212 protein-coding genes, 4 tRNA genes, 1 other RNA gene and 1 pseudogene (2 of these 218 only partly in view) are annotated in these 225676 nt (G+C 68.4%); 82 read left to right on the forward strand and 136 right to left on the reverse strand.

Translation table 11 applies throughout. The annotated features are described in order from the left end of the window. The 3 genes in view from H8R02_RS18875 to H8R02_RS18885 are tightly spaced (at most 28 nt apart) and all read right to left on the reverse strand, a layout consistent with a single transcriptional unit that may run on beyond the window. On the reverse strand, positions 1–508 hold the start of the coding sequence (locus tag H8R02_RS18875; protein ID WP_255429421.1) for a CaiB/BaiF CoA transferase family protein. It extends 683 nt beyond the left edge of the window; 508 of the gene's 1191 nt are visible here — the first part of the coding sequence; the start codon lies at positions 506–508; the stop codon falls past the left edge of the window. Then, positions 505–1470 carry a Bug family tripartite tricarboxylate transporter substrate binding protein gene (locus H8R02_RS18880; protein ID WP_187083033.1) on the reverse strand — a complete coding sequence of 322 codons (966 nt, stop codon included), beginning with the start codon at positions 1468–1470 and terminating at the stop codon, positions 505–507. Before H8R02_RS18880 ends, H8R02_RS18875 begins: the two co-directional genes overlap by 4 nt. Before the next feature lie 28 nt (positions 1471–1498). Continuing rightward, complete coding sequence (locus tag H8R02_RS18885; protein ID WP_187083034.1) at positions 1499–2728, reverse strand: pyridoxal-phosphate-dependent aminotransferase family protein; 1230 nt, start codon at positions 2726–2728, stop codon at positions 1499–1501. Positions 2729–2825: 97 nt separating this feature from the next. Here H8R02_RS18885 and H8R02_RS18890 point away from each other — a divergent pair, with 97 nt between their 5' ends. Together H8R02_RS18890 and H8R02_RS18895 are read left to right on the forward strand one after the other, a co-directional pair. Continuing rightward, entirely contained in the window at positions 2826–3521 is a 696-nt protein-coding gene (locus H8R02_RS18890; protein WP_187083035.1) for a GntR family transcriptional regulator, read from the forward strand. Continuing rightward, positions 3518–6571, forward strand: coding sequence for an FAD-binding and (Fe-S)-binding domain-containing protein (locus tag H8R02_RS18895; protein WP_187083036.1), 3054 nt, complete (start codon positions 3518–3520; stop codon positions 6569–6571). The genes H8R02_RS18890 and H8R02_RS18895 overlap by 4 nt, the downstream gene beginning before the upstream one ends. Before the next feature lie 3 nt (positions 6572–6574). Here the strand turns inward: H8R02_RS18895 and H8R02_RS18900 are convergent, their stop codons facing one another. Further along, on the reverse strand, positions 6575–7753 hold the full coding sequence (locus H8R02_RS18900) for a ShET2/EspL2 family type III secretion system effector toxin (RefSeq protein WP_187083037.1): 1179 nt from the start codon (positions 7751–7753) through the stop codon (positions 6575–6577). Between the two features lie 99 nt (positions 7754–7852). Then, on the reverse strand, positions 7853–8521 hold the full coding sequence (locus tag H8R02_RS18905) for a hypothetical protein (protein ID WP_187083038.1): 669 nt from the start codon (positions 8519–8521) through the stop codon (positions 7853–7855). Between the two features lie 139 nt (positions 8522–8660). Between H8R02_RS18905 and H8R02_RS18910 the strand changes: the two genes are divergently transcribed. The 5 genes from H8R02_RS18910 to H8R02_RS18930 all read left to right on the forward strand — a co-directional run bounded on the left by H8R02_RS18910 (position 8661) and on the right by H8R02_RS18930 (position 13097). Further along, entirely contained in the window at positions 8661–9137 is a 477-nt protein-coding gene (locus H8R02_RS18910) for a helix-turn-helix domain-containing protein (RefSeq protein WP_187083039.1), read from the forward strand. Then, positions 9130–9846 (forward strand): nucleotidyl transferase AbiEii/AbiGii toxin family protein, encoded by a 717-nt coding sequence (locus H8R02_RS18915; protein ID WP_187083040.1) that lies wholly within the window; start codon positions 9130–9132, stop codon positions 9844–9846. The genes H8R02_RS18910 and H8R02_RS18915 overlap by 8 nt, the downstream gene beginning before the upstream one ends. A 23-nt stretch (positions 9847–9869) precedes the next feature. Further along, the gene (locus H8R02_RS18920) at positions 9870–10325 is read left to right on the forward strand and encodes a GNAT family N-acetyltransferase (RefSeq protein WP_187083041.1); all 456 of its coding nucleotides are present in this window, start codon (positions 9870–9872) and stop codon (positions 10323–10325) included. Further along, positions 10322–12484 carry a hybrid sensor histidine kinase/response regulator gene (locus tag H8R02_RS18925; RefSeq protein ID WP_187083042.1) on the forward strand — a complete coding sequence of 721 codons (2163 nt, stop codon included), beginning with the start codon at positions 10322–10324 and terminating at the stop codon, positions 12482–12484. The genes H8R02_RS18920 and H8R02_RS18925 overlap by 4 nt, the downstream gene beginning before the upstream one ends. A 127-nt stretch (positions 12485–12611) precedes the next feature. Then, positions 12612–13097 (forward strand): MarR family winged helix-turn-helix transcriptional regulator, encoded by a 486-nt coding sequence (locus H8R02_RS18930; protein ID WP_187083043.1) that lies wholly within the window; start codon positions 12612–12614, stop codon positions 13095–13097. Between the two features lie 85 nt (positions 13098–13182). Here the strand turns inward: H8R02_RS18930 and H8R02_RS18935 are convergent, their stop codons facing one another. Continuing rightward, on the reverse strand, positions 13183–13875 hold the full coding sequence (locus tag H8R02_RS18935; RefSeq protein ID WP_187083044.1) for a sulfite exporter TauE/SafE family protein: 693 nt from the start codon (positions 13873–13875) through the stop codon (positions 13183–13185). Then, entirely contained in the window at positions 13875–15257 is a 1383-nt protein-coding gene (gene hemN, locus H8R02_RS18940) for an oxygen-independent coproporphyrinogen III oxidase (protein WP_187083045.1), read from the reverse strand. The genes H8R02_RS18935 and hemN overlap by 1 nt, the downstream gene beginning before the upstream one ends. A gap of 103 nt (positions 15258–15360) precedes the next feature. Here hemN and fnr point away from each other — a divergent pair, with 103 nt between their 5' ends. From fnr to H8R02_RS18975, 7 genes are all read left to right on the forward strand, one after another. Continuing rightward, positions 15361–16080 (forward strand): fumarate/nitrate reduction transcriptional regulator Fnr, encoded by a 720-nt coding sequence (gene fnr, locus H8R02_RS18945; protein WP_187083046.1) that lies wholly within the window; start codon positions 15361–15363, stop codon positions 16078–16080. Between the two features lie 59 nt (positions 16081–16139). After that, the gene (locus H8R02_RS18950; protein WP_187083047.1) at positions 16140–16535 is read left to right on the forward strand and encodes a TraR/DksA family transcriptional regulator; all 396 of its coding nucleotides are present in this window, start codon (positions 16140–16142) and stop codon (positions 16533–16535) included. Between the two features lie 175 nt (positions 16536–16710). Then, a complete protein-coding gene (treZ, locus tag H8R02_RS18955) occupies positions 16711–18516 on the forward strand; it encodes a malto-oligosyltrehalose trehalohydrolase (RefSeq protein ID WP_222622553.1) in 1806 nt (601 codons plus the stop codon). Continuing rightward, complete coding sequence (locus H8R02_RS18960; protein WP_187083049.1) at positions 18509–20554, forward strand: amylo-alpha-1,6-glucosidase; 2046 nt, start codon at positions 18509–18511, stop codon at positions 20552–20554. The genes treZ and H8R02_RS18960 overlap by 8 nt, the downstream gene beginning before the upstream one ends. Before the next feature lie 80 nt (positions 20555–20634). Then, a complete protein-coding gene (locus H8R02_RS18965; RefSeq protein WP_187083050.1) occupies positions 20635–20934 on the forward strand; it encodes a hypothetical protein in 300 nt (99 codons plus the stop codon). Positions 20935–21007: 73 nt separating this feature from the next. Beyond that, positions 21008–22771, forward strand: a complete 1764-nt coding sequence (locus H8R02_RS18970) for a sensor domain-containing diguanylate cyclase (protein WP_187083051.1) — start codon at positions 21008–21010, stop codon at positions 22769–22771. 39 nt (positions 22772–22810) lie between these two features. Further along, positions 22811–23422, forward strand: a complete 612-nt coding sequence (locus H8R02_RS18975; RefSeq protein ID WP_187083052.1) for a glutathione S-transferase family protein — start codon at positions 22811–22813, stop codon at positions 23420–23422. Here H8R02_RS18975 and H8R02_RS18980 read toward each other — a convergent pair. Continuing rightward, positions 23419–23859 (reverse strand): helix-turn-helix domain-containing protein, encoded by a 441-nt coding sequence (locus H8R02_RS18980; protein WP_187083053.1) that lies wholly within the window; start codon positions 23857–23859, stop codon positions 23419–23421. The genes H8R02_RS18975 and H8R02_RS18980 overlap by 4 nt on opposite strands. 20 nt (positions 23860–23879) lie before the next feature. Further along, positions 23880–24098, reverse strand: a complete 219-nt coding sequence (locus H8R02_RS18985; RefSeq protein ID WP_187083054.1) for a hypothetical protein — start codon at positions 24096–24098, stop codon at positions 23880–23882. 124 nt (positions 24099–24222) lie between these two features. Between H8R02_RS18985 and H8R02_RS18990 the strand changes: the two genes are divergently transcribed. Both H8R02_RS18990 and H8R02_RS18995 read left to right on the forward strand, forming a co-directional pair. Continuing rightward, positions 24223–24570 carry a hypothetical protein gene (locus tag H8R02_RS18990; RefSeq protein WP_187083055.1) on the forward strand — a complete coding sequence of 116 codons (348 nt, stop codon included), beginning with the start codon at positions 24223–24225 and terminating at the stop codon, positions 24568–24570. 95 nt (positions 24571–24665) lie between these two features. Then, on the forward strand, positions 24666–24878 hold the full coding sequence (locus tag H8R02_RS18995) for a CsbD family protein (RefSeq protein WP_187083056.1): 213 nt from the start codon (positions 24666–24668) through the stop codon (positions 24876–24878). A 43-nt stretch (positions 24879–24921) separates the two neighbouring features. Here H8R02_RS18995 and H8R02_RS19000 read toward each other — a convergent pair whose 3' ends face one another. Both H8R02_RS19000 and ppa read right to left on the reverse strand, forming a co-directional pair. Then, positions 24922–25074, reverse strand: a complete 153-nt coding sequence (locus tag H8R02_RS19000) for a hypothetical protein (RefSeq protein WP_187083057.1) — start codon at positions 25072–25074, stop codon at positions 24922–24924. A gap of 80 nt (positions 25075–25154) precedes the next feature. After that, entirely contained in the window at positions 25155–25691 is a 537-nt protein-coding gene (ppa, locus tag H8R02_RS19005; protein ID WP_187083058.1) for an inorganic diphosphatase, read from the reverse strand. A gap of 202 nt (positions 25692–25893) precedes the next feature. Between ppa and H8R02_RS19010 the strand changes: the two genes are divergently transcribed. Continuing rightward, a complete protein-coding gene (locus H8R02_RS19010; RefSeq protein ID WP_255429422.1) occupies positions 25894–28026 on the forward strand; it encodes a sodium-translocating pyrophosphatase in 2133 nt (710 codons plus the stop codon). Positions 28027–28050: 24 nt separating this feature from the next. Here the strand turns inward: H8R02_RS19010 and H8R02_RS19015 are convergent, their stop codons facing one another. After that, a complete protein-coding gene (locus H8R02_RS19015) occupies positions 28051–28659 on the reverse strand; it encodes a TetR/AcrR family transcriptional regulator (RefSeq protein WP_187083059.1) in 609 nt (202 codons plus the stop codon). 92 nt (positions 28660–28751) lie between these two features. Here H8R02_RS19015 and H8R02_RS19020 point away from each other — a divergent pair, with 92 nt between their 5' ends. Next, positions 28752–29576: a metal-dependent hydrolase gene (locus H8R02_RS19020; RefSeq protein ID WP_187083060.1), complete on the forward strand. Its 825-nt coding sequence runs from the start codon at positions 28752–28754 to the stop codon at positions 29574–29576. 32 nt (positions 29577–29608) lie between these two features. Continuing rightward, on the forward strand, positions 29609–31042 hold the full coding sequence (locus H8R02_RS19025; RefSeq protein ID WP_187083061.1) for an aldehyde dehydrogenase family protein: 1434 nt from the start codon (positions 29609–29611) through the stop codon (positions 31040–31042). Here the strand turns inward: H8R02_RS19025 and H8R02_RS19030 are convergent. Genes H8R02_RS19030 through H8R02_RS19040 form a run of 3 tightly spaced genes read right to left on the reverse strand, consistent with a single transcriptional unit; the run spans position 31039 to position 33520 of the window. Continuing rightward, entirely contained in the window at positions 31039–31638 is a 600-nt protein-coding gene (locus H8R02_RS19030) for a hypothetical protein (protein WP_187083062.1), read from the reverse strand. The two genes, H8R02_RS19025 and H8R02_RS19030, sit on opposite strands and share 4 nt — an antisense overlap. After that, positions 31635–32816, reverse strand: coding sequence for a M48 family metallopeptidase (locus H8R02_RS19035; protein ID WP_187083063.1), 1182 nt, complete (start codon positions 32814–32816; stop codon positions 31635–31637). Before H8R02_RS19035 ends, H8R02_RS19030 begins: the two co-directional genes overlap by 4 nt. Further along, the gene (locus H8R02_RS19040) at positions 32813–33520 is read right to left on the reverse strand and encodes a hypothetical protein (protein WP_187083064.1); all 708 of its coding nucleotides are present in this window, start codon (positions 33518–33520) and stop codon (positions 32813–32815) included. Before H8R02_RS19040 ends, H8R02_RS19035 begins: the two co-directional genes overlap by 4 nt. Before the next feature lie 147 nt (positions 33521–33667). Between H8R02_RS19040 and H8R02_RS19045 the strand changes: the two genes are divergently transcribed. From H8R02_RS19045 to moeA, 4 genes are read left to right on the forward strand one after another with little or no spacing between them, the layout of a single operon-like run. Next, complete coding sequence (locus tag H8R02_RS19045; protein ID WP_187083065.1) at positions 33668–34429, forward strand: SDR family oxidoreductase; 762 nt, start codon at positions 33668–33670, stop codon at positions 34427–34429. 15 nt (positions 34430–34444) lie between these two features. Beyond that, the gene (moaA, locus tag H8R02_RS19050) at positions 34445–35560 is read left to right on the forward strand and encodes a GTP 3',8-cyclase MoaA (protein ID WP_187083066.1); all 1116 of its coding nucleotides are present in this window, start codon (positions 34445–34447) and stop codon (positions 35558–35560) included. After that, complete coding sequence (gene mobA / locus H8R02_RS19055; protein ID WP_187083067.1) at positions 35557–36171, forward strand: molybdenum cofactor guanylyltransferase MobA; 615 nt, start codon at positions 35557–35559, stop codon at positions 36169–36171. Before moaA ends, mobA begins: the two co-directional genes overlap by 4 nt. Continuing rightward, positions 36168–37436, forward strand: a complete 1269-nt coding sequence (gene moeA / locus H8R02_RS19060) for a molybdopterin molybdotransferase MoeA (protein ID WP_187083068.1) — start codon at positions 36168–36170, stop codon at positions 37434–37436. Before mobA ends, moeA begins: the two co-directional genes overlap by 4 nt. Here the strand turns inward: moeA and H8R02_RS19065 are convergent. From H8R02_RS19065 to H8R02_RS19105, 9 genes are all read right to left on the reverse strand, one after another. Continuing rightward, on the reverse strand, positions 37433–38515 hold the full coding sequence (locus H8R02_RS19065; protein WP_435531287.1) for a WD40/YVTN/BNR-like repeat-containing protein: 1083 nt from the start codon (positions 38513–38515) through the stop codon (positions 37433–37435). The genes moeA and H8R02_RS19065 overlap by 4 nt on opposite strands. A 2-nt stretch (positions 38516–38517) precedes the next feature. After that, positions 38518–38787, reverse strand: a complete 270-nt coding sequence (locus H8R02_RS30840; RefSeq protein WP_187083070.1) for a MoaD/ThiS family protein — start codon at positions 38785–38787, stop codon at positions 38518–38520. A 31-nt stretch (positions 38788–38818) separates the two neighbouring features. Beyond that, positions 38819–39331, reverse strand: a complete 513-nt coding sequence (locus H8R02_RS19075; protein ID WP_187083071.1) for a pyridoxamine 5'-phosphate oxidase family protein — start codon at positions 39329–39331, stop codon at positions 38819–38821. Between the two features lie 102 nt (positions 39332–39433). Continuing rightward, positions 39434–39778, reverse strand: coding sequence for a type II toxin-antitoxin system ChpB family toxin (locus tag H8R02_RS19080; protein WP_187083072.1), 345 nt, complete (start codon positions 39776–39778; stop codon positions 39434–39436). After that, positions 39778–40029, reverse strand: a complete 252-nt coding sequence (locus H8R02_RS19085; protein ID WP_187083073.1) for an AbrB/MazE/SpoVT family DNA-binding domain-containing protein — start codon at positions 40027–40029, stop codon at positions 39778–39780. The genes H8R02_RS19080 and H8R02_RS19085 overlap by 1 nt, the downstream gene beginning before the upstream one ends. An 82-nt stretch (positions 40030–40111) precedes the next feature. Continuing rightward, entirely contained in the window at positions 40112–43264 is a 3153-nt protein-coding gene (locus H8R02_RS19090; protein WP_187083074.1) for an efflux RND transporter permease subunit, read from the reverse strand. Positions 43265–43286: 22 nt separating this feature from the next. Continuing rightward, positions 43287–44690, reverse strand: coding sequence for an efflux RND transporter periplasmic adaptor subunit (locus H8R02_RS19095; protein WP_187083075.1), 1404 nt, complete (start codon positions 44688–44690; stop codon positions 43287–43289). Positions 44691–44805: 115 nt separating this feature from the next. Beyond that, the gene (gene rnhA / locus H8R02_RS19100; protein ID WP_187083076.1) at positions 44806–45252 is read right to left on the reverse strand and encodes a ribonuclease HI; all 447 of its coding nucleotides are present in this window, start codon (positions 45250–45252) and stop codon (positions 44806–44808) included. A 16-nt stretch (positions 45253–45268) separates the two neighbouring features. Further along, positions 45269–46045, reverse strand: coding sequence for a class I SAM-dependent methyltransferase (locus tag H8R02_RS19105; RefSeq protein WP_255429423.1), 777 nt, complete (start codon positions 46043–46045; stop codon positions 45269–45271). Here H8R02_RS19105 and gloB point away from each other — a divergent pair. Further along, a complete protein-coding gene (gloB, locus tag H8R02_RS19110; protein ID WP_187083077.1) occupies positions 46044–46817 on the forward strand; it encodes a hydroxyacylglutathione hydrolase in 774 nt (257 codons plus the stop codon). The genes H8R02_RS19105 and gloB overlap by 2 nt on opposite strands. Further along, positions 46814–48340, forward strand: a complete 1527-nt coding sequence (locus H8R02_RS19115) for a transglycosylase SLT domain-containing protein (RefSeq protein ID WP_435531288.1) — start codon at positions 46814–46816, stop codon at positions 48338–48340. The genes gloB and H8R02_RS19115 overlap by 4 nt, the downstream gene beginning before the upstream one ends. A gap of 24 nt (positions 48341–48364) precedes the next feature. Here H8R02_RS19115 and H8R02_RS19120 read toward each other — a convergent pair whose 3' ends face one another. Beyond that, positions 48365–48559 (reverse strand): DUF3606 domain-containing protein, encoded by a 195-nt coding sequence (locus H8R02_RS19120; protein WP_187083078.1) that lies wholly within the window; start codon positions 48557–48559, stop codon positions 48365–48367. A gap of 222 nt (positions 48560–48781) precedes the next feature. Here H8R02_RS19120 and H8R02_RS19125 point away from each other — a divergent pair, with 222 nt between their 5' ends. Next, positions 48782–49219, forward strand: coding sequence for a YXWGXW repeat-containing protein (locus H8R02_RS19125; RefSeq protein WP_187083079.1), 438 nt, complete (start codon positions 48782–48784; stop codon positions 49217–49219). On the opposite strand, the gene H8R02_RS19130 is transcribed toward H8R02_RS19125, so the two are convergent. From H8R02_RS19130 to dnaX, 8 genes are all read right to left on the reverse strand, one after another. Beyond that, positions 49216–50037 carry an ABC transporter permease gene (locus H8R02_RS19130; protein WP_187083080.1) on the reverse strand — a complete coding sequence of 274 codons (822 nt, stop codon included), beginning with the start codon at positions 50035–50037 and terminating at the stop codon, positions 49216–49218. The two genes, H8R02_RS19125 and H8R02_RS19130, sit on opposite strands and share 4 nt — an antisense overlap. Continuing rightward, the gene (locus tag H8R02_RS19135; protein ID WP_187083081.1) at positions 50034–50849 is read right to left on the reverse strand and encodes an ABC transporter ATP-binding protein; all 816 of its coding nucleotides are present in this window, start codon (positions 50847–50849) and stop codon (positions 50034–50036) included. Before H8R02_RS19135 ends, H8R02_RS19130 begins: the two co-directional genes overlap by 4 nt. Before the next feature lie 22 nt (positions 50850–50871). After that, positions 50872–51831: a tripartite tricarboxylate transporter substrate binding protein gene (locus H8R02_RS19140; RefSeq protein WP_187083082.1), complete on the reverse strand. Its 960-nt coding sequence runs from the start codon at positions 51829–51831 to the stop codon at positions 50872–50874. An 84-nt stretch (positions 51832–51915) separates the two neighbouring features. After that, complete coding sequence (locus tag H8R02_RS19145; RefSeq protein WP_187083083.1) at positions 51916–52962, reverse strand: ABC transporter substrate-binding protein; 1047 nt, start codon at positions 52960–52962, stop codon at positions 51916–51918. A gap of 118 nt (positions 52963–53080) precedes the next feature. After that, complete coding sequence (locus H8R02_RS19150; protein ID WP_187083084.1) at positions 53081–53500, reverse strand: MAPEG family protein; 420 nt, start codon at positions 53498–53500, stop codon at positions 53081–53083. Continuing rightward, positions 53497–54093, reverse strand: a complete 597-nt coding sequence (recR, locus tag H8R02_RS19155) for a recombination mediator RecR (protein WP_187083085.1) — start codon at positions 54091–54093, stop codon at positions 53497–53499. The genes H8R02_RS19150 and recR overlap by 4 nt, the downstream gene beginning before the upstream one ends. A gap of 4 nt (positions 54094–54097) precedes the next feature. Next, positions 54098–54421: a YbaB/EbfC family nucleoid-associated protein gene (locus H8R02_RS19160; protein ID WP_187083086.1), complete on the reverse strand. Its 324-nt coding sequence runs from the start codon at positions 54419–54421 to the stop codon at positions 54098–54100. A 10-nt stretch (positions 54422–54431) separates the two neighbouring features. Beyond that, entirely contained in the window at positions 54432–56162 is a 1731-nt protein-coding gene (dnaX, locus tag H8R02_RS19165) for a DNA polymerase III subunit gamma/tau (RefSeq protein WP_187083087.1), read from the reverse strand. Between the two features lie 89 nt (positions 56163–56251). Here dnaX and H8R02_RS19170 point away from each other — a divergent pair, with 89 nt between their 5' ends. From H8R02_RS19170 to H8R02_RS19200, 7 genes are all read left to right on the forward strand, one after another. After that, a complete protein-coding gene (locus tag H8R02_RS19170) occupies positions 56252–56545 on the forward strand; it encodes a type II toxin-antitoxin system RelE/ParE family toxin (protein WP_187083088.1) in 294 nt (97 codons plus the stop codon). A gap of 10 nt (positions 56546–56555) precedes the next feature. Further along, on the forward strand, positions 56556–56861 hold the full coding sequence (locus tag H8R02_RS19175) for an addiction module antidote protein (protein ID WP_187083089.1): 306 nt from the start codon (positions 56556–56558) through the stop codon (positions 56859–56861). Positions 56862–56876: 15 nt separating this feature from the next. Beyond that, positions 56877–56973: signal recognition particle sRNA small type (ffs, locus tag H8R02_RS19180), an RNA gene on the forward strand. Between the two features lie 12 nt (positions 56974–56985). Beyond that, positions 56986–57870 carry a ribose-phosphate pyrophosphokinase gene (locus H8R02_RS19185; RefSeq protein ID WP_187083090.1) on the forward strand — a complete coding sequence of 295 codons (885 nt, stop codon included), beginning with the start codon at positions 56986–56988 and terminating at the stop codon, positions 57868–57870. A 44-nt stretch (positions 57871–57914) separates the two neighbouring features. Next, on the forward strand, positions 57915–58259 hold the full coding sequence (locus H8R02_RS19190) for a TraR/DksA family transcriptional regulator (protein WP_187083091.1): 345 nt from the start codon (positions 57915–57917) through the stop codon (positions 58257–58259). After that, positions 58252–59766 carry a thymidine phosphorylase family protein gene (locus tag H8R02_RS19195; RefSeq protein WP_187083092.1) on the forward strand — a complete coding sequence of 505 codons (1515 nt, stop codon included), beginning with the start codon at positions 58252–58254 and terminating at the stop codon, positions 59764–59766. Before H8R02_RS19190 ends, H8R02_RS19195 begins: the two co-directional genes overlap by 8 nt. 155 nt (positions 59767–59921) lie before the next feature. Then, positions 59922–60539, forward strand: coding sequence for a hypothetical protein (locus H8R02_RS19200; RefSeq protein WP_187083093.1), 618 nt, complete (start codon positions 59922–59924; stop codon positions 60537–60539). Positions 60540–60549: 10 nt separating this feature from the next. Here the strand turns inward: H8R02_RS19200 and H8R02_RS19205 are convergent, their stop codons facing one another. Both H8R02_RS19205 and H8R02_RS19210 read right to left on the reverse strand, forming a co-directional pair. Then, entirely contained in the window at positions 60550–63894 is a 3345-nt protein-coding gene (locus tag H8R02_RS19205) for a UvrD-helicase domain-containing protein (RefSeq protein WP_255429424.1), read from the reverse strand. Then, complete coding sequence (locus tag H8R02_RS19210; protein WP_187083094.1) at positions 63891–66374, reverse strand: PD-(D/E)XK nuclease family protein; 2484 nt, start codon at positions 66372–66374, stop codon at positions 63891–63893. The genes H8R02_RS19205 and H8R02_RS19210 overlap by 4 nt, the downstream gene beginning before the upstream one ends. Positions 66375–66477: 103 nt before the next feature. Between H8R02_RS19210 and trxA the strand changes: the two genes are divergently transcribed. From trxA to H8R02_RS19255, 9 genes are all read left to right on the forward strand, one after another. Continuing rightward, positions 66478–66810: a thioredoxin TrxA gene (gene trxA, locus H8R02_RS19215; RefSeq protein WP_187083095.1), complete on the forward strand. Its 333-nt coding sequence runs from the start codon at positions 66478–66480 to the stop codon at positions 66808–66810. Between the two features lie 165 nt (positions 66811–66975). Next, complete coding sequence (gene rho / locus H8R02_RS19220; protein ID WP_187083096.1) at positions 66976–68241, forward strand: transcription termination factor Rho; 1266 nt, start codon at positions 66976–66978, stop codon at positions 68239–68241. An 11-nt stretch (positions 68242–68252) separates the two neighbouring features. After that, the gene (locus tag H8R02_RS19225; protein ID WP_187083097.1) at positions 68253–69008 is read left to right on the forward strand and encodes a substrate-binding periplasmic protein; all 756 of its coding nucleotides are present in this window, start codon (positions 68253–68255) and stop codon (positions 69006–69008) included. A gap of 10 nt (positions 69009–69018) precedes the next feature. After that, positions 69019–69795 carry an amino acid ABC transporter permease gene (locus H8R02_RS19230; protein WP_187083098.1) on the forward strand — a complete coding sequence of 259 codons (777 nt, stop codon included), beginning with the start codon at positions 69019–69021 and terminating at the stop codon, positions 69793–69795. Between the two features lie 69 nt (positions 69796–69864). Next, positions 69865–70116: a type B 50S ribosomal protein L31 gene (locus tag H8R02_RS19235; RefSeq protein ID WP_187083099.1), complete on the forward strand. Its 252-nt coding sequence runs from the start codon at positions 69865–69867 to the stop codon at positions 70114–70116. 73 nt (positions 70117–70189) lie between these two features. Further along, the gene (locus H8R02_RS19240) at positions 70190–71872 is read left to right on the forward strand and encodes a hypothetical protein (protein ID WP_187083100.1); all 1683 of its coding nucleotides are present in this window, start codon (positions 70190–70192) and stop codon (positions 71870–71872) included. After that, a complete protein-coding gene (locus tag H8R02_RS19245) occupies positions 71873–73216 on the forward strand; it encodes an MATE family efflux transporter (protein WP_187083101.1) in 1344 nt (447 codons plus the stop codon). It begins immediately after the preceding gene. Between the two features lie 70 nt (positions 73217–73286). Next, positions 73287–74786 carry a polyphosphate:AMP phosphotransferase gene (gene pap, locus H8R02_RS19250; RefSeq protein ID WP_187083102.1) on the forward strand — a complete coding sequence of 500 codons (1500 nt, stop codon included), beginning with the start codon at positions 73287–73289 and terminating at the stop codon, positions 74784–74786. A gap of 27 nt (positions 74787–74813) precedes the next feature. Beyond that, complete coding sequence (locus tag H8R02_RS19255; protein WP_187083103.1) at positions 74814–76316, forward strand: mechanosensitive ion channel family protein; 1503 nt, start codon at positions 74814–74816, stop codon at positions 76314–76316. Here the strand turns inward: H8R02_RS19255 and ppk1 (H8R02_RS19260) are convergent. The 8 genes from ppk1 (H8R02_RS19260) to pstS form a co-directional block, all read right to left on the reverse strand. Then, positions 76303–78411 carry a polyphosphate kinase 1 gene (ppk1, locus tag H8R02_RS19260; protein ID WP_187083104.1) on the reverse strand — a complete coding sequence of 703 codons (2109 nt, stop codon included), beginning with the start codon at positions 78409–78411 and terminating at the stop codon, positions 76303–76305. The two genes, H8R02_RS19255 and ppk1 (H8R02_RS19260), sit on opposite strands and share 14 nt — an antisense overlap. A gap of 161 nt (positions 78412–78572) precedes the next feature. Continuing rightward, the gene (gene phoR / locus H8R02_RS19265) at positions 78573–79922 is read right to left on the reverse strand and encodes a phosphate regulon sensor histidine kinase PhoR (protein WP_187083105.1); all 1350 of its coding nucleotides are present in this window, start codon (positions 79920–79922) and stop codon (positions 78573–78575) included. Positions 79923–79948: 26 nt separating this feature from the next. Next, positions 79949–80656: a phosphate regulon transcriptional regulator PhoB gene (gene phoB, locus H8R02_RS19270; RefSeq protein ID WP_187083106.1), complete on the reverse strand. Its 708-nt coding sequence runs from the start codon at positions 80654–80656 to the stop codon at positions 79949–79951. Beyond that, on the reverse strand, positions 80653–81357 hold the full coding sequence (gene phoU, locus H8R02_RS19275; protein WP_187083107.1) for a phosphate signaling complex protein PhoU: 705 nt from the start codon (positions 81355–81357) through the stop codon (positions 80653–80655). Before phoU ends, phoB begins: the two co-directional genes overlap by 4 nt. A gap of 13 nt (positions 81358–81370) precedes the next feature. After that, entirely contained in the window at positions 81371–82153 is a 783-nt protein-coding gene (pstB, locus tag H8R02_RS19280; protein WP_435531289.1) for a phosphate ABC transporter ATP-binding protein PstB, read from the reverse strand. 11 nt (positions 82154–82164) lie between these two features. After that, the gene (gene pstA, locus H8R02_RS19285; RefSeq protein ID WP_187083257.1) at positions 82165–83049 is read right to left on the reverse strand and encodes a phosphate ABC transporter permease PstA; all 885 of its coding nucleotides are present in this window, start codon (positions 83047–83049) and stop codon (positions 82165–82167) included. Positions 83050–83063: 14 nt separating this feature from the next. Then, positions 83064–84080 (reverse strand): phosphate ABC transporter permease subunit PstC, encoded by a 1017-nt coding sequence (gene pstC, locus H8R02_RS19290; RefSeq protein ID WP_187083108.1) that lies wholly within the window; start codon positions 84078–84080, stop codon positions 83064–83066. A gap of 16 nt (positions 84081–84096) precedes the next feature. Next, positions 84097–85128, reverse strand: coding sequence for a phosphate ABC transporter substrate-binding protein PstS (gene pstS, locus H8R02_RS19295; protein ID WP_187083109.1), 1032 nt, complete (start codon positions 85126–85128; stop codon positions 84097–84099). A 154-nt stretch (positions 85129–85282) separates the two neighbouring features. Between pstS and H8R02_RS19300 the strand changes: the two genes are divergently transcribed. From H8R02_RS19300 to H8R02_RS19330, 7 genes are all read left to right on the forward strand, one after another. Beyond that, positions 85283–85768: a fasciclin domain-containing protein gene (locus H8R02_RS19300; protein WP_187083110.1), complete on the forward strand. Its 486-nt coding sequence runs from the start codon at positions 85283–85285 to the stop codon at positions 85766–85768. Positions 85769–85772: 4 nt separating this feature from the next. Beyond that, the gene (locus H8R02_RS19305; RefSeq protein WP_187083111.1) at positions 85773–86900 is read left to right on the forward strand and encodes an ABC transporter substrate-binding protein; all 1128 of its coding nucleotides are present in this window, start codon (positions 85773–85775) and stop codon (positions 86898–86900) included. Positions 86901–86962: 62 nt separating this feature from the next. Continuing rightward, complete coding sequence (gene ppx, locus H8R02_RS19310) at positions 86963–88456, forward strand: exopolyphosphatase (protein WP_187083112.1); 1494 nt, start codon at positions 86963–86965, stop codon at positions 88454–88456. An 18-nt stretch (positions 88457–88474) separates the two neighbouring features. Then, positions 88475–88804, forward strand: a complete 330-nt coding sequence (locus H8R02_RS19315; protein ID WP_187083113.1) for an ArsR/SmtB family transcription factor — start codon at positions 88475–88477, stop codon at positions 88802–88804. 8 nt (positions 88805–88812) lie between these two features. Then, the gene (locus H8R02_RS19320; RefSeq protein WP_187083114.1) at positions 88813–89307 is read left to right on the forward strand and encodes an arsenate reductase ArsC; all 495 of its coding nucleotides are present in this window, start codon (positions 88813–88815) and stop codon (positions 89305–89307) included. Between the two features lie 5 nt (positions 89308–89312). Continuing rightward, positions 89313–90017, forward strand: coding sequence for an aquaporin (locus tag H8R02_RS19325; RefSeq protein ID WP_187083115.1), 705 nt, complete (start codon positions 89313–89315; stop codon positions 90015–90017). A gap of 20 nt (positions 90018–90037) precedes the next feature. Then, positions 90038–91360 (forward strand): NAD(P)-binding domain-containing protein, encoded by a 1323-nt coding sequence (locus H8R02_RS19330; RefSeq protein WP_187083116.1) that lies wholly within the window; start codon positions 90038–90040, stop codon positions 91358–91360. Here H8R02_RS19330 and H8R02_RS19335 read toward each other — a convergent pair. From H8R02_RS19335 to H8R02_RS19380, 10 genes are all read right to left on the reverse strand, one after another. After that, positions 91357–91818 (reverse strand): SixA phosphatase family protein, encoded by a 462-nt coding sequence (locus tag H8R02_RS19335; RefSeq protein WP_187083117.1) that lies wholly within the window; start codon positions 91816–91818, stop codon positions 91357–91359. The genes H8R02_RS19330 and H8R02_RS19335 overlap by 4 nt on opposite strands. 19 nt (positions 91819–91837) lie before the next feature. Beyond that, positions 91838–93910 (reverse strand): polyphosphate kinase 1, encoded by a 2073-nt coding sequence (ppk1, locus tag H8R02_RS19340; protein ID WP_187083258.1) that lies wholly within the window; start codon positions 93908–93910, stop codon positions 91838–91840. A gap of 35 nt (positions 93911–93945) precedes the next feature. Beyond that, entirely contained in the window at positions 93946–95028 is a 1083-nt protein-coding gene (locus H8R02_RS19345) for a glycosyltransferase family 4 protein (RefSeq protein ID WP_187083118.1), read from the reverse strand. Further along, positions 95025–95858, reverse strand: a complete 834-nt coding sequence (locus tag H8R02_RS19350; protein WP_187083119.1) for a UDP-2,3-diacylglucosamine diphosphatase — start codon at positions 95856–95858, stop codon at positions 95025–95027. Before H8R02_RS19350 ends, H8R02_RS19345 begins: the two co-directional genes overlap by 4 nt. Beyond that, complete coding sequence (locus H8R02_RS19355; protein ID WP_187083120.1) at positions 95858–96682, reverse strand: GNAT family N-acetyltransferase; 825 nt, start codon at positions 96680–96682, stop codon at positions 95858–95860. The genes H8R02_RS19350 and H8R02_RS19355 overlap by 1 nt, the downstream gene beginning before the upstream one ends. Then, entirely contained in the window at positions 96679–97512 is an 834-nt protein-coding gene (locus tag H8R02_RS19360; protein WP_187083121.1) for an alpha/beta fold hydrolase, read from the reverse strand. The genes H8R02_RS19355 and H8R02_RS19360 overlap by 4 nt, the downstream gene beginning before the upstream one ends. 10 nt (positions 97513–97522) lie before the next feature. Next, the gene (locus H8R02_RS19365) at positions 97523–98533 is read right to left on the reverse strand and encodes a M14 family zinc carboxypeptidase (RefSeq protein ID WP_255429426.1); all 1011 of its coding nucleotides are present in this window, start codon (positions 98531–98533) and stop codon (positions 97523–97525) included. 196 nt (positions 98534–98729) lie between these two features. Beyond that, the gene (locus H8R02_RS19370; RefSeq protein WP_187083123.1) at positions 98730–99797 is read right to left on the reverse strand and encodes a patatin-like phospholipase family protein; all 1068 of its coding nucleotides are present in this window, start codon (positions 99795–99797) and stop codon (positions 98730–98732) included. 49 nt (positions 99798–99846) lie between these two features. After that, the gene (locus H8R02_RS19375; RefSeq protein WP_187083124.1) at positions 99847–100683 is read right to left on the reverse strand and encodes a PPK2 family polyphosphate kinase; all 837 of its coding nucleotides are present in this window, start codon (positions 100681–100683) and stop codon (positions 99847–99849) included. Positions 100684–100716: 33 nt separating this feature from the next. Continuing rightward, positions 100717–101091, reverse strand: coding sequence for a hypothetical protein (locus H8R02_RS19380; protein ID WP_187083125.1), 375 nt, complete (start codon positions 101089–101091; stop codon positions 100717–100719). An 85-nt stretch (positions 101092–101176) separates the two neighbouring features. Here H8R02_RS19380 and H8R02_RS19385 point away from each other — a divergent pair, with 85 nt between their 5' ends. Beyond that, positions 101177–102646, forward strand: a complete 1470-nt coding sequence (locus H8R02_RS19385; protein ID WP_187083126.1) for a CYTH and CHAD domain-containing protein — start codon at positions 101177–101179, stop codon at positions 102644–102646. A gap of 5 nt (positions 102647–102651) precedes the next feature. Here the strand turns inward: H8R02_RS19385 and H8R02_RS19390 are convergent, their stop codons facing one another. Both H8R02_RS19390 and H8R02_RS19395 read right to left on the reverse strand, forming a co-directional pair. Further along, positions 102652–103659 (reverse strand): hypothetical protein, encoded by a 1008-nt coding sequence (locus H8R02_RS19390; RefSeq protein ID WP_187083127.1) that lies wholly within the window; start codon positions 103657–103659, stop codon positions 102652–102654. Positions 103660–103848: 189 nt separating this feature from the next. After that, a complete protein-coding gene (locus tag H8R02_RS19395; RefSeq protein ID WP_187083128.1) occupies positions 103849–104316 on the reverse strand; it encodes a CesT family type III secretion system chaperone in 468 nt (155 codons plus the stop codon). A gap of 141 nt (positions 104317–104457) precedes the next feature. On the opposite strand from H8R02_RS19395, the gene H8R02_RS19400 reads away from it, so the two are divergent. Next, entirely contained in the window at positions 104458–106701 is a 2244-nt protein-coding gene (locus H8R02_RS19400; RefSeq protein WP_187083129.1) for a PhoX family protein, read from the forward strand. A gap of 23 nt (positions 106702–106724) precedes the next feature. Here H8R02_RS19400 and H8R02_RS19405 read toward each other — a convergent pair whose 3' ends face one another. The 6 genes from H8R02_RS19405 to H8R02_RS19430 form a co-directional block, all read right to left on the reverse strand. Beyond that, positions 106725–107153 carry a hypothetical protein gene (locus H8R02_RS19405; protein ID WP_187083130.1) on the reverse strand — a complete coding sequence of 143 codons (429 nt, stop codon included), beginning with the start codon at positions 107151–107153 and terminating at the stop codon, positions 106725–106727. 85 nt (positions 107154–107238) lie between these two features. Beyond that, positions 107239–107781 (reverse strand): MOSC domain-containing protein, encoded by a 543-nt coding sequence (locus H8R02_RS19410; RefSeq protein ID WP_187083131.1) that lies wholly within the window; start codon positions 107779–107781, stop codon positions 107239–107241. Between the two features lie 3 nt (positions 107782–107784). Continuing rightward, positions 107785–109119, reverse strand: coding sequence for a phosphoglucosamine mutase (gene glmM, locus H8R02_RS19415; RefSeq protein ID WP_187083132.1), 1335 nt, complete (start codon positions 109117–109119; stop codon positions 107785–107787). Then, entirely contained in the window at positions 109116–109976 is an 861-nt protein-coding gene (gene folP, locus H8R02_RS19420) for a dihydropteroate synthase (RefSeq protein ID WP_187083133.1), read from the reverse strand. Before folP ends, glmM begins: the two co-directional genes overlap by 4 nt. A gap of 30 nt (positions 109977–110006) precedes the next feature. Then, positions 110007–111911 carry an ATP-dependent zinc metalloprotease FtsH gene (gene ftsH / locus H8R02_RS19425; RefSeq protein WP_187083134.1) on the reverse strand — a complete coding sequence of 635 codons (1905 nt, stop codon included), beginning with the start codon at positions 111909–111911 and terminating at the stop codon, positions 110007–110009. 108 nt (positions 111912–112019) lie between these two features. Next, the gene (locus tag H8R02_RS19430; RefSeq protein WP_187083135.1) at positions 112020–112682 is read right to left on the reverse strand and encodes an RlmE family RNA methyltransferase; all 663 of its coding nucleotides are present in this window, start codon (positions 112680–112682) and stop codon (positions 112020–112022) included. 21 nt (positions 112683–112703) lie between these two features. On the opposite strand from H8R02_RS19430, the gene H8R02_RS19435 reads away from it, so the two are divergent. Continuing rightward, the gene (locus tag H8R02_RS19435; RefSeq protein WP_187083136.1) at positions 112704–113183 is read left to right on the forward strand and encodes a YhbY family RNA-binding protein; all 480 of its coding nucleotides are present in this window, start codon (positions 112704–112706) and stop codon (positions 113181–113183) included. Here the strand turns inward: H8R02_RS19435 and H8R02_RS19440 are convergent. From H8R02_RS19440 to carA, 4 genes are all read right to left on the reverse strand, one after another. Beyond that, positions 113131–113538, reverse strand: a complete 408-nt coding sequence (locus tag H8R02_RS19440) for a DUF4149 domain-containing protein (protein ID WP_187083259.1) — start codon at positions 113536–113538, stop codon at positions 113131–113133. The genes H8R02_RS19435 and H8R02_RS19440 overlap by 53 nt on opposite strands. A 5-nt stretch (positions 113539–113543) precedes the next feature. After that, positions 113544–114020, reverse strand: a complete 477-nt coding sequence (greA, locus tag H8R02_RS19445) for a transcription elongation factor GreA (protein ID WP_187083137.1) — start codon at positions 114018–114020, stop codon at positions 113544–113546. A gap of 69 nt (positions 114021–114089) precedes the next feature. Beyond that, entirely contained in the window at positions 114090–117344 is a 3255-nt protein-coding gene (gene carB, locus H8R02_RS19450) for a carbamoyl-phosphate synthase large subunit (RefSeq protein WP_187083138.1), read from the reverse strand. A gap of 11 nt (positions 117345–117355) precedes the next feature. Further along, positions 117356–118525: a glutamine-hydrolyzing carbamoyl-phosphate synthase small subunit gene (gene carA, locus H8R02_RS19455; RefSeq protein WP_187083139.1), complete on the reverse strand. Its 1170-nt coding sequence runs from the start codon at positions 118523–118525 to the stop codon at positions 117356–117358. 240 nt (positions 118526–118765) lie between these two features. Between carA and H8R02_RS19460 the strand changes: the two genes are divergently transcribed. Beyond that, positions 118766–119950 (forward strand): sensor histidine kinase, encoded by a 1185-nt coding sequence (locus H8R02_RS19460; protein ID WP_187083140.1) that lies wholly within the window; start codon positions 118766–118768, stop codon positions 119948–119950. 4 nt (positions 119951–119954) lie between these two features. Next, a complete protein-coding gene (locus H8R02_RS19465; RefSeq protein WP_187083141.1) occupies positions 119955–120266 on the forward strand; it encodes a hypothetical protein in 312 nt (103 codons plus the stop codon). On the opposite strand, the gene H8R02_RS19470 is transcribed toward H8R02_RS19465, so the two are convergent. From H8R02_RS19470 to rpsB, 16 genes are all read right to left on the reverse strand, one after another. After that, complete coding sequence (locus H8R02_RS19470) at positions 120263–121048, reverse strand: TrmH family RNA methyltransferase (protein ID WP_187083142.1); 786 nt, start codon at positions 121046–121048, stop codon at positions 120263–120265. The two genes, H8R02_RS19465 and H8R02_RS19470, sit on opposite strands and share 4 nt — an antisense overlap. Further along, positions 121045–121737, reverse strand: coding sequence for a ribonuclease HII (gene rnhB / locus H8R02_RS19475; protein WP_187083143.1), 693 nt, complete (start codon positions 121735–121737; stop codon positions 121045–121047). The genes H8R02_RS19470 and rnhB overlap by 4 nt, the downstream gene beginning before the upstream one ends. Continuing rightward, positions 121709–122839 carry a lipid-A-disaccharide synthase gene (gene lpxB, locus H8R02_RS19480; protein WP_187083144.1) on the reverse strand — a complete coding sequence of 377 codons (1131 nt, stop codon included), beginning with the start codon at positions 122837–122839 and terminating at the stop codon, positions 121709–121711. Before lpxB ends, rnhB begins: the two co-directional genes overlap by 29 nt. Continuing rightward, positions 122836–123630, reverse strand: coding sequence for an acyl-ACP--UDP-N-acetylglucosamine O-acyltransferase (lpxA, locus tag H8R02_RS19485; RefSeq protein WP_187083145.1), 795 nt, complete (start codon positions 123628–123630; stop codon positions 122836–122838). The genes lpxB and lpxA overlap by 4 nt, the downstream gene beginning before the upstream one ends. Beyond that, positions 123630–124067 carry a 3-hydroxyacyl-ACP dehydratase FabZ gene (gene fabZ, locus H8R02_RS19490; RefSeq protein WP_187083260.1) on the reverse strand — a complete coding sequence of 146 codons (438 nt, stop codon included), beginning with the start codon at positions 124065–124067 and terminating at the stop codon, positions 123630–123632. The genes lpxA and fabZ overlap by 1 nt, the downstream gene beginning before the upstream one ends. 2 nt (positions 124068–124069) lie before the next feature. Further along, entirely contained in the window at positions 124070–125038 is a 969-nt protein-coding gene (lpxD, locus tag H8R02_RS19495) for a UDP-3-O-(3-hydroxymyristoyl)glucosamine N-acyltransferase (RefSeq protein ID WP_187083146.1), read from the reverse strand. Positions 125039–125042: 4 nt separating this feature from the next. Further along, entirely contained in the window at positions 125043–125549 is a 507-nt protein-coding gene (locus H8R02_RS19500; RefSeq protein WP_187083147.1) for an OmpH/Skp family outer membrane protein, read from the reverse strand. After that, positions 125549–127843, reverse strand: a complete 2295-nt coding sequence (gene bamA / locus H8R02_RS19505) for an outer membrane protein assembly factor BamA (protein WP_187083148.1) — start codon at positions 127841–127843, stop codon at positions 125549–125551. Before bamA ends, H8R02_RS19500 begins: the two co-directional genes overlap by 1 nt. 29 nt (positions 127844–127872) lie before the next feature. Then, positions 127873–129309, reverse strand: a complete 1437-nt coding sequence (rseP, locus tag H8R02_RS19510) for an RIP metalloprotease RseP (protein WP_187083261.1) — start codon at positions 129307–129309, stop codon at positions 127873–127875. Positions 129310–129335: 26 nt separating this feature from the next. Then, a complete protein-coding gene (gene ispC, locus H8R02_RS19515; RefSeq protein ID WP_187083149.1) occupies positions 129336–130520 on the reverse strand; it encodes a 1-deoxy-D-xylulose-5-phosphate reductoisomerase in 1185 nt (394 codons plus the stop codon). Beyond that, positions 130517–131371 carry a phosphatidate cytidylyltransferase gene (locus H8R02_RS19520; protein WP_187083150.1) on the reverse strand — a complete coding sequence of 285 codons (855 nt, stop codon included), beginning with the start codon at positions 131369–131371 and terminating at the stop codon, positions 130517–130519. Before H8R02_RS19520 ends, ispC begins: the two co-directional genes overlap by 4 nt. Positions 131372–131387: 16 nt before the next feature. Then, entirely contained in the window at positions 131388–132107 is a 720-nt protein-coding gene (gene uppS, locus H8R02_RS19525; protein WP_187083262.1) for a polyprenyl diphosphate synthase, read from the reverse strand. 13 nt (positions 132108–132120) lie between these two features. Next, positions 132121–132693, reverse strand: coding sequence for a ribosome recycling factor (frr, locus tag H8R02_RS19530; protein ID WP_187083151.1), 573 nt, complete (start codon positions 132691–132693; stop codon positions 132121–132123). 30 nt (positions 132694–132723) lie between these two features. Then, a complete protein-coding gene (gene pyrH, locus H8R02_RS19535; protein ID WP_187083152.1) occupies positions 132724–133443 on the reverse strand; it encodes a UMP kinase in 720 nt (239 codons plus the stop codon). A 66-nt stretch (positions 133444–133509) separates the two neighbouring features. Next, complete coding sequence (tsf, locus tag H8R02_RS19540) at positions 133510–134403, reverse strand: translation elongation factor Ts (protein WP_187083153.1); 894 nt, start codon at positions 134401–134403, stop codon at positions 133510–133512. Between the two features lie 78 nt (positions 134404–134481). Further along, entirely contained in the window at positions 134482–135234 is a 753-nt protein-coding gene (gene rpsB, locus H8R02_RS19545; protein ID WP_187083154.1) for a 30S ribosomal protein S2, read from the reverse strand. A gap of 153 nt (positions 135235–135387) precedes the next feature. Between rpsB and H8R02_RS19550 the strand changes: the two genes are divergently transcribed. The 3 genes from H8R02_RS19550 to H8R02_RS19560 all read left to right on the forward strand — a co-directional run bounded on the left by H8R02_RS19550 (position 135388) and on the right by H8R02_RS19560 (position 139511). Further along, a complete protein-coding gene (locus tag H8R02_RS19550; protein WP_187083155.1) occupies positions 135388–136719 on the forward strand; it encodes an amidase in 1332 nt (443 codons plus the stop codon). Then, positions 136720–137985: a D-amino acid dehydrogenase gene (locus H8R02_RS19555; protein ID WP_187083156.1), complete on the forward strand. Its 1266-nt coding sequence runs from the start codon at positions 136720–136722 to the stop codon at positions 137983–137985. Positions 137986–138083: 98 nt separating this feature from the next. After that, positions 138084–139511 (forward strand): NAD(P)H-hydrate dehydratase, encoded by a 1428-nt coding sequence (locus H8R02_RS19560; protein ID WP_187083157.1) that lies wholly within the window; start codon positions 138084–138086, stop codon positions 139509–139511. On the opposite strand, the gene H8R02_RS19565 is transcribed toward H8R02_RS19560, so the two are convergent. Next, the gene (locus H8R02_RS19565) at positions 139508–140263 is read right to left on the reverse strand and encodes an SDR family oxidoreductase (protein WP_187083158.1); all 756 of its coding nucleotides are present in this window, start codon (positions 140261–140263) and stop codon (positions 139508–139510) included. The two genes, H8R02_RS19560 and H8R02_RS19565, sit on opposite strands and share 4 nt — an antisense overlap. A 32-nt stretch (positions 140264–140295) precedes the next feature. After that, entirely contained in the window at positions 140296–142557 is a 2262-nt protein-coding gene (gene rnr / locus H8R02_RS19570; RefSeq protein ID WP_187083159.1) for a ribonuclease R, read from the reverse strand. A gap of 17 nt (positions 142558–142574) precedes the next feature. On the opposite strand from rnr, the gene H8R02_RS19575 reads away from it, so the two are divergent. Continuing rightward, a tRNA-Leu gene (locus H8R02_RS19575) sits at positions 142575–142659 on the forward strand. Positions 142660–142696: 37 nt separating this feature from the next. Here H8R02_RS19575 and rimO read toward each other — a convergent pair. The 18 genes from rimO to H8R02_RS19665 all read right to left on the reverse strand — a co-directional run bounded on the left by rimO (position 142697) and on the right by H8R02_RS19665 (position 160842). After that, positions 142697–144058, reverse strand: a complete 1362-nt coding sequence (rimO, locus tag H8R02_RS19580; RefSeq protein WP_187083160.1) for a 30S ribosomal protein S12 methylthiotransferase RimO — start codon at positions 144056–144058, stop codon at positions 142697–142699. A 16-nt stretch (positions 144059–144074) separates the two neighbouring features. After that, positions 144075–144266, reverse strand: coding sequence for a DUF2065 domain-containing protein (locus tag H8R02_RS19585; protein ID WP_187083161.1), 192 nt, complete (start codon positions 144264–144266; stop codon positions 144075–144077). Positions 144267–144269: 3 nt separating this feature from the next. After that, a complete protein-coding gene (gene hflC, locus H8R02_RS19590) occupies positions 144270–145181 on the reverse strand; it encodes a protease modulator HflC (RefSeq protein WP_187083162.1) in 912 nt (303 codons plus the stop codon). A gap of 13 nt (positions 145182–145194) precedes the next feature. Then, positions 145195–146532 carry an FtsH protease activity modulator HflK gene (gene hflK / locus H8R02_RS19595; RefSeq protein WP_255429429.1) on the reverse strand — a complete coding sequence of 446 codons (1338 nt, stop codon included), beginning with the start codon at positions 146530–146532 and terminating at the stop codon, positions 145195–145197. Further along, positions 146529–147698, reverse strand: coding sequence for a GTPase HflX (gene hflX, locus H8R02_RS19600; RefSeq protein ID WP_187083163.1), 1170 nt, complete (start codon positions 147696–147698; stop codon positions 146529–146531). The genes hflK and hflX overlap by 4 nt, the downstream gene beginning before the upstream one ends. A 28-nt stretch (positions 147699–147726) precedes the next feature. Then, on the reverse strand, positions 147727–147975 hold the full coding sequence (gene hfq / locus H8R02_RS19605; protein WP_435531290.1) for an RNA chaperone Hfq: 249 nt from the start codon (positions 147973–147975) through the stop codon (positions 147727–147729). A gap of 177 nt (positions 147976–148152) precedes the next feature. After that, positions 148153–149493 (reverse strand): ribosome biogenesis GTPase Der, encoded by a 1341-nt coding sequence (gene der / locus H8R02_RS19610; protein ID WP_187083165.1) that lies wholly within the window; start codon positions 149491–149493, stop codon positions 148153–148155. 18 nt (positions 149494–149511) lie between these two features. After that, positions 149512–150639 (reverse strand): outer membrane protein assembly factor BamB, encoded by a 1128-nt coding sequence (gene bamB / locus H8R02_RS19615; protein WP_187083264.1) that lies wholly within the window; start codon positions 150637–150639, stop codon positions 149512–149514. A 92-nt stretch (positions 150640–150731) separates the two neighbouring features. Beyond that, positions 150732–151430, reverse strand: a complete 699-nt coding sequence (locus H8R02_RS19620) for a YfgM family protein (protein WP_187083166.1) — start codon at positions 151428–151430, stop codon at positions 150732–150734. 11 nt (positions 151431–151441) lie between these two features. Then, positions 151442–152746 (reverse strand): histidine--tRNA ligase, encoded by a 1305-nt coding sequence (hisS, locus tag H8R02_RS19625; RefSeq protein ID WP_187083167.1) that lies wholly within the window; start codon positions 152744–152746, stop codon positions 151442–151444. Between the two features lie 11 nt (positions 152747–152757). Then, entirely contained in the window at positions 152758–154032 is a 1275-nt protein-coding gene (gene ispG, locus H8R02_RS19630) for a flavodoxin-dependent (E)-4-hydroxy-3-methylbut-2-enyl-diphosphate synthase (protein ID WP_187083168.1), read from the reverse strand. 6 nt (positions 154033–154038) lie between these two features. Then, positions 154039–155049, reverse strand: a complete 1011-nt coding sequence (locus H8R02_RS19635) for a helix-turn-helix domain-containing protein (RefSeq protein ID WP_187083169.1) — start codon at positions 155047–155049, stop codon at positions 154039–154041. Next, positions 155042–155875: a type IV pilus biogenesis/stability protein PilW gene (gene pilW, locus H8R02_RS19640; RefSeq protein WP_187083170.1), complete on the reverse strand. Its 834-nt coding sequence runs from the start codon at positions 155873–155875 to the stop codon at positions 155042–155044. The genes H8R02_RS19635 and pilW overlap by 8 nt, the downstream gene beginning before the upstream one ends. Positions 155876–155889: 14 nt before the next feature. After that, on the reverse strand, positions 155890–157017 hold the full coding sequence (rlmN, locus tag H8R02_RS19645; RefSeq protein ID WP_187083171.1) for a dual-specificity RNA methyltransferase RlmN: 1128 nt from the start codon (positions 157015–157017) through the stop codon (positions 155890–155892). Positions 157018–157024: 7 nt separating this feature from the next. After that, the gene (gene ndk, locus H8R02_RS19650; RefSeq protein ID WP_187083172.1) at positions 157025–157450 is read right to left on the reverse strand and encodes a nucleoside-diphosphate kinase; all 426 of its coding nucleotides are present in this window, start codon (positions 157448–157450) and stop codon (positions 157025–157027) included. A gap of 84 nt (positions 157451–157534) precedes the next feature. After that, positions 157535–158998: a pseudouridine synthase gene (locus tag H8R02_RS19655; protein ID WP_187083173.1), complete on the reverse strand. Its 1464-nt coding sequence runs from the start codon at positions 158996–158998 to the stop codon at positions 157535–157537. Further along, complete coding sequence (gene scpB, locus H8R02_RS19660) at positions 158995–159795, reverse strand: SMC-Scp complex subunit ScpB (protein WP_187083174.1); 801 nt, start codon at positions 159793–159795, stop codon at positions 158995–158997. The genes H8R02_RS19655 and scpB overlap by 4 nt, the downstream gene beginning before the upstream one ends. A 51-nt stretch (positions 159796–159846) precedes the next feature. Next, a complete protein-coding gene (locus H8R02_RS19665) occupies positions 159847–160842 on the reverse strand; it encodes an RluA family pseudouridine synthase (protein ID WP_187083175.1) in 996 nt (331 codons plus the stop codon). A 59-nt stretch (positions 160843–160901) separates the two neighbouring features. Between H8R02_RS19665 and H8R02_RS19670 the strand changes: the two genes are divergently transcribed. Then, positions 160902–161705, forward strand: a complete 804-nt coding sequence (locus tag H8R02_RS19670; RefSeq protein WP_187083176.1) for an outer membrane protein assembly factor BamD — start codon at positions 160902–160904, stop codon at positions 161703–161705. Here H8R02_RS19670 and yoaA read toward each other — a convergent pair. Next, on the reverse strand, positions 161674–163677 hold the full coding sequence (gene yoaA / locus H8R02_RS19675; RefSeq protein ID WP_187083177.1) for a DNA repair helicase YoaA: 2004 nt from the start codon (positions 163675–163677) through the stop codon (positions 161674–161676). The two genes, H8R02_RS19670 and yoaA, sit on opposite strands and share 32 nt — an antisense overlap. A 4-nt stretch (positions 163678–163681) precedes the next feature. Next, entirely contained in the window at positions 163682–163885 is a 204-nt protein-coding gene (locus H8R02_RS19680) for a YdcH family protein (protein WP_187083265.1), read from the reverse strand. Between the two features lie 103 nt (positions 163886–163988). Here H8R02_RS19680 and H8R02_RS19685 point away from each other — a divergent pair, with 103 nt between their 5' ends. Continuing rightward, positions 163989–164759 carry a PP2C family protein-serine/threonine phosphatase gene (locus tag H8R02_RS19685; RefSeq protein WP_187083178.1) on the forward strand — a complete coding sequence of 257 codons (771 nt, stop codon included), beginning with the start codon at positions 163989–163991 and terminating at the stop codon, positions 164757–164759. Between the two features lie 2 nt (positions 164760–164761). Here H8R02_RS19685 and H8R02_RS19690 read toward each other — a convergent pair whose 3' ends face one another. From H8R02_RS19690 to H8R02_RS19725, 8 genes are all read right to left on the reverse strand, one after another. Next, positions 164762–165394, reverse strand: coding sequence for a hypothetical protein (locus H8R02_RS19690; protein ID WP_187083179.1), 633 nt, complete (start codon positions 165392–165394; stop codon positions 164762–164764). Next, a complete protein-coding gene (gene zapE, locus H8R02_RS19695) occupies positions 165391–166491 on the reverse strand; it encodes a cell division protein ZapE (RefSeq protein WP_187083180.1) in 1101 nt (366 codons plus the stop codon). The genes H8R02_RS19690 and zapE overlap by 4 nt, the downstream gene beginning before the upstream one ends. A 10-nt stretch (positions 166492–166501) precedes the next feature. After that, positions 166502–167914: a dihydrolipoyl dehydrogenase gene (lpdA, locus tag H8R02_RS19700; protein ID WP_187083181.1), complete on the reverse strand. Its 1413-nt coding sequence runs from the start codon at positions 167912–167914 to the stop codon at positions 166502–166504. A gap of 10 nt (positions 167915–167924) precedes the next feature. Further along, positions 167925–169184: a 2-oxoglutarate dehydrogenase complex dihydrolipoyllysine-residue succinyltransferase gene (gene odhB, locus H8R02_RS19705; protein ID WP_187083182.1), complete on the reverse strand. Its 1260-nt coding sequence runs from the start codon at positions 169182–169184 to the stop codon at positions 167925–167927. Positions 169185–169202: 18 nt separating this feature from the next. After that, complete coding sequence (locus H8R02_RS19710; protein WP_187083183.1) at positions 169203–172076, reverse strand: 2-oxoglutarate dehydrogenase E1 component; 2874 nt, start codon at positions 172074–172076, stop codon at positions 169203–169205. A gap of 143 nt (positions 172077–172219) precedes the next feature. After that, positions 172220–174112: a propionate--CoA ligase gene (locus tag H8R02_RS19715; protein ID WP_187083184.1), complete on the reverse strand. Its 1893-nt coding sequence runs from the start codon at positions 174110–174112 to the stop codon at positions 172220–172222. Between the two features lie 66 nt (positions 174113–174178). Beyond that, a complete protein-coding gene (locus H8R02_RS19720; protein WP_187083185.1) occupies positions 174179–174778 on the reverse strand; it encodes an isochorismatase family protein in 600 nt (199 codons plus the stop codon). A 14-nt stretch (positions 174779–174792) separates the two neighbouring features. Beyond that, on the reverse strand, positions 174793–175416 hold the full coding sequence (locus H8R02_RS19725; RefSeq protein WP_187083186.1) for a diguanylate cyclase domain-containing protein: 624 nt from the start codon (positions 175414–175416) through the stop codon (positions 174793–174795). Between the two features lie 151 nt (positions 175417–175567). On the opposite strand from H8R02_RS19725, the gene H8R02_RS19730 reads away from it, so the two are divergent. Both H8R02_RS19730 and H8R02_RS19735 read left to right on the forward strand, forming a co-directional pair. After that, positions 175568–176632, forward strand: a complete 1065-nt coding sequence (locus H8R02_RS19730; protein ID WP_187083187.1) for a hybrid sensor histidine kinase/response regulator — start codon at positions 175568–175570, stop codon at positions 176630–176632. Between the two features lie 26 nt (positions 176633–176658). Next, positions 176659–177303, forward strand: coding sequence for a response regulator transcription factor (locus tag H8R02_RS19735; protein WP_222622555.1), 645 nt, complete (start codon positions 176659–176661; stop codon positions 177301–177303). On the opposite strand, the gene H8R02_RS19740 is transcribed toward H8R02_RS19735, so the two are convergent. Further along, a complete protein-coding gene (locus H8R02_RS19740) occupies positions 177304–178404 on the reverse strand; it encodes a PQQ-dependent sugar dehydrogenase (RefSeq protein ID WP_187083188.1) in 1101 nt (366 codons plus the stop codon). An 83-nt stretch (positions 178405–178487) separates the two neighbouring features. On the opposite strand from H8R02_RS19740, the gene H8R02_RS19745 reads away from it, so the two are divergent. Continuing rightward, on the forward strand, positions 178488–179051 hold the full coding sequence (locus H8R02_RS19745) for a C40 family peptidase (protein ID WP_187083189.1): 564 nt from the start codon (positions 178488–178490) through the stop codon (positions 179049–179051). Continuing rightward, positions 179048–179539, forward strand: a complete 492-nt coding sequence (locus H8R02_RS19750; RefSeq protein WP_222622556.1) for a pilin — start codon at positions 179048–179050, stop codon at positions 179537–179539. The genes H8R02_RS19745 and H8R02_RS19750 overlap by 4 nt, the downstream gene beginning before the upstream one ends. Before the next feature lie 382 nt (positions 179540–179921). Here the strand turns inward: H8R02_RS19750 and lpdA (H8R02_RS19755) are convergent, their stop codons facing one another. Genes lpdA (H8R02_RS19755) through aceE form a run of 4 tightly spaced genes read right to left on the reverse strand, consistent with a single transcriptional unit; the run spans position 179922 to position 186692 of the window. Further along, the gene (lpdA, locus tag H8R02_RS19755) at positions 179922–181697 is read right to left on the reverse strand and encodes a dihydrolipoyl dehydrogenase (RefSeq protein ID WP_187083190.1); all 1776 of its coding nucleotides are present in this window, start codon (positions 181695–181697) and stop codon (positions 179922–179924) included. Further along, complete coding sequence (locus H8R02_RS19760) at positions 181694–182284, reverse strand: Ntn hydrolase family protein (RefSeq protein ID WP_187083191.1); 591 nt, start codon at positions 182282–182284, stop codon at positions 181694–181696. The genes lpdA (H8R02_RS19755) and H8R02_RS19760 overlap by 4 nt, the downstream gene beginning before the upstream one ends. Positions 182285–182306: 22 nt before the next feature. Beyond that, a complete protein-coding gene (aceF, locus tag H8R02_RS19765) occupies positions 182307–183953 on the reverse strand; it encodes a dihydrolipoyllysine-residue acetyltransferase (RefSeq protein WP_187083192.1) in 1647 nt (548 codons plus the stop codon). A 27-nt stretch (positions 183954–183980) separates the two neighbouring features. Next, positions 183981–186692, reverse strand: coding sequence for a pyruvate dehydrogenase (acetyl-transferring), homodimeric type (aceE, locus tag H8R02_RS19770; RefSeq protein ID WP_187083193.1), 2712 nt, complete (start codon positions 186690–186692; stop codon positions 183981–183983). A 151-nt stretch (positions 186693–186843) separates the two neighbouring features. Here aceE and H8R02_RS19775 point away from each other — a divergent pair, with 151 nt between their 5' ends. Genes H8R02_RS19775 through H8R02_RS19795 form a run of 5 tightly spaced genes read left to right on the forward strand, consistent with a single transcriptional unit; the run spans position 186844 to position 193599 of the window. Beyond that, complete coding sequence (locus tag H8R02_RS19775; protein ID WP_187083194.1) at positions 186844–189375, forward strand: PAS domain-containing sensor histidine kinase; 2532 nt, start codon at positions 186844–186846, stop codon at positions 189373–189375. After that, on the forward strand, positions 189372–189998 hold the full coding sequence (locus H8R02_RS19780) for a response regulator transcription factor (RefSeq protein WP_187083195.1): 627 nt from the start codon (positions 189372–189374) through the stop codon (positions 189996–189998). The genes H8R02_RS19775 and H8R02_RS19780 overlap by 4 nt, the downstream gene beginning before the upstream one ends. Next, positions 189998–190849 (forward strand): bifunctional methylenetetrahydrofolate dehydrogenase/methenyltetrahydrofolate cyclohydrolase FolD, encoded by an 852-nt coding sequence (gene folD, locus H8R02_RS19785; RefSeq protein WP_187083196.1) that lies wholly within the window; start codon positions 189998–190000, stop codon positions 190847–190849. The genes H8R02_RS19780 and folD overlap by 1 nt, the downstream gene beginning before the upstream one ends. Before the next feature lie 31 nt (positions 190850–190880). Then, complete coding sequence (locus H8R02_RS19790) at positions 190881–192902, forward strand: M3 family metallopeptidase (protein ID WP_187083197.1); 2022 nt, start codon at positions 190881–190883, stop codon at positions 192900–192902. A gap of 37 nt (positions 192903–192939) precedes the next feature. Beyond that, positions 192940–193599 carry a glutaredoxin domain-containing protein gene (locus tag H8R02_RS19795; RefSeq protein ID WP_187083198.1) on the forward strand — a complete coding sequence of 220 codons (660 nt, stop codon included), beginning with the start codon at positions 192940–192942 and terminating at the stop codon, positions 193597–193599. On the opposite strand, the gene rpiA is transcribed toward H8R02_RS19795, so the two are convergent. After that, positions 193596–194267, reverse strand: a complete 672-nt coding sequence (gene rpiA / locus H8R02_RS19800; RefSeq protein ID WP_187083199.1) for a ribose-5-phosphate isomerase RpiA — start codon at positions 194265–194267, stop codon at positions 193596–193598. The genes H8R02_RS19795 and rpiA overlap by 4 nt on opposite strands. 34 nt (positions 194268–194301) lie before the next feature. Here rpiA and H8R02_RS19805 point away from each other — a divergent pair, with 34 nt between their 5' ends. Then, positions 194302–195360, forward strand: coding sequence for a quinone-dependent dihydroorotate dehydrogenase (locus H8R02_RS19805; protein WP_187083200.1), 1059 nt, complete (start codon positions 194302–194304; stop codon positions 195358–195360). On the opposite strand, the gene H8R02_RS19810 is transcribed toward H8R02_RS19805, so the two are convergent. Beyond that, a complete protein-coding gene (locus H8R02_RS19810; RefSeq protein WP_187083201.1) occupies positions 195343–197391 on the reverse strand; it encodes a TonB-dependent receptor family protein in 2049 nt (682 codons plus the stop codon). The genes H8R02_RS19805 and H8R02_RS19810 overlap by 18 nt on opposite strands. Continuing rightward, a complete protein-coding gene (locus H8R02_RS19815) occupies positions 197366–198478 on the reverse strand; it encodes an NAD(P)/FAD-dependent oxidoreductase (protein WP_187083268.1) in 1113 nt (370 codons plus the stop codon). Before H8R02_RS19815 ends, H8R02_RS19810 begins: the two co-directional genes overlap by 26 nt. 77 nt (positions 198479–198555) lie before the next feature. Between H8R02_RS19815 and H8R02_RS19820 the strand changes: the two genes are divergently transcribed. After that, positions 198556–199044, forward strand: coding sequence for a Crp/Fnr family transcriptional regulator (locus H8R02_RS19820; RefSeq protein WP_187083202.1), 489 nt, complete (start codon positions 198556–198558; stop codon positions 199042–199044). An 8-nt stretch (positions 199045–199052) separates the two neighbouring features. Here H8R02_RS19820 and H8R02_RS19825 read toward each other — a convergent pair whose 3' ends face one another. The 8 genes from H8R02_RS19825 to dnaQ form a co-directional block, all read right to left on the reverse strand. Then, positions 199053–199580, reverse strand: a complete 528-nt coding sequence (locus H8R02_RS19825; RefSeq protein ID WP_187083203.1) for a YkgJ family cysteine cluster protein — start codon at positions 199578–199580, stop codon at positions 199053–199055. 52 nt (positions 199581–199632) lie between these two features. Then, positions 199633–199989: a hypothetical protein gene (locus H8R02_RS19830; protein ID WP_187083204.1), complete on the reverse strand. Its 357-nt coding sequence runs from the start codon at positions 199987–199989 to the stop codon at positions 199633–199635. Positions 199990–200122: 133 nt separating this feature from the next. After that, positions 200123–201085, reverse strand: a complete 963-nt coding sequence (locus tag H8R02_RS19835; RefSeq protein WP_187083205.1) for a TAXI family TRAP transporter solute-binding subunit — start codon at positions 201083–201085, stop codon at positions 200123–200125. A 74-nt stretch (positions 201086–201159) separates the two neighbouring features. Beyond that, positions 201160–201642 (reverse strand): BON domain-containing protein, encoded by a 483-nt coding sequence (locus H8R02_RS19840; RefSeq protein ID WP_187083206.1) that lies wholly within the window; start codon positions 201640–201642, stop codon positions 201160–201162. A gap of 46 nt (positions 201643–201688) precedes the next feature. Beyond that, on the reverse strand, positions 201689–201907 hold the full coding sequence (locus H8R02_RS19845; RefSeq protein WP_187083207.1) for a hypothetical protein: 219 nt from the start codon (positions 201905–201907) through the stop codon (positions 201689–201691). A gap of 37 nt (positions 201908–201944) precedes the next feature. Next, entirely contained in the window at positions 201945–202976 is a 1032-nt protein-coding gene (locus H8R02_RS19850) for an RHS repeat domain-containing protein (protein ID WP_187083208.1), read from the reverse strand. Positions 202977–203641: 665 nt separating this feature from the next. Beyond that, positions 203642–203716, reverse strand: a tRNA-Val gene (locus H8R02_RS19855). Between the two features lie 31 nt (positions 203717–203747). Next, the gene (gene dnaQ / locus H8R02_RS19860) at positions 203748–204470 is read right to left on the reverse strand and encodes a DNA polymerase III subunit epsilon (protein ID WP_187083209.1); all 723 of its coding nucleotides are present in this window, start codon (positions 204468–204470) and stop codon (positions 203748–203750) included. A gap of 44 nt (positions 204471–204514) precedes the next feature. Here dnaQ and H8R02_RS19865 point away from each other — a divergent pair, with 44 nt between their 5' ends. Further along, positions 204515–205267 (forward strand): SDR family NAD(P)-dependent oxidoreductase, encoded by a 753-nt coding sequence (locus H8R02_RS19865; RefSeq protein WP_187083210.1) that lies wholly within the window; start codon positions 204515–204517, stop codon positions 205265–205267. A gap of 9 nt (positions 205268–205276) precedes the next feature. On the opposite strand, the gene H8R02_RS19870 is transcribed toward H8R02_RS19865, so the two are convergent. Further along, positions 205277–206776, reverse strand: a complete 1500-nt coding sequence (locus H8R02_RS19870) for a S41 family peptidase (protein WP_187083211.1) — start codon at positions 206774–206776, stop codon at positions 205277–205279. A gap of 28 nt (positions 206777–206804) precedes the next feature. Next, positions 206805–207653: an alpha/beta hydrolase gene (locus H8R02_RS19875; protein ID WP_187083212.1), complete on the reverse strand. Its 849-nt coding sequence runs from the start codon at positions 207651–207653 to the stop codon at positions 206805–206807. Between the two features lie 71 nt (positions 207654–207724). Between H8R02_RS19875 and H8R02_RS19880 the strand changes: the two genes are divergently transcribed. The 9 genes and pseudogenes from H8R02_RS19880 (at position 207725) to H8R02_RS19915 (ending at position 215014) form a co-directional block, all read left to right on the forward strand. Further along, positions 207725–208405: a GntR family transcriptional regulator gene (locus H8R02_RS19880; RefSeq protein WP_187083213.1), complete on the forward strand. Its 681-nt coding sequence runs from the start codon at positions 207725–207727 to the stop codon at positions 208403–208405. Then, complete coding sequence (locus H8R02_RS19885; RefSeq protein ID WP_187083214.1) at positions 208402–209283, forward strand: phytanoyl-CoA dioxygenase family protein; 882 nt, start codon at positions 208402–208404, stop codon at positions 209281–209283. The genes H8R02_RS19880 and H8R02_RS19885 overlap by 4 nt, the downstream gene beginning before the upstream one ends. Position 209284: 1 nt before the next feature. Further along, complete coding sequence (locus H8R02_RS19890) at positions 209285–210622, forward strand: NAD(P)H-dependent oxidoreductase (RefSeq protein WP_187083215.1); 1338 nt, start codon at positions 209285–209287, stop codon at positions 210620–210622. A gap of 37 nt (positions 210623–210659) precedes the next feature. Continuing rightward, positions 210660–210735: transfer RNA gene (locus H8R02_RS19895), tRNA-Ala, on the forward strand. Between the two features lie 53 nt (positions 210736–210788). Next, positions 210789–210864: transfer RNA gene (locus H8R02_RS19900), tRNA-Lys, on the forward strand. A 288-nt stretch (positions 210865–211152) separates the two neighbouring features. Further along, on the forward strand, positions 211153–211704 hold the full coding sequence (locus H8R02_RS19905) for an alpha/beta hydrolase family protein (RefSeq protein ID WP_354004949.1): 552 nt from the start codon (positions 211153–211155) through the stop codon (positions 211702–211704). 107 nt (positions 211705–211811) lie between these two features. Beyond that, positions 211812–212899: pseudogene (locus H8R02_RS19910) on the forward strand (IS3 family transposase); the annotation flags it as partial. 111 nt (positions 212900–213010) lie between these two features. Beyond that, positions 213011–214240 (forward strand): DUF6035 family protein, encoded by a 1230-nt coding sequence (locus H8R02_RS30080; protein ID WP_494338107.1) that lies wholly within the window; start codon positions 213011–213013, stop codon positions 214238–214240. Between the two features lie 12 nt (positions 214241–214252). Beyond that, positions 214253–215014 (forward strand): DUF5677 domain-containing protein, encoded by a 762-nt coding sequence (locus H8R02_RS19915; protein WP_187083216.1) that lies wholly within the window; start codon positions 214253–214255, stop codon positions 215012–215014. 179 nt (positions 215015–215193) lie between these two features. Here H8R02_RS19915 and H8R02_RS19920 read toward each other — a convergent pair whose 3' ends face one another. The 3 genes from H8R02_RS19920 to H8R02_RS19930 are packed head-to-tail and all read right to left on the reverse strand — an operon-like array spanning position 215194 to position 220527. Further along, complete coding sequence (locus H8R02_RS19920) at positions 215194–217422, reverse strand: arylsulfatase (RefSeq protein ID WP_187083217.1); 2229 nt, start codon at positions 217420–217422, stop codon at positions 215194–215196. Between the two features lie 23 nt (positions 217423–217445). Next, on the reverse strand, positions 217446–218447 hold the full coding sequence (locus H8R02_RS19925; RefSeq protein ID WP_187083218.1) for an MBL fold metallo-hydrolase: 1002 nt from the start codon (positions 218445–218447) through the stop codon (positions 217446–217448). A 10-nt stretch (positions 218448–218457) separates the two neighbouring features. Continuing rightward, positions 218458–220527: a TonB-dependent receptor gene (locus H8R02_RS19930; protein ID WP_187083219.1), complete on the reverse strand. Its 2070-nt coding sequence runs from the start codon at positions 220525–220527 to the stop codon at positions 218458–218460. A gap of 150 nt (positions 220528–220677) precedes the next feature. Between H8R02_RS19930 and H8R02_RS19935 the strand changes: the two genes are divergently transcribed. After that, a complete protein-coding gene (locus H8R02_RS19935) occupies positions 220678–222303 on the forward strand; it encodes a sulfatase family protein (protein ID WP_187083220.1) in 1626 nt (541 codons plus the stop codon). A 1-nt stretch (position 222304) separates the two neighbouring features. Here the strand turns inward: H8R02_RS19935 and H8R02_RS19940 are convergent, their stop codons facing one another. The 4 genes from H8R02_RS19940 to H8R02_RS19955 form a co-directional block, all read right to left on the reverse strand. After that, on the reverse strand, positions 222305–223264 hold the full coding sequence (locus tag H8R02_RS19940) for a formylglycine-generating enzyme family protein (RefSeq protein ID WP_222622557.1): 960 nt from the start codon (positions 223262–223264) through the stop codon (positions 222305–222307). A gap of 67 nt (positions 223265–223331) precedes the next feature. Further along, positions 223332–223721 carry a C-glycoside deglycosidase beta subunit domain-containing protein gene (locus H8R02_RS19945; protein WP_187083221.1) on the reverse strand — a complete coding sequence of 130 codons (390 nt, stop codon included), beginning with the start codon at positions 223719–223721 and terminating at the stop codon, positions 223332–223334. A gap of 16 nt (positions 223722–223737) precedes the next feature. After that, positions 223738–224721 carry a sugar phosphate isomerase/epimerase family protein gene (locus tag H8R02_RS19950; RefSeq protein ID WP_187083222.1) on the reverse strand — a complete coding sequence of 328 codons (984 nt, stop codon included), beginning with the start codon at positions 224719–224721 and terminating at the stop codon, positions 223738–223740. A 33-nt stretch (positions 224722–224754) separates the two neighbouring features. Next, on the reverse strand, positions 224755–225676 hold the 3' portion of the coding sequence (locus H8R02_RS19955) for a Gfo/Idh/MocA family protein (RefSeq protein WP_187083223.1). Its footprint extends 260 nt past the window's final position; the window shows 922 of its 1182 coding nt (coding positions 261–1182); its start codon lies off the right edge, out of view — the gene reads right to left on this strand; its stop codon occupies positions 224755–224757.

Consider the following 225676-nt stretch of genomic DNA (forward strand, 5'->3'; position numbering starts at 1 on the left):
CGGGCACGCCGCACTTCACGGGCGGCGAGTCGGGATAGCCCGTCACGCTCATCACGCCCGTCATGGCCTGCGCCATCAGGTCGAAGCCGGGGCGATCGGCCCACGGGCCCGTCTGGCCGAAGCCGCTGATGCTGGTGTAGACGAGCCGCGGGTTCACTTCCTTGAGCACGTCGTAGCCGAGGCCCAGGCGCTTGAGCGCGCCGGGGCGGTAGTTCTCGACCAGGATGTCCGCGGTCTTCGCGAGCTCGATCACCGCGTTGCGGCCCGCATCGCTCTTCAGGTTCAGCGCGATGCTGCGCTTGTTGCGGTTCATGTTGATGAAGCCGAGCGAGTCCGCCCCCTTCATCTTGAAACCCATCGAGCCGCGCGTCTGGTCGCCGGTGCCCGGCGGCTCGATCTTGATCACGTCGGCGCCCAGGTCACCCAGCAGCATGCAGGCGTAAGGGCCTGCCATCACCTGCGAGATGTCGAGGACGCGGACTCCGGCCAGCGGAAGCGGTCTTGTCAACTCTCGGCCTTCACGTTCGCTTCCTTGATCACCTTGGCCCACTTGGTGAGCTCGACGTGCATGAACTCCTTCATCTTCTCCGTGGAGCCGCCGCCGTCCTCGGCGCCGGAAGCTTCGAGCTTCTCGATCACGTCGGGCATGGCGAGCGCCTTGTTCACGTCCTCGTTCATGCGCTTGGCCAGCGCCGGCGACATCTTGCCGGGGCCGACGAGCCCGTACCACGTCGTGGCCTCGAAGCCGGGGAAGCCGCTCTCGGCCATCGTCGGCACGTTGGGGTGGCTGGCGGCGCGCTTTGCGCGCGTCTGCGCGATGGCGACAGCCTTGCCGTTCTTCACGTGCGGCGTGGCGGCCGTCATCGTGTCGAAGCTGTACTGCACCTGCCCGCCGATCAGGTCGGTGAGCATCGGGCCGCTGCCCTTGTAAGGCACGTGGATGGCCTTCACGCCGGCCTGCAGCATGAACATCTCCAGTGCGAGGTGCTGGGCGCTGCCCGAGCCCGCGGAGCCGAAGCTCACCGCGCCCGGCTTGGCCTTGCACAGCGCGACGAGGTCCTTGACCGTCTTGGCGGGCTGCATCTGGCCGCAGATCAGCAGGTTGGGCGTCACACCCACCATGGCGATCGGCTGGAAGTCCTTCTCGGCGTCGTAGCCCAGCTTTTGCAGGTTGGGCATGATCGCGTGGCTGTTGATGTGCGCCATGTGCAGCACCGTGCCGTCCGCCGGTGCCTTGGCGACGTAGTCGCTGGCGATGGTGCCCGAGGCGCCCGCCTTGTTCTCGACGAGCACGTTCACTTTCCACATGTCCTGCAGCTTCTGGCCGATCACGCGGGCCAGGATGTCCGTGCCGCCGCCGGGCGCGAAGCCGACGATGATCCGCACGGGCTGCGTGGGCAGTTGCTGGGCGCGTAGCGTCGGAACAGCGAGGGTGGCCGCGATACCCGCGGTGAAGGTCCTGCGTTTCATGTTGTCTCCTGGGGTCTACTGCAAAAACTCAGGCCGCCTTCTGGAGGTCGACCGGTGCGGGATGGCCCGCGAAGTAATCCATTGCGGCGGCAACGCCGCTGCCCGCGAGCTTGATGCCGGCGAGCTTCATGCCCATCTCGCAACCGCTCAAAGCGGCCATCAGCGTGAGATCGTTGCAATCACCGAGGTGCCCGATGCGGAACATGCGGCCCTTCACCTTGCCCAGGCCCGTGCCCAGGGACAGGTCGAAGCGTTCGTAGATCAGCTTGCGCACGGCGTCCGCATCCACGCCCTCGGGCGTGACGACGCCGGTGAGCACCGGCGAATGGCTCGTGGCTTCGATGCACTGCGTCTCCAGCCCCCACGCCTTCACAGCCGCGCGCACGCCTTCACCCCAGCGCACATGGCGCGCGAAGGTGCCTTCGAGACCGCCGTGGGCGGGGTCGAGCAGCATGTCGCATGCCTCGGCCAGGCCGTACAGCAGGTTGGTGTTGGGCGTGTACGGGAAGTAGCCGGTCTTGTTGATGTCCAGCATCTCGTCCCAGGCCCAGAAGGACTTGGGCAGCTTCGACGACTTGCTGGCTTCGATGGCCTTGGGCGACAGCGCGTTGAAGCTGATGCCCGGCGGCAGCATCAGGCCCTTCTGCGAGCCGCTGATCGTGACGTCCACGCCCCACTCGTCGTGCTTGTATTCGGCGGAAGCCAGGCCGGAGATGGAGTCGACCAGCAACAGCGCGGGATGCTTCGCCGCATCGATGGCCTTGCGCACCGCGAGGATGTTGCTCGTCGCGCCCGTCGAGGTCTCGTTGTGCACCACGCACACGGCCTTGATCGCATGCGCGGTGTCGGCCTTCAGGCGCTCCTCGATCATGTGCGCCTGCACGCCGCGGCGCCAGCCTTCCACGCCCGGCAGGCCGATGAATTCGGTCTTGAGCTGCAGGCGCGTCGCGAGCTTGTTCCACAGCGACGCGAAGTGGCCGGTCTCGTACATGAGCACCTGGTCGCCGGGCGACAGCGTGTTGGCAAGCGCGGCCTCCCATGCGCCGGTGCCCGATGCGGGATAGATCACCACCGGGTGCTTCGTCTGGAAGATCTTCTGGATGCCCTTCAACACGCGCAGCCCCAGCTCGCCGAACTCGGGGCCGCGATGGTCGATCGTCGGCAGGCTCATGGCGCGCAGGATGCGGTCCGGCACGGGCGACGGGCCCGGGATCTGCAGGAAGTGGCGGCCGGTGGGGTGGTAGTCGAGGGTCAGCATGGGCGCCATTTTTTGCATACAAAATTCATTTGTCAACCTGAGGCCCTTGGCATTAAAGGGTTTGACCGGGCGATTTTTTGCATACAAAATGGCCGCCATGACTGCGGAAATCATTGCCATCCCGCGCGCCAACCTGCACGAGCAGGCCGCCGTGCGCCTGCGCCAGATGATCGTGGAGGGGCGCATCGCGCCGGGCGCCAAGCTCAACGAGCGGGAGCTGTGCGAGGTGCTGGACGTCTCGCGCACCCCGCTGCGCGAGGCGATCAAGATGCTGGCCGCCGAGGGCCTGGTCGAGCTGGTGCCCAACCGTGGCGCCATCGCGGTCCAGCTGTCGGAGGAGGACGTGCGCCACACCTTCGAGGTGATGGGCGGGCTGGAGGCGCTCTCCGGCGAGCTCGCGGCGCAACGCATCACGGACGAGGAGCTGGCCGAGATCAAGGCCATGCACTTCGAGATGCTCGCGGCCTACACGCGGCGCGACCTGTCCAACTACTACCGCATCAACGCGCAGATCCACCGCGCGATCAATGCCGCGGCGAAGAACCCCGTGCTGGCCGCCACGTACGACCGCGTCAACGCGCGCCTGCAGGCGCTGCGCTTCCGCTCCAACCAGGACGAGGAGAAGTGGAAGAGCGCGATGAAGGAACACGAGCAGATGGTGGACGCCCTGTCGCGCCGCGACGCGAAGGCGCTGCGCGAGGTGCTCGCCTCGCACCTGATGAACAAGTTGACCGTCGTGCTGGAGCTGCTGCGCTCGGCCCAGGCGAAGAAGAAGGGCAAGGCCACGCCATGAATGCACGCGTGCCGGTTTCCATTGCGCAGGGCGCGGGTGTCTACGACAAGGTGTCGAAGGTCTCCAACGAAGTCGCGGGCCTGCTGGCGCAGCGGCTCGCGAGCGAGACGCGTGGTGAAGTGCTGTTCTCCGTGGGCGACCGCGGGCGCTACTCCACCGACGCGTCGATCTACCAGGTGGTGCCCGTCGGCGTGTTCGTGCCGCGCAGCCACGAAGACACGCGCATCGCGCTGGACATCGGCCGCGACCTGAAGGTGCCCATCGTCCCGCGCGGCGGCGGCACCAGCCAGTGCGGCCAGACCGTGGGCGCGGGCCTCGTCATCGACTTCTCCAAGCACGTGCGCAACGTGCTCTCGGTCGATGCGGACAACCGCACCGCGGAAGTCGAGCCCGGCATCGTGCTGGACCACCTCAACGCGCACCTGAAGAAGACCGGGCTCTGGTACCCGGTGGACGTGTCCACCAGCGCGCAGGCCACGCTCGGCGGCATGGCGGGCAACAACTCGTGCGGCAGCCGCAGCATCGCCTACGGCAACATGGTGCACAACGTGCTGGGCATCGACGCGTGGACCGCCGACGGCGCCCTGCACTCGTTCGGCCGCTTCGAGCACGCGACCGGCAAGGCGCGCGAGTTCGGGGAAGAGGTACAGGCCCTGGCGATCCAGCTCGCCGGTGATATCGACGCGCGCTGGCCCAAGGTGATGCGCCGCGTGGCCGGCTACAACCTGGACATCTTCCGCAACCAGAGCGTGCGGCCGTACACCGGTGACGGCGGCGTCAACCTCGCGCACCTGCTGGTGGGCAGCGAGGGCACGCTGGCGCTGACGAAGTCGCTGAAGCTGCAACTCGCCGAACTGCCGCGCGCGAAGGCGCTCGGCGTGGTGAACTTCCCGACCTTCTACAAGGCGATGGACAGCGCGCAGCACATCGTCAGGCTGGACCAGGGTGGCGACCTCACGGCGGTGGAGCTGGTGGACCGCACGATGATCGAGCTTGCGCTGCAGAACCCCGCGTTCGCGCCGGTCGTGCAGGGCGCGCTGATCGGCAGGCCCGATGCGCTGCTGCTGGTGGAGTTCTCCGGCGCGGACAAGGCCGCGCTCGCGCGGCAGGTGCAGCGCCTCGAGCAGCTGATGGGCGACCTCGGCCTGCCCGGCTCGGTGGTGCAGCTGCTCGACGACGCCTCGCAGAAGGCGCTGTGGGAAGTGCGCAAGGCGGGCCTGAACATCATGATGAGCCTCAAGGGCGACGGCAAGCCGGTGAGCTTCATCGAGGACTGCGCCGTGCCGCTGGAGCACCTCGCCGAATACACCGACGAGCTGACGCAGGTGTTCCGCAAGCACGGCACCAAGGGCACGTGGTACGCGCATGCCTCCGTTGGCACGCTGCACGTGCGCCCGATCCTCGACATGCGGCGCGGCGGCGCGCCGAAGATGCGGCAGATCGCCGAGGAAGCGTCGGCGCTCGTTCGCAAGTACAAGGGCGCGTACAGCGGCGAGCATGGCGACGGCCTGTGCCGCGGCGAATGGATCCAGTGGCAGTTCGGCCCGAAGATCAACGAGGCGTTCGCGCACATCAAGCGCATGTTCGACCCCGGCAACCTGCTGTGCCCGCAGCGCATCATCGACCCGCCGCGCATGGACGACACGCGGCTGATGCGCTTCCCGCCGTCGTACAAGGTGATCCCGGTGACGCCCGCGCTCGACTGGCGCGCGTGGGACGTGCAGAACGACCCGGCCACCGAAAAGACCACCGCGCCCGGCACCGGCGGCGACCCCGCGCAGGGCTTCGCCAAGGCCGTGGAGATGTGCAACAACAACGGGCACTGCCGCAAGTTCGATGCGGGGACCATGTGCCCGAGCTACCGCGTCACACGCGACGAGAAGCACCTCACCCGCGGCCGCGCGAACACGTTACGCCTGGCTGTGAGCGGGCAGCTCGGCCCCGAAGGCCTGCTGCACGACGAAGTGCGCGAGGCGCTCGACCTGTGCGTGAGCTGCAAGGGCTGCAAGCGAGACTGCCCCACGGGCGTGGACATGGCGCGCATGAAGGTGGAGTGGACGCACCAGGACCGGAAGCAGAACGGCTGGACCTTGAAGGACAAGCTGATCGCGCGCTTGCCGGAGTACGCCGCCACGGCCAGCCGGTTCGCGGGAGTGCTGAACCTGCGCAACCGCATTCCGCTGCTGGCGAAGCTTGGCGAGGCGGTAACTGGGTTCGCGGCGAAACGCAGCCTGCCCGAGTGGCAATCGAGACACTTCTTCAACAGCGGTGTCGCGGGTGCCTCGCGCGACGAGGTGCTCGCCGCCGCGAAACCGGTGGTCCTTTTCGTCGACACCTTCAACGGTTTCTTCGAGTCGGAAAACGCGCTCGCCGCTTTCAAGGTGCTGCAGTCCGCGGGCTACACGGTGCACGTTGCTTCGAAGCAGGGCGGCGACGGCAAGCACCTGTGCTGCGGCCGCACCTACCTGTCCTCGGGCATGGTGGACGAGGCTCGCACGAAAGCGCGCGAGCTGGTCGAAACGATGCTGCCCTTCGCGCAGAGGGGCATCGCGATCGTCGGGCTGGAGCCGTCGTGCCTGCTCACGCTGCGGGACGAAGCTCTGGCGCTCGGCCTCGGCACCGCGGCCGAACAGGTTTCGAAGCAGGCGCTGCTGTTCGAGGAGTTCCTTGCGCGTGAAGCCGCGTCCGGCCGCCTCGACGGCCTGAAAGCGAAGCTCAAGCCCTTGTCGCAGCCGCTGCTGGTGCACGGCCATTGCCACCAGAAGGCTTTCGGCGCGATCTCGCCGGTGCTCGAGGTGTTGAAGCTGATCCCCGGCGCCCAGCCGCAACTCATCGAGTCCAGCTGCTGCGGCATGGCCGGCAGCTTCGGCTACGAGGCGAAGCACCTCGAGGTGTCGATGAAGATGGCGGAGCTTTCCCTTCTGCCCGCGGTGCGTGCGCAGCCGGACGCGGTGGTGGTGGCGGATGGCACGAGTTGCCGGCACCAGATCCACGACGGCGCGCAGCGCGATGCAATCCACGCCGCGGTGCTGCTGGCAGGGATGCTTTGAACCTCACGCCGCCGGCGCGCCCCCGGGCGCGGCCGGATAGTCGTGGTGGAACTCGAACCACGGCCAATACTTTCCGGCCTTCACCAAGGCCGCCGCGTCCGCTTCGCCCATGAAACAGTCCAGTCCGGACCCGGCGAGCTCGGTCGGCTTGCCGACGACGAGGCGCACATGCATGACGGACCGGTTCGGATCGTAGAAGCGGATGACGTAGTCGCGCCGCAGCCTGCCTCCGTAGTGCCGCTCCTTGACTCGCAGCTGGAACCCCAGCAGGTGGTCGAACGTGGCCAACGGCACGTGGCGCACCTGCCCGGGCTTCATCGCGTCAAGAAGCTCGGCCAATTTGTCGCCCAACTCCTTTGGGAGGAATCTGTCCGCGGCCATGTCGCTGCGCAGGCCGTCTGCATCCTTGCGTGCACGGTGCACATGCTTCGGCAGCTCCTTCTCGTCGCCGTACGGCGTGTAATCGAGGCGCCTGCGAGCGACGAAAGCTTCCACGCAGTCCACGAGCCACTGCATCGACATGTGGCGGCACGTGACGCGCTCGCCGGTCATCGCATCCTTGGTCGCGCAATTGAGGTTGATGGCCCCTACTCGCCTCTGGCGCTCGAGCAACGACTCTCCCGCCAGACGCTGGAAATCACAGGCCAGGGGAAGGTAAGCGACGCCGAGCAAGGGCGACTCGCCGTCGGGCGAGCCGTCCGGCCGGACGTACCTCACGGTCGATTTCAGCCTTGCTTGAAATTCCCCGGCAATGCCGCGCACTTCCACGAGCGTCGGCACGCGGACGTCGAGGCCTTCGCACGCACGGGCCATGCCCGGCACGACATCGACCCTTTCCAGCGCAACCGGCCTGCGGCCGGGTGCGGGCGAACCCTGCAGCGCGGCGTAGTCGAGGACCTTTCCACCATCGGCCGGAACCGAGAGTTCGACATGCTTCAGGGTGTGGACGTGCTTCATCCCGCGCACGAGGCAGGGGTCCCCCGACAGCCAGGGGCCCAGCCGGAGGGACTGCAAGCCGCCTCGCCCGAAGCTCAGCGCATAGTCGCAAAGCGCCGCCCACGCCTCGGCCGGCATTGCGCGCACCGGGGCGAGCTCGTCGTACGGCAGGTCCCCGAGGTCCAGGAGGATGCCGCCGCCATTGCCCGCAAGGCAATCGGCCAGGCGTGTCGCGCACGCCGGCACCGGCCGCGGCGGCGAGTGTGTCGAAGGCACACTTGCGCGCAGCAAGCTGCTCCGGCGTGTCGGGCGGGCGCGGCGCCTGCAGCAGCGGGGCGCCGGGCCCTAGCCTGCGGCGCCGGACGACCATCGAAACGGCAAGCGGATGCCACGGTCTGCCGACACTGAACTCGACTCGTTCGTCTCCTGCAAGTCGTCCAGCAAAACGTAGTTCTCCACCCCGACCTTGAAACTGAGGCGTTCGAGCGTCGGCAACGCCCTCAGTTCGCGGGCAGGCGGCCCGCACCGGCAAACGCCCAGCTTCAGGGTGGCGATGCCTCGCGCGCCCTGTCGCTGCACCTGCTCCTGCAGCCACGCCCAGCCGACGGGCTTGATGCAACTGGTGAACCAGGCAGCGTCGCCCTCGAAGTCGGAGAGGTCCAGCACAGGACCGTGCAGGCGCCGCAGCATCCGGTCAGCGATGCCGTCGTGCAGCGACTTGTCGACCGCTCCGACATTGGCGGCCGCAAGAAAGGCGGCGCGGTCCCCCGCGCTCGGCCACCCGCCGGCATCGGCCGGTCGCGGCGCCTCCTTGGACTCCACGGCCTCCGGCAGCGGCTCCTGCACCACGACTGTCAGGGGCAGCAACTCGGAGGACGCAACATGTACCTCTTGCGCAGCCGGGCGCGGCAGCGCGAGCGGCTCGCCCTCGCCGGACGGCAATTGAGCGGCGCCCACGGGTTTGTCGACATGACTCGCCGTTTTCCTGGATTTGCAGCAGCCAAGGAAGAACATGTTCCGGTCTCCAGACGAATGTCCGCTTCGTGCCCGCCCGCGTTCATCTGTCCCGTGGCGAACGTCTCTGGCTCGGCAGCTGGATTTGGATGGCTTCTCATTATGGACATATTGATAGATTTGCCTATAATGAGAAGCAATGCCAGCCACCTCTCCCGCCCTCGACACCGAAGCGCGCGCCGACCTCGGCAAGCTCGGTGAGCTCATCTCGCACCGCCGCAAGGCGCTGCGTGTCAGCGCCGTGGCGGCAGCCGAGTCGGCAGGCATGTCTCGCGTCACGCTGCACCGCATCGAGCACGGGGAGCCCGCCGTCACCATGGGCGCGTATCTCAACGCGCTGCACGTTCTCGGGCTGCAGTTGCAAGTGGTCGAGGCGGTCGGAACGCCGAAGCAACGGCAGGCTTCGGCCGAGGGTATGGTCCGCATCGATGACTACCCGCAGTTGCGCCAGCTTGCGTGGCAATTGCGCGAGGGCGCCGAAGTCACCGGCGAGGAGGCGCTCGCCATCTACGAGCGCAACTGGCGCCATGTCGACGAAGCCGCGCTCGAGGCGCACGAGCGCGAACTGATCGACTCGCTCGTGGCCAGGTACGGCAAGGGGCACCTGCTTGTTTGAGCGCCCGCACCACCAGCGCATCGCGCTCGTGCTGCAGGCCCTCGATGCCGCGCGCCTCGCGCAGAACAGCTGCTACTTCGGCGGAGGTACGGCCATCGCGCTGCGCCACGGCGAGTTTCGCGAGTCGGTCGACATCGACTTCCTGGTCTGCGAACTGGCCGGCTATCGTGCCTTGCGCCAACTCCTCACCGGGCCCGAGAGGTTCCGGGCCCTTGCGCGCGAGGGTGCATCCGACATGCTGAAGACGTTGCGTGAAGTGCGGGCGGACCAGTACGGGATCCGTGCATTGGTGGGCACGGAAACCACGGCGATCAAGTTCGAGATCGTGTTCGAAGCTCGTATCCGGCTCGACGCGCCCGGGCCCGCTGATCGCATCTGCGGTGTGGCCACCCTCACCCCGCTCGACATGGCCACGAGCAAGCTGCTCGCGAACTCGGACCGCTGGCTCGACGACGCCGCGAATTGCCGCGACGTGATCGATCTCGCGATGATGCGCCCCGGCCGCAAGCTGCTCGACGCGGCTTGCGCGAAGGCACAAACGGCGTATGGCGAGTCGATCGTGCGGGACCTGCGGCGAGCGGTGGAGCGACTCGGCGACGAACCGCAGCGGCTCGGCAGGTGCATGCGGTTGCTGAAGATGGATGCGCCGCAGGCGCTGGTCTGGCAACGCATCAGGGCGCTCCTGCCGCGGGCAACACGCACGGGCTGAAACGGCTCATGCAGAATCGCGGCATGCCCCCCACCATCCGCGCCGCCCTGCCCTCCGACGAGCCCGCGTGGCGGCGCATGTGGCGCGGCTACTGCGAGTTCTACCAAGCCGAGGTCGACCACGAGGTCACGAACCGCACCTGGCAGCGCATCCTCGATCCCGACTCCGCGGTGATGTGCATCGTGGCGGAGGTCGACGGGGCGGTGGTCGGCTTCGCCAATTGCGTGGTCCACGAGAACACGTGGGAGACGCAGCCGATCTGCTACCTCGAAGACCTCTTCGTGCTGCCCAACGCGCGCGGCCAGGGCGTCGGCGCGGCCCTCATCGAGTGGCTGCGCAACTCGATGCGCGCCGAAGGCTGGGCGCGCCTGTACTGGATGACGGCGGCGGACAACGCCACCGCGCGCAAGCTGTACGACCGCTTCAGCCGCGCGGACGGTTTCGTGCGGTACGTCGTGAAGGCCCCGCTGAACCGATGAAGCCGGCGCGGCCCATCCGCTACCGCCTCTTCCAGCTCGCCGCCAGCGGCCTCCTGCCGCTGCTGCTGTTCGCGGCCTTCGCCCTCCTGTGGCTCGCCCAGGACAGGCGCCAGCAAGCCGAGCGATCCGCAGTCGAAGTATCGCGCGCACTCGCGGCGGCCGTCGACGCGGAATTGAGGGCCACCGTTTCCGTGCTGGCCGCCGTTGCCGAGACCGACGAACTGCAGCAGGGCCGCCTCGAGCAGTTGCACGCGCTGGGTGTGCGCATCGTGGAGCAGCGCGACTGGCGCGCGATGGTGCTCGCCGACGCTAGCGGCAAGATCCTCTTCACCACCGCCCAGCCGCTGGCCACAGCGGACCTGCGCGCCGTGGAACCCGCCAGCCTGCGCCGCGCGATCGAGACGCGCGAGCCGGTGGTCGGCATCCTCGCGCAGGGCACGCAGGGGCATGGCCCGGCCTTCGCGGTGCGCCTGCCCGTCGTGGTGGACAAGAAGGTCGCCTATGTGTTGACCGCGGTCGTGCCCACGGATGCCCTGCTCGCGCTGCTGCACCGGCAGAACGTGCCGGAGACCTGGGTCGTCGCGATCTTCGACCAGTCCGGCCAGCGCGTCGCGCGCACGCAGGAGAACGTGGTGCGCCGCCCTTCGCCCACGCTGCAGGCCCTGCTCGAATCGGGTGGCATGGAAGGCTCCGGCCCCACGCTCACGCTGGAGGACGTGCCGGTGTACACCGGCTTCGTGCGCCTTCGCACGTGGAACTGGGCGGTCGCTGTCGGCATCGCGCAGTCCGAGGTGGACGGCGCGTTGTGGCCTCTCGTCGCGGGCATGTTCGTGGGCGTGCTCATCGCGCTGGGTCTTGCGGCCTGGCTCGCGAACATCGCCGCGCTGCGCGTGGCGGCGCCGATCGACAAGCTCAAGGCAGCGGCCACCGCGATCGGTGAAGGCCAGCAGGTCGCGATCGAGCCGCTGGGCGTGGCGGAGCTCGACGACCTGGCCGCCGCGCTCGCGCAAGCCGCGGCCCAGCGCGACAAGGCGCAGCAGCAGGCCGAGGACGCCGCGCGCGCCAAGGACGAATTCCTCGCGGTGCTGGGCCACGAGTTGCGCAACCCGCTCGCACCCATCTCCAACGCGATGTGGCTGATGGAGCGCAAGGGCGACCCCGGCACGGCCGCCGAGCGCCGCATCATCGAGCGCCAGCTCGGCCACATGAAGCGCCTCGTCGACGACCTGCTCGACGTCTCGCGCATCACCGGCAAGCGCCTCGCGATGCAGATGAAGCCGCTGCAGCCCGCGCGGCTGGTCACGCAGGCGGCCGAAACCGTGCGGCCGCTGCTGCACGAGCGCACGCTCGACGTGGCGATCGAGCCGACGGCCGCGCTCGCGTGGATCGAGGGCGACGAAGTGCGCATCGCCCAAGTGCTGAACAACCTGCTGGGCAATGCGATCAAGTTCACGCCCGTCGGCGGGCACATCGCGCTCGCCCTGCGGCTCGAGCGCGCGGGCGTCGCGATCGAGGTGCGCGACGACGGCCAGGGCATGGCACCCGAAGTGGCCGAGCACGCGTTCGACCTCTTCTACCAGGCGCCGCAGGAGTCGGACCGCGCGCGCGGCGGCCTCGGGCTCGGGCTGGCCATCGTGCGCAGCCTGGTGGAAATGCACGGCGGCAGCGTGCGCGGCGAAAGCGCGGGGCCCGGCCACGGCAGCCGCTTCACCGCGTGGTTCCCGCTGGTGCCGCACCCGACGGGCTCGGAGGAACCTGCCGCACCGAAAGCCAGGGCGGGCGAGGGCCGCGTGCTGCTTGTGGACGACAACGAGGACGCCGCGGACACCACCGGCGCCCTGCTCGAAGCGGCGGGTTACGAAGTGCACGTGATGTACGAGCCGCGGGGCGTGGTCGAAGAAGTGGCGGCCTTCGCGCCGGACACCGTGGTGCTGGACATCGGCCTGCCCGGCATGAGCGGCTACGAGCTGGCGCGGCGCCTGCGCGAAGCCGGCTACCGCGGGCGGCTGGTGGCGATGACGGGTTACGGCCGCGACAGCGACGTGGCGCAGGCGCTGGAAGCGAGCTTCGACGCCCACCTCACCAAACCGGTGTCCGCCGACGCGCTGCTGGCGACGCTGCGCCAAAAAAGAGGCCCCCTTGCGGGGGCCCTAGGTTAGGAGGAAGGGTCCTGAAAGAAGCCTCGCTTCTTTGCGGCGCCTCGAACCGCCGCAGGTGCAATTTATATATTTGTCCAAAGATTGGGGTTATGGATAACACCTAGACAGCCCCTTTATCATGCCAAGGATGAGCACCCGCAAGCCCGAACCCGCCGCGCAGGACCCCGCCATCCGCGTGCTGCGCCGATTCCGGCTGGTGTTCAACGCCATCAAGACGCACTTCAGGCAGGTTGAAAAGCACGCCGGCCTCGGCGGGGCACAGGTCTGGGCCCTGAGCGTCATCGCGCAGTCGCCCGGCATCGGCGTCGGTGAGCTGGCGCTGGCGATGGACATCCACCAGTCGACCGCGAGCAACCTCGTCCGTTCGCTCATCGAGCACGGTCTGGTGGTCACGGCCAAGGGCGGGAAGGACCGCCGCGCGGTGCAGTTGAGCGTGCTACCCGCGGGCACGAAGATCCTCAAGAAGGCGCCGATGCCGTTCGCGGGCGTCCTGCCGGGCGCCCTGCGCAGCCTGGATGCGGCCACGCTGGAGCGGCTGGAGCAGGACCTCGACAAGCTGATCGAGGTGCTGCACCCCGACAAGCGCGGGGCGAAGATCCCGTTGGCTGACTAGGCTGCGTCGCGCCGCCGGGCCGCCCCAAGGCGCGACAGCCCCCTCGGGGGGCAGCGATCCTCGCGAAGCGGGGAGCGTGGGGGCCCTATTGCGCGCACCACTGCGCGATGCGGTGCGACAAATCGATCCACAACGCGGCAACGGCCGTGAGCGCGAGCAGGAGCCCGGCCACGCGCGTGCCGCTGCCGTCGCGCAACCGGTTGGCGACAGCCTGCACCTTGCGCAGCACACCCGGCGCGATGCCGAGCGACAGGCCGCTGCCCAGCGCGAACAGCGCCATCGATGCTGCCCCTTCGAGCGCGCCGCCGGAGAGCGACGCGACGAGCAGCGCCGAATACAGCAGGCCGCAGGGCATGAAGGTCCACAGCGCACCGGTCGCGACGAGGCCGCCGCGCGCCTGCGCCATGGGCCGGATCTTGTCCCACACGCTGCGGCCCGCCGTTTCGACCCACGCAGGCTGCCGCGCGCGCGCGAGCAGCATCAGGCCCCACGCGAGCACCGCGAGGTGGAACAGCGTCCACACGGGTTGCAAGGCGGCGGTGTTCTTCGACAGGAGTGCGAACGAGTCGACGGCGAAGCCGGCAGCCGCGCCCGCAAGCGAATAACCGAGAAGGCGGCCGATGTGGAATTCGAGCTGCGGCGCACCGAGCCGTTCGCCACGGCGCACCACCTGCACGCGCTGCACGAGCCCCCCGCAGGCAGCCCCGCACATCGCCACGCAATGCGGCCCCCCTGCCAGCCCCATCAGCAAGGCAGTGATCGCAAGCGCCGGGGACATCAGATGATCCGCGAGAACTTGGCCCGGTTGCGGTCGGCCTGCAGGTACTTGTCGAACACCATCGCGACGCCGCGCACGAAGAACCAGCCGCTGGCGGTCACCTGGATGCCGGTGTCGTCCACCGTCACGAGGCCCTGGTCCTGCAGCGACTTGAGCTGCTCCAGTTCCGCGGCGAAGTAGTTCCTGAAGTCCAGCAGCCACGCGAGCTCGATCGACTCGAACACCACCTGCCCCTGGCACATCAGCGCCATGATGACGGCGCGGCGCGCGAGGTCGTCGCGCGACAGCGCCAGGCCGCGCACCACCGGCAGCCGGCCGTGGTCAAGCGCGTCGCAGTATTCCTCCATCGTCTTCGCGTTCTGCGAGTACGTGGCGCCGATCTTGCCGATGGCGGACACGCCCAGGCCGATCAGGTCGCAGTCGGGCTGCGTGCTGTAGCCCTGGAAGTTGCGGTGCAGCCGGCCCTGGCGCTTGGCGATGGCCAGCGCATCGTTCGGCAGGGCGAAGTGGTCCATGCCCACGTAGACATAGTCCGCGGCGAGGAAGGCCGTGAGCGCCTGCGACAGCATCGAGATCTTGCTGCCGCCCGTGGGCAGGTCGGCGGAGATGATGCGCCGCTGCGGCTTGAAGCGCTCAGGCAGGTGCGCGTAGCCGTACAGGGCGATCCGGTCCGGGCGCAGCTGGCGCACCTGCTCCAGCGTGCGCGCGAACGACTCGGGCGTCTGCTTCGGCAGGCCGTAGATCAGGTCCACGTTGATCGAGTCGAAGCCGATGCGGCGGGCATCCTCGACGAGCGCGAACACCTGCTCGGCCGGCTGGATGCGGTGCACCGCCTTCTGCACTTCGGGGTCGAAGTCCTGCACGCCGAACGAAAGGCGGTTGAAGCCCAGGTCGGCCAGGTTCTGCAGCCGGGTGGCGTCGACCGTGCGGGGGTCCACTTCGATGGAGCACTCGGCGCCCGGGGCGATGGCGAAGCTGCGGCGCAGCATGGCCATCAGCTCGCGCAGCTCGGCGTCGGACAGGAAAGTGGGCGAGCCGCCGCCCAGGTGCAGCTGGGTCACGGCCTGGCCGGTGCCGATCACCTGCGTGTGCAGGTCCAGCTCCCGGGACAGGTAGCGCAGGTACTCGGCGCCGCGCTCGTGGTGCTTGGTGATGATCTTGTTGCAGGCGCAGTAGTAGCACAGCGACTCGCAGAACGGGATGTGCACGTACAGCGAAAGCGGCAGCGCCATCGACGCGGGGGCGTCGCGGCGCTGGATGAGCGCCTGGTGGTAGTCGTTGGTGGTGAAAGCCTCGACGAAGCGGTCGGCGGTGGGGTACGACGTGTAGCGGGGGCCGTTCACGTCGAATCGGCGCAGCAGTTCCGGAGTGATGGTTTCCATTGCGTTGGCGGCTTGAATTTGCACGCAACTTTGCGCCCGCGCAACCTTCGCGGGATTGACTTTCGTCAACCGCCACCGGCAGGCGGCCGGGACAATTTGACTCATGTCACACCCGATCAACGTCGCCTGTTCGAACTGCAACCTGCGGGAACTCTGCATGCCCGTGGGCCTCAAGCCCGAGGAGCTGCAGCGCATCGACGAGCTCGTCGCCACGCGCCGCAAGGTCAAGCGCGGCACCACGCTCTTTCGCAATGGCGAGCGGTTCGACGCGCTCTACGCCATCCGCACCGGCTTCTTCAAGACCTGCATCACGGCCGAGGACGGCCGCGACCAGGTCACGGGGTTCCAGATGGCCGGGGAGATCATCGGGCTGGACGGCATCGTCAACGACCACCACACCTGCGACGCGGTGGCGCTGGAAGACGCCGAGGTCTGCGTGATGCCGTTCGACAAGATCAGCGAGATCTCGCGCGACGTCGCGTCGCTGCAGCACCACCTGCACCGCATCATGAGCCGCGAGATCGTGCGCGAGCACGGCGTCATGCTGCTGCTGGGCACCATGCATGCCGAGGAGCGCGTCGCGGCCTTCCTGCTGAACCTGGTGCAGCGCCTGCACACGCGCGGCTTCTCGCGCAGCGAGGTGGTGCTGCGCATGACGCGCGAGGAGATCGGCAACTACCTCGGCCTGAAGCTCGAGACGGTCAGCCGCACCTTCTCCAAGTTCGCGGAGATGGGGATGATCACCGTGCGCCACCGCCACGTGCGCATCCTCGACGTGGACGCGCTCAAGCGCCTCGTGGGGCCGCCGGGCGGCGCCGCCTGAACGAAAAGTTTGCGGGGGATCAAGGCGGGCCGCGGCCCGCTTTTCCACAATCGGGCGACATGGCTATCGTGCAAGACCGCCCTCTCGCCACGTACGCGCAGCAGCTTGCGCGGCGCGAGCAGGAGCTGCGCGCCCTGCTCGCGGCCGCCAGCCAGCCCGGCGAGGCGAACCGCGACGTGCAGGACTTCAAGGACATGGCGGTGGAGGAGACACTCGTCGCCGTGGACGAAGCCAAGGCCGGGCAAGCCACGCGCGAACTCGGCCAGGTGCTCGCGGCACGCAGGCGCGTCCTCGACGGCACGTACGGCGAATGCATCGATTGCGGCGAAGAGATCGACCCGCGGCGCCTGGCCGCGCTGCCGGCCACACCCTACTGCACAGCCTGCCAGGCCCTCAACGAGGCCCGCAGCGCGACGCCCCCGCCCGCGTGCGGCCCCGGCGCCAGCGCGAGGTAAGACCCGGACTGCAACCCTAGCGGCGCCCGCTGACAGCGGGTGAACTCGGCCGACTCCACACTGCCGGGGTACTCCCGGGACGAATGTGGACACAGAGGTCGCGACAACAACGACAACGATCAGGCGGCGCCTGCCCATCGGTGCGGAACCTTCCGCGGCCGGGACTTCGTTTCGCGTGTGGGCGCCGGGTGCCAAGCGCATCGAGGCCGTGCTCGAACGCGGCGGCGTTTTCCCTCTCGAACGCGAAGCCGGCGGCTACCACTCGGGCTTCGCCCGCGGCGTGCGCGTGGGCGACCGCTACCGCCTGCGCATCGACGGCGGCGACGCGTTCGCGGACCCCGCGTCGCGGTACCAGCCCGAAGGGCCGCACGGTCCTTCCGAAGTGGTGGACCCCGCGGCCTTCCGCTGGACCGATGGCGACTGGCCCGGCCTGCACCGCGAAGGCCAGGTGCTCTACGAGCTGCACATCGGCACCTTCACGCACGAAGGCACGTACGCCGCGGCCGCGCGGCACCTGCGCGAGCTCAAGGAGCTGGGCATCACCTGCGTCGAGCTGATGCCGGTGAACGAATTCAACGGCCCTTTCGGCTGGGGCTACGACGGCGTGAACCTCTTCGCGCCCACGCGCCTGTACGGCACGCCCGACGAGCTGCGCGCGTTCATCGACCGCGCGCACGCGCTGGGCCTGGGCGTGATCCACGACGTGGTCTACAACCACTTCGGCCCCAGCGGCAACTACATGGCGCGCTTCTCGCCCTGGTACACGAGCAGCCGGCAGGCCAACGAATGGGGCGACGGCATCAACTTCGACGGCGAGCACAGCGCCCCCGTGCGCGAGTACGTCGCGTGCAACGCGGCGTACTGGATCGACGAGTTCCACTTCGACGGGCTGCGGCTGGACGCCACGCAATCGCTGCTGGACACGAGCAGCGAGCACATCGTGTCGCTGATCGCCCGGCGCGCGCGCGCCGCGGCCGGCAGGCGCGGCATCCTGCTCACGGGCGAGAACGAGCCGCAGCATGCCGAGCTCGTGCGCGACGCGGGGCTGGACGCGCTGTGGAACGACGACTTCCACCACAGCGCCACCGCCGCCGTGACCGGGCAGAGCGAGGCCTACTACTCCGAGACCCGCGGCACGCCGCAGGAACTGGTGTCCGCCGTGAAGTGGGGCTTCCTGTACCAGGGCCAGTGGTATGCGTGGCAGAAGCAGCGCCGCGGCACGCCGGCCTTCGACATCCCCGCGCCCGCCTTCGTCACCTTCATCCAGAACCACGACCAGGTCGCCAACAGCGCGTGCGGCGCCAGGCTGCATGAACTCACGTCGCCGGGCCGGCTGCGCGCGATCACGGCGCTCTGGCTGCTCGCGCCGGGCACGCCGATGTTCTTCCAGGGGCAGGAGTGGGCGGCGTCGGCGCCCTTCACCTACTTCGCCTCGCACGAGGACGACCTGAACGAGCTGGTTCGCAAGGGCCGCACCGAGTTCCTGCAGCAGTTCCCGAACATCGCGAGCGCGGACGGCGGCCCCCTCGTGGCAGCCCCGAGCGACCGCGCGGCCTTCGAGCGCTGCAAGCTCGACCACGCCGAGCGCGAGCGCGGCAGGCACGCGCAAGTGCTCGCCCTGCATCGCGACCTGCTCGCGCTGCGCCGCGACGACCCCGCGTTCTGCGCGCAGGACGCGACTCGCATCCACGGCGCGGTACTCGGCCCCGAGGCACTCGCGCTGCGCTGGCTCGGCGCGGAAGGCGGCGACCGCCTCGTCGTGATGAACCTCGGCACCACCCTGCCCTTGCTGCCGATGCCCGAACCGCTGCTTGCCCCGCCCGCGGGCTGCCGCTGGCGATTGCTCTGGCACACCGAAGCGCCGCGCTACGGCGGCTGCGGGATGGCGGAGATCGACACCGAAGCCTCCTGGCGCCTGCCCGCGCACTCGCTGGCAGTGCTGGCCCCGCAACCTTTCGAAGAAGAAGAGGACGATGACTGAACCCAACGCCCGCACCCTCAACACCGTCCCGTGGCCGGGCGACGCCGAACCGCCCGAGCGGCTGCTCACGCGCGAATGGCTCGTCACCAACGGGCTGGGCGGCTACGCCTCGCAATCCGTCGCCGGCACGAACACGCGCCGCTACCACGGCCTCCTCGTGGCTGCGCTGCCCACGCCGATCGGCCGCACCGTGATGCTGCGGCACCTGTCGGAGCTGCTGCGCCTGCCCGACGGGCGCTACGTGCGCCTCACCGGCGAGGAGCGCACGCACACCGAGGGCGACCTGCCGGAGATCCTCAGCGAGTTCCGCCTCGAGATGGGCCTGCCCGTGTGGCGCTACCAGGTCGGCGACACCGTGCTGGAAAAGCGCGTGCTGCTGCCCTATGGCCAGAACACGGTGCACGTGAGCTACCGCCTCGTGCAGGGCGACCACGTGCGCCTCGTGCTGCGCCCGCGGCTGAACTTCCGCGGCCACGAGGAACACGTGGCACAGGCGCCGGCCGAATACTACGTGGAGGCCTGCGGCCACCGCTACGAAGTGCACCTGCGCGAGCCGGGGCACCTGCCGCCGCTGCGGCTCTTCATGCACGGGCGCTCGCCGGAGCTGGTGCTCGACGGCGGGTCGATCTCGGAGTTCTTCTACCGCATCGAATGGTCGCGCGGCTACGACCACGTGGGCCCGGTGTGGAGCCCCGGCCGCTTCAACATCGAACTGCGCGGCGGCGAGGAGTGCACGCTGGTCGCTTCCACCGAGAGCTGGGACACGATCATGGCGCTGGCCCCGGCGCAGGCGCTGCACGCGGACTTCAACCGGCGCGAACGGCTGCTGGTGCAGGCGCATCCCGCTGCACGCACCGGCATGGCCGCGGAGCTGGTGCTGGCCGCCGACCAGTTCATCATCTCGCCCTTCAGCCGGCAAGCGGATGCGGCGCGCGCGCAGGCCGAAGGCGACCAGGCCCGCACGGTGATCGCCGGCTACCACTGGTTCACCGACTGGGGCCGCGACACGATGATCAGCCTCGAGGGCCTGACGCTCACCACCGGCCGCCATGCGGAGGCGGGCTACATCCTGCGCACCTTCCTGCACTACGTGAAGGACGGCCTCATCCCCAACATGTTCCCCGAGGGGAAGAACGAGGGGCTGTACCACACCGCGGACGCGACGCTGTGGTTCTTCCATGCGATGGACCGCTACGTGCAGGTGACGAACGACCGGCTCACCCTGCGCCACGCGCTGCCCACTTTCATGTCGATCGTGGAGCACCATTTGCGCGGCACGCGCTTCGGCATCGGCGTGGACCCGTCCGACGGCCTGCTGCGCCAGGGCGCCGAGGGCTACCAGCTCACGTGGATGGACGCGAAGGTGGACGGCTGGGTCGTCACGCCCCGGCGGGGCAAGGCGGTGGAGCTCAACGCCCTCTTCTACAACGCGCTGCGCCTCATGGAACGCTGGCTGCGCGAGGAAGGCGAGGAAGCGAATGCGCTGCAGATGGGCCAGCATGCGCGGCGCGTGCGCGACAGCTTCAACCGGCGCTTCTGGAACGCGCAGACGGGCGCGCTCTTCGACGTGGTCGACGGCGAACAGGGCGACGACCCCGCGATCCGCCCGAACATGCTCTTCTCCATTTCGCTGCCGCACCCGGTGCTCGAGCCCGCGCACTGGCACAGCGTGCTGGACGTCGCGATGCAGAAGCTCGTCACGCCCGTGGGCCTGCGCTCGCTGGCGCCGGGCCACCCCGACTACAAGCCGCGCTACGACGGCGACCTGCGCGCGCGCGACGCCGCGTACCACCAGGGCACCGTGTGGGGCTGGCTCGCCGGCCCGTTTGCGGACGCCTGGCTCAAGGTGCACCCGGAAGACGCGCGCGGCATCCGCCACCTGCTCGATGGCTTCACGGCGCACCTGCGCGAGGCGTGCATCGGCTCGATCAGCGAGATCTTCGACGCGGAGGAGCCGTACACGCCGCGCGGCTGCATCGCGCAGGCGTGGAGCGTGGCCGAGGTCCTGCGCGTGCTGGTGAAGGTGTCCGAGCGTTAGCCCGGCCGCAGCGGATGGCACGCACCTGACGCGGCGGCTTCCTACAGATGGGACGAGTCATGCACCGCTAGCCTGCGGCGATGGACCTTCTCGCCGACCAGCCTCCGGGTTTCCATGAAGTCCGCAACGCCTACACGGTCGCGCGGGAACTGCCGCTGTGGCGCGATGCGCCGGTCAAGGTCGGCGTGTGCCGCGGCGACGGCGAGCTGGTCGCCACCGGCATCTTCGGCGACCATCGCCAGGCCCGCCTGTTCACGATCCAGATGACCGCGCTGGGCTACGCCGAGTGCGAGGCCGCGCTCGGCTGCGACCGCGTGTACGTGCCCGAGCGCTGGGAGGCTCGCGGCATGGCTGTCGAGCAGGCGCTGGAGGCCGCTTGACGCGGGATTGCGGGTTCCCACGATCTCCGCTACAAACCCCCGGACGCCCTGAGGCGTGTTGTTGGGGGCGTCGTTGACGAAGTTGTTGTTGCGCTGGGCGGCCGCTGTCGCCCTGTTCCTGCTTGCGTGCGCGTGCCGCGCGCAGCCCGGCGTGCTCGTGCTCGGGCCCAGCGGGCAGGCGATCGAGCCGCAGGAGGTGTGGGCGTCCGTCGCCGACCGGAAGGTCACGATCGAGGACGCCGCGCGAGGCAAGCTGCCGCTGCGCCCCCAATCCATCCACACGGTTTTCGACCTGAACGCGTCCAACGCGTTGTGGGTGCAGTTGCGCGTGCAACCCACGGCTTCGCAGGCCTGGGTGCTGGAGCTGCCCATGCCCACGCTCGACCAGGTGACGCTGTGGCAGCGCGACGCCACCGGCCGCTGGGTGGCCGCGCGGACGGGCGACACGGTGCCGGTCTCGCAATGGCCGGAATCCGGGCGCTACCCTTTCTTCCGGCTCCAGTTGCCGCCGGGCCAGGTGACGGACCTGTTCGTGGAAGTGCGCTACCCGCTGCCCGTGTCGCTGCCGATGCGCGTGGTGACGACCAACAGCCACGACTACCGCACGCAACTCGAGTTCCTCGGCCTGGGCATGGCGCTCGGTGCGCTCGCGATGCTGCTGGCCATCGCGTGCTACCGCGCATGGCGATTGCGGGACGGCGCGTATGCGCTGTTCGCGGCGCATGCGCTGGTGAGTGCGCTGGCGGTCGCGGCCTTCACGGGCGTGGGCGGCCAGTGGCTCTGGCCGGGTGCGGGGGCGTGGATCGACGCGTCACCGGGCTGTCTCGCGATCCTCGGCGCGGGTTTTGCGCTGCTGATCGTCGAGCGGCTGGCCGCGTTCGACCGCAGGCATCGCCTGCTCGGGCTGGCCTTGCGCGCGGGAGGGCTCGCGGGGCCGGTGCTTGCGATCGCGTACCTCTTCACGGAGCGCCGTGCAGGCGTCGTGGCGCTGGGTGCGTATGTGCTCGTCGTGGCGCTCCTCGCGATCACGTCCGCCGCGCTCACCTGGCGCCGCGGCGACCCCGTGGGCCGCTGGATGGCGGCGGGCTCGGTGCCGCTCGCCGCGTCCGTGCTGCTGGCGATCGCGCGGGTCTACAACTGGATCGAAGCGTCGTGGGTCACCGAATACGCGGTGGTGATGGCGCTCACCCTGGACCTGCCGACGCTGCAGGCTGCCCTCAACAGCCGCTCGCGCGAGCGGCGCAGCGCGCAGCTGCGGCAACTCGCCTCGTCGAGCCAGGACGCATTGACCGGGTTGCTCAAGGCGGGCCCGTTCTTCGCGCGCTTGCGGCAGGCGATCGACCGCTTCGAGCGAACCGGCGAAAGCTCGGCGGTGGCGGTGATCGAGCTTGCGAACTACGCGCTCATCAAGCAGAACCTGGGCAACGAGGTGGCGGAGGAGTCGCTGCTTCGCGGCGTGATCCGGCTGCGCAAGATCGTGCGCGACGTCGACACCACCGGCCGCATCGGCGAGGCGCGCTTCGGGCTGGTGCTCGAAGGCATGCACTCGCGCGACGCCGTGCGGCAGGTGGCGACGCGGCTCATCGCGTGGGGACTGATGCCCGACGAGGAAAGCCCCGGCGCGCCGGTGCTGCAGTTCCACGTGTCGGCGCTGCTGGTGCCCGAGCTGCACGGCGCGGACCCCGTGGCAGCCCTGCTCGCCACGCTGCGCGCGATGTCACCCGGTACACGCAAGCCGTTTCGCTTTGCCGACCCGCACGGCACGCCGCCCGACTCCGTGGCGTCGGACGGGCTCGCGAGCGCGCCTGGGCCTGCGCCAGCAACCCAAAGCGTGTAAGGTACGCGGCTCGCCCGCGACACATGCCCTGGAGGTTCCATGCTCACGCTTTACTACGCCCCGAACACTTGCGCGCTCGCCGCGCACCTCGCGCTGGAACATGCCGGCGCCGACTACAAGGCCGTGCGGCTCGATTTCTCGAAGTCCGAACAACGCTCGCCCGAGTACCTGAAGGTCAACCCCAAGGGCCGCGTGCCGGCCCTCGTGAGCGAGCGCGGCGTGCTCACCGAGACGCCCGCGCTGCTGCAATTCATCGCGCAAAGCTTTCCCAAGGCACAACTCGCGCCGCTGGACGACCCCTGGGCGCTGGCCAAGGCCAACGAGTTCAACAGCTACCTGTGCTCCACGGTGCACGTGAACCACGCGCACAAGGGCCGCGGCTACCGCTGGTCCGACGACCCCGCGGCGCACGAGTCCATGAAGGCCAAGGTGGCGCAGAACATGGGCGACTGCTTCGAGCTGATCGAGCGCGAGATGGTGCGCGGGCACTGGGTGCTGGGCGAGAAGCTGTCGATCTGCGACTTCTACCTCTTCACCATCGTGCAGTGGCTGCCGGGCGACGGTGTGGACCCGTCGCGGTTTGCGAAGGTGTCGCAGCTCGCGCATGCGGTGCGCGAACTGCCGGCGACGCAGCGTGTGCTGGCCGCTTAAGCGGGCAAAGCTTCCAGGCGCTTTTGCGCCTCCCGTTTACCGAGCTTGCGCAACTCGGCAATCGCACCCATCTGCGACGCGCGCGGGCGCGCCTTGCCGGCCTCCCACTTGTAGATCGACTGGCCGGTGACGCCGACCAGCGCGCCGAAGGCTTCGGCGGACAAGCCCAGGCGCTTGCGGTGCGACGCCAGCCCCTTGGCGCTGAAGCGGCGCTGCTCCTGCGTCTCGGCCTCGTCGCCCTCGGCCGCCGCCGCGCGGCCACGCCGGGAACCGGCGGACTTGACCTGCCGTTGCAATGTCGAGATCTGCCGCTTGAGTTCCGCGATCTCGCTGCGGTAACGGGCCGTGGCTTTCTTCAGGCTCTCCGTTTCCGCGCGGACTTCCTTGCGAGCGAGGCGGGAGATCTCGGTTTTGAGGACGGATGCAATGTTGGGCATAAGGGGCCATTGTGCCCCGTTCAGCTGCCCCCGCCTCCAACTTTGTTGCCGGGCTTGTCCCGCGAACCCTCGCGCAGCTTGGCGCGGCTGCGCTCCCAGACCTTCAGCCGTGCGAGCGCGCTGGCCGCGCCGCTGCCGGTGTTGCCCGCGGGCTGCTCTTCGGGCAACACGGGCTTGCCCTCGGCAGGTGCGCAATCGGGCGGATCCACCGGGGCGTCGTCGGGCATCTTGGGGGTCACGAATGGAGACTAGCCCGTACCTGCGCCACGGCTGTAGGACACGGCCCAGCCGTGCCTGTAGGCCGAAGCTGGCTTTGCACCTTGCGCACTGCAAGTTGCACGCGGCTTGCTTAAACTGCCCGCGATGCGCAAACGCCCATTCCTCTTGCACACGCGCCTGCTGTTCTGGGCCGACGGGATGACGATCGCACCCTGGCTGGTGCTCGTGCACCCGCGGGCACGGGGCGACCGCGGCCTGATCGCGCACGAGAGCGTGCACTGCGAGCAGATGCGACGCACCGGTACGGTGAAGTTCTGGCTGCTGTACCTGCTCAGCCGCCGCTTCCGGCTCGCGTGCGAGGTCGAGGCCTACCGCGAGTCGCTGCGGCACCACGAGGGCGGGCTGCGTTACTTCGCGCGGCACCTGGCCGAGGGCTACTTCCTCGGCATCACGGCCGACGAGGCTGAACGGCTGCTCATCAACGGGGTGTAGGAGCGGGCGCACCCGCGGTTTGGCAGCACGGCAATTCCCTGCGCGGCCTCGCCGGCTTAACGTTGGCCTTGTCGGTAAACAGGAAAGGAATTGCCATGAACAAGGACCAGGTCAAGGGTTTGACGAAGGAAGCCACCGGCGAGGTGAAGGAGCAGGTGGGCAAGGCGCTGGGCGACACGGAGCTGCGCGTGAAGGGCCATGCGAAGGAATTCGAAGGCAAGGCGCAGAAGAAGCTGGGCGACATGAAGGAAGTCGCTCGCGAGGACATGGACGACATCGAGCGCAACCCGTCCAACAACCAGAGCTAGGCCATCGCGCAAGAAAAAAGCCGGCGTTTGCCGGCTTTTTTCTTTACGCGATCCCGATGTGTCGCGCCCGGTCGGCGAGCTCCTTCTGCTTCAGCAGGATGCGGGGCACGTCGGGGTGCAGCGGATCGATCTCGCGCAGGGCCCAGCGGTAGAACATCTGGGCGATGGTGAGGTGCAGCAGGTTGAGGATCTTCATCCCCCTTATCCTCGCGATTTCGCGAAAAAGCCCTGTAAGGCTTCCCCGCCTGCACAAGTCGGACAAGGGAGGATGCCGGCTCAGCCGTGCTGCTTGCGGTAGCTTTCGATACCGTCCAGCACTTCCTTCTTGGCCGATTCCGGCCCTTCCCAGCCCAGCACCTTGACCCACTTGCCGGGCTCGAGGTCCTTGTAGTGCTCGAAGAAGTGCGCGATGGTCTTCAGGCGCAGCGGGTTCAGGTCCTCGGGCTTCTGCCACTGCGTGTAGATCGAGAGGATCTTGTCCGTGGGCACCGCGAGCACCTTCGCGTCGTCGCCCGCCTCGTCCTGCATCTTCAGGATGCCGATGGGGCGGCACGGCACCACCACGCCGGGGATCAGCGGCACGGGCGTGATCACCAGCACGTCGACCGGGTCGCCGTCACCGCTGATCGTCTTGGGCACGTAGCCGTAGTTCGTGGGGTAGTGCATCGACGTGGACATGAAGCGGTCCACGAAGATGGCGCCGGTTTCCTTGTCCACCTCGTACTTCACGGGGTCGGCATTCATCGGGATCTCGATGATCACGTTGAAGGAGTCGGGCACGTTCTTGCCGGGGGTGACTTGGTCGAGGGACATGGTTTTTCCGCGGGTTTTCTGCGAGTGATATGACTAGGGACAAACCCTGATTCTAGTTTCGCTCCCTGTGCTTGCCCGTGGCTGACGTATATTCCGGCGGTTGGCCAATCGCCTCCGCATTTCGGATGGGACGAGGAAGCAACGCAGCGGGGGCACCGCGGCGTTGGCGCCCCCACCAAGCGAAACATAGGAGAAGAGAGATATGACCAGCAATTCGGCGCTGATCCTGGCGCTTGTCTGCGGCCTCGCGGCCGTGGCCTACGGCCTCTGGGCGAGAGGGTGGATCCTTTCGCAGGACGCCGGCAACGCACGCATGCAGGAGATCGCGGCCGCCATCCAGGCGGGCGCCGCGGCCTACCTCGCGCGGCAATACCGCACCATCGCGATCGTCGGCGTGATCCTCGCCGTCCTGATCGGTGCCTTCCTCGACCTGCAGACCGCCGTCGGCTTCATCATCGGCGCGGTGCTGTCCGGGGCCTGCGGCTTCATCGGCATGAACGTCTCCGTGCGCGCCAACGTGCGCACCGCGCAGGCGGCCACGCGCGGCATCGGCCCGGCGCTGGACGTCGCCTTCCGCGGCGGCGCCATCACCGGCATGCTGGTGGTGGGGCTGGGCCTGATCGGCGTCACCGCGTTCTGCTGGTTCCTCATGGGCAACGGCAACCTCACGCCGGACCGCAAGCTTGCCGCCATCCTCACGCCCCTGATCGGCCTGGCCTTCGGCGCTTCGCTGATCTCCATCTTCGCGCGTCTTGGCGGCGGCATCTTCACCAAGGGCGCCGACGTCGGCGCGGACCTCGTGGGCAAGGTCGAAGCCGGCATCCCGGAAGATGACCCCCGCAACCCCGCCGTGATCGCGGACAACGTGGGCGACAACGTGGGCGACTGCGCCGGCATGGCCGCCGACCTGTTCGAGACCTACGCCGTGACGCTGATCGCGACCATGGTGCTGGGCGCCCTGCTCGTGGCGTCCGCACCGGTCAACGCGGTGCTGTACCCGCTGGCGCTGGGCGGCGTGTCGATCATCGCGTCGATCGTCGGCTGCTTCTTCGTGAAGGCCAAGACCGGCATGGTCAACGTGATGCCCGCGCTGTACAAGGGCCTGGCGGTGTCCGGCGTGCTCTCGCTCATCGCGTTCTATTTCGTGACGGCCTGGCTGATCCCCGACAACGCGGTTGCGGCATCGGGCAGCGTCATGCGCCTCTTCGGCGCGTGCGCCGTGGGCCTGATCCTCACCGGCGCGCTGGTGTGGATCACCGAGTTCTACACCGGCACCCAGTACTCGCCGGTGCGCCACATCGCGCAGGCGTCCACCACGGGCCACGGCACCAACATCATCGCCGGCCTGGGCGTCTCGATGCGCTCGACGGCGTGGCCGGTGATCTGCGTGTGCATCGCGATCTTCGTGGCTTACTGGCTCGCGGGCCTCTACGGCATCGCCATCGCGGCGACCTCGATGCTGAGCATGGCCGGCATCGTCGTTGCGCTCGACGCGTACGGCCCCATCACCGACAACGCCGGCGGCATCGCCGAGATGTCGGACCTGCCCTCCTCGGTGCGCGACATCACCGACCCGCTCGACGCCGTGGGCAACACGACCAAGGCCGTGACCAAGGGCTACGCCATCGGATCCGCCGGCCTCGCCGCGCTGGTGCTGTTCGCCGACTACACCCACAAGCTGGAAAGCTACGGGCAGCAGATCAGCTTCGACCTCTCCGACCCGATGGTGATCATTGGCCTGTTCATCGGCGGCCTGATCCCCTACCTGTTCGGCGCGATGGCGATGGAGGCCGTGGGCCGCGCCGCCGGCTCGGTGGTGGTGGAAGTGCGCCGCCAGTTCCGCGAGATCAAGGGGATCATGGAAGGCACGGCCAAGCCCCAGTACGACGTGGCGGTGGACATGCTGACCAAGGCGGCCATCAAGGAAATGATGGTGCCCTCGCTGCTGCCGGTGGTGGTGCCGATCCTGGTCGGCCTGCTGCTCGGCCCGCGCGCGCTCGGCGGCCTGCTCATGGGCACCATCGTCACGGGCCTGTTCGTCGCCATCTCGATGTGCACGGGCGGCGGCGCGTGGGACAACGCCAAGAAGTACATCGAGGACGGCAACCACGGCGGCAAGGGCTCGGAGGCGCACAAGGCCGCCGTGACCGGCGACACCGTGGGCGACCCCTACAAGGACACGGCCGGCCCGGCGGTGAACCCGCTGATCAAGATCATCAACATCGTGGCGCTGCTGATCGTGCCGCTGGTGGTGAAGTTCCACACCGGCGACAAGCCCGCGCCGACGGGGCACGAGGTGACCCCGCCGGCGGTGACGCAACCGGCAACGAAGTAAGAAAGGGCGCCTCGGCGCCCTTTTTCATTCCCCCGCGTGGGTGACGGAGCGGACCAGCTCGCTGGCCGGCTCCACCAGCTCCCTGAGCCGCCCCACCTTGTTCTCCTCGATGTACTGGAGAACGAGCTCGTTGATGCCGCCGACGATGGCCATGGCCATGTCGTGCGACAGCGGCGTCTTGCGCGGGTGGCCGCTGGGGCCGTTGACCACGCCGAGGATGAAGTCGGCGATCTCCTCGTTCACGCGGCGGCGCGCGGCGAGGCCTTCGGCGCCGAGCCCGAGGATCTCGATGAACAGCGTGCGCATCAGCACCGGGCTTTCGGCCATCGAGCCGAAGTAGGCCGTGAGCGCGGTCTCCACCTGGGTCTGCCACTCGTGCGAGGGGTCGATGGCCTCGCGCAGGGTCTTCAGGCCCTTGTGGCTGGACGCGACGTAAAGCGCGATCAGGCATTCGGCCTTGGTGTTGAAGTGTTCGTAGAACGTGCGGCGCGACACCGCCGCCTCGCGCACGATGTCCGCGATGGTGGTGTCCGGGTAGCCCTTGGCCGCCACCGCGTGGGCCATGCCTTCGAGAAGGCGCCGCCGGTGCTGGTGGACGCCGCTGTCCTGCTGTTCCTGTACGAGTTCAACCATTTGGCCTCAATTGTGACAAGGGGTGGCGCTTGACAGCATCCGGAATCGCCCCCATCATGCGGTACCGACAAGTACCACCCTCGAAAGTCACGATGACCGACCTCGTCGTCCGCCGCCTCCTCGTCGACATGGAAAAGCCGATCGAGCGCCACTGGTGCGCGGGCGATGCCTTCCGCACCGCCCTCTTCGATGCGCTGTCGATGAGTTTTCCCGTGGGCGAGCAGTTCTTCATCGACTCCGTGCGCAACGGCTTCAAGGCGCTTGCGCCCGACGAGCAGGAGCGTTTTCGCGCCGAGGTGCAGGGCTTCATCGGGCAGGAAGCAACGCATCGCCGCCTGCATTCGCTCTACAACGCCCACCTCCTGAAGCTCGGCCTGAAGAACGAGTGGGAGCCGCGCGCTCGCGAACGGCTGAAGATGATGGAAGGCCAGGACATCCGCCACTGGCTGGGGATCACGGCCGCCAACGAGCACTTCACGGCCATCCTCGCGGACTTCATGCTGAAGAACGCCGACCTGCTGGGCGACCGCGACGAGCGCCTGAAGACGCTGTGGCTGTGGCACAGCGCCGAAGAGTCGGAGCACAAAAGCACCGCGTTCGACCTGTACGAGGCGCTGGGCGGCAGCTACGAGTGGCGCGTGACGTGGATGAAGCGCATCACGACGATCTTCCTCATGGACACGCTGCGGCAGACGGTGCTGAACCTGAAGTCCGACGGCACGCTGTGGAAGTGGAGTACGTGGAAGAGTGCCGCGTCGTACCTCTTTGGCAAGCGCGGGCTGGTCACGCTCACGTACAAGCCGTGGCGCGAATACTTCCGGCGGGATTTCCATCCGCGGCAGCAGGATTCGACGGCATCGGAAAAGTGGCTCGCTGACAACAGTGAAGTGTTCACGCCGGTGGGGGCGCCTGCGTAGCGTCCCCTGCCGCGATGCGACAAAATCGCGGCATGCAGCTCCACTACATCGGCAACGCATCCGTCCGCTCCAACTCCGAGCGCACGATCCCCGTCATCGACCCTTCGGACGGCCAGGCCTACGACGAGATCCAGCGCGGCGACGCAGCCGACATCGACGTGGCCGTGCGGGCGGCGCGCGCGTGCTACGAGAACATCTGGAGCAAGCTGAGCGCCGCCGAGCGCGGGCGCTTGCTGATGCGCCTGTCGAACAAGATCGCCGAGCACGCCGAAGAGCTTGCCGCCATCGAACAGCGCGATTGCGGCAAGCCCACCAAGCAGGCCAAGGCCGATGCCGCCGCACTGGTGCGCTACTTCGAGTTCTACGCCGGCGCCTGCGACAAGCTGCATGGCGAAACCCTGCCCTACCAGGAGGGCTACACGGTGCTCACGTGGCGCGAGCCGCACGGCGTGACGGGCCACGTGATCCCGTGGAACTACCCGATGCAGATCTTCGGGCGCAGCGTCGGCGGCGCTCTCGCTGCGGGCAACGTGTGCGTGGTGAAGCCATCCGAGGACGCCTGCCTGTCGCTGATCCGCGTGGCGCAGCTCGCCGCCGAAGCGGGCTTTCCCGCGGGCGCGATCAACATCGTGACGGGCTACGGCCATGAAGTCGGCGACGCGCTCGCGCGCCACGAAGGCATCGACCACATCAGCTTCACCGGCAGCCCGCGCGTGGGCACGATCATCCAGCAGGTGGCGGCCGAGCGGCATTGTCCCGTGACGCTGGAGCTGGGGGGCAAGAGCCCGCAGATCATCTTCGCGGACGCGGACGTGGACCAGGCGCTGCCGGTGGTGATCAACGCGATCGTGCAGAACGCGGGGCAGACGTGCAGCGCGGGCTCGCGCCTGCTGGTGGAGCAATCGATCTACGAGAAGCTGCTCGACCGGCTCGGCGGCACCTTCGAGAACCTGCGCGTGGGTCCGGCGGCGATGGACCTCGACGTGGGTCCGCTGATCCGGCAGAGCCAGCAGCAGCGCGTGTGGGATTTCCTCTCCGATGCGCAGGTGGCGAACATCCCGATGGTGGCGCAGGGCCAGGTGGTGGATGAAGCTCCGGAGACCGGCTACTACCAGGCTCCCACCCTGCTGCGCGACGTGCCGGTGGACCACCGCCTTGCGCAGGAAGAAGTGTTCGGGCCCGTACTCGCCGCGATGAGCTTCAAGGACGAGGACCACGCCGTGCATCTGGCGAACGCCACGCACTTCGGTTTGGTCGCCGGCATATGGACGCGCGACGGCGCGCGGCAGCTGCGCATGGCCAAGCGCGTGAAGAGCGGGCAGGTGTTCATCAACAACTATGGCGCCGGCGGCGGCGTCGAGCTGCCGTTCGGCGGCATGAAGTCTTCAGGCTATGGGCGCGAGAAAGGCTTCGAGGCGCTCTACGGCTTCACCGTGCTGAAGACGGTGGCCATCAAGCACGGCTAGCCCTTGATGCGCGCGGTGTTCACCACCGCCTCCGCCATCGGCAGGATCCGCCCGAAGAAGTGCAGCTGCGGCGCCATGAACGTGGCCGCGTAGAGCTTCTCGTCCTTCACCGCGAGCCAGCCCACGCCGCGCAGCTGCAGGTCATCCCCGCGGCGGTTGAGCGCGAACTCGAAGCGCACCCCCTTCTCGCCCGCGAAAACCGTCGGCTCCACCTTCGTGATGCGAACGGCCCCGGCGTTGGCATAAAGCTGCTCGAACAGGTTCACCAACTTCTCGGAGCTCATGCCGGCACGGAAGGTCGGCACGCGCGGGTCCTTCTCGCCGTAGAAACGGAAGAACACCATCGGCTTTTCCACCAGCGGGTCGCCGCTCTTCACGCCGCCCCACAGGCGCAGCTGGTCCAGCGGCAGCCCTTCCTGCGTCCACGTGTCGTACGGCTCCGCGGACCACGGGTCGTTGATCTTGTTCCACGCTTCCGGCACGCGAACGGCGAGCCGGTCGTGCACCACCTGCTCGCCTTCCAACTTCGTCACCGTCGTGCACGCGGACAGCACCGCGATGAAGACGATGACCGCAACACGCTTGAGGAAATTCATGCCTTCATCTCCGCGATGTAGGTCTTGATCAGCGACGCATCCGGCGCATCGGGCGTCATCTCGAGGTACTTCTCGAAGGCGGGCACGGCGGACGCCTTGTCCGAACGCGCCTTGTGCACCAGGCCGAGCGAACGGAACGCCTCCGCGGGCGCCTTGATCACCATCGTGGCGCGCGTGAGGTCGTCCAGCGCCTTGGCCATGTCGTCCTTCTCCTCGCGCAGGCGATACACCTCGCCGCGCGCATAGAGCACTTCGACATCTTCCTTGTCGCGCGCGAGCATGCGGTCGAAGAGGATCAGGCTTTCCTCGTACTGCCCGCGCTTGATCTCGTCGCCGATCCAGTCGAAGCGCAGCGGCGCGATGGCCTTGCGGTACTCGGCGGCGTTGAGCGAGCCGCCCTTCTCGCCTGCGAGCTTGAGCAGGTCGTCGCGGCGATTGCCGGCCGGCGGGTGCGTGGCGAACATCGCGCTGCGATGGCCCACGTCGTCGCCGCCGGTCACTTTCAATTCGCCGAGCAGGTTCTCCCACACCTGCGCCGCCTGCCGGCCGTCGTAGCCGGCCTGCTGCATCAGCTTCATGCCGAGGCGGTCGGCTCGCGTCTCGTGCTCGCGCGAGAAGGCGAACATGCTCGCGATGATGCCGATCTGCCCGATCGTGCTGGCCACGCCGCCGATCATGCCCACCAGCGTCGCCAGCACCGCGCGGTCCTTGGCGGTGCGCAGCTGCTCCACCGAGTGCTTCTCGAGGTAGTGGCCCATCTCGTGGCCGAGAACGGCCGCCAGCTGCGCCTCGTTCTCGGCGCGCAGCAACAGGCCGCTCCACACCAGCATCATCCCGTTGGGCGCCATGGACGCGTTGAACTGCGGGATGCGCACGATGTGCACGCGGATGTCGGGGCAGTGGCCGTCCGCGAGGCCGCAGGTCAGGTCGGTGAGGTATTTCTTGAGCGGTTCGTCGCGGATCGCGAGCGGGCTGCGGCGGATGCGCGCCTCCTCGCGGTCCACCAGCGCCCACAGCCCGCCTTCGTCCGTGTCGGTCGCAGGGCGCGCAAAGCGCGGGGGCACCTTGAGCGTGCCGCCTTCGGTGAGGTTCTCCGCCATGGCCGGCAGGCCGAGCATCGAGGCCAGGCCGAGGCAGTGGCGGCAGGTCGAGCGCAGGAAACTGCGGCGTGCGTTCATTTGGCCACTCCCGGAAAGCCCTTGAGCAGGCTGTCGACGGTCTCCTCGGCGGGCTTGGCCTCGCGCAGGTCGCCGATGAAGCGTTGCAAATCGTTGAACCACACCACGCGGCCCGTCTTCAGGTCCACGAGGGATGCGTAGCCCACCTGCTCGCCGCCGAGGTTGATCGACCCGAGCAGGGCCATCGCCACGATGGCGGCCTTGCGCTCGCCGCTGGCGTAGCTGTCGCGGATCCAGGTGAAGAGCGCGTAGTCGGCGCCGGTCCTGTCCCGGATCGGTTTCACCGCTTCGCCCAGCGTCCAGTCGAGCTTGCCGTCCTTGGTGGGCAGCTTCGGCCCGTTGCCGGCGTGGTGGTAGAAGATCGACGAGGCCACGTTGCCGTGCAGCGCGAGGACCTGCGCGAAGTCGTCGACCTCGCGTTCGGACATCTCGACGACGTCACTGCCGAGCTTGGCCTTGCGCGCCATCAGGGCCGCCTTGAAGTGCTTCTGGGCGGCTTCGGTCCAGTCCGCGCGCGGCTCCTGCACGCCGCCGGCGCTGATCGAGAACAGCTCCATTTCGGCGGGCACGATCACGAGCTTCGACTGCGCGGGCAGCTGCTGGAAGCCGGGTGCGAGGTGGCGTGATTCCTCGGCCCGCGCTGCGCCCGTGGCGAGCGCGAGAGCCAGCGCGAAGGGAATGAAGTAATGTCTTCCTGCGGGCATGTGCAACTCCTGCCTCTGTGGCGCGGATTGTCCCGGCGGCGCGGGTGCCTTCCAAGGCTTGCAACCCCCACCCCGGGCAAAATGCCGAGGCTGAGCTTTTCTTCGCGAAAGCGTGCGCTGTTACCAACACCTTCGAGGAGCCGAAAAATGCGCGTGAAAGACAAGTCCATCATCGTCACCGGTTCGGGCGGCGGCATCGGCGAGGGCATCGCCCGGCGCCTGGCGGAAGAAGGCGCGCAGGTGATCGTGAACGACATCGACGCGGCGCGCGGCGAGAAGGTGGCGGCGGACATCGCGGCCAAGGGCGGCCGCGCCTCCTTCTTCGCGGCGGACGTGACGAAGTCGGCGGACATGAAGGCGCTGGTCGAAGCGGCCGTCAAGCGCCACGGCAAGCTGGACGCGATGGTCAACAACGCCGGCTGGACCCACCGCAACCGCCCCGCGCTGGAGGTGAGCGAGGAGGAGTTCGACCGCGTCTACGCGATCAACGTGAAGAGCATCTACCTCTCGACGATCCACGCGGTGCCCGCGTTCCGCGCCAACAAGGGCGGCGTGTTCATCAACATCGCTTCCACGGCGGGCATCCGGCCGCGGCCGGGGCTGACCTGGTACAACGGCTCGAAGGGCGCGGTGATCACCACCAGCAAGTCGCTCGCGGCCGAGCTGGGCCCGGACAACATCCGCGTCAACTGCATCAACCCGGTGTTCAACCCGGACACAGGCCTTTCCGCCGAGTTCGCGGGCGGGCCGGTGGACGAGGCCCGGCGTGCGAAGTTTCTCGCCACGATCCCGCTGGGCCGGTTTTCCACGGCGCTGGACGTCGCCAACGCCGCGCTTTACCTCGCCAGCGACGAAGCCGCCTTCATCTCGGGGGTATGCATCGAAGTGGACGGGGCGCGCTGCGTCTGACCGCACAATAGGCCCATGGCCGAACGCGTGATCCCGCTCGTCGACCAGCGCCTCGCCGCGCTGGGCGCGGCCGTGCCCGCGACGCCGGTGCCGGCGACGGGGCTGCTGTCGGACAGCCTGGGCCGGCCGCTGCGCGACCTGCGCATCAGCGTGACGGACCGGTGCAACTTCCGCTGCAGCTACTGCATGCCCAAGGAAGTGTTCGACAAGGACTACCAGTACCTGCCGCACAGCTCGCTGCTCACGTTCGAGGAGATCACGCGGCTGGCGAAGCAGTTCGTCGCGCACGGCGTGCACAAGGTGCGGCTCACCGGCGGCGAGCCGCTGCTGCGCAAGAACATCGAGGTGCTGATCGAACAGCTCGCGCAGCTGCGCACCGTGGACGGCCTGCCGCTGGACATCACGCTGACCACCAACGGCTCGCTGCTCGCGCGCAAGGCGAAGTCGCTGAAAGCCGCCGGGCTGCAGCGCGTGACGGTCAGCCTCGACGGGCTCGACGACGCGGTGTTCCGCAAGATGAACGACGTGGACTTCCCGGTGGCGGAGGTGCTCGAAGGCATCGATGCGGCGCGCGAGGCGGGCCTCGGGCCGGTGAAGGTCAACATGGTCGTCAAGCGCGGCACCAACGAGCACGAAATCCTGCCGATGGCGCGCCACTTCAAGGGCACGGGCATCGTGCTGCGCTTCATCGAGTACATGGACGTGGGCGCCACCAACGGCTGGCGCATGGACGAGGTGCTGCCGTCGGCGGACGTGCGCAAACTCATCGCTTCGGAGCTTCCCCTGGTGCCGCTGGACCACACCACGGTTGGCGAGACGGCGGAGCGCTGGGCGTATGCGGATGGCGGCGGGGAGGTGGGCTTCATCAGCAGCGTGACGCAGGCGTTCTGCGGCGACTGCAACCGCGCGCGGCTGTCCACCGAGGGCAAGCTGTACCTGTGCCTCTTCGCGAGCAACGGCTACGACCTGCGCGCGCTGCTGCGCGGCGGCGCAAGCGACGAAGAGATCGCCTCGGCCATCGGGCACATCTGGCAGCAGCGCAGTGACCGATATTCGCAACTTCGCGGCACGCAGGCCGCCGACACGGGCACCGGCAAGCGCCGTGTCGAAATGAGCTACATCGGCGGATGATCCCCAAAGAAGAAATCACCGGCGTCGTCCTCGCCGGCGGGCGCGGCAGCCGCATGGGCGGCGTCGACAAGGGCCTGCAGAACTTCAACGGCATGCCGCTGGCGCTGCACACGCTGATGCGGCTCGGGCCGCAGGTGGGCGATGTGATGGTCAACGCCAACCGCAACCTGTCGGCCTACGAGTCGTTCGGCGCGGCCGTGTGGCCCGACGCGATCGCGGACTACGCGGGGCCGCTCGCGGGCTTCCTCGTCGGGCTGGAGCGTTGCGAGACGCCGTACCTCGTCACCGTGCCTTGCGACACGCCGATGTTCCCTCAGGACCTTGTCTCGCGGCTGGCCGAGGCGCTGGAGCGCGAAGGCGCAGAGATCGCGATGGCGGCTGCGCGCGAGGAGGATGGGCAAGTGCGCACGCAGCCCGTCTTCTGCCTGATGAAGTTGGAGCTGCTGGAAAGCCTGGTGCGCTTCACGCACGATGGCGGCCGCAAGATCGACAAGTGGACGGCGCTGCACAAGACCGTCATCGTGCCGTTCGACCGCGAAGGCGACGACCCGCAGGCCTTCTTCAACGCCAACACGATCGACGAGCTGCGCCGGCTGGAGCGGTCGAAGTGAAGACGCTGGAGCAGATCGCGGCGCAACTGCAGGGGTATGACCCGCAGGCGCTGTCCGCCGATGCTGTTGGCGAGTTCCTCTCGCATCTCGTCTCGCCGGTTGCAGGCACTGAATCGGTGGGTATCTTCGACTCGCTCGGCCGCGTGCTCGCGCGCGACCTCATCTCGCCGATCAGCGTGCCACCGCACGACAACTCGGCAATGGATGGCTTCGCGTTCGAGGGCGCGCAATTGCGCAAGGACACGGCGCTCGAGCTGGAGATCGTCGGCACCGCGCTCGCGGGGAAGGCGTGGCAAGGCAGCGTCGGCCCCGGCCAGTGCGTGAAGATCATGACGGGCGCGATCATGCCCGCCGGCCTCGACACCGTCGTGCCGCAGGAGTTCACGAAGGCCGCGGGCGACAACCGCGTCGCGATCCCGCCCAACATCCTGCAGCCCGGCGACAACCGCCGCCACAAGGGCGAAGACCTCGCCGAAGGCAGGCCCGCGCTACAAAAAGGAGAGCGCATAGGCCCGGCCGCGATGGGCCTGGTCGCGAGCCTCGGCATCCCGCAGGTGGAGGTGGTGCGGCGCGTGAAGGTGGCGTACTTCTCCACCGGCGACGAGATCCTGAGCCTCGGCGAGCCGCAGCGCGAGGGCGCGGTGTACGACAGCAACCGCTACACGGTGCATGGCCTGCTCACGCGCCTGGGCTGCGAGGTCATCGACATGGGTGTCGTGAAGGACGAGCCCGCGCAGCTCGAAGCCGCTTTCTCCGACGCCGCGAAACGCGCCGACGCGATCATCACCAGCGGCGGCGTGAGCGTCGGCGAGGCCGACTACACCAAGGCCATGATGAAGAAGCTGGGCGACGTGGCGTTCTGGAAGATCGCGATGCGCCCTGGCCGGCCGATGGCGGTGGGCCGCATCGGCAATGCCGTGCTGTTCGGGCTGCCGGGCAACCCGGTTGCGGTGATGGTGACGTTCCTCGCGTTCGTGCGCCCTGCCCTGCTGCGCATGATGGGCGCGCGCGAGACGCAGCCGGTGTACCTGAAGGCGCGCAGCGCCGAAGCGATGCGAAAGAAGCCCGGACGCACGGAGTACCAGCGCGGCGTGGTCACGCGCAACGCCGACGGGTCTTTGTCGGTGAAGACAACGGGCAACCAGGGCTCGGGCGTCCTCAGCTCGATGGTCCAGGCCAACGGCCTGATCGTGCTCCATCACACCCAAGGCAATGTCGCCGCGGGCGACGAAGTCGACGTGATGATGTTCGACGGCGCGATCTAGCCGCAGCGCACGGCCGCCACCGGCGGCAGGTCGCGCGACACGCAGGTCCACGACACCCCCTCATCCTCGCTCACCCACAAGCCACCGGTCGTCGAAGCCATGGCGAGCCCCTTGCCATCTCGCGACACATCCAACGCGTGCCGATAGATGAGGTGATACGCATCGCGCTCCGGCAGCCCCTTGCCGTGTGCGATGTACGACTTGCCGCCGTCGCGCGTCTCGTTCACCACGAGCTTCCCATCGACCGCCACGCGATTCGCATCGGCCTTCGCAGGCGCGAACCACGCGCGCATCGGGTCGGTGGGGTGCGCAGCGACCGCGAAGCCGAAAGCGCTCGGCGAAGGCGCATCGATGCGGTCCCACTGCAGCCCGCCGTTCGCGGACCGGTACATGCCCGCATGGTGCTGCACCCACAGCACGTCCGGGTGCGCCGCGCACATCGTCATGCTGTGCGGGTCCTGGATGATCGGGTCTTCCTTGCGCTCGGGCGGCATGTAGTCGGCCACCATGCCCTTGGACGTCACCTCCCACGTCTCGCCGCCGTCATGCGTCTGCCAAACGCCGCCGCACGAGACGGCCACGGTCACGTGCTTCGCGTCGCGCGGGTCCACGAGGATCGAGTGGATGCCCGCATGGTCGTAGCCGCCGCCGAACCATTGCTGCCGCTCGGGCCGGTTCCACAGCGACTCGACGAGTTGCCAGCTCGCGCCGCCGTCGCGCGAGCGGAACAGCCCGGCAGGAAGGCAGCCCGCCCACAGCTCGCCCGGCCCCGCGGCGAGCGCCCAGATCAGGTCCACGGTCCACGGCGTCGGGTCGTCCTTCATCGGCCCGGCCTCGGGCTTGGGCGGAAACGCCGGCGCGGCGATCTCCTTCCAGTTCGCGCCCTGGTCCGTGCTCTTGTGCATCTTGATGCCGAAGTGGCCCAGGCGCAGCGCGACGTACCAGGCGCCGTCGTGTGGATTCACGAGCACCTGCGTCACCGGTTCGCCCGGGAACGTGGGCTGGCCGAGCGACCAGCCGCTGCCGTCCTTCTTCACCACGAACAGCCCCTTGCGAGTGCCGACCCACACCTTGTCCATGTTCAACCTCCTGTGAGCGCCTGGATGACATTCACCTTGTCACCCGAAGCGAGCGGAATATCGAGGGCCGCGCGGTCGCGGATCATCTGCGAGTTGACGAACACCGCCACGTGCTTGCGCACGGCGCCCTGCTCGTCGAGCACGTAATTCTTCATCGCGGGCGCCGCGCGGAACGCGGCGTGCAGGGCTTCCCGCAAGGTCGCAGCGCCCACTTCTTGCGGCGGGCAGGCGACGTGGCGCGTGAGCGCGGGAGCGAATTCGACGTGCGGCACCGGCGGATTGCACCGGCTGCCGCGCGCCGCGTCAAGAGTTGAATTGCATCTCGCCGTGGTCGGCCATGTCGCCCTTCGGCGGCTTGCCGGTCACGGCGGCCTTGGCCATCGTGAACAGCTGGCGCAGCTTGCTTTGCTTGACGTCCCAGTACTCGGCCTCGTCGATGTGGACTTCCAGCAGCTCCATGTCGGGGTCCTGCGGACCTCCCGGGAACCAGGCCTTGGCGATCGGGTTGAACAACTCGCGCTTCTTCGCCATGTCCTCGCTCACGCGGGCGGTGCCCGTGACGGACACGTACGCGTCCTTGTCCAGGTGCGCGTACGAGATGTTGACGTTCCCGTCCTGCTGCACGCGCTGACCGAGCTCGGTGGACTTCGAGACGAAGAAGTACAGGATGCCGTCCGCAGCCAGCTCCTTGTTCTGCGTCGTCAGGGGGTGGGCATGCAGCTTGCCGTCGGCATGGCGGTGCGTCAGCATGCCGAAGCGCGTGTCCTTGATCAGCTCCCACAGTTTCTCGTGGTCGCTCTTGTTCTTTTCGCTCATGGGATGACTCCATCGGGGTGATTTCCCGATGGTGGGGACGCGCGCGCCGGCTTCAGGTCGGCAGGCGCAGCACGGCCGTGTGCGTGTGCGCCGACAAGGCCATCAGGCCTCGAACAGGGTGAGAAGCCGGCCCAGCGCCTCCTCGACCACCCCGTCGGGAACGCGCTCCACGCGCTTCGCCTGGCGCGCTTGCAGGTCCAGCATGCGAATCTTGTTGACCAGCGCCACACCTTGCGTCCTGCAACCGGTACCCGTCAACGAAACGGCAAACCCGGCGTAGCGTGCGAAGTCTGCGCCTTGGGTAATGGGGGCGACAAGCACATCGCCCAGCTTGTTGAACTCCCGGGTGGTCAGCACGAGCGCCGGACGGGCATCGCCGCGCATCTCATGGCCCACGACGGGCTCCAGACTCACACGAACGATGTCACCGCGGTCGAAGACCGCCATTACCAGACCTCGCGGCCGACGGGACGGCTGGCCTCCCAGAGTGCGAGATCGGCAGGCGGCGGCGCTTTGGGGTCGCATTGGGCCAGCAATTCGGCAAGGCTGTAGCGCCGCTTTGGCGCCAGCGTGAGCGTGCCATCGGGGCCCGCATCGAGGCTCATGGACTGGCCGGCGCGCAGGTTCAGCGCCTTCAACAACGACGGAGGAAGTGCGATCACGGTGCTGTTCCCGTACTTGCGCAAGACAACGTCCATGACTGCCGGACACCTTGTTCAACAACTGTTCAACAGTCTATCGGGCCGGCCGGCCCCTGTCAAACAGTGTTGAACAGGCTGCCTACTTCGCGACCAGGTCCCCGTGATGCTCGGCCGGCTGGTCCAGCGCTTCCTTCTTGTTCGCGCCGGGCACCTCGCGCCGCGCGAACAGGGTGTACATCGTCGGCACGACGAACACCGTGAGCAGCGTGCCCAGCGACATGCCGCCGACGATCACCCAGCCGATCTGCTGGCGGCTCTCGGCGCCCGCGCCGTGCGCGAAGGCGAGCGGCACGGCACCGAGCACCATGGCGCCGGTGGTCATCAGGATCGGGCGCAGGCGCTGCGACGCGGCCTTCACCAGCGCGTCCACCATCTCCAGCCCCTGCTCGCGCAGCTGGTTGGCGAACTCGACGATCAGGATGCCGTGCTTGGTGATCAGGCCCACCAGCGTGATCAGGCCGATCTGCGAATACACGTTGAGCGAACCGCCCGACCACTTGAGAGCCAGAAGCGCGCCCACCATCGACAGCGGCACCGACAGCATGATCACGAACGGGTCCACGAAGCTCTCGAACTGCGCGGCCAGCACCAGGAAGATGAACAGCAGCGCCAGCACGAACACGATGGCCAGCGCGCCCTGCGAATTGCGGAACTCGCGCGAAGTGCCGTTCAGGTCCGTCGTGTAGCCCGGCTTGAGCACCTTGGCCGCGGTCTGCTCCATGAACTGCAGCGCCTGGCCCAGCGAATAGTCGGGCGCGATGTTCGCGGTAATGGTGGCCGAGCGCCGCTGGCCGAAGTGGTTCAGCTCGCGCGGGCTCACGCTCTCGCTCACCTTCACCAGCGCCGACAGCGGGATCATCGTGTCGCCGCGGCCGCGCACGTTGATGCTGTCGATGTCCTCCGGCGTGGTGCGGCCGCTCGCGCGGTTCTGGATGATCACGTCGTACTGCTCGGCGTCCTTCTTGTAACGCGTCACCTGCCGCCCGCCCAGCGTGGTCTCCAGCGCCTTGGCGACGACCTCGACGCTGACGCCCATGTCCGCGGCCTTCTCGCGGTCCACCTGGATGCGCAGCTCGGGCTTGTTCAGGCGCAGGTCCACGTCCACGCCCTGGATGCCCGGGTTCTTCGCGATCTCGTCCTGGATCTGCCGCACCGTGCGGTTGAGGTTCTCGTAGCTGTCGGACGTCTGGATCACGAAGTTCAGCGGCCGGTCGCGAAAGCCCTGCCCCAGCGACGGCGGCGTGATGATGAAGGCGTTGATGCCCGCGAGGCTGCCGAGCTTCGGCGTCATCTCGCGCGCCATCTGCAGCGTCGTCTTCTCGCGGTTCTCCCAGTCGACCGCGCGGTAAACCACGCTGCCCTGCGACACGGTGGGGTTGCCGATGTTCACGAAGATGCGGTCGAACTCCTTGTACTGCTGCCCCAGCTTCTCCAGCGTGGTGGCGTAGCGGTTGGTGTAGTCCAGCGTCGCGCCGTCGGGCGCGTTGATGTTGGCGAGCATCACGCCACGGTCTTCCAGCGGCGAGAGCTCCGACTTCATCGTCGGCCACACGAGCGCAATGGTCGCCGCGACAAGCGCCATGCCGGCGATCACCAGCCAGCGCGCCTGCAGCAGCTTCGGCCTCCACGCGGCGACGGTGTCCCCGGTGCGCGACGCCCAGCGCGCCGTCACCACCCAGCGCAGCACGCGCTCGTAGCCATTGGTCAGCTGCGTGAGCCACTTCTCCATGTGGCTGTCGAACCAGCTCGGGTTGGGGTTGTGCCGCAGCAGCTGCGAACACATCATCGGCGTGAGGGTCAGCGCGACGAAGCCCGACACCAGCACCGAGCCCGCGAGCGCCAGCGCAAACTCGACGAACAACCGGCCCGTGCGGCCCGGCGTGAACGCGAGCGGCGCGTACACGGCCACCAGCGTGAGCGTCATCGTGATCACCGCGAAGCCGATCTCGCGCGCGCCCTTGATGGCCGCCGAGAACGGGTCCAGCCCCTCCTCGATGTGCCGGAAGATGTTCTCCAGCATCACGATGGCGTCGTCCACCACCAGGCCGATGGCCAGCACCAGCGCCAGCAGCGTGAGCGTGTTGATGGTGAAGCCGAAGAGCGCCATCATCGCGAACGTGCCGATCAGCGACACCGGGATGGTCACGATCGGGATGATCGACGCACGCACCGTGCGCAGGAAGACGAAGATCACCAGCGCCACCAGCACGATGGCCTCGGTGATGGTGCGGAACACGTTCTTCACCGAGCGGTCGATGAACAGCGAGTTGTCGTTGGCGATGTCCACCAGCACGTCCTGCGGCAGGTCCTGCTTGAGCTTGGGCAGCATGTCCCGCACGCCCTGCGACAGGGTCAGCGGGTTGGCCGTGGCCTGGCGGATCACGCCCACCGAAAGCGCCGGCCGGCCGTTCAGGCGCACCGCGCTGCGCTCGTCGGCGGCGCCCTCTTCCACCCGTGCCACGTCGCGGATCTTCACCGGGAAGCCGTTGACGTTCTTCACCACGATCTCGGCGAACTGGCCCGGCCGCCACAGGTCCGTCTGCGACGTGACGCTGAACTCGCGCTGCTGGCTCTCGATGCGGCCCGCGGGCAGCTCGAGGTTGCTGCGGCGCACCGCGTCCTCGATGTCCTGCGGCGTGAGGCGGTAGCCGGCCAGCTTGTCCGGGTCCAGCCAAACGCGCATGGCGTACTTGCGCTCGCCGAAGATGCGCACGTCGGCGACGCCGGTCACGGTCTGCAGGCGCGGCTTGACGATGCGGTTGAGCAGGTCGTTGATCTGCAGCGGGCTGAGCGTGTCGCTCGTGAACGCCAGCCAGATCACCGGGAAGGCATCGGCCTCCACCTTGGCGATGACGGGCTCGTCGATGGCCTGCGGCAGGCGGTTGCGAACGCGCGAGGTACGGTCACGCACCTCGGCGGCCGCGGCGTCGGCGTCCTTCTCGAGGCGGAAGCGCACGGAGATCTGGCTCTGTTCGGCGCGGCTGATGGAGGTGATGACGTCCACCGCGTCGATGCCCGCGATGGAGTCCTCCAGCGGCTTGGTCACCTGCGACTCGATCACCTCGGCCGAGGCACCCGGGTACCGCACGCTCACGGTGACCACCGGCTCGTCGATCTTGGGGTACTCGCGCACGGCGAGGCGGAAGAAGCTGACGGCGCCGACCAGCAGCACCAGCAGCGACAGCACGGTGGCGAACACCGGCCGCCGGATGGAAATCTCGGGCAGTTGCATGGCTCTCGTCCTCTCGCTCGCCTCAGGCGCCGGCCGGGCGCGGCGCGCTGGCCCGGCGTGCGCTGCCGCTGCCGTTGCCCGCCTTCGCGTCCTCGGGCCGTGGCGCCGACGGCCGGGCGCCGCCGCCCTTGGTGCCTTCGGGCGAGCCGGTGGCCGTGGCATCGGCCAGCGACGTGCCGCAGGGGTTGCGGCCTTCCGGCGAAGGCACGACGGCCGCCGCGGCCGACGTGCTGCGAGGCGCACCGCCCGCGTTGGACGACGCGACCACGGCGCCGCCCTTGCCCGCGTCGAGCACGCGCACGGCCATGCCGTCGCGCTGGATGCGCTGCTGGCCCGCGGTGACGACCATGTCGCCGACGTTCAGGCCCTGCACCACTTCCACGCGACCCGGCTGGCGGATGCCGGTCTTGACCTCGATGCGCTGCGCGGTGCGCGTGTCCTGGTCCGGGCCGTCGATCAACTTGTAGACGAACACGCGGCCGCCCTGCGGCACCAGCGCCTCCTCGGGGATGACCTTGGCGTCGTCGCGCTGGCCGAACACGGCCGTCACGCGCGCGAACATGCCGGGGCGCAGCAGCAGCTGGCGGTTGTCGATGCACGCGCGCACGCCGACGGAGCGGCCGTTGGCGTCCACCAGCGGGTCGACGGCCTGCACCTGCGCCTGGAAGCGGCGGCCGGGCAGCGCGTCCACGTCCACCAGCGCGGCCTGCCCCTTGCGCAGCTTCACCTGGAAGCGCTCGGGCAGGCGGAAGTCGACGAACAGCGCCTCCATGTCCTCGACGTTCACCACGTCGGCGCCGTCCTTCAGGTAGTCGCCGACGTTGACGCTGCGGATGCCGGTGATGCCGTCGAAGGGCGCGAGGATGCGCAGGCGCTGCACCGTGGCGCGCGCGAGGGCCAGCTTGGCCTCGGCCACCTGCAGGTTGGCCGCGCTCTCGTCCACGCGCTGGGCGCTGATGAAGTTCTGCGCGAGCAGCTCCTGGTTGCGCTTGTGGTTGGCGCGGGCGATGGAGAGCTCGGCCTCGGCCTGCTTCAACTGCGCGACCGGCAGCTGGTCGTCCAGCTGCACCAGCAGCTGGCCGCGGCGCACGCGGTCGCCGTCGCGGAAATTGAGCTGGGTGACGCGCCCGCTCACCTCGGGGCGGATCATCACGCCCTGGCGCGAACGCAGGGACCCCACGGCTTGCGCGTCGTCCGTGAGCTTGAGGGCTTCGACCCGAGCCACTTCCACGGCCGGTGCACGCTGGGCGCCGCCGCCGGCGCCACCCGCGCCCGATGCGGCAGCGGCGCTGCCGGTGGGAGCGAGGGGTGCCGCGGCTGCCTCGCCCGCGGGTTTCGCGGGCTTGTTCTGCCACCACCAGGCCGCGCCCGATGCAGCGCCGATGCCCGCGGCGGCCACCGCGATATAGATTGCCTTCGAAGCCATGAAAATGCCGGTCCGTCAGGTTGGGGAGAGCGCGTTCTTCTTGATGTAACGCAATGCAATCTCCCAATGTAGCACCGAGGGCCGCTTTACGCCCCCTTTACCACCTGTTGGCAAGCTAACGCTGTAGCGCTTGCTGCACACCCAGGTTGGCCAGCGCATCCGCGCGCTCGTTGCCGGGGTCGCCCGTGTGGCCGCGCACCCAGCGCCAGTCGACGACGTGGCCACCCTCAGTCAACAGAGCGTCCAGCTCACGCCAGAGTTCCGCGTTCTTCACCGGCTGCTTCGACGCCGTGCGCCAGCCCTTGGCCTTCCACCCCGGCAGCCACTCGGTGATGCCCTTGAGGACGTACTGGCTGTCGAGGTACAGCGTCACGGCGCACGGGCGCTTGAGCGCCTCCAGCGCGCGGATCACCGCGAGCAACTCCATGCGGTTGTTCGTCGTGCTGCGCTCGCCGCCGTACAGCTCCTTCTCGGTGTTGTTGGACTTGAGCAGCACGCCCCAGCCGCCGGGCCCGGGGTTGCCCTTGCAGGCCCCGTCCGTGTAGATCTCGACTTGTGTCATTCAGGAGGTCAGGGGTTCAGAGGTGCAGGCCGGGCCTGCGCTTGTGGGTTCGCCGGTTGGCGATGGGCATGGGCGCCGTGGCGATGGACTTGGACGTCTTCCACGCAGGGCCGATGAGCTTGGCCCCGCGCACACGTTTGACTGCCACCAGAAAGTACACAGCGCCGAAGATGGGCCACCAGCGCTCGCCCAGCCGGTCCATCCACTCGTACCGGTTGAGCCACTTTTCGCTGGAGATGGCGGGGCGGTAGCAACCGAAGCTGGAGGATTCGACCTCGAAGCTCAGCAGCCGCAACCAGTCGCGCAGACGCCAGTAGCCGATGAACTCGCCCGCGTCGGGCAGGAACAGCTCGCCGAAGCCGAGGCGCTGGTAGATGTGCGCGCGGCGCTGGCGCAGGCCCCAGAGGCTGGCCGGGTTCAGGCAGCAGATGACCACCTTGCCCTCGGGCACCAGCACGCGGCCCACTTCGCGCAGCGTCGCGTGCGGGTCCGCATTGAGTTCCAGCGAGTGCGGCAGCACGACGAGGTCGACGCTGTTCTCCTCGAAAGGCAGCGCGGCGAAGTCGGCATAGAACGACGGCTGCGCACCCGGCGTGGGCCGGTCCAGCACCAGCCACTGGTGCGGCATGCGGTTCGTCGACAAAAAATCGGTGGCCCCGAGCCCCAATTGCACCGCGTGATAGCCGAAGATGTCGGCCACCGCGGCGTCGAACTCGGCCCGCTCCCAATCGAGCAGGTACCTGCCCGGCGGGGTTTCGAACCACTGCTGCATTTCTATAATCTGGTCGCTCATGAATCTGATCCCGCTGCCCGCCTTCCAGGACAACTACCTGTGGCTGTTGCACGACGGACAGCGGGCCCTCGTGGTCGATCCCGGCGACGCCAGGCCGGTGGCGCAGTACCTGCGCGAGCACGGCCTGCAACTGGCAGCGATTCTAGTCACCCACCACCATCCGGACCACATCGGCGGCGTCGATGAATTGCGAAACGCCACCGGCGCTCCCGTGTGGGGGCCTGCCCGCGAGAAGATCCCCGAGCCGCTCACGCGCCTGGCCGAAGGCGACGAGATCGAGGTGCTGGGCCTGCGCTTTCGCATCATCGACGTGCCCGGGCACACCGCCGGGCACATCGCGTACTACTGCGACGACATGGACGGCAAGCCGCTTTTGTTCTGCGGCGACACCCTCTTCTCCGGCGGCTGCGGGCGCCTGTTCGAAGGCACCCCGGCGCAGATGCACGGCTCGCTGGGCAAGCTCGCCGCGTTGCCCGGAAACACGCGCGTGTGCTGTACGCACGAATACACGCTGAGTAACCTGAACTTTGCATTGGCGGTTGAGCCCGGCAACGAAGAGCTGGTCCAATACCGCAGGCGCTGCGAGGAGCTGCGCGCGCAGGGGCAGCCCACGCTGCCTTCGAGCATCGCGCAGGAGCGCAGGATCAACCCGTTCCTGCGCTCGGGTGAGCCCGAGGTGGCGAAAGCCGCCCAGGCCCACAGTGGTGCCGACCCGGACGATGAAGTGGCGGTGTTCGCCGCCGTCCGACAATGGAAGAACGAATTCAGATGAACCTGCGCCTTGTTGCCGCCGTGGGCGTGCTTTCCGCCCTGGCGGGTTGCGTCGCCACAGCCCCGACCGTCTCCGACAAGGTGGAGATGACCTACGACGAGAAGCCGCGCAGCGCGCAGGCGCAGGCGCCGGCCGCGTACCCGAGCGGGCCGCTCAGCCCGGTGACGACGGAGGAGGTGCGCTCGCGCTCGGTCACCACGTCGCAGCCGCCCGCGGACCTGTGGGAGCGCATCCGCCGCGGCTACGCGATGCCCAACCTCGAGACGGACCTGGTACGTCAGCAGGAGCAGTGGTACGCCTCGCGGCCGGACTACATCCAGCGCATGGCGGACCGCTCGCGCAAGTACCTGTTCCACATCGTCGAGGAGCTGGAGCGCCGCCAGATGCCGGCGGAGCTGGCCCTGCTGCCCTTCATCGAGAGCGCGTTCAACCCGCAGGCCGTGAGCAGCGCGCGCGCGGCCGGCATGTGGCAGTTCATGCCCGCCACGGGCAAGGACTTCGACCTCAAGCAGAACCACTTCCGCGACGACCGCCGCGACGTGCTGCAGTCCACGCGCGCCGCGATGGACTACCTGCAGCGCCTGTACGGCATGTTCGGCGACTGGCACCTGGCGCTGGCCGCGTACAACTGGGGCGAAGGCAACGTCAAGCGCGCGATCGACCGCAACCAGAAGGCGGGCCTGGGCACGGGCTACCTCGACCTGAACATGCCCAACGAGACGCGCAACTACGTGCCCAAGCTGCAGGCGGTGAAGAACATCGTCAACACGCCGGAGCTGTTCCGCGCGGAGCTGCCCGTCATCGACAACCACCCGTACTTCCAGACGGTGAAGCTCGCGCGCGACATGGACGTGGTGACGGCCGCGCGGCTCGCGGACGTGAACCTGGACGACTTCAAGGCGCTGAACCCGCAGCACAACCGGCCGGTGATCCTGGCCGCCGGCACGCCGGAGATCCTGCTGCCCTGGGACAACGCCGCGGTCTTCAAGCGCAACTTCGACGCGTACAGCGAAGGCAAGCTCGCCAGCTGGACGGCCTGGAGCGTGCCCGCGAACATGAGCGTGGCCGATGCGGCGCGGCGCGTGGGCATGACCGAGAACGACCTGCGCGCGGTGAACACGATCCCGCCGCGCATGATCATCAAGAGCGGCTCCGTGCTGATCGTGCCGCGCAGCGGCAGCGCGCAGCAGGACGTGACGAGCCAGGTGGCGGACAACGCGCAACTGAGCCTGGCGCCGGAGATCGTCACGCGGCGCACGGTCATCAAGGCCGGCAAGCGCGACACGGTGGGCAGCATCGCGCACCGCTACAAGCTCGCGCCGGCGCAGGTGGCCGAATGGAACGGGTTGAGTGCGCAGGCGCACTTCAAGCCGGGCCAGCAGGTGGTGCTGCACCTGCCGGTGCGCGCGGCAACGCGGCAGGCCGTGCGCGTGCCGCAAAAGGGTGTGGTTCGTGCTTCGGCGAAGGCCCCGGTGCGCAAGGCCGCGGCGCCCGCGAAGAAGGCCCCCGCGAAGAAGCGATAGGCGCCTCGCGGTCCCGCCGCCGAGCTACAGCTGCAACAGTTCGTCGCTGCCGTCGATCACGCGCTCCACCTGCGCGGCATTGGTGCCGACGCGTTCGACGATTTCGCGCAGGTGCTCCTCGCTGCAGCCGAAACGGCCAGCCCACCAGCGGACTTCCAGCGGATCGGCAATCTCGATGCGGCTGCGATCGGCCGGCAGCGTTTCAAAGACATACGCCATTTCCGGCTCCCCTTTTCGTGTTCATGTCCATTGGACGCGCGAGGCCGCAGCGCGGCTGAACGCCATGCCCGCAACAATTGGTAATCCGGCTCCTACGCCGCTACAAAAAAACTAGCAACGGCCCGCCGGACGCCTCCCACCTGCTTGACAGGCCCTGTCCGATGCTCCTCGGCCGTGCGGCAGGGCACCCTTTCGCCATCAGGACTGAAAGGAGTTCTTCACATGAAACGCATGACCCTCTTGGCGGCCGCGCTGGCTGCCTGCTCGTGGATGGGCGCCACCGTCGCCACCGCCGCCCCGGCCATCGTGATCACCGAAGCGCCGCCGGCGCCTCGCGTGGAAGTGGTGCCCGCGCCGCGCGCCGGCCGCGTGTGGGTGGAAGGCCACTATGCCTGGCGTGGCGACCAGTACCGCTGGATCCCCGGCCACTGGCAGGGCGAGCGCCGCGGCATGGTCTGGGAACAGGCCCGCTGGGAACAGCGCCCTGACGGCTCGTGGACCTTCATCGAAGGCCACTGGCGCCGTGGCGGCGGCCGGCAATACGGCTGGGACAACCGCGACGACGGCGGCCGCCAATACGGCTGGGGCCGCCGCGACAACGACGGTGACGGCGTGATGAACCGGGAAGACCGGTTCCCGAACAACCCGAACCGAAGCTAAAGCTTCTCGGCCTCGCCCTGGCGAGGCTGCCATTTCATCAGCCTGCGCTCGATGCGCCCCACCAGCGCATCGAGCGCGAGCGCGAACGCCGTCAGCACCACGATCCCCGCGAACACGGTGTTGACGTCGAACGTGCCCTCGGCCTGCAGGATCAGGTAGCCGACACCGCGCGCGCTGCCGAGATACTCCCCCACCACCGCGCCCACGAAGGCCAGGCCCACCGACGTGTGCAGGCTGGAGAACACCCAGCTCGTCGCGCTGGGCAGGTACACCGTGCGCAGCAGCTGCCTGCGGTTCGCGCCGAGCATGCGGGCATTGGCGAGGATCACCGGGCTGACTTCGCGCACGCCCTGGTAGACGTTGAAGAACACGATGAAGAACACCAGCGTGACCGCCAGCGCCACCTTGCTCCAGATGCCGAGGCCGAACCACAGCGCGAAGATCGGCGCGAGGATCACGCGCGGCATCGAGTTCAGCGCCTTGATGTAGGGGTCGAGGATCGCGCTGGCCATCGGCGCGAGCGCGAGCCACAGGCCGAACACCAGGCCCAGCACCGTGCCGAAGAAGAACGCGAGCACCGTCTCCAGCAGCGTGATGCCCAGGTGCACGTAGATGTCGGCGCGGCCGGGCAGCCCCTCGGGGAACAGCGCATTAGGTGCCACCTCGACCGGCAGGAACCACGACCAGATCCGCCCCGCCACCTTGATCGGCTCGCCGATGAAGAAGGCGGTCTGTTCGTTCCGCGACAGCAGGTGCCATGCGACGAAGACCGCGACGAGCACGCCGCCTTGCCACCAGCGCAAGGACTTGCTCGTCATGCGGCCTTCTTCAGCTGCTGCGCGTAGCCCTTGAGCACCTCGTCGCGCAGCACCGCCCAGATTTGCGAGTGCAGTTCGACGAAGCGCGGATGCGTGCGCACCTCCGCCACGTCGCGCGGGCGCGGCAGGTCGATCTCGAACTCCCCGATCGGCCGCGTGGCCGGGCCCGCGGACAGGACCACCACGCGATCGCTCATCGCTATGGCTTCATCGAGGTCGTGGGTGATGAAGAGGACTGCCTTGCGCTTGGCGGCCCACAGCGCCAGCACCTCGTTTTCCATCAGCTGCCGCGTCTGCACGTCCAGCGCGGAGAACGGCTCGTCCATCAGGATGATGTCCGGGTCCAGCGCCAGCACCTGCGCCAGCGCCGTGCGCTTGCGCATGCCGCCGGAGAGCTGGTGGGGGTAGCGGTCGCCGAACCCGCCGAGGCCCACGCGTTCCAGCCACGCCTGCGCCTGCGAACGCGCATCCGCATCCGGCAGGCCGCGGTATTGCAGGCCGACCATCACGTTGTCCAGCGCGCTGCGCCAGGGCATCAGTGCGTCCTGCTGGAACATGTAGCCCGCGCGCCGGTTGATGCCCGCGAGGCGCTCGCCGAACACGCGCACGTCGCCCGCCGAGGGCTCCAGCAGCCCCGCGGCCACGTTCAGCAGCGTGGACTTGCCGCAGCCCGTGGGCCCCACCACCGAAACGAATTCGCCGGCACGCACCTTCAGGGTGGTGCCGGCGACGGCGGTGTAGCGCTCGCCGTTTTCCTGCGGCGAGCGGAAAGTGACGGTGACCTGGTCCAACTCCAGCGCGTCATACTGCATATGGCGCGCTAGGTTAGCAAACTCAGACCATCCCGGACAAATACATGATCGCGCGCAGGCTGGAGAACTCGTACTCCACGAAGTCCTCGAACTCCTTGCCCGTCACCCACGCGGGCGTCCAGCCGTTCTTGTCCAGCGCCTCCTGCCAGGCCTTGGTCTTCGTGGCCTTCTGCACGACATCGACCAGCGCCGCGCGCTGCTCCGCCGAGATGCCGGGCGCGCCGTACACGCCGCGCCAGTTGCCCAGCACCACGTCGTAGCCCTGCTCCTTCATCGTGGGCACGTTGATGCCCGGCAGGCGTTTCTGCGACGTGACGCCGATGGGGCGCATCTTGCCGGCCGCGATGTACTCCGCGAACTCGCTGTAGCCGCTGCCGCCCACCGTGACGTTGCCGCCGAGGATGGCCGAGACGGCCTCGCCGCCCCCGCGGAAGGCGACGTAGTTCACCTTCTTCGGGTCCACGCCCACCGCGCGCGCGAGCATGCACGCCGAGATGTGCTCGGTGGAGCCGCGCGAGCCGCCGCCCCACTTGACGCTGCCCGGGTCGGCCTTGAGCTGCGCGACGACGTCCTTCATCGTCTTCAGCGGCGACGCGGCCGGCACGACGAACACGTTGTATTCGCTCGTCAGGCGCGCGAGCGGCGTGCATTGCTGCAGCGACACCGGCTGCTTGTTGGTGATCTGCCCGCCCACCATCACCGCGCCCATCATCATCAGCGCGTTGGCGTCGCCCTTGCTCGCGCCGACGAACTGCGCCAGGCCCAGCGCGCCCGCCGCGCCGCCCTTGTTCTCGTACTGGACGTTGTCCGCGGCCTTCGCGTCGAGGATGGCCTTGCCGAGCGCGCGGCCGGTGGTGTCCCACCCACCGCCCGGGTTGGCGGGGATCATCATCTTCAGCACGGGCGCCGCCCTGGCGCCGAAGGGCAGCGCGCCGGCCGCGGCCGCCGCTGCGAGTGTCTTGAGGAAGGTGTCGCGACGCATGGTTTCTCCTCCTGGGTTCCTCCAGGTGGAGCGATGGTCGACGGCCGACCTGTCGAACGCCTGTCAGGTCCCTCGGGTGTTTCCCTAGGCCTTGAACTTCTCTTTCGCGCGGCGGCCGAACTCGTTGGTGTACGTCTTGGACAGCTCGATCTTGTCCGCCTTCACGGACGGCTCGAAGCTGGCCAGCGCGCGCAACGCCGTTTTCGCGCCCTCTTCCGGCAGCATGCCGTCCAGCGCGATGGCTTCGCGCACCTTGTTGAAGGACGCGAGGTACAACGCGCGGTCGCCCAGCAGGTAGGACTCCGGCACCGTCTTGATGATGTCGCTGGGCCCCGCCGTCTGCAGCCACTTCAGGCCGTGCACGATGGCGTTAGCCAGCGCCTGGCAGGTGTTGGGGTTCTTCTGCACGAACTCCGCGTGCGTGTACAGGCAGGCCGCGGGCATCGGGCCGCCGAAGACCTCGTGCGTGCCCTTGAGCGTGCGCGTGTCGCTGATGATCTTCACGTCGCCCTTCTGCTCCAGCATCGTCATCACCGGGTCGACGTTGCTCATGGCGTCGATCTGGCCCGAACGCAGCGCCGTGAGCGCGCCCGCCGACGTGCCGACGCCGACGTAGCTCACGTCGTTGGCCTTGATGCCCGCGCGCGAGAGCACGAGGTTGGCCACCATGTTGGTCGACGAACCCGGCGCGGTGACGCCGATCTTCTTGCCTCGCAGGTCGGCCACACCCTTGTAGTTGGGGACGGCCTTGGGCGAGACGCCGAAAGCGATCTGCGGAGCGCGGCCCATCAGCACGATCGACTGGATGAACTGGTTCTTGCTCTGCATGTTGATGGTGTGCTCGTACGCACCGGCCACCACGTCGGCGGAGCCGCCCACCAGCGCCTGGAGCGAGCGAGCGCCGCCCGCGAAGTCGGAGATCTCGACGTCGAGCCCCTCGTTGCGGAAGTAACCGAGCTGCTCGCTGATGGTCAGCGGCAGGTAGTAGAACGCGCCCTTGCCGCCGACCGCGAGCGCGATCTTCGTTTTCTCGAGCTTGGCCTGCGCGCGCACGATCGGTACGCCGAGAACGGCGGCGCCGCAAAGCGCCGCGGTGGTGAAGGTCCGTCGGGTGAGAGTGCTGTTTTTCATTGTGGTGCCCTGCCTGACTGCTGCAATGCAGCAAGGTTAGTCAGCGCACCGCGCGGCCGCATCAGGAACACCCCTTGCGGGTTTTTCCTTTCCGGGTTTTCACTGGGCCACGCCGGGCCTACTTGTAGCCGATGAAAAGAATACCTATGTTCACGAGGAGGGCCAGCGCCCAGATGCCGCTGCGCACCGTGGGCAGGCCCGCTACGTACATCACCACGTAGATGATGCGCAGCACCACGAACAGCAGCGCCAGGATGTCCAGCAATGTCTGCGGCGCGCCCAGCTGGTGGGCGATGATCACCGCGCCGATGAAGAACGGCAGCGCCTCGAAGCAATTGGCCTGCGCGGCGTTGGCGCGCGCCTTCCAGCCGGTCTGCTTCGCGAGCCAGCCGCGCGGGTCCGCGTTGTCGTAGCCGCCTTCGCTGCGCCGCTTGCCGACGAGCGGCCACTTCGCGATCCAGGTGCAGACGAACGGCATCAGCGCCGCGAGCAGCACGCACCAGTAGGCGACGGTGAAACGGACGTAGATCGTGCTCATTTTTCCCTTCTGTCGACGAGCGCGTGCGCGATGGTCCCCAGGTCCACGTATTCGAGTTCGCTGCCCGCGGGCACGCCGCGTGCGAGGCGCGTGACCTTCAGCCCGCGCTGCTTGAGCGCCTCGCCCAGCACGTGCGCGGTGGCCTCGCCCTCCGCGGTGAAATTGGTGGCGAGGATCACTTCCTGCACCTCGCCCTGAGTCGCGCGCGAGAACAGCTTGGACACGCCGATGTCCTTGGGCCCGATGCCGTCCAGCGGGCTCAGCTTGCCCATGAGGACGAAGTAGAGGCCCTTGAAGGCGCCCGTGCGCTCCACCGCCGCCTGGTCGGCGGGTGTCTCCACGACGCACAGCTTCGTGCGGTCGCGCGATGCGTCTAGGCATGTGCCGCACACCTCACCTTCGGTGAAGGTGTGGCACATGTTGCAGTGGCGGATGCGCGTTGCGGCCTGCTGCAGCGCCTGCGCGAGCAGCTGCGCGCCCTCGCGGTCGTGCTGCAGCATGTGGAAGGCCATGCGCGAGGCGGACTTCACGCCGACGCCGGGCAGGCGGCGCAGCGCCTCGATCAGCGCGTTGAGTGAGTTGTTGTCTGCCAAAGGCTCAGAACGGCAGCTTCATGCCCGGCGGCAGGCCCGCGGTGAGCTTGCCCATCTTTTCCTCGGTGGTCTCGGCGGCCTTGCGCACCGCGGCGTTGAACGCGGCGGCGACGAGGTCCTCGAGCATGTCCTTGTCGTCGGCGAGCAGGCTGGGGTCGATGGCGACGCGCTTGACGTCGTGCTTGCAGGTCATGGTGACCTTCACGAGGCCGGCGCCGGACTCGCCGGTGACCTCGATGAGGGCGAGCTCTTCCTGTGCCTTCTTCAGGTTGTCCTGCATGGCCTGGGCCTGCTTCATGAGGCCGGCGAGCTGTCCCTTGTTGAACATGGTGCTTCCTTCAGTGTCTTGTCGGTTTGATGCTTCCAGGGACGATTTTCGCGCCAAAGTCGCGCATCATCCGCTGGACGAAGTCGTCGGCGTAAATGATCTGCTCGGCGGCCCGCTGCCGCTCGGCCGCGGCTTCGGCAAGCCGCCGTGCGGGGCTGTCGTGCACTGCGCCCACTTCCACGCTGAGCTCCACGTCGTGCCCGGCCGCGCGCAGCGCGTTCTTCAGGCGCTCGCGGCTGGCGGGCTGGTTGAGCGATTCGCGCTCCACGCGCAGCATCCAGTGGCCTTCGTCGCGGGCGACCAGCTGGGATTGCAGCGCGAGTTCGCGCACGAGCGCAGTGATGGCTTCTTCGGCGACGAGGCGCTGCACGAGGTCGAACCAGAAGTTGCCCTCTTCGGTGGGAACGACCGGCGCGGGTGCTGCCGTCTCCCTCGGCTCCGGCGCCATTCGCACAGGCACGCTCACCACTTCTGACGCAGCACCCGTCACCCCGGGCTTGACCCGGGGTCCATCGCTGCGCGGCGCGGGATCCACCACCGGCAACACGCGGCCCGGCGGCGCTGCAGCCGGCTTGACCTCGGCGGCCACAGCCGGCGCGGCCACCCGTGCAGGCTCATTCAAAGTTTTTTTTTGAGCCACGCTCCCCGGCTTGAACGCCAGCAGCCGCAGCAACACCATCGTCAACGCCGCGTACTCGTCCGGCGCCAACCCCAGCTCGGTGCGCCCATGCAGGCAGATGCTGTACAGCAGCTGCGTCTCGTCCGCAGGCATCAACTGCGCGAGCCTCGCGATCTCGGCTGATTCCGGATCGGACGTATCGGCCGCCGAAGGCACCGCCTGAACCACCGCCATGCGCTGCAGCACCGCGCTCATCTCTTCGAGCGTCGAGCCGGCGCTCAGGCCGTTCTCGCGCAGCGCGTCCGAGGTCTCGACAACCGTCTTGCCGTCGCCTTGCGCCAATGCTTCGATCAGGCGGAACATATGGCTGCGATCCACCGCCCCAAGCATCTGCCGCACCGTCGGCTCGCGCAGCTCGCCACCGCCGAACGCGATCGCCTGGTCCGTCAGCGAGAGAGCGTCGCGCATCGACCCACGCGCCGCGCGCGACAGCAGCCGCAGCGCCGCATCGTCGGCAGGCACGCCTTCGGACTGCAGCACGTGCGCGAGGTGCTCGTGCACCGTCTCCGGCGCCATCGGCCGCAGGTTGAACTGCAGGCAGCGCGAGAGCACCGTCACCGGCACCTTCTGCGGGTCGGTCGTCGCGAGCACGAACTTCAGGTATTCGGGCGGCTCTTCCAGCGTCTTGAGCATCGCGTTGAACGCGTGCCCGGTGAGCATGTGCACTTCGTCGATCATGAAGACCTTGAAGCGGCCCTGCACGGGCTTGTAGACGGCCTGCTCCAGCAGCGACTGCACTTCGTCCACGCCGCGGTTGGACGCCGCGTCGAGCTCGGTGTAGTCCACGAAGCGGCCCGCGTCGATGTCCAGGCACGCCTGGCACACGCCGCACGGCTCGGCCGTTATCCCGCCGTTGCCGTCCGGCCCCTGGCAGTTGAGCGACTTGGCCAGGATGCGCGACACGGTCGTCTTGCCGATGCCGCGCGTGCCGGTGAACAGGTAGGCGTGGTGCAGCCGCTGCTGCGCGAGCGCGTTGCCGAGCGCGCGCACGACGTGCTCCTGCCCGACCATCTGCGAGAAGGTGCGCGGGCGGTATTTGCGGGCGAGCACGACGTAAGACATCGCGGCGATTCTAGTGGGGCGCGGCGTGACGCCTCGCGCTCCTCCTGCCAGACTTGACCGTTTGTAATCGCTCGATTACAGTCGAACCAATGTTCCGACTCCGGCCACTGCCCGAATTCACCCGGTGGCTGAGCCGGCTGCGCGACAAGGCGGTCCGAGGCATCCTGGTGGCTCGCCTCAAGCGGCTGGAACGTGGGTTGCCGGGCGATTGTGGTCCGGTCGGCGACGGTGTTCTCGAACTGCGCATCCATGTAGGCGCAGGCTGGCGGATCTACTACACGATCCGTGGAGAAGACCTTGTCGTGCTATTGGCGGGCGGCACCAAGCGCACGCAGGCGGCAGACATCAAGCGCGCGAAGGCGCTGGCGGCATTGCTTGAGTAAGGAGTAGGAAATGAGCAAGCGCATCAAGGCGGAAGACCTTCCCGAGTTCGACCCCACCCAGTACCTCGACAGCGAAGAAGCGATCGCTGCCTACCTGACCGACATACTCGCGGCCGGCGACGCCGGTCTCCTGGCAGCCGCATTGGGTGACATTGCTCGCGCGCGTGGAATGTCGGAGATTGCCAAGTCATCCGGTATGACCCGCGAAGCGCTCTACAAGGCATTGCGGCCGGACAGTGCGCCGCGGTTCGACACGGTGAGCCGAGTCTGCGCGGCGTTGGGTGTCCGCCTCGTCGCATTGCCGGTCCACGCGTAGCCTACAATCGCTGGTGACGGGCCTCCCCGCATGGTGAAGCGGCCAACCGGGTCAGGTGGGGAACCAAGCAGCCCTAACTGTGGAGCCAGTGCCGGGGGTAAGGCTCGTCAACTTCTTCGCTTCGATGCTCATCGTCACCCTCCCCGGCGGCACGCACATCGCCACCGCTCTCGCCGCCGAGCTCGGCGCCGAAACTTCCGACCTTGCATCGCACCACTTCCCCGACGGCGAGCACCTCGTGCGGCTCCTCGCCGACGTGAATGGCCGCGACGTCGTCTTCGCCGGCAGCATCCACCCCGCCGACGAAAAAACGCTCCCGCTCCTCTTCGCCGCCGAAACCGCGCGCGAACTCGGCGCGAAGCGCATCGGCCTCGTCACGCCCTACCTGCCCTACATGCGCCAGGACGCACGCTTTCGCCCCGGCGAAGCGATCACGTCGATCAGCTACGCGCGCCTGCTCTCCGGCTGCCTCGACTTCCTCGTGACGGTGGACCCGCACCTGCACCGCTGGCACAGCCTCTCGCAGATCTACACGATCCCCACCGAAGTGGTCGCGGCCGCACCCGCCATTGCGCAATGGGTCAAAGCCAACGTCACAAACCCGCTGCTCGTCGGCCCCGATGAAGAAAGCCGGCAATGGGCCGCCGAAGTCGCGCGGCTCGCGGGCGCACCCTGCACCGTGCTCACCAAGCAGCGCCGCGGCGACCGCGACGTGAGCGTCACGTTGGAAGACGCAACACACGCTGCCGGCCACACGCCGGTGCTGGTCGACGACATCATCTCCACCGGCCGCACCATCGCGGCCGCGGCGCAGGCCCTCAAACGGCTCGGGCTGTCCGCGCCGCTGTGCGTGGCCGTCCACGCGGTGTTCGCCGACGATGCGGTCGACGCCATGACGGTCGCCGGCGTGCAACGCGTCGTCACCTGCGACACCATCCCTCACCCCACCAACGCGATACCCGTCGCGCACCTGGTCGCGCCCGCCCTGCGACGCATGCTCGCCGCTTGAGCTCCATCAACTCCGCTGCGCGGCCCGCGGCGCAGAGTGGGAGCATGGATGCGAACCTGCTCGCCCGAACCGCCCAGGCACTCGCGCGCCGCGAAGCCGAGCTGCGCCTGGAGCTGGCCGCACACCACGACGCCATCTCGCACGAGGTGGACACCTTCGAGGACCTGGCCGGGCACGACCGCGAGGTCGCCCTGCTGGAAGCGCTCGACCACCGCGCGAGCGACGAGCTGCGCCTCGTCCTCGCCGCCCGCCGGCGCATGCACCTGGGCACCTACGGCGACTGCATCGAATGCGGTGGGCCCATCGCCGACGAGCGCCTGCTTGCCGTACCCACGGCCGCTCGCTGCAAGGCCTGCGAGCAGCGCCACAAGGCTGCCGGCGATGGCTGAGCCGGCGAGCGCGCCGCTGCGGGCGCGCCGCATGCGCATCGACACCTACCAGGAGCCGGTGCTCTTCATGCGCCGCGACTGCCCCGTGTGCCAGTCCGAAGGCTTCGAGGCGCAATCGCGCGTGGCGGTGTCGTGGCAAGGGCATCGCATCGTCGCGACGCTGAACGTGGTGGACGCGGACTTCATCACCGGCGGCGAAGCGGGCCTCTCCGAAGCCGCATGGCGCCTGCTGGGCGCGCCCGAAGGCGCCGAGGTGCAGCTCGCGCACCCGCCGCCGATCGAGTCGCTCGGCCACGTGCGCGCCAAGGTGTACGGCCGCCCCTTCAGCGACGCGGCCATCGCGGAGGTGGTGCGCGACGTCGCCCAGGGCCTGTACTCGGACCTGCAGCTCGCCGCTTTCGTGACGGCCTGCGCCGGCAACCGGCTCGACCTGCGCGAAACCGTTGCCCTCACGCGCGCCATGGTGGGCGCGGGCGAAACCATCGACTGGGGCCCCGGCCGCGTCATGGACAAGCATTGCGTGGGCGGCCTGCCCGGCAACCGCACGACGATGATCGTGGTGCCGATCGCGGCGGCGTGCGGCCTGCGCATGCCCAAGACCTCGTCGCGCGCGATCACCTCCCCGGCAGGGACCGCGGACGTGATGGAAACCGTGGCCCCGGTCGCGCTGGACGTCCCCGCGATCCGCCGCGTGGTGGAAGCCACTGGAGGTTGCATCGTCTGGGGCGGCTCGGTGCGCCTCTCACCGGCGGACGACGTGCTGATCCGCGTGGAACGGCCGCTGGACCTCGACAGCGGCTCGCAGCTGGCGGCGTCCGTGCTGTCGAAGAAGGCGGCCGCGGGCTCCACGCACGTCCTCATCGACATGCCGGTCGGCCCCACGGCCAAGGTGCGCAGCAGCGATGCCGCGCGCTCGCTCTCGCAGTTGCTGCAGGATGTCGCACGGGCCATCGGCCTGCAGGTGCGCGTGCTCGAAACCGACGGCAACGCGCCCGTGGGCCGCGGCATCGGCCCCGCGCTCGAAGCGCGCGACGTGCTCGCGGTGCTGCGCGGCGACGCGGGCGCGCCGCGCGACCTGGCGCAGCGGTCGCTGCTGCTGGCCGGCGAGTTGCTGGAATTCGGCGGCATCGCTTCGGCCGGCACGGGGGCTGCATCGGCCGCGAGCACGCTCGCGACGGGCGGCGCCTGGCGCAAGTTCCTCGAAATCTGCGAAGCGCAAGGCGGCTTCGCAGAACCGACGCTGGCCACGCACAGGCGCGATGTCGTATCCGCGCGCAGCGGCCACGTCGTCGCCATCGACAACCGGCGCATCGCGCGCATCGCCAAGCTCGCCGGCGCGCCCAAGACGCCATGCGCCGGCCTGGAACTGCACGCCAACGTGGGCCGCTTCGTGGAGCGCGGCGAAGCGCTGTTCACGGTGCATGCCGGCTCGCCGGGCGCGCTTGCTTACGCGCTCGCGTACGCCGATACTCAGTGTGACGTAGTTCTCGTTGGCGGGGACGACTGATGCGTTGGCGGCCCACAGGCCCGACCGCCGGGCGCGCACGCCCTTCCGGCCGGCGGACGACAGTAAAGATAAGCAACCGCTGACAGGGTGGCCTTGAACCATTGCCTATTCTTCGCTCCACACGCTGCACAGGTAACGGCGTCGGGAGGTGAGCCATGAAGGCCACGAAGAACAGGGAGATTGGAGTCAAGTACCGCCTGCTGGCGCTGGCTGCCGCCTGCGCTGCGTGCCAGACTGCGCTCGCGCAGCAGGCGGACCCGGTGATGGCGTCGGTGGAAACTGCAGCCCTCGCGGCGCGCAGCGAAAGCCTGCCGCGCATCGAGGTCACGCGCAGCGCTTTCCCGCGCCTCGAAGGGCTGGATAGCGGCACGAGCGGCCCGCGGCTGGACCTCACCGTCATCCCGCCACGCCGCTCGTTCGGCCTCGCGCTGGGCATGAGCGGCTTCCAGCCGCAGATGCCGCTCGCGGGCCAGCCCACGCCGTCGCTGAATTTCGACGTCGGCCTGACCTGGCGCCACACCACCGACAGCAACTACCAGGTGGACTTCACCGCCTGGCGGCGCGTGCCCTCGCAGCCGGACGCGATGACGCTCGTGCAGCAGCGGCAGATGCCAACCTACATGGCCCGTGTCGAGCTGAACCTCAGCGGCGGCAACCGCTCGGGCCTCGTCGCCGACAAGGGCTTCCTCGGCGTGCAGCTGGAGAATGGCGCGCGCATCTCGCTCAAGCGCAAGGACGGCGGGGCGATGGTGTACTACCGCAAGAAGTTCTGATTCGAAGGGCTCAGGGCACCTCGACGAGGCTGCCCGCGCCCGTCAGGAAGGCCGCGCGCACGGAAGAGCCCGGGTTCGACGCCAGCACGGCCGCGCGGTAGCGCGACAGCTGGGCCAGCAACTCGGGCTGCCGCTGCGGCGAAGCCGCCGACTTGTAGTCGAGCACCCACCACTCCCCGCCGCGGCGGCGCACCAACCGGTCCAGCCTCAGCAGTTCACCTTCGTGGAACAGTGCGACCTCGTTGCCGTGCCAGTCGATCGCATTCGCATCCCACGCCCAGGCGCCCTCGCCGGCGAGGATGCGCTGCGCCATCGTCACCGCCCGGTCCATCGTGGCAGCATCGAGCCCGAACTCGCGCGCGACGCGGCGCAGGCGTGACGGCGCGAAGGCTGACTGGCCGCCGACGGCGAATTCGAGCAAACGGTGCATCGCGCGGCCGAAGCGGGCGATGTCGCTGTCCTCGTCGTCCACCGGCGCCGCGGCCGGCGTGGTTTCGATGCTCGGCAGCACTCGCAGCTCGATGGGCCGCTCGATGGCCGGGGTGGCGACGACTGCGTCGCCCGGCGCGGGCAGCTCATGCGCAAGCGGCTGCAAGCGGTCCCACCACGTCGTCTGCTCGCGCCGGTGCGGCTCGATGGACGAGACGACCAGCAGGCGCTCGGCGCGCGTCATCGCCACGTAGAGGCCGTTGAGCTCTTCGCGGCGCCGCGCTTCCTGCTCGACGCGCAGCGCATCTTCGCTGCAGCTGGGCGGGCGCGATTCGCTCGCGATGAAGGCGAAGCGCCATGGGGCGGGCGCCTCGCCCGGCCATTCGCAGAGCACGGACATGGTTTCGCCGGGCGGCGGCGCGCCGTCGGTGTCGAGCAGCAGCACGACGGGCGCTTGCAAGCCCTTGGCGCCGTGCACCGTGAGGAGGCGCACCACGTCTTCCGCCGCGACAGAAGGGCCTTCGATGCCGCCGGCCTTGAGCGCACGCACGAACGCATACGGGGTGAGGTAGCGGCCGCCATCGACCTGCAGCGCGGCACCGAGCAACGCGCGCAGGCTGGCGAGCGTCACGTTGCGCAGCGGCGCGGGGGCGGCTGCGGCGAAGCGGGCCGGCACGTCGCCGTCGATGTAGATGCGCTCGAGCGCGTCGTGCGGGGGGAATGTGTCGACCCAGGACTTCCAGCGAAGGAGCGCGTCGCGCGCGGTCTGGAGCGCGGGCGGCAACACGCCAGGCGCCTGTGCGCCGGCGGGATCGGCGGCGTCGGAAGTGCCGGCGCGTTGCAGCAGCTCGAACCAGGACTGCGGCGGGCCACTCTCCTGGGCGCGGCGCGCGAGCAACGCGAGCTCGACGAGGTCGTCATCCGTCGCCCCGAACAGCGGCGACTTCAGCGCGCGCGCCAGCGAGAGATCGTGGCTCGTCGTGACGAGCACGTCGAGCAGCGCAGCCAGGTCCTGCACCTCCGGCGCCTCGCACAGGTCGGTGTTCTCCGGCTGCTGGGCGGGGATGTGCAGCGCGCGCAACTCGATGTCCAGCTCGCGCAGACGGTCGCGCTTGCGCGCGAGCACCATGAAGTCGCCCGGCTTCGCGCCGTTGGCGAGCTCGCCGGCGATCCACTGCGCGGCCTGCCGGCACTCCAGCGTGACCAGCCTCTCCTCCGGCGTCTCGCGCGGCACGGTCAGGCTATCGCGCCATTCGAGCGGGTCATCCGCCGCACCTGCAGCCGCGCGCGGCGGCCGGGCGATGCGCGGCAGGCAGGCCACGGCGCCCTGCTGCGACGACTCGGTCGTGTGCGCACGAAACCCCTCGTACTCGAAGCCGCCCTGCGCCGCGCGGAACACTTCATTCACGGCGTCGAGCACCGCCGGTGCGTTGCGATAGGTGTGGTCGCAACTGAGCCGGTCGCCCTGCAACTGGTTGACGATGAACGCCTGCGCCGCGCGGAACACCTGCGGCTCGGCGCGGCGGAAGCGGTAGATGCTCTGCTTGGGGTCACCCACGACGAACACGCTGGGCGCAGTACCGCCCGCGCCCGCGTAGCTCGCGAGCCATTCGTGCAGCGCCTGCCACTGCATCGGGTTGGTGTCCTGGAACTCGTCGACGAGCAGGTGCTTGACCTGCTGGTCCAGCCGCTCCTGGATCCAGCCGGCGAGCACGGGGTTGGAGAGCATCTCCAGCGCCGCGCGCTCCACGTCGTTCATGTCGATCCAGCCGTGCTCGCGCTTGAGCGCGGCGAACTCGCGCAGCAGGATGCGCGCGAGGCGTGTGGTGCGCTCGTGGTGCAGCCAGGCTTCGTGCTGGCAACGCGCGGCGTAGATCTCGCGCGCAAGCGTCTGCGCCTGGCGCACTTCGGGCGTGCTCGCGAGCGTGTCGTTGAACTTGCGCGGGAGGTACTTGTCGGTGAGGAGCGCGGAGAGGACGCCTTCGACGTCTCCCGCGGCCACGGCACGCTCGAGTTCGGCGCCGCGCGCCGCGAAGCTCTGGGCGCTGGCGCCGCCAAGGACCCTTGCCGCATCGAGCAACATCGCGCGCACCGGTGCAAGCGTGAGCACGGCGCCGAAGCCGGCGCCCTCGGCGCTGCCCGAAGACGTTTCGGCTCGGCGCTCGCCAAAGGCGGCGGCGAACTGCGGGAACTGCTCGGCCATCGTTTTCACGGCGCCTGCGACGGCGCCGTGGTCGTCGGCCCGCGCGAACTCGACGCGCTTGGAAAGCGCCGTCGCCAGCGCCTTCTGCGTCATGAACCGGCCGGAGGTGGCGACCGAAGCTTCGTAGTCGGCCCGCGCACTCGCGTCCGCCGCCACTGCGACATGGAAGCGCCGCCAGACCTTCGCCACGGCCTCGCCGTCGTCCAGCAGCAGTTCGTAGCGCGACGGCAGGCCCAGCTGCTCCAGCAGCGACAGCGGTGCGCCGCCCAGGAGCGCGGCGAACCAGCTGTGGAATGTGCGTACCTGCACGGGCCGGCCCGCCGACAGCAACGCGGCATGCAGCCCGCGCAGCTTCTCGCAGGTCGCTGTGTCCGCACCCGGCAGCCCGCGCAGCGCGAGCTCCTTCGCGAGCGCTTCGACCGGCGCGCGCGACCAGGCTTCCAGCCAGTCGTGCAGCCGCTCGCGCATCTCGCCCGCGGCCTTCTTGGTGAAGGTGATCGCGAGGATCTCGTGCGGCCGCGCGCCCGCGAGCAGCGCACGCACGATGCGCGAGACCAGCATCCACGTCTTGCCCGCGCCGGCGCAGGCCTCGACGGCCACGCTGCGCCTCGGGTCGCACGCGATCTCGTAGAAGCGCGTGCGGCCCACGTGGCGCCCGTTGTGTTCGTAGGCGGCGGTGCCCGTGACAGGGCGTCCTTGCGGCATCGGCTGCGCACCGGTCATGACCAGGAGTCCTTCCGGCACAAGCCGCGCGCGCCGCAGAACTCGCAGGCAGCGCCTTCGCCCAGCGCAGGCAGCGCCGCGCCCGAGGCAATGCGTGCGAGCTCGGTGGCGATGCCTTCGCGCAGCAGCTCGCGTGCTCCGGCAATGGACGGATGCGCCACCTCGGTGATCCGCCCGCGCTCGCCGACATTGAGGTAGGCCGCGGACAGGTCGTCGGCATCGAGCAGCGCGGCGTAGAACGCGAGCTGCGTGTCCTCGATCGGGTCCTTCATCCGATCCTTGGTCGCCGTCTCGCCCTCGGTCTTGTAATCGATGACGAGCCGCCCCTGCGGCAGCGCGTCGATGCGGTCGATGTAGCCGAAGAGCGCGACGTCGCCCAGCGCGACGCGATGCTCGCTTTCGGCTTCGACGAAGCGCGCACCCTTGGCCTCGTGCTTCGCCAGCCACGCGAGGTACGCATCGCGCACCCCCGGCCAGCCCGCCTGGAAAGGCAGGAACTCGCCCTCTTCCACTCGCAAGCGCGAGAGCTCGTCGGCCGCGACGCGATCCAGCAGCGCCGCACGCCCATCGGCCGGCTCGCCTGCATCGCGCAGCTGCTCGTGGAAGCGGCGCAGCACCTTGTGCACCCAGTTGCCGAAGTCGCGCTTGTCCACTTCGGTGTCGAGCTCCTCCGCCTCCTTCAGCCCCAGCTGGCGGATGGCGAAGAAGCGGTAGGGGCAGCGACGCAGGTCTTCGTAGGCGCTGGCGGAGATCGTGTCCACGGGGAGCACCGTCGCTTGCGGCTGCGGTCGCGCGACCGGGGCCGGATCCACGTTGCGCAGCTCGCGCGCATCGCCGGCGTCTTCGGCGCCTTCGAGCCGAAGCAGCTGCACGAGCGGGCTCGCGAGCAGCGGCTCGCCGCGCTCGTCGCTCTGGCGCCAGAGCACGTCGACGTGCGGCACCTGCAGCGCCTGCTCCCACGCGGCGCGCTGCGCGGCCTCGATCTTTTCGCGCGACGGCAACCCGAGTGCACGACGCTGCTGCGGCGTCCAGGCACCCGCAGGGTCCGGCGATGCGGGCAGCCGCCGCTCGTCGCAACCGGGCAGCACGAGCGCGGCGAAAGGCCGGCCCAGCGTCTGCGTGAAGGGCAGCACGACCACCTGTGCGTCGGGTGCAGCGGGCGGGCGGAAGCTCTCGGCCTCCAGCACTTCGTCCACCCACGATCGGAATTCGCCCGCGGAAAGCCTGCGGCCGGCCTGCGAGAGGCGCGCGAGGTCGTCCTCGGCGGCGGCGCCGAGCCGCAATGCATCGAGCACCTGCATGCCCGCGTCGTCGATGCGCAGCTTCGCGAGCTGGCCGGTCGCCTGCAGTACTTCGCGCAGTGCGGACAGCCATTGCGCGAGCGGCCGCCCGGACGACATCGATTCACGCCAGCCACTCACGCGCACCAGCAACTCGCGCAGCGCCGCCGACTCACCGCAATCATCCTCGCGGAGCGACCGCCATTCGCGCACCCCGGCGCGGCGCACGCGCCGCTCCAGCCCGAGCACCGTGCCCGGTGCGACGGCAGGCGCGTGCTTGAGCCAGTCGAGCACATCGTCCGTCGCAGCGTCCCACGCGGCAGACCGCAGCAAGGCCATCACGCTCGCCGCGCTGCGCGTGGTCGACAGCTTCCAGCCTTGTTCGTCGCGCATGCGCAGGCCGGCGGGCGCGAGCAGCGCCGCGATGCGGCGCGTGAGTACGCGGTCGGTTGCCGCGAGCGCCACCGGCACGCGGCCCTCGGCAACGTGGCGCAAGACGCAAGCGGCAGCGCGCTCGGCTTCTTCCGCCGCGTCGCGCGCGGGATGCAGTGCGACCCGGCCGCGCGGCGCTGCCACGGCCAGCGGCCAGGCAACACCCTTGTCCCCCGCCACGTCCAGCAACGTTTCCAGCAGCGGCTCCGGCTGCACACCCTGCAGCACGACGAGCAGGTCCACCTCATCGAGCGCACCCGGCGCGAGCAACGCATCCGTTTCATACGCCGACGCCGCAACCCACTCGATCGCCACGTGGGCCACCGCGGCCTCCAGCTGCAGCGGCTGCCCCGCGAGGTCCTGCAGCACGGCCGCACGCGCCTGCGCCGCCCACGCCGCGCGCCGGCCCGGCAGCACGGCGGCCGCAAGCCCGGCGAGTTGCTGGGCGGTGTCGACGAGCATCGGCGCGAGCGCCTCCGCACGCGCTTCGAGCCCCGCGGAGCCGAGCAGCGAACGCGCCGTCAGCAGGTCCCGCCCGCGGTCGAACGCGAAGTCCAGCTCGCCCGGCTCGAACGCGCCCGCGCCGGCCCAGTTGCGCAGCGTCTCGAAGCGCGGCGCGAAGCCGGTGGGCCGCACGCGCGACCACTCCCGCCGCGCGACGGCGATGAGCTGGGCGAAGGGAAGGACGACGACCGTGCGCGCCGCGTGCGCGCGGCGGTCCGCGATGAGCAGCGCCAGCCGCTGATGAGTTTGCGCTATCGCATCCATAGCACATGCCGCCGTACCTTCCGTCGGCGGGGAAACTTGGTTTCTGCCACAATGACCCGACTGTAGCGGTACACCAGAAACGACCTCGAAAGGACACCCTCCCATGGCCAGCGAACTGATCAAGCACATCACGGATTCGTCGTTCGAAGCCGACGTCCTGAAGTCCGGCAAGCCGGTGCTGGTGGACTACTGGGCGGAGTGGTGCGGCCCCTGCAAGATGATCGCCCCCATCCTCGACGAGGTGGCCGAGTCCCACAAGGACAAGCTGCAGGTCGCCAAGATGAACGTGGACGAGAACCGCGAGATCCCCGCCAAGTTCGGCATCCGCGGCATCCCCACCCTCATGCTGTTCAAGGACGGCCAGCTCGCCGCCACCAAGGTGGGCGCCATGAGCAAGGCGCAGCTCACCCAGTTCCTCGAGCAGCAACTGGCGTAACTGGCGTAAAAGCCACAGAGAACGAATCAAGGGCCCTACGGGGCCCTTTGTTTTGGCTATACTTGCCCAACCGCGCATACCCGTCGCGGCCCTGGCAAAGCCGTTCTGGCAGCGCCTCCTCAACTCCCCCCGTACGAACAAAAACACTCCTCGCAGGAGTCCCTCATGCACCTCAACGAACTCAAGGCGCTGCACGTCAGCGAAGTCCTGAAGCAAGCCGAAGAGCTCGAGATCGAGAACACCGGCCGCATGCGCAAGCAGGAGCTGATGTTCGCGATCATCAAGAAGCGCGCGCGCGCCGGCGAACAGGTCTTCGCCGACGGCGTGCTCGAAATCCTGCCGGACGGCTTCGGGTTCCTGCGCAGCCCCGACACCAGCTACACGGCCAGCACGGACGACATCTACATCTCCCCCAGCCAGGTGCGCCGCTTCAACCTGCACACCGGCGACATGATCGAAGGCGAGGTGCGCACGCCCAAGGACGGCGAGCGCTATTTCGCCCTCACCAAGCTTGACAAGGTCAACGGCCGCGCGCCGGAGGACAACAAGCACAAGATCATGTTCGAGAACCTCACGCCGCTGTTCCCGCGCGAGCAGATGCGGCTCGAACGCGACAACCTCAAGAGCGAAGAGAACATCACCGGCCGGGTCATCGACATCATCGCGCCCATCGGCAAGGGCCAGCGCGCGCTGATCGTGGCGCCGCCCAAGAGCGGCAAGACGGTGATGATGCAGCACATGGCGCACGCCATCGCGGCCAACTACCCGGACAGCTACATGATGGTGCTGCTGGTGGACGAGCGCCCCGAGGAAGTGACGGACATGCAGCGCTCGGTGAAGGCCGAGGTGATCGCCTCCACGTTCGACGAGCCCGCCGCCCGCCACGTGCACGTGGCCGAGATGGTGATCGAACGCGCCAAGCGCCTCGTGGAGCTGAAGAAGGACGTGGTGATCCTGCTGGACTCCATCACGCGCCTGGCCCGTGCCTACAACAACGTCGTGCCCTCGTCGGGCAAGGTGCTCACGGGTGGTGTGGACGCGAACGCGCTGCAGCGCCCCAAGCGCTTCCTCGGCGCCGCGCGCAACGTGGAGGAAGGCGGCTCGCTCACCATCATCGCCACGGCGCTGATCGACACCGGCTCGCGCATGGACGAAGTGATCTTCGAGGAGTTCAAGGGCACGGGCAACAGCGAGCTGCACCTGGACCGCCGCCTGTACGAGAAGCGCGTGTTCCCCTCCATCCAGCTCAATCGCAGCGGCACGCGCCGCGAGGAGCTGCTGCTCGCGCCCGAGGTGCTGCAGAAGACCCGCATCCTGCGCCAGTTCATGTACAACATGGACGAGATCGAGGCGATGGAGATGGTGCTCAAGTCGATGAAGGCGACGAAGACCAACGTCGAGTTCTTCGACATGATGCGTCGGGGCGGTTAAAGTCCGGGCCCATGAAGGCCCTCCTCCTTGCCCTGTCGCTGGCGCTGGCGGCTTCTGCAGCCCCGGCGCGAACCCTCGACACCATCAAGTCCACGGGCAAGCTCGTGGCGGCCACGGAGGGCGCGTTCGCGCCCTTCAACTTCTACGAGAAGGACAAGCTCACCGGCTTCGAGGTGGAGCTGGCCGAGGCCGTGGTGAAGAAGATGGGCTTCGCCATCGAGTGGAAGGCGGGCAACTTCGACACGCTGCTCACCGGGCTCGCGCAGAACCGCTGGGACGTGGTCATCGCTTCGCATGCGATCACGGACGAACGCGCGAAGGCGGTCACCTTCACGGCGCCGCACTATTGCTCGGGCGGCATCGTCGTCTCCAAGAATCCTTCGATCCGCAAAGGCAACGACCTCGCGGGCCGCTCGGTCGCCGTGCAGACCGGCAGCACCTACTACGAGAACGTCACCAAGCTGGGCGTGACGCGCAACGTGCGCAGCTTTCCTTCGGACGTGGACGCGCGCGCGGCCCTGGCCACGTCGCGCGTCGACGCCTGGGTGACGGACCGCTTCACGGCGATGGAGTCGGCCAAGAAGAACCCGGAGCTGAAGTTCCAGCTCGGCGACCTGCTCTTCACGGAGCGCATCGCCGCCGCCACCGAAAAGGGCAACACGGCCCTGGCCGATGCGTGGAACAAGGCCCTCGCCGCGGTGATGGCCGACGGCACCTACGCGGCCCTCGCGAAGAAGTATTTCGGCGAGGACGTGCGCTGCAAGTAGGGGCGCGGCCGTGCTGCTGAGCCTGTGGCCCGCGAGCTGGCCGCGCAAGGCGCGCAGCAATGCCACGCTCGTCGCCGCGGCCGTGGCCCTGGTCGCTGCACTTTGGGCGCTGGGTGCCCTGCTCTCGCTCTTTCCCGGGTCGATCGGCTCGAACGCGGCGCAGTTCGCGCAAGGTGCGCGCATGACGCTGTGGCTCACGGTGGTGTCCGGCGCCATCGGCCTGTTGTTGGGGCTCGTCGCGGCGCTCGCCCGCAGCTCGCGCAAGCCGCTACCCAGCCACCTGGCCGCCGTGTACATCTGGCTCATCCGCGGCACGCCGCTGCTGGTGCAGATCCTGTTCGTCTACTTCGCGCTGCCGGTGCTCGTGCCCGGGCTCGAACTGCCGGAGTTCGCCGCAGCCGTCGTCGCGCTCGCCCTCAACGTTGGCGCGTACAACGCCGAAGCCATCCGGGGCGCTTTGCTGGCCGTGCCGCAAGGCCAGCGGGACGCAGCCGTGGCGCTGGGGATGCGCCCGGTGCAGGTGCTGGCGGGCGTCGTCCTGCCGCAGGCCCTGCGGGTGGCCCTGCCGGCCCTGGCCTCCAACGTCGTCGCCCTGCTGAAGGACTCGTCCCTGGCCTTCGCCATCGGCGTCGTGGAGCTCACCAACGTGGGCAACCGCATCCAGGCCGTCACCTTCCAGCCGGTGCCCACCCTGGCCACCGTGGCCTGCATCTACCTGCTCCTGACCACCCTCCTCACCCAGTTCTCCGGGGCCCTGGAGCACCGCCTGGAGCGGGACCGGCTATAATCGTGGGCTTTTCAGCGGAAAGTACTCCAGGCGGTCTGGGGCGGCTCCCGCAGCGACCCAGAGGTATCCATGAAAGAAGGCATCCACCCCAACTACCGCGAAGTGCTCTTCGTGGACCTGTCCAACGGCTTCAAGTTCGTCACGCGCTCCTGCGTGGCCACCCGCGAGACCGGCAAGACCGACGACGGCCGCGAGCTGCCGCTGTACAAGCTGGACACCTCCAGCGAGTCGCACCCCTTCTACACCGGCACGCAGAAGTCCGTGAACGACATGGGCGGCCGCGTCGAGAAGTTCCGCAACAAGTTCGGCAAGAAGAAGTAAACCGCTTCTTTCGCAGCGAACAGACAAAGGGCAGCTTTCGGGCTGCCCTTTTGCATTGCGTAGACTCCAGCGCGTGAACCAGCCCACCCCCGCCATCGTTGCCCAGGACGCCGTGCGCCGCCTGCCGCGCTGGGCGCTGCTGGTGTTCTGCGCGGCGTACGTCGTGGCGGGCTTCGTGGGCCGCGAGCCGTGGAAGAGCGCGGACATGACCACGCTGGGCTACATCTTCGAGCTGGCGCAGGGCAACAGCTCGTGGCTGTCGCCCACGCTGGCCGGCGTGCCGCCCGAGTTCGATGCGCTGCTGCCCTATTGGCTGGGCGCGTGGGCGATGCAGTTGGGGGGCGGCTGGTTGCCACTGGACTTCGCGGCACGCATCCCGTTCGCGCTGCTGCTCGTGCTGACCCTCGTGGCCACCTGGTACGGCGTCTATTCGCTCGCACGCAGCCCCGGTGCGCAGCCGGTGCCTTTTGCCTTCGGCGGCGAGGCGCTACCCACCGACTACGCGCGCGCAATGGCCGACGGCGGCCTGCTTGCCCTCGTGGCCTGCCTCGGCCTCGCGCAGCTGTCGCACGAGACGACGCCCTCGCTCGCGCAACTGGCGTTCACCGCCCTCACCTTCTATGGGCTCGCCGCGATGCCGTACCGCCGCGCGCTGGCGGGCGGCGCCACGCTCGCGGGCCTTGCCGGCCTGGCGCTGAGTGGCGCGCCAACTCTTGCGATGCTCTTCGCAGCCGGCGGCGCCGTGGTCACGCTGCTGGACCCGCCGGCCGACGCGGAGGGCCAGACCCACCCGATGCGCTGGGCCGCCTTCATCGTGGTGGCGGCGCTGGCCGTGGCGTTGCTGGCATGGGTGCTCGACGCCTGGCGCTGGCGCATCGGCATCGTCGCCGACGGCTGGCAACCACGCGCGCAACTGCGCCTCATCGCGTGGTTCACCTGGCCCGCGTGGCCGCTGGCGCTGTGGACGCTCTGGCGCTGGCGCATGCGGCTCGTGAGCCGCCACGTCGCGCTGCCGTTGTGGTTCGCCGTCGTCGCGCTCGCGAGCGCGTCCACCACCTCGGTCTCCGACCGCTCGCTGCTGCTGGGCCTGCCCGCCTTCGCCACGCTCGCCGCCTTCGCCCTGCCGACGTTCAAGCGCGCCGTCTCCGCGCTCATCGACTGGTTCACCCTGCTCTTCTTCAGCGGCTGCGCGCTCGTGATCTGGGTGGTGTGGATCTCGATGATGACCGGTGTGCCGCCCAAGCCCGCGGCGAACGTCGCGAGGCTCGCACCCGGATTCACGCCGACGTTCCAGCTCGTGGCGTTCATCGCGGCCCTGGTGGGCACGATCGCATGGGCCTGGCTGGTGCAGTGGCGCGCCGGGCGCCACCGCGCGGCGATCTGGAAGAGCCTGGTGCTGCCCGCGGGCGGCATGGCGCTGTGCTGGCTGCTGGTGATGACCCTGTGGCTGCCCGCGCTGGACTATGCGCGCAGCTACGTGCCCATCGTTCGCACCGTGCAGGACCACATGAAGGACGGCGGCTGCGTGGAGGTGTTCGGCCTCAACCGCGGCCAGCTCGCGGCGCTGCGCTACCACGGCCGCATGGAGCTGCGCAACGCGGGCCGCACGCCGCAGTGCCCGTGGCTCGTGGTGTCGCAGGACTACACCGCGTTGGTGCCCTTGAACCTGGGGCCCGGCTGGGAGACGCTCGCCACGGTGCGCCGGCCAACCGACAACAACGACAACCTGCACCTGTTCCGGCGCAAGGGCAGCTAGATGTCCGAACTCAGGACCATCGCCCGCCATGCGGGTACGGTGCTCGTCGGCCAGCTGGCCGTCATGGCCTACGGCATCGCGGACACCATCGTCGCGGGCCGCTACTCCCAACAGGCACTCGCGGCCTTGTCGGTGGGCTCGGCGGTCTACATCACCGTGTTCGTCGCCTTCATCGGCGTGCTGCAGGCGCTGCTGCCCGCGTGGGCGGAGCTGCATGGCGCATCGGCCGGCGCCGCGCTCGGGCGCTCGGTGCGGCAGTCCCTCTACCTCGTGGGCGCGGGCTCGGCGGTGGGCGTCGTGTGCCTGCTGTTCCCCGGCCCGCTGCTCACGTGGACCGAAGTGCCCGAGCAGCTGCAGGGCGACGTGCGCGCCTACCTGTCGATGCTCACGCTGGCGCTGCCGGCGGCGCTGGCCTTCCGCGCGTTCAGCACGCTGAACCAGAGCCTGGGCCGCCCGAAACTCATCACCTGGCTGCAGCTGATGTCGCTGGCGCTGAAGGTGCCGCTGTCGATCTGGTTCGCCTTCGGCGGCCTCGGCGTGCCCGCGATGGGCGTGCAGGGCTGCGCGCTGGCGAGCGTGCTGGTGTTCTGGGTGCTGGTGGGCATGGCGATCTGGCTGCTGCGCACGCAGGACCTGTACACGCCCTACGCGATCTGGAAGCGCATCGAGCCGCCGCACGGGCCCACGCTGGCCGACTTCGCGCGGCTGGGCATCCCGTCCGGCCTGTCGGTGCTGGTGGAGGTGACCTCGTTCACGCTCATGGCGCTCTTCATCGCGCGCCAGGGCACCACCGCCGCCGCGGCGCACCAGGTCACGTCCAACGTCGCAGCGGTGATGTTCATGATGCCGCTGTCGCTGGCCATCGCCACCAGCGCGCGCGTGAGCTACTGGCTCGGTGCGGGTGACCCGAAACTGGCGCGCCACGCGATCCGCACCGGCCTGAAGGCCGGCGCGGTGATGATGGTCACCTACTCGACGCTGCTCTTCCTCGCGCGCGAGCGCATCGCGCACATCTACAGCACCGACCCCGAGGTGGTGGCCGTGGCCATCGGGCTGCTCGGCTGGCTCGCGCTCTTCCACCTGGGCGATGCGACGCAGGGGCTCATCGTGTTCATCCTGCGCTCCTACCGCGTGACGCTCGCGCCGCTCGTGGCCTACAGCGTGCTGCTGTGGGGCGTGGGACTGGGCGGCGGCTTCCTGCTCGCGTACCGGGGCATCGGGCCCTGGCCGGCGATGCAGTCGCCCGCGGCCTTCTGGATCGCGGCGACGGTGTCGCTCGCGCTGCTCGCGCTGATCCTGCCGCCGATCCTGTGGCGGGCGGTGCGGCGGTACCGGCCGGCTTGAGCGCCGCGCGTCGCCGCCCTTGATGGCTGTCAAGGTGCGCTGAGGCGTCCGGGCGCCCAATGGAAGGGCCATGTTCGAATCCGCCGAGATCGGCCACCAGGTCGCGAAGAAGGAGTACAAGGCGCGCGAGCCGAAGCTGCGTTCCGACCTCCTCGACGCGCAATACGCGCTGCTCGCCAAGGCGAAGCGGCCGGTCGTCGTGCTCGTCAACGGCGTGGACGGCGCCGGCAAGGGCGAGACTGTGAACCTCTTCAACGAGTGGATGGACCCGCGCCACGTGCGCACCGAGGCGTTCGGGCCGATGAACGACATCGAGCGCGAACGGCCCGAGATGTGGCGCTTCTGGCAGGTGCTGCCCCCGAAGGGGCGCGTGGGCATCCTGTTCGGCTCCTGGTACACCGACCCCATCCTGTCGCACGTGATGGGCCACGAGAAGAAGGCCCGCTTCGCGCAGCGGCTGGAGGGCATCCGCCACTTCGAGCGCATGCTGGTGGCCGAAGGCGCGGTGCTCGTCAAGCTGTGGTTCCACCTCTCCAAGGCCGCTGCGAAGGAGCGCTTCCGCGCGCTCGAGCGCGACCTGAAGAACGCCTGGCGCGTCACGAAGGACGACTGGGAGCGCTTCCAGCACTACGACGAGTTCGTGGCGGTGTCCGAGGAAGCGCTGCGCAAGACGAGCACGGGCGACGCGCCGTGGGTGGTCGTGGAGGGCTCGGACCCGGCCTACCGCTCGCTCACGGCCGGCCAGCACCTGCTGGAGGCGCTGCGCTCGGCGGCCGGCGACACGCCGCCGCCGTCCACGGGCGTGGCGGTCGCGGCGGACGCCGTCGACGGCCGCACGCTGCTCGGCGCGTTCGACTACACGCGCGCCCTCTCTCGCAAGAAATACGAGGAGCAGCTGGAGACGCAGCAGGCCCGGCTGGCGAAACTCAGCCGCGACCCGCGCTTCGCCGCACGCTCGGTCGTGCTCGTGTTCGAAGGCATGGACGCGGCCGGCAAGGGCAGCACCATCCGCCGCCTCACGCAGGCGCTGGACGCGCGCCACTACCGCGTCGTGCCCATCGCCGCGCCCACCGACGAGGAGCGCGCGCAGCCCTATTTGTGGCGCTTCTGGCGGCACGTGCCGCGGCACGGCCACGTCACGGTGTTCGACCGCTCGTGGTATGGCCGCGTGCTGGTGGAGCGCGTCGAGAAGTTCTGCCCCGACGGCGACTGGATGCGCGCCTACGACGAGATCAACGGCTTCGAGGACCAGCTGGTGCAGGCCGGCGCCGTCGTCGTGAAGTTCTGGATGGCGATCACGCCCGCCGAGCAGCTGCGCCGCTTCGACGAGCGCAAGGCCACGCCGCACAAGCAGTTCAAGATCACCGACGAGGACTGGCGCAACCGCAAGAAGTGGCCGCTGTACGAGCGCGCGGTGGGCGACATGGTGGACCGCACCTCGACCGAGGTCGCCCCGTGGCACGTGGTGGCGTCCGACGACAAGCTGTTCGCGCGCATCGAGGTGCTGCGTACGCTGTGCGACCGCATCGAGGAGGCGCTGCGCCGGCAAGCGCACCCGGGCCGCAGGTGACGCTGCCGGGATCGCCATGAGGCTGCCATGAACCTGCTGGACGCCGCGTCGGGCGGCCGGCGCGAGATGCTGGCGCTGCTCGCGGGGCTCGTGGTCGTGGCCGTCGTGTTCCGCCTTCTGCGGCCGGCGGAGCGGCGATCCCTGCGCGTGGTGTGGATCGAAATCGCGCTGGCCGCCGCTGCGCACGTCGCGGCCGGCATCGCCGATGCGAGCGACGCGTTCCGGCAGGCGATGGCCGGCGCCGCCCTCATGCTCGCGGGCCTCGCGGCGATCCAGCTCGCGGCCTTGTGCTTCTTCCGCGGCCTGCTGCCCCTGGTGCGCCTGAACGCGCCGCGCATCGCGCAGGACCTCTCCGTCATCGGGTTGTCCATCGCGTGGTGCCTCGTGTGGCTGCGCCTCGCTGGCGTGGACCCCTCGCAGGTGCTCACCACCTCCGCGCTGATCACGGCCGTGGTGGCCTTCTCGATGCAGGACACGCTGGGCAACGTGCTCGGCGGGGTGGCGCTGCAGCTGGACAACTCGCTGCGCGTGGGCGACTGGGTGCGGGTGGACGACGTGAGCGGGCGCGTGGCCGACGTGCGCTGGCGCTACACCGCCATCGAGACGCGCGGCCGCGAGCTGGTGGTGGTGCCCAACAGCTGGCTGATGAAGAACCGCTTCACCGTCATCCGCAAGCCGGCCGAGGGCCCGCTCGCGTGGCGCCGCGCGCTCAACTTCAACGTGGACCACGAGGCCGCGCCGCACGCGGTGCGGGCCGCGCTGGAACACGCGGTGGTCGACGCCGAGATCGACCACGTGCTGCGCGAGCCGCCGCCCAGCGCCATCCTGGCCGACGTGCTGCCCGGTTACCACCGCTACACGCTGCGCTACTGGCTGGCCGACCCGCAGTTCGACGACCCGACCGATTCCGCCGTGCGCATGCACGCGCTGGCGGCGCTGGCGCGCGCGGGCATCCGCCCGGGCATGCCGGTCGAGGAGCGGCTCACCGTCAAGGAGAACGAGACCTTTCACGCGGCCGCGGAGAAGCGCGAGCTGGCGCGGCGGCTGCATGCGATCCGCAACACCGAGCTGTTCGCGGGCCTCGGCGAGGCGGAGCAGGCGCAGCTGGCGGAGCACCTCGTGCATGCGCCCTTCGCGCCCGGCGACGTCATGACGCGCCAGGGCGCCGTCGCGCACTGGCTGTACCTCATCACCGCCGGCGAGGCACGCGTCGTGGTGGAGTCGGCGCAGGGCCCGGTGGCGGTGGGCAACCTGCGCGGCGGCGACGTCTTCGGCGAGCTGGGCATGCTCACCGGCGAGCCGCGGCGCGCCACGGTGATCGCGCAGACGGCGGTGGAGTGCTACCGGCTGGACAAGGAAGGCTTCGCGCAGTTGCTGCAGGCGAGGCCGGAGGTGGCGACGGTCGTTGCGGCGATTGCCGAGAAGCGCCTTGCGCAGACCGGCAACCGCGTCGCCGCGGCCGACGCGGCCGCGCAGCACGAGGACCTGCTCACGCGCATCCTGAGCTTCTTCTCGCTCACGCCGGCCTGAGCCGCTTCTTCGGGGCGACGTCCCCGTGCAGCGCCATCAGCGCGGCCTGCGCGCCCGGCCCCTTGTGCTTCGCATGCGCATCAACGCGGACATACGTGCCGTCCGGGCGCATGTCCCATGCGTCGAGGCGGTCCTGCAGGTAGGGCACGAGGCACTCGTCGACGATGCGCCGGCGCAGCAGCGGGTCGGCCACGGGCCACGCCAGCTCCACCCGCCGCAGCATGTTGCGGTTCATCCAGTCGGCGCTGGAGAGGAACACATCCTCCTCGTCGCCGCGGCGGAAGTAGAAGATGCGCGTGTGCTCCAGGAAGCGCCCGACCACCGAGCGCACGCGCACGTTGCCGGTCACGCCCGGCACCTGCGCGGGCAGCATGCACGCGCCGCGCACGACGAGGTCGATCTTCGCGCCCGCCTGCGACGCGCGCACGAGGGCCAGCATCAGCGGCTCGTCGGTCAGCGCGTTCATCTTCAGCACGATGCGGGCCGGCCGGCCCGAGCGGGCCGCATCGGCCACCTCGTCCACCTTGTCGATGAGGCGGCGCTGCAGCTGGAACGGCGCCACCCAGGCGCGGGCCAGGCGCGGCAGCCGGCTCTGGCTGGCCAGGTGGACGAACAGGTGCTCGACGTCGCGCGTGAGCTGCGCATCGGCCGTGAAGTAGCCGATGTCGGTGTACTGCTTCGCCGTCGCCGGGTTGTAGTTGCCGGTCGACAGGTGCGCGTAGCGCCGCAGCGCGCGGCCCTCGCGGCGCGTCACGAGCAGCATCTTCGCGTGCGTCTTGAGGCCGACCACGCCGTAGACCACCTGCGCGCCCACGGACTCGAGCTTTTCGGTCCAGTCGATGTTGGCCTCCTCGTCGAAGCGGGCCTTCAGCTCGACGACGGCGGTCACCTCCTTGCCGCGCGATACCGCCTCGCGCAGCAGGTCCAGCATCACCGGGTCGCTGCCCGCGCGGTAGATCGTCAGGCGAATGGCGAGCACCTGCGGGTCGTCGACCGCTTCGCGCAGGAAGCCGGTGACGGCATCGAAGCGCTCGAACGGCAGGTGCAGCAGCACGTCGCCGCGGCGCAGCCGCTCGAACCACGGGCCGCCCGCTGCGGCCGGCGGCGGCCGGTACGGCGGGAAGACGAGGCGCGGCGCATCGACCATCGCCAGCAGCCCCTGCAGCCGCACGAGGTTGACGGGGCCGTGGACACGGTAGAGCGCCGCGGGCGACAGGCCGAACTGCTCGAGCAGGAACGCGGCGAGCGGCTCGGAGCAGCCGGCGGAGACCTCGAGCCGCACCGCCTCGCCGTAGTGCCGGTGCCGCAGCCCGATGCGCAGCGCGCTGCGCAGGTCGCGCACCTCGTCCTCGTCCACGGCGAGGTCCGAGTGGCGCGTCACGCGGAACTGCGAGAACTCGACGATGCGCCGCCCCGGGAACAGCGTGCCCAGGCTCGCGCGGATCACGCTGGAGAGCAGCACGAACAGCGCCTTGCCGCCGCTTACCCGCGGGGGCATGCGGATGACGCGGGCCAGCACGCGCGGCACCTTGACGATCGCCACCTCGTTCTCGCGCCCGAAGGCGTCGCGCCCGTCCAGCCGCACGATGAAGTTGAGCGACTTGTTCGCCACCTGCGGGAACGGGTGCGCAGGGTCCAGCCCCACCGGCACCAGCAGCGGCCGGACCTCGCGCGCGAAGTAGTCCTGCACCCAGCGGCGCTGCGCGGGGGTGCGCTCGCTGTGCGACACGATCGCGATGCCGCGGCGGCGCAGCGCCGGCATCAGCTCGTCGTTGTAGACGGCGTACTGGTTGCGCACCAGGCGGTGCACGGCCGCGGCGAGCCGCTCCAGGCCTTCGTCCGCGCCTGCGTCGCCCGCGCGGGCGCGCACCTCGAAGAACTCGTCGAGGTTGGATGACACGATGCACAGGAACCGCAGGCGTTCGAGCAGCGGCACCTCGGCGCGGCGCGCGAGGTCGAGCACGCGCTCGTTGAACGCGATGAGGCTGTGGTCGCGGTCGAGGAAGGCCAGACGCGGCGGCAGCTCGCGCGCGCGGGCGGCGGCCGTCACAGGGTGAAGGGCGGCTGAAGCGGTCTGGCCGGGCAGCAGGGTCATGGCGGCGGTACGGTCGGTCGGCGCCGGGCATGCGGACGCTACCTTGACCATACGGGCTGCCGCAGCGCCGCGGGCGGGCCGCCGCGCGCGGTTCCTGATGGCCGTCAAGTCCTGCGTCCGGCGGCCGGTGGAAAGCCGTCGCGGATACCAGCAGCCGGTCTTCAGCCCGCCGCGGGTTCCGTCGCCGCCGGCTGCGCGAAGTTCGCCGATGGCCGCAGCCGCGCCGCCGGGAACACGATGGCGAACGTCGAGCCCGCGCCCACCGCGCTGTCGATGCGCAGCTCCGCGCCATGCCGCTGCACGACGTGCTTCACGATCGCCAGCCCGAGCCCGGTGCCGCCGGTCTCGCGCGAACGGCTGCGGTCGACGCGGTAGAAGCGCTCGGTGAGGCGTGGGATGTGTTCCGGCGCGATACCGGGCCCCGTGTCGCGCACCGCGAGTTCCAGCCGGCCGTCGTCGAGGCGGCGCGCCGCGACCACCACCTCGCCGCCCGAGGGCGTGTAGCGCACCGCGTTGCTCACGAGGTTGGACAGCGCGCTGAGCAGCTCCGTCGGCGAGCCCGACACCTCCACGGCAGGCGGGGGCGCGAATGTGATCTCGAGCCGCTTGCCCATGGCCTTGGCCAGGCTGCGCGCGTCGTACTCGCACTGCGCGAGCAGGCTGCCGACGGCGCTCCACTCCGCCGCCCCCGGCGGCGGGCTGCCTTCCAGCCGGGACAGCGTGAGCAGGTCGTTCACCAGGCTTTGCATGCGCTGCGCCTGCTGGGCCATCATCTGCAGGTAACGCTGCCGCTCGTCCTGCGGCAGGTCGATGCTCTGCAGCGTCTCCACGAAGCCGGCCAGTACCGTCAGCGGCGTGCGGATCTCGTGCGAGACGTTCGCCACGAAATCGCGCCGCATCGTATCGGCCTGCTCCACCGCCGTCACGTCGCGCGACAGCATCAGCTTGCGGCCTTCGCCATACGGGTGCAGGTGCACGGCGATGCGCACCGGCCGCAGCGACGACGTCCCGGCGCCTTGCAGCGTCACCTCGTGCGAGTAGTTGCCGCCCGCGTAGTAGCTGCTGAAGGCAGGGTCGCGCACGAGGTTGCCGATCAGCTGCTGCAGGTCGCGGTCGGGGTCGAAGCCGAAGTGCTGCGCCGCCGTGTGGTTGCACCATTCGATGCGGCCGTCCGCATCCAGCAGCACCACGCCGTTGGGGGAAGCCTGGATCGCCGAGAGGAACTCCTGCAGGCGCTGCCCGGCCTCGGCCGCCTGCGCGTCGCGGGCGCGAAGCACACGCCGCACGCGGTCTGCCACCTGGCCCCACACGCCGCTGCCGGGCGTGGCGCCGGCCGGCGCGCCACGGCGCAGCCAGTTCACCACTTGCGTGGCGCGCGCGAGGTCGATGCCGAACCAGAGCAGGCTGCCGCCCGCCAGTCCCGCGGCCGCGCCCGCTTCGTGGCCCAGCGCCCAGCCGAGCACACCGCCCGAAGACAGGCAAAGCAGGAAACTCGCGATCCGCCAGAACATGGGTCAGCGAAGCATCCGCCCCGCAGTCAGGCCGCCGCGGGGAACTGCGCGTGCGCGGTGAACCGGTAGCCGGCGCCGCGCACCGTCTCGACCATCGCGCCGGCGACGCCCAGCGACTCGCGCAGGCGCTTGACGTGCACGTCCACCGTGCGCTCCTCGATGTACACGTGATCGCCCCACACCTTGTCCAGCAGCTGCTGGCGGCTGTGCACGCGCTCGGGATGTTTCATGAGGTAGTGCAGCAGCTTGAACTCCGTGGGGCCGAGCTTGAGCGGCTTGTCCTTCCAGGTCACGCGGTGCGTGCCCGCGTCGAGCGTCAGGCCGGCGATGGTGACCGAGTCGCTCACCTGCTCCGGCGCGCGCCGGCGCAGCACGGCGCGGATGCGCGCCAGCAGCTCCTGCGTGGAGAACGGCTTGGTGATGTAGTCGTCGGCGCCGGCGTCGAGCCCCTGCACCTTGTCCGGCTCGTCACCGCGGGCGGTGAGCATCAGGATGGGGACGCCTTTCGTCCGCGCGTCGGCGCGCCACTTGCGCGCGAGCACGAGACCGCTTTGGCCGGGCAGCATCCAGTCCAGCAGGATGGCGTCGGGCAGGACCGCGTCCAGCTCGCGTTGCGCCGCCTCGCCGTCCTCCGCCCACACCGGCGCGAAGCCGTTGTGGCGCAGGTTGACGGCGATCAGCTCCGCGATCGCGGGTTCGTCTTCGACGATGAGGACGCGCGGCTGGTTCTTCATTTCACCGACGACTCGATCTGCTCCAACGGGCGGTGGCGCACGTCGTCGCCCTTGACGACGTAGATGATGAATTCCGCGATGTTCTTCGCGTGGTCGCCGATGCGCTCGATGGCCTTGGCCAGGAACAGCAGGTCCAGGCTGGCGGAGATCGTGCGCGGGTCTTCCATCATGTAGGTGATCAGCTTGCGCACGAAGCCGTCGAACTCCTCGTCGATGGCGTCGTCGTCCTTCATGATGGCCAGCGCCCCCGCGGTGTCCAGGCGGGCGAAGGCGTCCAGCGCCTTGCGCAGCTGCCCGGAGGCGAGGTCCGCCGCCACGCGCAGCTCGGTGGAAGGCAGCGCCCGGATGGCGCCGCTCTTCTCGATGATCCGTTGCACCATGCGCGCGATCTTCTCGGCCTCGTCGCCGACACGCTCGAGGTTCGCGGTAGTCTTGGAGATGGCCATCAGGAGGCGCAGGTCGCGCGCGGTGGGCTGGCGCCGGCCGATGATGGAGGCGAGCTCGCGGTCGATATCGACCTCCATCGCGTTGACGCGCGCCTCGATCTCGATCACCTGCGCCGCGGCCTCCGCGTTGTACTGCAGCAGGGCGTAGACGGCCTGCCGGATCTGCGATTCGACGAGGCCGCCGAGCTCCATCACGCGGGAGGACACCGCGTTGAGCTCGCTGTCGAATTGGGTCGAGAGGTGCTTGTCGGGCATGTGCTCTCCTCGTTCAGCCGAAGCGGCCCGTGATGTAGTCTTCGGTCTCGCGCCGCTTGGGCTTGAAGAATATCTGCTCGGTCTCGCCCACTTCCACGAGGTCGCCGAGGTACATGTAGGCAGTGTAGTCGCTGCAGCGGGCGGCCTGCTGCATGTTGTGCGTGACGATCACCACCGTGTAGTCGCTCTTGAGCTCCGCGATGAGCTCCTCGATCTTGCCGGTGGAGATCGGGTCCAGCGCGGAACAGGGCTCGTCCAGCAGCAGCACCTCCGGCTTGATGGCGATGCCGCGCGCGATGCACAGCCGCTGCTGCTGCCCGCCCGAGAGGCCCGAGCCGCTCTGGTCCAGCTTGTCCTTCACCTCGTCCCACAGGGCGGCCTTGCGCAGCGCCCACTCGACGCGTTCGTCCATGTCGGCGCCCGAGAGGTTCTCGAACAGGCGCACGCCGAACGCGATGTTGTCGTAGATGGACATCGGGAAGGGCGTGGGCTTCTGGAACACCATGCCCACCTTGGCGCGGATGAGCGCGACGTCCTTGCGGCTCGTGAGCAGGTTCTCGCCGTCGAACAGGATCTCGCCCTCGGCGCGCTGCTCGGGGTACAGCTCGTACATGCGGTTGAACGTGCGCAGCAGCGTGCTCTTGCCGCAGCCGGACGGGCCGATGAAGGCCGTGACCTTCTTCTCGGGGATGTCGAGGTTGATGTTCTTGAGCGCGTGGAACTTGCCGTAGTAGAAGTTCAGGCCGCGCACCGACAGCTTGGCCGCTGCGGGGTCGGCGACGGTCATCGTGTTCATGGGAAGAGTCTCTAGAGCTTGCTGCGCGTGAACACACGCGCGAGGATGTTCAGGCCCAGCACGGCCAGCGTGATGAGGAAGACGCCCGCCCAGGCGAGCTGCTGCCAGTTCTCGTACGGGCTCATCGCGAACTTGAAGATGGTGACCGGCAGGCTGGCCATCGGCTGCGACAGGTCGGTCGTGAAGAACTGGTTGTTCAGGGCCGTGAAGAGCAGCGGTGCGGTCTCGCCGGAGATGCGCGCGACAGCGAGCAGCACGCCGGTGACGACGCCGGCACGCGCGGCGCGCAGGGTGATCTTCGTGATTACCTTCCACTTGGGCGCGCCCAGCGCGTACGCCGCTTCGCGCAGGCCCGCGGGCACGAGCGCCAGCATGTTCTCGGTCGTGCGGATGACCACCGGGATGACGATGAGCGCCAGCGACATCACGCCCGCCCAGCCGGAGAACTGCTTGTAGCGCGCGACGATCACGGCGTACACGAAGAGGCCGATCACGATCGAAGGCGCCGACAGCAGGATGTCGTTGACGAAGCGCGTCACGTTGCCCAGCCACCCCTTGGCGTCGTACTCCGCGAGGTAGATGCCCGCGAGGATGCCGATGGGCGTCCCCACGAAAGTGGCCAGCATCACCATGAGGAACGAACCCCACAAGGCGTTGGCGATGCCGCCCGGATCGTTCGGCGCCGGGGTCATCTGCGACAGCGTCGCCCACGTGATCCCGCCGATGCCCAGGCGCACGGTCTCGACGAGGATCCACACCAGCCAGAACACGCCGAAGGCCATCGCCGCCAGCGAGAGCGCCAGCGCGACCTTGTTGGTGCGTTTGCGCGAGGCGTATTTCTTCTGCGCGACAGCAGCGGCATCCGCGTCGCGGATCAGGCGCTCGCCCGTGCCCATCGGAGCCGGAGTGCTCATGACCGCGTCCCCTCGCCTTTGCGCAGGCGTGCCAGCAGCAGCTTGGACAGCGACAGCACCACGAAGGTGATGAAGAACAGCACGAGGCCCAGGTACATCAGCGCGGCCTGGTGCATGCCGGTGCCGGCTTCGGCGAACTCGTTCGCAAGCGCCGACGTGATGCTGTTCGCGGGCGCGAACAGGCTCACCGAGTCCAGCTGGTTGAAATTGCCGATGACGAACGTCACCGCCATCGTCTCGCCGAGCGCGCGGCCGAGGCCGAGCATGATGCCACCGATGACGCCGCCCTTGGTATAGGGCAGCACCACCTTGAACACCACTTCCCACGTGGTGGAGCCGAGCGCGTAGGCCGACTCCTTGAGCATGGGCGGGGTGACCTCGAACACGTCGCGCATGACCGCGGCGATGAACGGGATGATCATGATGGCGAGGATGATCCCCGCCGAGAGGATGCCGATGCCCACCGGCGGGCCGGACACGAGTGCCCCGAGCACCGGAACGCCGGCGAACAGCTTCTGCAGCGGCGTCTGCACAAACGTGGCGAGGATGGGGCCGAAGACGAGCAGCCCCCACATGCCGTAGACGATCGACGGCACGGCCGCCAGCAGCTCGATGGCCGTGCCCAGCGGCCGCTTGAGCCAGGCGGGCGACAGCTCGGTGAGGAACAGCGCGATGCCGAAGCTCACCGGAACGGCGATCACCAATGCAATGAGCGAGGTGACCAGCGTGCCGTAGATCATCACCAGCCCGCCGAACTCCTCGGCGACCGGGTCCCACACCGTGCTGGCCATGAATCCCAGGCCGTACTTCGCGATCGCCGGCCATGCGCCGACGACGAGCGAACCCAGGATGCCCAGCAGCAGGCCCAGCGTGACGAGCGCCGCGGCCCGCGCGGCCCAGCCGAAGAGCCGGTCGACGTAGGCGTTCGCGCCCGTCGAGCGGCTCATCGCCCGCGCGCCGCCGGCCGGCGGCGCCGTGAAGGAAGCTTCATGGGCGGGGAGTGTAGAGGACATGCCCTCGCCCCGTGGCTTACTTGAACGCGACGTTCTTGCCGGCCGTGTCGGTGACGGCGGTGGACCACAGCTTCTCGACCTGGCCCTTCACCGCGGCCGGCATCGGCACGTAGTCGAGGTCGTCGGCGGTCTTGTCCCCGTTCTTGTACGCCCACTCGAAGAACTTGAGCACCTGCGTGGCTTGCGCCGGCTTCTCCTGCTTCGCCTGCATCAGGATGTAGGTGGGGTTGGTGATGGGCCAGGCTTCCTTGCCGGGCTGGTCGGTGGTGATCTGGTAGAAGGTCTTGTTCCAGTCGGCACCGGCAGCGGCGGCCTTGAAGGCGGCGTCGCTCGGGTTCACCCATTGGCCGTCCTTGTTGCGCAGCTGCGCGTACGTCATCTTGTTCTGCTTGACGTAGGCGTACTCGACGTAGCCGATGGAGTTGGGCAGGCGGCCGACGAACGCGGCGACGCCCTCGTTGCCCTTGCCGCCCGCGCCGGTGGGCCAGTTCACCGCGGTGCCCTCGCCGACCTTGGCCTTCCACTCGGGATTCACCTTGGACAGGTAGTTCGTGAAGATGAAGGTGGTGCCGGAGCCGTCGGCGCGGCGCACCGGGGCGATGGCCGCGTCGGGCAGCGCCACGCCGGGGTTCAGCGCGGTGATGGCCGCGTCGTTCCACTTGGTGATCTTGCCGAGGAAGATGTCGCCCAGCACCTGGCCCGTCAGCTTGAGCTGGCCGGGGGCGATGCCCTTGATGTTGACGACCGGCACCACGCCGCCGATGACGGTGGGGAACTGCACGAGGCCCTTGGCCTTCAGCTCCTCGTCCTTCAGGGGCATGTCGGAAGCGCCGAAGTCCACGGTCCTGGCCTCGATCTGCTTCAGGCCGGCGCCGGAGCCGACGGACTGGTAGTTGATGCGCACGCCGGTGGCCTTGTTGTAGTCGGCGGCCCACTTGGCATACAGGGGCGCCGGGAAGCTGGCGCCCGCGCCGGTCACCTCCTGGGCGGCAGCGAGGCCGGTGAAGGACAGGGCGGCAAACGCGAGGGCGGCGAGTCGGAAGGTCATCTGTGACACCTTTTCAGGGTTGTGAATACTTGACCGGGACTCTAGGGAGCTTGTGTGACAGCTCCATGACACCCCCAGCCTGTCATCGATCCTTCACTCCGGTGTCACAAACCGTGCCTACGCTCGCGGCCAGCATCAACCGGAGGTAAGAAACATGTCCGCATCCCGCCTGCTCCTGCTGGCCCCCGTCCTGGCGCTCGTCGCCGCCTGCGCCACGCAGCCTGCCGCCACGCCCGTGAACGTCGCCGAAACCATCGCCCACGATCCCAGCCTCAGCACGCTGAGCACGCTGATCGCCAAGGCCGGGCTGAAGGACACGCTCGCGGCCGCGGGGCCGTACACGGTGTTCGCGCCGACCAACGACGCGTTCAAGGCCGTGCCCGCGAAGACGATGGACGAGCTGGCGGCCGACCCGGCCAGGCTGAAGGACGTGCTGAGCTACCACGTGCTGCCGGCCAAGGTGACGGCGCACGAGGTGAAGGTCGGCAACGCGAAGACCGCGCAGGGCGCGACCGTGCTGCTCGGCAAGGCCGGCGACTTCGTCACGGTCGAAGAAGCGATGGTGCAGGCCGCGGACATCGCCGCCACCAACGGCGTGGTCCACAAGGTGGACCGCGTGCTGATGCCGCCGCGCAAGTAACGCGATGCCCCGCCCCAACCTCAACCGCCGGCAGGCACTGCTGCTGGCGGGCGCCGCCGTGGCCGGCGCGCCCGCGCTCGCGCAGAAGCCCGCCGGTCGCCCGGTCACCGTGGCGCAGATCGTCGACGTCTCCGCGGCCCAGCAGGACGTGTCGAAGGATTTCCTCATCGGCTCGCGCGCGGCCTGGCAGGACATCAACTCGAAAGGCGGCGTGCGCGGCCGGCCCGTGCAGCACCTCACGCTGGAAGTGGACGGCACACCCGCATCGCTGCGGTCCGCCGTGATCCAGGTGCGGGACAACCCCGGCTGCATCCTGCTCGGCGGCACCGTCGGCGACCCCGCCGCCACCGGCGTCGCGCGCCAGCTCCAGCAGGACGGCGTGGGCATCGCGCACGTCGCGCCTTGGCTGCAGAACTCGTCGCTGGACGTCGACGACCGCACCTTCCCGATCTTCGCCGCGCGGCAGGAGCAGGTTGCGCATGCGATGAAGTCGCTCACGGCCATGGGCATGTCGGAGCTGGGCGCGGTGTACGCATCGCCGCGCGAGACGGCGCTGTATCGCGAGGATCTCGAGCGGATCGCCGCCGAGCTCAGGCTGAAGCTGCGCAGTTATGGCGGCACGACCGCCGACCTGTCGGCACTCGGCCAGTCGCTCGCCCCAGGCACCCCGGCCGTGCTGCTGTTCGTGGGCGGCACGCCCGAGCTGGCGCAGTTCACGCAAGGCCTGGAGAAGCAGCAGCGCCAGCGCTACCTCATCGCGCTCGCCGACGTGAACCTGCAGACCCTGATGCAGATGGGCGCCGCGCGCAACACGCCCGTCATCGCCACGCAGGCCGTGCCGATGGTGACGGCGAGCCTGCCCATCGTGCGCCAGTACCGCGACGCGCTGTCCCGCCTCTTCGACGAACCGCCGACCGCGTTGAGCCTGGCCGGCTTCGTCGCGGCGCGCTACGCGTACGACGTGCTGCACGACGTGGCCGGCGAGCCCACGCGGCAGAACGTGCTGGCCGCCTTCCAGCGGCGCACGCCGCAAGACATCGGCGGCTACCGTGTGGCCTACGACCCGCGCCGGCGCAGCGCCACGTACGTCACGCAGAGCATGCTGACGACCGACGGGCGGGTCGTCGGTTGAGAGCCGCCGCGCGCGTGCGGGGCCGGTGCTATGCTGGTCCCGCCGTCCGCCCGCCCGCCCGCATGCCCAACGGAACCCTCCTCGCCGCCGTCGACCTCGGCTCCAACAGTTTCCGGCTGGAGATCGGGCGCCACGAGCACGGGCAGGTCGGCCGCGTCGAGTACCTCAAGGAGACGGTGCGCCAGGGCAATGGGCTGGACGAGGCGCGCAACCTCACGCGCGAGGCCATGGAGCGCGGCTGGGCCTGCCTGGCGCGCTTCGCCGAGCGCCTGGCGGGCTTCAAGCGCTCGCAGGTGCGCGCCGTCGCCACGCAGACGCTGCGCGAAGCGCGCAACCGCGACGAGTTCCTCGCGCAGGCGCACAAGGTGCTCGGCTTTCCCATCGACGTGATCTCCGGCCGCGAGGAAGCGCGCCTGATCTACCAGGGCGTTGCCCACTTGCTGCCGCAGTCGGACGACCGCCGCCTCGTCGTCGACATCGGCGGCCGCTCCACAGAGCTGATCCTCGGCCAGCAGTTCGACGCGAAGGTGATGGAAAGCTACCGCGTCGGCAGCGTCGCGTGGTCGATGCGCTACTTCCCGCAAGGCGAGTTCACCGACACCGCTTTCGAGCGCGCGCTGATCGCCGCGCAGGCCGTGCTGGACGAAGCGCTCGGTGCGTACACGCCGGACCGCTGGGACGTGGCGTACGGTTCGTCGGGCACGATCGGCGCCGTCGCCGACATCCTCGCGGCGGGCGGCTTCGCGGGTGGCACGATCACGCGCGAAGGCCTCGACTGGCTGCAGCAGCGCCTGCTCGCGGCGAAGACCGCCGATCGCGTACGGCTCGACGGCCTGAAGGACGACCGCCGTCCCGTGATCGGCGGCGGCCTCACGGTGCTGCGCGCCGTGTTCGACCTGCTGCAGGTCGCCGAGATGACCCCCGCGCAGGGCGCGCTGCGCCACGGCGTGCTGTACGACCTGCTGGAGCGCGCGCAGCCCGACACCGACATCCGTGCCACGACCATCCGCCGGCTCGCCGCGAAGTTCGAGGTCGATGCCGCACAGGCCGAGCGCGTCTCCAGGACCGCGTGCCGGTTGCTCAAGCAGCTGCGCGCGGGCGATTCGCCCGACGAACTCGGGCGCCACCTGCGCAAGCTCGACTGGGCGGCGCGCGTGCACGAGATCGGCAGCCTCATCTCGCACAGCGACTGCCACAAGCACGGCGCGTACATCCTCGACAACGCCGATGCGCCGGGCTTCTCGCAGCCGGAACTGCACCGGCTGGGCCTGCTGGTGCTCGGGCACCGCGGCAAGCTCAAGAAGCTGGAAGTGGACTTCGACGACGAGGTGTTCGTGCACCAGTTGCTGGCCCTGCGCCTGGCGGTGATCCTGTGCCATGCGCGGCGCGACCCGAAAACCGACGGCGTGACGGTCGCGCCGCAAGGGCGCGAAGTGGTGATCAGGGTCAAGCCCGAATGGGCCCGCGCCTGGCCCCAGTCGGCGCACCTGCTGCGCGAGGAGGGCGTGGCCTGGCAGCGCACCCCCTGGAGCATCTCGCTTGCAACACTTCCATAATTCAACTATGATTGAATCATGGAAGAATCCGAAGTCGTCAAGGCGCTAGCCGCGCTGGCGCAGCCCGTGCGGCTGCAGCTGTTCCGGGCATTGGTCGTCACCGGCCGGCAGGGCATGACGCCCGGCACCATGGCCGAGGGGCTGGGCATCTCCGCGAGCGCCCTCTCCTTCCACCTGAAGGAGCTGGCGAACGCGGGGCTGGTGACGCAGGAGCGCGCCAGCCGCAACCTGATCTACCGCGCCGCCTTCGACCGCATGAACGGCGTGCTGCGCTACCTCACCGACAACTGCTGCCAGGGCGAGCAGTGCGCGGTGGAGCCCGCGGCCGGCGCCTGCCGCACGTGCTGAGGACCGGCATGACCACCAACGTCCTGATCCTCTGCACCCACAACTCCGCGCGCAGCGTGCTGTCGGAAGGCATGCTGAACAACTGGGCGCAAAAGCTCGGAAAGGACGTGCGTGCCTACAGCGCTGGCAGCACGCCGAGCGGGCGGCTGAATCCGTTGGCGCTGGAGTCACTGCAGAACGCCGGTATTTCCACCGACGGCTACCGCAGCAAGAGCTGGGACGAATTCACGGCGCCCGGTGCGCCGCAGATGCGGATCGTCATCACGGTCTGCGACAGGGCGGCGGCCGAACAATGCCCGTTCTGGCCCGGCAGCCCCGTCAAAGTGCATTGGGGCTACGCCGACCCCTCCAACGCCACGGGCGGCGATGAAGGCAAGCGGCTTGCCTTCGAGCTCACGCGCCAGGCGATCGGCTATCGCATGCTGCAACTACTGCAGCTGCCGCTGGCGTCCATGGGCAACGCGCAGTTGCAGGCGGCCCTCGTTGCGATCTCACGGGACTGAGTGCGATGGACCGTCCCCGCAAGTACGCCGCCGAAGCGCTCGGAACCGCCCTGCTTCTGGCCGTGGTGATCGGCTCGGGAATCATGGCCGAGCGCCTCGCCGGCGGCAACGTCGCCGTCGCGTTGTTGGCCAATACGCTGGCAACCGTCGGCGGCCTCTACATCCTCATCGAGGTGTTCGGGCCGGTGAGCGGTGCGCACTTCAATCCGGCTGTGAGCGCGGTGATGGCCGTCCGCCGTGAATTGCCGTGGAGCGACTTCGCGCCTTACGTGGCGGCGCAATTGCTCGGCGCGATGGTCGGCGCATGGCTCGCGCACGCGATGTTCGAGTTGCCCTTGCTACAGTGGTCCGCCAAGGCGCGCACCGGCTGGGGCCAGTGGATCGCGGAAGCCGTTGCCACCGCGGGCCTGCTGCTCGTCATCCTTCGCGCGCCCGCCGGCCGGGCCAGCGCGATGGTGGCGGCCTTCATCGGCAGCGCCTACTGGTTCACCGCCTCCACATCCTTCGCCAACCCGGCAGCCGCTTTCGGGCGCATGTTCAGCGACACCTTTGCCGGCATCTCACCCGCGAGCGTACCCGGCTTCGTCGCCGCGCAGCTCGCCGGCGCCGCGATCGGCTTCGCCATCCACGCCTTCCTCGAACCGCGGCTGCATCCTCGCGGCCATCCGAACGTCATCGAAGCTTCCGGGGCCACCGAGGAGGCCCCGTAACGCCACCGGAAAGGAAACCCATGTCTCCCAGCAACACGCCGCTGCCCGTGGCGGTGATCGGCGCCGGCCCTGTCGGCCTCGCCGCGGCCGCGCGGCTCGTTGAACGCCGCATCGAGCCGCTGGTGCTCGAAGCCGGCGGGTCCGTCGGTGCCAACCTGCTGGCGTACGGCCATGTGCGCCTGTTCTCGCCGTGGCAATACAACGTGGACGCGGCGGTCGCTGCGCAGCTCGAGGCCACCGGCTGGCGCAAGCCGCCGGCTCGCGAGCTGCCGCTGGCGGCCGAAGTCGTGGAAGAAGTGCTGCGGCCCTACGCGGCGCTGCCGGAGATTGCGCCGCACCTGCATCTGCGCACACGAGTGACACGCATCAGCCGCGAGGGCTTCGACAAGGTGAAGACGGCGGGCCGCGAGCACGCGCCGTTCGTGATCCACGCGATCGAGGACGGCGAGGAGGTCGCCTTCCGCGCCCGCGCGGTGATCGACGCCAGCGGGACGTGGCGCACGCCCAACCCCGTCGGCGCGAGCGGGCTGCCCGCGATCGGCGAGGAGAAGCTCGCGAGCCGGGTCTTCTACGGCATCCCCGATGTGCTGGGGGCGCACAGGCAGCGTTACGCCGGCAGGCGCACGCTGGTCGTCGGCGCCGGCCACTCGGCGGCCAACGCGCTGCTCGCCCTGGCCGGCCTCGCGGGCAGCGTGCCCGGCACGCAGCTCGCATGGTCCGTGCGCAGCCCGGTGCTGCAGCGCGTGTTCGGCGGCGGCGCCGCGGATGCCCTGCCCGCCCGCGGCCGGCTTGGCAGCGACCTGCGCGCACTGCGCGACAACGGCGGGCTGGAGTTCGTGAGCGGCTTGCGCATCACGGCGCTGCGCGAAGAGCAAGGCAAGGTCACCGTCGAAGGCGTGGACGCCACCGGCAACCTCCGCGCGCTCACCGGTATCGACGAAATCATCTGCGCCACCGGCCAGCGGCCCGACCTGGACATCGCGAGCGAACTGCGGCTCAAGCTTGACCCGATGCTCGAATCCACCGAAGCGCTCGCGCCGCTCATCGACCCCAACGTGCACAGCTGCGGCACGGTGCGCGCGCATGGCCACCGCGAACTCTCGCATCCGGAGCCCGGCTTCTACACGCTGGGCGTCAAGAGCTACGGCCGCGCGCCGACGTTCCTGATGGCCACCGGCTTCGAGCAGGCGCGATCGGTCGTCGCGGCAATCGCAGGCGACATCGAAGCCGCCGACCGCGTCGAACTGGACCTGCCGGAGACCGGCGTGTGCGGCGTCGGCGCGGCCGAAGTCCAGCCCCTCGCAAAAGGTTGTCGCAGGCCGACAGTCGCCTGCTGCAGCTAGACCGACTCGGGCGCGTGCACCGCCCAGACGACGGTCTGCTCGTGCCCATCTCGCTCTCGCGTGCGCAGCCACCAGACCGAGCCCTTGCGCACGGGCACGCTGCCGGCCTCCACGGCGAGCAGGCGCGCGATCGTTTCGCCGAGCACCGGCTGATGGCCGACGACCACGACCGGCTGCTTGGCCACGGGCCACTGCGCGGCTTCGAGGATGTCGTCCGGTGTCGCATCCGGCGCCAGCTCGTCGCGGATCTTGTACTTGCGCCCGAGCGCCAGCACCGTCTGCTCGCACCGTCGCGCGGGGCTGGTGAGAATCTTCGCGCCATCCGGCAGCTGCCGGTCCAGCCACGCCGCGACGCGCGCGGCCTGTTTCTCGCCGCGCGACGTGAGCGCGCGATCCAGGTCGTCCTGCCCGTCCGCAGGGTCCTCGGCTTCCGCGTGCCGCCACAAGATCAGGTCCATCCGCCCTCCTGTCGGTCCATCAATCGCCGTTGGCCACGGCGTAGCGTGCCATCAGCGCGGCCTGGGCGCCAGGGCCCTTGGGCGCGACCGCACCCTTGACGCGCCGGTAGCGGCCGTCCGGCTGCAGATCCCAGGCGTCGCGCTCGTCGTGCAGGTACGCCACGAGGCACTCGTCGATGATGCGCTGCCGTAATTGCGGGTCCGTGACAGGCCATGCCAGTTCGACCCGCCGCAGCATGTTGCGGTTCATCCAGTCGGCGCTGGAGAGGTACAGGTGTTCCTGGCCATCGGCGCGGAAGTAGAAGACGCGCGAGTGCTCCAGGAAGCGGCCGATGATCGAGCGCACCCGGATGTTCTCGGTGAGGCCCGGCAGGCGCGCCGGCAGCATGCAGGCGCCGCGCACGATGAGGTCCACCTTCACCCCACGCGCGGCGGCGCGCACGAGCGCGTCCATCATCGGCTCATCGGTCAGCGCGTTCATCTTCAGCACGATGCGCGCGTCCTTGCCGGCCGCGGCCGCCGCGCCCGTCTGCTCGATGAGGTCGATCAGCCGCTTCTGCAGGTGGAAGGGTGCGACGAGCACGTGGTGCATCTTCGGAAGCTTGCTCTGGCTGGCCAGGTGCACGAAGACGTGTTCGACATCCGCGGTGAGCTGCGGGTCCGCCGTGAGGTGGCTCACGTCGGTGTACAGGCGCGCCGTGCTCGGGTTGTAGTTGCCGGTGGACAGGTGCGCGTAGCGCACGAGCTGGCGGCCTTCGCGCCGTGTCACCAGCAGCATCTTGGCGTGGGTCTTCAGTCCCACGACGCCGTACACCACCTGCGCGCCGATGGCCTCCAGCGCCTCGGCCCAGTTGATGTTCGCCTCCTCGTCGAAGCGCGCCTTCAGCTCGACGACGACCGTCACTTCCTTGCCCTGCCGCACGCCTTCGCGCAGCAGTCCCATCATCTCGGGTTCGTTGCCGGTGCGGTAGATGGTCTGCTTGATCGCCAGCACCTGCGGGTCGTTCACCGCTTCGCGCAGGAACGCCAGCACGCCGTCGAAACTCTCGAAGGGCTGGTGGATCAGCACGTCGCCCTGCTTCAACTGCTCGAACACGGGGCGGCCCGGTACCAGCTGCGCCGGGTAGACCGGCTTGTAAGGCGGGAACAGCAGGCGCGGCAGGTCCACCAGGTCGATCAGCTGTTGCAGGCGCACCAGGTTCACGGGCCCGTGCACTCGATAGAGCGCGGCCTCCGGCAGCTCGAACTGCTTGAGCAGGAAATTCGACAGATATTCCGAACACCCCGCCGACACTTCCAGCCGCACCGCCTGCCCGTAATGGCGCTGCTGCAGGCCCAGGCGCAGGGCGGTGCGCAGGTTGCGCACGTCTTCCTCGTCCACCGCCAGGTCGGAATGCCGCGTGACGCGGAATTGCGAGAACTGCCCCACCTCGCGGCCGGGGAACAGGATGTCGAGGTGCGCGCGGATCACGCTGGAGAGCGACACGAAAAGGATCTTCTTGCCGGACACCTTGGCGGGCATACGGATGAGGCGCGGCAGCACGCGCGGCACCTTGACGATCGCGACCTCGTTCTCGCGGCCGAACGCATCCTTGCCCGCCAGCCGCACGATGAAGTTGAGCGACTTGTTCGCCACCTGCGGGAAGGGGTGCGCGGGGTCCAGCCCGACAGGGATGAGCAGCGGCCGCACCTCGCGTTCGAAGTACTCGTGAACCCACGCGCGCTGCGCCGCGTTGCGGTCGCCATGCGACACGATCTCGATACCTTCGCGTGCGAAAGCCGGGATCAGGGCGTCGTTGTACAGCGCGTACTGCCAGTCCACCAGCTTGTGCGCGTTGGCGGAGAGCTCCTCGAGCGAGCGCACGGAGTACGCGCCCTTGGCCTCGCCGGCTGCGGCCGCCGTGAGGTGCGGCGCCGCGCGCACCTCGAAGAACTCGTCGAGGTTGGACGAAACGATGGTGAGGTAGCGCAGGCGCTCCAGCAAGGGCACGTCCTCGCGCCGCGCCCAGTCCAGCACCCGCTCGTTGAAAGCGAGGATGCTGTGGTCGCGGTCGAGGAAAGGCACCACCCGGGGCGCGCCGGCGTCACACATGTCGTGTCGGTTCAATGACGGAAGGATGACAGTGTTCAGCTTCCGGATGACAGTTCCGTGACAAAACCTTGCCCTTGGGGGGTGCCGCGGGCCGGCACCAGGAAATTCGTGAACAGCCGGGTCGCGTGGGCCCAGCTGAAGTCCAGCGCCCTTGCCCGGGCCTCGTGGCGCGGCGAAGTCAGCGCGGCATACGCCGCCTTCTGCAGGTCCTCATCCATGGCGCCCCCGAGGCTGCCGCGGCCGTCTTCGCGGGGACGGCCGAGCACTTCGAGGGGGCCGTCCACCGGAAAGGCCGCGACAGGCGTGCCGCAGGCCATCGCCTCGACCATCACGAGGCCGAAGGTATCCGCGTGGCTGGGAAACACGAACACGTCGGCCGCAGCGAACAGCCGGGCCAGCTCGTCGCGCGGCAGCAGGCCCACCCAGCGCACGTGCGGGTACTTCTGCCTGAGCTGCGCCTCGACCGGCCCGACACCGCACACGACCTTCGTGCCCGGGAACACCATGTCGAGGAAGGCGCCGATGTTCTTCTCGTACGAGACCCGGCCGACGAACAGCGACAGCGGTCGCGACAGCTCCCCCAGCGGCTCGTACACGGGCGGCACCGCGTGGTAATGGAAGAGCGTCGTGTCGCAGCCATGGGTCCAGGCGCGCAGGTTCCGGAAGCCCCGCTGCTCCAGCATGCGCAGCACGCTCTGCGTAGGCACCATCACGCCGGAGGACGGCGCGTGGAAGTGCCGCATGACCGCATAGCCCCAGCTCACTGGCACCCGGATGGCCGCGTTGACGATCTCCGGGAACTTGGTGTGGAAGGCGGTGGTGAACGCCAGCTTGTTCCTCAGGCAGTAGCCGCGCCCGGCCCAGCCGAGCGGGCCCTCGGTGGCCAGATGGATCGCATCGGGCTGGAACTCGCCCAGCCGGCGCGCCAGCTCCTTCCTGGGCGAGATCGCGAGGTCGATGCCCGCGTAGCCCGGGCATGGCCGCGTGCGGAACAGGCTGGGCTGGATCACCTCCACCTGGTGGCCGGCGGCCTGCATCTCCTTGACCAGTTCCACCAGCGTGGTCACCACCCCATTGACCTGGGGCAACCAGGCGTCCGTCACCAAGGCAAGCTTCATGCGCTCTCCACGAGTTGTTTCTCCGGCACCCAGTGCACCAGCTCCAGCCGGCCGTCCACGTGCTCGACCAGCGCCGTGCGGCTCTCGACCCAGTCGCCGTCGTTGCAGTACGTCACGCCGTTGATCACGCGCATTTCCGCGCGGTGGATGTGCCCGCACACCACGCCCCAGTGGCCGCGGCGGCGCGCCTCGTTGGCCACGGCCTCCTCGAAGTCGGTGACGTAATTCAGCGCCTTCTTCACCTTGTGCTTCAGGTACGCGGAGAGCGACCAGTAGGGCAGCCCGAACCGCCCGCGCAGGTGGTTGAGGTGGCGATTGAGCCTGAGCGTGAGCTCGTAGAGGTTGTCACCGAGGTACGCGAGCCACTTCGCGCACTGCACGACGGCGTCGAAGTAGTCGCCGTGGATCACCCACAGCCGGCGCCCGTCGGTGGTGACGTGCACGGCCTCCTCGACCACCTCGATGCCGCCGAAGTGGTGGCGCGCGAACTGGCGCGCGAATTCGTCGTGGTTGCCCGGAACGTAGATCACGCGGCACCCTTTGCGCGCGCGGCGCAGCAGCTTCTGCACGACATCGTTGTGCGCCTGAGGCCAGTACCAGCGCTTGCGCAGTTGCCAGCCGTCGACGATGTCGCCCACGAGGTAGAGGTAGTCGCTCGGATGGTGCTTGAGGAAGTCGAGCAGCGCCTGAGCCTGGCAGCCGGGCGTGCCGAGGTGCAGGTCGGAGATGAAGACGGCGCGGTAGCGCGGCTTCGCCTCGTCGTCGGCGCCGTGCGCGGGGACCTCCGGCCCCGGGAGGATGGGGCCCAGGGCGTCGAAGGTCGTGCGCATCAGCATCCTAGAAAATGCCTGCGGTAGCGCGGCGGAAGATCGCCGATGCGCATCATCATCGGCAGGTCCGCGGTGTTGAAATCGGGGTCCCATGCGGGCGCGCCGAGCACCCTCGCGCCCAGCCGCAGGTAACCCTTGATCAGCGCCGGCGGCTCCACGGCCAGCGTGCCGTCGAGTTGGTCGACCGGCAGTGGCAGCCGCGGGGTCACCTGGTATTCGATCGGCGCGAGGTGCGTCGCCTTCACGTGGTTCCACACGCTCGCGGCCACGTCGCCGCTGACCACGCCGTTGTGCAGCATCGGGATGCTCGCACAGCCGATCATCGTGTCCAGCTGGTTGCGTACCATGAACTCGGCGAGCGCCCCCCACAGCGCGAGGATCACGCCGCCGTGTCGGTGGTCGGCGTGCACGCAGCTGCGGCCCAGCTCCACCATGCGGTCGCGCAGCAGGCGCAGGCGCACGAGGTCGAATTCGTTGTCGCTGTAGAAACTCCCCGCGCGCAGGGCCTGCGCCGGCGTGAGCACGCGGTAGGTACCGACCACTTCGCGCGTGTCGGCGTCGCGCACCAGCAGGTGCTCGCAGTAGTCGTCGAACAAGTCCACGTCGTGGCCGGGGAGCGAGGTCTCAAGGCGCGCCCCCATCTCGCCCGCGAACACCGCGTACCTCAGGCGCTGCGCTTCGCGGACTTCATCGAGGTTGCGCGCCCAGGCCACGGAAATGCCGCCGCCGCCCGCCTGAGGGATGACATGACCAGGCCGGTGAAGCGACCCCCGGGGCAGCATCACCGGCGACAGCGGCAGCGTGGGGGTGGGCAGTTCGTTCATCGCGGTGCTCCTGTTGCTCCTGTTGCTTCCGCGGTACTGTGCGCATGCCCAGTGACGCGATCGTGAAAGTTGCATGGCGGTTGCGTGACACCCTCGCCGAACACCAGCAGGTGGTGCAGCAGCCAATCGGGGTCGTCGATCGCAAGGTCGTGGCCCGCGTGCGAGTGGATGTGCAGCGGCGCTTCCCACACGCGCGCCAGCGCGCGCGAACACGCGCTCGACACGAGCCTGTCACGTTCGCTGGCGAGGATCAGCACCTTGCGGCGCGGGATACCGGGCGGCAGCCGGAAGCGCGCGGCCGCCCACAGCTGCCGCAGGAAGTTCATCCGCGTGACGGGGCGCAGGCGTGAACACTCGATCCACGTGCGCAGCACGCGCGGGTCCAGCTCGCAGTTGCTGGTGAGGGACAGCACGCGCTCTTCCAGCTCCGCCGCGCTCAGGCCGGGCGCGGCCAGCGACGTGAGAACGCTCCAGGTGGACGGCCGCAGCCTTTGCCAGAACGGCGACACGCCGCGGAAGCTGCTGTTGACCAGCACGCAGCCGGCCACTTCGTCCGGATACGCCGCCAGCCATTGCGCCGCGACCATGCCGCCGAGCGAGATCGCCACCAGCATGTACGGCGGCCGCGCCATGCTCGCCTGTGCACGCGCAGCCTCCACCATCTCCGCGATGCTCGTGGGGCTGCGGTATCGGTGCATGCGGCCATTGCCGGGCAGGTCGATCTCCAGCACGGCGTCGCCCATCGGGAGGCGTTCACGCAGGCGCTCGCCGAAACCGCACCAGTGGCCGGACTCTCGGGCAAGGCCCCGCAGGAGCACCCAGGTCGTCACGCGGCCCGCCTCATCGCGCGAACGCGTACCAGAGCGCCTGCGCGCGTTGCCGGTGCTGCTCGCACGCGTCGCCGCGCGGCAGCCACAGCCCGTGCCCCGCGGCGGCGCGCATCACGAAGTCCAGCAGCGGCAGGTGGCGGCGCAGCACGCGCTGCTCGCGGTGCGCGATGCCGGGGTTGAAGATGCCGCCGCGCGAGAAGAGCTGGCGCGGGTTCTTCCTGACCCACAGCCACGAGCCCATCTCCAGCGTGAGCGGCAGGAACACCATGCCGGCGGGCGCGCGCAGGTACAGGTGGTCCCACAGGTCGCCATGCGTCAGGTACTGGCGGCTCTGCGGCTCGAACACGTAGGGGTGGTGCGCCAGCGTCCGCTCGAAGATCTCGTGCAGCGCGTGCATCTGCGCGATGTGGCCGATGGGCGTGCGGCGGTGCGCGAAGGGGAACCACAGGCGGTCGCGCATGCCGAAGCCCGAGTGGCAGTCCAGCGCGATCGCGAATTCGCGGCCGTGCAGTTCGCGCTCCACGATGGCGCACAGCGCGGCGCTCTCCGGCTCCATGGCGGCACCGATGCGCCCGCGGAACCAAGGCAAGCCCGGGCTGATGCGCTGTCCGCCCACAAGAGGCGGCACGGGGTCCTGCGCATCGACCGGTGCATTGCGCATCAAGTCGACGCCCGCCGGATTGGCGCGCGTGCCGCGCAGCATCCCACCGGGGTTCACGAGCGGCATGAAGACCAGGCGCAAGTGTTCCAGCTGCTGGCGCAGCGCGGCGTCCCAGCGCAGGCGCCCCACGATGCTGTGCAGCCAGGCGATGACCACGCGCGCGCCGATGCGCTCCAGCCCGTGCACGCCGCCGAAATAGCCGACCGCCGGCACGCGGCTGTCCGGGTTGCCGAGCGCGACTGCATACACCGGCAATTCGCCGTGCTCCGATGGCACGCGGCAGCGCACCTCCACCTGGAGGTGCGTGCCGCCCGCCTCGATGGCGCGTTCCAGCTCGTCGAGTTCGGGCAAGGCGGTCATTCGTGGCGGCAGCGTAAGGGCGCTGTGTGTCACACGCATGAAACGCGCCCGTCCTAACCTGCCGCGCATGAAGCGACTGCTCCACAACCTCGCGCACGGTGCGGCCGTCGGCCTGGCGCTGGTGCTCGGCCTGGGCGAATTCGCCTCGCTGCAGCGCTGGCGCTTCAAGAGCTGGCTGGCGCGCTGAGCGCGCCGCTCACCCGAGCACGCGTGTCGCGGCGCGAAGGAGCGCGTGGATGCGCGCTCCCACGCGCCACGGCCGCGTCGACTCGCGGAACGTGAGCCACGTGTCGTCGGCGTACTCGCGAAAGGGCAGCGTGCCGCGATGCCCGACGGCATTCGCGTGGATGCGAAGCCACTGCGCGGCCGTCTCGCGGCCGAGCGTGAAGAGCTCGCGCACCAACACGGGGTCCGCCGTCGCACGCGTCGACTGCGAAAACCGCTGCAGGGCGTCACCGCCGTCGATGCGATGCAAGCGCAGCAGGCGCTCGCGCGGCAGGATGCCGAGGCCCACCAGCTGGTTGAAGTGCTCGACCGCGCGCACCTGCGACAGCAGCCCCGCGTTGAACGTGAGCTCGGCAGCGCGCTCGCGGATTTCGCTGGACGTCACGGGCGCGGCCGCCTGCAGCACCGGGTTGATCTGGATGAGCAGCACGTCGCCGCCGGCCGGCTGGTGCAGGAACGGCGCCAGCGGCGGGTTCACCGAGTAGCCGCCGTCCCAGTACAACTCGCCGCCGATGGTGACCGGCGCAAAGAGCTCCGGCAGGCAGGCCGAAGCGAGCACCGCGTCGAGCGTGAGCCGTGCCCCGCTGAAGACCGCCGCCCTGCCCGTGCGCACGTGCGTCGCGCCGACGTGGACCTTGGGTGCGTCCGCGTCGTGAAGCGCGCCGAAGTCGACCGTGCGCTCCAGCAGGCCGCGCAGCGGGTTGAACGCCAGTTGGCTACGCGCGCCAGCCGCAAGCGGGAGTGCGGCGCCGAACATGACACGCAGCATCTCCCGCTGCATGCTGCCGTAGGTGCCGAGCGATGCAACCTCGTTCCACACCGCCCTCAGCGCTTCGCGCGCGCCCTCGCGCGGTGAACGGCCGGCTCGCACCGCAACCGCCCAGCCCGAAGCCAGCGCGACCGCATTCACCGCCCCTGCACTGGTCCCGCTGATCGCCGGGAATTCGAAGCTGCCGTCCTCCAGCAGCGCATCGAGCACGCCCCAGGTGAAGGCGCCGTGCGAACCGCCTCCCTGCAATGCGAGGTTCACAGCTTTCATGCACGAAACGCGAGCAAGTTCCGTGCGCGCCCCGGCCCGCCGCGAATCGTCAGCTCACCTTCAGGTCGCGCAGCGACGCATCCTCGTCCGGGAACTGCAGGTCCAGCCGCCGCATCGTGTCGCGCACGACGGTGGCCACCATGAGGTTGCGCTGCGTCTTGGAGTCCGCGGGGACGATGTGCCACGGCGAGTGCTTCGTCGCCGTCGCGCCGATCGCATGCGAATAGGCGGCCTGGTACAGGTCCCACTTCGCGCGCACGCCGATATCCTCGCGCTTGAACTTCCACCGCTTGGCCGGGTCGTCGATGCGCTCCTGCAGGCGCCGGCGCTGCTCGTCCTTCGAGATGTGCAGCATGAACTTCAGGATCACCGTGCCCGTCTCGCACAGCAGGCGCTCGAAGTCGTTGATGTGCGCGTAGCGCTGCCGCGCCGTGTGCTCGTCGATCCAGCCCTCCACCACCGGCACCAGCACGTCCTCGTAGTGGCTGCGGTTGAAGCCGACGATCTCGCCGGCCGCGGGCACCTGGGCGTGGATGCGCCAGAGATAGTCGCGCGCGCGTTCCGCCTCGTTGGGTGCGCGCCACGCGACCGTGCGCACGCCGATCGGGCTCATGCGGCCGAACACGGCGCGCAACGTGCCGTCCTTGCCGCTCGTGTCGATGCCCTGCAGCACCACGAGCAGCTTGTGGCGCCCGTCCGCGTAGAAGAGGTTCTGCAGTTCGTCCAGCTCGGCCGCCAGCGCCTCGACGCGCGCCTTGTCGGCGGATTTGTTGCCGGAGCCCAGCGGCTTCGCGCCGGGGTCGAAGCTCTCGACGCTGAAGGCCGCATCGGCCGCGTCGACGCGCCACTTGCGCAGCGCTTTGGCCGTCCTGTCGTTCGATGCCATGCGCGAGTCTAGCGCCGGCGGGCGCGCCGCCAGTCAGCTGGACGCCGCCTTGGCCTTCTTCGGCCGGCCGGTCTTGAGCATCGGCACGCCCGACATCGCCGCCTGGAACGCACCGTCCCCCATCGCGGACAGCGCCATGAGGCCGGCACGCAGCACCTCGCTCTTCTTGGACGGCAGCCCGGCGCGCGCGGCACGCTTCTTGAGCTCGTCTATGGCCGCGTATTCGGTCTTGGGGATCGTGAAGGAGTCGCGCACCAGCTTGACCTTCGCCGGCTTTTCTTCCTTTGCCCTGGCCGCCCTGGGTTGGGCCGCGGGCGCCGGCGCAGCCTTGACGGGCGGGGCTGCCTTGCGGGCGGCGCGCTTCTTCGCGGCGGGCGCGGGCCCGGCGGTCTTCTTGCTGGTTGCCATGGGACGGGTCGGTGTCGTTGAAACGGGATAAACAGTATATACAGTTCGTCCCGGGCGGCCGCGGGCTGTGACATGATTGCAGCCGATGGGCGAGTTCGAAATCAAGCTGCACGTTCCCGCGGACAGGCTCGCGTCGCTGAAGGCCGCCGTGCAGCGCGGCGGCGCGCGGCGCGAGCGGCTGCGCGCACGCTACTTCGATACGCAGGACGGCGCGCTGGCGAGGCAGCGCATCGGCCTGCGGCTGCGGCAGGAAGGCAGCGACTGGGTGCAGACCGTCAAGGCCGAAGGCGACGGCCTGCTGCACCGCACCGAGCACAACGTGACCCTGGCCAGGGGCGATGCAGCCGAAGTGCGCGTCGAACGACACCACGGCAGCGATGCGGGCGATGCGCTCGCGCGAGCGCTGCGTGGCACGAAGGACGGCGCACTCGTCGAGGTCTATCGCACCGACATCGAGCGCACGAGGCGCGACCTCGTGGCGGGCACCACCACCGTGGAAGTGGCGCTGGACGTCGGCGCCATCCGCGCCGGCCGCCGGAAAGCGGACGTGTGCGAGATCGAGTTCGAGCTGAAGGCCGGCAGCCGCGAAGTGGCGGTCGAGCTGGCGCAGCAATGGTGCGAACGCCACGGGCTGTGGCTTGACACGGCGTCGAAGGCGATGCGCGGCGAGCGCCTTGCGCGCGGGTTGAAGCTGGCACCTCCGGCCGGCTTCGAAGCGCCGCGGCGCCTGCGCAAGCTGCGCCAGCATTCCGCCGTGCGCGCCCTCGCCGGCGCGGCGTTGCGGCAGGTGCTGGGCAACGGCAGCGAGATCGCGCGCGGCGCATGGGACGAGGAGCACGTGCACCAGATGCGCGTGGGCCTGCGGCGGCTGCGCACGGCGCTGCACGAGCTCGAAGGCCTCGAAGCACTGGCCACGCCGGGCGACATGGCCGTGCTGGCGGCAGCGTTCCGTGCGCTCGGCGCGCAGCGCGACGCCGCGCACCTGCAGCCGAAGCTGCTCGAATCGATGCGCGCGGACGGCGCGCCGCCACTCGAGTTGCCGCCTGCCGCATCCGTGGCGCCCGACCCGCAGCAGGTCGCACGCGACCTGCGCCTGCAGGCGGTGCTGCTGCAGCTGCTCGGGCGCCTGTCGGCGACGGCGCCGCCGCGCGAGCCCGGCCCGGGTGCGGTGCGCAGGCACATCGGGCAGCGCCTCGCCGCATTGCACCGGCACGTCGTGAAGGATGGCGGCAGGTTCGAAGACCTGCCGCACGAGGAACAGCATGGCCTGCGCAAACGCTTCAAGCGCCTGCGCTACCTGGCCGAGGCCGCGGCCGGCTTGTACGAAGCCCGCAAGGTGGAGGCATTCACCAACGCGCTCAAGCCGGTGCAGGACGCGCTCGGCGAGTTCCAGGACGAGTGGGTGGCCGCCGGTTTCTGGCGCGCACGTGCGGCCGGGGACCCGAATGCCTGGTTCGCGGTCGGGTGGCTGCAGGCGCGGCGCGCCGCAGGGGTCGCGCGGTGCGCGTCGGCGTGCCGTCGCTACGCGAAGCACGCCACACCGTTCTGGAGCTAGGTGGATCAGCGATTCTGCGGGGGCAGAGGCGACGCCTCGGCGACGACGATCCGCAGCGGTGCCTGCGGTGCTTGCTGCGCGGCGGAATGCCCTGGCTCGCGCATGCTCTCACCGAGCTGCCCCCAGTCCTTCAGTTGCCCCCGCCACTCCGCGCCCGCCGAGAGCAGCCAGCCGATCGACGACAGGCTCCAGTGCCCCGCGGGGCTCGCGTCCTGCAGCAGGTCGGCCAGTGCGTAGACGGCGGCCGGCGGCAACGCCAGCAGGCTGCGCATCACCGTCTCGCCGAGCTGCTCCTTGAGGTCCATGCGCGGGTCGCCGCACGCGACGTGCACATCGAGGTACCCGCCGTCGCAGGCGGCGGCGGCGCCCCGGCTCATCCGGTTGGCCAGCTCGTAGAGGCCGCGCGTGAGGGCGAAAGCGATGGCGGGATGACCGGGGATCGCCGTGCCCTGCAAGTAGCGGCCGATGGCGGCGAACACGACGTTCGGCACCATCGAGCAAGCCATCGCATAGCCGCTTCGCCGGCGCAGCGCTTCCTGCGGGCCCAGGCGCCGGCCGATCAGGAACGGGCTGTCGGCGTGCGGCTCCATGTCGTGCAGGTGCAGCATGAGCGGCCGCGGGATGTATTCGTTGGCCAGGTCGCGCACGAAGCCCGCGACGTAGATGAAGGCGACGCAGTCCAGCACCGCCTGCCCCCGCCGCGCGCCGCCGATGGCGCCCGCGACGAAAGCCGTGGCGACCGGCGCCACCGCGGCCACGAGGAAGACGGCGGTGTACAGGGCCGCTGCATGGCATCGCAGCAGTTCGCGCTCCAGCCGGGCCTCGAGCCCCGCGCGCAGGAGCGGCCCCGCACGAGCGGCAACGACGGTGCCGAAGGTCGCGACACCGACCGTGGCAGCCGCCAGTTTCAAGTCCAGCGCCGCGCCACTCACGTCGTCGCCCGTGTGGCCCACCAGCCGCTGCGCGGCCTCGAAGCCGACCCAGGACGTCGCCGCCTGCGTCGCGAAACCCACGCACCCGGGTATGAACGCGACGGCAAGGTTGTACACGCCGCTGCACAGGCAATCGCCGCAACGGGGCCGTGGGCACGGGGCCCCGATCGGACGCGCACCCGGTTGCGCGGGCCGCGAAGGGGAATCCGGCGGCCCGAAGTGCACTGCGCGTGGGCTGGCGGAACGTGAATACGGTCCCGGCCCCATCGCTCAGCCCACCGCGGCGCCGAACGGCATCGCCTCTTCATGCGCAGCCGCGGCGAGCCTGCCCGTGCGGCGCCACTCGCGCGCCATGCCGGCCGCCACGCCGATGCCGGCCAGCAGCAACTCGCCGTCGACGTTCGCCATCGCGCAGCACGCGTGCAGCACGACCTGCCCGTCGAGGGGGTCCCGGCCGAACACCGGCGCACCCGGGCGCATCATCAGCAGGTTGGCGTCGAGGAATTCGCGCGATGAAGCGGCTTCCCCCTCGTGTGGCAGGGGCCCGAAGGCGACGAGGACGAAGACATGGGCGGGGAAATGGTCGGGCAGGTGCGTGACGGTGACCGCGACGCCGCCGACGTCGAGGTCCACGTGAATGCCGCCTTCGGCGTCGCGTTCGAGCGGCGGTGCCGGCGCGCGTGCGGCTTCGCAAAGCGAGTGCGCGAGCGCGGAGAAATCGTCGGGGGCTTCGGGCATGGCGCGAGTCTGCGCAGCCCGCGTGACGGATTGGTGAAACGCGGCCGGGACCGAAGTCTGCCGATGTCACGCACGTGCAACACACGGCGCCTACGCTTCGCGGCTGTTTTCCCCAAGCAGCACCGAAGAAAGACCACTCGCATGTACGAAGAGGACTCCAACACCAGTTCCAACCCCGCCATCCAGGACATCGTGGAGCAGCGCATGTCGCGCCGCGGCGCGCTGCGCTTCGGCCTCGGCACCGCCGGTGCCGCCGTGCTCGGCTCGTTCTCGGTGGCCGCGTGCGGCGGCGGCAGCGACGCTGAAGTGGCCGCCGCGCCTGCGCCCGCAGCCGGCGGCACGGCGCCGCCCACGCCACTGTCCCTCGGCTTCAACGCCGTGGCCAAGAGCCTCGCCGATGTCGTGACGGTTCCGGCGGGCTACACGGCCACGGTGCTTTATGCACTCGGCGACCCGCTCGACACGGCGACGCCCGAGTTCAAGAACGACGGCACGGACACGAGCTTCGAAACGCGCGCCGGCGACCACCACGACGGCATCGAGTGGTTCGGGCTGTCGGCAGCGGGCACGCGCAGCGCATCCGCGTCGGATCGCGGCCTGCTCGCGATGAACCACGAGGCGATCACCGACCAGTTCCTGCACGCGAACGGCGTCACGGCCAACCCGCGCCCTGCCGCCGAAGCGGACAAGGAAATGGCCGCGCACGGCATCTCCGTCGTCGAAGTGCGCCGCACGAACGGCCGTTACGCATACGCGCGCGACTCCGCCTTGAACCGCCGCATCACGCCACTCACGCCGATGCAGATGAGCGGGCCGGTACGCGGCCACGCGCTGCTGAAGACGAAGTACTCGGCCGCGGGCACCGACACGCGCGGCACGATCAACAACTGCGGCGCGAGCACCACGCCGTGGGGCACGTACTTCTCGGGCGAGGAGAACTGGGTCAACTACTTCACGCGTGCATCCACCGATGACGCGGCGCGCGGCGGCAACACGGCGAAGAGCGTCGTCTCGCTCAGCCGCTACGGCAAGGCGCAAGGCGCCGCGAGCCGCCACGGCTGGGAAACCGCCGGCATCGCCGATGCCTACGCACGCTGGAACGTCAGCCAGGCCGGTACCTCCACCGACGGCACCGACGACTACCGCAACGAGATGAACACGTTCGGCTGGATGGTCGAAGTGGACCCGTACGAGCCGGCTGTTGCCGCCCGCAAGCGCACCGCGCTCGGCCGCTTCGCCCACGAGATGGGCGTGTTCGGCGTGCCGCAGGCCGGCAAGCCGCTGGCCGTGTACATGGGGGACGACTCGCGCGGCGAATACATCTACAAGTTCGTGAGCACCGCCAACTGGGACGCCAACGACGCGAACGCCGCGAACCGCATGGCCACGGGCGACAAGTACCTCGACAGCGGCAGGCTGTATGCCGCGAAGTTCAACGCGGACGGCACCGGCCAGTGGATCGAGCTCACGATCGCCAACAGCACGATCGCTTCCTACGCCGCCTACCGCTTTGCCGACCAGGCCGACGTGCTGGTGAATGCGCGCCTCGCCGCCGATGCCGTGGGCGCCACGAAGATGGACCGCCCCGAGTGGTCGGCCGTGCACCCGGTCACGGGCGAGGTGTACGTCACGCTCACGAACAACGGCAACCGCAAGGTGGAGCCGAGCGCCTCGTCGCAGCAGGCGCTCGACGCGGCCAACCCGCGCTCATACACCGATGCGCCGACGGCGGCGACGGCGCCGGGCAACATCAACGGGCACATCATCCGCTTTCGCGACAGCGAGCCCGGCGCGACCGCCTTCAGCTGGGACATCTACCTGTTCGGCGCGGAGTCGGGAATGGATGCCGCCAAGGTGAACCTCTCGGGCCTCTCGGGCGACCGGGACTTTTCCAGCCCGGACGGCGTGCGCTTCAGCGCCAAGACCGGCCTGCTCTACATCGAGACGGACGACGGCGCCTACACCGACGTCACCAACTGCATGCTGCTCATCGCCAAGCCGGGCCAGGTGGGTGACGGCGCGACGCAGTCGATCGAGTACACCAAGGCCGACGGCAGCAAGCTGACCGTGCAGACGCGCGTGGGCGCCAAACCGACGGCGGCGAACCTGCGCCGCTTCCTGGTGGGGCCGAAGGACTGCGAGATCACCGGCATCACCGAGACGCCCGATGGCCGCGCGCTGATCGTGAACATCCAGCACCCGGGCGAGACGATCGCCAAGGCCAACATCGCCGACCCGTCAAGGTTCCTGAGCCACTGGCCCGCGAACGCGGGCTACGGCGCGGGCGGCGCGAACGGGCGGCCGCGGTCGGCGACCATCGTCATCACGCGCAACGACGGTGGCCTGATCGGTGCCGACGGCACCGCGGTGTTGAACAACCTCTGAACGGGAGGAGGCGGGTGCCCGGGCTAGAAGCGGATGCCCGCCGAGAACCGCAGCATGTCCGGCTGCGAGCTCGTGAGGGCCTCGCCCCAGCGGCGGTCGTACGACACGCGCAGGTAGTAGTTGCTGGCCCAGTCGTAGCGCACCGCCAGGCCCATGCGGTCCTGCCCGAGGCCGCGAACCAGCTGCACCGAGACGGCCTGGCCGTCCGGGAAGCGGTAGCCGCCGCCGACACTGAGGCGCTCCTGGTCCACGATGCTGGAGCCGACGCCGACGCGCGCGAACCACTTCTGGCCCGCTTCCAGCGAAAGGCCCGAGGCCGGGGCGCTGATGCGAAGCTCGGGGACGTGCAGCGAGTAATTGGCCGAAAAGCCCTGCGCGGAGGCCCCGATGGGGGCCCCGAGGCCTGCGATGAGGGAAAGCAGGCCCAGCACGGTGGAAATTGTGCGGCGCATGAGAAGAATGTAGACCTTCGCGAAAGACTTGCGAAGCCCCTCGGACTTTCGTGTGGTTGGGGCGCGACGAGCGGGCGGGGCCGCGTCAGACTGGTGCAAGCGGCCGGTGCGGAGCAGGCGGTATTTCGACTGATATCGGGCTGCCCGGGCGCACTTCGCCGCCACTGAGGACGACGCCCATCACGCCTGCCTTGCGCACCAACTGGCCTTGGGCGTCCCGGTCAAGAACGGCGGCCATCAGGCCCGGGAGGAACCGATCGAGCTGCGAGCACGGGTTGCGCAGGCCCGTGACGCGCACCCTTGCATCCGTCCCAAGCCGGAGGATGGTGCCTTCCGCCAGCGCCAGCAGGTCGATGCCGCGCGTGGTGACGTTCTCGCCCAGGTCGCCCGGGAACACCGCGAAGCCCTTCTCCACCAGTTCGTCGAACAGCTCCGCGTGGATCAAGTGCACCTGCCGCAGGTTGGGCTGGCTGGGGTCGCGCGCCACACGCGAGCGGTGCTTGACGGTCTCCCCCGAATGCGCGTCACCCTGCACGCCGAGGCCGGGCACCAGCGTGACGGCTTCCTCGGCGTACTTGGTGAAGCTGTGGCTGCCGCTGCGGTGGACTGCGATGACGCGCGGCTGCACGGGTCAACCGGCCTGGACCGCCTGTGCGAGGCGTTCGGCGCCGGACTTGGCGAGCTTGGCATCGGCCGCTTCCACCATCACACGCAGCACGGGCTCGGTACCACTGGCGCGGATCAGCACGCGGCCGGAGCCATTGAGCTCCGATTCGAGTTGCTTCGTCTCGCTCGCGAGCTTCTCGCTCTTCTTCCAGTCCTGCCCCGGTGCGAGCCGCACGTTGATCAGGGTCTGCGGGAACAGCGTGACGCCTTCGAGCAGCTGCGCCAGCGTCCTGCCGCTGCGCGCGCGCACCTTCAGCACCTGCAGCGCGGTGACGAGGCCGTCGCCGGTGGTGTGCTTGTCCAGCGCGAGCAAATGGCCGGAGCCTTCGCCGCCCAGGCACCAGCCGCGCTTTTCCAGCTCCTCGAGCACGTAGCGGTCGCCGACCTTGGCGCGCACGAACTCCACCCCACGCTTCTTGAGGGCCAGCTCCACCGCCATGTTGGTCATGAGCGTGCCGACGGCGCCGGGCACCTTCTCGCCGCGCTCGAGGCGGTCGATGACCATCACGTACAGCAGTTCGTCGCCGTTGAAGAGGCGCCCTTCGGAATCGACCATCTGCACGCGGTCCGCATCGCCGTCGAGGGCCACGCCGAAGTCGGCGTTGTTCTCCTTGACCGACTGCACCAGTGCTTCGGGGTGCGTGGCGCCGACGCCGTCGTTGATGTTCAGGCCGTCCGGCGAGCAACCCATGCACACGATGTCGGCGCCCAGCTCGTGGAACACCTTGGGCGCGATGTGGTACGCCGCGCCATGGGCCGCATCCACCGCGATCTTCAGGCCCTTGAGCGTGAGGTCGTGCGCGAAGGTGCTCTTGCAGAACTCGATGTAGCGCCCCGCCGCATCTTCCAGCCGCCGCGATCGGCCGAGCGCGCCGGAGCCCACCCACGCCGGGGGCTCGTCCAGCTCGCGCTCCACGGCCTCTTCCCATTCGTCGGGCAGCTTGGTGCCCTGCGCGCTGAAGAACTTGATGCCGTTGTCCGGGTACGGGTTGTGGCTGGCGCTGATCACCACGCCCAGGCTCGCGCGCTGCGCGCGCGTGAGGTAGGCGACGCCGGGCGTGGGCAGCGGGCCGAGCAGCACCACCTCCACACCGGCGGAATTGAGGCCGGACTCGAGCGCCGCTTCGAGCATGTAGCCGGAGATGCGCGTGTCCTTGCCGATCAGCACCGTGGGGTTGGCCTCGGTGCGCTTGAGCACCTTGCCGACCGCGTGACCGAGCTTCAGCACGAAGTCCGGTGTGATGGGCGCCGTGCCGACGGTGCCGCGAATGCCGTCGGTGCCGAAATACTTCCTGCTCATGAACTCCCTTTCGCGGTCTGCACCTGATTTGCTACCGAAATTGTAGCGCCCCACACCTTCAGCGCGGCCACGGTGTCCTTCACGTCGTGCACGCGGACGATGCGCGCGCCGCGGTCCACCGACAGCAGCGCGGCGGCGACGCTCGCGACCACGCGGTCGTTCACCGGCTGGCCGGTGACCGCGCCCAGCGAGGACTTGCGCGACCAGCCCGCGAGGACGGGGTAGCCGTCGGCGAGCAGTTCGGCCTGCCGCGCGAGCAGCGAGAAGTTCTGCTCCACCGTCTTGCCGAAGCCGATGCCCGGGTCCCACACCACGCGCGAGCGGTCGACGCCCAGCGCGAGCAGCGCTTCGGTTGCGTTGCGAAGGAAGTCGCGCACTTGCGGCACCGCATCGCCTTCCATCGGCGAGCGCTGCATGGTCTGCGGCTCGCCGTGCATGTGCATCAGGCACACACCGCATGACGCGTGCGCGGCAACCGCCTCGCGGGCGCCGGGGCGGCCGAGCGCCCAGATGTCGTTGACGATATCGGCGCCGAGCTCCAGCGCCTCGCGCATGATCTCCGGCTTGTACGTGTCCACCGAGACCGGCACGCCCAGCTGCACCGCCTCGCGCAGCACCGGCATCACGCGGGCGCGCTCGTCGGCCAGCGGCACCGGCGGGCTGCCGGGGCGGCTGGATTCGCCGCCGATGTCGAGGATGTCGGCGCCGTCGAGCAGAAGCTGCTCGCAGTGCTTCAGCGCCTGCTGCGTGCTGGCGAACTGGCCACCGTCGGAAAAGGAGTCGGGCGTGACGTTGACGATGCCCATCACGCGGGGCTTCGAGAGGTCGACGAGGTAGCGGGAGGTTTGCCAGTGCATGTGAAAAAAGGGCCCGAAGGGCCCTTTTGATTACGCCGCGTTCGGCTCCGGGTTCACCGTCGGCGACGGCCCGCCCGTACCCGATGGCGGCACGCGAGGCGTGAAGTCCTTCGGCGGGCGCGGCTCCTTGCCGGCCATGATGTCGTCCAGCTGCTCCGCGTCGATGGTTTCCCACTCGAGCAGGGCCTTGGCCATCGCGTGCATCTTGTCCGCGTTGTCCTCGATGAGCTTGCGGGCCAGGCCGTACTGCTCGTCGATGATGCGGCGCACCTCCTGGTCGACCTTCTGCATGGTCTGCTCGGAGATGTTCGTGGTCTTGGTGACCGAGCGGCCGAGGAAGACCTCGCCCTCGTTCTCGGCATACACCATCGGGCCGAGCGCGTCGCTCATGCCGTAGCGCATCACCATGTCGCGCGCCAGGTGCGTCGCGCGCTCGAAGTCGTTCGAAGCGCCGGTGGTCATCTGGTTCATGAACACTTCCTCGGCGATGCGGCCGCCGAAGAGCATGGCGATCTGGTTGAGCATGTACTCGCGGTCGTACGAGTAGCGGTCCTTCTCGGGCAGGCTCATCGTCACGCCCAGCGCGCGGCCGCGCGGGATGATGGTGACCTTGTGCACCGGGTCGCACTTGGGCAGCAGCTTGCCGATGATGGCGTGGCCGGCCTCGTGGTAAGCGGTGTTGCGGCGCTCCTCCTCGGGCATGACCATGGACTTGCGCTCCGGGCCCATGATGATCTTGTCCTTGGCCTTCTCGAAGTCCTGCATCTCCACCACGCGCGCGTTGCGGCGGGCGGCCATCAGGGCGGCTTCGTTGCAGAGGTTGGCCAGGTCGGCGCCGGACATGCCCGGCGTGCCGCGCGCGATGACCTCGGCCTTCACGTCCTGGCCGATCGGCACCTTGCGCATGTGCACGTTGAGGATCTGCTCGCGGCCGCGGATGTCCGGCAGCGTCACGTAGACCTGGCGGTCGAAGCGGCCCGGGCGCAGCAGCGCGGAGTCGAGGATGTCGGGGCGGTTGGTGGCCGCGATCACGATCACGCCGAGGTTGGTCTCGAAGCCGTCCATCTCCACCAGCATCTGGTTGAGGGTCTGCTCGCGCTCGTCGTTGCCGCCGCCCAGGCCCGCGCCACGCTGGCGTCCCACGGCGTCGATTTCATCGATGAAGATGATGCAGGGCGCGTTCTTCTTGGCGTTCTCGAACATGTCGCGCACGCGGGCCGCGCCCACGCCGACGAACATCTCCACGAAGTCGGAGCCGGAGATCGAGAAGAACGGCACCTTGGCCTCGCCGGCAATGGCCTTGGCCAGCAGCGTCTTGCCGGTGCCCGGGGGGCCGACCAGCAGCAGGCCGCGCGGGATTCGGCCGCCCAGCTTCTGGAATTTCTGCGGGTCCTTCAGGAAGTCCACGACCTCCTTGGTCTCTTCCTTGGCCTCGTCGCAGCCCGCGACGTCGGTGAAGGTGACCTGGTTGCTGGACTCGTCCAGCATGCGCGCCTTGCTCTTGCCGAAGCTGAAGGCACCGCCCTTGCCGCCGCCCTGCATCTGCCGCATGAAGTAGATCCACACGCCGATGAGCAGCAGCATCGGGCCCCACGACACCAGCAGCGTCATGAGCAGCGAGCCCTCTTCACGCGGCTTGACGTCGAACTTGACGCCGTTGTTGATGAGGTCGCCCACGAGGCCGCGGTCGAGGTAGGTGGCTGTCGTGCGCACCTTCCGGTCGTCCGTGGTCATGGCGATGATCTCGGTGCCGCCCTGGCCCTCCTGGATGACGGCGCTCTTGATGTGCTTGTTGCGGACTTCTTCGAGGAAATCCGAGTAGCCCATGCCGGTGGCGCCTGCGGCGCCGCGCGTGTCGAACTGCTTGAATACGGTGAAGAGGACCAGTGCGATCACCAGCCAGACGGCGATCTTGGAAAACCACTGATTGTTCAAAACTGTCTCCGGACGAGGGGGTGAGGCTACCCGAGCCTAGTTGCTGCCCATTCTAGGGGTTTCAAGTCAACCTTTGATGCAAATTCGCCACATTCCCCTTGACGGACCTCACTTACGGGCCTTGACGCCGATCCCCACGAGGAAGGTTTCCGACGACTTGTCGCGGGAGGCCTTCGGCTTCAGAGGCTTCACAACCCGGAAACGTTCCTTGAAAAGCTTCACCAGCTGGCTGTAGCCGCTGCCGTGGAACACCTTCACGACCAGGGCGCCATCCGGTTTGAGGTGGTTGCCGGCGAATTCCACCGCCAGCTCCACGAGGTGGGAGATGCGGGCGGCGTCGGCGGATTCGATGCCTGAGAGGTTGGGCGCCATGTCCGAGACCACGGCGTCCACCGGGCGGCCGGCGAGCACCGCCTCCAGCCTGGCCAGGACCTCCGGCTCGCGGAAGTCACCCTGCAGGAACGTGACGCCTTCGACCGGCTCCATAGGCAGGAGGTCGAGCGCGATGATGGTGCCATTCAACTGGCCGACAGCCGCGCCCTCCGGCGCGAGCTTGCGGCGCACGTACTGGCTCCAGGCGCCGGGCGTGGAGCCCAGGTCCACCACCACGTAGCCCGGCTTGATGAGGCCGAGCTGCTCGTCGATCTCCTTGAGCTTGTAGGCGGCGCGGGCGCGGTAGCCCTCTTTCTGCGCGAGCCGGACGTACGGGTCGTTCACGTGGTCGTTGAGCCACGCCTTGTTGACCTTCTTGCTCTTCGTCTTGACTTTCATCTCACTGGGATAATACGTTTTATGACTGCCATCGAACTGACCATTGCCGAACGCAAGGCGCACCGCGCCGACGCCCACCATCTCGACCCCGTCGTGATGATCGGCAGCGACGGCCTCACCCCGGCCGTCAAGAAGGAGACCGACGCCGCGCTCAACGCCCACGGCCTGATCAAGGTCCGCGTGCAGGGCGACGACCGCGAACAGCGCGAAGCCATCTACCAGGAGCTGTGCGACACCCTCGGCGCCGCGCCCATCCAGCACATCGGCAAGCTGCTGGTGCTGTGGCGCCCCAAGCCGAAGAAGGAGCGCGCGGCCGCCGAGGACGAGGAACGCAAGCGCGGCCCCCGCGACTTCAAGGTCGTGAAGAACTCCAGCCGCGGCGGCCAGCGGCCCGAGGTCAAGAGCGTCCGCGTGCTCGGCAACCAGCGCCTGACGACCGGCGGCCTGGTCAAGAAGGGGAAGCCGAAGCAGAAGTCGGTGAAGAAGCGCTCCCTCGGCTGAGCTTCCACAGCACGACGAGAGCGCAAAGCCACTGCAAGGCGTACATCGCCGTGCCCGCGCCGTGCCACAGCGCCAGGTTCTCACGGGCGCGGATGCGCGGGGCGGCGGCGAACTCGATCAGCAGGTCGAGGATCAGGCCGGCGAGCACCCAGCCCTGCAGGCGCGTCGTGTAGAGCAGCACGAGGCCGCATCCGAGCGACAGGTAAGTCTGCGCGGTGAACAGCCTGGCGGCGAGCTGACCCGCAACGGCGGGTGACGACGCATTAGCGAACAGCAGAGGCACGGCCATGAATCCGATCGCCGTGAGGCTTCCCCACCACAGCGCCGCCGCCAGCACCGGCAGGCGAGCCTTCAGCGCGTTCACTGGTAGTGGACCGCCACGATCTCCCAGCGCTTGATGCCGCCGGGCGCCTGCACTTCGGCGGTGTCGCCCTCTTCCTTGCCGATCAGCGCGCGGGCGATCGGGCTGGACACGTTGATCAGGCCCTGCTTCAGGTCGGCCTCGTCCTCGCCGACGATCTGGTAGCGGACCTTCTCGCCGCTCTCTTCTTCTTCGAGTTCGACCGTGGCGCCGAACACGACCTTGCCGCCGCCGTCCACGGTGGACGGGTCGATGACCTGCGCGTTGGACAGCTTGCCCTCGAGGTCGCGGATGCGGCCTTCGATGAAGCCCTGCCGCTCCTTGGCGGCGTCGTAGTCGGCGTTCTCGGACAGGTCGCCCTGCGCGCGGGCTTCGGCGATCGCGGTGATCACGCCGGGGCGGTCCACGGTCTTCAGGCGGTGCAGTTCCGCCTTGAGCATTTCGGCGCCGCGCTTGGTGATGGGGATGGTAGGCATTGCTGTCTTGTCTCCACAAAGGGAAACCGCCGGGCGTTACCGGCCGGCGGTTCGTCGATAGCGCGTATTTTAGGCGACGGCGAGCTGCGCGTGCATCTCCTGCACCGAAATCACGTCCAGGTTCGCCATCGCCTTCATGCCCTCCACCGCGGCTTCGGCGCCGGCGATGGTGGTGAAGGTGGTGACGCGGGACGTCAGCGCGTTCGTGCGGATCGCGCGCGAGTCGCGGATCGCGTTGCGGCGCTCTTCCACCGTGTTGATGACGAGGCAGATCTCGTTGTTCTTCATCATGTCCACCACGTGCGGGCGGCCCTCGGTGACCTTGTTCACGGCCTGGCACTCGATGCCGGCGGCGCTGATCGCGGCGGCCGTGCCCTTGGTGGCGACGATCGCGAAGCCCATCGCGGCGAGCTCGCGCGCCACGGCAACGGCGCGCGGCTTGTCGGCGTTCTTCACGGTGAGGAACACCTTGCCGTCGGACGGCTTGGGCAGCTTGGTACCCGCGCCCATCTGGCTCTTCACGAAGGCTTCGCCGAAGGTCTTGCCGACGCCCATTACCTCGCCCGTGGACTTCATCTCCGGGCCGAGGATGGTGTCCACGCCCGGGAACTTCACGAACGGGAACACGGCTTCCTTCACGCTGAAGTAAGGCGGCGTCACTTCCTTCGTGATGCCCTGCTCGTCCAGCGACTTGCCGACCATGCAGCGCGCGGCGACCTTGGCCAGCTGGATGCCGGTGGCCTTGCTCACGTACGGCACCGTGCGCGATGCACGCGGGTTCACTTCGAGCACGTAGATGACGTCCTTGCCCTCGATCTCCTGGATGGCGAACTGCACGTTCATAAGGCCGATGACATTGAGCGCCTTGGCCATCGCGGCGGTCTGGCGCTTGAGCTCGTCGACTGTTTCCTTCGACAGCGAGTACGGCGGCAGCGAGCACGCCGAATCGCCCGAGTGCACACCGGCCTGCTCGATGTGCTCCATCACGCCGCCGATGAACACGCGGCCGGTGGCGTCGGCGATGCAGTCCACGTCGCACTCGACCGCGTCGTTGAGGAACCGGTCCAGCAGCACGGGCGAGTCGTTCGACACCTTCACGGCCTCGCGCATGTAGCGCTCCAGGTCCTGCTGCTCGTGCACGATCTCCATCGCGCGGCCGCCCAGCACGTAGCTGGGGCGCACGACGAGCGGGTAGCCGAGCGCCTGCGCCTTCTCCAGCGCTTCGGTCTCGGTGCGGGCCGTGGCGTTGGGCGGCTGGCGCAGGTTCAGCTGGTGCAGCAGCTTCTGGAAGCGCTCGCGATCTTCGGCCGCGTCGATCATGTCGGGCGAGGTGCCGATGATCGGCACGCCTTCGCGCTCCAGGCCCAGCGCCAGCTTCAGCGGCGTCTGGCCGCCGTACTGCACGATCACGCCGGTGGGCTTTTCCTTGTCGACGATTTCCAGCACGTCCTCGAGCGTGAGCGGCTCGAAGTACAGGCGGTCCGACGTGTCGTAGTCGGTGGACACCGTCTCGGGGTTGCAGTTGACCATGATGGTCTCGTAGCCGTCCTCGCGCAGCGCGAGCGCGGCGTGCACGCAGCAGTAGTCGAACTCGATGCCCTGGCCGATGCGGTTGGGCCCGCCGCCCAGCACCATGATCTTCTTCTTGCTGGTCGGCTCGGCCTCGCACTCGTCCTCGTAGGTCGAGTACATGTAGGCGGTGTTGGTGGCGAACTCGGCGGCGCAGGTGTCCACGCGCTTGTAGACCGGGCGCACATTGAGCTTCTTGCGCAGCTCGCGCACTTCCTTGTCCGTGGTCTTGAGCAGCTTGGCCAGGCGCCGGTCGGAGAAGCCCTTGCGCTTGAGCGCGCGCAGCGTGGGCTCGTCGATGGCGGCCAGCGCCTGCTCGCCCTTCTCCTCGACCAGCCTGTCGAGGTCGAGCTCGATCTTCACGATCTGCTCGATCTGCACCAGGAACCACTTGTCGATCTTCGTGATCTCGTAGACCTCGTCGACCGACCAGCCCGCGGCGAACGCGTCGCCCACGTACCAGATGCGTTCCGGGCCGGGCTCGCCCAGCTCCTTCTCGAGCAGCTCGCGGTCCTTCGTCTTCTCGTTCATGCCGTCCACGCCGACCTCGAGGCCGCGCAGGGCTTTCTGGAACGACTCCTGGAAGGTGCGGCCCATGGCCATCACTTCACCCACCGACTTCATCTGCGTGGTGAGGCGGTCGTTGGCGTCCTTGAACTTCTCGAAGGCGAAGCGCGGGATCTTGGTGACGACGTAGTCGATGGACGGCTCGAACGAAGCGGGCGTCGCACCGCCCGTGATCTCGTTGCGCAGCTCGTCCAGCGTGTAGCCCACGGCCAGCTTGGCGGCAACCTTGGCGATCGGGAAGCCCGTGGCCTTGGACGCCAGCGCGGACGAACGCGACACGCGCGGGTTCATCTCGATCACGATCATGCGCCCGTCCTTCGGGTTGATCGAGAACTGCACGTTGCTGCCGCCCGTGTCCACACCGATCTCGCGCAGCACCGCCAGCGAGGCGTCGCGCATGATCTGGTATTCCTTGTCGGTCAGCGTCTGCGCGGGGGCCACCGTGATCGAGTCGCCGGTGTGCACGCCCATCGGATCGAGGTTCTCGATGGAGCAGACGATGATGCAGTTGTCCTTCTTGTCGCGCACCACCTCCATCTCGAACTCCTTCCAGCCGAGGAGCGACTCCTCGATCAGCAGTTCGTTGGTCGGCGAGGCTTCGATGCCGCGCTTGCAGATGGTCTCGAATTCCTCGGGGTTGTAGGCGATGCCGCCGCCCGTGCCGCCGAGCGTGAAGCTGGGGCGGATGACGGCGGGGAAGCCCACCTGCTTCTGCACTTCCCACGCCTCGTCGAGCGTGTGCGCGATGCCGGACTTCGCCGAGCCCAGGCCGATGCGCGTCATCGCTTCCTTGAACTTCTGGCGGTCCTCGGCCTTGTCGATCGCCTCGGGCGTGGCGCCGATCAGCTCGCACTTGTGCTTGTGCAGCACGCCGTTGCGCCACAGGTCCAGCGCGCAGTTCAGCGCCGTCTGGCCGCCCATGGTGGGCAGGATCGCGTCGGGCTTTTCCTTGGCGATGATCTTCTCGACCGTCTGCCAGGTGATCGGCTCGATGTAGGTGACGTCGGCGGTGGCCGGGTCGGTCATGATCGTCGCGGGGTTGCTGTTGATCAGGATGACCTTGTAGCCCTCCTCGCGCAGCGCCTTGCAGGCCTGCACGCCGGAGTAGTCGAACTCGCACGCCTGCCCGATGATGATCGGGCCGGCGCCGATGATGAGGATGCTCTTGATGTCTTGACGCTTCGGCATGTCGCTGGCTCTTACTTCTTGTTCGTGTCCATCAGGCCGGTGAACCGGTCGAAGAGGTAGCCGATGTCGTGCGGGCCCGGCGACGCTTCCGGGTGGCCCTGGAAGCAGAACGCGGGCTTGTCGGTGCGGGCCAGGCCCTGCAGCGTGCCGTCGAACAGGCTGATGTGCGTCGGGCGCAGGTTGGCGGGCAGCGTCTTCTCGTCGACGGCGAAGCCGTGGTTCTGGCTGGTGATGCTCACGCGGCCGGAGTCGAGGTCCTTCACCGGGTGGTTCGCGCCGTGGTGGCCGAACTTCATCTTGAAGGTCTTGGCGCCGGAAGCCAGCGCCATGATCTGGTGGCCCAGGCAGATGCCGAAGGTGGGGTAGCCCTCTTCGATCAGCTCGCGCGTGGCGGTGATGGCGTAGTCGCAAGGCTCCGGGTCGCCGGGGCCGTTGGAGAGAAAAACGCCGTCGGGGTTGAGCTTCTTCACTTCGGCGGCGGGCGTCTTCGCCGGCACCACCGTCACCTTGCAGCCGCGCTCGGCCAGCATGCGCAGGATGTTCTTCTTCACGCCGTAGTCGAAGGCGACCACGTGGTACTTCGGCTCGGCGAGCTCGCCGTAACCTTCGCCGAGCTCCCACTCGGTCTGCGTCCAGTCGTAGGGCTTGTCGACGGAGACGACCTTCGCGAGGTCCTGGCCGGCCATCGACTTCTCGCCGCGCGCGGCAGCGACCGCCTTGTCGACGAGCGCGGGGGTCACTTCCTCGCCCTGCTTCAACGCCAGCAGGCAGCCGTTCTGCGCGCCCTGGGTTCGCAGGATGCGGGTGAGCTTGCGGGTGTCGATGTTGGCGATGCCGACGGTGTTCTCGCGCTGCAGGTACTGCTGCAGCGTCATGTCCGCGCGGAAGCTCGATGCGATGAGCGGCAGGTCGCGGATGATCAGGCCGGCGGCGTGCACCTTCGCGGCTTCGACGTCCTCGTCGTTGACGCCGTAGTTGCCGATGTGGGGATAGGTGAGCGTGACGATCTGCCGGCAGTAGCTCGGGTCGGTGAGGATTTCCTGGTAGCCGGTGAGTGCCGTGTTGAACACGACCTCGCCCGTGGAGGAGCCTGCTGCGCCGATGGAGTTGCCGATGAAGACCGTGCCGTCTGCGAGCGCCAGGATGGCGGGCGGGTAAGCGCCCTGAAGCGACGAAAGCACTGGGTTCTCCGAATGGTTACGGGTACGCCCAAACGCGAATCAAGACGGGGTCTCGATGTTGCTTTTGTCGGGGTGAGGCGGCTTGAATGCGCTAGGCGTACAGGGGTTTGCGGGAAAGCCGCCGATTATAGCCCGGCGCGCGTACAATGAGGTTCCCAACTGACGCGGCTTCCCTCGTGCCTCTAGCCGCCGGGCTCACGCCCAGTCAGGCCGCCACTGCACCTGAACCGAGGTGCAGACATGCCTTCCCCCGACGTCATCGACTTGCCGCAGCGCACCGCGCCGCGCCAATCGGCCCTTGCCGACTTCCTCCGCACCCACTCGGCCGAGATCCTCGCCGCATGGGATGAATTCGCCGCCACGGTCGACCACGAGGGCCAGCCGCTCGACGCGCTCGGCCTGCGCGACCACGCGGCCGAAATCCTCCACACGATCGCGCTGGACCTGGCGCAGGCGCAGTCGCCGGCCGAGCAGGACGCCAAGGGCAAGGGGCTCGCCGAGCGCGATGGCGCACCGACACCCGCCGAAACGCACGCCGACTTCCGCATCATCGCCGGCTTCGCCGTCGATGCCATGGTCACGGAGTACCGTGCCTTGCGTGCGAGCGTGCTGCGCATCTGGGCGACGGCGGGCGGCGCCACCACCGCTGCCGACCTGCAGGACCTCACGCGCTTCAACGAAGCCATCGACCAGGCAATCGCCGAGTCGGTCGCGCGCTACACGGGCCAGACCCGCACGTCCACCGAACTCTTCATCGGCGTGCTGGGCCACGACGTGCGCAACCCCCTCGGCACGATCCTGCTCAGCGCCGACTACCTGGTGCGCTCGGGCCAGCTGTCGCGGGCCGCGGCGGCGCCGATCGTCAATGCGGCCACGCGCATCCGCAGCATCATCGAACAGGTGGTGGACTACACGCGCGCCCAGTCCGACGGCGTGATGCCGATCGTGCGGCTGCCGGGCAACCTGCACGAGCAGGTCGCCAAGGTCGTGCAGGAAACCCAGGTGCGGCACCCGGACCGCGCCATCCGGCTCTCGGTGGACGGCGACTTCGAAGGCAGCTGGGACGAAGGCCGCATCGGGCAGCTGCTGTCCAACCTCATCGGCAACGCCCTGCTGTACGGCGTGCGCGATGGCGAGATAACCGTGAAGATGACGTCCGCGCCGCGCGAGGTCTACGTCGCCGTGCACAACTTCGGCGTGCCGATCCAGCCTGCGGACCGCGAACGCATCTTCCAGCCGATGGAGCGTGGGCGCCCCGGAGCGGACAAGGAACACGGCGCCGAGCGCGACGGCCTCGGCCTGGGCCTGTACATCTGCCGCGAGATCGTCCGCTCCCATGGTGGCCGCCTGGTGCTGGACTCGGCCGAGGAAACCGGAACCACCTTCACCGCCGTGCTGCCCCGCAGCGCCGCGCGCGGAGGGTAATGCCATGAACGACCCCGAACAGCGCGCGCAATGGGCGGAACACCTGCTCGACGAAGCGGATGCGATCGCTGCGCAGCAAGTCACGGCGGGCGCCAGCCACGAGCCCATGGCCGGCCCCCTGCCGTTCACGCAGGACAACATGACGGATGCGATCCGGCTGGCCGTCACCGAAGAGCGTGCGCGTTGCGCCGCGGTTGCCGAGGCCTTTGCGACGGAGGCGCGGCTTTCGCACTTCCTGCCCGCGGCCACCACCTCCGAACGCGCCGCAGCAGCAGCGGTTGCCCGGCGCATCGCGCAGCTGCTGCGCGTCCTCTAGCCGGCCTTCGCGACGCCGGCGGCGGCGCTGGCGTGCAGGCAGATGGCCGCCGCCGCCGCGACATTGAGGGATTCTTCGCCTCCGGGTTGCGCGATCCGCATCTTGCGATCGGCTATCTCCATCATCGCCGTGCTCACGCCCTGGCCTTCGTGGCCCAGCACCCAGGCGCAGGGCCACGGCAGCTTCGTTTCGTGAAGGAGTTCACCCTCGTGCGAGCTTGTCACGACGATCGGCACGTCGAGCGCCTGCGCGTCGGGCGGCTCCATGCCCTCGAGCAGGTCGAGCGCGAAGTGCGCGCCCATGCCGGCGCGCAGCACCTTCGGGCTCCACAGCGCGGCCGTACCCTTGATGGCGAGGATCTGGCGGAAGCCGAAGGCGGCGGCCGAGCGAAGGATCGAGCCCACGTTGCCCGTGTCCTGCAGGCCGTCCAGCACGACCGTGGGGACGCCCTTCTTCAGCAAAGCCTGCTCGGGCATCTTGACGATGAAGCCCATCTTCGCGGGCGAGTCGAGGCTGCTGAGGCTGGCGAACAGGTTTTCGGCCAGCAGCACGGTCTTGTCCGCGACGGTGCCGAACTCGCCGGCGTACTGCGGCCACGCGGATTCCTGGAACACCGCGATCGCCGGTTTCACGCCCCGCTCGATCGCGGCGCGGCAGAGGTGGTCGCCCTCCAGCCACACACGGCCTTGCTTGCGGTACGCGGTCGAGTCCTGCGCGAGCTTGCGCAGGTCCTTCAGCAGCGGGTTGTCGCGGGAAGTGATGAGCGCGGGACCGGAGGTCACGGCGCCGGCGCCTCGAAGTCGGCATCGCTCGCGCCGCCGATCATCACGCGGTGGGCCACCGGCGCGAAGAACTTGCGGTGGTGCACGCAGGGCCCGTGCACGCGCAGCGCCTCGAGGTGCTCGGGCGTGCTGTAGCCCTTGTGCGCCGCGAAGCCGTACTGCGGGAACTCCTCGTGCAGTTGCGCCAGCATGCGGTCGCGCGTCACCTTGGCGATGATGGACGCGGCCGAGATCGACTTCACTTTCGCGTCGCCGCCGACGATGGCTTCGCAGTACACCTCGATCTTCGGCAGCCGGTTGCCGTCCACCAGCACCTTGGCCGGCTTCAGCCGCAGGCCCTCCACGGCGCGCTTCATGGCGAGCATCGTGGCGTGGTAGATGTTGATGGTGTCGATCTCGTCGACGCTGGCCTCGCCCACCGAGCAGCACAGGGCCTTTTCGCGGATCTGGTCGAAGAGGCGCTCGCGTTGCAAAGCCGTGAGCTGCTTGGAATCCGCAAGCCCGCGGATGCGTTTCGCGTCGTCGAGGATGACGGCGGCGGCGACCACCGGGCCGGCGAGCGGCCCGCGGCCGGCCTCGTCGACGCCCGCGAGCAGGCCGTCGGGGCTCCAGTCCAGCGCGGCCTGGCGCGCCTTCACGGCAAACGCGGCTTGGCGCGGCTTAGCGGTTGACGACTTCTTCGATGGCATCGGTGGCCAGCTTCGCGGTATCTCGGCGCAGCAGCTCGTGCTGCGCCCTGAATTTCTCCTGGACGGCCGCCATTCTGTCAGGACGCGCGAACCAGTCCAAGACTTCACCTGCAAGCCGCTCGGGATTGGCGTCGTGCTGCAGCAACTCCGGCACGATGAATTCCCGCTCGAGGATGTTGGGCAGCGCCACCCAGGGCTGCAGGTGCTGGCGCTGGTGGATGGTCCAGGTGAGCCAGTTCATCGCGTAGGCGACGACCATGGGCCGCTTGAAGAGCGCGGCTTCGAGGGTGGCGGTGCCGCTGGCGAGCAGTGTGACGTCGCAGGCGGCGAGCGCGGTGTGGGACTGGCCGTCGAGCACGCGCAGCGCGTCGCCCAGCCCTGCGGAATCGGCAGCCGCCGAGATCTTCGCCTTGAGGTGCGGCACGGCAGGGACGATGAAGCGCGCCTTCGGCCGCTGCTTCTTCACGACCGCCGCGGCCGCGAAGAAGCGGCCGGCGAGGTACTTGACCTCCGAGCCGCGGCTGCCGGGCAGGATCGCCACCACGTCGTCGTCTTCACTGAGCTCGAGCGCGGCACGCGCGGCGGCCTTGTCCGGCTCCATCGGGATCGTGCTCGCGAGCGGATGACCCACGTACGTCGCCCCGATGCCGTGCTTGTGCAGCAGCTCGGGCTCGAACGGGAACAGGCACAGCACGTGGTCGCAGCAGCGCTTGATCTTGTGCACGCGTTCGGCGCGCCAGGCCCAGATGGAGGGGCAGACGAAGTGCACCGTCTTGATGCCGCGTTCGCGCAAAGCGCCTTCGAGGTCGATGTTGAAGTCGGGGGCGTCGATGCCGATGAAGACATCCGGCGGGCTGGCGATGAGCCGGTCGCGCAACTGGTTGCGGATGCCCACGATCTCGCGGTAGTGGCGCAGCACTTCGACGTAGCCGCGCACCGCGAGTTTGTCGCTGGGCCACCACGCGTCGAAGCCCTGGGCCATCATGCGCTCGCCGCCGATGCCCTGCGCTTGCAAGCCTGGCCACCGCGACTGAAGCGCCTTCAGGAGCGCGCCGCCCAGCAAGTCGCCGGAGGTCTCCCCGGCGACCATCGCCACCTTCATCGCACGATGCCGCGCTCGGCCGGCATGCGCTCGAAGAAGCCCAGCATCAGGTCGACGTCGGGCTGCGCTTCGGGCGTCTTCTTCGGCAGCTCACGGATCTTCTCGATCGCCTGCTCGAGCGTGAGGCCCTCGCGGTACAGGATCTTGTGCATCGCCTTCACCGCCGAGATGCGCTCCGGCGAGAAGCCGCGCCGGCGCAGCCCCTCGAAATTCATCGAGCGCGCCGCCGCCGGGCGCCCATCGCTCATCACGAAAGGCGGCTGGTTCGCCAGCAGCACCGTGCCGAGCGCCGTCATGCCGTGCGCGCCGATGTGGCAGAACTGGTGCACGTTGGTGAAGCCGCCAAGGATCACCCAGTCCTCGACGACGACGTGCCCCGCCAGCTGCGCGTTGTTGGCGAAGGTGATGTTGTTGCCGAGGACGCAGTCGTGGGCGATGTGCGTGTACGCCATCAGCCAGTTGTCGCTGCCGATCTTCGTCACCCCGCCGCCCTGCACCGTGCCGATGTTCAGCGTGGTGAACTCGCGGATGGTGTTGCGGTCGCCGATGACCAGCTCGCAGGGCTCGCCCTTGTACTTCTTGTCCTGGTTGACGGCGCCGACGGAGGCGAACTGGAAGATGCGGTTGTCCTCGCCGATGGTCGTGTGCCCTTCCACCACCGCGTGCGGCCCGATCCAGGTGCGCGCGCCGACCTTCACGTGGGCGCGCACGATCGCGTACGCCTCCACCACGGCGGTCTCGTGCAGCTGCGCGCCCGGCTCGATGATCGCCGTGGGGTGGATGTTCGCCATCAGGCGATCTTCCTCATGGTGCACATGAGCTCGGCCTCGCACGCGACGTTGCCGTCCACGCTGGCCACACCCTTGAACTTGTAGATGCCGGCCTTGGCCCGCTCCAGCGTCACTTCCATGATGAGCTGGTCGCCCGGCTCCACCGGCCGCTTGAAGCGCGCGCCGTCGATGCCCGCGAAGTAGATGACCGACTTGTCGTCCGGCTGCGAGCCCTGCGCGGCGAACGCGAGCAGCGCCGCGGCCTGCGCCATCGCCTCCAGCATCATCACGCCCGGCATCACGGGCCGGTGCGGGAAGTGGCCCATGAAGAACGGCTCGTTGATCGTCACGTTCTTCAGCGCCTTGATGCGCTTGCCCTCCTCCACTTCCAGCACCCGGTCCACCAGCAGGATCGGGTAGCGGTGCGGCAGCTTCTTCAGGATCTCGTGGATGTCCATTGTCATTTCGAACTCTTCTCCAGCGCCTTGATCCGCTCGCGCAGCTGGTACAGCTGGCGCAGCGTCGCGGCGTTCTTTTCCCAGGACGCATTTTCGTCGATGGGGAAGATGCCGGTGTACAGCCCCGGCTTGAGGATCGAGCGGGCGACGAACGAGCCGGCCGAGATGTTCACGCCGTCGGCCAGCGTGAGGTGGCCCAGGATCATCGCCGCGCCGCCGATGGTGCAGTTGGCGCCGATGTTGGCGCTGCCCGCGATGCCCACGCAGCCGGCGATGGCGGTGTTGCGGCCGATGCGGCAGTTGTGGCCCACCTGGATCAGGTTGTCGAGCTTCACGCCGTCCTCGATGACGGTGTCGTCGAGCGCGCCGCGGTCGATGCAGGTGTTGGCGCCGACCTCCACGTCGTCGCCGATGCGCACGGCGCCCAGCTGCTCGATCTTCTCCCAGCCGCCCTTGACGGGCGCGAAGCCGAAGCCGTCGGCGCCGACCACCACGCCGGGGTGCAGGATGCAGCGCTCGCCGACGACGCAGTCCTCGGCGACCATCACCCGAGGTTTCAGCACGGTATTCGCGCCGATGCGCGCACCGCGTTCCACGACGCACAGCGCGCCGATGCGAGCCGTCGGGTCGACCACCGCCTCCGGGTCCACCACCGCGCTCGGGTGGATCGCGGGCCCGTCCTCTTTCGAACGAGAGCGCTTCCACAGCTGCGTGAGCCGCGCGAAGTAAAGGTAGGGGTCGTCCGCAACGATCACCGCGCCGCGCGCCGCGGCCTCGTCGGCTATCGCCGCGGACACGATCACGCAACCCGCCTTCGACGTGGCCAGCTGCTGCCGGTACTTGGGATTCGAAAGGAAACTCAGTTCGCTGCCCTGCGCCGTCTCGAGCGGCGCGAGGCGCGTGACCTGCAGGGAAGGATCGCCCCGGAGCTCCCCGCCGAGCTGCGCGACGATGGAGCCGAGCGTCAACACGGGTCTAGCGGGCTGAGTTCAGAGCGCGGATCACCTTGTCGGTGATGTCGTGCTTCGGGTTGATGTACACCGCTTCCTGCAGGATCAGGTCGTACTTCTCGGCCTCGGCCACCGAGCGCACCACGCGGTTGGCGCGGTCGAGCACCTGCTGCAGCTCCTCGTTCTTGCGGGCGTTCAGGTCTTCCTGGAACTCGCGGCGCTTGCGCTGGAACTCGCGGTCCTGGTCGATCAGCGACTTCTGGCGCGAAGCGCGCTGGCTCTCGGGCAGCGTGGGTGCCTCGCGCTCGAACTTCTCGCTGGCGGCCTTCAGCGCGTTGCCCATGTCGTTGAGCTCCTTCTCGCGCTTGCTGAACTCCTGCTCCAGCTTGGCCTGCGCCGCCTTGGCGGTGTTGGCCTCGCGGAAGATGCGGTCGGTGTTGACGAAGCCCACGCGGAACGGCTCCTGGGCCTGCGCCGCGAGCGCGAGCGCGCCGAACAGCACGGCCAGGACATGGCGGGCAATGACATTCATCAGAATGAGGTACCGATCTGGAATTGAACCTTCTGGATTCTATCCCCGGCGAACTTGCGCACGGGGATGGCGGCGGCCAGCCTCAGCGGGCCCACGGGCGACAGCCACGACAGGCCCAGGCCCACCGAAGCGCGCATGGTCGACATGTCGAACTTCTCGTGCTCGCCATACACGTTGCCCGCGTCCACGAAGCCGAACAGGCGCAGCGTGCGGTCGTTGCCCGCGCCCGGGAACGGCGTGATCACCTCGGCATTGAGCGTGAGCTTGCGCGCGCCGCCGATGGTGGCACCCGTCACGTCGCGCGGGCCCAGCGTGCCCTGCTCGAAGCCGCGCACGGAGCCGAGGCCACCCGAGTAGAAGTTCTTGAAGACCGGGAACGGCCGGCCCGACAGGCCTTTGCCCAGGCCCAGCTCACCGTTGAGCGCGAGCGTGAAGCGGCGCGTGAGCGGGATGTACTGCTGGTACTGCAGGTTGGCGCGCAGGTAGCGCGCGTCGCCCAGCAGGCCCCACTCGCCCGACACCCGCTGGTACTTGCCGCTGGTGGGCGCGAGCGTGCTGTCGCGGTCGTCGCGGGCCCAGCCCACCGCCAGCGGGATGGAGTAGCTGGCGTAGCCGAAGCGCTGCGCGTACTCGAGGTACGCGGCCGGGATGCTGGTGCCGGGGTTGATCGCCGTGCGCTCGATGCTGCTGCCGAAGTAGACGGTGTCGGTCTCGGTGAACGGCACGCCGAAGCGCAGGCCCACGCCGGACGTGGACAGCGAGTAGTTGCCGCCCTGGTCGTCGTACGGCTTCGACATGCGGTGGTAGATGTCGAAGGCGCGCGAGATGCCGTCGGGCGTGAAGTACGGGTTGACCGTGTTGAGCACCAGCGTGCGGTTGTACTTGCTGGTGTTGATCTCCAGGCCGAAGTAGTTGCCGGAGCCGAAAGCGTTCTCCTGCTTCACGGCCGCCGAGATGCCCAGCTTCTCCGCGCTGGAGAAGCCCGCGCCCAGCTGCAGGCTGCCGGTGGGCTTCTCGACCACCGAGATGTTCAGGTCGACCTGGTCGGGCGCGCCGGGGACGTCCACCGTCTCGACGTTCACTTCCTTGAAGAAGCCCAGGCGGTCCACGCGGTCGCGCGAGAGCTTGATCTTGTCGCCGTCGTACCAGCTCGCCTCGAACTGGCGGAATTCGCGGCGGATGACTTCGTCGCGGGTGCGGTTGTTGCCGGACACGTTGACGCGGCGCACGTAGGCGCGGCGCGACGGGTCGGCCACCAGCGTGAGCACCACGCGGTTGTTCACGCGGTCCACCTCGGGGCGCGGTTCCACCTGGGCGAAGGCGTAGCCGAAGTTGCCGAAGTAGTCGATGAAGGCCTTGGTGGTGTCCGTCACCTGCTCGGCGTTGTACGGCTCGCCGGCGCGGATCTTCACCAGCGACTTGAACTCCTCGTCCTTGCCGAGGTAGTTGCCTTCCAGCTTGACGGCCTGGACGACGTAGCGCTCGCCCTCGGTGATGTTCACCGTGATGCTGATGTCCTGCTTGTTGGGCGAGATGGCGACCTGGGTGCTGTCGATGCGGAACTCGAGGAAGCCGCGGTTCAGGTAGTACGAGCGCAGCGTCTCGAGGTCGCCGTTGAGCTTGGTGCGCGAGTAGCGGTCGCTCTTGGTGTACCAGGACAGCCAGCCGCCCGTGTCCAGGTCGAACAGGCCCTTGAGCGTGTTCTCGCTGAACGTCTTGGCGCCGACGATGTGGATTTCCTTGATCTTGGCCGGGTCGCCCTCGCTCACCGTGAACGACAGGTTCACGCGGTTGCGCTCGATGGGGGTGACCGTGGTGACCACTTCGGCCGCATACAGGCTGCGGTTGATGTACTGGCGCTTGAGCTCCTGCTCGGCGCGGTCGGCCAGCGCCTGGTCGTACGGCCGGCCCTCCGTGAGGCCGATCTCGCGCAGCGCCTTGCGCAGCGTGTCCTTGTCGAACTCCTTGATGCCGACGAACTCCACGTCGGCCACCGTGGGGCGCTCCTCGACGATCACGACCAGCACGTCGCCGCTCACCTCGAGGCGCACGTCCTTGAACAGGCCCAGGGCGAACAGCGCGCGGATGGCGGCGGAGCCCTTCTCGTCGTTGTACTGCTCGCCCACGCGGAACGGCAGCGAGGCGAACACCGTGCCGGGCTCGACGCGCTGCAGGCCCTCGATGCGGATGTCACGCACGGTGAACGGGTCCACCGCCCACGCGTTGGCCGCGAAGGCCATCGCCACCACGGCCGTCACAGTGCGGACGCGGAAGCGCTTCAGATGTTTCTTCATTGAGGTTCGAGTTATTGGCTGAGGGTGGGCTAGCCGAAGAGGCGGGTGACGTCGTTGAACAGGGCGATCGACATCATTACCAGCAACACCGCCACGCCGCCGCGCTGCAGGCGCTCCATCCAGGAATCGGAGACGGACTTCCCCGTGACCACCTCCCAAAGATAATACATCAGGTACCCCCCGTCCAAGACGGGCAGCGGCAGCAGGTTGAGCACGCCGAGGCTCACGCTGATGAGGGCGACGAACAGCAGGAACTGGGTGAGGCCCATGCTGGCGGACTTGCCCGCGTAGTCGGCGATGGTGATGGGGCCGCTCAGGTTCTTCAGCGACGCCTGGCCGACGATCATGCGGCCGAACATGCGCAGCGTGAGCTCGGACACCTCCCAGGTGCGCACCACGCCGCTCCACAGGCCCTCGATGGGGCCGCGGCGCACCGTCGTCATCTCGGGCGCCGTGCCGACGAAGGCGCCGATGCGGCCGAAGGTGGTGGCGCCCTCGGTGACGACGTCGGGCGTGACCTGCAGTTCCATCGTGCTGCCGCCGCGCGCGATGCGCCACGTGCCGGGGATGGCGCGGCCGTCCTTCACCTGCGCGCGAATGGTCTCGCGCAGCTGCGTTCCGTCGAATACCGGCTTGCCGTTGACGCTCTCGACCACATCGCCCTTGCGCAGGCCGGCGCGCTGGCCGGCGCCCGGCTGCACCTCGCCGATCACGGGCTGGGTCCACGGCCCGAGGATACCGACATTGCGGAACAACTGCGCGTCGGCGTCCTGCCCCTGCAGCTGCGACAGCGGCAGGCCGACGGTGCGGGCCCGGCTCGCGCCGTTTGAGCCGAGCTCCAGCACCACGTTGCGGCCATCGAGCGCGCCGCGCATCAGCAGCCAGCGCACGTCCTCGAAGGAGCGCACGGGGTGGCGCTCTTCGCCTTCGAAGCCCGCGGCATCGACCCGTTCACCGCCGCGCAGGCCCGCCTTGTCGGCGATGGACCCGGCCACGGGGCTGGCGATGACCGCCTGGGGCTCCTGCACGCCGTACCAGTTGACGCACGCGTAGAGGAAGATCGCCAGCAGCAGGTTGGCGATGGGCCCGGCGGCCACGATGGCGATGCGCGCCCACACGCTCTTGGTCTTGAAGGACCAGGGCTCGTCCTCGGGCGCAACCTTCTCGTCGAGGTTCTGCCCCAGCATCTGCACGTAGCCGGCGACCGGGAACAGGCCCACCGCGAACACCGTGCTCTGGCCGGCGTGCTGCCGCCTGGGCTGCCATTCCCAGATCGGCTTGGTGATGAAGTAGAAGAACCGGTGGCCGGGGCCGGACTCCGCGTCCGGCGGCTGCACCGGGAAGGTGGCGATGCCGAAGCGCTGCACGCGCACGCCGCAGGCCACCGCCACGCGGTAGTGGCCGTACTCGTGCACGGCGATCAGCACGCCGATGGCGACGGCGAAGGCCACCAGCTTGAGCAGCAGGATGAGGACGGCTGCGATGAATGACGTCAGCATGCGAGCACCGCCTTTTCTGCCGCTTCGCGCGAACGGGTGTCGATGGCCAGCAGGTCCTGCAGCGACGCGGGCTTGGCGGGCTGCACGGCGGCCACGGTTTCGAGGTTCACGCGGTGGATCTGGTCGAAGCGGATGCGCCGGTCGAGGAAGGCCTGCACCGCGACTTCGTTCGCTGCGTTGAGAACGGCCGTCGTGCCGGGCGCCGCGCGCAGCGAGTCCCACGCGAGCTGCAGGCCGGGGAAGCGCTCGCGGTGGCCGCGCGTGTCGAACGACTCGAAGGTCATGTCGGCGAGGTTGGTGAAGTCCAGCGCCTGCGCCCCGGACTCCACTCGGTCGGGCCACGCGAGCCCGTAGGCGATGGGCACGCGCATGTCGGGCGTGCCGAGTTGCGCGACGACCGAAGCGTCGCGGTACTGCACCATCGAGTGGATGACGCTTTGCGGATGGATGACCACTTCGACCCGTTCGGGGCCGAGGCCGAAGAGGTAGCGCGCCTCGATCACTTCGAGCGCCTTGTTCATCATCGTCGCGGAGTCCACCGAGATCTTGCGGCCCATCACCCAGTTGGGGTGCGCCACGGCCTGTTCGGGCGTCACGTCGCGCAGCGTTGCGACGTCGCGCGTGCGGAACGGGCCGCCGGACGCGGTGAGGATGATCTTGGCGACGCGCGCGTCCCAGCTCGCCGGGTCTTCCGGCAACGACTGGAAGATGGCGGAGTGTTCGCTGTCGATCGGCAACAGCGTCGCCCCGCCCTGCTTCACCGCGTCGAGGAACAGCTCACCCCCGACGACGAGCGCTTCCTTGTTGGCGAGCAGCAATCGCTTGCCCGCACGTGCGGCAGCGAGGCAAGGCGCGAGGCCCGCGGCGCCGACGATGGCGGCCATGACGATGTCGGTGGACTCGTGCGCCGAAATCATCTCCAGCGCATCGGCCGACCACAGCACGCGAGTGCCGAGCCGCTCGGCCTCGATCTTCTGCGCGAGTGCACGGCCGGCATCCTCGCGCGCCATCACGGCGAACTGCGGTTTGAACTTCGCGCATTGCGCGAGCATCAGGTCCACCTGCGTGGCGGCGCTGAGCGCGAACACCTCGAAGCGGTCCGGGTGGCGCTCCACCACATCGAGCGTGTTGACGCCGATGGAACCGGTGGAGCCGAGGACGGTGATGCGCTGCTTCATCGTGAGGTGAGGGATGCCAGCATCATCGCCAGCGGGAGCGTGGGCAACAACGCATCCACGCGATCGAGCACGCCGCCATGGCCCGGCAACAACTGGCTGGAATCCTTGGCGCCCGCGCTGCGCTTGATGAGCGACTCGGACAAGTCGCCCACCACGCTCATGGCCGCCAGGAACAGCACGGCGATGACCAGCACGGGCCAGCCGGAGTGTGCCAGCCGCGTGTAAAGGCTGGGTATCGAAGCGTTCAGCTGTGCATCCGCGAAAGTCCATGCGACCGCGAGCACCAGCACGCCCACCATGCCGCCCCACACGCCTTCCCAGCTCTTGCCGGGGCTGATGGCGGGCGCGAGCTTGTTCTTCGTGAACTTGAGGCCGAACGCGCGGCCCGCGAAATACGCCGCGATATCTGCGACCCATACGAGGACGAGGATCGACAGCAGGAAGTTGACGCCGATGACGCGCGCCTGCGCCACGGCGACCCACGCGGCCCAGAGCGCGAGCACGCCACCGACGACGCGCACCGCCTTCGGGACGCGCGGCCAGCCGGCGACACCGCCGCGCAGCAACAGCGCACCGACCAGCACCCACGCAGCGCCGGCAACCATCCACACCGAGGGCACCGGCTCGTGCGTCCAGCCCAGTGCCCACGCTGCGGCGCACAGCACCGCCGTGATCGCGCCCAGCACGAGGCTCGGACCTTGTTCGAAGCCATTGAGCTTGCCCCACTCCCACCCCGCCAGGGCGAGCAGCAGCAGCGTGATGCCCATGAAGGGCTCCGGCGTGCGCCAGAACAGCGCCGGCAGCAGAATGGCCAGCAGGACGACGGCGGTGATGATGCGCTGCTTGAGCATGCGGCGCCTTCTGGGTTCAGGCCGCCTTGCGCGGAGGCGGCGCCAGTTGTTCGGAGGTGCGGCCGAAGCGGCGCTCGCGGCCGGAATAGTCGGCGATCGCCTCGTCGAGCGCGGCTTCGTCGAAGTCGGGCCACAGCTTGCCTGTGAAATACAGCTCGCTGTACGCGGCCTGCCAGAGCAGGAAGTTGCTGATGCGCTGCTCGCCGCCCGTGCGAATGAGCAGGTCGGGGTCCGGCACGTGCGCGAGCGCCATGGCGCGGTCGAGGGTGGCTTCGGTGATCGGCTCGCCCTGCGCGGCGAGCTTTGCGGCGGCCTGCGCGATGTCCCAGCGCCCGCCGTAGTTGAAGCAGACGTTGAAGATCAACTTGGTGTTCGTGGCCGTCATCGCCTCCGCGGACTCCAGGCCCGCACGCACCTTCTCGGACAGCGCCGAGCGGTTGCCGATGAAACGGATGGAGACACCCTCGGCCTGCAGCGCCGGCACTTCGCGGCCCAGCGCCATCGCGAGCAGGTCCATCAGGCCCGAGACCTCTTCGGCCGGGCGGTTCCAGTTCTCGGAGGAGAAAGCGAAAACCGTGAGCACCTTCACGCCGATCTCGCCGCAGTGGCGCACGCACGCGCGCAGCGCGTCGACGCCCTTCTTGTGGCCGGCCACGCGCGGCAAAAAGCGCTTCGTGGCCCAGCGGCCATTGCCGTCCATGACGATCGCGATGTGGTGCGGGATGACGATCGCCATGGCGTTCACGGCCTCAGACGGCCATGATTTCCTTTTCCTTGGAAGCGATCAGCGCGTCGATGTCCGACACGTGCTTGTCCGTCACCTTCTGGATGTCGTTCTCGGCGCGCTTCTGCTCGTCCTCGGACGCGTGCTTGTCCTTCACCAGCTTCTTGATGTGCTCGTTGGCGTCGCGGCGCAGGTTGCGGATGGCGATCTTCGCGTTCTCGCCCTCGTGGCGCACGATCTTCGTCATCTCCTTGCGGCGCTCCTCGCTCATCGGCGGCATCGGCACGCGGATGAGGTCACCCATGGAAGCGGGGTTGACGCCCAGGTCGCTGTCGCGGATGGCCTTCTCGATCTTGGCGCCCATGCCTTTCTCGAAGGGCTGCACCGACAGGGTGCGGGGGTCCAGCACGGAGATGTTGGCGACGTTGGACAGCGGCACGACGGTGCCGTAGTACTCGATGTGGACCGTGTCCAGCAGGCCGGGGTTGGCGCGGCCGGTGCGGATGTGGGAAAGCGTGGTCTTCAGCGCGGCGATGGAGGCGTCCATCTTGTGCTGGGCCTGGCTCTTGATTTCGGCAATGGTGCTTGCTTGGGCCATGTTTCTCTCCTCTTTGTCTTGCTCTGGACCTCAGGCGTAGACCAGGGTTCCCTCGTCCTCGCCCATCACCACGCGCTTGAGCGCGCCGTGCTTGAAGATCGAGAACACCTTGATGGGCAGCTTCTGGTCGCGGCACAGCGCGAACGCGGTGGCGTCCATGATGCCCAGGTTGCGCATCATGGCCTCATCGAACGTGAGCTTGGCATACCGCGTGGCGGACGGGTCCTTCTGCGGGTCGGCGCTGTACACGCCGTCCACCTTGGTGGCCTTGAGCACGAGCTGCGCGCCGATCTCCGCCCCGCGCAGCGCCGCGGCCGTGTCGGTGGTGAAGAAGGGGTTGCCCGTGCCGGCCGCGAAGATGACGACCTTGCCCTCTTCCAGGTACTGCAGCGCCTTGGGGCGCACGTAGGGCTCGACCACCTGCTCGATGTTGATGGCCGACATGACGCGGGCCGTGAGGCCCTGCTTGTCCATCGCGTCGGCCAGCGCCAGCGAGTTCATCACCGTGGCCAGCATGCCCATGTAGTCGGCGGTGGCCCGGTCCATGCCGACCGAGCCGCCCGCCACCCCGCGGAAGATGTTGCCGCCGCCGATGACCACGGCCACCTGCACGCCCATGTTCACCACCTCGGCCACCTCTTCGACCATGCGGACGATGGTGGCGCGGTTGATGCCGAAGGCGTCGTCCCCCATCAGCGCTTCCCCGGACAGCTTCAGGAGGATGCGCTGGTAGGCGGGCTGGGCGGGCATGCGGTGGGCTCCTTGTTCGCGTGTTGGGTGGCGAGTTTAGCGGCGGTTTAGCGGCGAGGGGCCGTCTCAGGCGGTCTGCTTGGCGGCGGCGACCTGCGCGGCCACTTCGGCGGCGAAGTCGTCGACCTTCTTCTCGATGCCCTCGCCGACCACGTAGAGCGTGAAGCCCTTCACGGTGGTGTTGGCGCCCTTGAGCATGGCTTCGACGGTCTGCTTGTCGTTCTTCACGAACGGCTGGTTCAGCAGGGACACCTCCTTGAGGTACTTCTGCACCGAACCTTCGATCATCTTGGCGGCGATGTCGGCCGGCTTGCCGGACTCGGCGGCCTTGGCGGTGGCGACGTTGCGCTCCTTCTCGATCAGCTCGGCCGGCACGTCGGCCGACGACAGCGCCACCGGCTTCATGGCGGCCACGTGCATCGCGACGTCCTTGGCGGCCGTGTCGTCGCCTTCGAACTCCACGACCACGCCGATGCGGGTGCCGTGCAGGTAGTGGGCCAGCTTGGCGCCGCCGGCGAAGCGCTTGAAGCGGCGGAAGCTCATGTTCTCGCCGATCTTGCCGATCAGGCCCTTGCGCACGTCTTCCAGCGTGGGGCCGAAGCCGTCCTGGCTGTACGGCAGCGCAGACAGCGCGGCGACGTCGGCCGGGTTGTGCTTGGCGACCAGCTCCGCGGCGGCCTGCGCCATCTGGATGAAGCTGTCGTTCTTGGTGACGAAGTCGGTCTCGCAGTTGACCTCGAGCAGCGCGCCGGCGTTGCCGTCGCGGTACGCGGCCACCACGCCTTCGGCCGTGACGCGGGCGGCGGCCTTGCCGGCCTTGTTGCCCAGCTTCACGCGCAGGATCTCCTCGGCCTTCTCCATGTTGCCGCCGGCCTCGGTCAGGGCCTTCTTGCATTCCATCATGGGGGCGTCGGTCTTGCCGCGCAGTTCGGCGACCATGCTTGCGGTGATTGCAGCCATTTCAGTGTCCTCTTCAATTCGATACGGTTGCGAAAAGGGGGCTCAAGAGCCCCCTTCCCTCGGTCTGGGTGGGGCGGATCAGGAGGCCGAGCCTTCTTCCACTTCCACGAACTCGTCGCTGCCTTCGCTCACGGCGCGCTGCACGTCGGAGACGGCATTGGCGCGGCCTTCCAGCACGGCGTCGGCGATGCCGCGCGCGTACAGCGTCACGGCCTTGGCGGAGTCGTCGTTGCCGGGGATGACGTAGTCGATGCCCTCGGGCGAGTGGTTGGAGTCCACCACGCCGATGATCGGGATGCCCAGCTTCTGCGCTTCGGCCACGGCGATCTTGTGGTAGCCCACGTCGATGACGAACAGGGCGTCGGGCAGCGTGCCCATTTCCTGGATGCCGCCGATGTCCTTCTCGAGCTTGGCCATCTCGCGCGTGAACATGAGCTGCTCTTTCTTGCTCATGGCGTCGAGGCCGGCTTCCTGCTGGGCCTTCATGTCCTTCAGGCGCTTGAGCGAGGTCTTGACCGTCTTGAAGTTGGTGAGCATGCCGCCCAGCCAGCGCTGGTCCACGTAGGGCATGCCGGCACGCTGGGCTTCGCCGGCGAGGATCTCGCGGGCCTGGCGCTTGGTGCCGACCATGAGGATCGTGCCGCGGTTCGATGCCAGCTGGCGCGCGAACTTCATCGCGTCCTGGAACATCGGCAACGTCTTCTCGAGGTTGATGATGTGGATCTTGTTGCGATGGCCGAAGATGAAGGGGGCCATCTTGGGGTTCCAGAAGCGCGTCTGGTGCCCGAAATGGACACCGGCTTCCAGCATTTGACGCATGGTCGCGGACATGAAGTCTCTCTAAGGTTGGGTCTAGAATCCGCCGATTCGTCGCTGGGAGCGACGCACCTTGGACAGGCGGATTCGCGATTTGCTTCGCTGACAGCGCCCGCACGACACGTGCAGCACCCAGCAAAACCGCCGGAGTATACCACGCCCCTCCCCATGCTTCACGACCTCCACACCGCGCGAGAGCGCATCCGGCAAGGGGAAACCTCGGCGGCCGATGAGCTTGAGGCTGCACTCTCCGCCGCGAAGTCCGAAGCCTGCAAGGGCAGCTTCCTGAAGCTGCACGAAGCCTCCGCGCGCGCCGCCGCGGCTTCGGCGGCCAATCGCGAGCGGCCGCTCGCAGGGCTGGCCGTTTCGGTCAAGGACCTCTTCGACATCGCCGGCGACACCACGGCCGCGGGCTCCGCCGTCCTCGCCGATGCGCCGCCTGCAGTGACCGACTCACCTGCCGTGGCTCGTCTCAGGGCCGCGGGCGCGGCGATCATCGGGCGCACGAACATGACCGAGTTCGCGTTCTCGGGCGTGGGCGTGAACCCGCACCACGGCACGCCGTGGAACCCCGCGGACCCGGCCACGCACCGGGTCCCTGGCGGCTCCAGCTCCGGCGCGGCAGTGTCGGTGGCCACCGGCGCGGCGTACATCGGGCTGGGCTCGGACACGGGCGGCTCGATCCGCACCCCGGCGGCGCTGTGCGGCATCGTCGGGTTCAAGAACACGGCGCGGCTCGTGCCGCTGGACGGCGCCCTGCCCCTGTCGACGACGCTCGATACCGTGTGCGCGATGACACGCAGCGTCCGCGACGCGATCCTTGCCCACGAAATCCTCGCGGCGCGCACCGTCACGCGCAGCAACGCACCGCTGTCGGCCTATCGGTTTGCGGTCGCGCGCGAGCAGATGCTCGACGGGCTCGACCCCACCGTTGCTCGCGCCTTCGAGCGCGCCGTGCGCGCGTTTCGCGACGCGGGTGCGCACGTCGAGGAGATCCCGCTCGCGCAGATCCACGGCCTGGGCGCGATCCAGTCGCTGGGCGGTTTTACCGCGGCGGAGAGCTTCGCCTGGCATCGCAAGCTGCTCGCCGAAAAGGGTGCAGGCTACGACCCGCGCGTGCGTGCCCGCATCGAGCGCGGCGCGGCCATGAAGGCGCACGAGTACATCGAGCTCTTCGCTGCAAGGCGCGAGTGGATCCGCAGCGTGCAGCAGTCGTTGCAAGGCTTCGACGCCGTGCTCTCGCCGACCGTGCCCATCGTTGCGCCGCCGTTCGCGGACGTCGCGCCCGGTGAAGCACGCGACGCCGAGTTCTTCCGCATCAACGCGCTCCTGCTGCGCAACACGAGCGTGGTGAACATGCTCGATGGCTGCGCCATTTCGCTGCCTTGCCATGTGCCCGGCGAACTGCCGGTCGGCCTCATGATCTGGCACGGGGCCCTGCGGGACGATACGATCCTGAACATCGCCTCGCAGGCCGAATCCGCCCTTCTCGCGCACTGAATGAAAATCGCCATCGTGGGCGCCGGCATCGTCGGCGTCACCACTGCCTACGAGCTGGCCGCAGACGGCCACGAAGTCACCGTTTACGAAAGGCGCGGCGCCGCCGCGCTGGAGTCGAGCTTCGCCAACGCGGGCGTCGTCGCGCCCGGCTACGTCACGCCCTGGGCCGCGCCCGGCATGACGGGCAAGGTCCTGCGCCACCTGCTGAGCCGCCACGCACCCGTGCGCGTCGTGCCGCCGCTGCGCGCCCGCGACATCGCGTGGATGTTGAAGTGGCGCAGCGCGTGCAAGCTCGAGACGTACCTCGCCAACCGCGCGCGGATGCAGCGCCTCGCGTTCTACAGCCGCACGCGGCTGCACGCGATCACCGACAAGCTGCAGCTGGAATACGACCGCAGCCCGGGCTACATGGTGGTTTTGCGGGCCGAGAAGGACCGGCGCATGGTGCAGCCGGGGCTGCAAGTGCTGCGCGATGCAGGCGTCAATTTCCGCGAGATCGATGCGGCGGCGGCGCGCGAGATCGAACCGGCGATCAATGCCGACACCGAGTTCGCCGGTGCGATCCACCTGCCGGACGACGAGGTGGGCAACTGCCGCCAGTTCGCGCTGCTGCTGAAGAACGAGGCGCAGGCTCTCGGCGCCGTCTTCGAGTTCAACGCGTCCGTGGCGCCGCTTTCGACGGCGCAGCCCAACCAGTTGCGTATCTCGACGCCGGATGGCGAGAGCACGCGGCGCTTCGATGCGGTCGTCGTGTGCGGCGGCGTCGAGTCGGCGGAACTGCTGCGCCCCGTCGGTCTGAAGATCCCGATTGCCCCGGTGCACGGCTACTCGATCAGCGCGCCGATCCGCGAGCCGTTGAACGCGCCGCGCAGCGGGCTCATGGACGAACGCTACAAGGTCGCCATCTCGCGCCTGGGCAACCGCGTGCGCGTGGCCGGCAGCGCCGAGATCGGCGGGAACCCTGCCTACAAGCGGCCGGCGGCGATCCAGACGCTCTACAAGGTCCTGCACGACTGGTTTCCGGGCGCGGCGCAGCTGGCGAACACCGGCGCGGCGGTGCAGGAGTGGAAAGGTGCACGGCCGATGCTGCCGGACGGGCCTCCCGTCCTCGGGGCCAGCGGTGTACCCGGTGTATGGCTGAACCTCGGGCATGGTTCGAGCGGCTGGGCGCTGTCGTGCGGCAGCGCGCGAGCCGTGGCCGACTTGATGGCCGGGCGGGCGCCGGAGATCGATATCGAGGGCCTCGGGGTCGAGCGGCTGGCGTGAAACTGTCATGCCGGACTTGATCCGGCATCCACGGTTGCGCGCTGCCATGGATGCCGGATCAAGTCCGGCATGACGCAGGAGAGGGGCACAATCGGCTCATGCACCGCATCGTCCCAGGCCGCGACTGGCCGCTGTTCGACACGGCAGCGATCCGCCGCATCGAGCAAGGCGCTGCTTCGGCGTTGCCACCTCACACGCTCATGGAGCGGGCCGGGCTGGCGGTCGCTCGGCTGGCACTGGCGATTGCACCTCATGCACGCACGGTGTGGGTTGCTGCCGGGCCGGGCAACAACGGCGGCGACGGGCTCGAAGCGGCGATGCACCTGAAGCAGTGGGGCAAGGACGTCACCGTGAGCTGGCTCGGTGAAGAAAGTCGCGCGCCGGCGGATGCGAAGGCTTCGCTGAAGCGGGCCCGGGACGCGGGGGTCACGATCGTCACGGAACCGCCTCCTGCGTGGGACCTCGCCATCGACGCGCTGCTAGGCATCGGCACCGCTCGCGCGCCGGAAGGCGCGATGCGCGAATGGATCGCGCTGATGAACGCGGCGAACAGGCCGGTGCTCGCGGTCGACCTGCCATCGGGTTTGTCGGCGGACACGGGCCGCGGCGAATCGGTCATTGCCACGCACACGCTCAGCCTGCTTGCGCTGAAACCCGGGCTCTTCACCGGCCGCGGGCGCGACGCCGCCGGCGAGGTCTGGTTCGACGACCTGCAGCTCGAGCTGCCGGAGGCGGAAGCCGCCGCGCGGCTGGGCGGATCACCGCAGCAGACCTCACGCCTGCACGACTCGCACAAAGGCAGCTACGGTGACGTCGCGATCATCGGCGGCGCAATGGGCATGACGGGCGCTGCATTGCTCGCGGCGACCGCGGCGCTTCACCACGGCGCAGGACGCGTATTCGTCGGGCTGCTCGATGGCGGCTCGCTCGCCGTCGACCCGCAGTTGCCCGACGCGATGTTCCGGCCGTGGGAGTCGTTGCGGTTCGATGCGCTTGCGGTCGCCTGCGGCTGCGGCGGCGGTGACGCGGTTCGCGGTGCCCTGCCCCGCGTGCTCTCGACGGCGAAGTCGCTCGTGCTGGATGCCGATGCACTCAACGCGATCGCGGCGGATCCGCAACTGCAGGCCCTGTTGAAATCGCGGGCGAAGCGCGCCCCGACGGTGATCACCCCGCATCCGCTCGAAGCGGCGCGGCTGCTGGAGATCACTTCCGCCGAAGTGCAAGGCAATCGCCTGTCCGCTGCGCGCGAGCTCGCGCAGCGGTTCGGCGCCGTGACGGTGCTGAAGGGCTCCGGCACCGTCATCGCAGCGCCGGGCGAGACGCCCCGCATCAACCCGACGGGGAATGCGCGGCTCGCGATCGCGGGGACAGGTGATGTGCTCGCCGGGATGATCGCGGCCCGGCTTGCATCAGGTGCAAGCGCGTGGGACGCGGCGCTGGACGCCGTCTACATGCACGGCGCGGCGGCCGACAGCTGGCCGGCGAACAAGACGCTGACGGCTTCGGCGCTCGCGCGCGGCGGCTAACCCCGCCCCACGAAGGGCATCTTCGTCGCCATCACCGTGTGGAACAGCACGTTGGCCTCCAGCGGCAGGTTGGCCATGTACAGCACCGACTGCCCCACGATGTTCACGTCCATCAGCGGCTCCACGGCGATCTCGCCATTGGCCTGAGGCACGCCCTTGGCCATGCGCGCGGCCAGGTCCGTGAGCGCATTGCCGATGTCGATCTGCCCCACGGCGATGTCGTAGCGGCGGCCGTCGAGCGCGGCTGTCTTCGTCAGGCCCGTCACCGCATGCTTCGTCGCCGTGTACGCAATCGAGAACGGCCGGGGCGCATGCGCCGAAATCGAGCCGTTGTTGATGATGCGGCCACCCATCGGCTTCTGCGCCTTCATCACCTTGAAGGCCTCGCGGATGCAATAGAACACGCCGTTGAGGTTGGTGTCCACCACGCGCTTCCAGTCCTCGATGGCGAGGTCCTCGGGCGAAGCGCCCGCACCGATGCCGGCGTTGTTGAACACGAGGTCCACGCGGCGCCACTTGGCGGTCACCGCCGCGAACAAGGCCTCGACCGAAGCCGGATCCGTCACGTCGGTCGGCACGGCAAGCCCGCGTTCGGCCGCTCCCGATTCTTCCAGCGCCTGCTTCAGCGCATCCGCGCGCCGCCCGGCGACCGCAACGCGCCATCCATCGCGCAGCAGCGCATGCGCCGCCGCCTTGCCGATGCCACTGCCGCCACCCGTGACGATGGCCACGCCCTTTTCATTTCCTGCCATGACTGCTCTCCTCGAATCCGTTCTTCAAATGATCAGCGCCGCCGATGGCCCTTCGCCTTTGCCGCCGCCTTCTTCGCCGCCGCCTTCAACCCGGCGATCGGCGACTTGCCCTTCTTCGCGCCCTTCTTGGCCGCCGCGTTCTTCTCCGCCTTGGCGGCCTCGCGCAGGTTGGCGGGCACGCCCTTGTCCTTCATCGCGCGCTCGAGCAGCGGGTCCGCGCCCTCGCGCACCAGGCGGAAGTCGATGCGGCGCCCGTCGAGGTCCACGCGGCTGACCTGCACGCGCAGCTTCGTGCCGATGGCATAACGGATGCCCGTGCGCTCGCCGCGCAGCTCCTGCCGCGCCTCGTCGAACTTGAAGTACTCGCCGCCCAGCTCGGTGATGTGCACCAGGCCCTCGACGTACAGCTGGTCGAGCGTGACGAAGATGCCGAAGCTCGTTGCGGCCGTGACGACGCCGGAGTATTCCTCGCCGAGGTGGTCGCGCATGAACTTGCACTTGAGCCACGCCTCGACGTCGCGGCTTGCCTCGTCGGCACGCCGCTCGTTGGCGCTGCAATGCAGCCCGGCGGCTTCCCACGCCTGCACTTCGCGCGAAGGCGGCGGCGGGGGCTTCCTGCGATTGAGGATGGGCGACTTGGTCGCGAGCCGGCGCGCGAGCTTCTCGTGCGCCTCGCCCGGCGTCGGCAGGTTCGGCAGCTCGTAACGCTCGCCATTGAGGATGGCCTTGATGACGCGGTGCACCAGCAGGTCCGGGTAGCGCCGGATGGGGCTGGTGAAGTGCGTGTAGGCCTCGTAGGCCAGCCCGAAGTGGCCGCTGTTGATCGGCGTGTAGATCGCCTGCTGCATCGAGCGCAGCAGCATCGTGTGGATCTGCTGCGCGTCGGGGCGGTCCTTGGTGGCCTCGGCGATGCGCTGGAACTCCGCGGGTTTCGGGTCCTCGCTGATTGTCATGCCCACGCCCATCGCCTTGAGGTACTGGCGCAGGATCTCCTTCTTCTCCGGCGTCGGCCCCTCGTGCACGCGGTAGAGGCCGGGATGGCCCGACTGCTGGATGAAATCGGCCGCGCACACGTTGGCGGCGAGCATCGATTCCTCGATCAGCTTGTGCGCGTCGTTGCGTACGCGCGGCACGATCTGCTCGATGCGGCCGCTGTCGTCGCAGATGATCTGCGTCTCCGTCGTCTCGAAGTCGACCGCGCCACGGGCATTGCGCGCCTTCAGCAGCGCGCCATACACGTCGTGCAGGTTCAGCAGGTGCGGCACCAGCTCCTTGCGGCGGTTGGCCTCCGGCCCGCGCGTGTTGCCCAGGATCGCGGCGACCTCGGTGTACGTGAAGCGCGCATGGCTGTACATCACGGCCGGGTAGAACTGGTAGGCGTGGATATCGCCGCTACCCGTGATCAGCATGTCGCAGACCATGCAGAGGCGGTCCACCTCCGGGTTCAGCGAGCACAGGCCGTTGGAGAGCTTCTCCGGCAGCATCGGGATGACGCGGCGCGGGAAGTACACGCTCGTCGCGCGGTCGTACGCATCGACGTCGATCGCGTTGCCCGTGCCCACGTAGTTGCTCACGTCGGCGATGGCGACCAGCAGGCGCCAGCCGTTGCCGCCCTTGCCGCGGCCGATCTTCGCGGGCTCGCAGTACACCGCGTCGTCGAAGTCGCGCGCGTCCTCGCCGTCGATGGTGACCAGCGGCACGTCCGTGAGGTCGACGCGATGCTTCTTGTCCTGCGGCCGCACCTTGTCCGGCAGGCCGCGCGCGAGCGCGATGCACGCGTCGGAGAACTCGTGCGGCACGCCGTACTTGCGCACCGCGATCTCGATCTCCATGCCGGGGTCGTCGATCTCACCCAGCACTTCCTTCACGCGGCCCACGGGCTGGCCGTAGAGGCTTGGCGGTTCGGTGAGTTCGACGACGACGACCTGCCCTGCTTTCGCAAGGCCCGTCGCGCCCTTGGGGATCAGCACGTCCTGGCCGTAGCGCTTGTCTTCCGGCGCCACGAGCCACACGCCGCTTTCGTGCAGCAGGCGGCCGATGATGGGTTGCGGCGGCCGCTCGACGATCTCGACGACGCGGCCTTCGGCGCGGCCCTTGCGGTCGTAGCGCACGACGCGCGCCTTGACGCGGTCGCGATGCAGCACCGCGCGCATTTCGTTGGGGGGCAGGTAGATGTCGGGCTCGCCGTCGTCGCGCACCACGTAGCCGTGGCCGTCGCGGTGGCCCTGGATCACTCCCTCGAATTCATCGAGAAGGGCGCCGCCCGTTGTTCGTTCCAGATTCTTGATATACAATCCTTGTTTTCCTGAAAGCCCAGGTGGCGGAATTGGTAGACGCACTAGTTTCAGGTACTAGCGAGTAACATCGTGGAGGTTCGAGTCCTCTCCTGGGCACCAGCAGATCATAAGCCGCCATTTGGCGGCTTTGTCGTTTCTAGATGGGCAATGCAATGAGGTCGTGGCCTTGCGTCGACATGACGCGCGCCTTGGTGAACTCGCCCACCTTGAGCTGCTTGCTCAGCTTTTCCGGCGGGAGCAACTTCACCGTTCCGTCGATCTCCGGCGCGTCCGCGTAAGAACGGCCGACGCCGCCCTTCTTGCCGAGACCGGGTGCGTTGTCCACCAGCACCTGCATCGTCGCGCCCACACGCTCACGCAGCTTCGCCGCCGACACTTCCTCGGCCACGGCCATGAAGCGCGCGCGACGCTCCTCGCGCACCTCGGCGGGCACGGCGCCCGGCAGCTCGTTCGCCGAAGCGCCCTCGACCGGGCTGTAGGCAAAGCAACCCGCGCGGTCGATGCGCGCCTCGCGCACGAAGGCCAGCAAATCCTCGAACTCCGCTTCCGTCTCGCCGGGGAAGCCCGCGATGAACGTGCTGCGGATCACGAGCTGCGGGCACATCTCGCGCCAGCGCTGGATGCGCTCGAGGTTCTTCTCGCCGCTGGCCGGCCGCTTCATCCGCCGCAGCACGTCGGGGTGGCTGTGCTGGAAGGGCACGTCGAGGTAAGGCAGGACCTTGCCCTGCGCCATCAGCGGGATCACGTCGTCCACATGTGGGTACGGGTAGACGTAGTGCAAGCGCACCCACGCGCCGTAGGGCTCGGCGAGCTTGCCCAGCTCTTCGACCAGGTCCAGCATGCGCGTCTTCACCGGCTTGCCGTCGAAGAAGCCCGTTCGGTATTTCACGTCGACGCCATAAGCCGACGTGTCCTGGCTCACCACGAGAAGCTCCTTCACGCCGCCTTCGAACAGCGCGCGGGCTTCCTTCAGCACGTCGCCCACCGGCCGGCTCACGAGGTCGCCGCGCATCGACGGGATGATGCAGAAGGTGCAGCGGTGGTTGCAGCCTTCGCTGATCTTCAGGTACGCGTAGTGCTTGGGCGTGAGCTTGATGCCGGCCGCGGGCACGAGGTCGATGAACGGGTCGTGCGGCTTGGGCAGGTGCGCGTGCACGTGGTCCATCACCTCCTGCGTCGCGTGCGGGCCCGTCACGGCCAGCACGGAGGGATGGATTTCCTTCACCAGGTTGTCGCTCGCGTGGCCCGCCTTCGCGCCGAGGCAGCCGGTGACGATCACCTTGCCGTTCGCGCTGAGCGCCTCGCCGATCGTGTCGAGGCTTTCCTTCACCGCGTCGTCGATGAAGCCGCAGGTGTTGACGATGACGAGGTCCGCGCCTTCGAAGGTCTTGGACGTCTGGTAGCCCTCGGCACTGAGCTGCGTGAGGATGAGTTCTGAATCGGTGAGCGCCTTCGGGCAGCCGAGGCTGACGAAGCCCACCTTGGGGATATCTTGCATAACCCCCTATTGTCGTTTACATCGAAATTACCAGGAGGAATGCAAGGCCGCTCGCGATGCTCACGAGGCCGAAGAACCTCAGCTGTCCGTCGGTCAGCTGCATGAGCTTGGCGAAGGTGTTGCGCCAGCCGCCCGGCGACAGGAAGGGGAACAGCCCTTCCAGCACCAGCATCAGGCCCAGCGCCATCCAGAACGTCTGGCTGTCCAACGCTTACTTCTTGCGCGGCTCGGCGGGCGCGGCGCTGCCGCCGCTGCCGCGGAAGGCGCGGAAGAAGTCGGAACCCTGGGGGTCCACCACCACCACGTCGCTCTTCTTGTTGAAGCTCTGCTTGTACGCCTCGAGGCTGCGGTGGAACTGCGCGAACTGCGGGTCGCGGCCGAAGGCCTCGGCGTAGATCGCGGCGGCCTGCGCGTCGCCCTCGCCCTTGGTCTTCTGCGCGTCGCGGTAGGCGTTGGCGATGGCCACTTCGCGCTGGCGCTCGGCGTCCGCGCGGATGCGCTCGCCCTCCGCCGCGCCAGTGGAGCGCAGCTCGTTGGCCACGCGCTTGCGCTCGGCCTCCATGCGGCGGTACACCGACTCGGTGATCGCCTCCACGTAGTCGGCGCGCGTGATGCGCACGTCGATCACGTCGATGCCCCAGGGCTTGCTGCCCTTCACGACTTCCAGCACCTCGCGCTTGACGTCGTTCATCAGCTGGTCGCGCTTGGTGGAGAGCAGCTCGCGCACCGTGCGGCGGTTGATCTCTTCCTGGAATGCGTTGCGCACCACGCGGTTGAGCTGGATGGCGCCCGCCTGCTCGTCGAGGCCCACGTTGCGGATGTACTGCAGCGGGTCGGTGATGCGCCAGCGCACGAACCAGTCGATCACCACGCGCTGCTTTTCCGCCGTGAGCATCGGCTCGGAGTCCGGCGTGTCCAGCGTGAGCAAACGCTTGTCGATGTAGGTGACGTTCTGCAGCGGCGGCGGCAGCTTGAAGTGCAGCCCCGGCTCCTTGATGACGTCCTTGATCTCGCCCAGCGAATAGACCACGCCGAACTGGCGCTGGTCCACCACGAAGAGCATGGAGCTGAGCAGCGCGAGCACCACCAGCAGCGAGGAGACGATGAATCCGATCCTGTTCATGTTCTTGTCCCCCTCAGCGGCTTTCGCGCTCGCGGCCGCGCGCGTTGTCGCGCGCGCGCGGGTCGGCTGTCGCCGGGGCCGGCGCGGGCGCCGGTGCGGTCGAGGGCACCACCTGCTCGGGCGGCGCCGGTGTGGCGGCGGCGCCCGTGGCCGCCACGCCCTGCATGATCTTGTCCAGCGGCAGGAACAGCATGTTGCCGCCCTGGCGCGTCTCCACCATGATCTTGGTGACGTTGCCGTAGATCTGCTGCATGGCCTCGATGTAGAGGCGGTCGCGCGTGACCTGCGGCGCGCGCTGGTACTCCGCCAGCAGCGACTTGAAGCGCTGCGCATCGCCCTGCGCCTGCGCCACGATCTTCGCCTTGTAGCCCTCGGCCTCCTGCGCCAGGCGCGACGCGCCACCGCGCGCGCGCGGGATCACGTCGTTGGCATAGGCCTGCGCCTCGTTCTTGGCGCGCTCGCGTTCCTGGCCCGCCTTGAGCACGTCGTCGAACGCCGCCTGCACCTGCTCGGGCGGGCGCACGCCGCCTTGCTGCAGGTTGACGCCCACGACCTCGATGCCGACGTTGTAGCGGTTCAGGATGTTCTGCGTGAGCTGGCGCACGCGCGGCGCTATCTGGTCGCGCTCCTCGGCCAGCGCCGAGTCCATCTTCATCTTGCCCACCACCTCGCGCACCGCGCTCTCGGCGGCCTGCACCACCGCGTCCTGCGGGTTCTTGCTCTCGAAGAGGAAGGCGCGCGCGTCGTTCAGCCGGTACTGCACGGCGAACTTGATCTCCACGATGTTCTCGTCCTCCGTGAGCATCGCGGACTCTTTCAGCCCCGTTGCGCGGATCACCGCGTCGCGGCCCACGTCCACCGAGCGGATCTGCGTGAAGTTGATGACGTCGTGCCGCTGGATCGGGTACGGCAGGCGCCAGTTGAAGCCCGCGCCCACCGTGCTCTTGTACTTGCCGAACTGCGTGATGACGGCCTGCTGGCCTTCCTGCACGATGAAGAAGCCGGTGCCCAGCCAGATCAGCACGACCACCGCGACGATCAGGCCGGCGCCGACGCCGGCGCTCTTCATGTCGGGCTGGAAGTTGCCGCCGCCGCCCCCGCCGAAATTGCCGCCGCCGTTGTCGCTGCCGCGGCGGCCGCGGCCGCCGAACAGGCCGCCGAGCTTGCGGTTGAAGTCACGCCAGAGCTCGTCGAGGTCCGGCGGGCCCTGGTTGGGGCCGCGGTTGTTGCCTTCGGGCTTGTTGGGCTCCGGCTTGTTGCCCTCGGGCGGCGGCTTCTCGTCGCCGCCACGGCCCCAGCGCGGGTCGTTCAGGTTGAACATGCCGAGCGCGCGCGCCAGCTTCAGTTTCATTCTTCGGTCTCTTGGAGGTCAGCGGGAGCATTGTGCACAACTCCGCGGCCGTCCTGTTGCGCTGCCTCAGCCAGCAGGCCGCGCAGCTCGGGCAGCCCGGCGCCGGTGAGGCTGCTGACGAAGACGCGCGGCACCTGCGCGCCCTCGATCTCGAACGTGTCCACCTTGCGGCGCGGCCGCTGGCCGGCCGGCACGGCGTCCAGCTTGTTGAACACCAGCAGCTGCGCCACGCCGTCCGCGCCGATCTCGCGCAGCACGCGCTGCACCTCGTCCACCTGCTCCATCCAGTGCGGGTTGGAGGCGTCCACCACGTGCAGCAGCAGGTCGGCCTCGGCCGCCTCGTGGAGCGTGGCCTGGAAGGCGTCGATCAGGTTGTGCGGCAGGTCGCGGATGAAGCCGACCGTGTCCGACAGCGCCACCGAGCGCCCGGCCTCGGCCAGGTACAGCTCGCGGGTGGTGGTGTCCAGCGTGGCGAACAGCTGGTTGGCCGCATAGGCCCGCGCCTTGACCAGCGCGTTGAACAGCGTCGACTTGCCCGCGTTGGTGTAGCCCACCAGCGAGACGTTGTAGGTGTCGCGCCGCTCGCGCTGCCTGCGCTGCGTGTTGCGCTGGCGCTTGACCTTCTCCAGCCGCTCCTTGGTGCGCTTGATGGCGTCGCCGATCATCCGGCGGTCCAGCTCGATCTGCGTTTCGCCCGGGCCGCCGCGGGCGCCGATGCCGCCGCGCTGGCGCTCCAGGTGGGTCCACCGCCGCACGAGGCGCGTGCTCAGGTACTGCAGCCGCGCCAGCTCCACCTGCAGCTTGCCCTCGTGGCTGCGGGCGCGCTGCGCGAAGATCTCCAGGATGAGCAGCGTGCGGTCGTTGACCGGCCGCTCCATGAAGCGCTCCAGGTTGCGCTGCTGCGCGGGCGACAGCGCCTGGTCGAACAGGATCTCGCTGGCGCCCGTCTGTTCGGCGAGTGCCTTGATCTCCTCGGCCTTGCCGCTGCCGACGAACAGCGCCGCATCGGGCGCCTTGCGCTTGGCGGTGACGCGCCCGACGGGCTCGAGGCCGGCCGTCTCGGCCAGCAGGCCGAGCTCTTCCAGCTCGCTGTCGAAGTGGGGGAGGCCCAGGTCCACCCCGACCAGGACGGTGGTCGGGGCCGGGTTGGCGGAAAATGGTGTCAAACGGGGTGCGGCGGCGCGCCGCTTCTTGTCAGCTGTTGCTGCTTTCGGTTCCTTCGGACGGCTGGAAGTTCACAGCGCGGCCCGGAACGATGGTGGAGATCGCGTGCTTGTAGACCATCTGCGTCACGGTGTTGCGCAGCAGCACGACGTACTGGTCGAACGACTCGATCTGGCCCTGCAGCTTGATGCCGTTGACCAGGTAGATCGACACCGGCACGTGCTCTCTGCGCAGCGTGTTGAGGAAGGGGTCTTGTAGTAGCTGCCCTTTGTTGCTCACGATATTCTCCGTGTTCGAAAAATGTTTTTGGAAGCTGCACATTACCACAGCAGGCGGCTGAAGATGTGCCTTTCGGTTTAACAGGAACCGAATGCTTAACGAGCCCCCACGCTCCCCGCTTCGCGAGGTTCGCTGCCCCCCGAGGGGGCTGTAGCGCCTTGGGGCGGCCCGGCGGCGCTACTCTTTGTCCGCGTAGGGGTTCTTCGAGGTGCGCATCTCGATGCGCAGCGGCGTGCCCACCAGGTTGAACTCCTTGCGGAAACGGCCTTCGAGGAAGCGCTTGTACGCGTCGGTCACGTGTTCCAGCGAATTGCCGTGGACCACGATCACGGGCGGGTTCTGCCCGCCCTGGTGCGCGTAGCGCAGCTTCGGCCGGAACATGCCCGAGCGCTTGGGCTGCTGGAACTGCACGGCCTCATGTAACAGCCGCGTGAGCACCGGCGTGGTCATCTTGGTGAAGGCCGCCTTGTACGCCTGCGCGATGGAGCCCCAGAGCGGCCCGATGCCCTGCCGCTTCTTCGCGGAGATGAGGTGCAGGTCGGCGAACTTCAGGAAGGCAAGCCGCGCCTCGATCTGCCGGCGCACCGTCTCGCGCTCGTACTCGTCCACCGCGTCCCACTTGTTGATCGCCAGCACCACCGCGCGCCCGCTTTCGAGGATGTAGCCGGCGATGTGCGCGTCCTGGTCGGTCACGCCCTGCGTGGCGTCCAGCAGCAGCAGCACGACGTTGGCCGACTCGATGGCCTGCAAAGTCTTGACCACCGAGAACTTCTCGATCGCCTCGAAAACCTTCCCCTTGCGGCGCAGCCCGGCCGTATCGATGAGCTCGAAGCGCTGGCCGTTGCGCTCGAAAGGCACCGAGATGGCGTCGCGCGTGGTGCCCGGCAGGTCGAAGGCGACGAGGCGCTCCTCGCCCAGCCAGGTGTTGATGAGCGTGGACTTGCCGACGTTGGGGCGGCCGGCCACCGCCAGCTTGATCACGCCGGTCTCGGCTTCGCTCGCGCCGTCTTCCGGCTCCTCGGGCAGGTTCAGCGGCTCCAGCGCCTTCTCGACGAGGTTGCGCACGCCCTGCCCGTGCGACGCCGACACCGGCTCCACCTCGCCCAGCCCCAGCTCGTAGAACTCGGCCAGGTGCGCGCTGTCCTGCATGCCCTCGGCCTTGTTGGCCGCCAGCACCGTGGGTTTGCCCAGCTTGCGCAGGAAGTTGGCGATGTCGTGGTCCTGCGCGGAGACACCCGCGCGCGCATCGACGACGAAGACGACCACGTCCGCCTCGGCGACGGCCTGCCGCGTCTGCTTGGCCATCTCCATGTAGATGCCCGTCTCGGCCGTCGGCTCGAAGCCGCCGGTGTCGATGACGATGAATTCGTGCTGGCCATGCCGCGCGTTGCCGTAGTGGCGGTCACGCGTGAGGCCGGCGAAGTCCGCGACGATGGCGTCGCGGCTCTTGGTGAGGCGGTTGAAGAGCGTCGACTTGCCGACGTTGGGGCGGCCGACAAGGGCCATGACGGGCTTCATGGCCTTGTTCCGTTGGGATTACTGGGGGGCGAAGGCGAACACGCCTCCATTTTGCGTGACGACCACGAGGTTGTTGCCCACCACCACCGGCGCCGCCGCGATCGCGGAGCCGTCCGTGGAAAGCCGGTTGAGCAGCGAACCGTTCTCGCGTGAGAGCAGGTGCACGAAACCGTAGCTGTCGCCCACCACGACCGAACGGCCGAGCACCAGCGGCGCGGTCAGGCCGCGATGCGCCAGCGAGTCGACCATCCACGCGCGCTGGCCCGTGTCGCGCCGCCAGGCCATCACCTTGCCGTCGCTCTCGGCGCCGAACACGTTGGCGGCATCGCCGTGCACGCCCTCAGCGCCGGCCGCCTTCTGCGTCCACAGCAGCTGGCCGCGCGCGGCGTTCACGCAGCCCACCGCGGCCTGGAAGGCTCGGGCGCAGACCACGTCGCCCTCGCGGCTCACACGGCCCACGAGGTCCACCAGGCGCTCGACGTCGTTGATGCCGCGCGGCGTGGCCAGCGGCACTTCCCAGCGGATGCTTCCATTGATCGGGTTCAGGCCGACGAGGCGGCCGCCCTGCCCCACGACGAGCTGGTCGCCCACCGCGAGGATCACACCCGCTTGCCGCAGCACGAGCGGCTCGCCCTGGCGCTGCTGCACCCACAGGCGCGTGCCCTTCTGGCCGTCGAGCGCGGTGACGGAGCGGTCGCCCGCCAGCACGAACACGCGGCCGCCGGCCACGAAGGGCGCGGTGTAGCCCTGCGCGGGCAGCTTGTAGCGCCAGATCTCCTTGCCGTTTTCCAGCGCGACCACGTCGTTGGTGCGCGTCACCACGGCCGTGACCTTGCCGTCGCTGCCGACGCCCGCCGCGATCCGCGCGCCGGCGCTGCCGCGCCACATTTCCTGTCCCGTGGTGGCGTCGATGGCGGTCACGGTGCCGTCATCGGACGCCAGCGTGAGCGTGTTGCCGCTGACGTGCGCGGCGAGCGGGTAGCCCACGTTGCCGATCCTGGCGGTCCACGATGCGCGCACGCCCAGCAGGTTGGGGTTGGGCTGCAGGTCGGCCGGCTTGGGCTTGTCGCTCGGCCCACCGAGGAAAGAGGGCAGCGACAGCTGCGGCATGTACGAGCACCCGGACAGCACCAAGGCCAGCGTCATTCCCGCGAAGGCGGGAATCCAAGGCTTCCGGGCGCTTTGGATTCCCGCCTTCGCGGGAATGACGGCCTCGGGGGTGTGCATGTTCTTCTGGTTCATGGTTTCGCGGCTTGCGATGCGGCGGCTGCCGGTGCGGCGGGCGCCTTCAGCGTGTTCGTGTCGATGCCCAGCGCGCCCAGCTTGATCTCGACGAGGCGGCGGTAGTCCACGCGGTCTTCGAGGCCCTGCCATGCCTTGGTGTATTCGGCCTTGGCCTCGGCCACCTTGTTCTGCAGGTTGTAGACGTCGCCGCGGCGGTCGGCGGCCAGCGCCTCGAACTCCTTGGGCATCGGCTGCGCGAGCTGCTTGAGCGCGTCGTCGTACTGCTTGGCGTCGATCATCAGGCCTGCGAGCCGCAGGCGCGCGATGGCCTGGTAGCCCTCGTCGGTGCCGCTGTCCGCGACCCAGGCGAGCGCCGAACGTGCGGCATCGGGCTTGCCGCGCTCGGCCAGCAGCTTGGCGGCCAGCAGGCCGGCCTGCTGCGCGTAGGTGGTGCGGCCGTACTTCTCGCGCACGTCGTTGAACGCGCGCTCCACGCGGGCCGCGTCGCCGCTTTCGGCGGCGCGCTCCACTTCGTCATAGAGCACGGAGGCCTGGTTGGCCTGCGTGCGCTGCCAGTAATGCCAGCCGTTGAATGCGGCGATGGCGCCGAAACCGATGATCAGCAGCCACGTGATGAGGTTGCCGTACTGGTTCCAGAAGTGCTTGAGTTCGTCAAGCTGCTCCTGTTCTTCGAGGTCGAGGTGTCGCGCCATGTGTCTTCAGGTCAAGCGTGGGATTGTAGGGCCGCCGTTACAGCGGCCGGCGTGGCGCTTGCCAGCGGCATCGGGGTGGCTTGCGCGTCCCGGTCGCGCAGCGGCTTGACCGTCACTTGCGCGGCGTCGAACACGAGCGCGTGTTTCGCGCCGCTCGCGTCGGCCTTCTTCATCTGGCTTTTGGCCGAGGTGGAGCCCGAGTGCAGGACGACCGTGACGCCGCTTGCCCGCAGTTCCTCGATGAGCGGCATGGCCGTGGCGAGCGATCCCTCTTCGGACACGATCGCGTAGACATCGGGCGAGGCGTCCGGCTGCGTCACCTGCAGTTCCTGCACCAGCAGCAGCAGGCGCTCGATGCCCAGGCCGAAGCCGATGGCGGGTGCGCTCTTGCCGCCGATCTGCTCGATGAGGTCGTCGTAACGGCCGCCCCCGCAGATCGTGCCCTGCGAGCCGAGGTGGTCCGTCACCCACTCGAACACGGTGAGGTTGTAGTAATCGAGGCCGCGCACGAGCCGCGGGTTGATGCGGTAAGGCTGCCCCGCCGCGTCGAGCAGCGCGCGCAGGCCGTCGAAATGCGCGCGCGACGCCTCGCCGAGGAAGTCCATCAGCCTGGGCGCCGCCTCGATCATCGGCTGCATCGCCGGGTTCTTGCTGTCGAGGATGCGCAGCGGGTTGGTGTGCAGGCGCCGGCGCGCGTCCTCGTCCAGCACGCCCGCATTCGCCTCGAAGTGCTTGACCAGCGCCTCGCGATGCGCACGCCGCTCCTCGGGCTGACCGAGCGTGTTGAGCTCGAGACGGTAGTGCTCGCCTTCCTTCAGCCCCATCTCGCGCCAGAGCGCGCGGCCCATGAGGATCAGTTCCGCGTCGATGTCCGGACCCGGGTAGCCCAGCGCCTCGACGTCGAGCTGGTGGAACTGGCGGTAGCGCCCTTTCTGCGGCCGCTCGTGGCGGAACACCGCGCCCTGCGCCCAGACGCGCAGCGGGCCGTTGTACAGCGCGTTGTGTTCGACGACGGCGCGCACGATACCTGCCGTGATCTCGGGCCGCAGCGTGAGCTTGTCGCCGTTCATGGTGTCGGTGAAGGAATACATCTCCTTCTCGACGATGTCGGTCGCCTCGCCGATGCCGCGCACGAAGAGCTGCGTGGGCTCCACCACCGGCGTGATGATGTACTGGTAACCGTAGCGCGCCATCACGCGCTTCACCACGTCGTCGAACCACTCCCAGGTGGCCGCGCGCGGCAGGATCTCCTTGCGCGGCACGGACGCCGGCAGGATGTCGTTCATGCCTTTGACGGCACTCAGTTTCTCGGCCATTTTCGAAGCTGTCAGACGTGCTCGGGCTGTTTGTGGCCGAACCGCTGCTCGATGTAGTTCTCGACGATCTTGTGGAATTCCGCGGCGATGCCCTCGCCGCGCAGGGTCATGGCCTTCTGCCCGTCGATGAAGACGGGTGCGGCCGGCGCCTCGCCCGTGCCCGGCAGGCTGATGCCGATGTCGGCATGCTTGCTCTCGCCCGGGCCGTTGACGATGCAGCCCATCACGGCCACCTTCAGCTTCTCGACACCCGGGTACTTCGCGCGCCACAAAGGCATGTTCGAACGCAGGTGGTCGTCGATCTGCTTGGCCAGTTCCTGGAAGGTCGTGCTCGTCGTGCGGCCGCAGCCGGGGCACGCCGTCACGCTCGGCACGAACGCGCGCAGGCCCAGCGACTGCAGGATCTCGGAGGCGATCACCACCTCCTGCGTGCGCGCTTCACCGGGCTGCGGCGTGAGCGACACGCGGATCGTGTCGCCGATGCCCTCTTGCAGCAGGATGCCCAGCGCGACGCTCGACGCCACCGTGCCCTTCGTGCCCATGCCCGCTTCGGTCAGGCCCAGGTGCAGCGGGTAGTCGCAGCGCTTCGCGAGCTCGCGGTACACCGAGATGAGGTCCTGCACGCCACTGACCTTGCAGCTCAGGATGACCTGCTCGCGCCGCATGCCCAGCTCCGCGGCGAGGTTGCCCGAGCCGATGGCCGACGTGACGAGCGCCTCGTACATCACGCTCTTGGCGTCCCACGGTTGTGCACGCTGCGCGTTCTCGTCCATCAGCTGCGCAAGCAGCTCCTGGTCGAGGCTGCCCCAGTTCACGCCGATGCGCACCGGCTTGTCGAAGCGCAGCGCGGCCTCGATCATCTGCGCGAACTGCTTGTCCTTCTTCTCGCCCTTGCCCACGTTGCCGGGGTTGATGCGGTACTTGGACAGCGCCTCGGCGCACGCGGGGTAGTCGGTGAGCAGGCGGTGGCCGTTGTAATGGAAGTCGCCGATCAGGGGCACGTCGATGCCCATGCGGTCCAGCTGCTCGCGGATGTAGGGCACCTGCTGCGCGGCCTCGGGCGTGTTGACCGTGATGCGCACCAGCTCCGAGCCGGCGATGGCCAGCTCCTTCACCTGGATGGCCGTGCCGATCGCGTCCTGCGTGTCGGTGTTGGTCATCGACTGCACGCGCACCGGCGCGTCGCCGCCGACGGTGACGACGCGCGAGCCCCACTTCACCGTGGCCTGGCGCGTGCGGCGCGCCAGCGGCGATGCGGGTTCGATGGGCAGGCAGGGAGCGGTCATTGGGGGTTACCTAACTTCGAAGCGCGCGACGTTGCCCTGCAGGTGGGGCGCCACGTCGAACGGCTGGCCGCGCACTTCCACGGTGGTGGTCTTCGCGTTGCCGACCGTCACGGACAGCGGCAGCGCACCGGAGGCGCCCGCCGATTCTCCCGCGGTCATCAATTTCTGGAAGACGGTGGTGCCTTTGGCGTCCGTCACTTTCACCCAGGACTCGCCGGTGGCGCGGAAGACGACGACGCCGGACACCGGGCCGGTCGCCGCGCTGGCCGCCGGGGCCGCCGACGCCGCGGCAACCGCCGCGGAGGCCGCCATGCGCGGCGTTGAAGACGAAGCCATCGGCAGCGCGGGCGCCACAGGGGCTGCAGGTGCGGGCACCACGGACAGGTTGGTCGAAGGTGCGAGCACAGGCGCCGGAGGCGGCGTTGCGCCGGCCGGGCCGGCGCCGGACGCCGCCACCCCGGGCATGGCCGCAGGCGCTGCGGCGACGTTGGCCGCGGGCGGCGGTTCGGCAGGTGCAGGCGCCGCCGGTGCGGGCGCGGGCGCGCTCGCGGGCTTCGCTGTCGTGACCACCGGCTCCTCGTTGCGCGACGGCAGGAAGATCAGCACGACGGCCCCGAGCAGCAGCGCGATCACGGTCAGCACCACCGGCCGCGACACCTGCTCCGGCCAGGCCTGCTGCGGCCCATCGCCGGGTGCACGGAACGGCGCGTTGATGCCATCGTCGCGGTGCATCAGCCGGGGCGTCGCGACTTGCGGCAAGCGCTCCAGCACGGGCTGCGCGTCGATCTTGAGCGTGCGGCACACGCTCGACGCCAATGCACGCACGAAAACCGCATCCGGCAACAGGTCGTAACGGTCTTCTTCCAGCGCTTCGAGCTTGCGCACCGGCACCTTCAGCGCGACCGCGAGCGTGGCCACGTGCAGGCCGGCGGCCTCGCGCGCCTGCCGCATCAGCTGGCCGGCGGTGGGACCCGGGGGCGCGGCCGCTTCGGCCGGCTGGGGCGCCGCCTCACTCATCGAACGCCCCCCTGTCGAAGGCCGCCTTTTCCTTCGATTGCGGGAACCGGCGGCGCAGCTGGTCGGCCAGCTGCTGCATCGCCACGCGGTCGTTCAGGCGCCGCTCGACGCGGATGCCGAGCCACAGCGACTCGGAATTGGCGAGGTCGCTGTTGTTCAGGCGGCGGATGTAGAAGCGCGCGCGCTCGTAGTCGCCGCGCGTGTAGAGAAGGCGAGCGAGGTTGTAGCCCGTGACGGGGTTGCCCGCGTCGAGCTCGTACGAACGCGCGAGCGTCTTCTCCGCTTCGGCATTGCGGCCCGCGCGCGCCTGGCACACGCCCATCGACATCAGCGTCTTGGCGCGCTCGCCGTACAGCGGGCTCGCCATGGCCTGCTCGAAGGAGCGGAACGACTCGTCGTAGCGGCCCTGGTTGCACTGCAGCCAGCCGAGGTTGTGGTACGCGTTGGCGTCGCGCGGGTTGAGCGCGAGCGCGCGGCGGAAGTTCTCCTCGGACGCGCGGTTGTCGCCGGCGCGCATGAAGATCAGGCCGCGCAGCACGAACGCGTCCGAGTAGTTCGGGTCGATCGCGAGCACCTGCTTGAGCTCGTCGAGCGCGATCTCGGTCTTGCCTTCCTCGAAGTAGCCCACGGCCAGCTCGAGGCGGATGCGCGCGCGCCGGCGCTGCTCGGTCTCGTCCGAAGGCGTGACGATGTTGTCGACGGAGGAGGAGCCCTGGTTGCCCTGCTGGGACGCGCAGCCCCCGAGCGCAAGGAGCGCCATCCCCAGCAGGCCGGCCCAGGCCCACCCCGCACGTATGTGTAGCGCCGCCGCACTTGCCCTCGTCATGATCTCGTCGTCTCCTACTGCGCGGAGCCGGACCTCACGGGCTGCAGCACGATGGTGCGCTGCTGGGCGATGCGCTCGCCCACCCGGGTGCGGTCCTTGACATCGCCGGCCAGCTGCCCGCAGGCCGCGTCGATGTCGTCTCCTCTGGTCTTGCGCACGGTCGTGACGATACCAGCATCGCTCAGCACTTTCGCGAAAGCGGCGATGCGGTGTTGCGGCGAACGCTTCAGGCCGGAGGCGGGGAAGGGGTTGAACGGGATCAGGTTGAACTTGCAGGAGACGTCCCAGTGCCGCACCAGGCGCACCAGCTCCTGCGCGTGCTCGGGCGAGTCGTTGACTTCGTCGAGCATGCAGTATTCGAAGGTGATGAAGTCGCGCGGGGCCACCTGCAGGTAGCGCCTGGCGGTTTCCATCAGGTCGGCGAGATTGTGCTTGCGATTGAGCGGCACCAGCTTGTCGCGCAGTTCGTCGTTGGGCGCGTGCAGCGAGATGGCGAGCGCCACGGGGCAGTCCTCGCCCAGCCGGTCCATGATGCGCGTCATGCCCGACGTGGACACGGTGACGCGACGGCGCGACAGGCCGTAGCCATGGTCGTCCAGCATGGTCCTGAGCGCCGGCACGAGCGCCGAGTAGTTCTGCAGCGGCTCGCCCATGCCCATCATCACCACGTTGGAGATGACGCGTTCATCGGTCTTGAGGTGCTTGCGCAGGAAGTGCTCGGCAAACCACAGCTGCGCGACGATCTCGCCGGTGGTGAGGTTGCGGCTGAAGCCCTGGTGGCCGGTGGAGCAGAAGCGGCAGCCGACGGCGCAGCCCGCTTGCGACGACACGCACAGCGTGCCGCGGTCGTCCTCGGGGATGAACACGGCTTCGACGGCGTTGCCGTCGCCCACGTCGAACAGCCACTTGATCGTGCCGTCCGAAGACTCGTGCTGGGAAATGATGGACAGGCCCTCGATGCGGGCGCGGCCCTTGAGCTTCTCGCGCAGGCTCCTGGCGAGATCGGTCATCTCGTCGAAGCCCTTCGCGCCCCGCTGGTGGATCCAGCGGAACAGCTGGGTGGCGCGGAAGCGCTTCTCACCCAGCGATTCGCAATACGCGGCCAGACCCTCGAGGTCGTAATCGAGCAGGTTGGCCGTCATCGCATGTTTATCGGGAATAGACGTGCATGCCGGGGAAGAAGAAGCTCACTTCCACCTTGGCGGTTTCGGGCGCGTCGGAGCCGTGCACGGCGTTCGCGTCGATGCTGTCCGCGAAGTCGGCGCGGATGGTGCCGGGGGCGGCCTTCTTCGGGTCCGTGGCGCCCATCAGGTCGCGGTTCTTCAGGATGGCGTTCTCGCCTTCGAGCACCTGGATCATCACCGGGCCGGAGATCATGAACTCCACGAGGTCCTTGAAGAAGGGGCGCTCCTTGTGCACTGCGTAGAACTGCTCGGCTTCGCCGCGCGAGAGGTGCGCCATGCGGGCGGCGACGATCTTCAGGCCCGCGCCTTCGAAACGCGCGTAGATCTGGCCGATGACGTTCTTGGCGACGGCGTCGGGCTTGATGATGGAGAGGGTGCGTTCGATGGCCATGGTCGTTATGTCCTGAGCTGGTTTTAGGGTTTCGCCGGAGGCAAAAAGTTCGGCAAAGCCCGCAATTCTACTGTGCGGGTGTGACTAACGCCCGCGTCCGCCACCACCACCGCCGCCACGGCCGCGGTTGCCGCCACGGCCACCACCGCCCATGCCGCCGCCGCCGCCCTGCCCCTGCCGGTGGCGGGTGAAGCTGTCGGCGCCGATGTAGCCGAAGGAGGTCTTCATCGGGTCGGGCTGGCCACCGCCGCCGCCGCCGCCCTGGCCGCCACCGCCGCCCTTGTTGCGGCGCTGGTTGTTGTTGTTGTTGCCCTGGCCCTGCTTGGGCATCGGCCCGCCTTGCGGACGCGGGCCGTCGCCGCGGCCGCCGCCCCGGCGGCGCTTGTTGCGCCCGCCGCGGTCGTCACCCTCGCGTTGCTGCTGCTGGGGTTGCGGCATGCCGGCGGCCTGGGCGATCAGGCGGATGTCGCGCTCGTCCAGCTCCATCCACGCACCGCGCTTGAGGCCGCGCGGCAGCACCATGGCGCCGTAGCGGATACGGATGAGGCGGCTCACGGCGTGGCCCACGGCCTCGAACAGGCGGCGCACCTCGCGGTTGCGGCCTTCGCTGATCGTCACCTGGTACCAGACGTTGGAGCCTTCGCCGCCGCCCTCCTCGATGGAGCTGAAGGCGGCCTTGCCGTCGTCGAGGTCCACCCCGTCGAGCAGGCGCTGCCTTTCTTCCGTCGAGAGCGCGCCGAGCACGCGAACCGCGTACTCGCGCTCCAGCCCGAAGCGCGGATGCATGAGCTTGTTGGCCAGCTCGCCCGAATTCGTGAAGAGCAGCAGGCCCTCGGTGTTGAGGTCCAGCCGGCCCACCGACTGCCACTTGCCCTGCTGCAGCTTGGGCAGCTTGCGGAACACGGTGGGGCGGTTCTGCGGGTCGTCGTGCGTGACGACCTCGCCGACGGGCTTGTGGTACGCGATCACGCGCGGCGGCGGCGGCGCGATGCGCACCTTGATTGGCCGGCCGTTGACCTTGATCGAGTCGCCGAACTGGATGCGCTGGCCGATGTGGGCGGGCTCGTTGTTGACCGAGATGCGCCCCTCCATGATGAGCTGCTCCATCTCCAGGCGCGAGCCGAGGCCGGCCTGCGCGAGCACCTTGTGCAGCTTGGGCGTTTCGGGCTGCGGGCCCAGCACGCGCTTGGCCGGGCCGGCGTCGGGGCTTTCCTCGTCGGCGTCGAAGCGGCCGGTGATGACGTCCTCGAAGCGCACGGCCTCGGGCGGCTCGGGCTGCACCTGCTGGCGGTCCCGGCGGGCGCCGCGCCCGGCACGCGGGCCGTCGCCCTCTTCGTCCTCGTCCTCGTCGTCCTGCCCGTCGCCATCGTCCTGGTCGTCGTCGTCTTCGGCGGCTGCGCGCGGCTCGGCCCGGGGCGTGCGCGGCTGCGGCTGCGCCTCGGCCTGCGGCGGGATGGCCGCGCCGTCGTCCGCCTGCGGCGGCCCGGCCGTGTCGTCGTCGTTCGGGACAGGGGCGCGCGCGGTGTCGTCGGCAGTGGGTTCGTTCATGCTTCGGGGGTCACCGCGGTGGTGTCGTCGGCGGCCGGTTCGTCGTTGGAGGCGGGGGACGTGGGGGGGGAGGATTCGGGGGGTTCGGCGGAGGCAGTGGGCTCGGCCACGTCGGCCGCGTCGGCCGCGTCGGCCGCGTCGGCCGCATCGGCCAGTCCGGCCTGCGCGCCGAAGTCGGCGTCGGCCTGCGCGACAAGGTCGGCGCCGTCGGGGCCGGCGAGGTCCGCGCCTTCGAGCGCGGGCTCGGCCGGCGACTCGAGGCTGGCGAGCAGCTGCGCCTGCTGCGCCGGGTTGTCCAGCTCGGGCAGCTGGTCGAGCGAGGCAAGGCCGAGGTCGTCGAGGAACTGGCGCGTGGTGGCGTAGAGCGCCGGGCGGCCGGCGGCCTCGCGGTGGCCGATCACCTCGACCCAGCCCCGGTCCTCCAGCTGCTTGAGCAGCTGCGTGTTGATGGTCACGCCGCGGATCTCTTCCATGTCGCCGCGCGTGACCGGCTGGCGGTACGCGATGATGGCCAGCGTCTCCAGCGTGGCGCGGCTGTACTTCGGCGGCTTTTCAGGGTGCAGCCGGTCGAGGTAGTCGCGCATCTCGGGGCGGCTCTGGAAGCGCCAGCCGCTGGCCACGCACACGAGCTCCACGCCGCGCTGCGCCCACTCGTGCTGCAGGTCCGCCAGCAGGTCCTTGATGGTGTCCGCGCCGAGCTCGTCGTCGAACAGCACGCGCAGCTCGCGCACCGGCAGGGGCTGGTGCGAGCAGATCAGCGCGGTTTCGAGGATGCGCCGGGCATCCGCCGTATTCATGGTTTTCTTACTTCGGGAACGGGCACCGCTGGTGCGGCGCGGGGGGCCTGTTCAGGCCCGGGGAGGTTGGCCCGGGGGCCACTCGATTTCATTGTAACGCAGCCTCCACGCGGCCAAGGCCTGCAGGAGATCGCCGGGCGGCCGCGCGTGGAAGGCAAGCGACACGCCCGTGGCGGGGTGCGCGAACGCGAGCCGGTACGCATGCAGCGCCTGCCGCGTGAGCCCCGCGGCCGGCGCGCCGCCATAGAGCTCGTCGCCCACCAGCGGGTGCCCGATGTGCGCCATGTGCACGCGGATCTGGTGCGTGCGGCCGGTGTGCAGCTTCGCGCGCACCCAGCAGCCCGCGTCGGCGTTCTCGATCAGCTCCAGCGTCGTCGAAGCCGCCTTGCCGGGATGACGCTGCAAGTCGACCACCGCCATGCGCAGGCGGTTGCGCGGGTCGCGGCCGATCGGCGCATCGACGTGCCGCACGGGCGCGCCTTCCCAGGGCCGATGCGCGAGCGCGAGGTACTCGCGTGCCACTTCGCGCGCCGCGATCATCTGCACCAGCCGGTCCATCGCCGCGCGCGTGCGCGCCACCACCATCAACCCGCTCGTGTCCTTGTCGAGGCGGTGCACGATGCCCGCGCGCGGCAGCGCCGCGGCACGCGGGTCGCGGCCGAGCAAGGCATTGAGCAGCGTGCCCGACCAGTTGCCCGGCGCCGGGTGCACCACGAGGCCCGCGGGCTTGTCGATGACGAGCAGGTGTTCGTCCTCGTGCACGACATCCAGTGCGATGTCCTCCGGGCGGAAAGCCTGGCTTTGCGGCGTGGGCTTGAGCTCGATCTCGCCGGCGTCGCCCGCCTTGACCTTGGCCGACGCCTTGGTCGCGGGCCGCCCCGCGAGTTGCACCGCACCGGCTTCCACCAGCTGCTGCAGGTAGCTGCGCGAGAACTCCGGCACGAGCTGCGCGAGCGCGCGGTCCAGCCGCTCGCCGTGCAGCGCGGAAGTGATGGTGAACGAGCGCCGCTCGACGCCTTCGTCGTCTTCCGCGCCTTCGTCGGACATGGGCGCGAGAGGGTCGGTCGATATAATGATTTCGCCCTTTTCCCGAGAGTTAACGCTTGATGCTTCGCCTTCAATTATCCGTGGTCGCCCTCGTCATGGCCGGCGTTCTTGCCGGCTGCGCTTCGACGGAGGAAGACAAGACCGCCGCGTGGAGCCCCAACAAGCTCTACGCCGAAGCGAAGGACGAGCTCGCCGCCGGCGCGTACGACCGCGCCATCCCGCTGTTCGAGAAGCTCGAAGGCCGCGCCGCCGGCACGCCGCTCGCGCAGCAGGCGCAGCTGGAGAAAGCCTACGCGCAGTGGAAGGCCAACCAGCAGCCCGAAGCCATGGCCACGCTGGACCGCTTCATGAAGCTGCACCCGGCCAGCCCCGCGTACGACTACGCGCTGTACCTCAAGGGCCTGGTCAACTTCAACGACAACCTGGGCCTGCTGTCGTTCCTGTCGCGGCAGGACCTGTCGGAGCGCGACCAGAAGGCCGCGAAGGAATCGTTCGAGGCCTTCAAGGAGCTCGTGGCGAAGTACCCCGACTCCAAGTACGCGCCCGATTCGCGCGTGCGCATGGCCTACATCGTCAACTCGCTCGCGCAGTACGAGGTGCACGTCGCCCGCTTCTACTACAGCCGCGGCGCGTACGTCGCGGCGATCAACCGCGCGCAATCGGCCATCGCCGAATACCGCGACGTGCCCGCGCTCGAAGAGGCGCTGGGCATCCTGATGCGCTCCTACGACGCGCTGGGCATGGCCAAGCTGGCGAGCGACACGCGCCGCGTACTCGAGAAGAGCTATCCGCAAAGCGCGTGGCTGGGCGGCACGGGCAGCGGCCCCGGCGCTACGCAGAAGCCGTGGTGGAAGCTCTGGTAAGCGCGTCGAGCGCCTCCAGGAACTCCTCTTGCGATTGCAGCCGCCGCATCGGCGGCAGCGCAGCCATCAGGCGCCGGCCGTAGCCCATCGCGGCCAGCCGCGTATCGCACACCACCAACAGGCCACGGTCCGACTCGCGCCGGATCAACCGCCCTGCCCCCTGCTTGAGCGCCACCGCGGCCTCCGGCACGAAGTAATCGTTGAACGGGCTGCGGCCTTCCGACTCCAGCCGGCGCGAACGCGCCTCTACCAGCGGGTCGTTCGGCGGCGGGAACGGCAGCTTGTCGATGATGACCAGCTGCAACGCATCGCCCGGCACGTCCACGCCTTCCCAGAAAGACGCGGAGGCCACCAGCACGCAACCCGGGCGGCCCTGCGTGGCGCCTTCGCGGAACCGGTCGATCAGCGCGCGCTTGGGCCACTGGCCCTGCACCAGCACTTCGACTTCCTGTGAGCCTTCGAAGCGCCGCTGCAGGTCCTCGCCGATCGCGCGCAGCGCGCGCAGCGTGGTGGTGAGCACCATCGTGCGCCCGCCGAGGCGCCGCACCGCATCGGCCGCAAGCGCCGCGACGGCGGGGCTGTGCCCCGGCTCGTTCGGCCGCGGCATCGCACGCGGCACGTACACGCCCGCCTGGGACGCGTAGTCGAACGGGCTGTCGACGCGAATCACATCGGCCTCCTGCAGCCCGCACGGCTCGGTGAACCACGTCAGGCGCGCATCGTCGCCGAGCGTCGCGGAGGTGAAGACCCAGGTGCGCTGCGAGGTCTCCTCGCCGGCCTTGAGCAGCTTCGTCTGCACGGCCTGGGCAATGTCCAGCGGCGACTCGACGAGGCGCAGGTGGTTGCCGACATCGACCCAGCGCACGGAGCCTTCCTGCGGGTCGCGCGCAAAGGCCGCCGCGCGTTCCGCGAGCGACGCCGCGCGTTCGTGCAGCCGCACGAAGTCGGGCGCGATCTCGCTGACGGTGCCCAGCCCTTCCATCGCATCGGCGCAAGCGCCCTGCAGGGTCTCGAGCGCGTCGAACCACGCCTGCGGCGCCACGCCTTCGGGCGACTCGCCGTTCCAGCGCAGGCGCGCCCCCGGCGTGTTGCGGCCCACGACCAGCCGCAGGTCGCGCGCCGCCCGTTCGCAGCTTGCGGCCAGCGCCTGCCAATCCACGAGGCCGCGTGCCTGCTGCAGCCCCGCGGCCAGCATGTCGCGCGTGAAGTCGAGCAGTTGCCCGGTCCCCAGCTGCTTGCCGAGGAACTGCACGCCGGTTTCATTGAGCTGGTGCGCCTCGTCGAAGATGGCCACGCGCACCGTCGGCAGCAGCTCGGCCATGCCCGACTCGCGCACCGCGAGGTCGGCGAAGAACAGGTGGTGGTTCACCACGACCACATCGGCCTGCAGCGCCTCGCGCCGGGCGAGGTTGACGTGGCAGCTGCGGAACTTCGGGCATTCGCCGCCCAGGCAGTTCTCGCGCGTGGAGGTCACGAGCGGGATCACGGGCGAGCGCTCGTCCAGGCCCGGCATCTCCGCCAGGTCGCCGGTGCGCGTGACTTGCGCCCATTGCTCCACCTTCGCGAGCACGCGCACGGCGGTGCGGTCCGGCAGCGTCGAATCGCGCCGGGCCTGCTCCAGGCGGTGCAGGCACAGGTAGCTGCCCCGCCCCTTGAGCAGCGCCATGCGAACCGGCAGCCCCAGCGCCTCGGCCAGGCGCGGCAGGTCGCGCCCGAACAGCTGGTCCTGCAGCGTCTTGGTGGCGGTGGACAGCAGCACGCGCTCACCGCTGAGCAGGCTGGGCACCAGATATGAGAACGTTTTGCCGACGCCGGTGCCCGCCTCGACCACCAGCGCGCCGCCCGTCTCGATGGCGCGCGCCACGGCCAGCGCCATGTCGGTCTGGCCCGAGCGGGGGCGGAATTCGTCGGCCGCGCGCGAAAGCACCCCGCCCGGGGCAAAGGCCTCACGGGCCGATTCACTCAGGGACATGGGTTCAGGCAGGCTCTTTCGGGTCCAGGACGAGTTCCAGGCGCGCGATCTCGTCGCGCAGCGCCAGGCGCCGCTTCTTGAGGCGCCGTAGCATCAACTCGTCCACCGGGGTCTGGTCGGCCGCGCGGTCGATCAGCGCGTCGAGGTCGGCATGCTCCATCTTCAGCTCGATCAGCCGCCTTTCCGGGGAGTGCAGGTTGGAGTCCAGGGCTGACATGCGAGGCGCGGAGCGGTTCACTTCGATAATACGTCTTTCGCAAGTAATAATCGAGGAAGACCCGCCCTGCCATTCAGGGCATGATGCTCTCAGCATGGCCACATCCAACAAAGGTTACCGACTCACCGCCTCGACCGGCATCCACAAGGGCGACCGCGAGTACCAGCAGGACCAGATCGCGCTGCTTTCCCATCCCCGGATCAGCGGCTGCGTGCTCGGCGTCGTCGCGGACGGCATGGGCGGCCGCAGCGGCGGCCGCAAGGCGAGCGACCAGGTGATGCTCACGGCCAAGCAGCTGTTCGAGCGCTACTCGCCCGACCACGACGACCCGCCGGTGCTGCTGAAGCAGGTGGTGTCGGAGTCGCACCTCGTCATCAAGCTCACGGCCATCTCGTCGGAGCAGGAGCCGCACAGCACGATCGCGGCCTTCCTGATCAACCCGAACGGCGAATGCCACTGGATCCACGCCGGCGACTCGCGCATCTACCACTACCACGGCAGCAAGCTCGTCAAGCGCACGATGGACCATTCCTACGTGCAGACGCTGGTGGACGCGGGCCAGCTCACCGAAGAAGAAGCCAACGTGCACCCGCAGTCCAACATCCTCATGGGGTGCCTGGGCGCGGAGGAAGAGCCGCCGATGGACCTGCACCACATCTCGCAGCTGCGCCCCGGCGACGTGCTGATGGCGTGCAGCGACGGCGTGTGGCACTACTTCAGCCCGGCGGAGCTGGGCTCGGTGCTGTCGTCGCTGTCGCCGCGCGAGGCGACGGAGTTCCTGATCGAGAAGGCGCGCTCGCGCGCGCGGGGCGGCGGCGACAACCTGTCGCTGGTGATCGTCAAGCTCGAACCGCTCGACGCCTGACCTCAGGGTGCCTTCGGCGGCGGCAAGTCCGACGCCGCCGGCTTCTTGCGCTGCGCGATGCGCTTCTGCGTCTGCGCGCGATGCTCCTGCGCATCCTTCTGGCGCTTCTCGTACTCGGCCCGGTGCGCCGCCGCTTCCTGCGCCTTGTCCTGCTGCGCCTTCGCGGCGCCGGCCTCGCGCTGGCGGATCCGGTTTTCCTGCTCCGCCGCGCGCTGCTGCCGCGCGCCTGCGGACTCCGGTTTCTTCGCGGCCTTGTCCGCCGCGCGCTCCTCGCGCGCCTTCTGGTCGGCCTGGGCCTTGGCGCGCTGCTGCGAGGCTTGCTCCTGCTTCGCGGCGGCGCTGCGCTCTTCCAGCTCGCGCTGGCGTTCGGCGGCGCGCTGCTTGCGCTCCTTGTCGTTCAGCGCGATCTCCTGGCGGCGCAGGTCGGCGATCACCTCGCGGCGGCGCGCCTTGGCCTCCTTCACGCAGTCGGTCACCGCGAACTTCGCATAGCAGGCCTTGTGCTCCTCGGCAAACAGCTGCTCCGCCTTCCTGCGCTCGGCCGCGATGCGTGCGCGCTCGGCGCCCGTGTCCAGCTGCGCGTGCGCTTGCGCGGCGAGCAGCAGGACGGTTGTGACGAGCGCAAGGCGTTTCATGTGAGGCGGGTGTCGACGGTGCGGTGTTCGAGGGCCAGGAACTCGGTGGACTGCATCTCGTTGAGGCGGGACACCGTGCGCGGGAACTCGTGGGCCAGCGGCCCCTCGGTGTACAACGCCTCGGGTTCGACCTCGGCCGACAGGATCAGTTTCACGCGGCGATCGTAAAGAACGTCCACCAGCCACGTGAAGCGCCGCGCCTCGGACGCGAGCCGGATCGACATCTTCGGCACGTCCGACAGCAGCACCGTGTGGAACTGCGACGCGATCTCCAGGTAGTCGTTCTGCGAGCGCGGGCCGCCGCACAGCTGCTTGAAGTCGAACCACACCACGCCGCCCGCCTTGCGCCGCGCGCGGATCTCGCGGTGCTCGATTTGCAGCACCGGGTCCTCGTCGTGCATCTCGGCCAGCCGGGTGAAGGCCGCGTTCATCTCTTCGTCCGCCTGCGGGCCCAGGGGCGTGTGGTAGAGCTTGACCTGCTCCATCGTGCGGCGTCGGTAGTCCACGCCGTTGTCCACAGAGAGCACTTCCAGCTTTTCGTTCAGGAGGGCGATCGCGGGCAGGATGCGGTCGCGATGCAGCCCGTTGGGGTACAGGTCGTCCGGCTTGAAATTGGACGTGGTGACGAAGCCCACGCCGTTGTCGAACAGCGAGTCGAGCAGACGGTGCAGGATCATCGCGTCCGTGATGTCCGCGACGTGGAACTCGTCGAAGCAGATCAGGCGATACCGCTTGGCGATGTTCTCGCCCAGCGCATCGAGCGGGTTCACGGTGCCTTGCAATTCGGCCAGCTCGCGGTGCACCTCGCGCATGAACTCGTGGAAGTGCAGCCGCGTCTTGCGGCGGATCGGCACGGCCTGGAAGAAGCAGTCCATCAGGAAGCTCTTGCCGCGGCCGACGCCGCCGTGCATGTACACGCCGCGCGGGATGGCGGGGCGGTTCAGCAGCTTCTTCAGGACGCTGGAGCGCTGCTCCTTGTACTCGGCCCAGTCGCGCGCGCAGCGGTCCAGCGCGTCGACGGCGCGCAGCTGCGCGGGGTCGCTCTGGTAACCCCGCGCGGCCAGCTCGGTTTCGTAGACTTCGCGAACCGAGAGCACTGCGTCTCGATCAGAAGTTCAGGCTGCGCTTGTCGACGGCCAGTGCCGCTTCCTTCGTCGCTTCGGACAGCGACGGGTGCGCATGGCAGATGCGGGCGATGTCCTCGCTCGACGCGCGGAACTCCATCGCCACCACGGCTTCGGAGACCAGCTCGCTGGCCATGGGGCCGACGATGTGCACGCCGAGGATCTCGTCCGTCTCCGCATGGGCGAGGAACTTCACCATGCCCGTCGTGTCGCCCAGCGCACGCGCACGGCCGTTGGCCATGAACGGGAAGGTGCCGGCCTTGTACTTCACGCCGGCGGCCTTGAGCTGCTGCTCGGTCTGGCCCACCCACGCGATCTCGGGGCTGGTGTAGATCACCCACGGGATGGTGTTGAAGTTGACGTGCCCGTGCTGGCCCGCGATGCGCTCGGCCACCGCCACGCCCTCCTCCTCCGCCTTGTGCGCGAGCATCGGGCCGCGCACGACGTCGCCCACCGCCCACACGTTGGGCAGGTTGGTGCGGCACTCGTCATCGACCACGATCGCGCCACGCTCGTCGAGCTTCAGGCCCACCGCTTCGGCATTCAGGCCGATGGTGTTGGGCACGCGGCCGATGGACACGATCAGCTTGTCGACTTCCAGCACCTGGGCTTCGCCCTTGGCGTTGGTGTAGTTGACGGTGACCGTGTTGCCGTTCTTGATCTCGCCGACCTTCACGCCCAGCTCGATCTTCAGGCCCTGCTTGTCGAACGCCTTCTTCGCTTCCTTGGCGATCTGCTCATCGACGGCGCCCAGGAACGTGGGCAGCGCTTCAAGCACGGTCACTTCCGCACCGAGGCGGCGCCACACCGAGCCCATCTCCAGCCCGATGACGCCGGAGCCGATCAGGCCCAGCTTCTTCGGGATGTTGGCGATGGACAGCGCGCCGTCGTTGGACAGGATGTTCTTCTCGTCGAAGGGCGTGCCGGGCAGCGCGCGGGCATTGGAACCCGTGGCGATGATCACGTGCTTGGCAACGAGCGTCTCGTCGCCGACCTTCACTTCCGTGCCTTCGGCCGAGGTCTTCACGAACGAGCCGCGGCCGTGGAAGAACGCCACCTTGTTCTTCTTGAAGAGGAACAGGATGCCGTCGTTGTTCTGCTTCACCACCTGGTCCTTGCGGGCCAGCATCTTCGCGATGTCGACCTCGAGGCCGCTCACCTTGATGCCGTGGTCGGCGAAGTGCTTCGAGGCGTGCTCGTAGTTCTCCGACGACTGCAGCAGCGCCTTGGACGGGATGCAGCCCACGTTGGTGCAGGTGCCGCCGGGGGCGGGCTTGCCGCCCTTGGTCCACTCGTCGATGCAGGCCGTGTTGAAGCCCAGCTGGGCCGCGCGGATGGCGGCGATGTAGCCGCCGGGGCCGCCACCGATGACGACCACGTCAAAGTTCTTTGCCATGGCGCGCCCCTCAGATGTCGAACAGGAGGCGAGCCGGGTCTTCCAGCGCTTCCTTCATCGCCACCAGCCCCAGCACGGCTTCGCGGCCGTCGATGATCCGGTGGTCGTAGCTCATGGCCAGGTAGTTGATCGGGCGGATCACGACCTGCCCGTTCTCCACCACCGCGCGGTCCTTCGTGGCGTGCACGCCGAGGATGGCCGACTGCGGCGGGTTGATGATGGGCGTGGAGAGCATCGAGCCGAAGACGCCACCGTTGGAGATGGAGAACGTGCCGCCGGTCATCTCGTCGATGCCCAGCTTGCCGTCGCGCGCCTTCTGGCCGAACTCGGCGATCTTCTTCTCGATGTCGGCGAAGGACATCTGGTCGGCGTTGCGCAGGATCGGCACCACCAGGCCGCGCGGCGAACCCACCGCGATGCCGATGTCGAAGTAGCCGTGGTAGACGATGTCGTTGCCGTCCACCGACGCGTTGAGCACCGGGTACTTCTTCAGCGCGTGCACCGCGGCCTTCACGAAGAACGACATGAAGCCGATCTTCACGCCGTGCTCCTTCTCGAACTTCTCCTGGAAGCGCTTGCGCATCTCCATCACGGGCGCCATGTTCACTTCGTTGAAGGTCGTGAGGATGGCGTTGGTGGACTGCGACTGCAGCAGGCGCTCGGCCACGCGCGCGCGCAGGCGCGTCATCGGCACGCGCTGCTCGGGGCGGTCGCCGAGGTCCGGCGCGCCGACGGGCGCGGCCACTTGCGGCAGCGCCGCCTTGGGCGCGGTGGACACGGGCACCGGCGAGCCGGCGGCCGGCCTGGCAGCGCCACCGGCCAGCGAGCCGATCACGTCGCCCTTGGTCACGCGGCCGTCCCGGCCGGTGCCGGGCACGGAGCCGGCCGCCATGTTGTTGTCCGCCATCATCTTGGCGGCGGCGGGCATCGCCACGCCGGCCTTGCTGCCACCCGCGGGGGCGGCAGCGGCGGCCGCCGGTGCAGCCGCTTGCGCGGGCGCTGCAGCCGGCGCGGCGGCCGAAGCCTTGCCCTCGGTGTCGATCTTCGCGATCAGCTGGTCGGCGGTGACGGTTGCACCGTCACCCTGCACGATCTCGGCCAGCACGCCCGCGGCGGGCGCGGGCACTTCGAGCACGACCTTGTCGGTTTCGATCTCGATCAGGATCTCGTCCAGCGCGACCTGTTCGCCGGGCTTCTTCTTCCACTGCAGCAGGGTCGCTTCTGCAACTGATTCGGACAGTTGCGGGACCTTCACGTCAACGATAGCCATTTGAGTTGTTCCGTCTTTTTATTTCGTGAGGACGAAGCCCTTGAGCTTCGCGAACGCCGCGTCGACCAGGGCCTTCTGCTGCTCCTGGTGCAGGTGCGAATAGCCCACCGCCGGCGAGGCGCTGGCCGCACGGCCCGCGTAACCGAGCTTCTGGCCCTCGGCCATGTTCTCGTGGATGTTGTGCTGGATGAAGAACCACGCACCCTGGTTCTGCGGCTCGTCCTGGCACCACACCAGGTCGGTCACGTTGGGGTACTTCTTCAGCTCGGCGGCGAAAGCCTTGTGCGGGAACGGGTAGAGCTGTTCCACGCGCAGGATGGCCACGTCGTCGGCGCCCTTCTCCTCGCGCTTCTTGGCCAGGTCGTAATAGACCTTGCCCGAGCACACGATCACGCGCTTGACCTTGTCGGCCTTGAGGTCCTTCTGCTCCGGGATCACCGTCTGGAAGCCGCCCTTGGTGAACTCGGCCAGCGGCGACGTGGCGTCCTTGTGCCGCAGCAGCGACTTGGGCGTCATGATGATCAGCGGCTTGCGCAGCGGGCGGATGCACTGGCGGCGCAGCAGGTGGAAGATCTGGCTGGCCGTGGTGGGCTGGCACACCTGGATGTTGGTGTCGACCGACAGCTGCATGAAGCGCTCCAGGCGCGCCGAGCTGTGCTCGGGGCCCTGGCCCTCGTAGCCGTGCGGCAGCATGAGCGTGATGCCGTTGACGCGGCCCCACTTCACCTCGCCCGAGGCGATGAACTGGTCGATGACGACCTGCGCGCCGTTGGCGAAGTCGCCGAACTGCGCTTCCCAGATCACCAGCGTGTGCGGGTCGTTGGAGGCGTAGCCGTACTCGAACCCGAGCACCGCTTCTTCCGACAGGATCGAATCGATCACGACGAAGGGCGCCTGCGACTCGGACACGTTGCACAGCGGCGTGTACGTGCCCTCGCTCCACTTCTCGCGGTTCTGGTCGTGCAGCACCGCGTGGCGGTGCGTGAACGTGCCGCGGCCGCAGTCCTCACCCGAGAGGCGCACTGCGAAACCGCTGGCGACGAGCGAGGCAAAAGCCATGTGCTCGCCCATGCCCCAGTCCACGTTCACTTCACCGCGGCCCATCGCGGCGCGGTCTTCCAGCACCTTCTTGACCAGCGGGTGCACCGTGAAGCCTTCGGGCACGGTCGTGATGCGCTCGGCCAGGCGCTTCCACTCGGCCAGCGGCACCGCCGTGTCGGCCGCGTCGGTCCACTTCTTGCCGAGGAACGGGCGCCAGTCGACGGCGTACTTGCTCTTGAAGTTGGTCAGCACCGGGTCCACCGTGTGCTTGCCCGCGTCCATGGCGGCGCGGTAGGCCTTGACCATGTCGTCGCCGATGGTCTCGCCGAAGCCCTGCGCCGACAGCTTGTCCGCGTACAGCTTGCGCGTGCCGGGGTGCTGCGCGATCTTCTTGTACATCAGCGGCTGGGTGAGCGAGGGCGTGTCCTGCTCGTTGTGGCCCAGCTTGCGGAAGCACACGATGTCGACCACGACGTCCTTGTTGAACTCCATGCGGTACTCGAGCGCGAGCTGCGTCGCGAGCACCACGGCCTCGGGGTCGTCGCCGTTCACGTGCACCACCGGCGCCTCGATCATCTTGACGATGTCGGTGCAGTACAGCGTGGAGCGCGAGTCGCGCGGGTCGCTGGTGGTGAAGCCGATCTGGTTGTTGATGACGATGTGCACCGTGCCGCCCGTGTAGTAACCACGGGTCTCGGCCAGCGCCAGCGTCTCCTGCACCACGCCCTGGCCGGCGATGGCGGCGTCGCCGTGCACCAGCACCGGCAGCACCTGGTTGCCCTTGGTGTCCGCGCGGCGGTCCATGCGCGCGCGCACGGAGCCCTCGACCACCGGGTTCACGATCTCCAGGTGCGAGGGGTTGAAGGCCAGCGTCAGGTGCACGGGGCCGCCGGGGGTGGACACGTCGGAGCTGAAGCCCTGGTGGTACTTCACGTCGCCGGCGGGCAGGTCCTCGTCGGCCGTGTGGTCGAACTCGGCGAACAGGTCCTTGGGCATCTTGCCCAGCGTGTTGACCAGCACGTTCAGGCGGCCGCGGTGGGCCATGCCGATCACGATCTCCTGCACCCCCTTCTCGCCGGCGCGCTGGATGCACTCGTCGATCGCGGCGATGAAGCTCTCGCCGCCTTCGAGCGAGAAGCGCTTCTGGCCGACGTACTTGGTGTGCAGGAAGCGCTCCAGGCCCTCGGCGGCCGTCAGGCGGTCGAGGATGTGGCGCTTCTTGTCCGGCGTGAAATTGGGCTTGGAGCGGATCGACTCCAGCTTCTGCTGCCACCAGCGCTTGCGGCCCTGGTCGCTGATGTACATGAACTCGGCGCCGATGCTGCCGCAGTACGTTTCGCGCAGCGCGTTCAGCAGCTCGCGCAGCGACATGCTCTCCTTGCCGAAGAACGTGTTGCTGGTGTTGAAGATCGTCTCGTTGTCGGCGTCGGAGAAGCCGTAGAAGGACAGCTCCAGCTCGGGGATGTGCTCGCGCTCGGTGCGCTTGAGCGGGTCCAGGTCGGCCCAGCGGCAGCCCACGTTGCGGTACGCGGCGATCAGCTGCTGGACGGCCGTGCGCTTGCGGGCGGTCTCGAGGTCGGCGCCCGCCGCCACGACCACCTTCGTGCCACCGGACTTGGCGCGCTCGGCGAACGCGTTGACCACCGGCAGGTGGGGCACGTCGCGCGCGTTGCTGCCGTCGACGGCGGGCACGTTCTGCAGCGCGTCGAAGTAGTCGCGCCACATGTCGGGCACGCTGGTGGGGTTGGCGAGGTAGTTCTCGTACATCTCCTCGACGTACGGCGCGTTGCCGCCGAAGAGGTACGAATTGCCCTGGTAGGCGGTGTAGACGGAGCGGGGCTCGCTACTCATGGGTTTTCGCTACTTTCCGCTTCCCTTGGGGAAGCTTCAGCTGGTTGATAGAACCTTCCGCGTCGCGGCTTAACCGGTTGGCGGATGCGACTGGCGCTGGAAGGAGCCGAGGTTGCAGGGCGCGATTGTGCCACCCTTTCCTTTCAGCCGCCTACCAGTTCCCGGATTTGCTGGAGGGCGGTGGGGTCCTCGATGGTGGTCAGGTCGCCGGCGTCCCGTCCTTCGCACACGGCCTGGATCGCCCGGCGCAGCAACTTGCCGCTTCGGGTCTTGGGCAGTACCGTCACGAAGCGCACGCGGGCGGGCCGCGCGACGGCGCCGAGCTGCTGCTCGACCACCTTCATCACCTCGCCCTCGAACTTGAGCTTCGCGGCTTCGTCGACCAGGCCCGACGCGTCCTTGGGCACGGCGAAAGCCATGGCGACCTGGCCCTTGAGCTGGTCGGCCACGCCCACCACCGCCACTTCGGCGATGTTCGGGTGGCTCGAGATGCTCTCCTCGATCTCGCGGGTGCCGAGCCGGTGGCCGGCCACGTTGATCACGTCGTCGGTGCGGCCGAGGATGAAGAAGTAGCCGTCCTCGTCGCGGATGCCCCAGTCGAAGGTGCTGTACACCAGCTTGCCGGGGATGCTCTTCCAGTACGTGTTGACGAAGCGCTCGTCGTCGCCCCACACGGTCTGCATGCAGCCGGGCGGCAGCGGCCCCTCGATGGCGACCACGCCCTTCTGGTTGGCGCCTTTCAGCTCTTCACCGGTGTTCTCGTCCAGCAGCTTCACGTCGAAGCCGTACACGGCCTTGCCCGGGCTGCCGAACTTGCTGGGCGCCTTCTCGATGCCGTTGCAGATGGTCAGGATCGGCCAGCCCGTCTCGGTCTGCCAGTAGTTGTCGACGATGGGGCGGCCCAGGCCCTCGGCGATCCACTGCGCGGTCGGCTCGTCCAGCGGCTCGCCGGCGAGGAACAGCGCGCGCAGGCTCGACAAGTCGTATTTCTTGAGGAAAGAAGGGTCCTGCTTCTTCAGGACACGCACCGCCGTGGGCGCGCTGAACATCGAGGTGACCTTGTACTTCTCGACCAGGCTCCACCAGATGCCCGCGTCGGGGCGGATCGGCAGGCCCTCGTACATGATGGTCGCCATGCCCGCGATGAGCGGGCCGTAGACGATGTAGCTGTGGCCCACCACCCAGCCGATGTCGCTGGTGGAGAAGTACGTCTCGCCGGGCTTGCCCAGGAAGATGTGCTTCATGCTGGCGGCCAGCGCGACCGCGTAGCCGCCGGTGTCGCGCTGCACGCCCTTGGGCCTGCCCGTGGTGCCGCTCGTGTAGAGGATGTAGCTCGGGTGCGTGGCGTCGACCCACTCGCAGGGCACCTTGGCCTGCAGGTGCCGCTCGCGCAGCGTTGCGTAGTCCTGGTCGCGGCCCTCGGCCTTGTCGAACGGCGCGAGGCCGCGGTCGACCATCAGCACCGCCTGCGGCTTGTGCTTCGACAGGCGGATGGCTTCGTCGAGCAGCGGCTTGTACGCCACCACCTTGCCCGCGCGCGAGCCCGCGTCGGCGCTCACGATGACCTTGGGCGTGGCGTCCTCGATGCGCGAAGCGAGCGACACCGAAGCGAAGCCGCCGAACACCACGGAGTGGATCGCGCCGATGCGCGCGCAGGCGAGCATGGCGAACGCCGCTTCCGCGATCATCGGCATGTAGATGAGGACGCGGTCGCCCTTTTTCACGCCCAGCCCGAGCAGGATGGCGGCCATGCGCTGCACCTCGGCCTGCAGCTCGGAGAACGTGTAGACGCGCTCCTGCTGCGTTTCCGTGGAAACGTAGATGAGCGCCGGCTTGTCGCCTTGCGCGCCGACGTGGCGGTCGACCGCGTTGTAGCAAAGGTTGGTGGTGCCGCCCGCGAACCACTTGGCGAACGGCGGCCGGCTGTAGTCGCACACCTGCTTCGGGGCGCTTTCCCAGTGAACCAGCTGCGCCTGCTCGGCCCAGAACTCGTCGCGTTGCTCGATCGAGCGGCGGTAGATGTCGGCAAATCCCATGGCTGTCTCCTTCGCCCCGCGATTGTCGGGACCGGGCTTGCCGCACGCTGACGCGCGGCCCTGGGCCTATTTGACCAGTGTCAACACGTCCTTGAACAGCGGGTGTTCCGCGGTCCCGAGCCACTCGAACGCCACCATCTCGGTGGTGACGAGTTCGCAGCCGGCGCCCGCGAGCCGGTCGAACGCGGCGTCGCGGTTGCGCTCGGTGCGCGAGCTGCAGGCGTCGGTGACGATCCACACGTCCAGCTCCTCTTCCAGCAGGTCCAGCGCCGTCTGCATCAGGCACACGTGGGCTTCGCAGCCGGCCAGCACCACGCTGCCGCGCTCGGGCGCGGGCGGCGCGGCTTTCTGCAGGTGCTTGGGCAGGCTGCGGGCGTTGCCGCCGCCCTGCCTGGCCGGCGGGCGCAGGTGCGGCATCAGCACCTCGCGGGCGCTGAAGGCCATCTTGTGCACGACCTTGCCGGTCAGGCCGTCGAGTTCGCCCACGGTGGGGCCGAGCCCCACCGGGTTCTCCTCGGTGGTGAACACCGGCACCTGCAGCAGGCGCGCGATGCGGGCCAGCCGCACGGCGTTCGCCACGACGGCTTGCGCGTCGTGGATGGAGGGCATGAGCTTGCGCTGGTAATCGACCAGCACGAGTTGGGATTCCTGGGTGTCCAGCAGCATCCCGCCGATGTTACTCAGGCGGGCAATGCCATGGGGCGCGAATGGCGCTCGCGCTCGCGCTGCAGCCACTGCACCCGCCGCATCTCGTCGTGCCGCGCCTTGGCCAGGCCGCGGGAGATCTCGTCGTGCACCTCGACGAGCGACTCGCCGTCGTTCGCGACGTTGTCCGCCACGATCTCGGGCACGAGGACGATCTCGCAGTCGCCCGCGTCGAACTCCACGCGGCTGGGCTTGCCCAGCACGCGGTGCACGGCGGCGCAGGCCGCGTCGCGGTTCGCGCCGGGCAGCAGCACGGTGAACTCGGTGCGGCCGGTGCGCAGCGCCGCGCCGCGCGGGCCGGCCAGCAGGCGCAGCTTGCGCACGACGCGCTGCACGACACGGCGCGCGGTCTCGGTGCCGTAGATCTCGCGCACTTCGGTGAGTTCGCTGAAGTCCAGCACCACGATCGAGAAGGGGCGGCCGTCGCGGCGCGCTGCGTCGAGCATCGGCTGGCCGATGCCCGCCAGCCCGCCGTGGTTGCCCAGGCCTGTGGTCGTGTCCAGGAACTCGCGCGCCGCCGGCGAGCGCCCCTGCAGGGCCGCGGCCACCCGGGCGAACGCGGAAACGAGGGCGGCGGCAGGCAGCAGGGCGGTGTTCATGGCCGTTATCAGACCATCCGGCGCCGGCCGCGCCCTAAGCAATATCGAGGGAAACACCTAGGGATTTGGCTTAACCCCCGCACCCTTACACTTCGCGGCAACAAGCACGAAGTACGGGGGGCCCTTGCGAAGCACCACTGCCGAACCACAGGTGATCCGCCTCCTCTGCGTGGAGGACAACCCGGACGACGTGGAGCTCGTCTCGCTCGCGCTTGAGCGCGCGGACCCGCAGCGCCGCTACGAGCTCACGCGCGTGGACGAGGCCACCAGCTTCGTCGCCGCGCTCGAGCGGGACTACGACGCGATCCTGTGCGACTTCAACATGCCGCGCTTCTCGCCCTACGCGGCGCTGCAGATCCTGATGGCGCGCCGCTGCACGACGCCCCTCGTCGTGCTCACGCGTGCGATCGGCGAGGACGCCGCCGTGCACGTGCTGCGCTGCGGCGCCAAGGACTACGTCACCAAGGACAAGATGGGCACGCTGCCGCAGATCATCGAGCGGGTGATGGGCGAGCGGCAGCGCGCGCTGGACAAGGAGCGGCTGGACCGCGAGCTCGAAGCCGCGTACGGCCGCCTGAAGAAACTCTCCGCGCGCCTCGTCGTGGCCCAGGAGCGCGAGCGGTCCCTCATCTCGCGCGAGCTGCACGACCAGCTCGGCCAGACGCTCACCGGCGTGACGATCCACCTGCACGCGGCCAACCGCGCCGGCAACCCCGACGCCGTGCGCAAGCACACCGACACCGCCATGGAGATGGCGACGGCCGCGGTCGAGCAGCTCAAGACGCTCTCCTTCTCGCTGCGCCCGGCCCAGCTCGACCTGCTCGGGCTGGTGGCCGCCGTGCAATCCGCCGTGCAGCGCGTGGCGGACCCGGCGGGCATCGCCTTCGAGGTCACCTCGCGCGGCAAGGAGCCGGCGCGCCCCGGCGTGAACGCGGCCGTGGTGATGCGGCTCGTGCAGGAAGCCCTGAACAACATCGTGCGGCATGCGCGCGCCTCGTGCATCCAGGTGCGCCTGCGCTTCCTGCCGGACGGCCGCATCGGCGTGCTGGTGGTCGACGACGGCGTGGGCTTCGACAAGCACGCGCTGCTGGACGGGCAGCAGAGCGAGCGCAATTTCGGCCTGTACGGGATGATCGAGCGCACCGAGCTCGCCGGCGGCCGGCTGCTCATCCGCACGCGCCCGGGGCGAGGCGTCGCGCTGCGCGCCGTGCTGTGAGATAAGCTGCAACACAAGGAGGACGAATGAAGAACGAGACCCCGCGCCAGATCCGTGTCGTGCTGGCCGACGACCACGACCTCGTGCGCTCCGGCATCAAGGCCCTGCTGCAGATGGTGCCCGGCGTGGAGGTGATCGCCGAAGCGCGCAACGGGCGCGAGCTCGTCACCCTCGTCGAGGACCTCCAGCCGGACGTGGTGATGACCGACATCTCGATGCCCGAGATGGACGGCATCAGCGCGATCGGCGAGATCCATTCGCGCCACCCGGGCGTGCGCATGCTCGTGCTGTCGATGTACGACACGGTGGACTTCGTCAAGCGCGCCGTGGCGCACGGGGCCTGCGGCTACCTGATGAAGGACGCGCCGCCCTTCGAGCTGGAACAGGCCATCCGCAGCGTGATGGCCACCGGCAGCTACTTCAGCCCGGCGATCGCGCAGCGGCTGCTGCAGCCCTCCGAACCCACCGCGGACGACGAGCTCACCCACCGGCAGGTGGAGATCCTCAAGCTGATCGCGCAGGGCAGGGCGTCGAAGGAGATCGCGTTCGAGCTGGGCCTGTCGCCCAAGACGGTGGACGTGCACCGCGCGCGAATCATGGAGCGGCTGCAGCTGAACGACATCGCGAGCCTCACGCTGTATGCCGTCCGCAAGGGGCTGGTCAAACCCTGATCAGGGCTTCAGCCGGATGAGCTTGCCGTTGCCCTCGTCGGTGAGCACGTAGAGCCAGCCGTCGGGGCCCTGCCGCACGTCGCGCACGCGGTCGCCGATCTCGGCCCATTTCGTCTCGCGCCTGACCTTGCCGTTTTCCAGCTCGAGTCGGGCCACGTAGCCGAACTTGAGCGAGCCGACGAACAGGTCGCCCTTGAGGTCCGCGCCGTAGCGGTCGCTGGTGAGGAAGGCCATGCCCGAGGGCGCGATCGACGGCACCCAGTAGTGCAGCGGCTGCTCCATGCCGGCCTTGGCGCTGCCCTCGCCCATCTTGCCGCCGCCGTACTGCTCGCCATGGGTGATCACCGGCCAGCCGTAGTTGCGCCCGGGCAGCGGCACGTTGATCTCGTCGCCGCCTTGCGGGCCATGCTCGTGGGTCCAGACGCGGCCGTCGGGGCCGAGCGTGGCGCCCTGCATGTTGCGGTGGCCGTAGCTCCAGATCTCGGGCGCCGCGCCGCTGCGGCCGACGAAGGGGTTGTCGGGCGGGACCGCGCCGTCCTTGGTGATGCGCACCATCTTGCCGATGTGGTTGGCCAATCGCTGCGCGTCGTCGCGGCGCGAGTTGCGCTCGCCCATCGTGAGGAACAGCGTGCCGTCCTGCGCTTCGACGATGCGGCAGCCGAAGTGGTAGCTGCTGTCCACCTTGGGCAGTTGGCGGAAGATCACCTTCACCTCGTCGAGGCGCGTGGCGTCGGCCGACAGCTTCGCGCGCGCCAGTGCCGTGCTGTTGCCGCCGTCGCCGGGTTCGGCGTAACAGAAGTAGACGGTGCGGTTGCCCGCAAACGCCGAATCCAGCACCACGTCCAGCAGGCCGCCCTGCCCGCGCGCGGCCACCGTCGGCACACCGACCAACGGCGCCCCGACGCGGCCATCGGCGTCGACAATGCGCATCCGGCCCGGCCGTTCCGTCACGAGGAAGCGGCCTTCGGGCAGGAAAGCGACCGCCCACGGGTGGTCCAGGCGGCTCGCCACCACCTCCTGCTGCACCGCCCCTGCAACCCCTGCGGAAGCCACCAGCGTCGCGAAAAACGCGCGCCGGAGCGCCTTGGCTGCGAAATTCATGGTCATCCTTGCTTACAAATCAACGGCTTACACAGCATACCTCGCTTGACTTCGCAAGTGGCCCACAGGTAAGCTCCCGCCCCATGCCCCGCAAGCTCAGCCTTGGGCTCGCCGCCCTGCTCGTCACGCTGTCCGCGCACGCCGCCCCGCCGGCCGCGGCGGAGGACGACATCGGCCGCTTCATGGCCGAAAAGGGCCTCCTGTCGCGCTTGGAGCAGGTGCGCGCCACCGTCGCCGACCGCACGGGCGAACTCGTCGTCACGGCCATGGGTTTCCTCGGCGTCCCCTACCGCCGCGGCGGCAACAGCGTGGACATGGGCGGCTTCGACTGCAGCGGTTTCGTCAAGGCGATGTACGAGCAGACGCTGGGCCTCATCCTGCCGCGCCGCGCCAATGAACAGGCCGCGGCCACGCAGAAGATCGACCAGCAGGACCTGCAGCCGGGCGACCTCGTGTTCTTCAACACGATGCGCGCGGCGTTCAGCCACGTGGGCATCTACGTCGGCGACGGCAAGTTCATCCATTCGCCCAAGCCCGGCGCCGAGGTGCGCGTCGAGGACATGGGCATGAGCTACTGGTCGCGCCGCTTCGACGGCGCGCGCCGCGTGGTGCCTGTTGCCGGCACCGCGTCCAGCCAACAGCCGTGACCGCCGCGCCGCGTGCGCGCGGCTTCACCCTGCTCGAACTGATGGTCGCGATCGGCGTGCTCGCGATCCTGCTGCTGATCACCTTGCCCTCGTACATGGACCGCATCGTGCGTGAGCAGGTGCTGGAGGCGCTGCCGCTGGCCGACCTGCTCAAGCCGCCTGTCGAGGCTGCGTGGCGCAACAAGCAGCCTTTGCCGGCCGACAACGCTGCTGCCGGGCGGCCCGCGGCGGAGAAGATCGTGAACCAGGTGGTGAGCTCGGTGGCGCTGCAGGACGGGGCGATCCACGTCACCTTCGGCAATCGCGCGAATGGTGCGTTGAAGGGCAAGGTGCTGAGCATCCGGCCGGCGGTGGTCGAGGACGAGCCGATCGTGCCGGTGACGTGGTTGTGCGGGAACGCGCCGGCGCCGGAGAAGATGGTCGCCAAGGGTGCCAATCGCACGGATATCCCGAACGGGCTTCTGCCTTTGCGCTGCCGCGCGGGTTGATCTTTTTGCGTCCGTAAGCGCAGTCTCGAGCTCGCCACTCGTATGTGCGTTGCTCTCCCCATCCCTCCCCCCGCCCTCCCCTCCCCTCCGGGGAGAAGAGGGAGCTAAATCGGACAGCCGATTTGGGCTCGTCGGGTCGATTGGCGGCCGAAGACATATGCGTGGGCAGGTACTCGACATGAAGGAACGATCCTCACGTTCGCCCACCACCCGACGTCTCCCGATTCGGCCGTGTCCGGCTCGACGAGCCCAAATCGGCTGTCCGATTTAGCTCCCTCTCTTTCCCGGAGGGGAAGGGAGGGCGGGGGGAGGGATGGGGAGAGCAACGCACACAAGAGTGGCGAGCTCGAGACTACGCTTACGGACGCCCCCGAACCAAAACCTACTTCCGCGCCGGCGGCACGTCCGTACACGTCCCATGCGCAATCTCGGCCGCCATGCCGATCGATTCGCCGAGCGTCGGGTGCGGATGGATCGTCTTGCCGATGTCGATCTCATCGGCACCCATCTCGATGGCCAGCGCCACCTCGCCGATCATGTCCCCGGCATGCGTGCCGACGATCCCGCCCCCAAGGATGCGATGCGTCTCGGCATCGAAGAGCAACTTCGTGAACCCCTCGTCGCGCGTGTTCGCGATCGCGCGCCCGGAGGCAGTCCACGGGAAGTGCCCCTTCTTGATCGCGATGCCCTGCGCCTTCGCCTGGTCCTCGGTAAGGCCCACCCACGCGACCTCGGGGTCGGTATAGGCCACGCTCGGGATCACGCGCGCATTGAACGCCGACTTCTCGCCCATCGCGGCTTCGGCGGCCACGTGCGCCTCATGCACCGCCTTGTGCGCCAGCATGGGCTGGCCCACGATGTCGCCGATGGCGAAGATGTGCGGCACGTTCGTGCGCATCTGGATGTCCACCGGGATGAAGCCGCGGTCGCTGACGGTCACGCCCGCCTTCTCCGCGCCGATCTTCTTGCCGTTGGGGCTGCGGCCCACGGCCTGCAGCACCAGGTCATAGAGCTGCGGCTCCTTCGGTGCCTGCTCGCCCTCGAACTTCACGAGGATGCCGTCCTTCGTCGCTTCCGCGCCGACGGTCTTCGTCTTGAGCATGATGTTGTCGAAGCGCGGCGTGTTCATCTTCTGCCAGACGCGCACGAGGTCGCGGTCCGCACCCTGCATCAGGCCGTCGAGCATCTCGACGACGTCGAGCCGCGCGCCGAGCGTGGAGTACACGGTGCCCATTTCGAGGCCGATGATGCCGCCACCGAGGATCAGCATCTTCTTCGGCTGGCCGCGCAGTTCCAGCGCACCGGTGGAATCCACCACGCGCGGGTCGTCCGGCATGAAGGGCAGGCGCACGGCCTGGGAACCCGCCGCGATGATGCAGTTGCGGAAGCTGATCTTCTTCTTCGTGCCGGTCTTGTCCTGGCCCGTGCCCGTCGTCTCTTCGACTTCGATGGTGTGCGGGTCGACGAACGAACCGTAGCCGCGCACGATCGTCACCTTGCGCATCTTGGCCATGGCCGCAAGACCGCCGGTGAGCTTGCCCACCACCTTGGTCTTGTGCGCCCGCAGCTTGTCGAGGTCCACCTGCGGCTTGCCGAAGGTGATGCCGAGCGTGTCCATGTGGCTCACCTCGTCCATCACCGCGGCCACGTGCAGCAGCGCCTTGGACGGGATGCAACCCACGTTGAGGCACACGCCGCCGAGCGACGCGTAGCGCTCGACGAGGATGGTCTTCATGCCGAGGTCGGCGGCGCGGAACGCGGCGGAGTAGCCACCGGGGCCGGCGCCGAGGACGAGCATGTCGCAGTCGTATTGGCCGGAAGGCGGCGCGATCGACGCGGCGGGCTCCTGCTCCCGCCCCCTCGAGGGGGCGGGCTGGGGTGGGGGGGAGTCCATTGCGCCTGGAAGGGGCTGCGTAGCGCTGGTCTCGACCAGCGCGAGCGTAGACCCTTCGCTGACCTTGTCGCCGACCTTGACCTTGATCTCCTTGACGACCCCGCCATGCGTCGAAGGAATCTCCATCGACGCCTTGTCGCTCTCCACCGTGATGAGCGATTGCTCCGGCTTGATCGTGTCGCCGGGCTTCACCAGCACTTCGATGACAGCCACGTCCTTGAAGTCCCCGATGTCGGGGACTTTCACTTCCGTCGTCGCACTCATTTTGTTTCTTTCGCTTTGATCGTGAAGATGTCGCACGGCCCGGCGGAGTTGCGGTCGAACTCGCAACCGGCGGCGATCCCGGCTTCCGCCACTTCGCGGGCGGTCTTTGCCTTGGCATAAGCGGCATGCATCGCGCCCAGCGCGAAGCTGCGCCCGGACCCGATCCCCCAGAACTCCTTGAACTCGAAGACCTCGCGGTACGAGTACAGCCCGTAGATGCCGCTCGCGTTGGCGATGACCACGCTGAACTGGCTGGACTCGTACGGGTCGCTGTCCTCTTCCTTCGTCTGCAGGAAGAAGTTGTCCTTCAGGTACGGATGCAGCTTGGTGAAGGTGTCGAACACCTCGTCCTTGCTGCCCAGCTTGAGGATCTCGCGCGGCATCGAGCCCATGGCCTTGCGCAACACCGGGAAGTGCGCCACGGTGCCGGCCATGCCGATGTAGCTGGGGCCGCCGTCGGTCTCGACCTGGAAGATCTTGCTGTTGTCCTCGAAGCGGTGGGCCAGGCGGGTGTCCCCGAAAGTAACCAGCGTGTCGGCCGCGATCGCGATCTGGCCCGCTTTTCTCACCACTACGACAGTCGTCATCTTTGCGTTTGTTGCTTCTTCTTCAGAGCAGCACCCGCCGGAAGTCCGCCAGGATCTGCCCCAGGTAGGCGTTGAACCGCGCGGCCGCCGCGCCGTCGACAGCGCGATGGTCCCAGGAGAGCGACAGCGGCAGCATCAGCCGCGGCTGGAACTGCTTGCCGTCCCACACGGGCTCGGTCGTGCTCTTGCACACCCCGAGGATAGCGACTTCCGGCGCGTTGATGATGGGTGTGAAGTACCGGCCGCCGATGCCGCCGAGCGAAGAAATCGTAAAAGTTGCACCCGACATGTCGGCAGGGCCGAGCTTGCCGTCGCGCGCCTTCTTCGCCAGCTCACCCATTTCCTGGCTGATCTGCAGCACGCCCTTCCTGTCGGCGTCCTTGATCACCGGCACCACCAGGCCATTGGGCGTGTCCGCCGCGAAGCCGATGTGCCAGTAGTTCTTCATCACCATCTCGTCGCCGTCGAGCGAGCTGTTGAACTCGGGGAATTTCTTCAGCGCGGCAACGCTGGCCTTGATGAGGAAGGCCAGCATCGTGACCTTGATGCCGCTCTTCTCGTTTTCCTTGTTGAGCTTGACGCGGAAGGCTTCGAGCTCGGTGATGTCGGCATCGTCGTGGTTGGTGACGTGCGGGATCATCACCCAGTTGCGGTGCAGGTTGGCGCCGCTGATCTTCTTGATGCGCGACAGCGGCTTGCGGTCCACCGGGCCGAACTTCGCGAAGTCGACCTTCGGCCACGGCAGCAGGCCGAGCGCTTCGCCGCCGCCACCCGCCGGCGCTTTCGCCGACGCAGCCTTCGTCTGCTTGTCACCGGCCATCACGGCCTTGGTGAAGGACTGGATGTCCTCATGCAGGATGCGACCCTTGGGGCCGGAGCCCTTCACTTCCTCCAGCGGCACGCCGAGCTCGCGCGCGAACTTGCGCACGGACGGCGATGCATGCGGCAGGTTGGTCGTGGGCGCGGTGGGTTCGTGCGGCGGCAGCGCGGCCGTGGGCGGCGTGCGCTCTTGCGCGGGCGCAGGTGCGCTCGCGGATGCCGTCGCGGGCGCGGGCGCCGCGGCTTGCGCCGCCGGTGCCGGTGCGGCTGCACCCCCGGACCCTTGAACGATCGCGATGAGGTCGCCGATGTTCACCTTGTCGCCGACCTTGACCTTCAGCTCCTTGAGCACGCCCGCGGCGGACGAGGGAATCTCCATCGAAGCCTTGTCCGACTCGACGGTGATGAGCGACTGCTCGACCTTGACCGTGTCGCCCGGCTTCACGAGCACTTCGATAACGGCGACGTCCTTGAAGTCGCCGATGTCGGGGACCTTGACTTCGATCGGGCCGGCGCCAGCGGCCGGCGCCGGCGCGGCGGCCTGCGGTGCCGGCGCTGCTGCTTGCGGCGCGGGCGCGGGCTGCGCCGCGGGCGCCGGTGCGGCAGCCGCACCAGCAGCGTCGATCACGGCGATCACCGAACCCTCGGAGACCTTGTCGCCCAGCTTGACCTTCAGCTCCTTGATCACCCCCGCGTGCGACGACGGGATCTCCATCGACGCCTTGTCGCTCTCGACGGTGAGAAGGGACTGCTCCGCCTTGACGGTGTCGCCGGGCTTCACCAGCAGCTCGATGACGGCGACGCTCTCGAAGTCCCCGATGTCGGGGACCTTGATTTCAACCAGTGCCATGTTTCTTGCCTTGTCTCTTGTTCTTGCTTATGCGTACAGGGGGTTGATCTTGTCGGCCTTGATCCCGTACTTCTTGATGGCATCGGCGACCTTCGCAACCGGCACGGTACCGTCTTCCGACAGCGCCTTCAAGGCCGCCACGACGATGTAGTGGCGATTCACCTCGAAGTGCTCGCGCAGCTTGCTGCGGAAGTCGCTGCGCCCGAACCCGTCGGTGCCCAGCACCTTGTACGTGCGGCCCTTGGGCATGAAGGGGCGGATCTGCTCGGCGTACGCCTTCATGTAGTCGGTCGACGCGATCACCGGGCCGTCGTGCTTGTCCAGCTGCTGCGCGACGAAGGAGACGCGCGGCTTGTCGGTGGGGTGCAGGAGGTTGAAGCGCTCGCAGTCGAGGCCCTCGCGCGCCAGCTCGTTGAAGCTCGGGCAGCTCCACACTTCGGCGGCGACGCCCCAGTCCTTTTCCAGCAGGTCGCGCGCGGCGATCGACTCGCGCAGGATCGTGCCGCTGCCCAGCAGGTTCACGCGCGGGCCCTTGGCGATCTTGGGCGCGTCGAGCAGCGAGTACATGCCCTTGACGATCTGCTGCTCGGTGCCGGGCTTCAGGCCGGGCATCGGGTAGTTCTCGTTGAGCAGGGTGATGTAGTAGAAGACGTTCTCCTGCTTCTCCACCATGCGGCGCAGGCCATCCTGCATGATCACCGCCACTTCGTGCGCGAAGGTCGGGTCGTAGGAGATGCAGTTGGGGATGGTGCCCGCCATGATGTGGCTGTGGCCGTCCTCGTGCTGCAGGCCTTCGCCGTTGAGCGTCGTGCGCCCCGACGTGCCGCCCAGCAGGAAGCCGCGCGCCTGCATGTCGCCCGCCGCCCAGCACAGGTCGCCCACGCGCTGCAGCCCGAACATCGAGTAGTAGATGTAGAACGGGATCATGATGCGGTTGCTCGTCGAGTACGACGTGGCCGCGGCGATCCAGCTGGCCATGCCGCCCGCTTCGTTGATGCCCTCCTGCAGGATCTGGCCGGCCACGTCTTCCTTGTAGTAGGAGACCTGGTCGCGGTCCTGCGGCGTGTACTTCTGGCCTTCGGGGTTGTAGATGCCGATCTGGCGGAACAGGCCTTCCATGCCGAAGGTGCGCGCCTCGTCGACGAGGATGGGCACCGTGCGCGGGCCCAGCTCCTTGTCGCGCAGCAGCGTGGTGAGGAAGCGCACGTAGGCCTGCGTCGTGCTGATCTCGCGGCCTTCGGCCGTCGGGTCCGTCACGGCCTTGAACGCGTCGAGGCCCGGCACCTTCAGCTGCTCGTCCGCCTTGGGGCGGCGCTTGGGCAGGTAGCCGCCGAGGGCCTGGCGGCGCTCGTGCAGGTACTTCATCTCCGGTGTGTGCTCTTCCGGCTTGTAGAACGGGATCTCGGCGAGCTTGTCGTCCGGGATCGGGATGTTGAAGCGGTCGCGGAAGGCCTTGATGTCGTCGTCGCCCAGCTTCTTGGCCTGGTGCGCGATGTTCTTGCCCTCGCCCGCCTTGCCCATGCCGAAGCCCTTGACGGTCTTCACGAGCAGCACGGTGGGCTGGCCCTTGGTGGTCGTCGCGCGATGGAAGGCCGCGTAGACCTTCTGCGGGTCGTGGCCGCCGCGGTTCAGGCGCCAGATGTCGTCGTCGCTCATCTTCGCGACCATCTCCAGCGCCTTGGGGTGGCGGCCGAAGAAGTTCTTGCGCACGAAGGCACCGTCGTTGGCCTTCATGGCCTGGTAGTCGCCGTCGAGCGTCTCCAGCATGATCTTGCGCAGGATGCCTTCTTTGTCGCGCGCGAGCAGCGGGTCCCAGTAGCTGCCCCAGATCAGCTTGATGACGTTCCAGCCGGCGCCGCGGAACTCGCCTTCCAGCTCCTGGATGATCTTGCCGTTGCCGCGCACCGGGCCGTCCAGGCGCTGCAGGTTGCAGTTGACGACGAAGATCAGGTTGTCGAGCTTCTCGCGGGCGGCCACGCCGATCGCGCCGAGCGATTCCACTTCGTCCATCTCGCCGTCGCCGAGGAACGCCCACACCTTGCGGTTCTCGGTGTTGGCGATGCCGCGCGCGTGCAGGTACTTCAGGAAGCGCGCCTGGTAGATCGCCATCAGCGGGCCAAGGCCCATCGACACCGTGGGGAACTGCCAGAACTCGGGCATCAGCTTCGGGTGGGGGTAGGAGCTCAGCCCCTTGCCATCCACTTCCTGCCGGAAGTTGAGCAGCTGCTCCTCGCTGATGCGGCCTTCCATGAAGGCACGCGCGTAGATGCCGGGCGCGCTGTGGCCCTGGATGTAGAGGCAGTCGCCGCCGTGGTTCTCGTTCTCGGCGTGCCAGAAGTGGTTGAAGCCCGCACCCAGCATGGTGGCGAGCGAGGCGAAGGAGGAGATGTGGCCGCCGAGGTCGCCGCCGTCCTCGGGGTGCAGGCGGTTGGCCTTCACGACCATCGCCATCGCGTTCCAGCGCATGTAGGCGCGCAGGCGCTCTTCCATCTCGAGGTTGCCGGGGCAGCGCTCCTCGTCGCCCGGCTCGATGGTGTTGACGTAGCCTGTCGTGGCCGAGAACGGCATGTCGATGCCGTGCTGCCGCGCTTCCTCGAGCAGCTGCTCGATCAGGAAGTGGCCGCGTTCGCGGCCCTCGGATGCGATGACGGCGCCGAGGGCGTCGAGCCATTCACGGGTTTCCTGGGCATCCGCGTCGTTGGCGGCGGCACCGAAGAGTTTCTCGGGTTGTGCAGACATGGGCTTGTCTCCTTGTTATGCCGGGTGAATTTAGTACGCCACCGCGTACGGTGGCGCGAGTCTCTCACAGAATTCTTCACATTTCAAATGGTGCCGACTGGTTTCATAATGTGGGTTTTACGTAGCCAGCCCGGCCTACACTAGCGGTTTGATGCAAGACAACCTTCCGGCCCCGGACCAAGAGCCCGAGCCCGCCGCCCCGCCCGCCTGGTGGCGGCACTGGTGGCGGCGCCAGACGCCGACCCGCCAGGACCGCTTCGCGATGCTCGCGCCGCTCGCCGCGGTGCTGCTCTTCCTCGCCGCCATCGTGTCGGCCTTCTGGTACCTGCGGCTGGAGGAGATGGACCGCGAGCAGGAGGCCGTCAAGCGCGACGTCGAGTACGCGCAGCAGCGCGTGCGTTTGCGCCTGCTGGAGCGGCAGGAGCAGCTGATGCGCCTGGCGCGCGACGTGGCCAACAAGGAGGTGGACCCCGAGGAGTTCATGGGCCGCGCCGAGTCGATGGTGGTGCAATACCCGGAGCTACAGGTGCTGACGTGGATCGACGAGCGGCGGCGCATCAAGGCCACCTACTCGGCGCCCAGCGTTTCGAGCAACAACATGCGGGCCAACGGCGAGATCCTGCGGCCGGGCGAAACCGAGAGCATGTACAGCCTGGCGCGCGACCTGCAGCAGCCGGTCTATTCGCAGCCCGCGGCGGGTGCCGAGCGCGGCCTGCTGCAATTGCACGTGCCGATGACCGACCAGGGGCGCTTCGGTGGCGTGGTGCTCGGCGAGTATTCGATCGACGGACTGCTGCGCTATGGCGTACCGGCCGAAGTGGCCGCGAAGTACGCCGTGGCGCTGCTCGACGGCAAGGGCCGCGTGATCGCGGGCACCTCGGTGCCGCCGCGCAACCCGGCGACGCAGTTGCTGCCGTGGGCCGCGCAGCCCAACGAATACGAAGTGCCCGTCTCGCCCGTGGGCAACGGGCTGATCCTGCGCGCGCAGGCGTATCGCACCGGCCTCGGCGTGATCGGCAGCGGGTTGTTCTGGCTGGTGGGTGCGCTCTCCGCGATGACGGCGTGGATGCTGATCGCGAACTGGCGGCACACGCGCCGCCGCGTGCAGGCGCAGCACGCGCTGGTGGCCGAGACCAACTTCCGCCGTGCGATGGAGAACTCCATGCTCACCGGCATGCGCGCGCTGGACCACCAGGGCCGCATCACTTACGTGAACGCCGCGTTCTGCCAGATGACGGGCTGGAGCGAGGCGGAGCTCGTGGGCCGCACGCCGCCCTTCCCGTATTGGCCCGACGAAGACCGCGACATGCTCGCGGCGCGCCTCGAAGACGAGCTCAACGGCCGCACCGCGCCGGGCGGCCTGCAGGTGCGCGTGAAGCGCCGCGACGGTTCGCTCTTCGATGCGCGTTTGTACGTGTCGCCGCTCGTGGATGCCAAGGGCCACCAGACCGGCTGGATGACGTCGATGACGGACATCACCGAGCCGAACCGCATCCGGGAGCAGTTGCAGGCGTCGCACGAGCGCTTCACGACCGTGCTGGAAGCATTGGATGCATCTGTTTCCGTCGCGCCGCTCGGCAGCGAAGAGCTGCTCTTCGCCAACAAGCTCTATCGGCTGTGGTTCGGTGGGCAGGCCGCGGGCCACTTGCAGATGGTGGCGCAGGCTGGCGTTCCGGCGCAGCGGCCCGAACAGACGCTCGACGACGTCGACGCGTTCGCCGGACTGCCGACCGGCACCCTCACGACCGCGCAATCGGAGAACGCGGAGATCTACGTGCCCGAGCTCGGCAAATGGCTCGAAGTGCGGTCGCGCTACCTCAACTGGGTGGACGGGCGCCTCGCGCAGATGGTGATCGCCACCGACATCACGCCGCGCCGCCACGCGGAAGAGCAATCGGCCGCGCAGGCCGAGCGCGCGCAATCCGCCAGCCGCCTCGTGACCATGGGCGAGATGGCCTCGAGCGTCGCGCACGAGCTCAACCAGCCGCTCACCGCCATCCTCAACTACAGCAACGGCCTCGTCTCGCGGATCAAGAGCAAGCAGATCAACGAGGAGGACCTGCTGGCCGCGCTCGACAAGACGGCACGGCAGGCGCAGCGCGCGGGCCAGATCATCCAGCGCATCCGCTCCTTCGTGAAACGCAGCGAACCCAACCGCACGCCGTCGGACGTGCACGTGATGGTGAACGAGGCGCTCGAGCTCGCCGAGATCGAGCTGCGCCGACGCAACGTTCGCCTGTCGCACTACGTCGCCGCGCGCCTGCCCAAGCTGATGGTGGACCCGATCCTCATCGAGCAGGTGCTGGTGAACCTGCTGAAGAACGCCGCCGAATCCATCGAGCACGCCAAGCGGCCCGCGAGCCGGCGCAGCGTGGAGCTGCGCGCGATCCCGAAGCAGGTGGACGACCAGCAGGTGGTGGAGTTCTCGGTGCTCGACTCGGGCTCGGGCCTCGCGCCCGAAGTGATGGACCGGTTGTACGAGGCCTTCTTCTCGACGAAGGTGGAAGGCATGGGCATCGGCCTGAACCTGTGCCGCAGCATCGTGGAGTCGCACCACGGGAGGATGCACGCGGAGAACATCTACAATGGGGTGGAAGTCGCCGGGTGCCGTTTTTCCTTCTGGATACCGGTCTCCGGCGCTATCAATACAGTAGCAGGCAAGGACGCCGGGGTGACAGTATGAGTTTGATTCCCAAAAAGGGAACCGTGTACGTCGTCGACGACGACGAGGCCGTCCGCGATTCGCTGCAGTGGCTGCTGGAGGGCAAGGACTACCGCGTCCGCTGCTTCGACTCCGCCGAATCCTTCCTCGCCCGCTACGACCCGCGCGAGGTGGCCTGCCTGATCGTCGACATCCGCATGGGCGGCATGACCGGGCTGGAGCTGCAGGACCGTCTGGTCGAGCGCAAGTCGCCGCTGCCCATCGTCTTCATCACAGGCCACGGCGACGTGCCGATGGCGGTGAACACGATGAAGAAGGGCGCGATGGACTTCATCCAGAAGCCCTTCAAGGAAGACGAGCTGGTGTCGCTGGTCGAGCGCATGCTCGAGCGCGCGAAGGACACGTTCGCCGAATACCAGTCGCAGGCCAGCCGCGACGCGCTGCTGTCCAAGCTGACCTCGCGCGAGGCGCAGGTGCTCGAGCGCATCGTCGCGGGCCGCCTGAACAAGCAGATCGCCGACGACCTGGGCATCAGCATCAAGACGGTGGAGGCGCACCGCGCCAACATCATGGAGAAGTTGAACGCCAACACCGTGGCCGACCTGCTGAAGATCGCGCTCGGCCAGACACCCCCGAAAGCCTGATGGCCGCACAGATCATCGATGGCAACGCGCTTGCCAAGCAGGTCCGCGCCGAAGTCGTGGGCCGGGTCGAAGCGCTGAAGGCCCGCGGCGTCCAGCCGCACCTGGCCATCGTGCTCGTGGGCGAAGACCCGGCCAGCCAGGTCTATGTGAAGCACAAGGTCAACGACAGCGAGCAGACGGGCCTGAAGGCGACGCTGGAGCGCTACCCGGCCACGCTCGCCGAAGCGCAGCTGCTCGAACGCATCCACGCGCTCAACGCGGACCCCACGGTGCACGGCATCCTCGTGCAGCTGCCATTGCCGAAGCACATGGACAGCCACAAGGTGATCGAGGCGATCTCGCCGGCCAAGGACGTCGACGGTTTCCACGTGTCCAGCGCCGGCGCGCTGATGGTGGGCCAGCCGGGCTTCTGGCCCTGCACGCCGCACGGCTGCCTGAAGATGCTCGAGTCGATCGGCTACGACTTGAAGGGCAGGAACGCCGTGGTCATCGGCCGCAGCAACATCGTCGGCAAGCCGATGGCGATGATGCTGCTGGCGAAGGACGCCACCGTGACGATCTGCCACAGCCGTACGAAGGACCTCGCCTCTTTCACGCGCAACGCGGACGTCGTGGTCGCGGCCGTCGGCAAGCGCAACGTGCTGACCGCCGACATGGTCAAGCCCGGCGCCGTCGTCATCGACGTGGGCATGAACCGCAACGACGAAGGCAAGCTCTGCGGTGACGTGGACTTCGCCGGAGTTTCCCAGGTTGCCGGCTGGATCACGCCGGTTCCCGGCGGTGTGGGCCCGATGACGCGCGCGATGCTGCTCGTCAATACGATCGACGCCGCGGAGCGCGCCACACGTTGAAACGCGCGCTCGTGCCGCAAAATACGGCAGCATGAGCAACGCCCTCCTCGATTTCAACGACCTGCCCTTGTGGGACAAGGTCCAGCCGGCCGACGTCGGCCCCGCCGTCGATGAACTCCTTGCCCAGGCCGACGCGGCGCTGGAGCAGGTGACGAAACCCGACTTCCCCACCGAGTGGAACGCGATCGCCAAGGTGCTCGACACCGCCACCGAGCGGCTCGGCCGCGCCTGGGGCATGGTGGGCCACCTCAACGCCGTGGCCGACACGCCCGAGCTGCGCGCCGCGTACAACGCCGCCCTGCCCCGCGTCACCGAGTTCTGGACGCGCCTGGGCGCCGACGAGCGCCTGTACGCCAAGTACAAGGCCATCGACGTGCGGCAGCTCAACGCCGAGCAGAAGCAGGCGCACAAGAACGCCATCCGCAACTTCGTGCTTTCCGGCGCCGAGCTGCAGGGCGCGGCCAAGGAGCGGTTCGCGCAGATCCAGGAGCGGCAGGCCGAGCTGGCGCAGAAGTTCAGCGAGAACGCGCTCGACGCCACCGACGCCTTCTCGTACTACGCGAGCGCGGAAGAACTCGAAGGCGTGCCCGAGGACGTGGTGCAGGCCGCGCGCGCCGCTGCAGAAGCCGAAGGCAAGGCCGGCCACAAGCTCACGCTGAAGATGCCGAGCTACCTGCCAGTGATGCAGTTCGCGCGCAACCGCCAGTTGCGCGAGCGCATGTACCGCGCCTACGTCACGCGCGCCAGCGACCAGGGCGACGCGAAGTTCGACAACAGCGAGCTGATGCGCGAGATCCTCTCGCTGCGCCGCGAAGAGGCGCAGCTGCTTGGCTACAAGAATTTCGCCGAAGTCTCGCTCGTGCCGAAGATGGCGCAGTCGCCCGAACAGGTGGTCACCTTCCTGCGCGACCTCGCGAAGCGCGCGCGGCCGTATGCGGAGAAGGACCTGCAGGACATGCGCGAGTTCGCCGCGCAGAAACTCGGCATCGCCGACCCGCAGGCCTGGGACTGGTCCTTCATCGGCGAGAAGCTGAAGGAGGAGCGCTATGCCTTCAGCGAGCAGGAGGTGAAGCAGTACTTCACCGCGCCCAAGGTGCTGGCGGGCCTCTTCAAGATCATCGAGACGCTGTTCGAAGTGGCGATCCGCCGCGACTACGCGCCCGTGTGGGCGCCGACGGTGGAGTTCTACCGCATCGAGCGCGAAGGCAAGCTCGTGGGCCAGTTCTACCTGGACCCCGACGCGCGCACCGGCAAGCGCGGCGGCGCGTGGATGGACGACGTGCGCGCGCGCTGGGCGCGCCCCGACGACGGCAAGCTGCAGACGCCGGTGGCGCACCTCGTGTGCAACTTCGCCGAAGGCGTCGAAGGCAAGCCGCCGCTGCTGACGCACGACGACGTCATCACCCTCTTCCACGAGTCGGGCCATGGCCTGCACCACATGCTCACGCAGGTGAACGAGCGCGACGTCTCGGGCATCAGCGGCGTGGAATGGGACGCGGTGGAACTCCCGAGCCAGTTCATGGAGAACTTCTGCTGGGAATGGGGCGTGCTCAAGCACATGACGGCGCACGTGGACACCGGCGAGCCGCTGCCGCGCCCGCTCTTCGACAAGATGCTGGCCGCGAAGAATTTCCAGAGCGGCCTGGGCACGCTGCGGCAGATCGAGTTCGCGCTTTTCGACATGCTGTTGCACACGGACCACGATCCGTCCGCCGACTTCATGCCGCTGCTCGAGAAGGTCCGCGACGAGGTCGCGGTGCTCAAACCGCCCGCGTTCAACCGCATGGCGCATACTTTCAGTCACATTTTCGCGGGCGGCTACGCGGCCGGCTACTACAGCTACAAGTGGGCCGAAGTGCTTTCCGCCGACGCGTACGCCGCGTTCGAGGAAACAGCGGGTAATGACGGTATGCCCAGCGTGGAAACGGGTAGAAAATACCGCAGAGCCATACTCGAGGCGGGCGGCAGCCGGCCGGCGATGGAGTCGTTCAAGGCCTTCCGCGGCCGCGAGCCCACGCTGGACGCCCTGCTGCGGCACCAGGGCATGGCCTGACGACCGAACAGAACCAAAGACGTTGGAGTAACCCGAGATGTTCCAAGCGCGACCCGTGGTTGGCGCGGCCCTGCTGGGGCTGGCGGCTCTGTGCAGCATCGGTGCCGGGGCGCAGACGATCTACCGCATCGTCGGCCCGGATGGCAAGGTCACGTTCTCCGATCGGCCGCCCGAAGACGCGAAAGCCAAGGCCTCGCTCGCGCCGACGGTGAGCGGCGCGAATAGCACGCAGAGCCTGCCGTTCGAGCTGCGCCAGCCCGCCCAGCGCTACCCCGTCACGCTGTACACGGCCGCCAACTGCGCACCCTGCGGCAACGCGCGCAACTTCCTCTCCTCGCGCGGCATCCCGTTCACCGAGCGCACGGTGGGCAGCAACGAGGACATCGAAGCCTTGCAGCGCCTGGCCGGGTCGCCGACGGTGCCCTTCGCCACCATCGGCGCGCAGCAGCTCAAGGGATTCTCGGAATCGGAGTGGTCGCAGTTCCTCGACGCCGCGGGCTACCCGAAGACGTCGATCCTGCCCGCGGGTTATCGCAACCCGCCGCCCTCGCCGCTCGTGGCGGTGCAGGCACCCACGCAGCCACGCGCGCAGGGTGGTGACGGGCAGCAGCCCACGGCGCAGAACACGCCGGGGCAGCAACAGCCGCCGCGGCCGCCGGCCGAGAACCCGGACAACCCCGCCGGGATCCGGTTCTAGAACTCCAGCGTCTTCACGCCCGCCGCCGTGCCCAGCAGGCACACGGCGGCCTTCTGGTGCGCGAACACGCCCACCGTCACCACGCCGGGCCACTGGTTCACTTCGCTTTCGAACGCGAGCGGATCGCCGATCGCGAGCCCCGTCACGTCGAGGATGTGCTGGCCGTTGTCCGTGACGAGCGGTGCGTTGTCCTTCATGCGCAGCTTCGCGGTGCCACCCTTCGCAGCGAAGAGTGCCGTGATGCGCTTCGTGGCCATGGGGATCACTTCCACCGGCAACGGGAACTTGCCCAGCGTGTCCACCAGCTTCGACTCGTCGGCGATGCACACGAAGCGCTTCGACTGCGCCGCGACGATCTTCTCGCGCGTGAGCGCCGCGCCGCCACCCTTGACCATGTAGCCGCGGCGGTCGATCTCGTCGGCGCCGTCGATGTACACGGAGAGTTCGCCCACCTCGTTGGCATCGAACACCTGGATGCCCAGCGCGCGCAGGCGCTCGGTGGAAGCGTTGGAGCTGGAGACCGCGCCGGGGATCTTGTCCTTCATCGCCGCGAGCGCATCGATGAACTTGTTGACCGTGGAGCCGGTGCCCACGCCGACGATCTCGCCCGGCACCACGTATTGCAGCGCGGCCTGCCCGACCAGCGCCTTCAGTTCGTCCTGCGTCATTTGCGACAATCCTTTCGAAGCAAGGGATTATCCGATGTCGCTGTTGCCCTATTCGCTGGCCCGCCCGTTCCTGTTCGGGCTCGATGCCGAGGTCGCGCACGAGCTCACGCTCGGCTCGCTCGCGCGCGTGCAGGGCACGCCGCTCGCGCTGGCGTATCGCAACAGGTTCGTGGACGACCCTGTCGAGCTCGCCGGGCTGCGCTTCCCCAACCGCGTGGGGCTCGCCGCCGGGCTGGACAAGAACGCGCGCTGCATCGACGGGCTCGGTGCGATGGGTTTCGGTTTCGTCGAGGTGGGCACCGTCACGCCCAAGCCGCAGCCGGGCAACCCCAAGCCGCGCATGTTCCGGCTGCCGCAGGCGGATGCGCTGATCAACCGGCTGGGCTTCAACAACGACGGGCTCGAGGCTTTCATCGGCAACGTCAAGCGCTCTTCCTTCCGCTCGCGCGGCCGGTTGCTCGGGCTGAACATCGGCAAGAACGCGGCGACGCCGATCGACAAGGCCACGTGCGATTACATCGTGTGCCTCGAAGGCGTGTACCCGCACGCGGACTACGTCACCGTCAACATCTCCAGCCCCAACACGCAGAACCTGCGTTCGCTGCAGAGCGACGAGGCGCTGGACGGCCTGCTCTCCGCGCTCGCGCGCCAGCGCGAGGCGCTGGCCACGCAGCATGGCCGACGCGTGCCGATGTTCGTGAAGATCGCACCGGACCTGGACGAGAAGCAGGTGGAAGTGATTGCGGCGACGCTGCGGCGGCAAGGCATGGACGGCGTGATCGCGACCAACACCACGATCGCGCGCGATGCGGTGAAGGGCTTGCCGCATGCGGAGGAAACCGGGGGCCTGAGCGGGGCGCCGGTGCGCGAGATGAGCAATCGCGTGATCTCGCAACTGCGTGCTGCATTGGGACCCGGCTTCCCGATCATCGGCGTAGGCGGCGTCATGAGCGCGCAGGACGCCGTGGACAAGGTGCAGGCGGGTGCGGACGTGGTGCAGATCTACACCGGCCTCATCTACCGCGGGCCACAGCTTGTCGATGACGTCGCGCGTGCGCTGAAGCGGATGAGCGCTTCAAAGAGCCCTGCGTAGGGCGAGCTTCAGGCTGTATTGCCGCCCCGGCGCCGGCTCGAAGAATCGCGAATTGCCTTCGTTCACGATCACCGATCCCGCATAGCGGCGGTCCGTGACGTTGTCCACGCGCAGCGTCGTGTCCAGCGTCCAGTCGCCCATGGGCTTGCGCCAGCCTGCGTGCAGGCCGAACGTGGTCCACGAGCCGGCAGCATCGCTGTTCGCATCGTTCACGAACACCTTCGCAGAACGGCGAAGCTCCGCGCCCGCGCGCCAGCCCTGCGCGGGTTCGTACGCGAGGTCCACGCCCGTGAACGAACGCGCGATGCCGGGAATGCGATTGCCCGTGTCGTCGTACTTCGCCGAGATCCACGTCTGCGCCACCTGCGCGCGCCAGTCGCGCGCGAACTCGAGCGCGGCGCCGAGTTCCGCACCGCGACGCGACGTCTCACCCGCATTGCGGAAGGTGCTGCGCCCGCCCACGTTGGACTGGGTGACGATCTCGTCCCGCGTACCCACATCGAACACCGCCGCCGACCACTCGTAGCGCAGCGTCGCATCGCGCGCCGAACGGCCCTTGAGCCCCGCCTCGATGTTGCGGCTGCGCGCGGGCTTGAGCGCGAAGTTCAGCCCCGCACGCCCGTCCGGCCGATACGCCAGCTCGTTGAACGTCGGCGTCTCGAACCCCTTGCCCGCCGACGCATACGCATGCAGCCGCGGCGAGAAATTCCACATCGCGGCCAGCACCGGCAGCGCCGCGCTGTAGCTCACCGACCCGCTGTCGTCGCCGTTGGTGCCGACGATGTAGCGGTCGCTGGAACGGAAGCGCACGCTCGAGTGGCGCACGCCGGCAGTGAGGGTCCACGCATCGGACGGCTTCCACACGGCCTGCACGTAGGGGTCGAGGTTCGTCACGTCGTTGCGCTCGTCGCGCCGCAACGCGCCCTGCACGCCGAGCGTGGAGCCGACGAAGTTCTGCCAGCCGCGGCGATCCTCTTCGAGTGCGTCGTACGAAAGCCCCGCCACCGCTTCCAGCGGCCCGCGCTTCGCGGTCCAGCGCACGTCCACGCCACCATAGCGGCGCGTGAGGTCGATCATGCCGCCGGGGTGCAGCGGGTTGGCCTGCGCCGCCGCGGGGATCGCCTGGTATTGGTCGGTGCCGCGCTCGCCCGTGTAGACCATCACGCGCAGCTTGTCGTCGCCCGCGATGCGCCGCTCGTGCACGAGCCCCACCTGCGACTGATGAACGGTCTTGCGCGTGTTGAACGTGAGCGCATTCGCATCGACACCGCGCGGGTTCGCATCGAACTGCGCGCGCGACAGGCCCAGCGGGTCGTCGGCGCGCAGGTCGAGGATGTTGGCGACGAACATCCATTCGCCGCCGCCTTGCGGCTTCCAGTCGAGGCGCAGGTTGCCGACGCTGCGCTCCGCCGCGCTGTGGTCACGCCAGCCATCGGTGGAGAAGCGGCTTGCGCTCGCGCTGACACCGACGGCACCTGTCGCACCCGTCACGCGCAGCGCGGGCTTGAGCAGGCCGTCGCTTCCAGCAACGACCGAGCCCGTTACCGCACCGCGCCCCTCGCCCGCCTCGGTGAACATCTGCACCACGCCGCCCGACGAGTTGCCATACAGCGCGGAGAACGGCCCGCGCAGCACTTCCACCCGGCTCGCCGACGACAGGTCGAAGTGCGAGAGCTGGCCTTGCCCGTCGGGCATCGTGGCCGGTACACCGTCGACATACAGCCGCACGCCGCGCACGCCGAACGTGGAGCGCGCGCCGAAGCCGCGGATCGACAGCTGCAGGTCCTGCGCGAAGTTCTGCCGGTCGCGCGCCGTCACGCCCGGCACGAAAGCCAGCGCCTCGGACAGCTGCACTTCGGCGCGCCCCGACGCGCGCAGGCGCTCGCCGTCGATCACGTCCACCGACGCAGGCACGTCGAAAGGCGCGGCCTCGGTCCGCGTCGCCGTGACCGTCACTTGCGGCAGCACTTGTGCCGCGGCAGCGCCGCACGCGAGCGCGCCCGCGCTAGCGAAGAATCTCGCTCGCCACATATTCGCCGATCGCCAATGAACTCGTGAGCCCCGGCGACTCGATGCCGAACAGGTTCACCAAACCGGGCACGCCGTGCAAGGCCGGCCCGTCGATGCGGAAGTCCGGGGCCTTCTCGCCCGGGCCGTAGATCTTCGGCCGCACGCCGCTGTAGCTGGGTGCCAGCGCGCCGTCCGGCAAGGCGGGCCAGTAGCGCCGCACTTCCGCATAGAAGCCTTCCGCCCGCGCGGGGTCCACCGCGTAGTCGATCTGCTCGGGGCTGCGCACGTCGAGCCACTCGAGGTCCGGGCCGAACTTCGCCTGCCCGCCCAGGTCCAGCGTGAGGTGCACGCCCAGCCAGGCATCGGCCGGCGCGGGGTAGATCAGGCGCGTGAACGGCGCCTTGCCCGCGAGGCTGTAGTAGTTGCCCTTCGCGAAGAACTCGCGCGGAATGTGGCGCGCATCGAGCCCGTCGAAGCGGCGCGCGAGCGCGGGCGCATGCAGCGACGCAGAATTCACGAGGACGTTACAGGCCAGCTCGCTGCCGTCCTGCATTTGCACGACGTGCGGGCCGCTGCGCGACAACACCGCCGATTTCACCGGCGAACCCAGGGCCACCATGCCGCCGGCGGATTCGAGGTCGCCCTGCAGCGCGAGCATGAAGCCATGGCTGTCGACGATACCCGTCGTGGGCGACGACAGCGCCGCCGTGCAGCGCAGTGCCGGCTCCAGCGCCACGGCCTGCGCGGCGGTGAGCCACTCCACCGGCACCCCGTTGGCGGCCGCGCGGTCCGCTAGCGCGCGCAAGCCCGCGGCCTCTTCCTCGGTGTTGGCCACCACCAGCTTGCCGCAGTTGCGGTGCGGCACGCCATGGCTTGCGCACAGCTCGTACAACAAGGCCTTGCCGCGGACGCACATGCGCGCCTTCAGCGAGCCGGGCGTGTAGTACAGGCCGGCGTGGATCACCTCGCTGTTGCGCGAGCTCACGCCCTGGCCGATGGCGCCCTCGGCCTCGGCCACGATGGTTTCGCGGCCGGCCCCAGCCAGCGCGCGCGCCACCGCCAGGCCCACCGCCCCGGCGCCGATCACCAGCGCATCAACGCTGTCCATCATCAAAGGTAGGGAGATTCATGCGTCGATTGTGGCCCAGCGGCACCATAATCGGGGCGAGGCGGAGGCTCACCACAATGAATGCATTCCTGGTGCCCAAGAAGCCGGACATCTCCCGGCTGGTCGAAGCAGTGCGCGCCAACACGAGCGAGGACACGTTGTCGCGGTTCATGCCGGACTCGGCGTGGGACGTGGTCGCCGAATACCTGTCACCCGAGAAGATCGAACGAGGCCACGTGCTCATCGCGCAGGGCGCGCTGGACCGCACGCTCTACTTCGTGGAAAGCGGCATCCTGCGCGTGCACCGCGGCCACCACAACGCCGAACTGCAACTGGCCGTGCTCGGCCCCGGGGCCGTCGTGGGCGAAGGCGCATTCTTCTCGCACGTCGAGCGCAGCGCCACGGTGCAGGCCACGCAGCCCACCGTGCTGTGGGCACTGACGCCGCGCCGTTTCGACAAGATGAGCAAGGCTCACCCGGAGGCGGCGCTCGCGCTGTCGATGGCGCTGGGCGCCGTCGTGTCCACGCGCATGCTCAACGTCGCGCGCAAGATCAGCATCACGTAGTCACGCCGTCACGAAAGCGCGTTGCGCCACGCCACCGCGTCGGCCGACGCGGTGTCGCCCTGGAAGATCAGGTCCGCCAACGGCTTGCGCGGGTGCACGAGCCGCATCTCGCCATCCTTGGACAGCCACACGGGTACGTGCACCGAAGCGCGCGCGAGGTAGTCGATGACCTGCTCCACCTTGGCGAGGTCCACGGTGGATGGATCGCGCAGGTAGCGGCCGACGAAGTAGCGGCGCTCGAACGGGTTGGCGCTTGCGGATTGCGCCTCGTACGAGAACATCACGCCCAGCAGGTCGGGGCGGAAGTCCTCGGGGATTTCCGGCGCACGCATCCAGGTGCACAGCCACTCGCGGCACACCTGCGGGCGCTGCTCGTAGATGCCGCAGCCCTTGCCGGTGCAATTGGGGCACAGCACGCCGGACTGTTTCTGCAGCTGCGGCGAATCGATGCGCAGGGCCTGGCAGCAGGCCACGCACTCGCCGCATTGGCGGGGCGCGGGCTTCGCCGGCTGGAGGTTGTAGCGGACCGAATACATGGGACGGCGCGAGCGTAGCAGACGCACGCGGCCGCCCCTTTGCGAATGCCGCTTACTCGCCCGAAGCGGACACTTCGCGCGTGGAGCGGTTGTAGCGGATCGTGATCTTGTCCAGCTCGCACAGGTCGACGTTCTCCCACGTCACCTTGGAGTTGTCGTCGTCGAACACGACCTGGATGTCCTGCTTGCAGGCGGCCTTGTCCGAGAACGCGAAGCGCTTGGACTTGCCGTTCTCCAGCATGCCGTCGCCCATGCGGTCGCGGCCCCAGTTGTTGCTCTTCGTGGGCGAGATGTAGACCTCGCGGATGTCGTAGCCGGTGCGGTTGACCAGCGTGAAGTCGGCATCGCCGGCGTGGGCGGCCACGGCCAGCGCGCTGGCGGCCAGCGCGAAAAGGAACTGCTTCTTCAAGGGAACCCTCTTGTTTGAACTTCTGCGCGACTTTGCGCATGGCGATGCTGCCGCGCATTGCAACAAGATGCAACAGAAATGCGCGTAACAGGCTAATCCCTGAGGGGTTTGCGCCACGCCACTGCGACGGGCATCACTTCAACCCCGCCACCCCCTGCTGCTGGTAGTACTTCAGCGCGCCCGGATGGAACGGGACGCTCGTGTTGTGCACCGCGTTGGCCGCGCGCGTCGGGCCCGCGAGCGCATGCAGCGCCGTGGGGTCCGCCACCGAAAGGACGGTGCGGGTGATCCAGTACGCGTCGGCCTCGGGGAAGTCCTTGTGGACCAGCGCGAAGTTCCAGGCCGACACGCTGCGCAGCGCGGTGGCCTGCCCTTTGTACGTGCCCGGCGGCACCGCGGACTCGCCCAGGTAGGGGAACACGCGCCGCACGGCCGCCACTTCGTCGCCGCTGAAACCGAAGACCACGGCATCGGCCGCGTCCGCGACGGTCTTGATGCCTGGCACGGGTATCGCGCCGCCCTGGAACATCGCGTCGATGCGTCCTGCGATGACGCTTGCGGCCAGTTCTGCCGGCGTGCCGTTGATGGGAACGAAGTCCAGGCCGACCGCGGCGGCAAAGCCCTTGAAGTAGACCTCCGAGGGGCCGCCCGAAGGGCCGACGCCCACGCGCTTGCCACGCAAGGAGCTCATATTCGTGATGCCGCTCGATCGCAGCGCGACGGCCTGGTACGCCGCTTCGTACATCGGGAATAGCGCGCGCAGGTTGTCGTGCTTCACGCCCTGTGTCCACGCGGCCTGGCCGGTGTACGCCTCGTGGGCGGTGCTCATGAGGACCAGCGCCATGCCCTGCGGGTCGGCGTTGATGCGCCGTGCGTTTTCCACCGAGCCCGTGGTCTCCACCGGCGCGGCCTTCAGGCCGGCGGCCGTGAGGTGCGACGCGATGCCTTGCGCATAGGGCAGGAAGACACTGCCACTGCCGGCGGCGTAGATGCCCACCTGGGCCAGCGTGGGCGGCGGCGCGGGCGTCGAGCACGCGGTGGCGAGCAGCGCCGCGCAGGCGACAAGGCAGGTGGCGAGGGTTCGGTGGATGGCCATGGCGTTCTCCTCTCTCGGCGGAGCCATGGTGGCAGCGCGCCTGCCGGGCTTCAACACCTGCCGTCGCCTCGTGGCTAACGCGATTCGTACGGCGGTTTCGAGCTGGTGCCGACCATCCACTGCCCGATCACCGCTTCGACGTCGTCGATCTGGCGCACCGCCGCTTCCAGCGCGGCGCCCTGCTCCGCGCTGCGCACGCAGCCTTGCACCGTGACCCATCGCCGCTGCACGGTGACCCAGATGCTGGTGTCGTCGAAGCGGCCATCGGCGCGGATGTATTGCAGCGCGCGCGGGAAGATCTCTTCGTCGTAGCGATAGGCGTTGGGCAAGCGGCAGCGGCCGGAGCGGTAGCAGCTGGTCCCGCGTTCGGCGCGCCAGTGCGCTTCGCGGCGGGCTTCGTCGTCGGTGAGGAGCGGGCCGGTGGGGACGGGGCACGCGGGGAAGCCGGAGGTGGCCTGGCCGAAGGGGTCGTTGAAGGCGTTGGTTCGGGGTTGCTGGGCGAAGGCGGGGAGGATCGACAGGAAAGCGAATGCGGCGGCGATCAGGTTCGATGACATGGCGAGGCGATTTCCTTCCGTTCGTCGTCTTCTTGGGTTCGATGACTCAGACGGGGGGAAACGGCGGGCCGCGCCACTTCCTCCACACCCACACCAGACCTGTGTAGTAAGCGAACTGGACGACCACAAAGCAGAAGACAAACTCGCCCGCGCTGAACATGTACCGGCCGTCCAGGAACATGAAAGGCACCAGCAGGAAGACGGGGAAGAAGCCCGCGTGCAGTGCGGCCGGGTAGATGAGCAGCCCCAGCGCGGACAACGGCACGCCGACGCCGAATACTATGGCCAGGAATCGTTGGCTGCTACGGGCACTCACAAGGAGCACTTCCGCTGAACACGTCCAGCATTTTCTGAACGGTCTCCTGCATGTAGGCGTCCACGGAGTCCAGGTCCTCCTCGGAGCGCGACTGGAAAGCCTTCGGCCCATGACGATGACGCTGCGCCCACTCCCACTTCTGGAAGCCACGGTGAGCGGGCGACGTCGAGTCCATCACGGCATGCATTGCCATGCCCAGCTGCGCGTACGCTGCCTTCCTGGCGAGCGGCGACCGTGCCGTCTCCAGCAGTTGGCGGAACAGGGCCATCCTTTCATTGACGAACACGCAGTACTTCGTCCGCGCCTGGTCGCTCGAGAACTGGTTGCTGCTCATCGCGTGCATGAACGAGTACTCACCCGATTGATAGTACAGGCTGTCCGCTTCCGCGCTGCCAGTCTTGATGGCCTCCCGCAACGGAGCCGGGAGGGCGGCGAACGCGCGGTCGATGAACGCATTGTGCGCCGCGGTGGACCAGAGGCCCAAGGGGTCCGTGGCACCGAATGGGTTTGCGCCGACATGCAGGTAGCGGTTGAAGCCGGGATAGATGCCCAGCGGGTCGGCTTGGGCGTATCGCCCGTGACGGCCGATGGACCTGAACCCGTTGTCGAGCAAGCGGGATTCGCGGTCGTAGTACTGCCCTGCCCCGCGGATGTTCACCTCGATCGAAGGGTTCGTCGCCCGGAGTTGGCCTCCGTTGCCGGCCGTGAGGATGCCCGTCGGCTCGTTGGTACCAGGCGCCGAATAGGCCAGCTGCCACACGACCTTGTTGTCGGCGTCGGTGATCTGCCTTGGGGTGCCGAGATGGTCAGTGTGGACAGCGTAGACCTTGCCGTTCTTGTAAATGCCGACCGGGATCGCGGAGCCGCCTTCGACGGGCAACCAGATGATTTCAGCCGAGCCTTTGCCTGTCGCGGTGCCGTTGTCGTACTCGCCAAGCAGGGCCCATGAGGGGAGTTGGCCGTCGGCGTAAACAAATGATTGGCCGAGGCTGGCTTTGTCGCCTTTGGGAAACGCCAAGCCGAATTCTTTCCTCAACCAGTTGGTGAAGCTGCTACTTGGCGGACCCTGCACAGCAGCTTGACCATCCGGATCAGCGTAAGCAAGCAGGAGTGAGGTGGACGCGCAAACGTATAAAGCGAACCCTCGAATTGCTCGCAAGCACATCGCGTGGATTGACATGAGTGTCTCCCTTGAGCTTTGGTGAGCGCGAAATCTAGCCTCGCACGAGGATCCAAACAATCGGGGAACTGGAGGCTTAGACGGAAGTCGGCGTTCCCATTACGGTTGAATGGAGCATTGCGGCCGTAGTTGTGCGGCAAAGGGAGGCGACGCAGGCATCGACGGCATGCAGGCCGTCGCGATGAAGATGAGCGTGGCAGCGAGACAGGAGGAAGTTGGCTCGGGTGCCTACAAGGACATCCCGTTCGCTTTCGTGTCAAGTCCCATGCCGGCCGCGGAGTCCACCGTCATCTTGCGGTGGACCTTGGGCCGGACGCGGATTAGTTGGTGAGTGCCGCGCTCATGACAAAACCCCGACAGCCAGCGGCGTTGAGGTAGCAGGGCGAGGAACCCTGCGAGACCGACGGCGAGGGCGGTAGCGTGTAAGAAAGAACGCCGCGCTCCTCAGACGCCCACTTTGCGCCCCCAAATGCAAAACGCCACCCGCAGGTGGCGTTCGAATCTGGTGGGTGGTACAGGGATTGAACCTGTGACCCCTGCCGTGTGAAGGCAGTGCTCTACCGCTGAGCTAACCACCCGGGGTCTCCGCCGTTTTTGGCGAAGCGACGATTATGCCACAGGCTGCGAAGCGCCCCTGGCGATGCGCCACAGCGTCTTGCCGCCACTGGCCTTGTCCAATTGCTGCAGCACCTCCTCGTGCGCCGCGGCTTCATGCTCGTTGGCCAGCAGCACCGGCAGCGTGAACTGCGTGAGGTCCACGCGCGTGACGATGCCACCCACCGTCTCGCCCGGCGACACGTCGATCAGCAGCGCGTCCTGGCCGCGCGTCATGTTGATATAGACGTCGGCAAGAAGCTCCGCGTCCAGCAGCGCGCCGTGCAGCGTGCGGCCCGAGTTGTCCACCTCCAGCCGGTCGCACAACGCATCCAGGCTGTTGCGCTTGCCGGGGTACAGCTCCTTGGCCATCGCCAGCGTGTCGGTCACCTGGCCCACGAAGGTGGTGATGGGGGGCTTGCCCAGGAGCTCCAGCTCCTTGTTCAGGAAGCCAACGTCGAACGCGGCGTTGTGGATGATGACCTCGGCGCCGGCGAGGTACTCCAGAAGTTCCTCATGCACCTGCGCGAACTTGGGCTTGTCGCGCAGGAACTCGTTGCTGATGCCGTGCACCTTCAGCGCGTCCTCGTGGCTGTCGCGCTCGGGGTTCAGGTAGTAATGCCGGTTGTTGCCGGTGAGCTTGCGCGCCACCAGCTCCACGCAGCCGATCTCGATGATGCGGTCGCCCGTCTCCGCGGACAGGCCGGTGGTTTCCGTATCGAGCACGATCTGTCGCATGGGGTGCGATTATGCTTGAGCGCATCACACCGAGGAGCAGAAAGATGTTCGATCTCACCGGCAAACTCGCCGTCGTCACGGGCGGCAACGGCGGCATCGGGTTCGGCATGGCGCGCGGTCTTGCGGAAGCGGGCGCGCGGGTCGTCATCGTCGGGCGCAATTCCGGCAAGTCGGCAGCGGCCGTCACGGCCCTGGAAACAGGCGGCTGCGATGCGGAAGCCGTCGACGCGGACGTGACACGCGAAGGCGATGTTGCAGCCCTCTTCGACTCGCTGCGCGAGCGCCATGGCCGCGTCGACATCCTCGTCAACAACGCCGGCACCACCATCCGCAAGATGCCCGAGTCGCTCGCGCTGGACGAATGGAAGCAGGTGATGGACGTCAACCTCACCAGCGCGTTCCTCTGCTGCCGCGCCGCGCAGCCGCTGATGAAGGAGCGCGGCGGCAAGATCATCAACATCGGCTCGATGATGTCGATCTTCGGCGCGCCGTATGCCTCCGCGTATGGCGCGAGCAAGGGCGGCATCGTGCAATACACGCGCGCCATCGCCACCGCCTGGGCGCCGTACAACATCCAGGCCAATGCGGTGCTGCCGGGATGGATCGACACCGAGCTCACCCAAGGCGCACGCGCGCAAGTGCCCGGGCTCAACGAGCGCGTGCTCGCGCGCACGCCGGCCGGCCGCTGGGGCGTGCCGAAGGACATGGCGGGCATCGCGGTGTTCCTCGCCAGCGAAGCGAGCGACTTCGTCACGGGCACCGCTATCCCGGTGGACGGCGGCTACTCCGTCGCGTGAGCCTCTCGCTCAGCGCACGAACATGCCCTTGTCGGTGCCCTCGCCCACCGCCCGGTCCGGCTCGCGCCCCTTGCCCGGCGCCGCGAACACGCCGCACGAACCCGTGACGATGTAGTTCAGCGCCACGCGCAGCCGCCGCTCCAGCGGGTCGCCCAGCCCGCGCGACATGTCGTCGGCCGCGGTGCAGGTGGGCGTGAAGCCGCTCGTGAAGCCGCCCACGCCCTGCGCGTTGACCGAATCGAAGTTCACCGCGTTGTAGGTCGTGCCGCAGTAGGCGTGCGGCACGAAACCGTACGGCTTGCCGAACGTGGTTTCGCCCACCAGCACCACGGGCACGAAAGGCTTCAGACCGTTGATGACGAGCTCGCTCGCCGACGCCGTATCCGCCGACGTGATGACGACCACGCGCTGCAGCGCGGGCAGCAGCTGCGACGCGAGCAGGTTGTTGAAGTTGTACGTCGCGTTGCTGCCCTGGTTGAGGTCGTTGAAGCGCAGCTGGGTGAACACCTTGCCCGCCGTGGCCGTGCCGCCCACGTAGCTGGCGAAGTCGCGCGCGACGGCCACGCTGCCGCCGCCGTTGTAGCGCAGGTCCAGCACCAGCTCGTTGACGTTGTCGGTGCGCAGGCTGCCGAACGCGTCGCGCAGGGCCTGGCTGCTGTAGCTGGTGAACTGGTGGTAGGCCAGGTAGCCGACACGCGCAGGCGTGCCGTCGCTGCGCGTCGTGGCGATCGTCGTGAAGTTCGCCACCGGCGTGAGCGGGAAGTCCTCCGAGTCCACCTGCAGCACGCGCGGCACGCCGCGCACGTCCTGCACGGCGAAGGTCCGCCGCACACCCACGGTGCTGACCACCGGCAGCTCGCCGGCGAGCACCTGCGCGGGGCTCTTGCCGTCGATGGTGATGATGGTGTCGCCGCGCACGAGGCCCGCGCGCGCCACGGGGCTCAAGGGCTCGACGTAGCGCACCTGCAGCGACTGCGCCGCGGAGTTCCAGCCGAGCGAGTAGCCATAGCCGGTGCGGCGGCCTTCGGTGAAGGTCTGTTCGAAACTGGCCGTGCTCTGCGAGAAGCTGTAGCGGTCCGTCGGGCGGAATAGCAGCGATTGGAAGTACGCATCCATCGTTGCCGACGCCGCGTTGCCCGCGCCCAGCTGCGTGCGCCAGAAGTAGCCCTGGCGCATGTAGGCGTAGAGGCTTTGCTGCTGCTCGTCGACCGAGCAGCCGCTGCCAACCGGCGCGGGCGCGGGTGTCGGTGCGGGTGTCGGCGCCGGCGTGGGAGCGGGCGTCGGTGCAGGTGTGGGCGCCGGTGTAGGCGCCGGTGTGGGCGCGGGAGCGGGAGAGGTCGACGGAGCAGGTGCAGGCGTAGGCTGCTGCGCGGTCGCAGGGCCCGGCGCAGGCGCAGTGGCCGGCGGTGCGGGCGCTGCGGCCACCGTGTCCGGGCCGCCGCCACCACCGCCGCCGCAACCGGCCGCGGTCGTGGCCACGAGCAGCCACAGGGTTTGATAGGGACGCATGAAACGGGGTACTTCGAAAGGCGAAAGGTCAGGCCTGCAGCAGGTCCAGCGTGTAGCGGTGCAGCTGGTGGGCGGGGTCGGTGAAGGCGTCCAGGATGCTGAAATGGTTCAGGCCTGCAAGCATCTCGCAAACCGGTACCCGCCGTGAACCCCAGGCCTCGCGCATCAAACGGCATTGCCGGTGAAATTCCTCACTTTCGTCGCCGCCGGCCACCGCGTACAGGCACGCTTGCGCCGGCGCGGGCAGCAACGCGGGGCTTGCGCGGCGCGCATCCGCGGGCGTGAGCTGCAGCGACGGCTGCAGGAAAGGCGTGTGCATGATCGGCTCCAGGTCATGCAGGCCGCTGATGGAGAGCGCGCGCTTCACGAGGTCGGGCGGCAGTTGCGGGTCCCACTTGTGCCACTCGCATGCGGCGAGCAGCGCAGCGAGGTGGCCGCCCGCCGAATGGCCCGCGACGACGATGCGGTTCGGGTCGCCGCCGTACGCGGCGATGCGATGCCATGTCCACGCCAGCGCCTTCACCATCTGCACCGCGATGCCGGGAACGGTTATCGCGGGGCAAAGCGCGTAGTTCGGGATGACGACGCACGCGCCGTCACGCGTGAACGCGGGCGCGATGAAGGAGTGGTCGGACTTGTCCAGCGCGCGCCAGTAGCCGCCGTGGATGAACACCAGCACGGGCGCGCCCGGCGGGCCGGACGGGAAGACGTCGAGCGTCTCGCCGGCGCCGTCGCCGTACGCCACGTCGAGCTCGCAATCGAGCTCGCGCGCCTGCGCGGACGCGCGCGCCCAGCGCTCGAAGAACGCCGCGTGCTCCGGCACCAGCGCCCGGTTGTTGTACATGCGGTCGAGCCACGCCGGGTCATAGCTGCTCATCAGGTCCCCTCTCGTTTGCCGCGATTGTAGACCTGCGTCAAAGCATGTATTCTGTATACAGAGTACATGCCATGCCCGCCTACCTGCTCAAGCTCGAGACCACCCCGGACCTCGTCGACCGCGTGCACCGCAGCCTGCTGGACGCCATCAGCGACGGCTCGCTCGCGCCGGGCGCGCGCCTGACGCAGGAAGAGATCGCCGCGCAGCTGCACGTGTCGCGCCAGCCGGTGCTGCAGGCGCTGCGGCAGCTGAAGAAGGACGGCTTCGTCACCGACGCGCCCGGCCGCGGCGTGCTGGTGGCGCCGCTGGACGTGGAGTTCACGCGCAAGCTCTACCAGGTGCGCGGCGCGCTCGACGCGCTGGCCGCACGCCTCGCCGCGCAACTGCGCTATCGCATCGACGCGAAGATCATCGAGCAGGGCCGCAAGGCCGCGCGCGGCCGCAACGTGCAGGCGATGATCGATGCGGACCTCGCTTTCCACCAGGCCATTTACGCCGCGAGCGGCAACCCGCTCATCGAGCAGAGCGCGCAGCTGCACTGGCGCCACCTGCGCCGCGTGATGGGTGCGGTGCTGCAGATGGCGCGGCAGCGCGAGACCGTGTGGGACGAGCACGAGGCGATCGCGCGCGCGATCGCCGCGGGCGACGCGGACAAGGCCGCGCGACTGATCGAGGAGCACAGCGCGAACGCGGGCGAGAACCTCACCGCGCAGCTGGGCCAGGTGTTGAAGACCCAAGGAGACAAGGCATGAAACTCACGCCGCAGCAGCTGGAGCAGTTCGACCGGGAAGGCTACTTGTTCTTCCCCGGCCTCTTCACGCGCGAGGAAACGAAGGTGCTGAACGACGCGGTGCCCGAGCTCTACGCGCGCCGCGAGGCCTACAACGTGCGCGAGAAAGGCAGCGACGCGGTGCGCACCAATTTCGCGGCGCACCTGTACAGCGAGCCCTTCGCGCGGCTCGCGCGCCACCCGCGCATGGTGCAGCCGGTGGTGGAGCTCTTCGGCGAAGACGTGTACATGCACCAGTTCAAGATCAACGGCAAGATGGCTTTCGAGGGCGACGTCTGGCAGTGGCACCAGGACTACGGCACCTGGCTGAACGACGACATGATGCCCACCGAGCGCGCGATGAACGTCGCGATCTTCCTCGACGACGTGAACGAGTTCAACGGGCCGCTGATGTTCATCCCCGGCAGCCACAAGCGCGGCGTGGTGGATGCCAAGCACGACCTGAGCACGACGAGCTACCCGCTCTGGGTGGTGAACAACGAGCTCGTGTCCAAGCTGGTGGAGCGCGCCGGCGGCAAGGAGGGCGGCATCGTTTCGCCGCAGGGGCCGGCGGGCTCGATGATCCTGTTCCACAGCTGCCTCGTGCACGCGAGCAGCAGCAACCTGTCGCCGTGGAACAGAGTGAGCGTGTATCTGAGCCTGTGCGCGGTGTCCAACCACATCCGCCGGCACAAGCGGCCCGAGTACATCGCGCATCGCGACTTCGCGCCCATCGCGTGCCTGCCGGACGACTGCCTGCTGAAGGACTACCCGGTGGACCTGCCGTGGAAGAACGGCATGCCCGCGAGCGCGCTCGCGACTTCCCCCGAACCCCTCGACCAGATCAAGGAGGCTGCCTGAGATGTCGCTGCATGCCAAGCTGTTGAAGCGCCAGGCCGAAGGCAAGCCCGTGCGCGTGGGCCTGATCGGCGCGGGCAAGTTCGGCTCGATGTACCTTGCGCAGGTGCCGCGCACGCCGGGCGTGCACCTCGCGGCGATTGCCGACATCTCCCCGGACAACGCACGAGCGAACCTCGCGCGCGTCGGATGGGAAGCGCAGCGCACCTCCGCCTCGTCGATCGACGACGCGATGAAGAAAGGCACCACGCACATCGGCACCGACTGGCAGGCGCTGGTGAGCCATCCCGGCATCGACGTGGTGGTGGAGTGCACCGGCCACCCGATCGCGGCCGTTGAGCATTGCCTCGAAGCGTTCCGCAACGGCAAGCCGGTGGTCAACGTGACGGTGGAGGCCGATGCCTTCTGCGGCCCCCTGCTCGCGCGCAAGGCCGCCGATGCAGGCGTCGTCTATTCGTTGGCGTTCGGCGACCAGCCGGCACTGATCTGCGACCTGGTCGACTGGGCACGCACCTGCGGCTTCCCTGTCGTGGCCGCCGGCCGCGGGCACAAGTGGCAGCCGCACTTCTGCGAGTCGACGCCCGACACCGTGTGGGACAACTGGGGCCTCACGCGCGAGCAGGCCGTGCGCGGCGGCCTCAACCCGAAGATGTTCAACAGCTTCCTCGACGGCTCCAAGCCTTCGATCGAAAGCACCGCGGTCGCCAACGCGTGCGGCCTGCATGTGCCGTCGGATGGCTTGCTCTTCCCGAGTGCCAGCGTGGACCAGATCCCCAACGTCACGCGCCCGCGCAGCGAAGGCGGCGTGCTGGAGCGCAAGGGCATGGTGGAGGTGATCAACTCGCTGGACGCGCAGGCGCGGCCGATCGAGTACGAGATCCGCATGGGCGTGTGGGTCACCGTCGAGGGCGAGACCGAGTACATCCGGAACTGCTTCGAGGAGTACAAGGCGCAGACGGACACGAGCGGGCGGTACTTCACGCTGTACAAGCGCTGGCATTTGATCGGGCTGGAAGTCGGCATGTCGGTCGCGTCGGTTGCGTTGCGTGGCGAGCCGACAGGCGTTGCCACGTGCTGGAACGCCGACGTGGTGGCCACTGCGAAGCGCGATCTTGCGCCGGGCGAGCTTCTCGACGGCGAAGGCGGCTACACGGTGTGGGGCAAGCTCACGCCGGCGGTGAAGTCCGTGCAGGCCGGCGGCTTGCCGCTCGGCCTGGCGCATGACGTGAAGGTGGTGCGGCCGGTGAAGAAGGGGCAGAGCCTCAGCTGGGCGGACGTCGCGATGGACACCAGCACGCCCGCGTACAAGGTGCGCCGCGAGATGGAGCAGCTCTTCGCCTGAAAAGGCGTTCGGCGTTTGCTACAATATCGTTCGTTGTGGGGGGGTAGCTCAGCTGGGAGAGCGTCGCGTTCGCAATGCGAAGGTCGGGAGTTCGATCCTCCTCCTCTCCACCACAACCGTTTCGCCGAAACGCCACCACGAGGTGGCGTTTTGCGCACAGGACAGTGGGTTCTTAGCTCAGTTGGTAGAGCAGCGGACTCTTAATCCGTAGGTCGTAGGTTCGAATCCTACAGGACCCACCACTCAATCCTCCGCACCAGCGCTTGATCTGATGCTCTCGAAATGAGAGCAAAGCGTCCGACTTTTCGGGCCCGTTCCGATCCATGTAAGCGCCCATGTAAGCAGTTTTGGAGCGCGGTCTTCAACGCAAAGTAATGCGGTCGAGGTGCCCGATAGACTCGCCGGCATGAAGAGCAGCGTCATACCGCTACGTATTCCGGTGCCGCAGGGCACCTCCATCTCGGCGATCCTCCGCCAGCCGGAACAGACCCGCGCGTGCTTCGTGTTCGCGCACGGGGGCGGGTGCCGGGATGAACCACGAGTTCATGACGGACCTTTCAAGCGCCCTGGAGGCGCACGGGATCGCGACACTGCGCTTCCAGTTTCCGTACATGGAACAGGGGTCGAAGCGGCCGGACAGTCCCGCTGTCGCTGAAGCAGCGATTCGGGCTGTGGTTGCGGAAGCGAACCGGCGGCTGCCGGATGTGCCGTTGTTCGCCGGAGGAAAGTCGTTCGGGGGGCGGATGACCTCGCAAGCGCAGGCTCGGGAGCCGCTGCCAGGCGTCAAGGGGCTTGTTTTCGTGGGCTTTCCGCTGCATCCGTCCGGCAAGCCAGCCGTCGAGCGTGCCAATCACCTCGATGAAGTTGCGATTCCGATGCTCTTTTTGCAGGGAACTCGTGATGCGTTGGCCGAGCTCGACCTTGTGAAGCAGGTAACTACGGGCTTGGGCGCGCGCGCGACGCTACATGTCGTCGAAGCCACCGACCACGCGTTCCATGTGCTGGTGCGGTCTGGCCGCTCCAACGCGGAGGTGATCGAGGAACTTGCCACTCGCGTATCGGCGTGGATTCTGAAGAGATGACCAGCAGGCTGAAAAAAGTCTCAAGCTGCCGCGGAGCGTGTGACCTGCCCCCATCCTGCCGTACCAGCATGAATTGAGGAAGTCCGCCAACCAGGAGAATGGCGGACATGAAGAAGAGCAGATACACGGAGGAGCAGATCATCGGGTTTCTGCGCCAGGCGGAAGCTGGCGTGCCGGTGAAGGAGTTGTGCCGCAAGGGCGGGTTCAGCGACCAGACTTTCTACAACTGGCGCAGCAAGTACGCCGGCATGCAGGTGTCGGAGGCCAAGCGGCTGCGCGAACTGGAGAGCGAGAACGCCAAGCTCAAGAAGCTTCTGGCGGAAGCGCACCTGGACATCCATGCCCTCAAGGGCGTCTTCGGGGTAAAGCGTTAGCCCCACGGGCCAAGCGTGTGGCGATCGAAGCGATGGTCAAGCAGTACGAGCTATCCGAACGCCGCGCCTGCCGCCTCGTGGGGCTCTCCCGCGACAGCTACCGCAACCCGCCGAAGGAGACCGAGTTGAACGAGCAACTGAGCGCGCAGATCGTGCAGATCGCGCACGCGCGACGACGGTTCGGCTACCGGCGAGTCCACGACATGCTTCGGCCGCAATTCCCGAGCGTGAACCACAAGCGCGTGTTTCGGCTGTACAAGGCCGCAGACCTGTCGGTGCGCAAGCGCAAGAAGGCGAAGCGACCCACAAACGAGCGCGTGCCGCTGCAGCTCGCCCAGCGCGTCAATGAGGTCTGGAGCATGGACTTCGTCAGCGACAGCCTGGCCAGCGGCCGGCGCATCAGGTGCCTGACGGTGGCCGACGACTTCACGCACGAGTGCGTGGACATCGCCACGGATTACGGCATGGGCGGCGTCTACGTCACACGCGTTCTGGACCAGGCTGCATGCTTCCGCGGCTACCCCGCGGCCGTTCGCACCGACAACGGCCCCGAGTTCACGAGTCGGGCCTTCATCGCCTGGGCGCAGGAACATCGGATTCGACACATCCTGATCGAGCCAGGCCGGCCAATGCAGAACGGCTACATCGAGAGCTTCAACGGCAAGTTCCGCGACGAGTGCCTCAACGAGCACTGGTTCCAGACCTTGCCGCAGGCACGTGCGGTGATCAGTGAGTGGCGACAGGACTACAACCAGGTCAGGCCGCACAGCAGCATCGGCCGCATCCCACCGGCGCGATTCGCCGAGCAGCATCGCCAGCGCGCTGACGATGCTGCTCGATCCTCAACCGATCGAGCAACGATTAACCTTGCAAACCCGGACTTCCAAGATTCGATTGGTACGCTGCAAGGGGGCAGGTCAAGTGATGTCGTCATCGGTACGGACTACGCGAAGCTCGTTCAGCTCCGGATGCAAGTTCGCACACGGATGCGGCAGAACGTACCTCTTTATCGCTGCCCGGATTGTGGCGTCGCCGTCCACATCTGCCGCTCCTGGAAAGAGCCTAAGTTCTTCTTCAAACATCGTCACGAGGACGAAAATTGCCCCGCGGTCACCGCCGGCAAGCTCTCGCAGGAAGAGATCAATGCGCGCCGCTACAACGGCGCGAAGGAAAGCCGACTGCACATCTCTATGAAGGAGGCGCTGGCGAAGTGCCTCAAGGCCGATGCACGCTTCTCGGCCATTCGTGTTGAGGACGTGTGGAGGGGACGCTGGACATCCGAGTGGCGCAGGCCGGACGTCCAGGCCACGTACAACGGGCTGCGCGTCGCGTTCGAGATTCAGTTGTCGACGACATACCTCGACGTCATCGCGGCGCGGCGCACCTTCTACCTGCAGGAAGGCGGGTTATTGTTCTGGGTCTTCGCGCGCTTCGATGCAGAACGGCTTCGCATGACCGAGGACGACGTTTTCTACAACAACAACTACAACGCCTTCGTCGTAAAGCCGGTTACCGTCGAAGCATCGCTTTCGAGCCGATCCTTTCAGCTCGAATGTATCTGGTCGACACCCATGGAAGGCGGCGGCGTCTCAGGCCTTTGGCGTCAGATGGTCTCGTTCGACCAACTGACGCTCGATCCCGAGAATCAGAGAGCCTACTTCTTCGACTTCGAGGGAAGGCGACGAGAGAGAGCGGCTACGCAGGCGCTAACCCATGACGCCCTGCGCGAAGCCTTCGAGCTCGCGTTCGCTGGTGGCGCGTTCTACGGTGATGAGGGCGAGTCCGTTTGGAACGAAATGCGCTCGCGCTTTGCCCGCGCCGGCGTACCGCTGCCGCGAAAGCGGATGGAGATGCCATACAGCTTGATCCAGGCCTTGTACTCGGCCAAGGTTGGGGAGCCTGTTGCCAGCAAGAAGAAGCGGCTGGTCGAGATCGCCCACAACATCACCACGGGCAGCAGGCAACACGTGCGATGGTTTAGCCGCGCGCTTCGGCATTGGCAGCGCGGTCCGCAGCTCAAGGCGGAAGACCGCTCAGGACTGTGGGCGAAGAAGGTGAAGATCTGCAAGCAGGAGGAGGCGGTCGACCCGTCGGCGTTTGAGCCTGATCGCACCCATCAGCGGCTGGTCGAATTCCTCTTCCCCGAGCTGGGCTCTTTATAGGAGTGACGACGATTGAACACCGCTGAAAGCGCGCTCCGGTCGGAAGTGCTTGCGCTGACGCAAAGCGCGGACCGCTTGGCGACGGAGATCATCGCCCAGCAATTCGCCTGCGACGACAATCACCGGGTCGTCCTCATAGCGCAGCTCGCCCGCATGCTTCGCACGTTCCAGGCTATCGACGTTCTTGTCAGCGCGAACCTGAACGATGCCGCCGGCGCAGTACTCCGTTGCTTGCTGGAGCAATACTTCGTTTTCCGTGCGGTTTCAAGAGATGCTGACCTGATGCAGAAGGCCACGGCCGAGGTGGAGGCCGAGAGTCACAAGGCACTCAAAGGCCTGCTTCGGCTTCGGCCGGAGGATCGCGCCGACGAACTCACGGAAGATGTGTTGAACGAAACACTGGGAACGCTGCAGAGTGGATCTGGATTCAACGCATTCGATTGGGCTGCAAGGACTGGAATGGAGGGCGCATACCTGACCCTGTACCGGATTCTGAGTCCCTATGCGCATGGCTCTCTTTCGATGATCGACAAGTACGTGGAGCTGAACGCGGCAGGGCAGGCCGAACGGGTACGCTCCAGGGTTGCCGAGTTCGAGAGCACCGAGTTTCTTCTCTGTGCGCTGTCGATGTTGCTCGAATGCGTCGAGGCGATCGACCGGCAGCCCAACACTGAAGCCCGCCGTGCGTCACTGGCCTATCACGCTTCCGAGCAGCGACGGCTGTATGCGCGGCACTGGAGCCTTCTGGAGCAACGCCAACAACTCCTCAGCTAAGGCGAGTTATCGGCATAGCTGCAGAACTCGCTACTACTTCCATCCGCGACGCAGCACCGAGGTACCTCAAGACCGGAGACCTCATGACATTGGGCATCGAGGGACTCGGCGAGCCGCGGCAAAAGGTCGTCAAGTTCAAGGCCGCCTGATGCGCTTGCCCGGCGCACTGCCAGTTGCTCTCAATGAAGGACCAGCTCGATCTTTTCGATCTCTCCGTGGTACACGAATGCTCCGTCGCGTCCGTCCGGCAGCGGCGCGTTGAACGATCGCCCGAGGCCGACACCCCCCGATGGCATGTGCGTGATCGGGTGTGGGATCTGCCCCTGAACAGGTTCCTTGGCGTCAACCGAAAGCGATACCGCGAGAGGATCTCCACGACCCGCGCCGGGACTGACTTTCACGGTGATCGCGTGCCGGCCCGGCGTGAGCTTGTCGCCGCGGATCGTGATCGGCGCGAACGGCTTGGCCAAGTAGTGGAAAGTCGGGCGGCCATCGACGAAGTGCAGGCCCCAGCCCGCCGTCAAGCCGCCCTGGCTGATGATCGTGCCATCTGCTGCGCCTGCGGGCACACTCACGTTCGCGCTCAAGGTGAAGGCTGCACCGAGCAAGGCTGGGAATCCCTCGTCTGCCAAGCGATCGACAGAGGCGTGGTACGTGAAGTGATTGCGCCCTCTTGTCCGGAAGGGCTGTGCAGAGGTCCGTACCGGCCTGCCTGAGGGAGCCTCCTTGACCTTGAATCCATTGTCGCGCTCGGCCGCTTCGAATTCCCGCTTCAGCTCCGCAACTTTCTCCGGAAAGGCCGCGGCCAGGTCCTTCGACTGGGAATAGTCCTCGTCCAGCCTGTACAACTCCCATGCGAGCTCGCTTGGCGCCGCACTCTGCGGCTCCCAAATCTGCGGCGGGGGCGTGGTGCCGGCAAACCAGCCGTCCTTGTAGTAGCCGCGGTTGGCGTTGATCTCGAAGTACTGGCTCGTACGACGCGAAGGCGCCGATGCGTCATCGAGCGCATAGAGCAGGCTGATGCCGTCGAGCGGCATCTGCGCTACGCCATCCACCACTGCGGGCGCGGAAACACCGGTTGCCTCGTAGATCGTGGGCGCGATGTCGGACACGAAACCGAACTGCGATCGAAAGGTTCCCGGTGAACGGACATGTCCCGGCCAGACGATCGTCAGGCCATTGCGAATGGCGCCGAGGTGGCCGCTCATCTGCTTCCAGTACTGGAATGGCGTGTTCATCGCCCAAGCCCAACCCACGTTGTACTCGACGGGCTCTCCCGCGCTGCCCATCTGGTCGAGTGTGGCGAGGGCGCGTTCCATCGTGCGCCCCGGGCCCGTCAATGGCGAACCAAGCGGGCCGGCTACGTGGGCTGCTCCGTTGTCCCCGTTGATGTACACGATCAACGTGTTGTTCCAATGTCCATCGGCCTTCAGCGCCGCGAACAGGCGCCCGAGCTGGGCGTCGAAGTACGCGCTCTGTGCTGCCGCGACTTCCATCGTGCGGACCGCGACCTTGCGCTGGTCGTCGGTCAGGCTGGCCCAGGCCGGGACGGAAGCCGGGCGGGGCGTCAACACTGCGCTCGGCGGGACGACACCCTCCTGCTTCTGGCGCGCGAAAGTCTGTTCGCGCAGTCGGTCCCACCCCAGGTCGAACCGCCCCCGGAACTTGGCAATCCAATCCGCGGGCGCTTCCAGCGGAGCGTGAACGGTCCCGGTCGCGAGATACGTGAAGAACGGCCTGTCCGGCGCGATCGACTTCTGCGTGCGCATCCAGTCGATCGCGTGGTCGACCAGGTCACGGTCGAGGATGTAGCCGGGAGTGTCAGGTCGAGGGACCGGCGTCGTGTTGACGTAGAGCGTGGGGTTCCACTGATCGGTCTCGCCGTTCATGAAACCGTAGAAGTAGTCGAAGCCCAAGCCCGTCGGCCAGCGATCGAACGGGCCCGCCGCGGTCAATTCCCACCGTGGCGTCACGTGGACCTTGCCGAACCACGAAGTCGCATAGCCATTGAGCTGGAGGACCCGGCCCATCGTGGCGGCCGACTTCGGCATGACACTCGAGTACCCCGGTTCGTTGGTTGCCGTGTCGATGATCGAACCGACGTTGACCCTGTGCGGGTTGCGGCCCGTCAACAGCGATGCGCGCGTTGGCGAACACTGGGCCGTCGTATGGAACTGGTTGAACCGCACCCCCTCACGCACCAGCGCGTCGTAGTTCGGGGTCGGCACGGGCCCGCCGAAGGGACTGTTCATGGAAAACCCCACGTCATCGGCCATGATGACGATGACGTTGGGGCGGGCTTCGCGCGGAACCTGTGCGGGCACTTGCTGCGCGCCTGCCGGACGGTGGCCGAGCAGGAGTACCGCGCAGACGACGGCGGCGATGGACGATGCGAACGGTGGCCGCATGAGAGTCCCCGACTACGTCGCTATCAAAAGCGTGCGAGGTCGCGCGCCGCCTTGACTGTCCCCTTGAAAAACGGCGTGATGCCGCCGATCAGCTTCGCGATGGCCTTGTCATCCGGCGGAATGGGAACGTAGTGCGTCAGCACCACTTCCTTCACGCCGGCCTCTGCCGCGAGCTTGCCGATTTCGGACGGCTCGAGGTGGCTCTTGCGCATGCGCTCGGCCGAACCCTGCGCGAATTTCGCTGCATCGCCCCTCAAGACGCGCAGGAGTTCTTCCTGGATCGCCTCGGGATCGACGACTTCGGTGACGAGGACGTCGGCGCCCTTGGCGAGCCGGGCCAGCTTTGGCGTCGGCGCGCTGTCGCCTGTGTACACATAGCTGCGGCCGCGCGCCTCGACGCGGAAGGCAACGGCGTGCGGCTCGTGGCCGGCCGCGATCGGCGTGGAAGACGGGACCAGGTAGTGCTCCACGCTGATGCTCGTGACGCGGACGTTTTCGTCCTCGTAGACCAGCTTCGGTTCATTCATTTCGGCCGGCAGGTCCGTCGTCTTGAACGCCGTAGCCAGGGGCGGATTGCCCGGCCCCACGACCGGGTACGACGCATCAACGGTCGCGCGGTTGGCGGCGACCAGGCCGTTGACCATCTCCACGGTGCCCGGAGGACCGAAGATCGGCAGCGGCTCGCGGCGCCCACGGGCCCACTTCGCCAGCATCACCTGCCCCAGGTCGGCGTTGTGATCCGAGTGGTGGTGCGAGATGAAGACAGCGCGCACGCCTTGCGTGGGCAGCTTCGCCAGCGCCATCTGCCGAAGCACTCCGTTTCCGAGGTCGAAAAGGTAGATCGCATTGCCGACGACGAGCGCGTTGGAGATCTGCGCCGCTTCGGGATGCAGGATCGGGCCGCCGGCGGTGCCGAGCGTGACCCATTGCACGGCCGCGGCGTCGCCGTCCGCGGCTTGTGCGGGCACGGCAAACGCCAGCGCCCAGCCCAGTACGCCTGCCGACAAGTACCTGGAAAACGTCATGGCCTACCCGTCAGAAATCGATCTTGGCATTGAAGCGCACGGCGCGGACCATGCCGACACCGTAGACGCCGTTGGCGATCGAGTTCCAGTATCTCCTGTTCGCCACGTTGTCCACCGAGGCCTGGAAGCTGACCCGCTTACCGGCGATGTTGCCCACATAGCCGGCTCCGAGCTCGTACAGCCCATAGCCGGGGATGTAGCCCTGTTCCTGGTTGTTCACTGCGCGCCTGGAAATACCGCGGGCAGTGGCGCGCAGCGTCAGTCCGGGGAGCGCCGAGACGCGGTAGGCCAAGGTCACGTTGCCGTTGAGGCGGGGCGAGTTCTCGGGAACGCGGCCATTGATCAGCGGCTCGAGCGGGGAAATCTGCTTTGCCTTGAGCCACAGCAAGGACCCGGACAGGTTCCACGCCGGCAGGAAAGCATAGTTACCGGTGAACTCGACACCCTTGTAGAGCGCTTCGCCACTGTATCCGTAGACGTTCGTCGTCGGGTTGGTGACGGCGTTGGCGCGCGAGATCTCGAAATACGAGGCGTTGAGCGCAAGCCCCTTGATCGAGCTGTCGCGAATGCCGACCTCCTTCTGCCTGGAAATCGTCGGGTCGAGCTGCACCGCGGCATTCACCGTGCCCACCGGCGCGACCGGGCCACCCTCGAGGCCGGTCATGTAGCTGGCATACACCGTCGTCGTCGGCCGCACTTCGTAAAGGACCCCGACCGCCGGCGAGTTCACCGAGCTCTTGGTCGTCACTGTGCCGTTCGTCTCGTCATCGTAAGTGCGGCGCACGCCGACGACGAGCTTCAGTTGGGGCAGCAAGCCAATCGTGTCGGAGGCGTACACGGCCCTCTCCCGGCTTGTCTGCAGCGGATTTTCGCGCGGGGCGCCGGTGAGCTGGGCCACGGGAATCTTGATCGGGTCGAAGATGTTCTGCCGGGTCGCGAGCGTCAGGTTGTAGATGTCGTAAGCCCTGAGGTAGCGAGTGGTATAGGAGGCACCCACCGTTAAGTCGTGCCGGAACCTCCATGTGTCGAAGGTTCCGATCAGGTCGGAACGGCCGAAATTCAGGTGGTTGCTGTTACGCGTGTGGTTGAAGGTCAGGACGCCGTTGGCCCCGGTCACGGCGTTGTATTGGGCGACCTGGCCGACTCCCCGTTCACGTTCGGCTTCGTTGCGGCCGACCTGCACGAGTGCGCGCCAGTCGTCGCTGAACTTGTAGTCCACCCGGGCTTGCAAGTTGTCCGCGCGCGGATGATAGACATCCCAGTTGCCGCCCGGTCCCCACAGGTTTTTCTGCGGGTCCGGCACCCGGGTGATCGGGACCACGCCGTTGACGGCCGGCAGCAAGCGGATGCCTACCTGCTCCGCCACGTCGCGATGGATCCGTTCGCCGGCCAGCTCGACGTTAAGACGATCCGAGACGCGCCAATCGGTGGCAAAGGCCACGAAATACCCGCTTCCACCGAGGTCGTGTATGCCGTTTTCGAAGTGCGTGGCCGACGCGTTGACCCGGACCCCGAACTGCTTGGCGTCGCCGAAGCGGCGGCCGATGTCCACGTTGGCGCCATACTGGCCGAAGGCGTTTGCCCCGAGGCCGACCGTGGTGACATCACGGGCGCCGGCGCGTTTGGGGATGAGGTTGATGATGCCTGCCGGGCTTGCGATCCCGTACAGCAGCGCGTTGGCGCCCTTGAGCGTTTCGATCCGCTCCTTGTTTTCGGTCGGCACGCTGGCGACCACGCCGTAGGGCATGCCGCCGTCCATCCGGAAGCTGTTGGCGAAATTGAGCCGGATGCCGCGGATCGAGTAGCCATCCAGCGCCGAGCCGCTCGATTGCAGCGGGACGACACCAGCCTGGTTGCGGATCGCCTCTCCGTAGCCTTCCTGCGACGCTCTCGTCAGCGCCTCTCCGGAAACCACTTCCTTGCTCACGATGCGTTCGGCCGCATTGGCCGCGCGCGGGGTGGTCTGGGCCTCGTTGGGGCCGGCGTCGGGCTGAGCGACCTGCTGGGCGTGCGCGGCAGCACAGAGCAGGCTCGCGGCGGCGGCGGTCAGGGTCAAGGAAAAGCTGTTCCGTCGTTGCATGTGGGGCTCTTTCTCAAAAAAGGCGGTCGGATGACCACGCCGGGTCATGGATGAGGGTAAAGAATGGTAAACGCTTTCCCAACGCCTTAAACTAGTAGTTTCCCTATGACAGATATTACAAACGAGTGCTGGCTGTAGGGCGAAAATGCGTTGCCCGCATGGAAGTCGTGCATTCATTTTCCCGTCCGCTCGGCGGAACGTCGAAGGGAAAGCGCTTGCACATTCCGCCGCCTCTCACCCACCCACCGAGGAAACACCATGAATCCCTCTTCGATCGACCGCCGCAAGGTGCTTGGCGCCCTCTTCCTCGCGCCGCTGGCCGGATGCGCCGGTCTCGACCAGCCAGCGCCGAAGAAGCAGCCGAACTTCCTTTTCCTGCTTCCCGACCAGCACCGCTTCGACTGGCTGAGCGGCAATCCGGGGTTGCCCATCAAAACGCCCAACCTCGACTGGCTGGCTGAACGCGGCGTGCGTTTCGCGAAGGCGTACTGCGCGTCTGCGACCTGCGCTCCTTCGCGCGCGGCGCTGGCCGCCGGCCGCGACTACGACCGGTGCGGTGTCGGCGGCAACTGGGCCGACTACCCCAGCGGCCAGCCGACGTACTACCGCAAGCTGCGCGAGAGCGGCTACCACGTCGCTGCCTGCGGCAAGCTCGACCTCAGCAAAGGCTCGCACGACTGGGGCGTCGACGGCCGCAATCGCATGCAGGAGTGGGGCTTCACCGAGATGGTCAACAACGGGGGCAAGGGCGATGCGGTGACTGCGTGGTTGCGGGCCAACAAGAAGCCCGTAGAGCCGTACATGGCCTATCTCGGCGCAAAGGATCTCGCCGCGGTCCATGCCGCCGACACCGAGTCCCGTGGCGGCGGCCGGACCACGCCGCGCGAGGTCCAGTACAGCCGCACGTATCCGACGCCGCTTTCCGAGGATGACTATGCGGACAACTGGGTCGGCCGCACCGCCGAAGGAATGCTGCAGCGGTTCCCCAAGGACAAGCCCTGGCACCTGGTGGTCAACTTCAGCGGCCCGCACGATCCCATGGACATCACCTCGGCGATGGAGGCCACGGTGCGTGGACGCACGTTCGCCCAGCCCAACGCGAACACGCAGCTGGCGCCCGAAATCCACAACACAATCCGCCAGAACTACACCGCGATGGTCGAGAACATCGATCGGTGGGTCGGCAAACTGATCGAAGGCGTGCGGCAGCGCGGCGAACTGGACAACACGGTCTTCGTCTACTCGAGCGACCACGGCGAAATGCTCGGCGACCATGACCGCTGGGCGAAGACCGTTCCGTACCAGCCCTCGGTCTGCGTGCCGCTGATCGTCGCCGGGCCCGGAATGGTTGCCAGGCGCAGCGACGCCCTCGTCAGCATGATCGACATCAGCGCGACGCTGCTCGACTACGCAGGCGCCCAGCGCCCGGAAGGCATGACGGCCCAGTCACTGCGTCCGCTGCTCGAAGGAAAGTCGGCGCTCCATCGAACGCACGTGACATCCGGGCTGATGGGTTGGCGCATGGTGACCGATGGGCGCTACAAGCTGATCCGGGGCTTCGACCCTGCGGCTCAAAAGACCGAGGCGGACGTCTATCGAGCCGGCAACGAGAACCAGCACAAGTTCGTGCTTTTCGACCTTGCCCGCGACCCGCTGGAAAACGTGGACATCGCGGCGGCGAACCCGGATATCGTCGCGCGCCTGGCAGCCTTGCTACCGGCGCAGAATCCGGACCCCAACTTCGGCCGCGCACCGCGCGGCACGCGGCCCGATTGAGTTACGCGCGCACGACGCAGCGGAAGCCGATGTGCGACGTGCTGCTGTCGATGGCCTGCGCGTGGCGCGACGCGGGCCTGTAGCGCTGGCAGTATCCGACCGCGCACAGGTGCGACCCGCCTTTGCAGACACGCCGGCCGAGCCGGGTGGAAGCGTCGCGGGGATCGGTGCTGTCCGCCTGGCTGCCACCGCGAGGGTTCTGCGGCGCACAGCCGCAGCCGGGGGCTTTCTTCGCGAGCATCGTGGCGGGAACGAACCAGTCATCCGTCCATTCCCACACGTTGCCGATCATGTCGAAGAGGCCGTAGTCGTTGGAAGGATAGCTGCGGACCGGCGACGTCCGTTCATAACCGTCTTCGCAGGTGTTGTTCCAGGGAAACTGGCCCTGGAAGTAGTTCGCCAGCATCCGTCCACCCGGCGCCAGCTCGTCACCCCACGCGTAGTCGCGGTCCTCGTGGCCGCCGCGGCAGGCACGCTCCCATTCGGCTTCCGTCGGCAGCGCCTTGCCGGCCCACGCTGCGTACGCCGCAGCATCACGATGGGTCACATGGACGACGGGGTGATCCTCCAGGCCCGCGAGGGACGAGCCGGAGCCCAGCGGGTGGCGCCAGTCTGCGCCCACGCGCCACTGCCACCATTGCGATATGTCGTCCAGCCGCACGCGCTGCCGGGGCGACACGAACACGAGCGAGCCCGGCTGCAGCAGCGCTGGATCGACGCCTGCATAGGCGGCCGGATCGAGGGGCTCTTCGGCGAGCGTGACGTAGCCCGTGGAATCGACGAAGCGCTTGAACATCGCGTTCGTCACCGGCACTTCGTCGATCCAGAATCCGTCGACGCCGACGGTCCGCACCGGCGCCTCCTCCGGATAGAAGTTCTCGCAGCCCATCCGGAAGCGACCCCCCGGAATCCAGCGCATGCCAGACGGGCCGTCGCCCGGAATGTTTGAAGTCGTCGTCATGATCAAGATCGTAGCGGGGCAGCCTGTTCACCTGTGCAGGGGCGGGGCGCGGTGTTCCTTCGCTTGCTCAGCAGAGCGTCATCCGGAGCGTGCAGGTCGTCGTCGGCACCCACGGCAGGTACGAGATCCGCAGCTGCTCGGCGACCGTCACTTCGTGTTCTCCCGCAGGCAGGCCACCAGCGTGCATCACGCTGACCCGTGCGATTTCGCCGAACTCCCAGCGTTCGCCGGTCGCGGTCTCCATCTCGTCGAGGGTCCAGGTGCGGCCGCGCACGGTAAACCGGACATCCTCGCGCGCAGCTTTCGCTCCGTCGACGGTCACCGCGATGTCCTCGACGATCGAGATCCACTGCCCGCGGTAATAGGGCAGGCGGACTCCGATCTCGTAGCCGGCGACGCGACCGCCCTGCTCGAAATTCGCAAGCGATCCCGGGACGATGACATGCTTGTCGTACATCGGCGTTGCTCCTCGTCTACTTCTCGCCGAGCAAGCGACTGAACAGGACATGCTGGCGGCGCACCTGTTCGCGGCCGTCGACCTCGAAGGCATCCTCGATGTGGCGCTGCCCTTCGTACTCGCTGCTCAGGTGGCCCCGAAAGCCGCCTTCGGCCAGCACGGCAATGATCTCGTCGTAGGGAATCGACGGTTCGACACCGGCTTCGTCGATTTCGTAGAACTTGGCGTGGATATGGAAGATCCACGGCATGAACTCGAGCATGCGCTTCGGGTTGCTCCAGATGTTGTGGCGCGTCGTCTCCGCCATGGCCAGGTCGACGGCGTTCGCGCCCATCTTGCGCACGTCCATCAGCAGGTAGTCGGTCAGCATGCGGTGCTCGAAAGCGTCGACGATGTACTCGGCAATCTTCGGCGTCGCCCCCGTGCGCAGGAAGCGGTCCCGGAAGACGGGCGGGTAATGCTTGCAATACATGCCCATGTCCGGGATGTAGCCGACGTGGTCGGAGCCCGTGGCGCGCGTGAGCTCGGTGTAGCGCAGGATCCAGGGGTGGTCGAAGTGGAACGGCGAGTGAACCTCGATGCCCATGCGGGTGTCGAGCTGCTCGGCCAGCGGCACGCAGGCCACGACGACCTCGGGCGGCGTGTTGACGATCACACGCAGGACATTGCAGCCCAGGCGCTTCGCGACCTTCAGGTCCCGCTGCAGGGATGCCACCATTTCGTCGAAGGTCAGCTTGCGATCCTTGTGCAGCTTCGTATCGAGGAACATGTCGTGGCACACCGGATAGGCGCCGTGCCGCTCCAGCGACGCGAACCACGCGTCCACCTGCGCCTGCGGGATGTCCGGAAAGCCGGTGAAGCTCTGCTCCGGCAAGACTTCGATGCCGCGTGCGCCGAGACCGGCCGCATGGGCAATGCAGTCGTCGAGCGTCATCTTGCGCAGGAAGACTTCGTACTGGTAACTGTAGAGGCTGACGCCCCGCTTGATTTCGTGTTTCATCGCGCGGCCCGAATTGCAGACGGTCGGACTCTTTCAGGCGGGCATCGTTACCCAGCAGCCGCCTGCGCGCGAGGAGGCGACCGCAGCTTCGACGAACTGCAAGCCGCGCAGGCCGTCGGCAACGGTGGGGAAGTGCGAGTCGCGTGGCGCCTTGGCTTGCCCGCGCGCCCGCGCGGCGCGCAGGTGATCCGCAATCTCGCGGTACAGCGTGCCGAACGCTTCGATGTAGCCCTCCGGGTGACCGCCGGGAAGGCGGCTGACGCGTGCCGCCGCCGCATTCGCCGCGGGCGTGCCGCGACGGATGATCTGCGTCGGCTGGCCGAGCGGCGACCAGAGCAGCTCGTCGGGTTGCTGCTGCCGCCATTCGATGCCGCCGCTGCTGCCATAGATGCGCAACCGGAGGTCGTTGGCGTGGCCGGGCGCGACCTGGCTCGCCCACAGCGTGCCGCGGGCGCCGTCGGAGTAGCGCAGCATCACCTGCGCGTTGTCGTCCAGCAGACGACCGTCGACGAAGCTGGTGAGTTCGGCGCAGATGGCGGTGGCCTGCTGTCCGCTGACGAACTCGGCAAGCTGGAGCGCATGGGTGCCGATGTCTCCGATGCAGCCGCCCGCGCCGGCCCGCGCCGGGTCCGCGCGCCAGTCGGCCTGCTTGTTGCCGGAGCGCTCGATGGGTTCGGCGAGCCAGTCCTGCGGGTACTCGACCTGCACGACACGGATGCGGCCCAGCGCGCCGTCCTGCACCATCTGCCGCGCGTGGCGGACCATCGCATAGCCGGTGTAGTTGTGCGTCAACGCGAAGACCAGGCCGCTGCGCTCGACGAGGTCGCGAAGGGCTTGCGCCTCGGCGGCCGTGGCCGTGACGGGCTTGTCGCAGATGACGTGGATGCCCGCCTGCAGGAAGGCCGTCGCGACCGGCGCGTGCAGATGGTTGGGCGTCACGATGGCAACGGCCTCG

This window comes from Ramlibacter albus, from assembly GCF_014297445.1.
GTDB lineage: Bacteria > Pseudomonadota > Gammaproteobacteria > Burkholderiales > Burkholderiaceae_C > Ramlibacter > Ramlibacter albus.

Bases quoted from the DNA above. Each gene is read 5' to 3' on its own strand.
- H8R02_RS18880 (WP_187083033.1), bottom strand. From the start codon at position 1,470: ATGAAACGCAGGACCTTCACCGCGGGTATCGCGGCCACCCTCGCTGTT.
- H8R02_RS18885 (WP_187083034.1), bottom strand. From the start codon at position 2,728: ATGCTGACCCTCGACTACCACCCCACCGGCCGCCACTTCCTGCAGATC.
- H8R02_RS18890 (WP_187083035.1), top strand. From the start codon at position 2,826: ATGACTGCGGAAATCATTGCCATCCCGCGCGCCAACCTGCACGAGCAG.
- H8R02_RS18895 (WP_187083036.1), top strand. From the start codon at position 3,518: ATGAATGCACGCGTGCCGGTTTCCATTGCGCAGGGCGCGGGTGTCTAC.
- H8R02_RS18905 (WP_187083038.1), bottom strand. From the start codon at position 8,521: ATGTTCTTCCTTGGCTGCTGCAAATCCAGGAAAACGGCGAGTCATGTC.
- H8R02_RS18910 (WP_187083039.1), top strand. From the start codon at position 8,661: ATGCCAGCCACCTCTCCCGCCCTCGACACCGAAGCGCGCGCCGACCTC.
- H8R02_RS18920 (WP_187083041.1), top strand. From the start codon at position 9,870: ATGCCCCCCACCATCCGCGCCGCCCTGCCCTCCGACGAGCCCGCGTGG.
- H8R02_RS18925 (WP_187083042.1), top strand. From the start codon at position 10,322: ATGAAGCCGGCGCGGCCCATCCGCTACCGCCTCTTCCAGCTCGCCGCC.
- H8R02_RS18930 (WP_187083043.1), top strand. From the start codon at position 12,612: ATGAGCACCCGCAAGCCCGAACCCGCCGCGCAGGACCCCGCCATCCGC.
- H8R02_RS18935 (WP_187083044.1), bottom strand. From the start codon at position 13,875: ATGTCCCCGGCGCTTGCGATCACTGCCTTGCTGATGGGGCTGGCAGGG.
- hemN (WP_187083045.1), bottom strand. From the start codon at position 15,257: ATGGAAACCATCACTCCGGAACTGCTGCGCCGATTCGACGTGAACGGC.
- fnr (WP_187083046.1), top strand. From the start codon at position 15,361: ATGTCACACCCGATCAACGTCGCCTGTTCGAACTGCAACCTGCGGGAA.
- H8R02_RS18950 (WP_187083047.1), top strand. From the start codon at position 16,140: ATGGCTATCGTGCAAGACCGCCCTCTCGCCACGTACGCGCAGCAGCTT.
- H8R02_RS18960 (WP_187083049.1), top strand. From the start codon at position 18,509: ATGACTGAACCCAACGCCCGCACCCTCAACACCGTCCCGTGGCCGGGC.
- H8R02_RS18965 (WP_187083050.1), top strand. From the start codon at position 20,635: ATGGACCTTCTCGCCGACCAGCCTCCGGGTTTCCATGAAGTCCGCAAC.
- H8R02_RS18975 (WP_187083052.1), top strand. From the start codon at position 22,811: ATGCTCACGCTTTACTACGCCCCGAACACTTGCGCGCTCGCCGCGCAC.
- H8R02_RS18980 (WP_187083053.1), bottom strand. From the start codon at position 23,859: ATGCCCAACATTGCATCCGTCCTCAAAACCGAGATCTCCCGCCTCGCT.
- H8R02_RS18990 (WP_187083055.1), top strand. From the start codon at position 24,223: ATGCGCAAACGCCCATTCCTCTTGCACACGCGCCTGCTGTTCTGGGCC.
- H8R02_RS18995 (WP_187083056.1), top strand. From the start codon at position 24,666: ATGAACAAGGACCAGGTCAAGGGTTTGACGAAGGAAGCCACCGGCGAG.
- H8R02_RS19000 (WP_187083057.1), bottom strand. From the start codon at position 25,074: ATGAAGATCCTCAACCTGCTGCACCTCACCATCGCCCAGATGTTCTAC.
- ppa (WP_187083058.1), bottom strand. From the start codon at position 25,691: ATGTCCCTCGACCAAGTCACCCCCGGCAAGAACGTGCCCGACTCCTTC.
- H8R02_RS19010 (WP_255429422.1), top strand. From the start codon at position 25,894: ATGACCAGCAATTCGGCGCTGATCCTGGCGCTTGTCTGCGGCCTCGCG.
- H8R02_RS19015 (WP_187083059.1), bottom strand. From the start codon at position 28,659: ATGGTTGAACTCGTACAGGAACAGCAGGACAGCGGCGTCCACCAGCAC.
- H8R02_RS19020 (WP_187083060.1), top strand. From the start codon at position 28,752: ATGACCGACCTCGTCGTCCGCCGCCTCCTCGTCGACATGGAAAAGCCG.
- H8R02_RS19025 (WP_187083061.1), top strand. From the start codon at position 29,609: ATGCAGCTCCACTACATCGGCAACGCATCCGTCCGCTCCAACTCCGAG.
- H8R02_RS19030 (WP_187083062.1), bottom strand. From the start codon at position 31,638: ATGAATTTCCTCAAGCGTGTTGCGGTCATCGTCTTCATCGCGGTGCTG.
- H8R02_RS19035 (WP_187083063.1), bottom strand. From the start codon at position 32,816: ATGAACGCACGCCGCAGTTTCCTGCGCTCGACCTGCCGCCACTGCCTC.
- H8R02_RS19040 (WP_187083064.1), bottom strand. From the start codon at position 33,520: ATGCCCGCAGGAAGACATTACTTCATTCCCTTCGCGCTGGCTCTCGCG.
- H8R02_RS19045 (WP_187083065.1), top strand. From the start codon at position 33,668: ATGCGCGTGAAAGACAAGTCCATCATCGTCACCGGTTCGGGCGGCGGC.
- moaA (WP_187083066.1), top strand. From the start codon at position 34,445: ATGGCCGAACGCGTGATCCCGCTCGTCGACCAGCGCCTCGCCGCGCTG.
- mobA (WP_187083067.1), top strand. From the start codon at position 35,557: ATGATCCCCAAAGAAGAAATCACCGGCGTCGTCCTCGCCGGCGGGCGC.
- H8R02_RS19065 (WP_435531287.1), bottom strand. From the start codon at position 38,515: ATGGACAAGGTGTGGGTCGGCACTCGCAAGGGGCTGTTCGTGGTGAAG.
- H8R02_RS19075 (WP_187083071.1), bottom strand. From the start codon at position 39,331: ATGAGCGAAAAGAACAAGAGCGACCACGAGAAACTGTGGGAGCTGATC.
- H8R02_RS19080 (WP_187083072.1), bottom strand. From the start codon at position 39,778: ATGGCGGTCTTCGACCGCGGTGACATCGTTCGTGTGAGTCTGGAGCCC.
- H8R02_RS19085 (WP_187083073.1), bottom strand. From the start codon at position 40,029: ATGGACGTTGTCTTGCGCAAGTACGGGAACAGCACCGTGATCGCACTT.
- H8R02_RS19090 (WP_187083074.1), bottom strand. From the start codon at position 43,264: ATGCAACTGCCCGAGATTTCCATCCGGCGGCCGGTGTTCGCCACCGTG.
- H8R02_RS19095 (WP_187083075.1), bottom strand. From the start codon at position 44,690: ATGGCTTCGAAGGCAATCTATATCGCGGTGGCCGCCGCGGGCATCGGC.
- rnhA (WP_187083076.1), bottom strand. From the start codon at position 45,252: ATGACACAAGTCGAGATCTACACGGACGGGGCCTGCAAGGGCAACCCC.
- gloB (WP_187083077.1), top strand. From the start codon at position 46,044: ATGAATCTGATCCCGCTGCCCGCCTTCCAGGACAACTACCTGTGGCTG.
- H8R02_RS19105 (WP_255429423.1), bottom strand. From the start codon at position 46,045: ATGAGCGACCAGATTATAGAAATGCAGCAGTGGTTCGAAACCCCGCCG.
- H8R02_RS19115 (WP_435531288.1), top strand. From the start codon at position 46,814: ATGAACCTGCGCCTTGTTGCCGCCGTGGGCGTGCTTTCCGCCCTGGCG.
- H8R02_RS19120 (WP_187083078.1), bottom strand. From the start codon at position 48,559: ATGGCGTATGTCTTTGAAACGCTGCCGGCCGATCGCAGCCGCATCGAG.
- H8R02_RS19125 (WP_187083079.1), top strand. From the start codon at position 48,782: ATGAAACGCATGACCCTCTTGGCGGCCGCGCTGGCTGCCTGCTCGTGG.
- H8R02_RS19130 (WP_187083080.1), bottom strand. From the start codon at position 50,037: ATGACGAGCAAGTCCTTGCGCTGGTGGCAAGGCGGCGTGCTCGTCGCG.
- H8R02_RS19135 (WP_187083081.1), bottom strand. From the start codon at position 50,849: ATGCAGTATGACGCGCTGGAGTTGGACCAGGTCACCGTCACTTTCCGC.
- H8R02_RS19140 (WP_187083082.1), bottom strand. From the start codon at position 51,831: ATGCGTCGCGACACCTTCCTCAAGACACTCGCAGCGGCGGCCGCGGCC.
- H8R02_RS19145 (WP_187083083.1), bottom strand. From the start codon at position 52,962: ATGAAAAACAGCACTCTCACCCGACGGACCTTCACCACCGCGGCGCTT.
- H8R02_RS19150 (WP_187083084.1), bottom strand. From the start codon at position 53,500: ATGAGCACGATCTACGTCCGTTTCACCGTCGCCTACTGGTGCGTGCTG.
- H8R02_RS19160 (WP_187083086.1), bottom strand. From the start codon at position 54,421: ATGTTCAACAAGGGACAGCTCGCCGGCCTCATGAAGCAGGCCCAGGCC.
- dnaX (WP_187083087.1), bottom strand. From the start codon at position 56,162: ATGTCTTACGTCGTGCTCGCCCGCAAATACCGCCCGCGCACCTTCTCG.
- H8R02_RS19170 (WP_187083088.1), top strand. From the start codon at position 56,252: ATGTTCCGACTCCGGCCACTGCCCGAATTCACCCGGTGGCTGAGCCGG.
- H8R02_RS19175 (WP_187083089.1), top strand. From the start codon at position 56,556: ATGAGCAAGCGCATCAAGGCGGAAGACCTTCCCGAGTTCGACCCCACC.
- H8R02_RS19185 (WP_187083090.1), top strand. From the start codon at position 56,986: ATGCTCATCGTCACCCTCCCCGGCGGCACGCACATCGCCACCGCTCTC.
- H8R02_RS19190 (WP_187083091.1), top strand. From the start codon at position 57,915: ATGGATGCGAACCTGCTCGCCCGAACCGCCCAGGCACTCGCGCGCCGC.
- H8R02_RS19195 (WP_187083092.1), top strand. From the start codon at position 58,252: ATGGCTGAGCCGGCGAGCGCGCCGCTGCGGGCGCGCCGCATGCGCATC.
- H8R02_RS19200 (WP_187083093.1), top strand. From the start codon at position 59,922: ATGAAGGCCACGAAGAACAGGGAGATTGGAGTCAAGTACCGCCTGCTG.
- H8R02_RS19205 (WP_255429424.1), bottom strand. From the start codon at position 63,894: ATGACCGGTGCGCAGCCGATGCCGCAAGGACGCCCTGTCACGGGCACC.
- H8R02_RS19210 (WP_187083094.1), bottom strand. From the start codon at position 66,374: ATGGATGCGATAGCGCAAACTCATCAGCGGCTGGCGCTGCTCATCGCG.
- trxA (WP_187083095.1), top strand. From the start codon at position 66,478: ATGGCCAGCGAACTGATCAAGCACATCACGGATTCGTCGTTCGAAGCC.
- rho (WP_187083096.1), top strand. From the start codon at position 66,976: ATGCACCTCAACGAACTCAAGGCGCTGCACGTCAGCGAAGTCCTGAAG.
- H8R02_RS19225 (WP_187083097.1), top strand. From the start codon at position 68,253: ATGAAGGCCCTCCTCCTTGCCCTGTCGCTGGCGCTGGCGGCTTCTGCA.
- H8R02_RS19235 (WP_187083099.1), top strand. From the start codon at position 69,865: ATGAAAGAAGGCATCCACCCCAACTACCGCGAAGTGCTCTTCGTGGAC.
- H8R02_RS19245 (WP_187083101.1), top strand. From the start codon at position 71,873: ATGTCCGAACTCAGGACCATCGCCCGCCATGCGGGTACGGTGCTCGTC.
- pap (WP_187083102.1), top strand. From the start codon at position 73,287: ATGTTCGAATCCGCCGAGATCGGCCACCAGGTCGCGAAGAAGGAGTAC.
- H8R02_RS19255 (WP_187083103.1), top strand. From the start codon at position 74,814: ATGAACCTGCTGGACGCCGCGTCGGGCGGCCGGCGCGAGATGCTGGCG.
- ppk1 (WP_187083104.1), bottom strand. From the start codon at position 78,411: ATGACCCTGCTGCCCGGCCAGACCGCTTCAGCCGCCCTTCACCCTGTG.
- phoR (WP_187083105.1), bottom strand. From the start codon at position 79,922: ATGTTCTGGCGGATCGCGAGTTTCCTGCTTTGCCTGTCTTCGGGCGGT.
- phoB (WP_187083106.1), bottom strand. From the start codon at position 80,656: ATGAAGAACCAGCCGCGCGTCCTCATCGTCGAAGACGAACCCGCGATC.
- phoU (WP_187083107.1), bottom strand. From the start codon at position 81,357: ATGCCCGACAAGCACCTCTCGACCCAATTCGACAGCGAGCTCAACGCG.
- pstB (WP_435531289.1), bottom strand. From the start codon at position 82,153: ATGAACACGATGACCGTCGCCGACCCCGCAGCGGCCAAGCTGTCGGTG.
- pstA (WP_187083257.1), bottom strand. From the start codon at position 83,049: ATGGGCACGGGCGAGCGCCTGATCCGCGACGCGGATGCCGCTGCTGTC.
- pstC (WP_187083108.1), bottom strand. From the start codon at position 84,080: ATGTCCTCTACACTCCCCGCCCATGAAGCTTCCTTCACGGCGCCGCCG.
- pstS (WP_187083109.1), bottom strand. From the start codon at position 85,128: ATGACCTTCCGACTCGCCGCCCTCGCGTTTGCCGCCCTGTCCTTCACC.
- H8R02_RS19300 (WP_187083110.1), top strand. From the start codon at position 85,283: ATGTCCGCATCCCGCCTGCTCCTGCTGGCCCCCGTCCTGGCGCTCGTC.
- H8R02_RS19305 (WP_187083111.1), top strand. From the start codon at position 85,773: ATGCCCCGCCCCAACCTCAACCGCCGGCAGGCACTGCTGCTGGCGGGC.
- ppx (WP_187083112.1), top strand. From the start codon at position 86,963: ATGCCCAACGGAACCCTCCTCGCCGCCGTCGACCTCGGCTCCAACAGT.
- H8R02_RS19315 (WP_187083113.1), top strand. From the start codon at position 88,475: ATGGAAGAATCCGAAGTCGTCAAGGCGCTAGCCGCGCTGGCGCAGCCC.
- H8R02_RS19320 (WP_187083114.1), top strand. From the start codon at position 88,813: ATGACCACCAACGTCCTGATCCTCTGCACCCACAACTCCGCGCGCAGC.
- H8R02_RS19325 (WP_187083115.1), top strand. From the start codon at position 89,313: ATGGACCGTCCCCGCAAGTACGCCGCCGAAGCGCTCGGAACCGCCCTG.
- H8R02_RS19330 (WP_187083116.1), top strand. From the start codon at position 90,038: ATGTCTCCCAGCAACACGCCGCTGCCCGTGGCGGTGATCGGCGCCGGC.
- H8R02_RS19335 (WP_187083117.1), bottom strand. From the start codon at position 91,818: ATGGACCTGATCTTGTGGCGGCACGCGGAAGCCGAGGACCCTGCGGAC.
- ppk1 (WP_187083258.1), bottom strand. From the start codon at position 93,910: ATGTGTGACGCCGGCGCGCCCCGGGTGGTGCCTTTCCTCGACCGCGAC.
- H8R02_RS19345 (WP_187083118.1), bottom strand. From the start codon at position 95,028: ATGAAGCTTGCCTTGGTGACGGACGCCTGGTTGCCCCAGGTCAATGGG.
- H8R02_RS19350 (WP_187083119.1), bottom strand. From the start codon at position 95,858: ATGCGCACGACCTTCGACGCCCTGGGCCCCATCCTCCCGGGGCCGGAG.
- H8R02_RS19355 (WP_187083120.1), bottom strand. From the start codon at position 96,682: ATGAACGAACTGCCCACCCCCACGCTGCCGCTGTCGCCGGTGATGCTG.
- H8R02_RS19365 (WP_255429426.1), bottom strand. From the start codon at position 98,533: ATGACCGCCTTGCCCGAACTCGACGAGCTGGAACGCGCCATCGAGGCG.
- H8R02_RS19370 (WP_187083123.1), bottom strand. From the start codon at position 99,797: ATGAAAGCTGTGAACCTCGCATTGCAGGGAGGCGGTTCGCACGGCGCC.
- H8R02_RS19375 (WP_187083124.1), bottom strand. From the start codon at position 100,683: ATGGCATCGAACGACAGGACGGCCAAAGCGCTGCGCAAGTGGCGCGTC.
- H8R02_RS19380 (WP_187083125.1), bottom strand. From the start codon at position 101,091: ATGGCAACCAGCAAGAAGACCGCCGGGCCCGCGCCCGCCGCGAAGAAG.
- H8R02_RS19385 (WP_187083126.1), top strand. From the start codon at position 101,177: ATGGGCGAGTTCGAAATCAAGCTGCACGTTCCCGCGGACAGGCTCGCG.
- H8R02_RS19395 (WP_187083128.1), bottom strand. From the start codon at position 104,316: ATGCCCGAAGCCCCCGACGATTTCTCCGCGCTCGCGCACTCGCTTTGC.
- H8R02_RS19400 (WP_187083129.1), top strand. From the start codon at position 104,458: ATGTACGAAGAGGACTCCAACACCAGTTCCAACCCCGCCATCCAGGAC.
- H8R02_RS19405 (WP_187083130.1), bottom strand. From the start codon at position 107,153: ATGCGCCGCACAATTTCCACCGTGCTGGGCCTGCTTTCCCTCATCGCA.
- glmM (WP_187083132.1), bottom strand. From the start codon at position 109,119: ATGAGCAGGAAGTATTTCGGCACCGACGGCATTCGCGGCACCGTCGGC.
- folP (WP_187083133.1), bottom strand. From the start codon at position 109,976: ATGCACTGGCAAACCTCCCGCTACCTCGTCGACCTCTCGAAGCCCCGC.
- H8R02_RS19430 (WP_187083135.1), bottom strand. From the start codon at position 112,682: ATGAAAGTCAAGACGAAGAGCAAGAAGGTCAACAAGGCGTGGCTCAAC.
- H8R02_RS19435 (WP_187083136.1), top strand. From the start codon at position 112,704: ATGACTGCCATCGAACTGACCATTGCCGAACGCAAGGCGCACCGCGCC.
- greA (WP_187083137.1), bottom strand. From the start codon at position 114,020: ATGCCTACCATCCCCATCACCAAGCGCGGCGCCGAAATGCTCAAGGCG.
- carB (WP_187083138.1), bottom strand. From the start codon at position 117,344: ATGCCGAAGCGTCAAGACATCAAGAGCATCCTCATCATCGGCGCCGGC.
- H8R02_RS19460 (WP_187083140.1), top strand. From the start codon at position 118,766: ATGCCTTCCCCCGACGTCATCGACTTGCCGCAGCGCACCGCGCCGCGC.
- H8R02_RS19465 (WP_187083141.1), top strand. From the start codon at position 119,955: ATGAACGACCCCGAACAGCGCGCGCAATGGGCGGAACACCTGCTCGAC.
- rnhB (WP_187083143.1), bottom strand. From the start codon at position 121,737: ATGCCATCGAAGAAGTCGTCAACCGCTAAGCCGCGCCAAGCCGCGTTT.
- lpxB (WP_187083144.1), bottom strand. From the start codon at position 122,839: ATGAAGGTGGCGATGGTCGCCGGGGAGACCTCCGGCGACTTGCTGGGC.
- lpxA (WP_187083145.1), bottom strand. From the start codon at position 123,630: ATGGCGAACATCCACCCCACGGCGATCATCGAGCCGGGCGCGCAGCTG.
- fabZ (WP_187083260.1), bottom strand. From the start codon at position 124,067: ATGGACATCCACGAGATCCTGAAGAAGCTGCCGCACCGCTACCCGATC.
- H8R02_RS19500 (WP_187083147.1), bottom strand. From the start codon at position 125,549: ATGAATGTCATTGCCCGCCATGTCCTGGCCGTGCTGTTCGGCGCGCTC.
- bamA (WP_187083148.1), bottom strand. From the start codon at position 127,843: ATGAAGAAACATCTGAAGCGCTTCCGCGTCCGCACTGTGACGGCCGTG.
- ispC (WP_187083149.1), bottom strand. From the start codon at position 130,520: ATGAAGCAGCGCATCACCGTCCTCGGCTCCACCGGTTCCATCGGCGTC.
- H8R02_RS19520 (WP_187083150.1), bottom strand. From the start codon at position 131,371: ATGCTCAAGCAGCGCATCATCACCGCCGTCGTCCTGCTGGCCATTCTG.
- uppS (WP_187083262.1), bottom strand. From the start codon at position 132,107: ATGGCGATCGTCATCCCGCACCACATCGCGATCGTCATGGACGGCAAT.
- frr (WP_187083151.1), bottom strand. From the start codon at position 132,693: ATGGCCCAAGCAAGCACCATTGCCGAAATCAAGAGCCAGGCCCAGCAC.
- pyrH (WP_187083152.1), bottom strand. From the start codon at position 133,443: ATGCCCGCCCAGCCCGCCTACCAGCGCATCCTCCTGAAGCTGTCCGGG.
- tsf (WP_187083153.1), bottom strand. From the start codon at position 134,403: ATGGCTGCAATCACCGCAAGCATGGTCGCCGAACTGCGCGGCAAGACC.
- rpsB (WP_187083154.1), bottom strand. From the start codon at position 135,234: ATGTCCGCGACCATGCGTCAAATGCTGGAAGCCGGTGTCCATTTCGGG.
- H8R02_RS19550 (WP_187083155.1), top strand. From the start codon at position 135,388: ATGCTTCACGACCTCCACACCGCGCGAGAGCGCATCCGGCAAGGGGAA.
- H8R02_RS19555 (WP_187083156.1), top strand. From the start codon at position 136,720: ATGAAAATCGCCATCGTGGGCGCCGGCATCGTCGGCGTCACCACTGCC.
- H8R02_RS19560 (WP_187083157.1), top strand. From the start codon at position 138,084: ATGCACCGCATCGTCCCAGGCCGCGACTGGCCGCTGTTCGACACGGCA.
- H8R02_RS19565 (WP_187083158.1), bottom strand. From the start codon at position 140,263: ATGGCAGGAAATGAAAAGGGCGTGGCCATCGTCACGGGTGGCGGCAGT.
- rimO (WP_187083160.1), bottom strand. From the start codon at position 144,058: ATGCAAGATATCCCCAAGGTGGGCTTCGTCAGCCTCGGCTGCCCGAAG.
- hflC (WP_187083162.1), bottom strand. From the start codon at position 145,181: ATGAACAGGATCGGATTCATCGTCTCCTCGCTGCTGGTGGTGCTCGCG.
- hflK (WP_255429429.1), bottom strand. From the start codon at position 146,532: ATGAAACTGAAGCTGGCGCGCGCGCTCGGCATGTTCAACCTGAACGAC.
- der (WP_187083165.1), bottom strand. From the start codon at position 149,493: ATGAAGCCCGTCATGGCCCTTGTCGGCCGCCCCAACGTCGGCAAGTCG.
- bamB (WP_187083264.1), bottom strand. From the start codon at position 150,639: ATGACGCTGGCCTTGGTGCTGTCCGGGTGCTCGTACATGCCGCAGCTG.
- H8R02_RS19620 (WP_187083166.1), bottom strand. From the start codon at position 151,430: ATGGCGCGACACCTCGACCTCGAAGAACAGGAGCAGCTTGACGAACTC.
- hisS (WP_187083167.1), bottom strand. From the start codon at position 152,746: ATGGCCGAGAAACTGAGTGCCGTCAAAGGCATGAACGACATCCTGCCG.
- ispG (WP_187083168.1), bottom strand. From the start codon at position 154,032: ATGACCGCTCCCTGCCTGCCCATCGAACCCGCATCGCCGCTGGCGCGC.
- H8R02_RS19635 (WP_187083169.1), bottom strand. From the start codon at position 155,049: ATGAGTGAGGCGGCGCCCCAGCCGGCCGAAGCGGCCGCGCCCCCGGGT.
- pilW (WP_187083170.1), bottom strand. From the start codon at position 155,875: ATGACGAGGGCAAGTGCGGCGGCGCTACACATACGTGCGGGGTGGGCC.
- rlmN (WP_187083171.1), bottom strand. From the start codon at position 157,017: ATGACGGCCAACCTGCTCGATTACGACCTCGAGGGTCTGGCCGCGTAT.
- ndk (WP_187083172.1), bottom strand. From the start codon at position 157,450: ATGGCCATCGAACGCACCCTCTCCATCATCAAGCCCGACGCCGTCGCC.
- H8R02_RS19655 (WP_187083173.1), bottom strand. From the start codon at position 158,998: ATGAACGAACCCACTGCCGACGACACCGCGCGCGCCCCTGTCCCGAAC.
- scpB (WP_187083174.1), bottom strand. From the start codon at position 159,795: ATGAATACGGCGGATGCCCGGCGCATCCTCGAAACCGCGCTGATCTGC.
- H8R02_RS19665 (WP_187083175.1), bottom strand. From the start codon at position 160,842: ATGTCCGACGAAGGCGCGGAAGACGACGAAGGCGTCGAGCGGCGCTCG.
- H8R02_RS19670 (WP_187083176.1), top strand. From the start codon at position 160,902: ATGCTTCGCCTTCAATTATCCGTGGTCGCCCTCGTCATGGCCGGCGTT.
- yoaA (WP_187083177.1), bottom strand. From the start codon at position 163,677: ATGTCCCTGAGTGAATCGGCCCGTGAGGCCTTTGCCCCGGGCGGGGTG.
- H8R02_RS19685 (WP_187083178.1), top strand. From the start codon at position 163,989: ATGGCCACATCCAACAAAGGTTACCGACTCACCGCCTCGACCGGCATC.
- H8R02_RS19690 (WP_187083179.1), bottom strand. From the start codon at position 165,394: ATGAAACGCCTTGCGCTCGTCACAACCGTCCTGCTGCTCGCCGCGCAA.
- lpdA (WP_187083181.1), bottom strand. From the start codon at position 167,914: ATGGCAAAGAACTTTGACGTGGTCGTCATCGGTGGCGGCCCCGGCGGC.
- odhB (WP_187083182.1), bottom strand. From the start codon at position 169,184: ATGGCTATCGTTGACGTGAAGGTCCCGCAACTGTCCGAATCAGTTGCA.
- H8R02_RS19710 (WP_187083183.1), bottom strand. From the start codon at position 172,076: ATGAGTAGCGAGCCCCGCTCCGTCTACACCGCCTACCAGGGCAATTCG.
- H8R02_RS19715 (WP_187083184.1), bottom strand. From the start codon at position 174,112: ATGGGATTTGCCGACATCTACCGCCGCTCGATCGAGCAACGCGACGAG.
- H8R02_RS19720 (WP_187083185.1), bottom strand. From the start codon at position 174,778: ATGCTGCTGGACACCCAGGAATCCCAACTCGTGCTGGTCGATTACCAG.
- H8R02_RS19725 (WP_187083186.1), bottom strand. From the start codon at position 175,416: ATGAACACCGCCCTGCTGCCTGCCGCCGCCCTCGTTTCCGCGTTCGCC.
- H8R02_RS19735 (WP_222622555.1), top strand. From the start codon at position 176,659: ATGAAGAACGAGACCCCGCGCCAGATCCGTGTCGTGCTGGCCGACGAC.
- H8R02_RS19740 (WP_187083188.1), bottom strand. From the start codon at position 178,404: ATGAATTTCGCAGCCAAGGCGCTCCGGCGCGCGTTTTTCGCGACGCTG.
- H8R02_RS19745 (WP_187083189.1), top strand. From the start codon at position 178,488: ATGCCCCGCAAGCTCAGCCTTGGGCTCGCCGCCCTGCTCGTCACGCTG.
- lpdA (WP_187083190.1), bottom strand. From the start codon at position 181,697: ATGAGTGCGACGACGGAAGTGAAAGTCCCCGACATCGGGGACTTCAAG.
- H8R02_RS19760 (WP_187083191.1), bottom strand. From the start codon at position 182,284: ATGACGACTGTCGTAGTGGTGAGAAAAGCGGGCCAGATCGCGATCGCG.
- aceF (WP_187083192.1), bottom strand. From the start codon at position 183,953: ATGGCACTGGTTGAAATCAAGGTCCCCGACATCGGGGACTTCGAGAGC.
- aceE (WP_187083193.1), bottom strand. From the start codon at position 186,692: ATGTCTGCACAACCCGAGAAACTCTTCGGTGCCGCCGCCAACGACGCG.
- H8R02_RS19775 (WP_187083194.1), top strand. From the start codon at position 186,844: ATGCAAGACAACCTTCCGGCCCCGGACCAAGAGCCCGAGCCCGCCGCC.
- H8R02_RS19780 (WP_187083195.1), top strand. From the start codon at position 189,372: ATGAGTTTGATTCCCAAAAAGGGAACCGTGTACGTCGTCGACGACGAC.
- folD (WP_187083196.1), top strand. From the start codon at position 189,998: ATGGCCGCACAGATCATCGATGGCAACGCGCTTGCCAAGCAGGTCCGC.
- H8R02_RS19790 (WP_187083197.1), top strand. From the start codon at position 190,881: ATGAGCAACGCCCTCCTCGATTTCAACGACCTGCCCTTGTGGGACAAG.
- H8R02_RS19795 (WP_187083198.1), top strand. From the start codon at position 192,940: ATGTTCCAAGCGCGACCCGTGGTTGGCGCGGCCCTGCTGGGGCTGGCG.
- rpiA (WP_187083199.1), bottom strand. From the start codon at position 194,267: ATGACGCAGGACGAACTGAAGGCGCTGGTCGGGCAGGCCGCGCTGCAA.
- H8R02_RS19805 (WP_187083200.1), top strand. From the start codon at position 194,302: ATGTCGCTGTTGCCCTATTCGCTGGCCCGCCCGTTCCTGTTCGGGCTC.
- H8R02_RS19810 (WP_187083201.1), bottom strand. From the start codon at position 197,391: ATGTGGCGAGCGAGATTCTTCGCTAGCGCGGGCGCGCTCGCGTGCGGC.
- H8R02_RS19815 (WP_187083268.1), bottom strand. From the start codon at position 198,478: ATGGACAGCGTTGATGCGCTGGTGATCGGCGCCGGGGCGGTGGGCCTG.
- H8R02_RS19820 (WP_187083202.1), top strand. From the start codon at position 198,556: ATGAATGCATTCCTGGTGCCCAAGAAGCCGGACATCTCCCGGCTGGTC.
- H8R02_RS19825 (WP_187083203.1), bottom strand. From the start codon at position 199,580: ATGTATTCGGTCCGCTACAACCTCCAGCCGGCGAAGCCCGCGCCCCGC.
- H8R02_RS19835 (WP_187083205.1), bottom strand. From the start codon at position 201,085: ATGGCCATCCACCGAACCCTCGCCACCTGCCTTGTCGCCTGCGCGGCG.
- H8R02_RS19840 (WP_187083206.1), bottom strand. From the start codon at position 201,642: ATGTCATCGAACCTGATCGCCGCCGCATTCGCTTTCCTGTCGATCCTC.
- dnaQ (WP_187083209.1), bottom strand. From the start codon at position 204,470: ATGCGACAGATCGTGCTCGATACGGAAACCACCGGCCTGTCCGCGGAG.
- H8R02_RS19865 (WP_187083210.1), top strand. From the start codon at position 204,515: ATGTTCGATCTCACCGGCAAACTCGCCGTCGTCACGGGCGGCAACGGC.
- H8R02_RS19870 (WP_187083211.1), bottom strand. From the start codon at position 206,776: ATGCGTCCCTATCAAACCCTGTGGCTGCTCGTGGCCACGACCGCGGCC.
- H8R02_RS19875 (WP_187083212.1), bottom strand. From the start codon at position 207,653: ATGAGCAGCTATGACCCGGCGTGGCTCGACCGCATGTACAACAACCGG.
- H8R02_RS19880 (WP_187083213.1), top strand. From the start codon at position 207,725: ATGCCCGCCTACCTGCTCAAGCTCGAGACCACCCCGGACCTCGTCGAC.
- H8R02_RS19885 (WP_187083214.1), top strand. From the start codon at position 208,402: ATGAAACTCACGCCGCAGCAGCTGGAGCAGTTCGACCGGGAAGGCTAC.
- H8R02_RS19890 (WP_187083215.1), top strand. From the start codon at position 209,285: ATGTCGCTGCATGCCAAGCTGTTGAAGCGCCAGGCCGAAGGCAAGCCC.
- H8R02_RS19905 (WP_354004949.1), top strand. From the start codon at position 211,153: ATGAACCACGAGTTCATGACGGACCTTTCAAGCGCCCTGGAGGCGCAC.
- H8R02_RS19920 (WP_187083217.1), bottom strand. From the start codon at position 217,422: ATGCGGCCACCGTTCGCATCGTCCATCGCCGCCGTCGTCTGCGCGGTA.
- H8R02_RS19925 (WP_187083218.1), bottom strand. From the start codon at position 218,447: ATGACGTTTTCCAGGTACTTGTCGGCAGGCGTACTGGGCTGGGCGCTG.
- H8R02_RS19930 (WP_187083219.1), bottom strand. From the start codon at position 220,527: ATGCAACGACGGAACAGCTTTTCCTTGACCCTGACCGCCGCCGCCGCG.
- H8R02_RS19940 (WP_222622557.1), bottom strand. From the start codon at position 223,264: ATGACGACGACTTCAAACATTCCGGGCGACGGCCCGTCTGGCATGCGC.
- H8R02_RS19945 (WP_187083221.1), bottom strand. From the start codon at position 223,721: ATGTACGACAAGCATGTCATCGTCCCGGGATCGCTTGCGAATTTCGAG.
- H8R02_RS19950 (WP_187083222.1), bottom strand. From the start codon at position 224,721: ATGAAACACGAAATCAAGCGGGGCGTCAGCCTCTACAGTTACCAGTAC.